Raw genomic sequence first — 230,686 nt, 5'->3', positions numbered from 1 at the left:
CGGATGATGTCGCGGTGTCGGGCTGTGATCATCTTCGCGCATTCGTGTGCCTCCGGCCGAGTCTGGCAGCTTCCTCGACCGGACGGTCACCCGGGTCCGACGCTTGTTCCGTTCCCTGAGCTTGTCGAAGGGCAGACCAGATCCACTGGCCGTGAGGGACGGAGCTTCCAGGTGGCTTGCCCTTCGACAGGCTCAGGGAACGGAACAAGCGGTCAGCGGCGCACCAGGAGCCGGGGCAGGATGCCCACGGCGGCGATCATGATCAGGGCGCCGGCTCCGGCGAGGAACGACCAGGGTCGACCGACGGTGACGTCGAAGATCAACAGGGTGGTCCCGGTCAGAGTCAGGGCTACCCCGACCAGCGCCAGCACGACCAGGCGATGGCCGAGCTTGACGACGTCGGCCTTCTGGCCCCGCCGAAACAAGGCCCGGTGCAGGCTGACCGGTGCCAGGGCCAGTGCGGTCGTCGTGGCGGCCAGGATCACCAAGATCAGATACACGGTGAGCTGAAACTGGTCGAGCTTGTCGAACTGCGGCTGGAACGCGACCGCGAGCAGGAACCCGAACAGGATCTGGGTGCCGGTCTGGGTGACCCGGAGCTCCTGCAGCAGCTCGTTCCAGTTCCGGTCCATCCGCTGGTTCTCGGTCTCATCGCGGCCGTCGGGCCACGGATCGGACGCCGGCTGCTCCATTCCCCGTCTCCTCACCTCCGCCGGCGACGGACCGGGCGGTCGGTTCGATCCTGCCACGGAACGCGCGGCGGAGTTGCGTCCCCGTCTCGATCATGGTGGCGTTGACCCGAGCAGCTCAGCGAATGACCTCGAGGAAGGAATCACCATGCCGGATCGTGATCAGCAGCCGGAGCAGGAGTCCGAACTGCAGGACCTCGAGGACGACGCCCGCCGGTCGGACGACCTTCCCGCGGGCGCCAATCCGGAGTCGCCGCAACACAAGTCGGCGAAGAAGAACCTCGAGGATGCAAAGTCGGAGGGTTCCGAGGACTGAGTGGTCACCCGGGCCCGGCGCCCGGCCACAGGGCGCGCCGGAACCGGTGGCTGCGGCCGACGATCGTGAAGCCCAGCCGCAGGTAGAGCCGCAGCGCCCCGGCCGGATCGTGGCCTTCGGTGTGCAGCCGCACCCGTGTGGCGCCTCGCTCAGCGAGCCGGTCGAGCAGGTCGGTCACCAGCGCCGAGCCCAGCCCACGGCCGCGAACCGCCGGATCGACCCCGAGGTCGTCGACCTCGGCCCGGTCGCCGCCGAACTCCGCGGAGGCCAGTCCGACCAGCCCGGCCTCGTTCTCCGCCAGCAGGTAGAGCTCCAGGTCCGCCTCGGCCAGCCAGTCCTCGACCTGGTCCGGCCCGGGCGGTGTGAAGTACGGTCGCCCGGCCCACACCCGCGCCAGCAGCCGGGACACCGCCTCGGCGTCGTCCGGCCGAGCCGTGCGCAGCCTGATCCCGTTCGGCAACGGCGAGCGCAGCGGACGCTCGGTCAGCTCCAGTTCGACCATGTCGAAGGTCGGGGCGAAGCCGAGCCGGCGCAGCAGGTCGGACCGGTCCTGCTCGTCGTCCCGGCTGTTGGCGCCGAGCACGATCCGATGGCCGGCCGGGCTCAGCTGCTCGATCGCCGACGCCACAGCCTCGAAGAGCGCCGACTCGGTCTCGGTCCGCCGACCGTCGGGGACGGCCCACACATCGAGCAGCCGCACCTCCGTCCCGTCGGCCTCGACCCAGCCGCGCACCAGCCCGTAGCCATGGATCCGGTCGTCCTGACCCCGGGCGATCAGAGCCGGATGGCCGGACCCCAGGGCGCCGGCGAGGTCGGCGGCGGTCGGCACCGCCTCCAGGGTCGAGTACGGATCGATCTCGGCCGCGGAGTCGGCCCGGAGGCCGGCCAGGATCGCGGCATCCCGGTCGCGGTCGGCCGGCGTGATCACCGCAGCCATCAGTGGCCGGCCGGCTGGGCGGCGAGCCGGCCGATCGACTCGACCAGCCCGTCCCAGGCCAGCTCGGTATCGGCCGATCGATCATGATCGTTCCGGAGCTGGTCGACGTAGATGCCGACCTCCTCCAGGTCCCAGCGGAGGTGATAGCCCCTGATCAACGACCGGTCGACACGGTGCCCGGTCGCCGCCCGGTAGCGGTCCAGGTGCTCCGGAGCCGCGTCGATCCCGGCCAGATCCCGTTCCGGGACGGCCAGTCCCACGGTGTCCCAGTCGATCAGGTGATAGCCCGCCGGACCACGGGAGTCGACCGGACCTTGATCACGCAACAGGTTGCCCGGGTGCGGCTCGCCGTGAGTGATCACCAACTCGGCCGGTTCGGTGGGCATCGTGACGGCGATCCGGTCGAATTCGGCCAGCGCCCGCCGCACGCCCTCCCGATGATCGGCGAGCAGCCCGCGCGCCGCCGCCGTGAACGGCCCGGCGTCCGGCCAGTCCGCCGAGGTCGACTCGAGGGACGCCAGGACCGTGTCCCGCCGGGTCAGCTCGAACCGCTGCTCTGGCGTCCCCGCCACCGGCTCGGCATCGTGCAGGGCGGCCAGCACGTCGATCACGTCCGACAGCTCGGCCGCGGTCCGTTTCCGGTCGAAGGAGCCGGGCTCCGCGTCGAGGTGCGGGAACACGCTGACGGCATAGCGCGGCCCGGAGGGCCGCACGGAGCGGCCGTCGACGCCGCGCACCGGGCCGGCGACGAAGGCCAACTCCGGCCGGAGGGCCAGCTCGGCAGCCGTGTCCATGGCCCGCTCCAACCCGATCGCGGCGGACACCGGATCAGGCCCACAATGGCTCTTCTGGGTCAGATCGGCCACCTTGACGAACCAGCGATCACCCGCCGCGCTGCTCGCCGTCCAGTGGTAGTCGCCGAAGCCGACCGGGGCATACTCCAAGATCACCGGCTCGATCCGCCAGCCCTCGGTCAAGGTCTTGATCAGGTCCTCCTCGTCGAAGTCCGGCGGGCGATCTCGCATGCGCGGACCGTACCCGGCCGCCGCTCCGCCCGGCCACTGGTTTGTCGCCGGTCTCGTTCCCTTGAGCCTGTCGAAGAGCAGGTCGGATGCCTCTGGCTCGCCCCCTTCGACAGGCTCAGGACATGCTTCGACAGGCTCAGCCCGGATCCACCGCTGAGCTCGGCAGGGCTCGTGGAATCGCGATCACCGAGATCACCCGCCGGCGTGCGTCGAGTGGACTGTTTGGTCAGCTCCCGGGCGAGGATCCGCGCCCAAAGTGACCACTCGCTGAGTGCCTCCGATCACTGCCGGTTGAGTCTTCGGAGACCTTCTTGGCACCAAGAGGGGCCGGGTTCGGGTGCTGGTCGGCTCCGGGCCGCCCGCTCGCGTTCCGCCGCTGACGTTGAGTCGGCACGGTGCGTGGCCGAGCTTGCGTCGAGAGTGCACTTTCCCACCTGAATTCGTCCAACTCGCGTGGATAAGGTCACACTCGGCGCAGTCGGCGCCGATCCGCAACCGAGATCGCTTACGGCAGGCGTCGAGTGGACAGTTTGGGCAGCTCCCAGGCGAGGATCCGCGCCCAAAGTGACCACTCGCTGAGTGCCTCCGATCCCAGCGCCGGACCGGTGGCCGGCCGCGATTCCGGCCGACGGCTCGAACCCGTCCGTCCTTGGCGCGTCTTTTCCGGCCGACAGGCCGAAACCCCAACAGAGGCGCACCGGCCTGGCTTGCCCTTCGACAGGCTCAGGGAACGAACAAGCGGCAGCTCCGCCCGGACAGGTGGATGCAACACGACAGTTCCAAGATCATCGGTGGATCCGGGCTCTCAGGGACCGAAAGGGGCTCAGTGCGTTCGTACTGAAGTGCCGGACCGGACGACCGCGGCGAAGCGTTCGGCGAAGGTGCGCCAGATCGGAGCGGTGATCGGTTCGTCGGCGGCCGCTCGACGTACGACTTCGTCCGGGTCGAAACCCTGCTCGATCAGCCGGTCGCGGTCCCAGGCCTGGACCCGCCGCACGTCGATCTCGGGATGGAACTGCACGCCCCAGGCCGAGTCCCCGACCCGGAAGGCCTGGATCGGGCAGCGTTCGCTGCTGGCCAACAGGACGGCACCGGGCGGCACCTCGGTGATCTGGTCGACGTGGTGCTCCGTCGCCAGGAAGGTCGGAGTCAGGTCGGCGAACAGCGGATCCTGACCGGCCGGCTCGTGGGTGATCAGCCGGGTGCTGCCCGCCTCCGGCTCGCCGTGATCGGCCCGCACCGTACCGCCGGCGACGTGGGCCAGCAGTTGGCCGCCGAGGCAGATGCCGAGCACCGGCACCGCCCGGTCCAGCGCCTGCCGGGTGACCTCGCGCTCCCGCGCGAGCCAGGGTCCGCGCTCGTCGTCGTCCGGCATCAGGCCGCCGCCGAGCAGCGCCAGGCCGTCATGATCATCGAGATCGGGGATCGGGGCGCCGGTGTAGGCGGGCACGATGTCGACCTCGACCCCGGCCTCGCGCCACCACCCTTCGAACCGGCCCAGGCCTCCCGCCGGGGTGTTCTGGACGACGAGGACGCGCGGATTCCGGGTCGCTGACTCGGGCATGCAATCTCCTGTAGCTGCGGCTGACGCCATGCTTTCAGGTGCCGGTCACCCGGCTGACAGGTGCCCCAGGAGCGAAGGTCAGTAGTCGACCTTGTCGTCGAGGTTGTTCCAAGCTTCGAAGGGCGCCTCGGCCTGCGGCAGCTCGTGCCGGCGCAGCAGGATCGGCCAGTTCCGCCGCTCCCGGCGGAGCAGCTCGTAGAACTCCAGGTCGTCGAATCCGCTGCGTGCCGCGGCGTACCGGTCGGCGGCGTAGACGACCTCGTCCAGCCGGGCCCACAGGGAGGTGCTCAGGCACATCGGGCACGGCTCGCAGGATGCGTACAGCACACAACCGGACAACGAGTACGTGCCGGCCTCCCGGCAGGCCCGCCGGATCGCCACCACCTCGGCATGGGCGCTCGGGTCGTTGTCCCGGGTCACCCGGTTCTCCCCGGTCGCGAGCTCCTCGCCGTCACGGACGATCACCGCACCGAACGGGCCCCCACCGTCGGCGACGCTGCGCACGGCGAGCTCGACCGCTCGCTCCAGGTACGTCACCTCACTCATCACCGGCACTGTCTATCAGAGGGCCGCCGTGTCAGCCGCCGTGTCAGGAGGGTGTCAGGACGGTGGCGGAACCGGCGCCGATGGTTGTCCCAAGAGCACGAACGAACCCGAGGGAGAACCGAGATGCCCACCTTTGCCACCCCGAGCCCGATCGCCGCCACCGTCGAGGTCGCCGGCGCCCGGGTGCGGATCACCGCGAGTGACCGGACCGACACGGTCGTCGACGTACGGCCGCTCAATGGCGACGCGTTGTCGATCAAGGTGGCGGAACGGACCGAGGTCGAGTTCGCGGGTGGCCGGCTCTCGGTCAAGACGAAGACCGCCGGCGCCAAGGACGGGTCGGTCGCGATCACCATCGACCTGCCGACCGGCTCCGCCCTGGCCGCCTACCTGGCGTACTCGACCGTGCAGGCCGACGGCTTGTTCGGCGCAAGCGAGTTGCACCAGGCCTCGGGCCGGGCGCGGCTCGAGCACGTTGCCGGCCTGCGGGCGAGCATCGCCTCCGGTGACGTCGAGATCGGCCGGATCGGCGGCCGCGCCGACATCGAAGGCGCCTCCTTCTCGCTGCGGATCGCCGAGGCCGCCGGCCCGGTCAGCTTCGCCAACGCCGGTGGCCGGACCTGGATCGGTCACGCCGCGGGCGACCTGACCCTCGGCGGCGCCAACTCGACCTTCGACATCGATCGCGCCGACGGTGACGTCGCCGTGGAGACCGCGGGCGGTGCCATCCGGATCGGCCGGATGACCAACGGCCGGGCCAAGCTCCGCAACGCCTCGGGCGACATCGAGATCGGCATCAGCGAGGACGCGGCCGCCTCCGTCGACGTGAACAGCGAGCGCGGCGCCGTCCACAACTACGTCGCCGCACCGAGCAAGCCGCGCCCCGCCGACCCCAAGGTCTCGATCTTCGCCCGCACCCGGCACGGCGACATCACGGTGCAACGGAGTTGATCAACGAGGGATCCTGGCATGCCCCCTTCGACAGGCTCAGGACATGCTTCGACGGGCTCAGGGAACGAACAAACCGACAGGCTCAGGGAACGTATAGATCGCCGCGGGCCTGGCGTCAGAAGCCGGGGACCAGCAGGTCTTCCAGCTTCTGGTAGATCGCCAGGTAGTCCGGTCGGTCGAATTCCGGTGGTTGCCACTGCCGCGACTCGAAGTGTCCGATCGCCTCCGGTGGTACGGCGATGTCGTACTCGCGGAGGTAGTCGATGGCGTCCAGGCGCCAGTAGTACAGGCCGTCCGACGCGATGGCCGATCCCCCGGCCACGCCGAACCGGTCACCGAGTTCGTCGCGGGTGTACTCCATCCAGGCCAGGAAGAGCGGGCAGCCGCTCAGGTACGTGATCACCCGTTCCTTCAGGTCCGGATCGATCGGATGAGTCCGATCGAGCTGGTCGGCCGACCAGGGCGTGCCGTCCGGCGGCGGTCCGAGGGTGCCCAGCGGCCTGAGGACTGGTCCATCGGCCGCCATCAGAATGCTCCTTGCAGCAGTTCACCGGTCACGGGACTCAACTGAGCCTTCCGGGTTGTGGCGATGACGTCGACGCCCAACGTCCTGGCGATCTCGGGGGCCGCCTCGCGTCCACCATGGCACATGACGAGCCGGATCGGCTGGCCGGTGTAACTCGGGTTCTGGAGGACCGCATCGACGATCTGCTGAGTGTGGGTCACGGTTCCGTCCACGAACTCCTTCCCCTTCTTGACCCCGTGCTCGACGATCACCGCGCGTCCTTCCGAGGTTCCGTGGACGATCACGTCATGCATGCCGCCGGTGCCCTGTGACCGGCCGTAGTTCGTCAACGTCGCCGCGTCGTCGCCGATCGCGGTAGCGGTGCTGCTGTGCCGGACCGTGGCCCCGTTGGCCATGAAGGAATCCATCTCGGCCGAGCAGCGGTTGTGCACGAGGAGCCAGGCGACACCTGCCTGGACGTGGTACGTGTGCAGGCCCTCGACGTGGAAGTTGTAGACCGTCGCCGTTTCGCCCGTCGGCCGGACCCGAGCGACCTCGACCTCACTGCCTTTGGCATCGACCAGGGTGTCTCCGGGTTGGAGGTCACGAACCGGCACCCAGCCCTTACCCGGAACGTAGAACGGGTGTTCTTCGGTCGAGGTCACGGTCCCCGTGTTCGTGATCACGTCGTAGGTCGGCGTGTTCTCGTGGACGTAGGTGTCGACCACCCGCCGGCCGTGGGTCTCGCCGGTCTCCGGGTCGGTCGCCACCACCTCGTCGCCGACCTGGATGTCCTCGATCGACGCCGAACTGCCGTCGGCCAGCAGGACCTGCGTTCCCGCCACGAAGCAGGCGTTCTTCGCCGTCCCGGACATCTTCGACATCAGCTTGCCGCCGGCTCCCTTGAGCAGCTTGGCGCCGCCCTTCAACGCGGCCGCGCCGGGGATCGGGATCATGCCCACGGCGCCGTCGAAGGCGGCCTGGCCCCAGTCGACCGAGCCGTTGGTCGCCTTCTGCTGCGCGACCGACATGCCCATCGACAGGGCACCGCCGGCCAGCGCGAGACCGACCGGGCCGCCGACGCCGGTGGCCATCAGGGCCACGCCGGCCACGATCATGGCGCCGGCGGCGATGTACTCCCAGTTGTCGGCGACCCACGAGGTCGTCGCGTTCCAGGCGGCGGCCAGGGCGCCGTTGTTGGAGTCGCGGTAGGCCTGGAGTTCCTCGTCGGTGACCGGCTGCAGGCCCCACGGATCCGACTGGTTCATCGGGTCGTTGCCGGCGAAGGAGTACGGGTTCCCGGCCCAACCGGTGCCGAGCACCGGATCCAGCGGATCGGTGGACAGGAACCCGCGGCTGCTCGGGTCGTAGACCCGCGCCTGCATCCACTCCCGGCCGTCGACCAGCAGGTTGCCCTGGCCGCCGACGGCGACCCCGGACGGCATCCCGGCCCGCTGGACGCCCGGCGCGACCCCCCACGGATCGGTCCCGGTGGAGCGCGGGCGCCAGTCCGGCGTCACCCATTCGCCCTGCTCGCCCGCGCTACCGGCCGCATCCGGCGGCAGCAGGGCCGTCAGCGGACCGAAACTGGAGACCGAGAGGTCGCCGAGTTGCGCCAACAGCGGCAGGTCGGCGGCCGAATCCCAGGCCACCGGTTGATCATCGACGGCCGCCAGCTCGCCCAGGGCGTCGACCTGGAAATCCCGGATCGTCGCCTCCTCCGGTGACGCGTCCCGGGTCCGGGCGATGATCTTGTCCTGGCTGCGGGTGATGGTCGTGATCCGGGCCAGGAACCCGCGCGGATCCCAGCCGAACCGCCGCTCCCCTTCCGGACCGACCTCACGGGTCCGGCGACCGGACGCGTCATAGCCGTACTCGGTCACGCCGGCCGAGCCGCGACGGGTCAGCAACTGCCCGGCCCGGTCGTAGTCGAAGTCGGTGGTCCGACCGTCGGTGACCTCCCGGATCAACCGACCCGCGGCATCGTAGGTGTAACCGGTCACCGACCCGTCGCTCCGGCGGGCCTCGACCAGCTGCCCGGCCGGGTCATAGCCGTAGTCCGTGCGGAGGTCGTTGCTGACCTGGGCGATCACCCGGCCGGCGGCATCGCGCTCGATCTCTGTCGACTCGGTCACCCCGTGCCGAACCACCCGGTGCCGGACGATCGCACCGCCGTCCCAGACCCAGGTCGCGTGCAGCCCGGGCGCGGCCATCGACACGATCCGGCCGATGCCGTCCCGCTCGATCGCCGCCCGGCCCAGACCCGGCTCGGTCACCGCGGTGACGCGGCCGGCCCGGTCGTACTCGTAACGGGTCTGGGAGCCGTCGCTGCGGGTGAACGAGGTCCGGCGGCCGTCGCCGTCGTAGCTCCAGGACAGCGCGACGCCGGTTTCGGAAGCGCCGTCGCGGCCACGACTGCGGCGGATCAGTCGGCCGGTTTCATCCCGGACGAGTTCGGTGACCGTGTCGCCCTCGTGCACCCGGACGGTGCGAGTGGTGAGGTCACGTTCGATCCGGGAGAGCAGCCGGTCGCCGGCCCGGGTCTCGGTGAGCCGGCCGGTGTTGTCGTACGTCCACGACAGCTCAGCTCCGGTCGGGTCGATCCGGCGGGTCTGCCGACCGGCCGCGTCGTAGCCGTAGCGGGTGGTCCGGCCGAGCGGATCGATCTCGGCGGTGATCCGGCCCAGCACGTCGAAGCGCCGCTCGGTCCGCTGGCCCAGCGGATCGACGACGGCGACGCAGTGGCCGACCTCGTCGTACTCGAACCGGGTCTGACCACCGGCGCCGTTGACCACGCCGACCAGCTGTCCGGCCGCGTCGTACTGCAGCCGGCGGCGGCCGTACCAGCCGTCGTTCAGCCGGATCGTCCGGCCGGCCTTGTCGTAGCCGAAGGTCGAGGTCCCCTTGCCCGGTTCGAACCGTTCGGTCACCCGGCCGCACGCGTCGTAGGCCAGCCAGGCCTGCTCGCCGGTCGGCCAGTCCTCGCGGATCAGCCGGCCGTCGGCGTCATAACTGAACTCGTAGCGGGAGCCGTCGGTGTCGATCGTCGCCGACCGGCGACCGCAGGCGTCGTACTCGTAGCGGTACGTGGTGCCCAGCGGATGCGTGACCGCGACGACGCGACCGGCGACGTCCCGCCGGAAGCGGGTGGTGGCGCCGGTCGGGTCGGTGTGCTCGATCAGCTGGCCGCTGAGGTCGTAGCGGAAGCGGGCGGTCGTGCCGTCCGGCCCGGTCTCGGCCACGGTCCGGCCGAGGGCGTCGTAGGCCGTGGTCGACTGGCCCAGCCGATCACCGAACCGGGTCGGCCGGCCCTGGCGGTCCCGCTGCACGGTCTGCTCGACCCCGGTCGGATCGACCGTCCGGGTCAGGAATCCCTGGACGTCGTAGTCGATCTCCCACCGGCCGCCGGCGGCATCGGTCCGGGAGGTCGGCCGGGACATCGCGTCGTAGCCGAACTCCCAGGCGCTGCCGTCGGGCAACTCGGTCCGGGTCTGATTGCCCAGGTCGTCATAGCTCTGGCTCAGGGCCCGGCCGAGCGGGTCGATGGTCCGGGACTGCTCACCGTGCTCGCCGTACTCGATCTCGGTCCGACCGCCCAGCGGGTCGATCATGGCGGTGACCCGGCCGGCGGTCGAGGTCTCGTAGCGCCAGATCGCGCCGTCGGGATCGTGTCGGGACAGCAACGCGCCGGCGCCGTCGTAGCGGTACGTCGTCCGGTGGCCCAACGGCGTGATCGCCCCGGTCACCCGACCAAGATCATCCCGCTCCAGCCGCGCGACGTTACCGGCGGCGTCGGTGCTGGAGATCAGCTCGCCGTGCTCGTCATGATCGAACTGCAGCGTGACGCCGACCGGGTCGATGATCTTCTTCAGCAGGCCGTCGACCCAGGTCATCAGCGTGACCCCGCCCTCGGGATCGATCACCCGGGACGGATCGCGCGAATCGCCCTCGTAGCTGTAATGCGTGATCGCCTCGACCGGGCCGCCATGATCATCCTTGCTGGTGATCAGGACGGTGATCGGCCGGTCGACCTCGTCGTAGGCCCAGTGCGCCCGGGCTCCGGACGGCAGCACCTGGCCGATCCGCCGGCCGCGCTGGTCGTAGCTGTTGACGGTGGTCGCACCGTTGCGCTCGGTGATCATGACCGGGTTACCGTGCCGGTCGTAGCTGGTCGACTGGCGATGATCATCGGCATCGATGACACCGATCAGGCGGCCCTTGCCGTCGGCGATCCAGGTGTTGGCCCGGGTGCCATCGATATCGGAGACCTCGGTCACCCCGCCCGGCAGGTAGACGAAGCGGGTCAACCGGCCGAACGGGGACAGCTGGGTGGTGACCCGGCCCTGTTCGTCGTACGTGTTCTCGGCCTCCAACACCTGGTCGGCGTCGAACACCGCATCGACCAGGTCGGCGTCGTTCCAGCGGTAGCTTCGGCGGCCGGCCGGGGTGTCGGCGGCGACCAGTCGGCCGGCGCTGTCGTAGTCGTAGGTCACCCGGCGGCCGTCGGAAGCGGTCGCCGCGGCGATCCGGCCGGACTCGTCGTCCCAGTGCAGTTCGACGGACCGGCCGAGCTCGTGGCTCAGCGTGATCAGCCGGCCGGCGTCGTCGTACCCGAAGCTGATCTTGGTCCCCGGACCGTGGTCGGTCGCGATCAGCCGGCCGTCGGCGCCGAGCACCCAGCGCAGGCCGGTCGAGTTCCGCACCGTGTAACCCGGGCCCGGCCCGTCTTCTACCGAGTGCCGGGTCAGCCACAGGTTCTCGCCGGTGGCCCGGTCCCAGCCGTTACCGAGGCGAGGGAAGACGATCTCGCGGCCGTCGGACAGCCGGAGCCGGGCCGCCTCATCGGTCAGGGTCAGCCCGGCCTCGGTCCACGACGTCCAGCCGAGCCCGAACGCGCCGACGGCCCGGCTCAGTGAGTTGTAGGTCCGGGTCAGGCCCAGCTCGGACGTGGCGCCGGTGAACGCGAGGTCGCACTCGTTCTCGATGAAGTTGCCGGTCGCGGTGTTGATCGGGTCGTCGGAGTAGCCGGTGGTGGGCGGCGAACCGTGCGCGGTGGCCGGGTCGATGACGATGTCCTGTCGGTTGACCGACACATTGGCCGCGCGCAGGGCCGCCTCGATCGTGCTGTTCGACAACGTCGACACGTTGCCTTCGCCACCGGCCTTGGCAAACGCGTCGGCCACGGTGTTGGCCCACGTGCCGTCCTCACCGTTGAGCCGCAGCCAGTCCTTCAGACCCTGGATCGGGCCCGACGCATCCAACGTCGCCCACTTGCAGTCCGAATCGAAGTTGCCGCACTGCGTTTGCAGGGTCCCCGCCCGATCCGAGAACGCCTCATCCCCACCCGAGGTGCTCGACGCGAAGGACCGCAGATTCTCCGGCTTCGCCGACGTCGTCCCGCCTCCGCCGCCACCGCTGCCGCCGCTCGGGGTCGGGGTTTCCCGCGTCCCCGACCGCGGCGCCGCCGCCGACGCCGACGGACCCGTCTCGCTGATGTTGGTGTCCGGCGGATCCTCGCCACCGAACACGTTGTCCCAGCCCCGCTCCAACGCATTCCGGTCGTCCTGGCGCTGGGCCCAGTCGCGCGCCGTCTTCCGCCGGGCGTTCTCCGCCCGTGCCGCCTCCTCGACGTCCTCGATCTTCGAGGCCACCGCCCGTAGCGCCGACACGACCTCGGTCAGGTCACCCAACTGCGTGGTCCCGTTCTGGGAGAACACCTCCGAGAAGTGGCCCTTGAAGTCCTTCAGCCCATCCGAACGCCACGTCGACCGATCGGACCGTTGCGCCTCCACATCCGTGGCCGCCGCCCGAAACGCCGCCTTCACCGTCGTCGACGTGTCGAAATTGAACTCGACGTCCGCCATGCCCTTCAGATCATCAATGTTCACCACAGCCCGCTCAACCTCTCACCGCGCGATTCAACCGACATCAACCCGAGTTGACGCGCGCCGTTTCGGGTCGGATCCCGTTCCGGCGCCTTCGGCACCATGGTCTGCATCACACGGTGCCGGTCGAGCAACAGATCAGGACGCCAGGGTGTCCTCGACCAGTTCCGACCAGTCCGACCGGCTCCCTTCCTCGGCCAGTTCGACGAACGCCGCGTCACCGAGCCGGGCTCGCGCGTCCCGCTCGATCCGGACCGCGTCGGGTTGGGAGAGATCGGTCAGCCCGCGCGCAGCGACGCTGGCACCGAGCAGCCGGGCCGCCTGGTCGTGCTGCTCGAGCCGAGCGGCGAGATCGGCGATCCCGATCAACACCGCGGCCAGGGTCGGCGGCGCTCCCCCTTCATTGGCAGCCTGCCAGCTCACCATCCGATGGGTCCGGGACTCGCGGACATCGTCGGCCAGGTAGCCGAGCAGGTCGTGGATCCGCGCCCGCAGGTGGGTCGTCTCGGCCAGGTCGCCGAGCAGGCCGATGGCCAGGCCGAGCTGCTGGCGAGCCTGCGCCGCGTCGCCGGCGAGCCGGGCCAGCCCCGCCTTGGCCAGCGCCAGGTCGACCAGTGCGTAGGGCCAGGTGACGCCCTGCGCCTTGAGCTCCGCCTCGGCCAGCGTCGCGACGCTGGCCTCGCGATCACCGTTCAGCCAGAACAGCACGGCCTGCTGGGTCCGCACCTCGATCACGTCCTCGACCGCCCCGAGCTCGGTGAGCACGACGATCGCCTGATCGAAGTGGGCGCAGGCCGCCGCGAACTCGCCCTTCCGGCCCAGGTGCGCGGCCAGCTCGGACAGGGAGAGGAACATCCCGAACCGTTCGCCCAGCACCCGGAACTCCGCCAGCGCCTGCTCCAGCTGATCCTCGACCTCGCGGCCGCTCTCGCCGACCGTGAGCCGCATCTTGGCGACCTGCCAGCGGCCCATGGCCCGGACCCACGGGTCCGTACTCTCCAGCAACGTCTCGAACGCGGTCATCGCTTCGTTCGGAGCGTCGAGCAGCCGCATCAGTGGGGTCGCGAAGTCGAGCAGCGGGTTGACGTCCGTCGTCTGCTGGCTGAACCGGTAGCCCTTGCGGATCCATTCGGCACCGACCTGTTCGTCGCCCGGTCCGGAGGTGACGAACAGCACGACCATCCCGTACGCCAGCGCCCGGGTGTGGTCCGGCACCTCGCCCGGCAGGCTGGCCGCGGCGATCAGCAACTCCAGACCTTCACCGCGTCGGCCACCGAGCCACCAGTACCAGCCGGTGGCCGCCGCGAGCCGCATCGCGCCTTCGGCGTCGCCGGCCGCGATCGCCCCGCGCAGCGCGGCGCTGAGGTTGTCATGATCGGCCCGGAGCCGGGCGAGCCACTCCAGTTGCTCGGCCCGGCGCAGCTCGGGCTCCGCCGTCTCGGCCAGCTCGGTGAAATAGGCCAGGTGCGCCTGGCGAGCCAGGCCGGTCTCGTCCGCCTCGGCGAGCCGATCGGCGGCGTACTCCCTGATCGTCGTCAGCATCCGGTAGCGCGGCCCGTCATCACGGGTGGGGACCAGCAGCGACTTCTCGGCCAGCGACGTGAGCAGCTCCAGCACCTGATCCTGATCCACGCCGGCTTGATCAACTCCGACCGCGAGGCAGACCTGCTCGGCCGCCTCGAGGTTGGCGCCGCCGGAGAACACCGACAACCGGCGCAGCACCAGCCGCTCGTCCTCGGTGAGCAGCTCCCAGCTCCAGTCGACGACCGCGCGCAGCGTTCGATGGCGCGGCAGCGCGGTCCGGCTGCCGCCGGTCAGCAGTCGGAACCGGTCGTCCAGTCGGTTGGCCAGCTGCTCGAGGGTCATGGTGCGCAGCCGGGCGGCGGCGAGCTCGATCGCCAGCGGCATCCCGTCCAGGGCCCGGCAGATCCGCACCATCGTCGCCAGGGTGTGGTCGTCGGTCCCGAGATCCTGGCGGACCGCGCTCGCCCGGTCCCGGAGCAGCCGTACCGACGGCGCGGCGGCGATCTCGGCCGGCCCGCTGTCGGACGGTACGGACAGCGGCTCGACCTGCCACAACGCCTCGCCGGTGATGCCGAGCGGCTCCCGGCTGGTCGCCAGGATCCGCAGCCGCCGGCACTCCCCGAGCACCCGCTCCGCCAGGGCCGCCACCGGGCCGATCAGATGCTCACAGTTGTCGAAGATCAGCAGCATCTCCCGATCCCGCAGTGCGGTGACCAGGCCGTCCACCGGATCCGCGGTCGAGGCGGTGCCGAGCAGGGTGTCGCGGAGACCGAGGCCGGCCAGGGCGGTCTGCGCCACGTCACCGTTGACCCCGACCGGGGCGAACTCGATCAGCCAGACCCCGTCCGGCAGATCGTCGGCCATCGTCCGGGCGGTCTCCGTGGCCAGCCGCGTCTTCCCGGCGCCGCCCGGCCCGATCAGGGTGGTGAGCCGGTGCGCGGCTACGAGTCCGCGGACCGCGGCGAGATCCGCCTCCTTGCCGACGAAGCTGGTCAGCTCGGCGCGCAGGTTGGTCGGCCGGCTCTCCTCCCGCCGGCTCAACTCGCCGCGCAGCAACGACACGTGCAACGCCGACAGCTCCGGCGACGGATCGACGCCGAGGGTGTCGGCCAGGGCTTCCCGGGTGCGCTGGTACGCGAGCAGGGCGTCGGCGTCGCGACCGTCCGCGGCGAGGGCGCGCATCAGCGCGGAGACCAGCCGCTCCCGCATCGGGTGCGCGGCCGCCAGGTCGGACAGTTCGGTGATCGCCGGCACCCCGCGGCCGAGATTGATCTCGGCCTCGAAGCGATCCTCCAGCGCTCCCAGCCGCAGCTCCTCGAGCCGGGCGACCACGGCGTCCAGCGCCCCGCTCTCCGGCAGGCCGACGTCCTGCATCGCCGTGCCGCGCCACAGGCCCAGGGCCTCCCGCAGCAGGTCGACCCGCCGCAGCCCGTCGGCGGTCCGGGCCTGGCCGACCAGCCGCTCGAACCGTACGGCGTCGACCGCGTCGGCTGGAACGGTCAGCCGGTAGCCGTCCGGCTGACCCTCGATGACGCCGTCCGGCAACACCCGGCGCAGCCGGGACACCAAGCGGTGCAGGGCATTCGCGGCGTCGGCCGGCGGGTTCTCACCCCAGATCCAGTCGACCAGCGTGGCCCGCTGCACGGCATGGCCGGTCTGCAGGGCGAGGGCGACCAACAGGCCGCGCAACCGGGCGCCCGCCACGTCCGCCAAGACGCCGTCACCCGTGCGCACCTGGAAGGGGCCGAGCATCCCGATCTGCACTTCGCAGATTCTGCCACGGGGCCGCGGCGACCTCCGACCACGACAAGCCGGATGCGAGGATGAGCGAGTGACGGGTGCAACAGGGTCGAAGGTCGCGGTGATCACGGGAGCCGGCAGCGGGATCGGACGAGCCGTCGCCCGGGCGTTCCTCGAGGCCGGGCATCGGGTCGCCGCCTGTGGTCGACGGCCGGAGCCGCTGGCCGAGACCGTCGGTGATCATGCCGGCGGCCTGGTGGTGCCGATGGACGTCACCGATCCCGTCGCCGTGACCGCGGGCTTCGATCGGATCCGGGCCGAGTTCGGCCGGGTCGACGTGCTCTTCAACAACGCCGGCGGCTTCGGCCCCGGCGGCGCGGTGGACGAGATCTCCCTGGCCGACTGGAACGCCTGCCTCGCCGTCAATCTGACCGGCACCATGCTCTGTGCCGCCGCTGCGGTGTCGATCATGAAACAGCAGCAGCCGAGCGGCGGCAAGATCATCAACAACGGCTCGATCTCCGCGCACACGCCGCGGCCGCGGTCGGCCGCCTACGCGGCGAGCAAGCACGCGATCACCGGCCTGACCAAGTCGATCGAGCTCGACGGGCGACCGTACAAGATCAGCTGCGGTCAGATCGACATCGGCAACGCCGCCACCGCGATGACCGGCCGGATGTCCCAGGGCACCCTGCAGGCCGACGGCGAACTCCGCCCCGAGCCGACCTTCGACGTCGCCGAGGTCGGCCGGGCCGTGCTGCTGATGGCCGAACTGCCGTTGGAAGCGACGATCAACTCCCTGGTGATCACCGCCGCCGGCATGCCCTTCGTCGGCCGCGGTTGATCAGGTGAGCAGGTCGTACGCCGGCAGGGTGAGGAAGTCGACGAAGTCGGTGGACAGGCAGAGCTCGCTGATCAATTGCTTGGCCGGCAGGTAGTAGCGCTCGAACACGTCGGCGGCGACCTGACCGCGCAGCTTCTCGGTCTCCTCGTCCAGCAGCCGGGCGACCAACTCCGTGGTCACCGTCTCGCCGGAATCGGACAGCTTGACCTTGTTGTTGATCAACTGCCACACCTGGGACCGGGAGATCTCGGCGGTGGCCGCGTCCTCCATCAGATTGTGGATCGCCACGGCGCCACTTCCGGCCAGCCAGTTGGCGGTGTAGGCGACGGCGACCTCGAGGTTGTTGCGCAGGCCGGTCTCGGTGTTGGAACCCTCGGCGGAGGCGACGTCGAGCAGTTGCTCGGCGGTCACGGCCACCTCGGGCCGCTGCCGCTCGACCTGGTTGGGCCGATCGCCGAGCACACCGTCGAACACGTCGCGACAGACCTGGACCAGGTCCGGGTGGGCCACCCAGGAGCCGTCGAAACCGTCGCCGGCCTCGCGGGTCTTGTCGGCACGCACCTTTTCCAGCGCGGCGGTGTTGATCGACGGATCCTTACGGCTGGGGATGAACGCGGCCATCCCACCCATCGCGAACGCGCCCCGCTTGTGGCAGGTCTGCACCAGCAGCTCGGTGTAGGCGCGCATGAAGGGCGCGGTCATGGTGATGTCGCCGCGGTCGACCAGGACGAAGTCGGAGCCGGCGTCGCGGAAGTATTTGATGATGCTGAACAGGTAGTCCCAGCGGCCGGCATTGAGGCCGGAGGCATGATCACGGAGTTCGTACAGGATCTCGTCCATCTCGAACGCGGCCGGGATCGTCTCGATCAGCACGGTGGCCCGGATCGTTCCATGATCAATTCCGAGCTCGGCCTCGGCGAAGGTGAACACGTCGTTCCACAGCCGGGCCTCGAGATGGCTCTCCAGCTTGGGCAGGTAGTAGTACGGGCCGCGGCCGCCGTCGAGCAACGGCTTGACCAGATGGAAGAAGTGCAGCCCGAAGTCGACCAGCGCGCCGATCCCGACCCGGCCGTCGATGCTGACGTGTGCCTCGTCCAGGTGCCAGCCGCGCGGCCGCATCACGACCACGGCCAGCGGCTCGTCGGTCCGCAGCGCGTACGACTTCCCGTCGGCCTGGGTGAAGGACAGGGTGCCGTGCGCGGCGTCCTTGAGGTTCAGCAGCGCATCGATCACGTTCGGCCAAGTCGGGCAGCTGGCGTCCTCCAGGTCGGCCAGCCAGACCTTGGCGCCCGAGTTGAGCGCGTTGATCGCCATCTTGGCCGGGCTGGCCGGGCCGGTCATCTCGACCCGGCGGTCCTGCAGCGCCGGCGGCGCCGGCGCCACCTGCCAGTCCCCCTCGCGGACCTCCCGGGTGTCGGCCAGGAAGTCGAGCCGGCCGGCCGCGGCGACCTCGGCCCGGCGACCCTGCCGGGCCGCCAGGAGAACGTCTCGGCGGTCGGCGAAGCGGAGGTGCAGCTTCTCCACGAACGCGAGCGCCTCATCGCTGAGGATCTCCTCCGCCCGGTCGATGGGGTGGGCGTCGGTCACCGTAAGGGTCATCTTCTCTCCTCCGTTGAGCAAAGGGGTTCGACCCCTTCGGATTCCCCGCCCGCCCCACGACCGGACCGAACGGTTCTAGCGGTGGCTCATCAGCCGGCCGTCGACGAGACGGCCGCGGCGACGGCCGGTGCCACCCGGCTGTCGAAGACGCTCGGCACGATGTAGCTCGGGTTGAGCTCGTCGGCCGACACGCAGTCGGCGATCGCCTCGGCGGCGGCCACCAACATCGGGGTGGTGATCTCGTGCGCCGCGGCGTCCAACAGGCCGCGGAACAGTCCCGGGAACGCGAGCACGTTGTTGATCTGGTTCGGGAAGTCGCTCCGCCCAGTGGCGACCACGGCGGCGTGCTTGGCCGCCTCGGTCGGCGGGATCTCCGGATCCGGGTTGGCCAGCGCGAGCACGATCGCCCGATCGGCCATCGTGGCGACGTGCTCGGCGCCGAGGATGTTCGGGCCGGATACCCCGATGAACACGTCGGCGTCGACCAGCGCGTCATGCAGGCTGCCGGACACGCCCTCGGGGTTGGTGTTCTCGGCGATCCACTGCCGGTGCTCGTCGGCGTAGGTCTCGCCGCGGTGGATCGCGCCGGTCCGGGAGCAGCCCACGATGTGGGAGGCACCCTGGGCCTGCAGCAGCTGGATGATCGCGTGCCCGGCGGCGCCGACGCCGGAGATCACGATCTTGACCTCGGTGATCTTCTTCTGCACCACCCGGAGCGAGTTGATCAAGGCGGCCAGGACGACGATCGCCGTACCGTGTTGATCATCGTGGAAGACCGGGATGTCCAGCTCGGCCCGGAGCCGGCGCTCGATCTCGAAGCAGCGCGGAGCCGCGATGTCCTCGAGGTTGATCCCGCCGTACACCGGGGCGAGGGCCTTGACGATCGAGATGATCTCCTCGGTGTCGGTGGTGTCCAGGCAGACCGGCCAGGCGTCGACGCCGGCGAACTGCTTGAACAGGGCGGCCTTGCCCTCCATCACCGGCAGGGCCGCGGCCGGGCCGATGTCGCCCAGGCCGAGCACCGCGGTGCCGTCAGTGACGACGGCGACCGTGTTGCGCTTGATCGTCAGCCGCCGCGCGTCTTCCGGGTTGGCGGCAATGGCCAGGCAGACCCGGGCGACGCCGGGGGTGTACGCACGGGACAGGTCGTCCCGGTTCTTCAGCGGCACCTTCGGCTCCACCGACAGCTTGCCGCCGAGGTGTAACAGGAAGGTGCGGTCGCTGACCTTGCGGACGTGGGTGTCGGGCCGGGCGTCGAGCGCCTCGGCGATGCGACGGGCGTGGTCGTCGTCGACGGTGTTGCAACTGACGTCGACGACGATCATCCCGTGACTGGATTCGACGATGTCCAGCGCCGTCACCGGCGCGCCCGTCTCGGCGACCGCTGATGCCAGGTCGGTCGTCGAGCCCGAAGTAGCGGCCACCTCGACCCGCAGGGTGATCGAGTAGCCAGGGCTGGGGCTGTTCAACATTCCTCCTCGAATTTCATCAATCCGGATGCTAACTTTTGCTTTGCGGAATCACAACCGCAGGGAGCGGAACGCTCCACGGGTCGGGACACGGGCCTCGGGATCGCCGGGGCCCGGCTGGAACACGGCCGGAACGACGGCTCGGCCGCACGTCATCGGCCGGCCGGCCGCGCTCATTCGGTCGAGAAAACGGTGGGACCGAGCGACGGGATCGCCCGTCGGTCAGGACACCATCTCGGCGCCGATGACCGACGCCGCCTGAAGCAGTACGGGCACGGCGCGCCGGCCGAACTCCTCGTCGACCCGCGCCAGCGGGCCGGAGACCGAGATCGCCATCGCCGACGGCGTGCCCGGGATCGCGACCGCGTAACAGCGGACCCCGATCTCCTGCTCCTCGTCGTCGATCGCGTAGCCGCGACTCCGGATCTGATCGAGATCCGCGAGCAGCGATTCGATGGTGCCGTGGCTCTTGGCCGTCGGGGTCGGCAGGCCGACCCGGTTGATGATCCCCCGCACCTCGTCGTCCTTGAGGCCGGCCAGGATCGCCTTGCCGACACCGGTGTCGTGCAGATTCACCCGGCGGCCGATCTCGGTGAACATCCGCATCGCGTGCGGCGACGGCTGCTGGGCGACGTAGACGACCTGATCGCCGTCCAGCAGCGCCATGTTGGCCGTCTCGCCGAGCTCGGCGACCACCTGCACCAGCCGGGGCTGGGCCACCCGGCCGAGTTGGCGGCCGGCCAGCTCGCCCAACGGGATCAGGCGTGCGCCGAGGGCGTACCGGCGGGACGGCAGCTGCCGGGCGTAGCCGAGCTTCACGCAGGTCCGGAGCAGCCGGTGGATGGTCGGCATCGGCAGCTTCGCGGTCGTCGAGAGGTCGCTGAGCGAGATCTCGCCACCGGCCTCGGCCATGATCTCGAGCAGGTCGAACGCCCGTTCCACCGACTGCACGCCGCCACTGCGCGCCCGCACCGTCTCTTCCGGCATGGTCCGACCTCCGTTGTGTTGGGTGGACTGGATTCCACCATACAGAAAATGGACCGCACAAATTTCGCTATGCAGAAGGGTCGGCACACGTTCTTGACCGGCTCCGGGCCCGCTCCTAGCCTTTCACATCTCAACAGGTTGCTTTCGTTCCATGGAAAGCCCGAGGGATCAGCCTCTCCTGGCAGCACACCGAAGCGGAGGAACGATGAGTACCACAGTCGCGGTGATCGGGCTCGGCATCATGGGTGCGCCGATGGCGGCCAACCTGATCAAGGCCGGCTTCGAGGTGATCGGCTACAACCGCAGCCGGCCCAAGGTGGAAGCGTTGATCAAGGCCGGCGGACGCGGCGCCGACACCCTGGCCGAGGCGGTGGCCGCGGCCGAGGTGATCATCACCATGGTGCCGGACTCCCCCGACGTCGAGGCGGTGACCGAGGCCGACGACGGCATCCTGGCCGGCGCCCGCAACGGCGCACTGTGGATCGACTGCTCGACCATCCGGCCCGACGTCGCGACCCGGCTCGCCGACGCCGCCCGCGAGCGCCGGCTGCGGCCGTTGGACGCCCCGGTGTCCGGCGGTGAGGCCGGCGCGATCGAGGGCACGTTGTCGATCATGGTCGGCGGCGAGGCGGCGGATTTCGAGGCCGCCCGTCCGGTGCTGGACGCGGTCGGCGGCACGGTGGTGCACGTCGGACCGAGCGGCGCCGGCCAGACCGTCAAGGCGGCCAACCAGCTGATCGTCGCCGGCACCATCGAGCTCGTGGCCGAGGCCCTGGTCTTCGTCGAGGCGCACGGCGTCGACCCGGAGGCGGCCGTCTCGGTGCTCGCCGGCGGCCTGGCCGGCAACCGGATCCTGGACCGCAAGGCGGCCTCGATGATCAAGCGGGAGTTCCAGCCGGGCTTCCGGATCGACCTGCACCACAAGGATCTCGGCATCGTGCTGGCGGCCGCCCGCGAGGCCGGCGTCGCCATCCCGCTGGGCGCGCACACCGCGCAGCTGGTGCAGGCGCTGCGGCAGCTCGGCCACGGTGATCTTGATCATTCGGCACTGCTGCTGCTGGTCGAGCAACTCTCGGGTCGCGGCGACCGGTAGCGTTCGGAGGCATGTGCGGCATCGTCGGTCTGGTCTCTGACACTCCGGTCAATCAGCGGATCTACGACGCCCTGCTGCTGTTGCAGCACCGCGGCCAGGACTCCACCGGCATCGCCACCGCCGACGGTCCGACCTTCCACCTGTCGAAGGCCCGCGGCCTGGTCCGGGAGTCGTTCCGGACCAGGGACATGCGCTCGCTGCTGGGCAACGTCGGCCTCGGTCATGTCCGGTACGCGACCCGAGGCGACGCGGGTAACGAGCACGAGGTCCAGCCGTTCTACGTCAACGCGCCGTACGGGATCACGCTGGTGCACAACGGCAACCTGACCAACACCCGCGAGCTGGCCGAGGACCTGTTCCACATCGATCGCCGGCACATGAACTCGACCAGCGACACCGAGATGCTGCTCAACGTCCTGGCCACCGAACTGCAGGGCCAGATCGAGGGCCTGGATCTGGACCCGGAGCAGATCTTCCGGGCGGTCGCCCAGGTGCACGAGCGGGTCGAGGGCTCCTATGCCGTGATCTCGTTGATCGCCGGCTACGGGCTGCTCGCCTTCCGCGACCCGTACGGCATCCGGCCGTTGGTGATCGGCCGCCGGAACGAGGGCGCGAAGGACTCCTGGATGATCGCGTCGGAATCGGCTGCCCTGGAGGGTTCGGGCTATCGGCTGGTCCGTGACATCGCGCCGGGTGAGGCCGTCTTCATCTCCGACCGGGGCGAGTTCTTCGCGCGGCAGTGCGCCGTCACGCCGCGGCTGGCGCCGTGCTCGATCGAGTACATCTACCTGGCCCGACCGGATTCGATCATGAACGGGATCTCCGTCTACGAGGCCCGGCTGCGGATGGGTGAACGGCTGGCGTACACGGTCAAGGAACAGCTGCCGCTCGGCGACATCGACGTCGTGATGCCGGTCCCGGACTCGGCCCGGCCGGCGGCGATGCAGGTGGCGCGAACCCTCGGCATCGAATACCGGGAAGGCTTCCACCGCAACGTCTACGTCGGTCGCACGTTCATCATGCCCGGCCAGGAGCAGCGCAAGCAGGGTGTGCGACAGAAGCTGAACGCGATGAGCTCGGAGTTCGCCGGCAAGCACGTGTTGATCATCGAGGACTCGGTGATCAGGGGCACCACGTCGCGGGAGATCATCGAGATGGCCCGCCGGGCCGGCGCCCGGAAGGTCTCGTTCGCCTCGGCCGCGCCGCCCGTCCGGTTCCCCCACGTCTACGGGATCAACATGCCGACCCACGGCGAGCTGATCGCCCGGGACCGCAGCCCGGAGGAGGTCGCGGTCCAGCTCGGCGCCGATCACCTCGTCTATCAGGAGGTGGCCGAGTTGCAGTCGGCCATCGTCGAGGGATCGGAGATCACCGAGCTCGACCTGAGCTGCTTCACCGGCGACTACGTGACCGGCACGGTGACCCCGGACTACCTGGCCTGGCTGAACCAGACCCAGCTCTCCTAGGTCACCTCTCAGAACGGGACCTCGGTCGCCAGCAGGCCGGTGCCGGGAGCACGACCGGAGAGCACGCGGCAGAACTCGATCGCGTCCATCGTGATCTCCTCGGCGTCATCGCCGCCGCCGAACTGCCCGCCGGCGGGACCGGTCAGCGCGAGCCGGTACGGCCGGCCGTGCCGCTCGGCCCATTCGGCGACCACGTCGGCGACGATCGCCCCGTCGTGCTCGGCCGTCAGTACGTGAGCCACGCCGGTCGCCCGGCTCAGGTCGATCCGGTGCATCCACGGGTCGCGGGTGAGGATCGTGTCGGTCAGATAGCCGATCGTCCAGGTCTCGTCGGCCCCGTTCAGCCGCTGCGGGTCACCGAGCTCCCGGCCGCGGACGAAGGCCGGCATCCGCCGCCGACCATTCGCCCCCTTGGCGCCGATCCGGGCCATCAACGGCGCCAGCTCGTGCCGCGGCTGGGAGCCGAACAGGTCGACCTGGTGGGCCGTCAGCGCGTCGATCGCCGGCGCGCCCGGCACCCGGCGGGCCTTGGCGGCGCGCTGCTGCTTCACGATCTGCAGCGGGGACGACGCCATCAGCGCCATCCCGATCAGGTGCGCCACCAGCTGGCGTACGTCCCACAACGAGCAGTCGGTCGGTCGCTGCCAGTCGTCGTCGGTCAGCGCGGCGATGGCATCGGCGCAGCGCCGGTATTCCTCGGCCGCCAGAACGGCGGCCTTCTCATGGGTGTGCGCCGAGCGGCGCGGCCCGGTCGGGGCCTCGGTCAGGGTCATCGCTCTCGTCCTTCGGTACGGTCTGCGGGCAGGCCGACCCCGTCGGCCCACATGTCGGCGGCGCGCTCGATCAGCTTCCGGCGGCTGTCACCGCCGGGATCGTTCGCCAGTTGCTGATCGGCCAGGCCGCCGATGACAGCGAAGAGGATCTCGATGTCGCCGCGGTCGGTGATGCCCAACTCGGCGAGCTCGGCCACAGCCCGCCCGACAGCGCGGACCGACGGCGCGAACGCCTCCTCCGACGGACTGAAGTCCGGGATCGTCCGCTGGTTCATCAGCTGGGTCCGGACCAGGTCCGCGACGGCGAAGTCGAAGAAGACCAGGCAGCGGTGGCGTACCCGCTCCCGGGGACTGGACGGCGCATTCTCGGACGCAGCCCGGTCGACGTCGTCGTACTCGGTCCAGGCCTGGCCGAACATCGCGTCATAGATCGCGTTCTTGCTCGCGAAGTGTGAATAGAGCGACGGCGCTCGCATGCCGATCCGCGACGCGACCTCGTTCAGCGTCAGACCGGCGAGCCCTCGCTCCCGCGCCACCGCCCAGGCGGCATCCAAGATCTCGGCGCGGACTGCCGCACGCCGTTCACTGCGCCTATCGCGATTCGGCTTACCTAATGCCATTAGGCAATGGTGCGCCCGACCCGCCGAGCTGTCAACCGGCCCGGATGGCCAGACTGGAGCCATGACGGAGCCGGGCCGGATCGTGTTGCTCAACGGGACCTCCTCGTCCGGGAAGTCGAGCATCGCGGCCGAGTTGCTGGCCGGCTGGCCGGGCCCGGCGTTCCGGCTCGCTGTGGACGACCTCAACGCGATGCGGGCCAAGGCGCAGACCCTGGCGCTCGACGAGCCGGCACTGACCGAGACGCTGCGCCGGACCCGGGCCGGCTTTCACCGGGCGGTGGCCGGGATGGCCGCCGCCGGCAACGACGTGATCATGGACCATCTGCTGGGCGAGCCGTGGCGGCTGGCGGACTGTTTGCAACTCTTCCAGCCATTCGCCGTGTTCTTCGTCGGCGTGCACTGCGATCCGGCCGAACTGACCCGGCGCGAACTGGCCCGGGGCGACCGCGATCCCGGGACGGCGGCAGCCCAGCTCGGCCTGGTCCATGCCCACGGCGACTACGACCTGACCGTCGACACCACGCATCGCTCGGCCGCGGACTGTGCCGCGGACATCCTGCACGCGCTCGAATGCCCGCCGGCACCGAGTGCCTTCCGGCGACTCGAGACCGCTTTCGGCTGAGCCGAGACGCCACTTGTGCACCGACACGCCGCCAAATCGCGTGCATTGGTGACGGGTCGGCGGAATTGGGGGACCTACCCTGGCCGGATGATTGCGGCGGCTCGGCGTGGGATCGCGGCGGCGGTGGGGCGGCTGCCGCGGCGGGTGCGGCGGGTGGTGCGTGGAGTCGGGCGGGTGATCGCCGGCACGTTCAGAGCCTGCGTCCGGAATCGGGTGATGGGGTTGTCCGGGGAGGCGGCGTTCTTCGCGATCCTGTCGCTGCCGCCGCTGATCTTCGGGCTGGCCGGCGCGATCGGCTTCATCGCGCAGCGCTACGACGTGGCCGACATCGCCAATTTCCGCGAGCAGGTGCTGCTGCTGGCCGGCCGCGCCCTCTCTTCCGACGCGGTCAACGGCGTGATTGCGCCGACGCTGGACGAGGTGCTCGGCAGCGGCCGGTTCGAGGTCGTGTCGATCGGCTTCCTGATCGCGTTGTGGTCGGGTTCGCGCGCGCTCGGCGTCTTCGTCGACGCGATCTCGATCATGTACGGGCTCGGCGGGCACCGCGGCATCATCCGGACCCGGGCCCTGTCCTTCCTTCTCTATCTGGTCTTCCTGGTCGCGGGCGTGGTGCTGTTGCCGCTGGTGCTGGCCGGACCGACCTTCGTCCACTGGGTGCTGCCCGAGCCGGCCCGGATGGTGGCCAACCTCTACTGGCCGATCGTGCTGGTCCTCTCCGTCTGCCTGCTGGCCACCGCGTATCACCTCTCGGTCCCGGTCCGGACCCGGTGGCGGGCCGACCTGCCCGGCGCGGTCCTGGCCCTGTTGATCTGGCTGGCCGGCGGCGCCGGGCTCCGGGTGGTGCTGGACGCCTCGGTCGGCGCCACCTCGGTCTACGGGCCGCTGGCCGCGCCGATCGCGCTGTTGATCTGGCTGTACGTGAGCTCGCTCGCGGTCCTGATCGGAGCGGCTTTCAACGCGGCCTTGGATGACGTTTGGCCGGCGCTGTCCGGGATCCACGGCAACCGCGCCAGCAAGGTGTCTGACTATTTGGACAAGAAGGGCGATTGACGCCCTGTCCACCGGCCTGTCTCATATCACGGGCATCCGTACCGGATATTGGGAAACCGTTTGGTGGATGTCCTGGGCCTGACGGATCGTTGATGGCATGAGCCCGACCACGCGAAGCCTCCGCCGGTTGCCCGGCGAGCACGCGTCGCCCGGGTTGACGGAGCGCCGCTTCGTTGATTACGGCCGGACGGAGTCGATGATCTGTCCGCCTTCCTCTCATCATCGCTGATCGCGACCAGGCCGCAGCGTGTGCGGGTACGCCGGCCACCCAGAGAGCATCGCCCTCGCCCAACCGGAAGCACAGCGTGCGGACCCAGATTCCGTACCCAGCCCGGATGACCCCGACCGAGGACCGTGAATGACGACAGTCGACCGCCCCACCCCCGCCCGCCCGCCGCGAACCGCCGCGGCCGGCAAGACCGTGCGCCCGGCCCGGCGTAAGAAGGGCGAGGGCCAGTGGGCGCTCGGTTACCGCGAGCCGCTGAACGCGAACGAGCAGGCCAAGAAGGACGACAACCCGCTGCACGTCCGGGCCCGGATCGAGAACATCTACGCCCACCGCGGCTTCGCCAGCATCGACCCGGGTGATCTGCGCGGCCGGTTCCGCTGGTTCGGGCTCTACACCCAGCGCAAGCCCGGCATCGACGGCGGCAAGACCGCGACGCTGGAGCCGCACGAGCTGGACGACGAATACTTCATGCTCCGGGTCCGGATCGACGGCGGCGCGCTGACCACGGAGCAGCTGCGGGTGATCGGGCAGATCTCGGTCGAGTTCGGCCGCAACACCGCCGATGTGACCGACCGACAGAACGTCCAGCTGCACTGGATCCGGGTCGAGGACGTACCCGAGATCTGGCGCCGGCTGGAGGCCGTCGGCCTGAGCACGACCGAAGCCTGCGGCGACTGCCCGCGGGTGATCCTCGGATCGCCGGTCGCCGGCATCGCGGCGGACGAGATCATCGACCCGACACCGGCCATCCGGGCGATCGCCGACCGCTACATCGGCGATCCCGAATACTCCAACCTGCCGCGGAAGTTCAAGACCGCGATCACCGGTCACCCGTCGCAGGACGTGGTGCCGGAGATCAACGACGTCGCCTTCGTCGGCGTCGAACACCCCGAGCACGGCCCCGGTTTCGATCTCTGGGTCGGCGGCGGCCTGTCCACCAATCCGATGTTCGCGCAACGGCTGGGCACCTGGATCCCGGTCGACGAGGTGGCCGAGGCCTGGGAAGGCGTGGTGGCGGTGTTCCGCGACTACGGCTACCGCCGGCTGCGCAGCCGGGCCCGGATCAAGTTCCTGGTCGCCGACTGGGGGCCGGAGAAGTTCCGCGAGGTGCTGGAGTCCGAGTATCTGAAGCGGAAGCTGATCGACGGTCCGGCGCCGGCGACGCCGACCGCGCCCGGTGATCATGTCGGGATCAACCGGCAGCAGGACGGCAACTTCTTCGTCGGCTTCTCCGCGATGGCGGGTCGCACCGGCGGCGAGGCGCTGGTCAAGCTGGCCGACCTCGCCGAGGCGCACGGCTCGTACCGGATCCGGACCACGCCGATGCAGAAGCTGCTGGTGCTCGACGTCGCCGAGGACCGGGTCGACTCGCTGATCGCCGCGGCCGGTGAGCTCGGGCTGTCCGCCGACCCCAACGCCTGGCGCCGCTCGGTGCTGGCCTGCACCGGGATCGAGTTCTGCAAGCTCGCGATCGTCGAGACCAAGGCCCAGGCCGCGCGGGTGGTGACCGAGCTGGAGTCCCGGCTCGGCTCGCTGGACCATCCGATCACCGTGCACCTGAACGGCTGCCCCAACTCCTGCGCCCGGATCCAGACCGCCGACATCGGGCTCAAGGGCCAGTTGGTGCCGGGCCCGGACGGGTCCCAGGTCGAGGGCTACCAGGTCCATCTCGGCGGCGGCCTCGGGTTGGACGCCGGCTTCGGCCGGAAGCTGCGCGGCCACAAGGTGACCGCCCAGGAGCTGCCCGACTACATCGAGCGAGTGGCGAAGGCCTATCTGGCCGATCGGCAGGGCGACGACGAACGGTTCGCCCAGTGGGTCGGCCGGGCCGACGAGAGCCTGCTGTCATGATCACCGGGCGCATCCGATGAGCGAGGGTACGACGGCGACGCGGCAGGCGATCATGTACTGCCCGTACTGCGCCGAGGAGACGTTGTTTCCGATCGAGGGCGGCGGATGGGAATGCCGCAGCTGCTGGCGAGCGTTTTCGATCAAGTTCCTCGGTCTCCGACCGGCCGGGGACGGATCGGAGTCCTGATGACCAGCACTGTTGATCTTCGTGATCATGATCTTGACGAGCGCGAGCTCCGGGCCCGGGTGGCCGAGGCCAACCGTGAGTTGGCCGAGGCCGACGCGTTGGACGTGTTGCGCTGGGGGCGTGATCAGTTCGCCGACGGCCTGGTCGTCACGTCCTCGATGGCCGACACGGTGTTGATCCACCTGGCCGAGCAGGTGGCGCCCGGGATCGACGTGATCTTCCTCGACACCGGCTACCACTTCGCCGAGACCATCGGTACCCGGGACGCGGTGGCCTCCGTCCACAACATCAACCTGATCACGATCACCCCGGTGCAGACCGTGGCCGAGCAGGATGCGGCGCACGGCAAGGACCTGTTCGGCCGCAATCCCGACCAGTGCTGCGCGTTGCGCAAGGTCGCACCGCTGGACAACGCGCTGAAAGGGTACGCAGCCTGGGCCAGCGGGATCCGCCGGGCCGACTCCCCCGCCCGGGCCAACACGCCGATCGTGTCCTGGGACCACAAGCGCAAGATGGTCCGGCTCGCGCCGATCGCCCGCTGGAGCGACGACGCGGTAGCGTCCTACATCGAAGACAACGGGCTGCTGGTGAATCCGCTGTTGGATGACGGCTACGCCTCGATCGGCTGCGCGCCGTGCACCCAGCGCGCCGCCGCCGACGACGCCCGGGCCGGCCGGTGGGCCGGACTCGCCAAGACCGAATGCGGGATCCACTGATGACGACGAACCTCGACCAGCGCGCCGCTGACCCGGCGCCGACGACGGCCCCGACTGCGGCCGGCGCCACCGTGTGGCTGACCGGGCTGCCGTCGGCCGGCAAGTCGACGATCGCCCACGCGCTGGCCGCCGAACTGGCGGCTGCCGGGACCCGGGTCCAGGTGCTCGACGGCGACGAGGTGCGGCCGTACCTGTCGACCGAGCTCGGCTTCAGCAAGGACCATCGCGACCTCAACGTCACCCGGATCGGCTACGTCGCCCGGTTGCTGGCCGGCCACGGCGTGGTCGTCCTGGTGCCGGTGATCGCGCCGTACGCCGCGACCCGGGACCGGGTCCGGGCCGATCACACGAGCCACGGGGTGCGCTATGCCGAGGTCCACGTCGCGACCTCGCTGGCGGTGGCCGAGTCCCGCGACGTCAAGGGCCTGTACGCCAAGGCGCGGAGCGGCGAGCTGACCGGACTGACCGGGCTGGACGACCCGTACGAAGCACCGGCCGACCCCGACCTGGTGATCGACACGGCCGAGGTCGACCTCGACGCCTCGGTCCGCCTCGGCCGTTCGCTGGTCGAATCGCTGACCGCGGTCGCGGCGGCACCGAGTCCAGGAACCGACGACGACGACAAGGAGTCGCGATGAGCCAGGACGTCCTCCGTCCGCTGACCGAGCTGCAGGCCCTGGAATCCGAATCGATTCACATCTTCCGGGAGGTGGCGGCGACCTTCGCCAACCCGGTGCTGCTGTTTTCCGGCGGCAAGGATTCGGTGGTGATGCTGCATCTCGCGGCCAAGGCGTTCTGGCCGGCGCCGATCCCGTTCGAGGTGCTGCACGTGGACACCGGGCACAACTTCGGCGAGGTGATCGAATTCCGCGATGAGTCGGTCGAGTTCTACGGCGCCCGGCTGAAGGTCGCCTCGGTGCAGGACTACATCGACGACGGCCGGCTGACCGAGCGGCCGGACGGCACCCGGAATCCGCTGCAGACCGTGCCGCTGCTGGACGCGATCACCGACGGCAAGCACGACGCCGTCTTCGGCGGCGGCCGCCGCGACGAGGAGCGGGCCCGGGCCAAGGAGCGCGTCTTCAGCCTGCGTGACGCCTTCGGACAATGGGATCCGCGGAATCAGCGGCCGGAGCTGTGGTCGCTCTACAACGGCCGGCATCTGCCCGGTGAGCACGTCCGGGTCTTCCCGCTGTCGAACTGGACCGAGCTCGACATCTGGGACTACATCTCGGCCGAGAAGATCAACTTGCCGTCGATCTACTACGCGCACGAGCGCGAGGTGATCGAGCGCGACGGGATGTGGATCGCGGTCACCGCGGTGACGCCGCCGCGGGACGGAGACAAGATCGAGCTCCGTTCGGTCCGCTACCGCACCGTCGGCGACATGTCCTGCACCGCGGCCGTGCTGTCCGACGCGACCACCGTGGCCGATGTGATCACCGAGGTCGGGTTGAGCACGATCACCGAGCGCGGCGCGACCCGCGCCGACGACCGGCTGAGCGAGGCCGCCATGGAAGACCGCAAGCGGGAGGGGTACTTCTGATGCCGACGCGGCTCTCGCCCCCCACCGGTGGGCGCACCCTGCTCCGGTTGGCCACCGCCGGCTCCGTCGACGACGGCAAGTCCACGCTGGTCGGACGGCTGCTGTACGACACCAACTCGGTGCTCAGCGACACCCTTGATCATGTCGAGAAGGTGAGCAAGCGCCGCGGCCTGGATCGGGCCGACCTGGCGCTGCTGACCGACGGCCTGCGGGCGGAGCGGGAGCAGGGCATCACCATCGATGTCGCCTACCGCTACTTCACCACGCCGGCCCGGAAGTTCATCCTGGCCGACTGCCCGGGGCACGTGCAGTACACCCGGAACACGGTGACCGGATCGTCGACCGCCGATGTGATCGTGCTGCTGGTCGACGCCCGCAACGGCGTGGTCGAGCAGACCCGCCGGCATCTGGCGGTCGCCGCCCTGCTCCGCGTACCGCATGTGTTGCTGGTGGTGAACAAGTTCGACTTGGTCGACTTCGACGAGGCCGTCTTCACCAAGATCGCCACCGACTTCGCCGTGCTCGCCCGCGCCCTCGGGGTCGGCGAGACCCGCTGCATCCCGGTGTCGGCCTTGGAGGGCGACAACGTCGTCAGCCGGTCCACTCGGACCCCCTGGTACGAAGGTCCGACCGTGCTCGGCTTCCTCGAGTCGGTCGACGACACCCCGACCGCGGTGGGCGCCGACTTCCGGTTCCCGGTACAGCAGGTGATCAGGCCGCAGCACGCACCGCGGGCCGCCTGGGCCGCGAGCACGCCGGTCGTGGACGGCGACTACCGCGGCTATGCGGGCAAGATCGAATCCGGCCGGATCCGGGCCGGAGACGAGATCGTCGTCCTGCCGCGCGGCACCCATGCCGCGATCGCCGGCATCGACACCCCGGACGGCCCGTTGGACGAGGCGGTCGCCGGACAGTCGGTGATCATCCGGCTGAACGCCGACATCGACCTGTCCCGCGGCGACATCCTCGCCGCCACCGATGCCCCGCCGGCCCCGGCCCGGGAGATCTCGGCGACGGTCTGCTGGCTGGCCGAACGGAAGCTCAGCGTCGGCGCGAGGGTGCTGGTGCAGCACGGTACGGCGATCAGCAAGGCGATCGTGGCCGGCATCGACGGCACTCTTGATCTTGATCTCGGGCTGCGCTCGCGCCCGGCCTGGACCGACGCGGTCGAGCTGGGCCTGAACGACATCGGCCGGGTCCGACTGCGGCTCGCCTCACCGTTGCCGATCGACAGCTACCGGGAGCACCGGACCACCGGTGCCTTCATCCTGGTCGACGAATCCGACGGCTGGACCCTGGGTGCCGGCATGGCCGGTCCGACGTCGGTGGCCACCGTGACTTCCTCGGAGCCTTCCGAGACGCACCGCAGTACCGATCCCGAAAGGGGAAGACCATGACCGCACCCTCTCTCATCCTGCTCGGCACCGGGGGCGCCGATCCCCGGGTAGCCCAGGTCAGCCACGAGCTCCGCGCCATGCTGCAGACCGTACGGCCGGAGCTGGACGTCGCCGTCGCCTTCCTCGACCAGGGCTACCCGCGTTGCCTCCAGGTCGCCGGCAAGCTCGCCGGCCGCGGCGTGACCGAGGTGGTCGTGGTGCCGCTGCAGCTGGGCGACGCCCATCCGCGGCAGCCGGAGACCGCCGCGCTGATCGCACAGATCCGCGCCGCCCACCCGGGTCTCCGGGTGATCGCCGCCGCGCCGATCGGCCCCGAGGCCAAGCTGCTGTCGGTGATCGACCAGCGGCTCCGCGACGCCCTCAAGTCCCGTCGGGTCGATCAGCTGGACGGCCTGGTCCTGTCCACCGAGACCACCACCGACGTCCGCAGCACCGCCCTGCTCGCCCGCCGCGCCCGGCAGTGGTCCACCCGGCACAAGCTGCCCTGCCTCGTCGCCACCGGCGGCTCCGGGCCGTCGATCGCCGACGCGATCCGGTCCCTGCACGCCCAGGGCCGGCGCCACATCGCCGTCGGCAGCTGGTTCCTCACTCCCGACGCCGCCTTCGTCCGCCAGGCCGAACTCGCCCACGCCGCCCGCGCCGTGGCCATCGCCGCCCCGATCGGCGCGGCGTCGGAGGTCGCCTCGATCATCGTCTCCCGCTACGTCGTCGCCGCCATGGACCTGATCGACATCGACGAGGTCGCAACCGCCGACGAGCGCCCCGCCCGCCACCTCACCGTGGTCGGCGCCTGACCCGCCCTTCCTTTCCCTGAGCGCCCTCTCCTGGGGTTCGGCCTGATGGTCGGAAAAGACGCGCCAAGGAGGGCCGGGTTGGAGCGGTCCGCGGGAATCGCGGCCGGCTACCGGTCCGGCACTGGGATCGGATGCATTCGTCGAGTGGTCACTTTGGGCGCGAATCTACGTCTGACCCTGACCAAACCGTCCGCTCGATGTCGACTCCCGGTCCAGCAGCGCCGAGAGTGACCTTATCCACGTCGAAGCGACCGATTTCAGGTGGATAAGTTCACACTCGACGCGAACCCGGGCCGTGCAGGTCGCTGAGATGTGAGCTAGCGAGCAGGGATCGCTTAGTTCGCTCGACGCCCCGCAGCAGAAGCGGAGGGCGGACCCGGAGGCAACCCAGCAACCGGCAACCCATCCAGAAATTGGCGATCTGGACACCGCGGGCGCCATCTCTCTGCCAACCGGTCAGCGGACCGCTCCCCGGGCGTTTCTCTACCTGTGGCGACTTCCGCACCATCCCCGGCCCGGCCGGCAAGCACTTCTCTACCTGTGGCGACTTCCGCACCACCCCCGCCCCCCAGCCGACCATTTCTCCACCACGGTCGACTTCCGCACCACCCCCCGCCCGGCGGGCGATCATTCCTCCACCACGGTCGACTTCCGCACCACCCCCGCCCGGCAGATGATCATTCCTCCACCACGGTCGACTTCCGCACCACCCCCGCCCGGCAGATGATCATTCCTCCACCACGGTCGACTTCCGCACCACCCCGGCCCGGCAGGCGATCATTTCTCCACCACGGTCGACTTCCGCACCACCCCCCGCCCGGCAGGCGATCATTTCTCCACCACGGTCGACAAACGCACCCCGGACCGGTCAGGCCCGCCGCGAGCGAGCACCGCACTCAGTCGCTGCGCTACCGGCGGCCGGCCGATTGGGCCGCCCGCGCCCTCCCGCCCTCTCGGCCGCGTCGTTTCCCGACCCAAGCTCAAAGTCGCTGCCGGCTGAACGGGAGACGAAGGCGACTCGCGCCTGGAACTCAGCGGATCCTGTGGCGACCGTCAGCCCGGGCCGGGACAACGGTCAAGATCATCAGGTCCGGTCGGCTCCAGCGCGGCGGGTGACGGTGAGGAGGGCTGGAAGTCGCAGGTGGTGGTCGGCGCCGGCGACGACCTCGGTGGACCGGATCGAGGTGTCGGTCCAGTCCGGCTCGGGAAACAGCTCGACCAGCCGGTCCGGGGTCAGCGTCCAGTTCATGCCGGCGGCCGCCGAGACGGCCAGCACGCAGACGACGGCGCCCGGATCGCAGATCGCGCGCAGTCCCTCGACGTACGCCCGCTGGCCGGTCTCGTCCAGGGAGTGCAGCAGGCCGGAGTCGAGGACGGTTCGGGGGCGGAGGTCGAGGTCCACGAGCCGGGTGGCGTCGGCAACCTCGAAGGTCAGGTCCAGGTCCCGGCCGGCGATCCTGGCCCGGGCCCGGTCGATGCCGGGGGCCGACAGATCGACGCCGACCACGCGGTGGCCTCGTTCCGCCACGAAGATCGCCAGCTCACCGGTGCCGCAGCCGACGTCCAGCACCGGATCCGCGACGGCGACTCGATCGAGGGCTTCGACCAGTGCCGGTTGCGGCCCGCCGATCTGCCAGGGTGCGGGCTCGTCGCCGGAATAGACGGCGTCGAAGTCGTGGTGTGAGGCCATGAAGTCGAGCATGGTCCGGGGCGTCCCACCGGTCAATCCTCCCGGTGCCGGTGCAACACCAGAGATACGGTGTTACACTTGCGGCATGCCGACCACGCGCCCGCGGATCGTCCTCACCGAGACGGACGAGCTGGCCGAGACCCTCGGACTGGCCCGCCGACGCTGGCCCGCGGACGCCGACAGTGCCTCGAGGCTGCTGCTCCACCTGGTGGAGGCGGGTCGCCGCGCCATTGCCGAGGAGGACCGGCAGGTCATCGCGGACCGCAGGGCCGTGATCGAGACCAACGCCGGTGCCGGGACCGGGTTGTACGACCGCGACGACCTGGAGCGGCTGCGGGAGGACTGGCCGGAGTGATCGTCGTCGATGCCGGCGTGCTGATCGCCTATCTGGACCGATCGGACGCGCATCATCAGCGCGCCACGGCCTTGCTGCAGGAGCAGGCCGAGGACGGCTTCGCCACCAGTCCGATCACGATGGCCGAGGTGCTGGTCGGCCCGGTGCGCGAAGGCGCCGGGGAAACGATCATGAATCGCTTGGCTCAGATTCCCATCGGAACGGTCGAGCTCGGCACCGACGCTCCGCTACGGCTGGCCACGCTCCGAGCCCGCACCGCGCTGCGGATGCCCGACTGCTGCGTCCTGTTGGCCGCCGAACAGGTTTCGGCGAGAGTCCTGACCTTCGATCACCGGCTCGCCGGCGCCGCCGTCGGTCGGGGACTCCGCGTCATCCCGACCGAGCCCTGAGCTCGCCGAGTGATCAACTCGCCGCCAGCCGGCGCTGCTCCTCCGCGACGTCGAAGTCGGCCGCCGGCCAGCCCAGGTCGAGCTCACGGAGGTGCTCGATCAGCAGCCGGGTGATCGCCCAGTTGCGGTACCACTTGCGATCGGCGGGGATCACGTACCAGGGCGCGGTGTCGGGATTGCAGTAGTGCAGGGCGTCGGTGTAGGCCGTCGTGTAGTCGTCCCAGCGGGCCCGCGCATCAAGATCACCGGGGTTGTATTTCCAGTACTTCGTCGGATCTTCCAACCGCTCGGCCAGCCGGGCCTTCTGCTCGTCCTTCGACAGGTGCAGGAAGCACTTGATCACGACGGTGCCGCTGGTGACCAGGTCGGCTTCCCAGCTGTTGATCTCGTCGTAGCGCGCGGACCAGACGTGCTCGGGCACCAGCTGGTTGACCCGAGCGACGAGTACGTCCTCGTACTGCGACCGGTCGAAGATCCCGATCATGCCCGGCTGCGGCAGCTCGCGCTCGATCCGCCACAGGAAGTGGTGCTGCAACTCCTCCTCGGTCGGCGCCTTGAACGCCTTGATCGAGGTGCCTTGCGGATCCATCAGGCCGATCACGTGCCGGAGCACGCCACCCTTGCCCGAGGTGTCCATCCCCTGCAGCACCAGCAGGATCCGCCGGGCGCGTTCCGGCTCCGCGCGGCCGGCGGCGAACAGCCGCTCCTGCAACTCGCCGAGCTCAGGGCTCAGGGCGGCGATCGCGGCCGGAGCATCGGTCTTGCTGCCGGCGAAGCCCGGCGTCGCGCGCGGGTCGAACCGGGTCAGGTCGACCTCGCCCTGCGGCACCCGGAGCAGCGGGCCGAGACGATCACCGTCGGCCAGGGTGACCGCGGTCGGCGCGGTTGGCTCCTTCGCCGTCTTCCCGCCCTTGCCACTCTTTCCGCTCTTGCCATCCTTGGACTTCGAGGACTTCGCCATGCGGGCATTCTGCCTGATCTTCGACCGGCTCCGCAGCGGATGCGAGGATGATCGGGTGCGTCTCCTCTACGACGAGTCCGGCCGGCCACCGAAGACCCTGACCGAGTCGGAATTGGAGCGCCTCTACGACCATCCGGTCGGCCCGGACGGCCGCTGGGTACGGACCAATTTCGTGACCACCCTGGACGGCTCGATCTACGGACCGGACGGCCGGTCGGGCAGCATCAACACCGAGAGTGATCACCACCTGTTCGCGTTGCAGCGCGCTCTGGCCGACGTGATCTTGGTCGGCGCCGGCACGGCCCGGGTCGAGGGCTACCGGGCCGTCGACCTCGCACCGTGGCAGCGGGAACTGCGGCAGCGGATCGGCCTGGCCGACTTCCCGGTCCTGGTGATCGTCACCGCGACCCTGTCGCTCGACCCGGAGCTGGCCCGGCCGGCCGACGGGCACGGCGGACCGGTGATCATCGTCAGCACCGATGATCATGACGACGCCGTGATCGAGCCGTTCCGATCGGCCGGGATCGACGTCTGGCAGCTCGGGCACGGCGCCGTCGATCTGGCCCGGGTGATCGCCCGGCTGGTCGAGCGCGGACTGCCGCGGATGCTCTGTGAGGGCGGACCTCGACTACACCACGGACTGCTGTCCGCCGGCCTGGTCGACGAACTCGCGATCACGCTGGCGCCGACGGTCGTCGGCGGCGAGGCCCCGCGGACCGTGCACGGGGACTGGATCTCCCCCGCCCCCGGATTCCGGCCCGACCGGATCCTGCTCGCCGACGACCAGACGCTGTTTCTCAGTTACGTGGCCGGCTGACCGGACCCCGTCCGCTCGGCGGTCGAGCGCTCGACACAGAACTCGTTGCCCGCCGGATCGGCCAGCTGCACGAAGCCGCGCCCGTCCGGTTCACGGTGATCGGCGACCAGCCGGGCACCGAGTCCGATCGCCCGGGCCACCAGCTCGTCGCGGGTCTCGCCCTCCGGCTCGAGATCGAGATGGACCCTGTTCTTGACCGACTTCGACTCCGGCACGGGCAGGAACAGGATCCCCGGTCCGCCGTCGGGCCCGACGATTCGGGTCTCCGGATCGTCCGGGTGGTTGGGATTGTCGGGAGCGTCACCGTAGCCGAGCAACTCGGCCCAGAACCTGCCCACCTGATAGTGGTCGGGCCCGGCATCGAAGGTGATCGTCCTGATCTTGACAGTCATGCAATCTCCTGGATTCAGGAGCGCAACCCGTCGCCGGACGTCAGCGACACAAAGGAGCGACAAGGCTGCGCACAGTATGAGTGATCATGTCTGGCACACCTCCTTCCGCTCCGCGTGACGTGATCACAGCCTAGTGCCCTGCGATCGCAAGGGTCCAGGGAATTACGTCTCGACCCGCTGGCCGTCCTCGTCCCAGTGATCGGCCACCTTCTTGCTCGGCTGGACCCGCGGCGGTTCGCCGGGCATCTTCGGGTAGTCCGGCGGGTAGGGCATCTCCCCCAGACCATGATCACGCTCGTCGCGTTCGTACATCTCCAGCGCGGTCTCGAGGCCGGCCGGCTCGGTGGCGTAGAACGGCGCCCAGACATCACCGTGCTCCGCGAAGCGGCTGAGCATGCTCGGCACGGTGAAGTCCTCCGGCGAGACATCGGGCAACTCGTCCCAGGTCAGCGGGGCGGACACCTGCGCGGTCGGCATCGGCCGGATCGAGTAGGCGGAGGCGATGGTGCGGTCGCGCGCCATCTGATTGAAGTCGATGAAGATCCGCTCGCCGCGTTCCTCCTTCCACCAGTCGACGGTGACCCGGTCCGGCATCCGGCGGGCCAGTTCGCGGCCGAGCGCGATCACCGCATGGCGACCCTCGATGAAGCCGTAGTCGGGGCGAATCGGTACGAATACGTGGACGCCCCGGCCGCCGCTGGTCTTGCAGAATCCGGTCAGCCCGGCATCGGCCAGCACCGATCGCAGCTCCAGCGCCGCAGTCGCCGCATCGGAGAAGTCGGTGCCCGGCTGCGGGTCGAGATCGATCCGCAGTTGATCGACCTGCTCCGTGTCGGCCCGGCTGACCGCCCACGGGTGGTAGCGCAACGTGCCCAACTGGGCCATCCAGACGATGGTGGCCAGTTCGGTGACGCAGACCTGGGTCGCGGTCCGGCCCGACGGGAAGGTGATCGTCGTCGTCTCGACCCAGTCCGGCATCCCCTTGGCCGGTGCGCGCTTCTGATAGAACGCCTCGCCGAACCGGCTCTCCCGGGTGCTCAGCTTCGCGTCCGGCGAATAGCCGCCGGGCCAGCGCTCCATCGTGACCGGCCGGTCCTGCAGCGCCGGCAGGAAGCCGTCGCCGACCGCGATGACGTAATTGACGACGTCGATCTTGGTCAGCCCGACCTCGGGAAAGTAGATCTTGTCCGGGCTGGAGACCCGGACCGTACGTTCACCGACGGTCAGCTCGATCGCTGGGGTGGCCATGGCGACAGCATAGGAGCCGGCGACCGGAATACGCTGGCGCCGGGTGAGGTTGTGGCGAGAGATCCAGGGAGGACCAGATGACGGAATCCGGCGGACCGGCCAGCACGGTCGGCAAGGTGATCAAGTCCGAGGCCGAATGGAAGGCCCAGCTCTCGCCGGCCGAATACCACGTGCTGCGCGAGGCCGGCACCGAACGCGCCTTCACCGGCGAATACACCGACACCAAGACAACGGGCGTCTATCGCTGCCGGGCCTGCGGGACCGAGCTGTTCCGCAGCGACACGAAATTCGACTCGCACTGCGGCTGGCCGTCGTTCTTCGCACCGCTGGCCGAGGAGCGGGTGCGCTACATCGAGGACGAGTCGATGGGCATGCGCCGGGTCGAGGTCCGGTGCGCGACGTGTGACTCGCACCTCGGGCACGTCTTCGAGGGTGAGGGGTACGGCACGCCGACCGACCTGCGCTACTGCATCAACTCGGTCAGCCTGAGCCTGGAACCGGACCTGAGCTGATCGGGCGGGCATGACATGCTGAGTCGAGATGATCACTCGGAGCGGCGATGGAGGCCCCCTTGACGGATCAACCCCAGTCCCACGATCGGTCACTGTGGCGCGGCCGTGAGCTGCGGCCCGGCCAGCAGACCGAGATCTGGATCGCCGAGCCGGCTACCGGCCGGGTGGAGCGGCTGCTCGGCTCCCGGGAGGTGCTGCTGGAGGCCCCGAACTGGCTGGCCAGTGGCGACAGCCTGATCGTCAACGGCGACGGCCGGCTCTGGCGGGTGGACCTGGCCGACGGAAAGCTCACGGGCCTGGAGCTGGACGGGCTGCCGCCGGTCAACAACGATCACGTGCTGCACCCGGACGGGGAGACCATCGTGATCTCCGCCAATGACGGCCAGCTCTATCGGGCCCCGCTCGCCGGCGGCCCGGCCGAGCGGATCACCGACGCCCCGGACACGGCGCATTACCTGCATGGGGTCAGTCCCGACGGGCTCGAACTCGCCTATGTCGAGCTTCCCCGCGGCGAGTTCGGGGTACCGGGCCGGCTGGCCGTGCTGCCCGTCGCCGGCGGCGAACGGCGGCTGGTGGACGTCGGGGCGGGCCACTGCGACGGACCCGAATACAGCCCGGACGGCGAGTGGCTGCTGCTCAACACCGAATCCTTCACCGAGCAGCCCGGGCATGCCCAACTGGCCCGGGTCCGGCGCAACGGGACCGGCTTCGAACGCCTGTTGACCAGCGATCGGGTCGACTGGTTCCCGCATCTCGCGCCGGTCGGCGACCTGGGGTGCTATCTCAGCTTCCCGGCCGGCACGCTCGGCCACCCGGCCGATCATCACGTCGAACTGAAGGTTGTCCGGGCCGGCGACTGGAGCCGCGCCGTGCAACACCTCGCCTTCTTCGGCGGCCAGGGCACGATCAACGTCAACAGTTGGGCGCCGACCGGGGACCGGCTCGCGTTCGTCGCCTACCCGCTCGACGACGATCCCCGGACCCAGGGCGTCACCGACCGGCTCCGGGGCTGACCGTGGCGGTGGACGCGGCGACGTTCCGGCCGGACCTGTTCCAGGGGCGGACGGTGTTGGTCGTCGGCGGCACCGGTGGCATCGGCGGCGCGGTCGCCGACCAGTTCGGGCGGCTGGGCGCGCGGGTGATCGCGGCCGGGCTGCCCGGGCCCGGGCCCGGGCCGGCGGCCGCCGAGGTGGTCGAACTGGATCTGTCCCGGCCCGACGAGCTCGAGCAGTTGATCACCGGCCAGGACCGGCTGGACGTGCTGATCAACGGTGCCGGCATGATCAGGCACGAGACCGAATACCAGCCGGACGTGTTCGCTCAGGTGCTCGAGGTCAACCTGACCGGCACCCTGCGGGGCTGTGTCGCCGCCCATCCCCTGCTCGCCGCGAGCGGCGGCAGCATCATCAACGTGGCCTCGATGTGGAGCTTCTTCGGCGGCGCCCGGGTGCCCGGCTACACCGCCAGCAAGGGCGGCGTCGCCCAGCTCACCAAGGCCCTCGCGGTGCGCTGGGCCGCCGACGGCGTCCGGGTCAACGCGGTCGCGCCGGGCTGGATCCACACCGACATGACCGCGCAGGTCCGGTCCGACCCGGAGGTCGAACGGCGCATCCTCGACCGGACGCCGCTGGCCCGCTGGGGCGCGCCCGAGGAGGTAGCGGAAGTGATCACCTTCCTCGCCTCCCCCGCGGCGCGGTTCATCACCGGCACCGTCCTCCCGGTCGACGGCGGCTATCACGCTTCCTAGTGAAACGACCCTGAGAGGACGTACGGCATGGACGGCAACGTCAACGACCTGCTCCGCGACATCGCGATCCCGGCGATCCCGGACGACGACCGGCTGTGGGTCGAGCAGGAGAGCCAGGTGTTCTTCCGGCCGCTGATGTTGAACACCGTGCTCGGCCAGTGGTGCAATCTGCTCAAGGTCACCCGCTCCGGCATCGTGTCCCGGCACCGGCATCCGGCCGCCGTTTTCGGCTACGTGATCAAGGGCACCTGGCACTACCACGAGCACGACTGGGTGGCCGAGGAAGGTCACTTCGTCTACGAGCCGCCGGGCGAGATCCACACCCTGGCCGTGCCCGAGGACTGCACCGAGATGATCACGTTCTTCAACGTCACCGGCGCGATGATCTACGTCGACGCCGAGGGGAAGCAGACCGGCTACGAGGACGTCTGGACCAAGATCAATCTGTGCCGCGCCCATTACGAGCGGGTCGGCCTCGGCGCCGACTTCGTCGATCAGTTCATCCGCTGACCGACCGCTCCCAGAGCCGGTCCCACACCGGGCCGCTGGTCCGTTGCAGTTCGACCGCCTGAGCCGGGGCGACGTCCGGGAGCCGGAACTGCCCGGGGCTCGCCGCCGACGTCGCGACCAGCGTGCACAGACCCAGCCGGCGTTGGGCCGGTGATCGCTTCAGATTCCAGCCGAGCAGGCCGTCGTGGGCCAGCACCTCGGTGCTCCGGAACACCGAGCCGCTCCGCAGGATCACCCGGTCGTCGATGATCAGGTGACCCAGCCCGGCCGCGGCATCGCGAGCCAGGAACCAGGTCACCGGAGCGCCGATCACGGCCGCGCCGCCGACCAGCCACCACAGCTCGGGCGCCAGCAGGATCGCCGGCACGGCGAGCAGTGCCAGGACGGTCACGAAGATCGCCGCCGACCAGCGGTAGCGCCGATGCGCGGCGGCCGGCGGATGGGCCCGCAGCTCTGCCGGCACCGGAGTCCGGGTGATCGCCTCGGCCACCGCGGTGGCCACCGACCGCGGCGCCGGCGGCACGATCGTCGAGCTGACCTGGTGCTTCGACTCGTCCTGCTGCGACGTCTCGACGCCGACCGCGACCACCCGCAGCATGGCCGCGCCGGTCCGCCGGTAGCCGAGCGGTTCGAGCAGCGTGACGCCGCGGATCCGGGCCCCCTGGAACGAGCTCGATCGGCGGACCAGCAGGCCGCGCTGCAGATGCAGGGTCCCGTCGGCATCGCGATCGAGCTGATAGCCCCACCACGACTCCACGTAGAGGGCCACCGAGCCGATGACGCCGATCACCAGCGCGACCGCGAGCAAGATCAGGATCTGCAGCGGCAGCGGGATCGCCGCCATCAGCCCGGAGACCGTACGCCAGAGCGTCGGCACCGCGTCGAACCAGCTGGCCACCTGGGTCGCCGCTCCGAACACCCCGATGCCGATCACCGGGGTGCCGAGGCTGACCGGGGCGTAACGGACCCAGGCCGGCTCGAACGTGGCCAGCCGCCCGGTCCGGTCCCGGCCGGCCCGACCCGCGACCTCGCCGAGGATCGCGGTCCGCAGGTCCTCAGCGGTCTCCGTGGCGACCGCGATCAGCCGGAACTCCGTGCCGGTCTGGTCCCCGGTGCCGAACCGGACGGCGGACAAGCCCAACCGGCGCTGGACCACATCGGCGGTGAGGTCGACGGCACGGATCCGCTGGAGCGGCAGGGATCGGATGCTGGACCCGATCAAGCGGAAGCGCAGTTCGAGCCGGTCACCGTGGATCCGGTAGTCGGTGGCCCGCACCCGGAAGATCTCGATCACGGCCGCGCCGGCGGTCAGCACCACCACGGACCCGCCCACCCAGAACGCCACCCAGCCGGGGGCCACTCCCCCGATCAGCAAGGCGATCGCCACCGGCACCCCGGCGGCGATCAACGCCCCGGCCGCCAGCACGACGCCGGCGAGAGTGGTCCGCGGGTGCAGCCGTTGCCAATCCGGTCCGTCGGCCGTCGTGATCATGTCGCGTCCCGGTCGGCGGTCGTCTGATCCTCCGCCACGCCCTGAGTCAGCACCGTCAGCCGCTGCACCAGTTCCTCGGCCCGGTCGGCGTCCAACGCCTCCAGCTTGACCGCGCCACTCGCCGACGCCGTCGTCACCGTGACCGTCGCCAGGCCGAAGCGCTGCTGCACCGGCCCGCGGACCAGGTCGACCGTCTGGATCCGGGACAGCGGTGCCGCGCGCCACTCCTGCCACAGCCAACCGGTCCGGGAATAGACGGCGTCATCGGTCACCTCCCACCGGTGGATCCGGTAGCTCAACCGCGGCTGGGCGACCGCTCCCACCACCCCGGCGATCGCGATGATCAAGGCCGGCAGCAGCAGCCAGAGCCGGGCCGGAGCGATCAGGATGCCCAGCACCGCCAGTGGCAGGACCAAGATCAGGATCCAGACGATCCACTGGCTCGTCCACCACTGCCGGCACCGTGGATCGACCGACTGCCGCGGCGGGCGCGGGCCCTCCGATTCGACCCCGTCGGACACGGCAGCGGGCTCCCGCAGATCAGCCATGGGCCGAAAGGTTAGCGCCTCACCGACCGACCGGCGAGCCGGATCACCAGGCGGCGACGAGCTCGGTCAGTTCGCGGCGGCGGCCGGTGTAGAACGGGATCTCCTCGCGGACGTGCAGCCGCGTCTTGGACTTGCGCAACTCCCGCATCAGGTCCACGATCCGGTGCAGCTCGTCGGCCTCGAACGCCAGGATCCACTCGTAGTCGCCGAGCGCGAACGAGGCGACCGTGTTGGCCCGGACGTCGGGATACGGCTTGGCCAGCTGGCCGTGCTCGCGCAGCATCGCCCGGCGCTCCTCGTCCGGCAGCACATACCAGTCGTAGGAGCGGACGAACGGATACACACAGAGGTACGCCTTCGGATCCTCACCGGACATGAACGCGGGTACGTGACCCTTGTTGAACTCGGCCGGCCGGTGCAGCGCGACCTGGGACCAGACCGGGGTCAGGCCCAGCCCGGACCGGCGCAGCGCGTGGTAGGCGTCCTGCACGATCTCGATCTCCGGCGCGTGCCACCAGACCATCAGGTCGGCGTCGGCCCGCAGTCCGGCGACGTCGTACCAGCCGCGGATCTCAAGATCACGATCACCGATCGCCTCGGCGATGGCCTGCTCGGCCGCCGTGGCCTGCAGTTGATCAACGGGCTCGCTCGGCCGGCGAAACACCGACCACATGGTGTACCGGATCGTGTCGTTGATCTCGCGTGCCTTCATCACCGTTCTCCTCGATCTTCATCCTGATCATTGCTGCCGGCACCGCCGACGACCTCCGCGGCGGCGGCCCCGCTGGCCACACAGGCCGCGATCCCGACCCCGTCGAGCAGGGCGCCGCAGACGGCCAGCCCGGGCTGGGCCGCTACGGCCGTCCGCAGCCGGCGGACCAGGCCGGTGTGCCCGACCAGATACTGCGGCAATCCGCCACCGAACCGGGACACCACCCGGGTGATCAACTCGCTGCGCTGCCAACCGGGCACCAGCTCCCGGGCTTCGGCGAAGGTCCGGTCGGCCAGTTGATCATCGTCGAGCTGCAGCAGCCGTTCCTCGCCGACCCGGCCGACGCTGGCCCGGATCACCGTGACGTCCTCGCCCCAGGCGGCACGAGCCTGCTCGGCCACCCAGTCCCACTTGATCGACGAGTGGGTGAACGCCTTGATCGTCGGCAGCGCACCCGGCGGCACCAGCAGGCCCGAACCGTCGCCGGCGAAACCGCGGACCACCAACGTGATCACCGCCATCGACGCGTACGGCACCCGGGCGACCTCGGCCGCGGCCTCCGGCGCCAGCCCAGCCAGCAGCCGGCTCAGCGGCACCGCCGGCACGGCCAGCACGACCGACTCCGCGGCGAGCACGTCCCGGTCCGCCAGCGGCGTCCGCGTCGCGGCCCCGACCTCGAGCCGATAGCCGCCCGGGCCGCGGTCCAGTTTCCGTACCGTCGTGTCCGTCCTGATCTCACCGCCGAGCCGGCCCAGCTCGGCGACCAGGGCGGTCACCAACCGGGCCACACCGCCGGGCACGCCGGCGAACACCGGTCCGCCCGCTCCGGCACCGGCCGACGACAGGTCGGCGGCATGGGCGAGCAGCGAGCCGCCGGACCGGGCGCGCTCGAACAGCGGCCGGTTCACGGCCTCGAAGGACAGGTCCCGAGCCCGGCCGGCGTAAACCCCGCCGAGCATCGGTTCCAGCAGCCGGTCGGTCACCGCCGGGCCGAACCGGGCGTCGACGTAGGCCCCGATGCCGACATCGCCGGTCAGCGGCGGAGCCGGCAGGTCAGGTTCGCGCTCGGCCCGGGCCAGGTCGCCGGGTTCCAGCAGCTCGGCCAGTCCGGCGAGGTCGACCGGGATGCCCATCGCCTGCCGGGGCAACGGCCGCGGCCGGCCGTCGATCAGCAACCGGGAAGTCGCCCCGGTCGGATGCACCAGCGGCAGCCCGAGCGACTCCGCCAGCCGTACCGCCTCCGGCCGCCGGGCCAGCAGGGACTCCGGGCCGCCGTCCAGGCCGACGCCGTCCGGGGCGATCGGAATGATCTTGCCGCCGAGGCGGGACGATCCCTCCAGCAGCAGCACCCGCCGGCCCGACCGGGCCAGCGTGACCGCCGCCGTCAGACCGGCGATGCCGCCGCCGACGACGATCGCCGGAGCCGTCATCGGGCAGTCGCCGGTGTGGTCAACGGGCCGACGCGAGGTCCGCGGCGGCCGAGCGCAGCGCCGTACCCTCGCCGTGGACCAGATCGACGATCCGGCCCAGCACCGACGGATCGGCGGTCGGCGGCACGCCGTGGCCGAGGTTGAAGATGTGGCCCGGCGCGGCCGCTCCGGACCTGATCACGGCCCGGACCCGATCGGCGATCACCGGCCAGGGCGCGGTCAGCAGCGCCGGGTCGAGGTTGCCCTGCACGGCGTAGTCCGGGCCGAGCCGCCGGCTGGCCTCGGCCAGCGGGATCCGCCAGTCGACGCCGACGACATCGGCTCCGGCGGCGCCGAACAGCCCGAGCAGCTCGCCGGTGCCGACGCCGAAATGGATCCGCGGCACGTCGTACTCGGCGACCTGCGCCAGCACCCGGGCCGAGTGCGGCTGCACCGACCGCGCGTAATCCTCGGCGGACAGGCTGCCGGCCCAGGAGTCGAACAGCTGGATCGCCGACGCCCCGGCCTCCAGCTGGACCCGGAGGAATGCCGCCGACAGGTCGGCCAGCCGGGTGCACAGCACATCCCAGAGCGCCGGTTCGGCGACCATCATCGCCTTGGTCTTGGCGTAATCCTTGCTCGGCCCGCCCTCGATCAGATAGCTGGCCAGAGTGAACGGGGCCCCGGCGAAGCCGATCAGCGGAGTGTTGCCGAGCTCGCCGACGAGGGCGGTCACGGCCTCGGTCACGTACGAGACGTCACCAGGCTCGAGGGCCCGGAGCTGGTCCAGGTCGGAGCGGCTGCGGATCGGATCGGCGATCACCGGGCCGGTGCCGCTGACGATCTCGAGGTCGACCCCGATCGCCTTCAGCGGCACCATGATGTCGGAGTAGAAGATCGCCGCGTCGACCCCGTGTCGACGGACCGGCTGCAGCGTGATCTCGGTGACCAGGTCGGGCCGGGTGCAACTCTCCAGCATCCCGATGCCGGTCCGGATCGCTCGATACTCGGGCAGTGATCGGCCCGCCTGTCGCATGAACCAGACCGGCACCCCGGACTGTCGCCGCCGGCACGCCGCGAGGAACTCCGATTCCGTCCCGGTCACGCCCGTGCCCTCCGAGTCAGCCTGTCCGTCGCAGTCACCAGGGCATCTTGTCACGCGGCCCACCGGGACCTGCGGCGCGGTCTGGGAACCATCGACCCAGGGGCTCGGTTTCGGCGCGTCGACATCGGTTCACCGCCCGCCGCTGACATAGGGTCAAGCAGGTGGGAGCAAAGACGGAACCCGCCTCGTTGCCGGCTGACTTCGGCCGCGCGGTGCAGGATCTCAGATCGGCTTCATGGCGGCCCGAACTCATCGTGACCGAGATCGGTGCCCCGCAGCGTATCGCACCGTTCGCGGTCGCTGTCACGGCCGATGTGCTGTCCGGGGGCGAAGAGATCGGTAGCGGCCGGCTGGTGTTGTTGCACGACCCGGCCGGCAATCCGGCCTGGGACGGGACCTTTCGCTGCGTCACCTTCGCCCGGGCCGATGTCGACCCGGAGATGGTCAGCGATCCCCTGCTGGCCAAGGTCGGCTGGTCCTGGATGATCGACGCGCTGCGGTCGCACCAGGCCGACTTCGGCGCCCCGAGCGGCACCGTGACGTCGGTCTTGAGCGAGTCCTTCGGCGGGATGGAGGACGAGCCGGCCCGGGCCGAAGTGGAGATCCGCGCGTCCTGGACGGCCCAGCTGGACGACGGCGTGGGCCTGTCCCGTCATCTGTCCGCGTGGGGTGAACTACTCTGTACGACGGCAGGGCTGCCGCCCTTGCCCGCCGGAGTGGTGCCGATTCCGTCCCGGCGTAAGCCGCAGAATCGACCCTTACGGAGACGGTGACGAGCACGACACCCGGCGCGGCCGCTCAATCGAGTGCGGCCCGAGCACGTACGGCATCCGCAGCGACCGAGGACGGCGCAGCGACGCCCTCGTCCGATGTCCCTCCGAGTGAGATCACGGAGCGCGATGTCCCCGAGCGCGAGGTCACCGTACTGACCCGCCCGGGCGACGGCCCGCCGCCCGTGGTCACCACCCCGGAGCAGTTGGAGCGGGCGATGTCGGCCCTGCGCGCCGGCACCGGACCGGTCGCGGTCGACGCCGAGCGAGCCAACGGCTTCCGCTACAGCCAGCGGGCCTACCTGATCCAACTGCGCCGCGAGGGCTCGGGGACCTGGCTGATCGACCCGATCCCGTTCGGTGAACCGGCCGATCTCTCTCCGCTGGCGGATGCGATCTCCGATGCGGAATGGGTGATCCACGCCGCCAGCCAGGACCTGCCCTGCCTGAACGAGGTCCGGATGCTGCCGGACCGGCTGTTCGACACCGAGCTGGCCGGCCGGCTGCTCGGCTATCCGCGGGTGGCGCTGGGCACGATGTTGGAGGAGTTGTTCTCGATCCGGCTGCTCAAGGAGCACTCGGCGGCGGACTGGTCGACGCGGCCACTGCCGGCCGACTGGATCACCTACGCCGCGCTCGACGTGGAGCTGTTGATCGACCTGCGGGACCGGCTGTCCGCCGAGCTGGACAGCGCCGGCAAGACCGAATGGGCGCGGCAGGAGTTCGACGCGCTGATCGCCGGCGCCTCGGTGCCGCCGGAGGTCCGGCCCGATCCGTGGCGGCGCACCTCGGGCATCCACAAGGTCCGTAATCGTCGCGGCCTCGCCGTCGTCCGCGGGCTGTGGCTGGCCCGGGACCGGATCGCTGCCGAGCTGGATCGGGCCCCGGGCAAGGTGCTGACCGACCTGTCGATCGCCGAAGCGGGCGCCGACAACGAGCTGACTCCGCGGTCGATCCGCGGCATCCCGGGCTTCCGCCGCCGGGTCGCCCGTCAGTACGAGGCGACCTGGGCCGACGAGATCGTGGCGGCGCAGGCGCTGCCGGAAGCCGCCCTGCCGCCGATGCACATCGCGTCCGACGGTCCGCCGCAGGCCCGGCTCTGGGCCAGCCGCGATCCCGTGGCCGCCAAGCGGCTGGCGCGGGTCCGGGAGCGGTTGACCAAACGATCGGCCGACCTGGAGCTGCCGGCCGAGAACCTGCTCACCCCGGAGTACGTCCGCCGACTCGCCTGGCGCCCGCCGTCGGAGATCTCCGAGGAGACCGTCGACGCGACCCTGGCCGGCTACGGTGCGCGCGCCTGGCAGCGCGACCTCACCGTCGAGTTGATCACTCCCCTGCTCGAGCCCTGAGCTCTCCGCGCCGACAACGGGGAACCTGCGGCCGGGTACAACCGGCGGCAGTTTCCCCGATCTTCGGTCAGCTGAAATCGGCCGTGTGCTCCTTGGCCCACTGGGCGAAGGAGCGGGCCGGGTGGCCGGTGACCCGCTCGACCGTGGGCAGCGGAGTGCGGCCGACCCACGGCGTGGTCTTGCCCATCTCGACGAAGAAGTCGATCGACTCCTGATCCATCCCCTGGGCCCGCCAGTCGGCGATCGCCTCCGCCTCGGTCAACTCGACGTAGTCGATCGGCCGGCCGAGGGCGTCGCCCAGCACGCCCAACTGCTCCGGCACCGTCAGCGCCGCCGGCCCGCTGAGCAGGTACGTCTGCGCGGCATGCCCGTCCTCGATCAACGCGGCCGCGGTGACCTCGGCGATGTCGGCCTCGTGGATCATCGCGGTCGCGGTCCCGCCGAACGCCTCCCGGACCGCCTCGCCGGCCCGGATCGCCGGCGCCCACTGCAGCGTGTTGGCCATGAAGCCGACCGGCGCGATGATCGTCCACGGCAGCGGGCCGGTCTGCACCGCATCCTCCATCGGCCCGGAGTGGCCGTTCTGCAGCAGGGTCACTCGGGTCACGCCGGCTTCCTGGGCCTGGCGGAGCAGTTCCGGCCCGGTGGCCAGCGCCTCGCCGCCACCCGCCCCTCGGGGACCGTCGAAGCCGATCAGGTGGGCGGCGGTCACCCCCTTGAAGGCGGTCGCCAGGGTGCTCGGGTCGGCCAGGTTTCCGGCCACCGTCTCGACACCTGGCGGCAATCCGGCGCTGGCCGGATCGCGGGTCAGGGCCCGTACCGTCGCACCGCGGGCCAGCAGGGCGTCGACCACGCGGCGCCCGACCGTTCCGGTTGCTCCGGCCACGAGAATCGTCATCTGAGTCCTTTCGTCGCTGTCGATGATCCAGACTCTAGAATCGATTGCGGAACTGTTTCTTCCGCAATAGGAATCAGGATTTCGACCCATGACCTCGACCTCGGCCCGGCTGCTCACCCTGCTCGGGCTGCTGGAGACGGCGCGGGCGTGGAGCGGACCCGAGCTGGCCGAGCGGCTCGGGGTCACCACCCGGACGGTCCGCACCGACATCGAACGGCTACGCGACCTCGGCTACCCGGTCGACGCGGTGCCCGGGGTCGGCGGCGGCTATCGACTCGGTGCCGGCGCCGTGTTGCCGCCGCTGCTGCTCGACGATGACGAGGCCGTGGCGATCGTGCTCGGCCTGATCGGAGTGGCCGACGGCTCGGTGGCCGGGGTCGAGGAGAGCTCCGTCCGCGCCCTGACCAAGCTGGAACGGATCCTGCCGCCGCGGCTTCGGGCCCGGACCACGGTGTTGCGGCAGAGCACCGCGACCGTCCGTCGGGATGACCAGCGGGTCGATCCGGCGACGATCACCGCGATCGCCACGGCCTGTCGCGACCACGAGGGCCTGCGGTTCGACTACACCGACGCCGAGGGCACAATCACGCTGCGCCGGGTCGACCCGCAACGGCTGGTGCATCACCGGCGGTGGTATCTGGTCGGCTACGACACCGACCGGGACGACTGGCGCACGTTTCGGCTGGACCGGATCCGGCTGCGGACTCCGGGCGGTCCACGGTTCCGTCCCCGGCCCGATCCCGACGGCGACGCCGCCGCCTACCTGGCCCGCGTCTTCGGCGAGCGCTCGCGCCGGATCGAGGTGACCGTCCGGCTGGCCGCCGCGGCCGAGGAGATCGTGGGCTGGATGCGGCCGGAGTGGGGTGAGGTGACCCCGATCGACGACCGGCACTGCCGATTCCGCACCACCACGGACTCGTACGAGATCGCCGCGATCAGCATCGGCCTGATCGGCGTCCCGTTCGAGATCCTCGATCCACCGGAGTTCGCCGACTACGTCCGCGCCATGGGCCATCGCCTGATCGACGCCGCCGCCGGCACGGCGGGTCCTTGCCAGTCCTTTGTTACTCGTGAGTAATATGTGCTCATGCCCCGAACTCTCCGCGAGGTCGTCTTCGTTGACGGCGTCCGCACCCCCTTCGGCAAGGCCGGGTCGATGTACGCCGAGACGCGTGCCGACGACCTGGTGATCAACTGCATCCGCGAGCTGCTCCGGCGACACCCGGAACTACCCGCCGACCGGGTGGATGAGGTCGCGATCGCCGCGACCACCCAGATCGGTGATCAAGGTCTGACCATCGGCCGGACCGCCGCCCTGCTGGCCGGACTGCCCCGATCGGTGCCCGGTTACGCCATCGACCGGATGTGCGCCGGCGCGATGACCGCGGTCACCTCGGTGTCCTCCGGAATCGCCTTCGGCGCCTACGATGTGGCGATCGCCGGCGGGGTCGAGCACATGGGTCACCACCCGATGGGCGAGGGCATCGACCCGAACCCGCGGATCGTCGCCGAGAAGCTGGTCGACCCGTCGGCGTTGATCATGGGCTCGACCGCCGAGAACCTGCATGATCGTTTCCCGGAGATCACCAAGGGCCGGGCCGACGCGTTCGCGGTGCTCAGCCAGCAGCGGGCGGCCCAGGCCTACGCCGACGGGGTGATCCAGCCGATGCTGGTCCCGGTCGCCGCCCGCAGCGTCGAGCACGGCTGGGGGCTGGCGACGGCGGACGAGCCGCCGCGGCCCGGCACCACGCTGGAGGGTCTGGCCGCGCTGAAGACGCCGTTCCGGCCGCACGGCCGGGTCACCGCCGGCAACGCCGCCGGGCTGAACGACGGCGCCACGGCGTGCCTCGTCGCGGCCGAGGACGTCGCGGCTGAGCTCGGCCTGCCGACCGCGATGCGCCTGGTCTCGTACGGGTTCGCCGGCGTCGACCCCGAGGTGATGGGCGTCGGGCCGGTGCCAGCCACCGAGAAGGCGCTCCGCTCGGCCGGACTGGACATCGGCGACATCGGCGCGTACGAGATCAACGAGGCCTTCGCGGTCCAGGTGCTCGCCTTCCTTGATCATTTCAAGATCGCCGAGGACGACCCGCGGGTCAATCCGTACGGCGGTGCGATCGCCTTCGGCCACCCGTTGGCCAGCTCCGGGGTGCGGCTGATGACCCAGCTGGCCCGCACCTTCCGTGATCATCCGGAGATCCGGTACGGCATCACGACCATGTGCGTCGGCCTCGGCATGGGCGGCACCGTGATCTGGGAGAACCCGAACCACACCGATGCGGAGGCCGCCCGATGAATGCAGACCGACTGAGCCAGCTGATCGAGTCCGCCTCGGCCCAGGCCACCGACGAGGTGGTCACCCACGCCCTGAGCCGCGATTTCGCCCTGCCCGGCACCGATCGGACCGGCGTCCTGATCACCCTGGACAACGGTCGTGATCACACCCGGCCGAACACGCTCGGTCCGCGCGGCCTGGGCGAGCTCAACGCCGCTCTGGACACGGCGCTGGCCCGGAACGAGGTCGCCGCGATCGCGGTCACCGGCAAGCCGTTCATCCTGGCCGCCGGTGCCGACCTGTCCCAGCTCGGCACCGTCACCGAGCGGGACCAGGCACTGGCGATCGCCGAGATCGGCCATGCCGTCTACGACAAGCTGCACACCTCCCCCGTGCCGACCTTCGCGTTGATCAACGGACTGGCCCTCGGCGGCGGGCTGGAGATCGCGCTGCACTGTCACTACCGCACCGTGTCCGCGGCCGCGCCGGCGATCGCACTGCCGGAGTGCTTCCTCGGCCTGGTCCCGGGTTGGGGCGGCGCCTTCCTGCTGCCGAACCTGATCGGCGCCGACAACGCCGTCACGGTGATCATCGAGAACGCGCTGAACCAGAACCGGATGCTGAAGGGTCCGCAGGCCTTCCAGCTCGGCATCGCCGACGCCATGTTCGACGGCGCCGACTTCATCGAGCAGTCGCTCGGCTGGGCCGGTCAGCTCGTCGCCGGCACGATCAAGCTCGACCGGCCGGCACCGGACCGGGGCGAGGCCTGGGACAACGCCGTCGCCCGCGGCAAGGCGATCGCGGACGCCAAGACGTCCAGTGCCGCCCCCGCTCCGTACCGGGCGCTGGAGCTGATCGCCGCCGCCAAGACCACGGACCGGGAGTCCGCCTTCGCCGCCGAGAACGAGGCGCTGGCCGACCTGGTGATGGGCGAGGAACTGCGGGCCAGCCTGTACGCCTTCGACCTGGTGCAGAAGCGGGCCAAGAAGCCTGCCGGCGCGCCGGACAAGAGCCTGGCCCGACCGGTGACCAAGGTCGGCATCGTCGGCGCTGGGCTGATGGCGAGCCAGCTCGCCCTGCTGTTCCTACGCCGGCTGCAGGTCCCGGTGATCATCACCGACCTTGATCAGGCGCGGGTCGACAAGGGCATCGGCTACGTCACCGCGGAGATCGACAAGCTGGCCGGCAAGGGACGGATCTCACCGGACGAGTCCAACCGGCTCAAGGCGTTGATCACCGGCACCACCGACCGGTCCGACTTCGCCGACTGCGACTTCGTGATCGAGGCCGTGTTCGAGGAACTCGAGGTCAAGAAGCAGGTCTTCGGCGAGCTCGAGAGCCACGTCTCCGAGACCTGCCTGCTCGCCACCAACACGTCGTCGCTGTCGGTGGCGGAGATGGCGGCCGACCTGAAGCACCCGGAGCGAGTGATCGGCTTCCATTTCTTCAACCCGGTGGCGATCCTGCCACTGCTCGAGGTGGCCCGGTCCGAACAGACCGACGACGCGACGACCGCGACCGCCCTGGCCGTGGCCAAGACCCTGAAGAAGAACGCCGTGCTGGTGGCCGACGTGACCGCGTTCGTGGTCAACCGGCTGCTGGTCCGGCTGATGTGCGAGATCAACGCGGCGGTCGACGAGGGCACCCCGGTCGAGGTCGCCGACTCCGCGCTGCGGCCGCTCGGACTGCCGATGCCGCCGTTCGTGCTGGCCCAGCTGGTCGGCCCGGCCGTGCTGCTGCACGTCAACGAATCGCTTCATGATCGTTTCGGCGACCGGTTCGTGATCTCGGACAACCTGCGCGCGATCGTCGCCGCCAAGCGTCCCGGCATCTACGACTGGACCGCGGAAGGCAAGCCGTACGTCTCGGATGAGACCAAGGCCTTGTTCACCGTCGGCGACCGGCCGAGCACGGGTGATCAACTCCGGGAGCGGGTGCTGACGGCCCTCGCCGAGGAGGTCGGCCTGATGTTGCAGGAGAAGGTGGTCGCCGCCCCGATGGACATCGACCTCTGCCTGATCCTCGGCGCCGGCTGGCCGTTCCACCTCGGCGGCATCACGCCGTACCTGGACCGCGAAGGCATCAGCGAGAAGGTCCTCGGCCAGCGCCTGCTGCCACCGGGTGTCGCCAGCCTGCCGCGGTGATCATCGAGCCGGTCGACTCTCTGCTCGTCGTTGATCTGCAGCGGGGATTCACGACCGGCCCCGAGGCGCTGCCAGACGCCGCGCAGGTGCTCGATCGCGTCCGACGACTGCTCGACGCCGCTCGTCGCACCGGCGCCCTGGTGGTCCACCTGCAGAACGACGGCCCTGCCGGCGAGGTGGATGAGCCAGGCACGCCCGGCTGGGAGCTGATGCTGGCCGAACCGGGCGAGCCGGTCATCCGCAAGACCGAGGACGATGGTTTCAGTGAGCCGAAGCTGGGCGAGTTGTTGGCCCGACACGGCGCGCACCGCGTTGCGGTATGCGGCCTGCTGTCGGAGATGTGTGTCAGCGCGACCGTGCGCGGAGCCCTCAGCCGCGACCTCGAGGTCGTGCTCCCGCGCGACGCCCATGCCACCTACGACCTCGAGGAGATCCCGGCCGCGGTGGTGTCCCGCGTCGCCGAGCACGCCCTCGGTGATGCGCCCGAGTTTCCCCTCGCGGGCGAGGTGACCTTCGCGACTTCTCCGGCCGACCGCGCGACCCTTTGACGCCGCCGCGACCGCTGCAGTGGTCGCGGCGGAGCGATAACGATCGCGCCGGCCAGATCCGTCGGCGCGGCGGGCCCGGGCGTGGATCTCGGGAGCGAGCGATCGGCCACGATCGAGTGGGAGGGAAGCGACGCCGAACCACCCGATCGCAGGTTGTTGACGTCACAATCGACGACCTGAGAGCCCCGGATACGTCGCTGACAGCCGGTTCGTCAGGACTCACCTGTGCCCTGGCGCGACTCAGTTCGGACGTGTCCGGTAGAGGTCGCGCAGCAGGCTGATCTCCGCGCCGTGGTGGATGATCTCGCGGTGGGTGTGCAGGACGAGCTTGGCCATCGGCGCGTTCGCGAACTGGGGAGGCTCTTCCTGGGCCCGTCCGAGGCCAACCGCGCCGAGGGCCCGCAGGTCGCTGATCCATGCGTCGTGCGCCTCGTCGAGCCGGGTCAGGGCTGCAGTGGCACTCCCCGGATAGCCGGTGTCCTGGTGATCCAGCCGCGGGCGATCGAAATGCGGGACATCGGGCGGACCGAACACGTCGATCAGGTGTCCCAACCGCCACGCGATCGTGGTGACGGGAGGCGGGTCCGGCGGCGGATCGGCGTAATCGAGCGTGAACTCCCCCTCGCCGAACGAGACCAGCGCCGCACTCTCACCGCGGCGGCTGAGCGTCCAGGCCCCGGGAGCCGGATGCCAGAAGAATTCCTCGTCGCTCAGACCGTCCAGCCGAGGCCGAAGCTGACCGTGCCAGTGATCTTCGAGTTGATCAATCAGCTCGGCATTCCAGTCGACATCCATGCTCCGAACCTAATGTCGTGTCGCCACCTCCGGCGCAACCGACTGCCGGCCTGTCTTTCGACAGGCTCAGCCTGGATCCGCCAATAATCTTGGATCTGTGGTGTCGCGATTTCTGCTCGGGCTGGGCGGCCGGGCCGGCGGTTCGAGCGGTCAGCGGCGGTGTTCGTTCCCTGAGCCTGTCGAAGGGCAGGCCGGACGTGTGCCCCTCCGGTTTCGGCCTGACGGCCGGAAAAGACGCGCCAAGGACGGGCGGGTCAGGCGGTCCGCCGCGTTATACGGCCGGGCGCCGGTGTTGGCGGCGAAAGTCGCCGGCTGGGCACCGACTGTGACTTTGCCCGGCCATTTCGTGCCGATCGAGCCGGGAAACGTCACAGTCGACGATCCCGACCGCAGCCCCAACCGGTACCCGGCCGGACGTTCCCAACAAACGCCGAAACCCGCCCGTCCTTGGCGCGTCTTTCTGTTCTCAGCGCGCACCGAGCCGGCCTCAGGAACGGAACACCCAAACGTTCCCTCCGGGCACTTGACCCGAAACCTCCCGGACGACCCGGACCGTGCGCTTGGTCTGTTCCCTGAGCCTGTCGAAGGGCAGGCACCGTGTCCGACGGGTCAGGAGATGTTGCTGGGTTGCGCGGTGTTCTGGTCGGCGCGGGCGATCGCTTCCACGGCGTAGCGGGCGATCCGCTGCGGAGTGAGGCCGACCTGCTCCAGCACCTCGGCGCGACTGCCGTGATCAAGGAACCGCTGCTCGATCCCGAACTCGCGCAGCGGGGTGAAGACGTCCGCGTGCCGCAGTTCCTGGGCCAGCCGGGAGCCGCAACCTCCGACTACACCGTTGTCCTCGATGGTGATCACCAGTTCATGATCACGGGCCAGGTCGATCAGGGCCGGGTTCACCGGGAGGGCCCAGACCGGGTCGACCACGGTGACACCGATCCCCTGCGCGGTGAGCCGGTCGGCGACCTGCAGCCCGAGCCGGGTCAGCTCGCCGTACCCGACGATCAACACCCGCGGTGATTCCGTTCGCCGCAGCACGTCGACACCGTCGAGTTGATCAATCGCCGGCAGATCCGCCGGCACCTTCTCCTTCGAATATCTGATCACCGTCGGCGCATCGTCGACGGTCACCGCGCGGGCCAGCGCCTCCCGGAGCCGGGTCGCGTCCCGCGGTGTGGCCAGCTGCAGCCCGGGCACCACCTGCAGGATCGACATGTCCCACATCCCGTTGTGGCTCGGCCCGTCGGTGCCGGTGACCCCCGACCGGTCGAGCACGAAGGTCACGCCGCACTGGTGCAGCGCGACGTCGAGCAGCACCTGGTCGAAGGCCCGGTTGAGGAACGTGGAGTAGACGGCGAACACCGGATGCAGGCCGCCCAGGGCCAGCCCGGCGGCGGAGGTCACGGCGTGCTGCTCGGCGATCCCGACGTCGAAGACGCGATCCGGGAAGGCCTTGGCGAACCGGTGCAGCCCGGTCGGATACAGCATCGCCGCGGTCAGGCCGACGATCCGCTCGTCGGCGGCCGCCAGCTTGACGATCTCGCGGGAGAAGACGTCGGTCCACTGGTCCGGTCCGCCGGTGGAGAGCGGCTCCCCCGTCGTCGAGTCGATCTTGCCGACCTGGTGGAATTGATCTTCCTCGTTGTTCTCGGCCGCCGGGAAGCCGCGGCCCTTCTGGGTCAGGCAGTGCACCAGCACCGGCCCGCCGAACTGCTTCGCCTGCCGCAGCGCAGTCTCCAGCGCCTCGACATCGTGCCCGTCGATCGGCCCGACGTACTTCAGGCCGAGGTCGGAGAACATCCCCTGCGGCGCCAGCACGTCCTTCAGTCCGATCTTGATCCCGTGCAGCAGGTCGTACGCGGCCCCGCCGACGCCGGGAATCCGGGTCAGGTTGCGCCGGATCACCTCGAGGATCTGCTCGTAGCGCGGATTGGTCCGCAGGCCGGTCAGGTGCACGGCCAGGCCGCCGACCGTCGGCGTATAGGACCGGCCGTTGTCGTTGACCAAGATCACCAACGGCAGCCGGTCGTCGGCGGCGATGTTGTTCAACGCCTCCCAGGCCATGCCACCGGTCAGTGCCCCGTCGCCGATCACCGCCACCACCGAACCGCCGCGCCGCTGCAGCACCTTGGCCTTGGCCAGGCCCGCCGCGTACGACAGCGAGGTCGAGGCGTGCGAATTTTCCACCCAGTCGTGCTCCGACTCGACCCGGCTCGGATAGCCGGACAGCCCGCTCCGCTGCTTCAGGGTGTCGAACCGGTCGGCCCGGCCGGTGACGATCTTGTGCACGTACGCCTGATGGCCAGTGTCGAAGATGATCGGCTCGGACGGCGAATCGAACACCCGGTGCGCCGCCAGCGTGATCTCGACGACCCCGAGGTTGGGGCCGAGGTGCCCGCCGGTCCGGCTCACCTGATCGATCAAGAACGTCCTGATCTCGGCACTGAGCTGCCGCAACTGCACCGGGCTCAGTGACCGCAGATCACCGGGACGCCGGATCGTCGCCAACAGCGACGGGGTCGCCGGGTCGGGTGCTGGTGGCATGGCGTCGAGTTTACGTGGCCCGTTCCGCCGCGGCCGGGGATCCGGCCGACGCCCGCCCGGACTGTCGGCAGCATCACATCCTCCGGCGCGGCATCACCTCGTCGGCACGCGGCGTCACATCGTCGGCACGAAGTCCTCCCCGCGCAGCGCCCGCTCCACCAGGTCGACCGCCCGCCGGGTCCGCAGCAGCAGCGCACCCTGCCGCTGCCAGGCGTCGATCGCCTGCTCCACCACCTCCAGCGGCACGAACCGGCCGAGGTCCGTCCGTGCCTCGGCCAGCCCGGCCTCGACTGCCTTCGCCTGGGCCTCCACCGACCGCACCGCGAACCGGGCCAGCACGACCGGATGCCGGCGCAGCACCGGATAGAGCCGGAACTCCGGCGGACAGCAGTCGAGCAGGAAGGCCGAAGCGGTCAGCTCCCAGTCGGCCGCCCCCGGCGCCCGCACCATCGGCGGCCACCCCGCCGGCACATACCCACTCCCAGCCATGTGCCCATTCTATCGCACACACGTTCGAATAGACAGAGTTGTCAGAACTGAGTTGCCCTATGACACAACTGGTTTCTGACAAGTCAATAGGTAGTGGGTGGCGGCGGCGACGGCCAGGGCGGCACCGACCAGATGGAGCAGGACCAGCACGATCGGCAGCCCGGTGTTGAACTGGATCACCCCGACCAGGCCCTGGAACAGCTCCACGGCCAGCAACAGCACGACGGCCCGGGACCGGAACAGGATCACCCCGAGCACGGTCAGCGCGAGCAACAGATAGACCGAGGCGGCGTGCACGTGGGTGACGATGGTCGGGTCGAACCCGGTGCGCTTCGCGTTGATATCGCCGGAGTGCGGACCGGAGCCGGTGACCACGGTGCCGAGCCAGAGCGCGACCCAGACCACGACGAACGTCGCGATCACCAACACCCGGTGGGCGATCGTCGGCACCGGCACGCCGGCGACGCCGCGGGCGCGATGGACCAGCAGCACGCTCAGGGCGATCAGGCCCATCGACACCAGGAAGTGGAAGGCGACCACGAACGGGTTCAGCTGGCTCAACACGGTGAGCCCGCCGACCACGCCCTGCGCCGGGATGCCGAGCCCCATCACCAGCGCGATGATCATCATCCGCGGCCGGGTGCCGCGATCGTTGACCCGGAGCGCGGTGAAGAACGTCATGATCATGATCGCGGCGAGCACGAAGAAGAGCAGTCGGTTGCCGAACTCGATCACTCCGTGCACGCCGAGCGCGGCATGCGGCACGTACGACTCCGCCGTGCAGCGCGGCCAGGTCGGGCAGCCGAGCCCGGAGTCGGTCAGCCGGACCAGGCCGCCGGTGAGGACGATCCCGATGTTGGCCACCAGGGCCGCGGTCGCCCACCGGGGCAACACGTCCGCGGCCGTCACGGCCCGCCACCGGCGGACCACTTCGGCCCACGGCCCGGGCAGGGCTACTGGCTGTTCGCTCACCGTTCTCCTCCACGCGTTCGGCACGTGGAGGATACCCCTGCCGGCCGGGGCGGCCGGCCCCGGCTGTCAGCGCGACGGAGCGTCGACCAGGTCGCCGGCGAAGGCCTGCCAGAGCCGTCGGTAGGCGCCGTCGCGTTCCAGCAGCTCGGCGTGGCTGCCGTCCTCGACCACCTCGCCGTGATCCAGCACCAGGATCCGGTCGGCGCGGGCCGCGGTGGTCAGCCGGTGGGCGATCACCACCGTGGTCCGGCGCTCGGCCAACCGATCGGCGGCCCGGGTCACCGCCGCCTCGCTGGCCAGGTCGAGGGCGGCCGTCGCCTCGTCCAGCAGCAGCAGATCGGGCTGGACGCATTCCGCCCGGGCCAGCGCGATCAACTGCCGCTGGCCGGCACTGAGGTTGCGGCCACGGTCGCCGACCTGATGGTGATAGCCGTTCTTCAGCCCGGCGATCATCTCGTGTGCGCCCACCGCCTGGGCCGCGGCCTCGACCTCGGCGCGGCTCGCGTCCGGCCGCCCGTACTTGATCGCGTCGGCGACCGTACCGGAGAAGAGGTATGCCTCCTGCGGTACGTAACCCAGCCGGTGCCGGTAGCCCGCGAGATCGTACGAACGAAGATCGACCTGATCGACCCGGACCTCGCCGTCACTGGGATCGTAGAAGCGGGCCAGCAGCTTCATCACCGTCGACTTGCCGGCACCGGTCTCCCCTACCACGGCCACCCGCTGCCCGGACGGGATCCGGAACGAGATCTCGCGCAGGGCCGGCTCCTCCGAGCCGCGGTAGCTGAAGATCACGTCGTCGAAGACGATCTCGCCCTTCATCCGGTCCGGCGCCGGGGTCGGCTGCGCGGCCTCCGGTGTCGACGGCTTGGTCCGCAACAGCTCAGAGATCCGGCGCAGGCCGACGGCGGCCTGCTGATAGCTGTCGAAGACCTGGGACAGCTGCTGCACCGGCGAGAAGAACATCGTCACGTAGAGCATGAACGCGATCAGGCCGCCCGCGGTCAACGCCCCGTTGTGCACCTGGGTCGCCCCGAACAGCAGCACCAGCGCGGTCGCCAGATCGGAGACGAACGCGATGAACGGGAAGAAGGTCGCGATGTAGCGCTGGCTGCGGACCCGGGCCACCCGGTAGCTCTCCGACAGTTCACCGAACCGCTGCGCGTTGTGCGCCTCGCGCCGGAAGGCCTGGGTCACCCGGACGCCGGCGACGTTCTCCTGCAGATCGGCGTTGACGATGCTGATCCGTTCCCGGGAGATCTGGTACGCCCGCGACGACCGGGCCCGGAAGATCAACGTCGCGATGATCACCAACGGCAGCACCGCGAGCACCACCAGCGCCAGCGACGGGTTGATCACCAGGATCGCCACCAGCACACCGAAGAAGGACAGCAGGCTGACCACCGCGGTGGTCAGACCGGTCTGCACGAACGTCGACAGCGCGTCCACGTCGGTGGTCATCCGGGTCATGATCCGGCCACCCATCTCGCGCTCGTAGAAGTCGAGCCCGAGCCGTTGCAGGTGCGCGAACAGCTTCATCCGGAGCAGATAGAGGATCCGCTCACCGTTGCGTCCGGTGACCTGGCTCTGCGCCCGCTGCACCAGCCAGTCGGCCAACGTGACGACGAAGGCAAGCACGGCCGCGATGATGATCACGTCGCCGCGATCCTCGGTGACACCTTGATCGACACCGAGCCGGATCGCCGCCGGCAAGATCAGCTGGGCGAGCGCGTCCGCCGCGACCAAGATCAATCCGAGCAGCAGCGGAGCCCGGAAGATCCGCAGCAGCTTGATGAACCGGAACGCCGGGTCGGGCCGGTGGTAGTGCTCCGGGTCGACCCGTGGCCGGTCGGTGGCCGGCGGCAGCTTGGCCACCTGGGCCAGCAGTTCCGGAGACGGCGGCAGGGCGCCGACCATCGAGCCCATCGGCCCCATGCCCCGGCCACCGCCGCCGCGCATGCCCATGCCGCCACCGCCCATGCCGCCGCCACCCGGCATCCCGCTGGTCAGCTCGGCCAGGCCGTAGGCGCGCTCCAGCGCCTGCTCCTCCGGGGTCAGCTCCGGCTCCCGCCAGGCCGAGGGAGTGACCCCGTCGACCTGGGCCTCGAGCGCCATGCTGCCGTTGAGCTCCTGACCGTTCAGTGCCGGGTTGATGATCATCGGGCGACCGTCCGCCTCGGCACTCACCTGATCGGGATCGAGCCGGTCGATGTCCTCCGGCCCGGTGAGCAGGATGTTGTACAGGTCGCAGCGCGCCGTCAGCTCCTCGTGGGTGCCGATGTCGACCAGCCGGCCGCGGTCGAGGACGCCGATCCGGTCGGCCAGCTCCAACGTGCTGCGCCGGTGTGCGACCAGGATCACCGTCCGGCCGGCCATTACCCGACGCAGCGTGTTGTGGATCTCGGCCTCGATCCGGGCGTCGATCGCCGACGTCGCGTCATCCAGCAGCAGCACCTGCGGATCGGTCAGCAGCGCCCGGGCCAGGGCGACCCGCTGCCGCTGGCCGCCGGACAGGGTCAGCCCCTGCTCGCCGACCACGGTGTCGTAGCCCTTGGGCAGTTTGCTGATGAACTCGTGCGCCTCGGCCGCCCGGGCCGCCGCCTCGATCTCGTCCTGGGTGGCGTCCGGGCGCCCGTACGCCAGGTTGTCCCGGACCGTGGTGGAAAACAGGAAGCTGTCCTCGAAGACCATCCCGATCGAGCCGCGCAGCGACTCCAGGGTGACCTCGCGGATGTCGGTGCCGCCCACGCAGATGGAGCCGCCGCCGACGTCGTAGAACCGTGGCAGCAACAGCGAAACCGTCGACTTCCCGGAACCCGCGGTGCCGACCAGCGCGAGGGTCTCGCCCCGCTGCACCGTGAAGCTGACCTCGTCGAGCACCGGCTGATCTTCGGTGTAGCCGAAGCTGACCCGGTCGAACCGGACGTCCACCGGTCCGTCCGGCAGCGTCGTCGCGTCGGGGGCGTCCTCGATGTCGGGCTTGGCGTCGATCACCTCGAACACCCGCAGCACCCCGGCCTTGGCCTGCTGCCCGATCGTCAGCAGCCCGGACAGCATCCGGACCGGCGCGACCATCGACGCGAGATAGGTGGAGAAGGCCAGGAAGGTGCCAAGCGTGATCTGTCCGTCCAGCGCCATCCAGCCGCCGACGCCGAGGATGCCGACCTGGCCGAACGCGGGGATGGCCTGCATCAGCGGGTTGTAGAAGCTGTTCAGGCGGATGGTCCGGGTCCGCGACGCGTAGAGATTCTGGGCGGCACCGTCGAGGCGGTCCAGCTCCTGCTGCTCCTGCCCGAAGCCCTTGACCACCCGGACCCCGGTCACCGCGGACTCGACCACGCCGGCGACCTCGCCGACCCGCTGCTGCGCGTCCCAGTTGGCCGGGAAGAGCGTGCGCCGACCGCGGATCGCGATGAACCAGAGCACCGGGCCGACCAGCAGGGCCACCACGGTCAGCGGAGCCGACAGGGTGAACATGATGATCACCGAGCCGAAGAACAGCAGCACGTTGCTGATCATGATCGGCATCATCCCGAGCAGACCCTGCACCAGGTTGAGGTCGGAGATCGACCGACTGACGATCTGGCCCGGCGGCAGCTCGTCCTGCTTCTTGCCGTCCATCCGCTCCAACGAGGCGAAGACCTCGCGGCGAAGATCATGCTGGACGTCGATGGACAGCCGGCCGCCGAGGAAGCGGCGCAGGAACCCGCCGCCGAAGTTGGCGACGCCGACGGTGAGCAGGGCGATGATCCAGGGCAGCATCGGCTGCACCTGGGTCAAGATCACGTCGTCGACGACCTCGCGCACGATCAGCGGCGTGATCGCGTTCGCTGCCATGCCGATCAGGGCGCCGCCGAAGGCGAAACCGAACAGGACCGGATGGCGCAGGCAGTAGCGGGCCAGTCGACGGATCCAGCCCGGTGGAGCCTGGCCTACGGCCTGGGGATCCGGTGAGTTCTTGTCCGAGCTGGTTCGTTCACGACTGTTGAGCACGCCGTCGTTCCTCCCGATTTTTCTCCATGGCCCGATCCAGGTCCGTCAGCGCGGACAGCATCACGGCCGGGTCGTCCAATTCCTTCAGCACCTCGTCGAAGCGCGTGACCAACGCGTCGTCGGCCAGCGACAGGGCCGCCTCGCCGACCGGAGTGATCTCCAGCCAGGTGATCCGCCGATCGCTCTCGTCACTGCGCCGCCGGACATGCCCCGCGACGGTGAGCGTCTCGACCGCGGCACTGATCGCCGGCTTCGACACCGCCAGCCGCTGCGCCAGTGCAGTCGACCGCTCCGTGCCGTCGGCCAGGAGCATCAGCAGCCGGTATTGCGGCGGCGTCAGCCCGGTGTCCACCCGATCCAACATTCGACCGGCCCGCAGCAACGCCCGAACCGCTCGCCGCCGACTCTCTCGCTGCCCCATCGCACCTCCCGAGCCAACAGTATAGTTAATCTCCTTAACTAACTGTCCACCGAGTTGTCAGAACTGAGTTGCCCTATGGCACAACTCAGTTCTGACAACTCGGTGTGGTTGGGGTCAAGATCGGGCGGGCACCTCAGCCTCGGGTTCCGGCGCGGCATCCGGTTCATCGTCGTCGCCGCCCGATGCGTTCGCGGCCGCGATGGCTGCCCGACCGGAGGGCAGCACGATCGCCACGGTGATCACGATGACGGTCACGATCCCGGCGGCGACCAGCAGGGTCTGGACGCTGATCACGTCGGCCAGGGGGCCGAAGACGGCCATGCCGACCGGGGTCGCCAGGGCCATCACGATCCCGACGTAACTGAACACCCGACCGTGCTTGTCCGGGTCGACGGTTCGCTGGATCAGGGTCATGAACGGCGTCGAGAACGGCGGCACCAGCAGGCCGAAGACGAACATGAACGCGTAGAAGACCCAGATGTTGGGGCTCAGGCCGAGGAACACGGTCACGATCGCGAACCCGTACGTCGCGATCAGGATCAGCCGCATCGGGTTCTGCTTGGCCAGGATCGTCGAGATCAGCACGCCGCCGAGCATCATCCCGATGCTGAACGCGACCTCCAGCACCGCCAGCATCCACTTCTCGGTGCCGAATTCGCGGGCGATCATCAGCGGCGTGATGAAGGACGGAGCGACCGTCAGCAGGAACAGGATCGCGAACACCGCGAGCAGCCAGCGCACAATCGGGTGGCTGGTGATGTACCGCATGCCCTCGACCAGATCCTGCTTGTACGTCGTCGCCCCCTCGGTCACCCGGGCCAGCGTGGGCACGGTGACCAGGGCGAGGAAGCCGATCCCGATCGCGGCCGTGACCACGTCGAGGAAGAACACCGGCACGACGCCGGCCATGGCATAGATCGCGGCCGCGACGGCGGGGGCCAGCAGCGCCATCACGGACTGGATGGTCTGGAATATGCCGTTGACCCGCATCAGCTGATCGGCCGGAACGAGCTGCGGGATCATCGCCTGCACCGTCGGGGACTGCACCCCGGCACCGAAGGACCGCACGGCGACGGCGAGCAGAATGATCCACAGATCGGTGACACCGTTCAGCATCAGTAGCGCCAGGATCAGCGTGACAATTGCGATCCCCGCGTCGGCGGTCATCGCCAGCACCTTCCGGTTCATCCGGTCGGCCAGCACTCCGCCGAAGATCGACACGATGCCCTGCGGCGCGAAGGCGGCCACCGCATAGAGCCCGACCATCAGCCCGGACTGCGTCTCCAGCGTGACGTACCACATCACCACGTACTGCACGATCATCGAGCCGAACAGCGACACGGTCTGTCCGGACAGGAAGAAGGTCAGGTTGCGCCGCCAGTTGGCGGGGATGGCCGTGGCCTGGTTCTCGGTCATCGTCTCCTCGGAATCAAAGATGGTCGGCCCTGCTGGTGGAAACCGTAGAACCTCAAGACGGGTTCAGGTCAACCACCAGATCGTTCGGGGCGAGAGTGAACCTACCTGGCGGCGCCGACAATCCGCTTGGAAATTCCGGAACGCTCCGGACACGCCGGGCCGGGTGCCGCGGCTCGCCGGATTTCGGCCCCGGCTGTCAGCGGTGGCGACTAGCTTTGGCGCCATGCATCCAGCGGATTCTCATGACCAGATCCATGTCCACGGCGCCCGCGAGAACAACCTGAAGAACGTCACCGTCGCGATCCCGAAGCGGCGGCTGACCGTGTTCACCGGCGTCTCGGGATCGGGCAAGAGTTCGCTGGTCTTCGGCACCATCGCGGCCGAGTCGCAGCGGCTGATCAACGAGACCTACAGCGCGTTCGTGCAGGGGTTCATGCCGAGTCTGGACCGGCCGGAGGTCGACCTGCTGGAGGGTGTGACCACGGCGATCATCGTCGATCAGGAGCGGATGGGGGCCAACTCCCGGTCGACGGTCGGCACGGCCACGGATGCCAACGCGATGCTGCGGATCGTCTTCAGCCGGCTCGGTGAGCCGAGCGCCGGGTCGTCGTTCCACTACAGCTTCAATCTGCCGTCCGGTGCCTGCCCGCGCTGTGAAGGATTGGGTACGGCCACCGACATCGATCTGGACGAGCTCTTCGACCGGGACAAGTCGCTGGCCGAGGGAGCGCTGACGATCCCCGGCTACAACGTCGACGGCTGGCAGGTGCGGATCTATGCCGAGTCCGGGTTCATGGATCCGGAGAAGCCGATCCGCGACTACACCGAGCAGGAGCTGAACGACTTCCTCTACAAAGAACAGTGCAAGGTCAAGGTCGGCGAGATGAACCTGACCTACGAGGGCCTGGTGCCACGGATCCGGAAGTCGTTCCTGCAGAAGGACAAGGACGCGCTGCAGCCACATCTACGCACCTTCGTCGACCGGGCCGTGACCTTCACCGCCTGCCCGGAGTGCGGCGGCGCGCGGCTCAACCCGGCGGCGCTCGCGTCGCGGATCGGCGGGATCAACATCGCCGACGCCTGCGCGATGCAGATCAGCGACCTGGCCGAGTGGGTCCGCAAGCTCGACGATCCGGCCGTCGCGCCACTGCTGGTCACCCTGCAGCAGACCCTGGATTCGTTCGTCGAGATCGGGCTGGGTTATCTCAGTCTGGACCGCCCGTCCGGCTCGCTGTCCGGCGGCGAGGCGCAGCGGACCAAGATGATCCGACATCTCGGCTCCAGCCTGACCGACGTGTCGTACATCTTCGACGAGCCGACGATCGGCCTGCACCCGCACGACATCCAGCGGATGAACGATCTGCTGCAACGCCTGCGGGACAAGGGAAACACGGTGCTGGTGGTCGAGCACAAGCCGGAGATGATCACCATCGCCGACCACGTCGTCGATCTCGGCCCCGGAGCCGGCGGGGCGGGCGGTTCGGTCTGCTTCGAGGGTTCGGTCGCCGAGCTGCGCGCCAGCGGTACGCTCACCGGCCGGCATCTGGACGACCGGGCGACGATCAAGCCCTCGACCCGGAAGCCGACCGGCTGCATGCCGATCCGGAACGCGACCCGGCACAACCTGCAGGACGTCAGCGTCGACGTCCCGCTCGGCGTGCTCTGTGTGGTGACCGGCGTCGCCGGGTCGGGCAAAAGCTCGCTGATCCACGGTTCGATCCCGAAGAACGCGGGTGTCGTGTCGGTCGATCAGTCGGCGATCCGCGGTTCGCGGCGGAGCAACCCGGCGACCTACACCGGCCTGCTCGACCCGATCCGGGCGGCGTTCGCCAAGGCCAACGGGGTCAAGCCGGGGCTGTTCAGCGCCAACTCCTCCGGCGCCTGTCCCAACTGCAACGGCAACGGCGTGATCTACACCGATCTGGCGATCATGGCCGGCGTCGCGACCCTGTGCGAAGAGTGCGGCGGCAAGCGATTCCAGGCCGAGGTCTTGGATTACAAGCTCGGCGGCAAGAACATCGCCGAGGTGCTGGCCATGTCGGTCGCCGAGGCCGACGAGTTCTTCTCCACCGGTCCGGCCAAGACCAAGGCGGCGCACGCGATCCTGGCCCGGATGTCGGATGTCGGGCTCGGTTACCTCACCCTCGGTCAGCCGCTGACCACCCTGTCCGGCGGCGAACGGCAGCGGGTCAAGCTGGCGATCCGGATGGCGGAGAAGGGTGGCATCTACATCCTGGACGAGCCGACGACGGGCCTGCATCTGGCCGATGTCGAGCAACTGCTCGGGCTGTTGGACCGGCTGGTCGACTCCGGCAAATCGGTGATCGTGATCGAGCATCACCAGGCGGTGATGGCGCACGCCGACTGGATCATCGACCTCGGTCCCGGCGCCGGTCACGACGGCGGCATGATCGTCTTCGAGGGCACCCCGGCCGAGCTCGTCGCCTCCCGCTCGACCCTGACCGGCCAGCACCTGGCCGATTACGTCGCCGGATAGTGGCCGAGGCGCTCGCGCAGGAGGTCGATTCCGGGGCCCTCCAACCGGGACAAGGTGGCCGGGCGGCCGGTCAGCAGTAGCAGGAGGTCGGTGATCTGGCCACGGATTTCCGGTCCGTCACCTTCCGTCCAGGCGACGTCCGTCGCGGTCAGTCGGTAGGGCGTCAGCGGGATCGAGTCGAACACGGCCGCCATTCCCCGGCCACGGTAGGACCAGACCCGAGTCGCGGCGATCGCGGCGGTCTCGGCCGGCAGTTCGAGCTCGCGGCCCAGTGGGATCGCGATGTCCTGCCCGTGCACAGCGATGTCGATCAAGGTCTCGGCGGGCGTGACCCCGACGTTGTGCCGGCGGGAGCCGATCATGGCCCGGATCTCTCCGATCAGTTGATCGGTCGGCCGGATGGCCTTGGCCTGCGCGGAACGGGTGATGATTCGGTTCATGCCGCCGAGAATGCCCGGGTGTCTGATCATGAACCGCAGCAGATCACCGACGCTCAACTGCTGCAGGGTGAGGTGGGCGGCGACATCGCGGACCGTCCAACCGGCGCACAGCGACGACCGCGTCCAGTCCTGATCGGTCAGCCGGTCGAGCAGGTCGACGGTCCGCTCACGCTGCGCATCGATGGCCGACCAGAGATCTTGATCGCTCATGTGGGCACACTCCCCGACGGACGCTTCGCCTCGATCACATCTAGTACGATGATAGGACTATTTTAGTTCGATCATAGGACTATGACAAGGGGTTTGGTCGTGGCCGAGCAGCTGCACGTCGCCGTTCTGATGTTCGTCGCCTACCGGTCGGCGGAAAACCGGATCGTCGAGGCCGTGCGGGCCGCCGGGTTTGCCGATGTGACGCTGGCCCAGGCCCGGATCGCGGCTCGGATCGGGCCCGACGGGACTCGGCTGGGCGAGCTGGCCGAGCAGGCTCAGGTCGCCAAGCAGACAGCGACCGCACTGGTCGACCGGCTCGAACGGGCCGGGTATGTCGAGCGCGTGCCCGACCCCGCCGACGGCCGGGCCCGGTTGGTCCGGATAGCCCCCAAGGCCCAGCGCGCCGTTCAGATCGCCCGCGCGGTCGAGGCCGAGATCGACGCCGAGTGGACCCGGCACCTCGGAGCCAGGAAGATGGCGCACCTCCGCGAGGCGCTGACCGAGCTGCGCACCATCACCGACCCTTATCGAACGCCGGAATGATCAATCCCGGTGCCGCGGGTCAGGCGGCCGCCCCGGCGTGAGGCCGGGTCGCCCGGGCGCTCCACCGACCGTCCACCTGTTCCACCGTGATCGGATGGCCGAAGGCCCGGGTGATCGTCTCGGTGGTCACGGCGCCGCCGACCGGGCCGGCGGCCACGGCCCGACCACGAGTGATCACCAACGCGTGCGTGGTCGACTCCGGCAACTCCTCCAGGTGATGGGTGACCAGCACCGAGGCGCGGTCGGCGTCGGCGTCGGCGAGCGCGTCAAAGGTCGCCAGCACCTGCTCCCGAGCCGCCACGTCGAGCCCGGTGGTCGGCTCGTCGAGCAGCAGCAGCCGCGGATCCGGCACCAGGGCCCGCGCGATGAGGGCTCGACCTCGCTCACCCTGAGACAGCGTGGGCCACCGGGCCTCGCGCCGATCCTGGAGGCCGACCAGCTCGATCAGCTCGTCGGCACGCTGCCGGTCGGCGTCGTCCGGAGCCCAGCGCGGCGGCAGTTCGATGGTGCCGGTGACACCGGTCAACACGACCTCGATCACGGTGCGCGGCGTCCGTAGCGGATGCCGCGGGTTGACGTGGCCGATGCCGCGGCGCAGCGCCTGCAATTCCACCCGGCCGAGCCGGTGGCCGAGCACCTCGACCGTGCCGGTGGTCGGATGGGTCACGGCACCGCAGAGGCCGAGGATCGTGCTCTTCCCGGCGCCGTTCGGGCCGAGCAGGGCCCAGTGCTCGCCGGGGCGGACGGTCAGTTGGATGCCGTCCAAGATCAGGGTCTCGCCGCGGCGGAAGGTGACGTCGTGCAGGGCCAGGACGGGATCGATCACCCGAGGTGCTCCTTCAGGGAGGTGAGGTGGGCGCGGCTGAGGTCCGACGCGGCGGCCGCGTCGCGGTCGGCGATCGCGGTGACCAGGTCGACGTGCGGCCGGTGGTCGGCGGCCCGGTCGAAGGCCGGCCGGAGCCGCAGCAGCTCGATCATGGAACGCCGCACCCGCGGCACGAAGCCGTCGAACATGTCGATCATGATCTCGTTGTGGGCGGCGACGACGACAGCCCGGTGAAAGGCCGTATCGGTGTCGACGTAGTCCTCGACCGTCGTGTCGGAGCGGTCGCGGGCGGCCAGGGCTCGGCGCAGCGTCCGCAGTTCCGCCGGAGTACGCCGACCGGCGGCCAGCCCGGCCGCCTCCGACTCGATCGCGATCCGGGTCTCGAGCACCGAGGCGATCGTCGCCCGTCGGACCACCGCATCCCACTCCTCCGGCGGATCGAGCGCGATCACGTACACCCCGGCCCCCTGCCGGGCCTCAACCACGCCGCGGCCGGCCAGCCGCCGGATCGCCTCCCGTACGGTCGACCGGCCGACCCCGAGCTGCGGCCCGAGCGTCGTCTCCCCGGGCAGCTTCTCCCCCAGCGCCCACTCCCGCCCCCGGATCCGCTCCAGCAACGCCGCGGCCGCGAGATCCGCCAACGACTCCCGCCCGACCTGTCTCACCGTCATCCCAACTCCGCTACTTGTCTGAGGAGTTTATCCTACCCACCGGCCGCCGCGTGCTCGGTCGGTTCTTCACGTTAACGTGAAAGCTGCCGCTTCACCCAGGTTGCAACGCGTGTGAAGTGCCAACAACTAGTGAGAAGTAGTGCGGCGGACCACCGATCATGGGACGCATCGCCTAGCGTGCCGGACATGGCTTCAGCCGAGATCCCTCCGCTCGCGACGACCCTCGCCGGCCGCCGGCTCGACCTCGAGCCGTTGCGGGTCGAACATGCCGAGGAGATGGCTTCGGTGCTCGACGATCCGAGCCTGCACACGTTCACCGGTGGCGAGCCGCCGACCATCGACGAACTGCGGAGTCGCTACGCCCGACAGGTCGTCGGGCACTCACCGGACGGATCTGAGCGCTGGCTGAACTGGATCGTCCGCCGCCGCGACGATGCCCAAGCGATCGGCTTCGTGCAGGCCACCGTTTCGGAGCAAGATCAACAACTCGTCGCCGAGATCGCCTGGGTGATCGGATCGGCGTTCCAGGGCCAGCGGTACGCCCAGGAGGCGGCGACCGTCATGACCGATTGGCTCCGTGACCGCGGAGTGGCCCGGCTCGTCGCCCTGATCCATCCTGATCATGAGGCATCCGGCGCCGTCGCGCGCAAGCTCGGTCTCGGGCACACCGACGAACTCGTGGACGGCGAGGTCCGCTGGGTCGGCTGAGCACCGGCTGATCATGATCACCGGCCGGATCCGGGCCTGGTCAGTCGAGCAGTGTCTGGGTGATCTGACGGGTGGTGTTCTCGGCCACGTCGGGCCGGGTCGCTGCGTACGCGGTGTAGGCGTTCAGGCCGGTGCAGAGTGCCCAGCCGCGGCCGCGGACCCAGCTTGCGTCGTCCAGCCCGACGGCGTCCCGGAAGATCATCCGGCAGCGCGGCGACAAGAGCGTGTAGGCGATCATCAGGTCGAAGGCCGGATCGCCGAGGCAGAGGCCGCCGAAGTCGATCACGGTGGTGACCCGGCCGTCCCGGGCCAGCAGATTGCCGGTGTGGAAATCGCCGTGCACCCATCTCGGCGGACCGGGTTCCGGTGCCGTCAGGGCGGCCTCCCAGACGCGGGTCAGGGCGGCGCGGTCGAACGTGTCGCCGACCGTTGCGATCGCCCGTCGGGTCGCCGAGTCGCGATCGACCAGCCGTTCCTGGCCGAGTTCGGCCCGCCGTTCGGTCGGGATCTCGCCCGCCTCGAACCCACGCAGGGTGATCAAGAACGCGGCCAGGTCTGCCGCCGTCTCGGCCGAGTCGCCGAACTCGGCCACCGTGGCGACGGACCCGTCCAGCCAGCGAGCGACGGCCCAGGGCCAGGGATAGCCGAAGGCCGGTTCCCCCACCCCGACCGGCACCGGGATCTGCAATGGCAGGATGGGGGCCAACCGGGGCAGCCAGTAGGCCTCCTTGCCGGCCTGGGTGATCGATCCGCCGTGCCGTGGCAGCCGTACCGCAAGATCATCACCGAGCCGGAAGATGACATGGTCGGAGCCCGCTTGCGGTTGCCGCCGCAACGGCAGGCCGGACCACTGGGGGAACTGATCATCGACCAGTCGCCGAGCCAGGTCGTCGTCGATCTCGAGCAGTTCACTCATCGGAGTCCAGCTCCGGAGCCGGCGATACGGACTTCCGGGAGAAGGCCTGATCACGTTCGTCGGGGCTCATGGCCGCCAGCTCCGCGATCGCTGCCGGCGAATGCCCGGTCACCGGCGTCGCCGAGTCGATCGGCACCACCGAGTGGACGATCCGGTCGCTGAAGACGTCGACCAGGGAGAAGGCGTGATTGGTGTCCACGCCGATGAACTCGCGGGCGCCGGGCAGCGGATCGATGGTGTAGCAGGAGGCCGCCGCGACCGAGACCGGGACGCCGGCGAAGGTGCCGAAGGTCGAGTAGTGCAGGTGGCCGGCCAGGATCGCCCGCACGTCCGTGCCGGTGATCACCTCGGCGAGCCGGTGGGCCGCTCGCAGCTCGACCAGCCCCATGATCTTGACCCGGGTCGGCAACGGTGGATGGTGCAGGGCGAGCACCGTACCGTCGGGGGCCGGCTCGGCCAGCACCTCGGCGAGCCAGGCCAGTTGATCATCGCCGAGCTCGCCGTGATGGTAGCCGGGCACCGTCGAGTCGAGGGCGATCACCCGCAACCCGCCGAGCATCAGCACCCGGTGCAGCGGTTCGGCCGACTCGGCACCCCAGAGCCGGGCCGAGAACGCCGGCCGCTCGTCATGGTTGCCCATCACCCACAGCAGTTCCGCGCCGAGTTCCGCGACGGTCGGCTCGACGGCGGCCGCGACCCGGTCATAGGCATCCGGCTCGCCCAGGTCGGCCACATCACCGGTGACGACCACCAGGTCGGCGTGGTCGATCTCGGTCCGCAGCCGGTCCAGCGCCTTGGCCAATCCCCGGTCCGTGTCGACCGAACCGAACAACGCGGCCCGGTCGCCGAGGAAATGGGTGTCGCTCAGGTGCACCAGGGTGTAGTCCGGCTCGGGATACTGAGTGAAGGGAGTCACCCCGCGATTGTGACAGGACGGTCCGGGCGAGACGCTCGGGCTTTACCCATGATGACCCGGCTACCCCTAGGATTCGGCCATGACACGGCACCGCGGGAGGTCGACATGCTCGTCTTCCTGATCATCGGCGGGGTCGGTGTCGTGCTGCTGCTGATCTTCCTGGTGGTCGGCGACCTCCTGGACGGGCTGTTTGATTTCGCCGGTGATCTGTTGTCCGGAGCCGCGTTGGCCGGGCTGGTCGGCGCATTCGGATTCACCGGTGCGTTGATCTTGGGAATCACGGACAGCCTGCCCTGGGCGATCGGTGGTGGCGCCGTCGGGGGTGTGCTGATCGGGCTCGCTGCCGGCTGGTTCTCCTGGCGGCTGCGGCACGGCGGGGACGAGGCGACGGTTCGCACCGGAGCCCTGGTCGGTCGGCAGGCGACCGTGATCAATCCGATCCCGGTCGATGGCTACGGCGAGATCAGGATCATCGCCGCCGGTCAGCCTACGAAACTCAATGCTCGCTCGTCGTCGCCGATCGACGCGGGCGAATCGGTGTACATCACGGCCGTCCTCTCCGCGACGTCGGTGACGGTCGATCGGTTGAACTGACAGAAAGATTGATCATGATTTTTGGATCCACGGTGATCGCGATCATCGGCTTGGTCGTCCTCGTCTTGTTGTTGGCGATCATCATCGCTTCGCGCTACAAGGTGGCCGGACCCAACGATGCCTACATCGTCACCGGCCGGAAGGGCAAGCCGGTCAAGAACGTGGAGACCGGTGAGATCTCCACCGACCTGTCCGGACAGCGGGTGGTGATGGGCGGCGGCATCTTCGTCGTGCCGTTCGTGCAGAAGCTGCACATCATGGACCTGTCCAGCCGCCGGATCATGGTGCAGATCCGCGGAGCCGTGTCCGGCCAGGGCATCAAGCTCAACCTGGACGGCGTGGCGATCGTCAAGGTCGGCGGCAACGAGGACTCGATCCGGGCGGCCGCGCAGCGGTTCCTCAGCCAGCAGGAGGAGATCGAGACCTTCACCCAGGAGACCCTGGCGGGCTCGCTGCGGTCGATCGTCGGCTCACTGTCGGTGGAGCAGATCATCCGGGACCGGGCCGCGTTCGCCCAGCGGGTGGCCGACGAATCCGAGTCGTCGCTGACCGGTCAGGGGCTGGTGCTGGACACGTTCCAGATCCAGGACATCACCGACGAGGGCAGCTATCTTTCCGATCTTGGTCGGCCCGAAGCCGCCCGGATCGGCCAGGTCGCCTCGGTGGCCGAGGCCGCGGCGCGGCAGGAGGCCGAGCAGGCCCAGCTGCGGGCCGAGGAGCAGATCGCGATCGCCAACCGCCAGCTGTCGCTGAAGCAGGCCGAGATCAAGGCCGAGACCGATGCGGCTCAGGCGCAGGCCGCCGCGGCCGGGCCGCTCGCCCAGGCGGATCGCGACCAGGCGATCTTGACCGAGCAGGAGAAGGTGGCCGTCCGGCAGGCCGCGCTGAAGGAACGCCAGCTGGACACCGAGGTGCGCAAGCCGGCCGACGCCGAGCGGTATCGGGTGGAGACCGAGGCGCAGGGTCGCCGTAACGCCGAGATCTCCGAGGCCGAGGCTCGCAAGGCTTCGTCGATCGCCGCCGCCGAGGCGCAGGCCGAGACGGCCCGACTCACCGGTGAAGGCGACAAGTCCCGCCGCTCGGCGCTGGCCGAGGCCGAAGCGATCGAGGGTGCCAAGCGCGGTGAGGCGGAGAAGGCCCGCCGAGTCGCCGAAGCCGACGCCGTCCGGGCCGAGGGTGACGCCCAGGCCGCGGCCATCCTGGCCAAGGGCCACGCCGAGGCGGAAGCCATGGACAAGCGCGCCGAGGCGTTCGCGCACTACAACGACGCCGCCGTGCTGCAGATGCTGGTCGAGGTCCTGCCGCAGGTCGCCAAGGAGGTCGCGGCGCCGATGGGCACGATCGACAAGCTGACCGTCGTCTCCACCGACGGCGCCGGCGCGATGCCGAAGCAGGTCACCAACGGAGTGGTGCAGACCATGGAGCTGCTCAAGAACACGACCGGTGTTGATCTTGAGTCGCTGGTTCGTCGATACACCAACGGCGAGGGCGGCAACGGACAGACCGTCCCGCCGGCCGCCGCGCCGGAAGATCAGCCAGCGGCTCCGGCGCTGCCGAAAGCCGACCCGGCCTGATCGACCCACCACCCCGCGGCGGGCGTTTGGCAACGATTCGAGCTCAACGCGCGCCGCGGGGTGGTGCGTTCCGCGACAGGACTCCGTTCGAGACGCTTTCATTGCGCCATGCGGGTGCGGGTAAGCGTTCGGTTCTGGGACGCGGATCGAGTGATCATTCAGGAGTCCTCCGGCTGGCGGGTGCACGACTGGCCCTCAGGACGATTACGCGCGGACGGCGCCGGAGTGCTGGTTCCCGGACCAGGGCGGCGCTGGGCGGCCCTGCACGACGGCCTGCTCAAGCTGGACCGCGGTCGAGTGATCGCGACGTCCGGGTCTGTGACCGAGGCGGTGTGGGACGGACCGGACGGTCTGCTGGCGGTGATCAACGGGCAGGAGCTGTGGCACCTCCCCGTCATCGGCGACGGGCGACTGCTGCACGGAGATGATCAGCTCCGGCAGCCGCAGGTCGCCGGCGACCGGGTCGGATTCGAGCGGGAGTTCGCCTCCGATCCGCCCGGCGTGATCTTGAACCCGGCCGATGTCCGTCGGCCGTTCGTGGTGGATCGGGCCGGCGGGCCGATCGAAGATCGACTGCCGGAGGTCACCGGCTGGGTCGATTGGGTGACGCCCTCCCCCACCGACCCGGCGCGATCGGCCTTCCAACACACGGATCTGCCCGGCCCGTACACGTTCCGGCTGGGCTTGTTGATCAACGACGTGCCCCGCTTTCCCTTGCCGGACAGCGATCTCCGCTCCTACGGTTCGGCGCCGGCCTGGGCCCCCGACGGATCGGTGGTCGCCGTCTCGGCGTTGCAGGGCATCCGCGGCGGCATCGCCGGCTGCGATCCGGACGGTGCGGCTTGGCGATGGCTCGCCGATCCCGAGGGGATGCACACCAGCCCGGCCCCGGTCCCCGGCGGGAACGGCGTGCTCAGCGTCTGGCAGGACCTCGATGTCTCTCCGTCGGTCGTGCTGACCACGCCGCACGGACGTACGGCCTGGGCGTCGATCACCGAGTCACCCGACTGGTGGCCGAGCGCTCCGCCCCGACTGGTCCGCTGGAGATCCGGACCGGATGAACTGGAGGGGTTGCTGCTCACTCCGCCCGGGCCGGGTCCGCACCCGACGGTGATCGACCTGCACGGCGGTCCGGACAACATGACGATCACCGCCTCGCTGTCGTCCTTTGCGGTGCCCCTCGACGGGTGGATCGAGGCCGGCTTCGCGGTGTTCGCCCCGGACTACCGAGCCAGCGGCATCCTCGGCTTCGAGGCCAAGCGGGCGGACGGGCGGCTGGAGCCGGGCACTCGCACCTCGGCCGACGATGTGATCGCCGGAATCGATCAGCTCATCACCGAGGGAGTCGTCGATCCGAGCCGCCTGCACCTGTTCGGCTGCAGCATGGGCGGCCTGGTCGGCGGCCACACGATCGCCCGAGGAGCCCGGATCCGCTCCGCCGCGTTCTGGGATCCGGCTCTCACCGATCCCCGGGCCGTGGACAACGCACTGCTCCGCCGGCAGCTCGGCGGCACGCCCGAGGAGGTGCCGGAGGCATGGGACCGGATCGCGCTGCATCCACTGGCCGCGCAGACCCGGATCCCGGTGTTGATCATGAGCTCCGGTGATCCGGACCGACTGAACAGCCGGGTGCACGCGGGCTGGCAGTCGGCGCTGCCGCAGGCCGAACTGCACTCGTTCCCGGCCGAAGGTCACCAGCCCTCGCGGCGGGCGCGGCACGAGATCATCCGTCGAGCGGTCGCCTGGTTCCACGCCGCTGAATCATGATCACGAGAGCTCGTACAGACCGATGGCATCCCAGGCCGCCCAGCCGCCCTCGGCCAAGGTGAAGCGGATCGTGTTGGCGCCGCTGGTGAACCCGCCTGCGGGGAGGTCGACCTCGTAGTAGCTGGGGATCAGCGGGCTACCGGGCAGATTGGCGTCACCCTGCCGGGAGCCCTGAGTGCCGCCGATGATCAAGGTCAGCTGCTGCACCACCGCACCGTTGACCGCGACGTCCAGCCGGCCGGCCAGCCGGGTGGTGTCGACCAGCCAGACCGCCAGGGCCGGCTTCCTCGGTGGCTCCGCCAGTTCGACGATCCAGTCCAATGAGTAGGCCCGTCGCCCGGCCCAGGCGTCGCCTGGTCCGGGCAGCAGATAGGGCCATCGGGCCGCGGCGTCGGCGCTGTGCACGACCTCGATGATCGCGTTCGGATAGCTGGTCGGGATCGACGGGTATTTGTTGGGTGCGAAGCGGAACTCCAGCGTCCGGCCGTCGAAGTCGCCGACCTCGGCGAGCGGGTCGCCGGAGTGGCTGATCGACGTCGTCGACCGGCCGACCACGACGGCCGACGGCCGCGACCAGGTCCCGGCGGCGTCCACGACCACCACCAGAAAGGACCAGGTCTCCCCAGCCGCCGATCGGACGCGATGGTGCCACCGCGGGTAGACGGTCTTGGCGACCAGCAGCCGATCCGGCAGCCCGCGCAGGGTTCGAGCCGCCTCACGGTCGCCACCTTCGATCGCGTACACCCGGTAGTGATCAACAACCGTCGCCCAGGGCAACGGCGACCAGTCGAGGGTGATCGTCAGCAACGCACCCTCGGTGGCCAGGCCGGTCACCGGATCAGGTCGGGCCATCAGAGCGCTCCCTCGATCGGATCGAGCCGCGAGGTGCCGGCCGGGGTCCTGAACGCGGCAGCGACCTGTCGCGGTGCCGTGTCGTCGGCCTCGACCCATTCGACGCTGACATAGGTCGACGTCATCTCTTCCGGAGTCAGCCGCACCAGCAGGTAGCCACGGCGGGCGTGGTAGAACCGCACGTACGGATAGCGCAGCCAGTCGTCGGCATAACCGTCGGTCTCCGCACCATCGCCGTCGGAGCCGATCGAGGTGCAGATCAGCTCGACGGCCAGCTTCCGGCCGGTGGGATCGGTCAGGTCGGCCGGCAGTTCCGCGGCGACCGCCCGATGGATGTCACCGGTCAGCACGACCGGATTCGAGACACCGTCCAATGACCGCATCAGTCGACCCCGGGCGGCCGGGTAGGCGTCCCAGGAGTCGAGCTCGGTGTCGGGTCGGACCGGGATCATGGAGACGGCGTTGCCGATCATGTTCCAGCGCGCCGGAGATTCCTGCAGCCGTTCGTGCAGCCACCGTTCCTGGGTCTCGCCGAGCATCGTCCGCTCGGGGTCGTAGCGGTCGTCGCCGGTCGGTTGCAGATCACGGTGCTGGCGGCCGTCGATCATCATCAGCCGCGCCAGCGAGCCGATGTCGTAGCTGTCGTAGATCGTCGTGCTCGGTCCGTCGGGCAGGGCCTCGACGGAGACCGGCAGGTTCTCGTAGAAGGCCCGGTAGGCGACCGCGATCCGGTGCGGGAACAAGGCATCCGGGATGCCGTCCCTGCTGTGCCGCCGGGCATAGCCGTTCTCGACTTCATGATCATCCCAGGTGAACACCCAGGCGGCCCGGGCGTGCGCCGCCTGCAGCTGCGGATCGGCCTTGAATCTGGCGTACCGCAGCCGGTACTGCTCCAGGGTCTCGATCTCCACCTCTTCGGCCGCTGTGACCGAGGCGTTCTTCCGCCACAAGTTGTCGCCGGCGACGATCGCGTACTCGTAGATGTAGTCGCCGAGGAAGACGACGAGATCAAGATCGGATTCGGCGGCCAGGTGTCGGTGGGCGGTGAAGTGGCCGTGATACCAGGCCTGGCAGGACGCCGCGGCCAGGGTGAACTCGGGAACCAGCTGCCCTGCCGCCGGCAACGTCCGGAACCGGCCGACGGGGCTGATCTGATCGCCGACCCGGAAGCGGTACCAGTACGACGTAGCGGGCCGCAGGCCCGTCACCTGCGGATGCACCGAATGGGCCAGGGCCGGTTGTGCGACTGCGGTCCCGCGCTGGACGACATCCTTGAACTCCTTGTCGCGGGCAACCTCCCAGCGCACCGTCACGTTCTCGAGCGGCATCCCGCCGTGACCGTCGGCGGCCAGCGGATCGAGAGCGAGCCGGGTCCACAACACCATGCTCTGATCGCCGGGGCTGCCCGCGGCGACGCCGAGGGTGAACGGATCACCGGCCAACGGCGTGGCCCGGGCGTGCGGAGCGTTGATGCCGAGCGCCAGGGTCCCGGCGCTGATGCCGCCCGCCTGCAGCAGCAGGCGCCGGCTGAGGCGGGGATCGTGGCGGGGATGGGCAGAATCGGACCGTCGTCCAGCGGCTGGGGGCACGCTCAAGTTCCTATCCGGATCTCCGGACCCCCGAAGACCGGGCCGGACGAATCTCATCGCGCTGCGGAATCGCATCCTAAGGACGTGGCGCGGCGGACGTCCAGATCAACGCCAAGGGTCGGACCGAGTCTGCTCCGGGTCGGGGTCCGGCCCGGATCAGCGACGCGGATTGATCGTCAGGCCGACGTCCGCCCCGACCGAGAGGTGCGCGGTGCCGCCGACCGGGATGGTCAGCAGCGGCATCGTGTGGCCGAAGTCGACGTTGGCCAGCACCGGTTTCCCTTGCAGGGCCGGGATGTCAGCGATCATGGCGTCGAGGTGATCACGGGTGACTCCCGATTCGCCCTGGAAGCGGCCGATGATCAAGCCTGCCGCCTGGTCGGCCCCCGGCAGTTGAAACAGGGAGGTGAGATCGCGGGCGAACAGTGCCGGGAAACTCAGGTAGTCGTCCTCGACGAACACCATCCGGCCGGCCAAGGACGGCATCCAGGCCGTGCCCTGCAACAGGTTGAGGGTGCACAGATTGCCGCCGAGCAGCGGACCGGTCGCCTCCCCCGGCCGCAGCGACCACCAGCCGTCCGTCGGCAGCAGCTCGCGATGATCTTGGTCGGCGAACCAGGCGTCGTCGCTCCACCAGGTCGACGGCTCGACCACGATCGGATCGGTCGTGAAGGTCGCCCGCCGGAACCATTCCTGCGTCGGCTCGAAATGATCACGCATGCCGAAGCTCGACCAATGCGGCCCGACGTAGGTCACCAGACCCGTCACGGCGTGGATGGCGTTGGCCAGCGCCGTGATGTCGGAGTAGCCGCAGAAGACCTTCGGGTGCGCGGCGATCAGGTCGAAGTCGAGGTGCGGCAACAGCTGGTTGGACAGGTAACCGCCGATCACGGTCAGGATGCCGGCCACCGAGTCGTCGGCGAACGCCGCGTGCAGATCATCGACGCGCGCCGCGACGCCGGCCGTGTCGAGCGGGCCGATCTCATCGACGTGATCACCGAAGTCGATCTCCAGACCGAGCTCCTCGGTCAGGTGCCGGACCGCGAACTCGGTGTTGTCGTGCTCCATCACCACCGGTCGCGACATCGACGGGGCAATCACCCGGATCCGGTCGCCCGCGGTCAGCCGCCGCGGCACCACTGAGCTGGTCACCCGCCGACCCTAAGCGACCAGTGCCACAGTGTGTGACATCCCGCCCCCGACCGGCAGAACTTCACGCGCTCGGGTCGGTGGCAGGCGATTTTGGCTGGCCGCGCGTCGGCGTCGATGCCAGGCTGCTCGGATGGCTGACCCCGAAGCCGTCCCGCTGCTGACCCGACCGTGGCCCACGCTCAACCATCGCGTTGTGCGGACCGAGCTGGAGCGCCTCGGCTGGAAGCTGTTCGCTCAGGGCGATTGGGCGTATGTCCTTCGATCACCGTCGGGGCGGCTGGTCGGCCGGGTCAGCCCCTTCGAGCCGGGCTACGGATACTTCATCGACCTGTGCCGGCGCTGTGCCGGGCATCGGCATCTGCCCCGGGTGGAGCTGGCGACGCCGTTGGAGGGCGGCGGTCACCTGGCCGTCCTGGAACATCTCGAGCCACCCGCGAGCGATGCCGTCCGGGACTTTCTGCACCAGTGGGAGCATCCGGAGCAGCAGAACGAAGATCTGCGATCACTCCGGCTCGAGGTCGACCGGATCGATGAGTGGGGCCGGCGCAAGGTGCGGGGTTGGATCGGGGTCGACCTCGGCGATCGCCACGTCCTGCGCTCGGCGGACGGATCCCTGAAGGTCATCGATCTGTTCGGCGTCGATTGGGGCTTTCTCGATCATCTGGTCGAGGATCCGCCGGGTTTCGCCCGGGCGGTCGACCTTGATCAGTGCCGCTATCTCCTCGACCTGCCGGATCTCCAACTGGACGATCATCCGGCCGGCTATCTGGCCCGGATCCGTACGGCTTTCGAGATCGCGTTCCCGAGCGCGGCGACCTCGGAGTGATGGCTACTGATGATCTTCCGACCACGCCTCGATAACGCCGATCGCCTGAGCTCGAACCTCAGCCGGTGATCGGGTCGCGTCGATGGCGTGCACCGACCATCCCGCCTCCCGCGCCGCTTGGATCTCACCTGCGGTGGCCACGCCGTGCCGCTCCGCCCAAGCTCCGATCCGAGCCAGCCGCTCCGGTTGGCGGTGTCCGGCCGCGCGGGCGACCTTGTCGTAGCGGACCAGCCAGTCCTCACCCCGCTCCGCCGCGGCCCGCTCGACAGCCAGGCCGACCGGCCCCTTCAGCTCGAACATGATCACTCGCTGCCTCACCATCGCGGCCACCGTGCGAAGGTGGCTGACGTAGCCCGGCCGGTCGGCCAAGGCCCACGGCAGGTCGCCCACCATGCCGGCCGGCGACCAGTCCATGACCCCGACGCCTTCGTCGGGAAGCTTCGCCAACCACGCGCCGTACGCATCCTCGAACTGGGAAGCGCCGGCATAGTGCCCCGTCCGGAAACCCTCGGCAACGACCGCGAACTCGGCGCGAGTGAACAACTCCTCCTCGCCGAAGGCCTCGACCGGACTGCCTTGACGCCAGAGGTCGCCCGTGATGCCGTCGGCCAACGTCGACTTGCCGATCCCGGCCGGTCCGGCCATCGTGATCCAGAGCTTCGGCATGAACCGACACTAACGTTCAAGGCTGCGATTCACATCCGGATTTGATCTTGTGCCGAGGGCGGCGACGCGGCAGAGTGACCGACACTTGGCAGTGCGAGTTCACGTCTGGCCGGACTGACCCGGTGATCGCGGGCCGGCCGCGTAGTCGCCCTGCCGCATCTGGCGGGCGTGTTCCGTGACCCGGTCCACGAGATCTGACGGATACCGGTAGCCGAGCCTGGTCGCGACTTCCTGGGCGAGTCGGGCGAACAGGGCGACCATGGTGAACAGGGCATCCCAGTTGTCCTCCGGAGCCGGGCCGGTCATCGTGTTCTCCAGTTCGGCCCAGGTGTCGGCCGGGAGATACTTCTTGAGTCCCTTGCCGAGGCTCCCCGTCTTCAGCGACCAGTCATGATCACATTCGACCCGCCACTCCAGCATCGGCACCAGGTAGTTCGACCTCATGTCGCAGTCGAGGACCCACTTCGCAGGCAGCAACTCGTTCCGGAGCAGGCTTTTCGCGACGTACGGGACCCCGATCAGGAAGTCGACGATCAGGCGTTGGAAGGTCGGCTCGTCGGGGCGCTCGGGGATGTACGCCGCGTACGTCGGAGCTGGCAGACCTCCGGTCAGGCCGATCTTGTCGATCAGCACGCGATGCCCGGCATCGAACTCCGGGTGCGGCTGGGGCCGAGTGGTGACATCGACGAACCGCTGGGGCGACCAGAGACCGAAGTCGATCTTCAGACCGTTGACATAGTTGTTCACGCTGCCGACCCAGACCGCTCCGGTCTCGGGGTTCACGTTGACCGGATCCCAATAGCTGATCAGCAGGTCGCCGAAATCGGCCAGCCAGTCTTGGTTCTGCGCCATCGACACCACGTCGTCGACGACGAGGACGACGTCGTAGTCGGAGTATGCGTCCAGTGCCGCACCGGGTATCGCACGGGTGCTGGTGAGGATCACCGCGTGGATCCCGGCCCGCTCGATCGCCCATTCGGTGAGGCGATCAAGGACCTCGTCAGCCATGGTCAGCGACCTCCTCGGTTCCGCGTCAGACCTTGACGCCGGTCTCGACCCTACGGGCATCGGGTACGAGCACGGAGGACGTCGACTCGGCAAATTCGCTTGCACGGTCGCAGCCCCCGGTCCACGGTGAGACCAATCGAGAAGGGAGCCACGATGACGCAGCCGTTGCCGTTCGAAGAGTCGGCTCGGTACGAGGACGTCGAAATGATCTTCGCGGCCGGCTCAACCGCCGCGACCGAAGACGCCGACCAGATCGGTGCGGACTTCGGCGAGATCGAGGAGGAGTTCGGCCGATTCCTCGACGAGAGCCTGACACTCCGCGGGCCTGACTCCCTCGGCGATCTGCTCGCCGGAGCCGACCCGCCTGTGGGTGGCATCGCCGTCGACGTGGGCTGCGGCCGGGGCCGAGATGCCGTCCGGCTGGCGAGCCGGTTCGGGTTGCAGGTTCATGGCATCGATCCGTCGCCGATCAATGTGCAGCAGGCCAAGGATCGGGCAGCCGCCGAGGGACTTGACCATCGGATCGACGTTCACCTCGGGCGAGCGGAGGCGATCCCACTGCCCGACCGATCCGTGGACGTGTTGTGGTGCAAGGAGGTGATCACCTTCACCGATCCGATCGCCGCGATGCGTGAGTTCCGCCGGGTGCTCCGTCCGGGCGCGGTCGGCTTGATCTACCAGGTGCTCACCGGGCCGGCGATGACTGCGGTGGAGGCGCATTGGCTCGCGAGCCAGGAGCTGGGATTCGGGCCGGCCAGGGAGCTGCGGCCCGCCGACGTCGAGGAAGCGATCAGGGTCGCCGGGCTCGAAATCCGGCAGCGCGTCGATTACGCGAGTGAATGGGGAGAAGCAGGACAGGAGCGCGATGGCTCGGCCGGGCGCAGACTGACCCACGCTGCGCGACTGCTCCGGACACCCCAGCGTTACATCGATCGGTACGGCGCAGCCAACTACCGGATCATGCTCGCCGACTGCCTCTGGCACGTCTACCGCATGATCGGCAAGCTGTGGGGTGTGGCGTTTCTCCTTCGCGCATGATGGTGCGCATGAAACCGCCCGAAGGTTCCGCGGAGCCCGTGATCACGAACTGGCAGCGTCTCTCGGTGCGGGAGCTGCCGGAGCGTCTCGGCCTGCCAGGTCGGGAGGCGGGAAATCGGGTGATCTTGGTGGATGGGCGAAGCGCCGGCGGGAAGACCACCCTGGCCGGCCGACTCCAGATGGTGCTGCCTGGATCGATGGTGGTCCACACCGATGATGTGGCGTGGAATTTTTCGATCCTCGGCTGGGATTCGGAGTTGATCGAGAATGTGATCAGGCCGGTGCGGCGGAACGAGCCGGTGCGCTATCAGCCGCCGGGTTGGGCTCCGAATGGTCGTGGCGGCGCGATCACGATCGAGTCGGACCGGGACCTGATCGTGGAGGGTGTCGGCGCGGGTCGGGCAAATCGCGGCGTGGGCCCATGCCGTCGTCTGGGTGCAATCCGACTTCGATGATGCCCGCGAGCGCGGGATCGCGCGGGATCTGAACGAGGGAGTCAGGAGTGACGCCGCCGCGGTCGAAGGCTTCTGGGAGGAATGGATGCGGGAGGAGCTGCCGTTCCTGGAGAGCGATCAGCCCTGGCAGCGGGCGGCGGTGATCGTTGCCGGGCGGAGCGCCGGGGACAAGGAGGTCATCGACGTCGCGGCGTCGGACCGATGATCAAGTCGCCGGGCCGGCGCGAGTTACGCTGTTGATCTTCAGACTGGAGGCCGTGGAATGATCCCGAACGCTTCGGAGCTGGCCTGGGCGGAAGGCAGGGTGGGGCCGGGCGCTCGGGTCCTCGACGTCCAGGCGATGCACGATGTCGGAGGTCCGTGGTGGCTGCGGATCGAGCACCACGGAACCGTACGCAACACCATGCTGCGGCTCGGTCGACCGGGCTCGGCGCAGTTGACCACCGTGGCCGCGGCCTTGCAGGTCGCTGCCGAACACGCAATCTCAGCACCACGGCTGCTCGGCGTCGAGCTCGAGGGGACGTTGCTCGGCCGGGCCGTGATCTTGGAAACGGCGTTGCCGGGTGACAGCACCCTGCCCCGATCCGTCACGCCGGCGCGACTTCGTGAGGCCGGTGCCGCGATCGCGAAGGTCCACGCGGTCCGGCTCGAGCCGGGCCCGGGACTGCCGCTTCGCGTCCGGCCCACGGAGCCGGTCGATCGGGCGATGGAACGACGCTGGGCCACTGCATTTCGAGCCACGGCGGAGAGCGAGCAGGACGCGATCGTCGCCGCGCTGTGCGAACTCACCGGGTGGTCGGAGGATCGCGCCCGCCGGATTGCGTTGGTGCCACCCATGACTCCGCTGCTCCAGCTCGCCGATGACCGAATCCGGGACCTCGGCCGGCCGAGCGGCGCAACGGTCTTCGTCCACGGCGATGTCTGGGGCGGCAACATGCGCTGGGAGGGCGACAGCTGCACGGCCTTGATCGACTGGCGCTACGCCGGGGCCGGCGATCCCGGCGTGGACCTGGGCGAACTGCGGATGCAGATGGCCCATCAGTACGGCCTCGAAGCCGCCGACCACGTCCTCGACGGCTGGCAACGCGAGGCCGGGCGCCAGGCGACCGACGTCGCCTACTGGGACGCCGTCGCCGCGCTCAACACTCCGGCCGACATGGCCGGCTGGCCCGCTTTCGACGAAGCCGGCGACCCGTTGGACCAGCCGGGCATCATCAACCGCCGGGACGACTTCCTCCGCTCAGCCCTGGCCCGACTGTAGCTGATCATGGCCGTGCGACCGCGCGATGTGACGCTACGGAATGTCTGCCGCGCTACAGATCGAGGCGATATTCCCATCCCTCCCGCCAGGCGAAGTCGGCGTTGATCAACTCTTCCAGCGGCTTGCCGTCGACGAAGTGGTCGAGGGCCCAGCGCGTGGTCACGTGGCCGATGATCAAGATGCGGGTGCCTGACCAGCGCAACGGAAGGTCCTGGAGGAAGCGCCCTGCGCGTTCGACGGCCTGCCGCCAGCTCTCCCCGCCCGGATAGGGCAGATCGAGGTGCTCGGCCATGCCGTGATGCAAGTCAGCCGCGGGCATTCCGTTCAGGTCGCCGAAGTCACATTCCCGGAGTCGCCAGTCCAGCAGGATCGGGGTGTCCGAGCCGGCGAACGCCACGGTGGCGGTCTCGGCGGCTCTGGTCAGGTCGGAGGCGAAGACCGCGCTCAGCCCGTCGTCGTGCCGCCGCGCGCCCAGCTGTTCAGCGGCCTGCCGGCCCCGGGCCGATAGCCGACTCCCCCGCCACCCCGAGGCGGCGCCGCGATCATTGTCCTCGCTCCAGGAGTGCGTCTCGTACACGATCTTGACGGTCATGGCCCCACGGTGTCACAGCACGAGCCAGGATGGAGGCCTTTGGAGCTCGGGCGGGGGTGTACCTTCCCTAGTCCCCAGACCCGTTCCCAGAGCCCCGACCACTTCGCCGACCACCGGAGATCATCACCATGACGCTCGAGTTCATCAATCCAGCGGACCTGCCCACTCCCGCGACCTACACCCAGGTCGTGGTGGCGACCGGAAGCAAGCTGGTCTTCGTCGCCGGCCAGGAACCTGAAGACGAGAACGGCAACCTCGTCGGCCCGGGTGATCTTGGAGTCCAGGCCCGTCAGGTGTACGCCAACCTGGGCCGGGCGCTCGCAGCCGCCGGCGCCCGGCCCGACCAGGTCACCAAGATCACGATCTTCGTCGTCGGCTATCAGCGGGACGAGTGCCTGCCGACGATCGAAGCAGCCCGCGTGACGCTGTTCGGTGATCACAAGCCGGCCGACACCCTGGTGGGAGTCGAGTCGCTGTCCCCCGGCTACCTGGTCGAAGTCGAGGCGATCGCCGTGATCGACGGCTGACGACAAACCGGTCGACAACGGCGCCGGTCACGGTCAGGCTGACGGTGATGACGAACAGCGAAGTGTGGAGTGAGAAGACCGCCGAGGCCAGGTCGAGTGCTTCCGCAACGCGGCCCGACACCTGAAACCCGGCGGCCGCTTCGTGATCGAGCTGTGGGTGCCGCCGATCCGCCGCCTCCCGCCCGGACAGCAGGCGGTGCCGATGGATGTCGGCGATGATCATGCCACGTTCGACACGTACGACCTGGCGACCCAACACTGTACGACTCACAACTACTATCGCGATTCCGACGGCACTCTCCGCCACGGCTCCGGCAGCTTCCGCTACATCTGGCCGGCCGAATGTGACCTGATGGCGCAGCTCGCGGGGCTTGAACTCGAGTCACGCTTCGCTGACTGGCATCGAGCCGCGTTCACGTCCGAGAGCAGCAATCACGTCTCGGTCTGGCGCAAGCCACTCTGACTGTCATACCGGCACCAGCGCCGGGTCGGTCCAGCCTTGCCGCACGCCGCAAGGGCGTGCCAAGCTCGGCGCCATGACGGGCAAGCGCGCCGAGCTGTTCCTCACCTGGATGGGACTCATCGACAGCTACACGCTCGACCGGGCGCGGAAGGACCTCACCCAGGACGAGCTCGACTTCGAGCCGCACCCGGGTGCGTGGGGCATCCGACCGCGGGGCGAGCAACGGACCAAGCACGCCGGCGGCGATGACAGCGGCCAGTGGGTCGTCGAGTGCGACTGGGACCTCGCGACCGACGAGTACGAGGGCCGGCCGGTCGTGATGCCCATGACCACCATCAACTGGCTGCTCAACCACTTCGGCGCGGCGCCGGGCCTGTTCGCCGAACTCGAGATCGTCGGCGGCCCCACCACCCCGACCCAAGACGTCTACAACCGCATGTGGAGCCACACGGTCATCCCCACGGTCGACGAGGGCCTGGCGCGATTCGACGACGGCTGGGCCGCGCTCAAGGTAGCGCTCGAGACCACGACCGACGAGCTGCTCGAGCGGGACTACCCGGGACATCCCTGGGGGCGCGGCGACCACGCCCTCGCGGCGATGCTCAACGAGGTCAGTCACCACGGCACGCAGATCTGCATGGTGCGCGACATCTTCGCCAACCGTTACGGCAGGACCCGGCAACGCTGAGCCAGACCTCTTGCCGTGTTACCGGACTCCGCGAATCAGCCCTCGGTGCTGCGGAATGTCGATCATGCAGTGTCGGGCTGACGGGATTCGAACCTGCGACACCTTGACCCCAGTTGACTCGGGCTGAACCTTGGACCGTGCGGCCGGATCACATTCCATGATCATTTAGGCCCCCAGGGTCTGGGAGGTGTGCCGTTGGAACCAAACTGGGTACGAGTTCTCTCCCCTCGCCACACCGGCCCCGCGTAGGCGCCCGTTTTGGCTGGAACAGAGCGAGTCTGCGGCCCTTGACGCGTGGAGTGGAGGCCAAACACTGGTCCTACGACGGGGACGGGGCACCGCAAGGTTCAAGCCCAACTGCAGGGCGTTGGTCTGTCACCATGGGGTGATGAGCCCCGGCCCTAGTGATCGTGAAACCGCGGCTGAGTCCAAGCGCCGCCAGGTCTCGGCCGCGGTCCTGGTCGGTATCGCTCGGAAGAGCCCGGTGCTGGCCTGGACCGTGGCCGCAGTCAGTGGCGCTGGATCGGCGCTGCTGGTGTCGTTCTACGTGATCTGGCCGGGCTTGGATCCGAAGGTCGGCATCATGCCGCAAGCCGTGTTGCCGGTTGCCGTCCTGATCGCCGGGTCGGCGTTGGCGTGCTTCATCGCGATTGACCGCGCGATTCAGATACGGGAAATGAATGTCTGGCTTGCCGCAATCCAGGATCGGGCCGCACTCGGCCCGGAGGGCCGCCCTTGATCCAAGAGAGGTCAATTCGACGGGTCACGAGCGACGGGCTGTGGACGAGGATGACCACGATTGCTGCTCGTCGGTCCTCGGGGCGGCGTGATCACTACGGCCACGCTTCGCGATGCCACACCCTGCCGTCCAACGTGATCGCTCTGGCGAGCCGAAACCGGCGCTGACGAGGTACCGAATCTCGATCATGCAATGTCGGGCTGACAGGATTCGAACCTGCGACCCCTTGACCCCCAGGTGGCTTGGGTCAGTGCGCCGACCCTGTCAGTGCGTTACGTTCCATGATCATTTAGGCTCAGAATGCACCGGTAGGCATGCCGTTGGGACCAAATTGGGTACGAGTTCTGACCCTCGCCACACCTGCCCCGTCCCCTTCGTAGGCGCCCGTTTTTGGCTGGAACGGAGCACGTCAAGGGTAAGAGCAGACGAGTTCCTGACACCCGATCCGAAACGGTTGGTGCCCCGTCTGTGATCAACAACATCCACACTCAACGCGTCCAGTCGACACCTGCCGACGCTGACTCACTCTGCGGCAATGGACACGGCCTGACCAAGCGGTCCACGGTCTACCGGCTCACCGCCTGGACTAGGACACGAAGGCGTTTCGGATCGGGTGTCAGGAACTCGTCTGTGGCCCTTGACGTGTGGAGTGGAGGCCAAACACTGGTCCTACGAAGGGGGACGGGGCAACGCGACGTCAAGACCCATCCCAATCACGGTCCACTTCCAATGGCGGGCGGGTCGAGCGAGCGGGAGCGGAGCGGAAGCGAGCCGACCGCAGGCGGCGCGGAGCGCCGCCCTTGATCTAAGAGAGGTCAATTCGACAGCTTGGTTGCCAGTGGCCGCTCAGGCTCAGGCCTTGCGGGTTTGGGCGGCGCGGGTGCTGGAGCGAAGTTCGGCGTACGAAGCGCCGAACATGGTCCACCAGGTCGGATCGGTCAGACTGACGGCTTGGGCTAGCTGCTTACCTGACTCGGTGCGCAGAGCGTTGATCGCGTTCTCGCGCCATTCATCGGTGGCGAACCCTTGCTTTCCATACTCGATCGCTTGGAGCAGGACGTCGATCTTGTCAGCGTCCCGGGCGATCCGCGCTTCAACGGTGTCTTGGGCCTCGTACTCCGCTACAAGGTCTTGAAACACTGTCCCGGTCTCTACCGGCATACCTGCGGTTTGATGCGCGGTGATGGCTTCCGGTTTGGCGGTAGTGACGTAGGCACGGCCCACAGCTTCGACGTCACCTACGCGGGTTTCGGGTACATCGTGCATGAGGCACAGCGCCGCAACTCGCCCGACATCGGCACCAGCCATCTGCGCCAGCGAAATCCCGATAATGCCTACTCGGAAGGTGTGGTCGGCGACCGATTCCGGCTGTGGTACGCCGAGCATGACCCACCCGGCGCGCTTCAGATTCTTCAAGTGGCCAACTTCGAACAAGAAGGACGCGAGACCTTCGAGCGGATGGCTGGTTCCCTCCTCCACTGGAAGGTTCGCCTGCGCACGGACGTACACGCCGCTTCCGGTCCGCGTGTCAACGAAGCCCTCGTCACGCAGCGTGTGGATGGCGTTTTGAACGGTCATGACCGAGACACCGAAGAACGCTGCCAACTCCTTGCCGGAGGGCAGGCGTTCTCCAGGCCTGAACTCGTCGGTGAGGATGGCCGCGCGCAGGGACCCGGCGATCTGGACGTTCGGGCGGCGGGTGTCGTCTGGATCGAGGCGTTGCATAGCGCAACCCTAGCCCACCTACCTAGATAGGCCGCGCAGGACCCTAGACAAGCGACCTAGGTACATGTTAGGATCAGTATTAGTTGATCCAACAGCAACCTAGCTAGCGGGAGTGTGGTCCGAATGGCGATCTACGCGGTAGACAGCAAGCGTCAGCAGATGGTGGCGACCGGCAACGTGACGCCGGTGAATGAGTGGATGGACACGCCGAACGGTCGGCGTCAGTCCGATCAGCAGGCCCGTGATGCCGACACCGGGATGCTGCTGTGGGAAGTCGAGGTTCTCTATCAGTCGGTGTCGTTCGGCAAGAACGTGACCGTCACCGCTCCGGTGCAGGTCGGCGCTGATGCGCAGCCGAGTGTCAAGGCGTTCACTCCGGTCGAGTTCGTTGACCTGATGTGCTCGGCCAACGTCACCAAGGGCGGTGGTCTGCGGGAGTCGTGGCGGGCTGAGCGGCTGGCCGATGACAAGCCGGGCCGGGCCGCTGGTCAGGGTGCGAAGCCTGAAGGGCAGGCAGCGTAATGGAACCGGTCAGCCTGCGGGTGCCGCTGGCCTCCCCGATCACGGCCGCGTGTGTGTCCTACCCGACGGCCCCGCCGATCCTGTCGGTGTGGACCTCGCGGTTCTTCCTGACCTTCACGTCAGGCACCCGCACCGTCACCCCGCCCGATGTTGATGCGGTGCGGCACCTGGCCGACGTGATGCGGGACTACGCCGACCAGTTACAGGAACACCTGGAACGCGAAGACGACTCCATGATCAAGATCGGAGGCCAGCGATGAGCACCTACCACCGCACGTCAGTGATCTTCGACGACGAAACACCCATCGTGCCGGGTGTGCACGAGTCCTCGATCTCAGGGCGGGTCATCGGCAGCGTGGACATCGGTGACGGAGGCGAACTGGTCCTGATGCCGAAGTCCAGGACGGACGTTGACCGCCTGGTCGCGGCCCTGGTCGAACTGGGGATGAGATGGGACGCCGAGGCTCACCGGCTGCAGCAGCCCGCCCTGATCCTTGTTGATCTTGAAACGGGGATGAAGTCATGAGCCGCCGCAAGGAAGCCGTGAAGGTGCGGAAAGAGTCGATCGGTATCGCGGTCGGGTGGCAGATTGCGGGCGCGGTCCTGGGTGCCCTGGGCCGGTTGATCAAGCTCATTGTGACCACTCCGCTGCTGTGGCTGCCACTGCTGTTCCTGGCCGCGCTGGTCGCCGTGGGGCTGCGGTGGGGTCAGACGGTCATGGTCGTGACCGGTGCGTCCACGATGGTGCTGGTCGGTGCTGCTCTGACTGGCTGGCGGCTCCGCTGGCCGTCCTCGTTCGGCCGCTGGGTCGCCGGGCCGGTCCGGGGTCAGTGCCGCCGCATCCTGGTCTACCGGCGTCGCTGGCAACCGGCGATGTCGATCACCGGTCTGTCCCGGATGGTCGGTGAGAACGAAGACCTGCCGAAGCTGGTCCGGGTCCGCTCCACCGCCCACACTGACCGGGTACGGGTCCGGCTGCTGCGCGGTCAGACCATGGCCGATTGGGCACTGTCGGCGGAACGGCTGGCGCAGGCATTCGACGTTGAGCAGGTCCGGATCGCGAGTTGCCCCGGCAAGCGGCAACTGATCGACCTCGTGGCCCTGGTCGAAGACCCGCTCGCTGACGGCGCCCCGCCGATCGAACCCGATATCGAGTCCGAACTGTCCGGCGCGGACACGGTTGACCTGTCGGCTGTGCCGATCGCGTGGACCGAAGATCGGCAACTATTCACGCTGCCGCTGCTCGGTAACCACATCCTGATCGGTGGTGCTGTGGGTGCCGGTAAGGGTTCGGTGCTGTGGTCGCTGGTGAAGGGCCTCGGTCCTGCTGTCCGCTCGGGCCGGGTCCGGCTGATCGGTCTGGACCCGAAGGGCGGCATTGAACTCGGCTTCGGCCGTCCGATGTTCCACAAGCTGATCAGCGCCGATCCTGACGACGCGGAGAAGACCGCGACCGAAACCCTGGAAGCGTTCGCGGTCGCCCTTGAGGATGCGGGAACGATCATGCGCGCCCGGCTCGCCCGGATGCAGGGCAACTCCCGGCTCCACGTGCCGAGCGTCGAAGAACCGCTCTACGTGATCATCATCGATGAGATTGCCGCGCTAACCGCCTACGTCGATGACCGCAAGATGCGCGAACGGATCGGCGCCGCCCTCGGCATCCTGCTCTCTCAGGGCCGCGCCCCCGGCTGCCTGGTGGTCGCCGCGCTGCAAGACCCCCGCAAGGAAGTCCTCCCGCAACGCGGCCTGCTCCCGATCCGGATCGGGCTGCGACTGAACGAAGCCAACGACACCACCATGCTGCTCGGTGAAGGCGCCCGCGACCGTGGCGCAGCCTGTCACCTCATCCCCCGTTCGATGCCCGGCACCGGCTACGTCCTGGTCGAGACCCAGCCGGAAGCGGCCCGGATCCGGTTTCCCTGGATCAGCGACCCGGACGTGATCCAACTCGCTCAGCAGTACGCCCCGCGCGGCACGCTGCCCGATCTGCACCTGGTCGCATCATGATCACCGAGCCGGTCCAGCTTCCGCTGCCGTTCCTGCCCGGCCTGCTCGCCCATCACCGGGCCGTCCTGGTCGACCTCGCCTCCGGATCCTGGCACCGTCGTGCTGCCTGCCGTGACGGTCGCCCCGACGACTGGTTTCCCGAAGATGATCAGGACGCCTCTGCCGCCTTCGAAGCTCGCCGGGTATGCGGCGGGTGCCCGGTGGCCCGTCAGTGCCTCTCCTGGGCTCTCCTGGTCGGTGAGCAAGGCATCTGGGGCGGCACGACCGAGGCCGACAGGGATGCGATCCTGGCCGACCTCGGCTCCGGTCTCCCGCTCGGCCGGGTCCCGGCGACCGAACCGCTGGCGGCGTGATCATGGAAACCGCCACCGTTACCGAGCTGGCCGACGCCCGCAACCGCGACATCGCGGGCCAGGCGCCGAGCGTGCAAGGTCTGACCGATCTTGCCGTCAAGCACGGCGTCTGTGTCCGGCCGGTCCTGCAACGGCTGATCGACACCGCGACCGGGGAAACCCGGATCGTGCCCATCCCCTGCGGCACGACCCGCGCCGACCGGTGCCCGCCGTGCGCGGACCGTAACCGCAAACTACGGATGACCCAATGCCGCGAGGGCTGGCACCTCGACACCGAACCCGACACCGACGATCACGACACCACCGAAGACCCCGACGACGATCAAGACCAGGCCGACGACGACGATCAAGATCAGGATCGCCGGGTACGGTCGACCCGCCGCCGTCAAGACATGCCCGACCTGCCGAAGGGTGATCACCGCGACGGCACCGTCGCCCGTCAGATGACCTCCCCGAACGGGCAGAGCTACCGGCCGTCGATGTTCCTCACCGTCACCCTCGGCAGCTACGGCCCCGTCCACGCCGAAACCGGCCGCTGCCGCTGCGGCGAGCACCACCGGCCCGGCTCGCCCCTGGCCGGAACGCCCCTGTTCCCCCACCGCTACGACTACCGCCGTGCGGCGCTCGACGTGCTCCACTTCGGCAAGCTCGCAGACCGGCTCTGGAAGAACATGCGCCGCGTCGCCGGGTTCGAAATGCAGTACTTCGCCACCGTCGAGCCCCAACGGCGCGGCGCGATGCACCTGCACGTCGCCACCCGTGGCGCCATGACCGGCACCCTGCTGCGCCAGGTCGTCGCCGCGACCTATCACCAACTCTGGTGGCCACCCCACGACACCCCCGTCTACACCGACCCGGCCCGGATGCCGGTCTGGCATGCCGACCGTCAGACCTTCGTGGACCGGTTCACCCGTCGCGCTCTCCCCACCTGGGATGAAGCGCTGGACGCGATCGACGCCGACCCGGCTGCTCGGCCGGCGCACGTTACCCGGTTCGGTCCGCAGGTCGATCACCGCTGGCTCATCGGCGGATCAGACCGCACCGAAAAGGTGATCGGTTACCTCTGCAAGTACCTCACCAAGTCCGTCAGCGACACCCTCTCCGGTCCCGAAGATGATCATGACCCGACCGCCGTAGCCCGGACCCATCACCTGGACCGGCTTCACGCTCAGGTCCGCATCCTGCCCTGTGCGCCGGAATGCGGGAACTGGCTCCGCTACGGCGTCCAGCCCAAGGACGCCAACGGCAAGACCACACCCGGACACTGCCGCCGCAAGGCCCACCGCCGCGAGAACCTCGGCTATGGCGGTCGCCGCGCTCTCGTCTCGCGACGGTGGACCGGCAAGACCCTGGCCGATCACCGAGCCGACCGGGCCGAAGTCGTGCGCCAGGTCCTCACCGCGGCTGGTATCGACATGCCCGAGCCGGACGAGTATTCGGCAACCGCACCCGGTGACAACGGCGAACCCCGCTACCGGTGGGAAGTCGTCAAGCTGGATGACGCCGACCGCCCGACCTATCTCGATGTGATCGGCCCGGCCGTCAACCAACGCCACCGATGGCGAGCCCAGTACGACGAAGCCAAGCGGGCCGGACCCCAACCGGGCATTAATTCGACAATCGGTCTGAACTGACTACGGGAGAAGATGATCATGGAAGAGTTCCTGACCACCCAGGAAGTAGCGAAGCTGTTGCGGGTCGACCCGTCGACGATCCGCAGGTGGCGCCTCGATGGGGTCGGACCTCGATATGTCCAGGTGGGCAACGTCTACCGCTACCCGCTGAGCCAGCTCAGTGCCTGGGCAACCGAGCGCTGTGAGCAGGGTCGCCTCGCGTCATGACCCGGAAGGTTCCGCCGCTGGGCGTTGCGGTCCACTGCGACATCTTCGAGCGATCCGGCCCGCGTGGCATCCGTTTCCGTGCGCGGGCGCGGTGGACTGATCCCACTGGCAAGCGGGACGGCACGACTGAGACGTTCGCAACTCGGGACGGGGCGCAGGCCTGGTGCGATCAAATGGCCCAGGTGGCAGCGACGGGAATTGATACCGGCCAGACCCTTGCCGACTACATCGGGTCGATCGGTGATCGTTGGCTGCGGACCGTTGACCCCACGTCCACGGCGGACCCGTATCGGGCTGGCATCAATTTGCGGGTGAAACGGGACCTCGGGCATATCGGCGTAGGCATGATCACGGCTGGTCTCGTCGACCGGATCATTGACCGGTGGGAAGTCGAGTGCGGCCGGTCGACGGTGAAGAACACGGTCGCAGCGCTGGTCCTAGTGCTGGACGAAGCCGTGCGGGATGAACTGCTCAAGCGGAACCCTGCGCGGGACCGGGCTAGACGGAAGACCGTCGGCAGGCAGCCCGATGACGACGTGGCGAACCCTCGCGACCTGGCGCTGCCCGACGTGGAGACGCTCAACCGACTCGCGGATGCTGCGGTCAAGAAGGGTCAACACAAGTGTTGGGGCGACGTTGTTGTCATCCTGGCCACGACCGCTATGCGCATCAGCGAGGTTGCCGGGCTGCTCGTCGGTGATATTGATCTTGATCAGGGCATTGTTCCCGTTGTGCGCCAGACCTATCCCGGTCGCGGCGGGTTGGTGACGAAGGCAACGAAGGGTCGGCGTACGCGGGACGTGCCGATCATTGATCCACTGCGGTCCACGCTCGAACGGCTCACCTTCGGTCGACCGGCCGACGCTCGGCTCCTGGTTGGCCCGCGCGGCGGGGTCATCACCACGGCCACCCTGCGTGATGCCACCGACTGGGACACCCTCGTAACCAATCTCGGCTTCCCGGGCCTGGTCCGGCATGGTCTGCGGCACACGGCGCTGACGTGGATGGCCGATAGTGGCATTGAACTAGACATCCTCCAGCGGGTCGCCGGTCACTCTGACCCTGCGATCACCGCCAGGTACTTGCACCCGGACCGCGCCCGCCTTGCCCGTGCTGGCGCTCAATATGCGGCTTGGTGGGCACAAAATGGGTACAAGCCCGACCCCAACACTCCGTCCAACGTGATCCCGTTGGCGAGCCGAAAGCGGGGCTGACAAGGTGCGGAATGTCGATCATGCGTTGTCGGGCTGACAGGATTCGAACCTGCGACCCCTTGACCCCCAGTCAAGTGCGCTACCAAACTGCGCCACAGCCCGTGGTCCCGCGCCGAGCGTGGGCCACGAGCCGGAACTCTACTATGCGCCGGCCGGGAGGCCCAACGCGGTTACCGGTTCGGCGGCGCGGTGTCAGAATGGCCGGCATGGCACGGTGGATCTGCCCTCGCTGTGATCGCGAGTTCGCGGCCGTGGGTCAGGGCCACAGTTGTGTCCCGGGTTCCACGGTGGAGGCGTCGCTGGCCGGCGCGCCGGCGTGGATGCGGGAGTGTTACGCGGCGATCAGCCGGGAGTTGCGGCGGTGCGGGCCGGTGCATGAGGACGCGGTGCGGGTCGGGGTGTTCTTGAAGACCGATCGTAAGCTCGCCGAGTTCCGGCCTCGGGCGAAGACGGTGCGGCTGACGCTCTGGCTGCCGGGCCCGGTCGAGCATCCTCGGTTGCTTCCGCTGGCCGAGCCGATGGCCGCCCGGGTGTATCACCACTTCACGTTGCGCTCGATCGACGACCTGGACGAGGAGCTGCTGGAGTTGGTCGGCGAGGCGTACGACTTCGCCACCGACTCTGGTTAGCCCCAGCAGCTGTCCCGGCTAGCCCCAGCGCCGGGTGCTGAAGGGATCTGCAACTACTCCGGTACGGGCCGGAGAACCACTCCACAGCAGGACGTTCGGGCCGTCTCCCCGAGCCTAACCTGCCGGTGTCCGCATCCCTCGTGATCATGGAGACCGGCCGTGTCCGTAATCAGCACAGCAAGATCAACATCAACCCCAGCAGCTTCCGGCGCGGGCCGAGACCGGGTGGTCGACCTGGTCCGGGCCGGCTGCTTGATCATCGTCGTCGGCCTGCACGCGTTCATGGCCGGCATCACGGTCGACGCCGGGCAGCTGTCGGTCTCCGACGCCACCCACGGACAGCCGTGGTTCGCCGCGCTGACCTGGCTGGTCCAGATCATGCCGCTGTTCTTCCTGGTCGGCGGCTTTGCCAGCATCACGCACTGGCGCCGGCTGCGGTCCCGCGGCGCCAGCCCGAGCGACTATCTGCGCGCCCGCCTGGAGCGGTTGGCGCGGCCGGCCGTGATCACGTTCGCCGTCATCGCGGCCGGGTTCGGGCTGGCCATGCTGCTCGGGGTGTCGGGTGAGCTGCTGGCCCAGGTCGGTTTCCGGATGGGTCAGCCGATGTGGTTCCTCGGCGTCTATCTCGGGGTCACCGCGCTGGTGCCGATCATGGTCCGGTTGCACGAGAGCGCCCCGAAGCGGACCCTGGCGGTCCTCGCCGGCGGAGCCGTCGTGGTCGACGTCCTCCGTTTCGGCACCGGCATCGAGGCCGTCGGCTTCCTCAATCTCGTCTTCGTCTGGCTCGCCGTCCAGCAGCTGGGCTTCGGCTACGCCGACGGCTGGTTCCGCCGGATCGACCGGCGGCAACTTCCGGCCGCGGTGATCGGCTCGCTGCTCGTGCTGATCATGGTCGTGGGGTACGCCGGCTACTCTCCCAACCTGATCGACAACCTCAACCCACCGACCTGTTGCCTGCTGCTGTTGGGCGTTGTCCAGGGTCTGCTGCTGACCCTCGCCGCCCCCGCCCTGGAGCGGCTGACGCACCGGCCGACCATCCGCACCCTGGTGGATGCGATCAACGACCGGGCGATGACGATCTATCTGTGGCACATGTCGGTGCTGGTGACCATCGCCCTGATCATCCTGGCCGCCGGGCTGCCGTTCCCGGAGCCGCTCAGCGCCGGGTGGTGGTTCACCCGCGGCTTCTGGCTGCTGGCGATCGCAGTGGGCATGATCATCGCGGCCCGCGCCCTGGGTCGGTTCGAGCGCGGGCGGCCGACACCAGGCGGGCGAACCAACCGACCGACCCACCCGGCCCACCCCCTTCGACAAGCTCAGGACGGCCCTTCGACGGGCTCAGGGAACGAAACCAGCCGCCGGGGTCGGCTCGGGGCGCTGCCGATCATGATCGCCGCCGTGTTGCTGGCGATCGTCGCCGTCGGCACCGTGCTGATCGCCGGGTTCTCGCTGCTCTCCGCCGCGCTGGCCACCCTCGGCCTCGCCGTCGCACTGAGGCTCGCCCGCGGCACTCGGCCGCGGCGGATGATCACTGCCGCGGCGTGACCAGCCCGGACTCGTACGCGGCGACGACCAGCTGGGCCCGATCGCGCAAACCGAGCTTGGTCAGCATCCGCGAGACGTGGGTCTTCACCGTCTGCTCGGCGATGAACAAGGTCTTGGCGATCTCGCTGTTGGACAGGCCGCGGGCGACCGCGACCAGCACGTCCCGCTCCCGCTCGGTGAGCCGGTCCAGCGCCGCCCCGTGCGGTGCGGACGGGCCGCCGGAAGCGGCGAACTGTTCGATCAGTCGCCGGGTGATCGACGGCGCCAACAGCGCATCGCCGGCCGCGATCACCCGGACCGCGTTGATCAGCTCCCCCGGTGGCGAGTCCTTCAGCAGATAACCGCTGGCCCCGGCCCGGATCGACTCGTACACATAGTCATCGGTGTCGTAGGTGGTCAGCATCAACACCCGCGACGACGACTCGCGGACGATCTCTCGGGTGGCCTCGATCCCGTTCATGATCGGCATCGACAGGTCCATCACCACCACGGCCGGCCGCAGCCGGGCCACCAGGCCGACGCATTCGGCACCGTTCTCGGCCTGGCCGACGACCTCCAGGTCGGACTGTTCGGACAGCAGCGCGACGAAGCCGGCCCGGACCATCGCATGATCATCGGCGATGACCACCGAGATGGTGGTCACCGGTCGCGACGCTTCTCCCGGGCCCGGACGTGGACGTGCACCGGTGACCCGATGAATCCGAATTCCTCGCGCAGCCGCCGCTCCACGAACCGCTGGTAGTGATCATCCAGCTGGCCCGAGGTGAACAGGATGAAGGTCGGCGGGGCGGTCCGGGCCTGCGTCCCGAACAGGATCCGGGGCTGCTTGCCGCCGCGGACCGGGTGCGGATGGGACGCGACGATCCGGCCGAGGAAGCCGTTCAGCTTCGCCGTCGGCACCCGGGTCTCCCAGCCGTTCAGCGCTTCCTCGATCGCCGGGCCGAGCCGGTCGACGCTGCGGCCGGTCTGCGCCGAGATGTTGATCTTGCTGGCCCAGCCGAACTGGTTCAGGTCCCGCTCGATCTCACGATCGAGGTAGCGGCGCCGTTCCTCGTCGGTCAGATCCCACTTGTTGAAGGCGATCACCAGGGCCCGGCCGGACTCCTCGGCGTTGGACAGGATCCGCAGATCCTGCTCGGTGACCGACTGGCTGGCATCGATCAGCGCCACGCACACCTCGGCCCGCTCGATCGCGCCCTGGGTCCGCAGGCTGGCGTAATACTCGTGCCCGGTCGCCTCCTTGATCCGGCGACGGATCCCGGCCGTGTCGATGAACCGGTACGTGGTCCCGGCCAGCGTGACCAGCTCGTCCACCGGGTCGACCGTGGTCCCGGCGACGTCGTCCACCACCGAACGGTCGGAGCCGGCGACCCGGTTGAGCAGGCTCGACTTGCCCACGTTGGGCTTGCCGATCAACGCCACCCGGCGCGGTCCGCCGACCTCCGCGCCGGTGTCCCGCGGCGCCTCGGGCAGCAGCTTCAGCACCGCGTCCAGGAGATCACCGGAGCCGCGGCCGTGCAGCGCGGACACCACATGCGGCTCGCCCAGGCCGAGGTTCCACATGCTCGCCGCCTCGGCCTCGCCGCGCACATCGTCGACCTTGTTGGCCGCCAGCAGCACCGGCTTCTTGCTCCGTCGCAGCACCCGCACCACGGCCTCGTCGTCATCGGTGGTGCCGATCGTCGCGTCGACCACGAACACCACCGCGTCGGCGGTGGCGACGGCCAGCTCGGCCTGCTCGGTGATCCGCGCGGCCATCCCGGCCCCGTCCGGATCCCAGCCGCCCGTGTCGACCAGCACGAACCGGCGCCCGTTCCAGTCGGCGTCGTAGAAGATGCGGTCCCGGGTCACGCCCGGCACGTCCTGCACGACCGCCTCGCGGCGACCGAGGATGCGGTTGACCAGCGTCGACTTGCCCACGTTCGGGCGGCCGACGACGGCAACGACCGGTACCGCCGGGGCAGGGTCGGTCGCAATTTCGGTCATCGGCATTTTCCTTTGTCAGTAACAGAATGTGGGTGCCCGAGGCAGGCTCGGGGCGGGGAAGATCAGGCGCCGGAGTGCTCCGGCACCAAGCCGCAGATCACGTCGATGACCTGCTCCAGCGAGAGTTCGGTCGAATCGACGACGGTCACACCGGGGGCGGCTTCGGTGAAGGCGGCGACGGTCGAGTCATCCCGGTCGCGCCGGATCACCTGATCGGTGACCGCGGCATGATCAACTCGGTCGCCCAGCTCGGCCTGCCGCCGCGCGACCCGAGCCGCCGGATCGGCCACCAACAGCACCCGTACGTCCGCATCGGGCGCGACGACCGTCGTGATGTCACGTCCCTCGACGACGATGCCGTGCTCGGCGGCCGCGACGATGGCCTGCTGCCGGGCCACCAGATCCTGGCGCACGGCCAGGTTGGTCGCGACGGAGCTGACCGCGCGCGACACCTCGGGTGCGCGGATCGCCTCGGTCACGTCGGTGCCGTCGATGCTGATGGTCGGAGCCGACGGATCGGTGACGAAGTCCATCGCTGCCGCGGCGACTCGGCTGGCCACGACGTCCGGGTCGGTCAGTCCGTGGTGCAGCACCAGCCAGGTCGCGGCGCGATACATCGCCCCGGTGTCGAGATAGGCCAGGCCCAACCGATCGGCGACGCCTCGGGAGGTGCTCGATTTGCCGGACCCGCTGGGCCCGTCGATCGCAATCACCAGTCGTTCGGTCACAGGGAGCCCAGGCACCCAGACAGCGTACCGGGATCTGCCGGACCGTTCCTCTTGACAGCGCTCGGGCTGCGGAGCACAATCCTGAAGCACGCGTTGTAAACGTTTACAACGATCCCGGGAGGAGGACGACGTGAAGGTCACGCTGCACGAGGTCGCCGCCCGGGCCGGGGTCTCGATCGCCTCCGTCTCCCGCGCCCTGAACGGCGAGATCGCCAGCGCCCGCACCATCGAACTGGTTACCCGGGCCGCGGCCGAACTGGGCTACATCCCGGACCAGCGGGCCCGGTCGCTGAAGCTCGGCGCCACCCGGCAGCTCACCTTCGCCGTCGCCGATGTCGGCAACCCGGTCTATGTCCAGATGCTCCGGGCGGTCGAGGACGCGGTCCGCGAATCCGGCTATCGGGTCCTGATCTCGTCCACCCGATCGTCGGTCGAGGCCGAGATCGAGCTGCTGCAGAGCCTGCTCCGGCGCCACTCCGACGGCTTGGTGATCAGTCCATTGCGGGTGACCGAGGATTTCCTCACCGCCCTGGACCGGCTCACCATCCCGGCCGTCGTGATCGGACGCCTTCCCGACGATCATCCCTACGACATCGTTCGTACGGATTCGGCGGCCGGCGTCGATCTCGCCATTGATCATCTGATCGGCTCGGGGCGACGGACGATCGGGTTCCTGAACGGCCCGACCGACACCACCCCGGGCAGCATCCGCGGTCAGGCCTTCGCCGCCGCCCTGGCCCGGACCGAGCTCCCGGCGGCCGAGGAGCATCGAGCCACGGCCGCCGACTTCACCTTCGCCGACGGGCTCACTGCCGCCACCGAACTGCTGGACCGGGCACCCGGTCTGGACGCCGTACTCGCCGCCAACGATCTGCTCGCGGCCGCGGTGCTGCATGCTGCCCACCGGCACGGACTCCGGGTCCCGGAGGACCTCGCTGTCATCGGCATGGATGACTCCGAGCTGGCCAGTCAGCTGATGCCCACCCTGACCAGCGTCTCCCTCGGCTCCGCCGAGCGTGGTCGCCGCGCCGCCGAACTGCTGCTGGCCCGGATCGCCGATCCGAGTCTGCCGGCCCAGCAGGTGATCATTCCGCCGGAGTTGATCATCCGCGACTCCGCTCCCAGTTGATCGATCAAAGAGGACCGATGTCAACGATTGCCGCCCCCACGCCCGAGGTCTCGCAGCCTCCGCCACCGCCCCGCCGCACCTCGCGCCAGGTGATCGTCCGGCGTCGCGAGATGGCCGCCCTGGTCATCCCCTCGCTCATCCCGATCCTGATCTTCAGCGTGGTTCCGCTGCTGAACGGGGTCTATCTCGCTTTCACCGAGGCCACCCTGGGCCGGCGCTCGTCCAACGCCTTCGTCGGCATCGACCAGTTCGTCAAACTGTTCGGTGATCGGCAGTTCTTCGATTCGTTCCGGATCGGGCTGACCTGGGCCATCGGGGTCACCCTGCTGCAGCTCGTCGCCGGCCTCACACTGGCGCTGCTGCTCAACGCGAATCTCCGCTTCCAGGGCATCGCCCGGCTGCTCGCGCTGGTGCCGTGGGCCATGCCGCCGGTGATCGTCGCGATCATCTGGAAGATGATCTACAACCCGAACTCCGGGCCGTTGAACGGCTTCATCCAGCTCTTCGACCCCGACTTCCGGCTCGACTGGCTGGGCTCCTTCGAGGTCGCGTTGCCGGCGGCGATCGTCGTCGGCGTCTGGGTCGGCATGCCGCAGACCACGGTCACGCTGCTGGCCGGGTTGCAGCAGATCCCGGCCGAGACGGTGGAGGCGGCCGAGATGGACGGGGCCGGCGCACTGCGGCGGTTCTGGCACGTCACGCTGCCGTCGCTGCGGCCGGTGATCACGTCGATCACCTCGCTCAACTTCATCTGGAACTTCAACTCGTTCGGGCTGGTGTACGTGCTGACCGAGGGCGGGCCTGGCGGCCAGACCATGCTGCCGATGCTGTTCGCCTACAACGCGGCGTTCCGCGACGGCGACATCGCCTACGCGGCGGCCATGGGCAACGTCATGGTGATCGTCGTCGTGGCGCTGCTCGCCTTCTATCTGTGGACCCAGTTCAGAGCAGAACGGGACAACTGATCATGGCCGTACGCACTCATCCGGTGGCCAGGACGCTGCAATACGTCGCCCTGGCCGGCTTCATCCTGTTCCTCGGCTTCCCGCTGTTCTATCTGGTGCTCGCCTCGCTCAAGTCCTCCGCGGAGCTGGCTTCGCTGGACACCTGGATCCTCCCCCGCGAGCTGCACTGGGCCAATTTCGGCGAGGCGCTGGCCAGCCAGGGCATCGTCCGGGCCACCTGGAACACGTTCATCGTGTCGATCACGACGACCGTGATCGTCACCGCCATCGCGATGCCGGCCGCCTATGCGATGGCCCGCTTCCGGGGTCGGCTGCGGGCGGTCGGCACCGGCTACATCCTGGTCAGCCAGGTGTTCCCGGTGGTGTTGATCATCATCCCGCTGTTCCTGATCCTGCGGACGCTCCGACTGAACGATTCCTTGATCGGCCTGACCCTGATCTACACCACGTTCTGCCTCCCGTTCGCCCTGTGGATGTTGCAGGGGTTCGTCGCCGCCATCCCGATCTCGCTCGAAGAGGCGGCCGAGGTCGACGGCGCCGGCCGGTTCACCATGCTCCGCACGGTGATCTTCCCGCTGCTGGCACCCGGGCTGGTGGCCAGCGCCATGTTCACCTTCGTCTCGGCCTGGAACGAGTTCTTCTTCGCCCTGGTGCTGCTGCAGAGTCCGGAGAACTTCACCCTGTCCCGGGCCCTGGCCCTGTTCGTCGGCGCCGAGGGACAGGTCCGGCTCGGCCCGCTGGCCGCCGGGGCCGTCCTCGCCTCCATTCCCAGCCTGATCTTCTTCGCGATCATGCAACGCCGCCTGGTCTCGGGCATGTTGTCCGGCGCCGTCAAAGGCTGAATCGCCCGAAAGGAATTCCCATGAAACTCCGTCGCATCGTTGCCGCGGCCTCCGCCGCGGCTCTCACCGCCATCGCCGCGACCGGCTGCGCCGGTGGCAGCCAAGACAGTGCCGGCACGCCCGAAGACCCCGTCACGATCAAGTTCCAGTCGCTCGCCTTCCTGCCCGAATCGCAACAGGCGGTGAAGCAGATCGTCGAGGACTTCAACACGGCCAACCCGGCGATCAAGGTCGAGCTGGTCCAGGGCAGCTGGGACTCCGTCCATGATCAACTGGTGACCCAGTTCGCCGGTGGCACCGCCCCGGACGTGATCCATGACGAATCGGCCGACGTCACCGGATTCGCCAAGGACGGCTACCTCGCCGACCTTTCCGGCACGATCGACCAGGGGGTCAAGGCCGGCGTCGAGCCCGGAGTCTGGGACGCGGTGACGGTCGACGGCGCGGTCATCGCCGCGCCGACCCTGATGCAGTCCTACCTGGTCTTCGCCAACAAGAAGTTGCTCGATGCCGCCGGCGTCACCGTACCCACCGGCGAGCTGAGCTGGGACGACCTGGCCGCGATGGCCAAACAGCTCAAGGAGAAGACCGGCAAGCCCGGGATCGGCTGGGGCCTGAAGAGCCCGACCGCCACCTTCATGAACCTCGGGCTCGGCTTCGGCGGCAACTACTTCGACGGCACCGGAGCGGATGCCAAGATCAAGATCGGCGAGCCCGAGCTCGAGGTGCCCCGCCGGGTCGCCGCGATGGCCGCCGACGGCAGCCTCGACGCCACCACGCTGAGCCAGTCCGGCAGCGAGGTGCTGCCCGGCTGGTACGCCGGCAAGTACGCCCTCACCGTGCAGGGCTCGTTCCAGGCCGCCGCCTTCATCGCCGACGCGCCGAAGGACTTCGAGTGGGTCGCCCTGCCGCCGCTGAAGGGATCCGTGGACGCGGCCCAGGCCGCGAACCCGCAGACCCTGTCGGTGTCGGCCGACTCCGAACACCAGGAGCAGGCCACGGCGTTCGTCAACTACTTCATGCAGGCGGCCAACCTGGCCGCGGTCGCCGAGGGCGAGACGCTGTTTCCGACCAGCAAGGAGGCGCAGGAGAAGGTGCTGGCCGACACCGGCGGCAAGAACGGCTGGGACCAGATCATCTCGTCCGGGCGGACGCTGAAGAAGGCGCCGTTCCAGTCGGTCGACGACTATCCGGCGTGGAAGGACCAGATCGCGACGCCCGCGTTCCAGCAGTTCCTCGCTGGCAAGATCGACGCGGCCGGACTGCAGGCGCAGCTGACCGATGGATGGGCCACGGTCACCCGGTGATCATGAACGAACGAATGCGCGACCGGATCCGGGCCGTCGTCGCCGGACAGGCGGTCGGCGACGCGCTCGGCGGCGCCACCGAGGGCTGGACGCCGGACCAGATCCAGCAACGACACGGCGGCCCGGTGGACGGCGTCGTCGGCCCGTACTACGCCGACTGGCGGACGGCCCGACCGATAGCGCCGTACCACAAGGGCGACGGGCACATCACCGACGACACCTTGATGACCCATGCCCTGATCGAGGTGTACGCCCGGCGGCGTGATCATCTGGATGCCTACGCGATGGCGACCGATCTCGTTCCGTTGTTGATCAACGAGCCGACCTGGATCCCGGAACTCGAAGGCTCGGCCCTGTTGCTGCAGCGCCTGTTCCTGGCCGAGAAGTGGATCGTCACCCGGCTGCACTACGGCCACGTCGATCCGCGCGAGGCCGGGGTCGGCAACATCGTCAACTGTGGCGCGGCCATGTACGTGGGACCGGTCGGGCTGGTCAACGCCGGCCAGCCCGAGGCGGCCTACGCCGAGGCGATCGACCTCACCGGCGCGCATCAGTCCAGCTACGGCCGGGAGGCGGCCGGGGTGTTCGCCGCCGCGGTCGCCGCCGCCCTGCTGCCCGACGCGACCGCCGACTCCGTGGTCGAGGCCGCGATCGGGGTGGCCAAGGACGGCACCCGGGACGCGATCATCGCCGTCGCCCGCGCCGCCCGGGAGCTGCCCGCCGGCAGTGCCGATGATCAGATCCGCGGCACGTTGCGGGAGGCGATCCGCCCCTACGACACGGTCGGCGACGACTACCGGGCGCCGCTGCCGGATGCCCGGCGGCCGAGCCGGACCAAGTCGATCGAGGAACTGCCGGTCGCGCTCGGCTTCTGCCTCACCGCCGGCGGCGACTTCCGCACCGCCGTGCTCGGGGCGGTCAACTACGGCCGGGACGCCGACTCCATCGCCACCATGGCCGGTGCCGTCTGCGCCGGACTCGGCGGCACCGAGACGATCCCGGCCGACTGGATCGAGGCCATCGAGGCGGCCAGCAAGATCGATCTCGGCCGGGTCGCCGACCGCCTGATCGAGTCCATGATCGTGATCATGGAGGACGATCGGGCCCGGTTGCGGCGCCGGTCGGAGCTGCTGGACCGGATGTTGGACGGGGAGCGGTGACTCGAACACTCCGACTGACGTGGGTCCAGCCCGAGGACCTGCTCCGGCACGAGTTCGTCCAGTCCCGGGCCGAAGGGGTGCCGGTCGACGATCTGGTACGGCGCTGGACGGCGGCCGGGCAGGACGTCGCCGCACCGGTCAGCGGAGCGTCGGACTCCCCCGTGCCCCCACCGGTCCGCAACCTCGCCGCCGACCTGCTCGACGAACTGGCACGACGTCGGCCCGCCGGCGATCCGAGCCAGCCGGATGATCTTGACGCCATCCGCGCGCTGGCCGGACCGGCCCCGGTCGCGGCCGCGATGCCGGCCGAGAACGAGCTCTTCGATCGGATCAGAGGCGCCTGGTGGGGTCGGGCCGCCGGCTGCCTGCTCGGCAAGCCGGTGGAGAAGATCCCCCGCGCGGGCATCCGGGCCATCGCCGCCGAGACCGGCAACTGGCCCGTCTCGGACTACTTCACGGCCCGCGGCCTGAGCTCGGCCACCGGCGACCGGTGGCCCTGGAATCGGCGGTCGGCGCCGACCAGCCTGCGGGAAAACATCGACGGCATGCCCGAGGACGACGACCTGAACTACCCCATGATCAATCTCGGCGTGCTCGATCGGTCCGGTGTCGACTTCGACACCGAGGACGTGGCCCAGGCCTGGCTCGCCGACCTGCCCGCCGGCCGGACCTTCACGGCCGAACGGGCGGCCTACCGCAACCTGCTGAACGGCGTCGCGATCGACGCGACCGCCCGGGTGCGCAATCCGTTCCGGGAATGGATCGGGGCATTGATCAGGGCCGACGTGTTCGGCTGGGTCTGTCCCGGCGACCCCGGGCGAGCCGCCGGGCTGGCCTGGCGGGATGCCCGCCTCAGCCACACCAGAAACGGCCGGTACGGAGCCATGTGGGCCGCCGCGCTGACCGCGGCAGCGCTGACCGAGAGCGCACCGGAGCGGGTCCTGGACCGGGCGCTGGCCGTGCTGCCGCCTCGGTCCGACCTGGCGACGGCCGTCCGGTACGGCAGCGAAGTGGGTCGGTCGGGGGCCGGCCTGGACGAACAGCTCGACGCGCTCCATGATCGCTACGGCCGGCTGCACTGGGTCCACGTCCTGAACAACGCGGCCGTGATCGCCGCCGCGATCGCCGGCACGGACGGCGACTTCACCCGCGCGATCGGCTTCGCGGTGATGGCCGGCTGGGACACCGACTCGGCCGCCGCCACCGTCGGATCGGTCCTCGGCGGCCTGCTCGGCCACTCGGGCCTGCCGCCGGAATGGCTGACCCCGCTGGACAATCGGGTCGACACCTCGTTGCCCGGTGGTCCTCGTCGGCTTGATGATCTTGCCTCGCGGACCGTGCGGCTGGCCCTCGGAGTTGATCATGGCGATCAATGAGGCCAGGTTCGCCGTCGGGCCGTACGGCTTCGATCCCCTGGAGCCCCGGGCGATCGACACGTTCACCAGACTCGACCTCGAGTCCCCCGACCTGGCCGCGCTGGACGACGCCAAGATCATCGCCGGGCCCGGGGACCCGCGGGACCGGCCCCGGTGGCGCGAGCTGCTGCACCGGTGGCGCGCCGAGGCCGAGGCCCGGCATCGCATCGATCGGAGCGGCTATGAGGATCCGGCCGGCTCCTGGGCGCAGTCCTGTCACGCGGTCGCACAGCTCTGGCTCTGGGACGAACTGCTGTACGACGCCGAGCAGGGCCAGTTCACCCCGGACCGGCTGCTCGCCGACGCCGAACGATTCGGCGGCTTCGACGGGATTGTGCTCTGGCACGCCTACCCGGTGATCGGCATCGATCAGCGGAACCAGTGGGACTTCTACGCTCAGGTGCCGGGTCTGGCCGGCCTCGTCGCCGCCCTTCAGGAGGCCGGGATCGCGGTCTTCGTCGACTACAACCCGTGGGACGTCGGGACCCGACGCGACGGCTCGGACGCGGACGAGCTGACCAAGCTGATCATCGAGCTCGGCGCGGACGGCGTCTTCCTGGACACGCTCCGAGAGGGTGACCAGGAGTTGATCACTGCCCTGGAGCGGGCCCGGCCCGGGATCGGGCTGGAGACCGAGTCGAAGCTGCCGCTGCCGCGGATCGCCGAACACCGGCTCTCCTGGGCGCAGTGGTTCGCCGACTCGCCGGTGCCCGGGGTGCTGCGGACCCGCTGGTTCGAGCCGCGGCACCAGCAGCACCACGTCCGCCGCTGGCATCGTGATCATGCCGAGGAGTTGCAGTCCGCGTTTCTCAACGGGGTCGGCGTGATGGTCTGGGAGGTGGTGTTCGGCGTCTGGGTCGGCTGGTCCGCGCGCGACGCGGCCACCTGCGCCCGGACGACGGCGATTCAGCGGGCCGCCTCGGCCTGGTTCCGGGCCGGCGAGTGGACGCCGCTGGCACCGCTGGCCGATGAGGCCGAGGCCGCCCGCGTCTATGCGTCGGCGTACACCTTGGCCGGGACGACGCTGTATGCGGTGATCAACCGAGGCGGCACCGACTACCGCGGACCGGTGCTGCCGAGCACGCCCGGAACCCGGGTGATCGAACTCACCGGATCGACCGTCCCCGCGGCCGGAATCGCCGCCTGGCTGGCGCTGGAACCCGATGCCGACGAGCCCGACTGGGTCGAGCCGCTGCGGGGCGAGCTGGCCGGACTCCCGCACGTGGCCGACGGCCGCTTCCCGTACCGGACCGCCCGGCGGCTGCCGGTCCCGCCCAGCACCGGCTCGCCCGAAACGCCGGCGGTCGTCCTGCCGGCCGGTGATCATCGGCTGACCGTGCGCTACCGGATGCGCGAGACCGGGCTCTACGACGAGGCGCCGTTCGTCGACGAATGGAAGCCGCTGCCGCCGCGCCTCCATGATCAACGTAGCACCGAGCGGCTGCTGCACCTTGATCATCCGGTCGCCGTGGCCGAGGTCGAGGTGACGGCGGCGGAACTGGCCCGATTCCGTGGGGACAGCGCCGAGGTCTCACCCGAGGAACGCCCAGCCACCGGAGTCGATCTGGTCGAGGCGCGAGCCTATGCGGCCTCGGTCGGAGCCCGGCTGCCCACCGAGGACGAGTGGCAGCTCGCCGCCCGGCTGGCCGGGCCGCGTTGGCGCCGGCTGTCGCCGCGGGTGTGGAACTGGACCGAATCGGAGCACACGGACGGCCGGACCAGGTTCGTCATCCTCAAGGGCGGCAGTGATCATGCGGCCACCGGTTCGGAGTGGTATTTCGACGGCGGTGTCCGGGAGCCGGAGTTCTCGGCCAAGCTGCTACGGCAGGGATTCGGACTCGACGCCTCGCCGTCGATCGGCTTCCGCCTGGCCTGGGATCTGGAGGATGCATGACCGAGGATCTGATCGACGGACCGCTCACCGGACTGCGAGTGATCGACATCGCGACGTTGTTCGCCGGGCCGCTGGCCGCGACCCAGCTGGCCGACTTCGGTGCCGAGGTGATCAAGGTCGAGCACCCGGACCGGCCGGACGCCGCCCGCGGTCACGGACCGAGCAAGGACGGCGTCGGGCTCTGGTACGCCAGCATCGGCCGCAGCAAGCAGGCGATCACCGCCAAGCTGTCCGACCCCGAAGGCGCGGCGCTGCTGCTGCGGCTGATCACCGACGCCGACGTCCTGATCGAGAACTTCCGGCCGGGCACCCTGGAGCGCTGGGGCCTCGGCCCGGATCGGTTGCTGGCGGCGAATCCGCGGTTGATCATCGCCCGGGTGACCGCGTTCGGGCAGACCGGTCCGTACGCCCCGCGGCCGGGCTTCGGCTCGCTGGCGGAAGCGATGAGCGGCTTCGCCGCCGTCACCGGAGAGCCGGACGGGCCGCCGACCCTGCCGCCGTTCGGGCTGGCCGACGGCATCGCCTCGCTGACCTGTGCCTTCGCCGTGCTGGCCGCGCTGCGCGCCCGGGACGTGACCGGACGCGGCCAGGTGATCGACCTGGCCATCCTGGAACCGATCCTGTCCATGCTCGGCGGGCAGTTGACGATCTTCGACGTGCTCGGCCAGATCCAGCCGCGCCGCGGCAACCGCTCGGTCAACAACGCCCCGCGCAACTGCTACCGCACCGCCGACGGCGACTGGGTCGCCGTGTCGACCAGCTCGCAGTCGATCGCCGAACGGGTGCTCCGGCTGGTCGGTGCGCCGGAATTCCTTGATCAGCCGTGGTTCGACACCGGCCGCGGCCGGGCCGAGCACGCCGACGAACTCGACGCGGCCGTCGCCGGCTGGATCGGCGCCCGGCCGTTGGCCGAGGTGCTGACCGCCTTCGCCGAGGCCGAGGCCGCTGTGGCACCGATCTACGATGTCCGCGGCATCATGGCCGATCCGCAGATCGCCGCGCGCGGCACCGTGCACCAGATCAATGATGCCGATCTTGGTCCGATCAAGCTGCAGAACGTCCTGTTCGGTCTGTCGGACACCCCGGGCCGGATCCGCTGGACCGCCCGCCACCACGGCGCGGACACCGACACCGTGCTGGCCTCGCTCGGCTACACCCCGGCGGACCTGGCCGGGCTGCGCGACCGCGGTGTGGTCCGATGATCGTCACCGCGCTCTACGTTCCCGGCGACCGGCCGGAACGATTCGCGAAGGCGGTCGGCAGCGGCGCCGATCAGGTGATCATCGACCTCGAGGATGCGGTGGCCCCGGACCGGAAGGACTACGCCCGGGACGCCGTTCGGGAGTTCTTGGCCGGGCCCGCCGTCGAGACCCCGATCGCGGTCCGGCCGAACGGTGCCGGGACCCGGTGGCATGACCAGGATCTGATCATGCTGGCCGCCAGTCCGGCCCTGGCCGCGCTCCGGCTGCCGAAGGTCGAGCGGATCGATGAGCTCGACCGGATCGCCGCGAGCTTCGCCGACCGTGATCAGCCGGTGTCGATCACTGCGCTGATCGAGACCGGCTTTGCCGTCGAGCACGCGTACCGGATCGCCGGTCACCGGGCCGTCACCGGCATCGCTCTCGGCGAGCTCGATCTGCGCGCGGAACTGGGCCTCAGCACGGAGTCCGGGCTGGACTGGATCCGGGTCCGGGTGGTCGTCGCGGCCCGGGCCGCCGGACTCCCCGCGCCGCAGCAGGCCGTCTACCCCGACGTCGCCGACCTGGCCGGCTTGGCGGACTCCTGCCGGGCCGGGGCGGCGCTCGGATTCTGCGGCCGGACGGCGATCCATCCCCGGCAACTGCCGGTGATCAGAAAGGCCTACGCCCCGGCCCCGGACGCTGTTGATCAAGCCCGGGCCGTGCTGGCCGCGCTCGGCGGTGGAGTCGGCGTGGCCGTCCTGCCGGACGGTCGGATGATCGACGAGGCGGTCGCCGTGGAGGCCCGGCGGGTGCTCGAGCTGGCCGCCTTGACCGCGACTTAGAGCCGTTGGGCGTCAGTGGCCGGGTGATCGGGGCGGGATCGGTTCCAGGATCCGGCGCCGTTCGGGCGTCAGCCGTCCGAGCAGCTCCGGCGAATACCGGTAGCCGTGCCGGGTCGCCGCCCACGAGACGCCGTACCGATAGATCACGACCCGTCGCTCGCCGTCGGGATTAGTTCGCGAGCTGCCGCCGTGGGTGATCCCGTCGCAGAACAACAGCACGTCGCCGGCGTTCAGCTGGACCTCGATCGCGCCCTCGACGTCGTCCATCGGCCTGGCCTCGCGACCGATCGACTGTGGATGGGCGAAGTTCGACTTGTGGCTGCCGGGGATCACCATGGTGCCGCCGTCGCCGGGCCCGATGTCGGTCAACGCCATCAGCGCGTTCACCTGGCCGCAGCGGAAGACGCCGTTGGCGTAACGATATTGGCCGCGGATCGCGCCGTGATAGCCGCCCGAGTGGAGATAGAAATAGCCGCCGCTGCGCCGGATCGACGCGAAGCACTCGTCGATGAACAGCCCCTCGACATAGGAATCGACCTCGCCGGCATAGCGGCGCATGTAGTCGAGCCAGCTCGGGTGATCGATCAGCTCCTCGAACGGCGCGCCGGCCTCGACGACGTTCTGCAACTCGTAGCCCTTGGCGTTGTCCCCTTCGCTGTCGGAGCGCTGCGTGTTGCCCCACCAGGCCCAGGAGTCGAGGTCCTGCGGAAACCGGTCGAAGGACTCGTTGAGCCGCCGCACCAGGTCGGGTTCGAGCGCGTCGCGGAGGATCAGATAGCCGCGAAGATCGAACAGGTAGTCGTCGAGATCACTGGGTTGTCGCGCCGTCGCCATGGATTCAGCCTGCTACCCCTGGTCCGGATCCGCCAGGTCCGGTTTCGATCAGCGGAACACGACGTCGACGTAGCGCGGGCGGTAGAGCCGGGCGTCGGCGTACAGGTCGTCGGATTCGAAGCTGTTCACGTTGTACGTGATCAACAGCGACGAGCCGCGGCCGAGTTGCGGATGGGCCTTGGCGTTGTAGGTGAAGACGTTGCCGCCGGTCTCGGGAGTCGAGTAGAGCTTCACCGGTTCGCCGAAGCCGCCGGTCAGCGAGCGGCTCCGGTACGCGACGATGTCGGCGCTGAGCGGCTGCCGGGCGTCGCCGGTGATCAACACGTACTGGCCGCCCTGCCGGTGCACGCTGAACTCGTTCGACACCCCGGCCAGGATCCGGGCCGAGGCGCTCTGGTCGGCCGACCAGCCGTCGCCGGTGAAGTACTGCCACGGTTCGGTGATCATCCGGCCGCGGCCGACCCGGGCCAGGTGCACGTACTTGTCGGCCTGGCGGTCCTCGATGCCGTACACGTAGCAGTGATCATCCTGCTCGACGATCGCCGAGGCCCAGTGCAGCGGCACGTCGGCCGGCGGATCGGGCAACGGGGTGATCCGCTCCAGCGCCAGGCCCGGCAGCGTGAACGACGCGATCGCGGTCCGCAGATAGCGGAAGTCGAACGGCCCGGTCCCGGTCTTCTCGAACTCGAGCAACAGCACCCGGAGTCGATCATGCTCGACCGTGCCGTCGCCGAACCAGTACCACTGCTGCGACTCGTCCGCGCCCTCCGGCGCGACCAGCGACAGCGGCGCACTCGAGCTGCCGCCGGTGATCGTGGTCAACTCCGTCCCGTCCTGGACGATGATGGAGTTGTGGATGAACGGGGAGTCCAGCGGCCGCGACCCATCGGCGTTCACCGTGCCGAGGAACGTGTCGGAGTAGAGCCAGGCGGTACGACCGTCGGGCAGCACCACGCTGTAGGCGGAGTCGGCGCCGGTCCACGCACCGGCGGTGTCGGCGTAGTCGCCGAACAGGCGGGTCAGCCGCTCGTTGACGGCCGCCCGCGGCTTCCGCGGGGCCGCCAGGGCCGGGCCGCCGAAGGCGCCGATGGCCGCGATCCCGGCCCCGGTGGCCAGCAGGGCCCGGCGGTGAATGGTCGGTCGGTTCATGATCGAAGTCTCCTCGTCGTCGACGGATTGAGATAACGTTACCAACGATGACCAGAGCGCGCAGGACCGGGCCACAGGGCCGACAGCCGACCATCAAGCAGGTGGCCGAGCGGGCCGGCGTGAGCCCGATGACCGTCTCCCGCACCCTCGCCGGCCGCGGCGGAGTCCGGCCGGAGGTGCAGCGCCGGGTCCTCGAAGCCGTGCAGGAGTTGGGCTATCACCGCAACGAGAACGCCCGCAGCCTGCGCCCCGGTCACCGCAGCGGCCTGATCGGGGTCGCGATCACCAACCTCGGCAACCCGTACTACGGGCCCTTCGCGCTGGGCGTGGAGGAGGTCGCGGCCCAGTTCGGCCGGCGGATCATCCTCGGCAACACCGGCGAGGACGCCGACCGGGAGGCCCAGCTGGTCGCCGACTTCATCGGCCGGCAGATCGAGGGCCTGATCATCGTCCCGTCGGCGAGCTCCGCCGATCACCTCGGCCCGGACCGGATCGGCGGCCTGCCGGTCGTCCTGGCCTCCCGCCGGGTGTACGGCCTCGAGCTGGACACCGTCGTGCTGGACGACATCGGCGGCGCCTTCCGTGGCACCAAGCAACTGCTCGACGCCGGGCACCGGCGGATCGGCTATCTCGGCAACGTGGTCTCGGTGTTCACCGGGCAGCGGCGCTACTCCGGCTACGAGGCGGCCCTGGCCGAGCACGGCCTCGAGCCGGATCTCACCCTGGTGCATCGCAGCCAGCAGGACGTCGAGTCGGCCGGCGCCGCCCTGGCCCGGCTGCTCGAACTGCCCGAACCGCCGACCGCGATCTTCAGCGCCAACAACCGGAACACCATCGGCGCCCTGTCCGAGATCGGCCGCCGGATCCGGGCCGGCACCGACCCGGGCGACCTGCCGGCCCTGGTCGGGTTCGACGACATCGAACTCGCCGACCTCTCCCCCGTGCCCCTGTCGGTCATCTCCCACGACCCGCGGCAACTCGGCGCCGAGACCGCCCGACTGCTCTTCCGCCGGCTCGAGGCCACCGACCCCATCCCCGCCCGCACCTTCGAGTTGCCGGTCACCCTCCGCACCATCCGCCCCTGACCACGTCGTCCGAAACAACGACCTCGGCCTGGTTCGATCCTTGAGCCTGTCGAAGGGCAAGCCCGATTCACGCCGCGGGGGTGTCGAACACCTGCATCGATCGAGCCCTTCGACAAGCTCAGGGAACTGGCCCTCCCCCTCGACGGCGTGGTAACGTTACCAACGCCGGAGCTGCGAACGCATGAGGAGTGATCATTTCTGAGGTGAGGGAGTCTGCCGGAGCGGCGCTGCTGGCGATCGATCTGGGCGGGACCGCGATCAAGGTCGGTGTGCTCGACGGTGCCGGGCTGGTGCTCGGCCGCGACGAGATCCCGGTCTCCGGCGATCCGGGCGACCTGGAGCGGGCCGCGGCCTCCGCCGGGCAGTTGATCACCAGCCTCGGCCGGCCGGTCGCGGCTGCCGGCATCGCACTGCCCGGCGTGGTCGATCGGGCCGCCGGCACGCTGATCCGGGCCCACGAGAAGTACGGCTACCTGGGGCGGCGTGATCTTCGGGCGTGGGGCGCCGAGGTGCTGGGCGTGCCCACCGTGATCGAGAACGACGCTCGGGCCGCGCTCGTGGGTGAGATCAGCTTCGGCTGCGCCCGTGGCGCCTCGGACGCGGTGATCATCACCCTCGGCACCGGGATCGGAACCGCGGCGGTGATCGGCGGCGAACTGTTGCGCGGCCGGCATGATCACGCCGGCATCCTCGGCGGCCACGTCACCGTCCAGTTCGACGGCGATCCCTGCAACTGCGGCAATCTCGGCTGTGCCGAGGCCGAGGCCAGCACCTGGAGCCTGGCCCGCGACCTCGACCGGCATCCCCGGCGGGCCGACTCCGCGTTGGCCGGATCGGACCGGCCCGGATTGGCCGAGCTGTTCTCCGCTCCCGCCGTTGACCCGGTGGCCGACGAGCTCCGTACCCGCTATCTGACGGTGTGGGGTGCCACGGTGGTCACCCTCTGCCACGCCTACGACCCCGAGGTCGTGATCGTTTCCGGTGGCGTGCTGCGCGCCCGCGACCGGGTCCTGCCGGTGTTGACCGACCATGTGCACCGGCACCTCTGGTCGTCGGCGCACCGGCCGGAGTTGATCACGCCCGACCATCCCGAGGACTCGGTGCTGCGCGGCCTGGCCGCCCTCGCCGGCTCCCACTCCGCTGCGAGGAGCGCATGACCACCGTCACCGACCGCCCGGCGTACGACCGCTACCCCACCATCCCGCTGCCGGCCGGCGAGAGCGTGATCACCGGGAGTGAGGTCTGGTCGCGGGTGCGTGACCTGGCCCAGGCCCGGTCCGGGGACCGGCCGCCGGTTGTGGTGGTCGACACCTACCCCGGCGTCGATCTGCCCGCGCTGATCCGGCACCTCGGCGACGGCTGGCCGGAGGCGGAGATCATCGATGTCGAGGATGCGGCGGCGCGGCCGATCGCCGAGATCGACACCATGATCAGCGACAACCTGACCGACGACCGTGTCTTCGGCGTGATCAGCCACCTCACCCTGGACGCGTTCTACGACCAGGCCCGACTCGCCGGCCTGACTGAGCGGGTCGCGGGCCGGACCGCCGCCACGGTGCTGGTCGGTTGGGGCGCGGCGCTGACCGTGCCCGCACCGGATGCCCTGGTGCTGGTCGATCTGGCCCGCTGGGAGATCCAGCAGCGGCAGCGGGCAGGTGCCCCGAACTGGCGCTCGGCCAACCAGGGCGAGGACAACCTGCGCAAATACAAGCGCGGTTTCTTCGTCGAGTGGCGGGTCGCCGACCGGCACAAGCGATCACTGTTCGACACGATCGATTTCCTGATCGACGGGAACGCCGTCGGCCACAGCTCCGGCACGGAACGCGAACCGGCCATGATCACCGGCGCGGCCTTCCGGGGCGCGCTCGAGTCCGCGATCCGGTCGCCGATGCGGGTGGTGCCGTTCTTCGATCCGGGGGTGTGGGGCGGCCACTGGATGCAGGACAAGCTCGGCCTGGACACCGAGACACCCAACTACGCCTGGTGCTTCGACTGCGTGCCCGAGGAGAACTCGCTGCTGCTCACCGACGGCGGCCACGCGGTCGAGATCCCGGCCATGGACCTGGTGCTGACCCAGCCGCGCGGACTGCTCGGTGAGAAGACGTACGCCCGGTTCGGCGCCGAGTTCCCGATCCGGTTCGACTTCCTGGACACCGTCGGCGGCGGCAACCTGTCCATGCAGGTGCACCCGCTGACCGACTACATCGTCGACACCTTCGGCATGCACTACACGCAGGACGAGAGCTACTACCTGCTCGACGCCGACGACGACGCCGTGGTCTATCTCGGCCTGAAGTCCGGGATCGATCCGGACGCGATGATCGCCGATCTGCACGCAGCGCAACAGGCCGATCATCCGTTCGACGCCGAGAAGTACGTCAACGCGTTCCCGGCTCGCAAGCATGATCATTTCTCGATCCCGGCCGGCACCGTGCACTGCTCCGGCGCCAACTCGATGGTGCTGGAGATCTCCGCCACCCCGTTCATCTTCACCTTCAAGCTGTGGGACTGGGGCCGGGTCGGGCTGGACGGCATCCCCCGCCCGGTGCATCTCGATCATGGTTCGGCCAACATCCAGTGGGACCGCGACACCGAGTGGGTGACCGACAACCTGCTGCAGGGTCCGGTCGAGCTGCGGCGGGACGGCGACGTGGTCGAGGAGCGGACCGGCCTGCACGAGCTCGAGTTCATCGAGGTGCGCCGGCACTGGTTCGACGACCAGGTCGATCACGACACCGACGGCACGGTCAACGTGCTCAACCTGGTCGAGGGCGACGAGGTCGAGGTGATCAGCCCGACCGACGCCTTCCCGCCCTACCTGATCCACTACGCCGAGACCTTCATCATCCCGGCCGCTGTCGGCCCATACCGGATCCGGCGCACCCAGGCATCCCGCTCCCCTCGCTTCGCCACGGTCAAGGCCTCCGTCCGCGGCACCACCTTCACCGAAGACACGACTCTCACATCCGGCAACAAAGGAGTTCGATCATGAAGTTCCGCAGTCTCGCCACCGGCGTGATCGCAGCGGCCGCGACGGCCGGGCTGCTACTCGCCGGCTGCAGCAGTCCCGAACCGGCCGCTGAGCAGCCGGTCACCGGGAAGCTCGACTTCTACACCAACAAGGCCGCCTGGAAGCCCGACTTCGACGAGCTGAACAAGACCTCGGATCCGGGGGCGCAGATCACCCTGAACACCACCGGCTATTCCGACGCGAACCAGTACGACGCCTTCATCAAGCAGTCGTTCCGGACCGACAAGAGCCCGGGCCTGTTCACCTGGCAGACCGGTCCGTCGTTGGCCGAACTGGTCGACGAGAAGCTGGTCGCCGAGACCACCGACCTCTGGGCCGACGCGATCCAGCAGGGCTGGGTGACCGAGGATCTGCGCGAGTCGTACACCTTCGACGGCAAGCAGTATTGCGTGCCGATGAACATCGCCTACTGGGTGATGTATTACAACAAGAAGATCTTCACCGAGAACGACGTCGCGGTGCCGACCACCTGGCAGGAGCTGGACGCCGCCGCCACCAAGCTCAAGGCGGCCGGCGTCACGCCGTATTACCAGACCAGCACGCTGTTCACCTTCCAGTGGTTCCAGCAGCTGGTCGCCGGCACCGATCCCGCGCTCTACAACGGATTGGCCGACGGCTCGGTCTCCTACACCGATCCCAAGATCGTCGCGATCATGAACGAGTGGCTGGACGAGCACAAGAAGGGCTGGTTCTCCGACGCCGGCAGCAACACCGACCCGGCCAACGGGCTCAAGCAGGGCGACTTCGCCATGATCAACTTCGGCAGCTTCTTCAACGGCTCGCTGGACGGTGCCGGGATGAAGTCCGGCGAGGACTACGGCTTCTTCGTGATCCCGGCGAAGAACCCGGCGCTGCCGGCCACCCCGGTGGCGGTCGAGACCGGCCCGATCTGCGTCGCCGAGAACTCCAAGCAGAAGGACCTCGGGCTGGCGTACTCGAAGTGGTGGATGTCGCCGGAGGCGCAGAGCGCCTGGTCCTCGGCCCGCGGCGACGTGCCGTTCAACCCGAAGGCCACGGTCAAGGACAAGAGCCTGGAGCAACTGGGCAAGGAGATCGCGACCGACAAGTACGAGCTGGTCGAGCGCTACTACGAGGCGACCCCGACCCCGATCCTGACCGTCGCCCTGGAGCAGTTCGGCGCCTTCAACGCCAACCCCGGCGACCCGATGCCGATCTTGGAAGCCATCCAGGCCGAAGCCGACAAGTACTGGGCCGAGAACAAGTAACCCAACCCCGACTTGTCAGAACCAGGGGACGCCAGAGCGTGCCCTAGTTCTGACAAGTCGGGGTTTGAGGGAGGGAGGAGAAGGTCGAGATGGCGAGTTTGGCGGTCCGGACGCAGCGGGCGGGGCTGGGGTTCGTTGCTCCGGGTGTGATCATCGTGGCGTTGTTGCTCTACGCGCCGCTGTTGTGGACGGTGTTCCTCAGCTTCACCGACTACAACGGGCTGGGCAGCCCGGACTGGGTCGGGCTGGCCAACTTCGCCGAGATGTTCGACGACGGAGGCTTCGTCGGCTCGGTCGGCAACACCCTGCTCTGGGTGATCGGCACGCTGCTGGTGCCGGTCGGCCTCGGGCTCGGGCTCGCCCTGCTCTCCTGGAATCTGCCGGGCGGTGCCTGGCTGCGGATTCCGTTCCTGATCCCGTACGCGCTCTCCGGCATCGGGGTGGGCCTGATCTGGTCGTTCATCCTGTCCAGCGGCGGCGCGCTCGATCAGGCGCTGACCGTGTTCGGGGCCAACGGTCCCCGGTGGCTGGTCGACACCCCGCTGAACACGATCATGATGATTCTCGCCAGCGCCTGGCAGGGCGTCGGGGTGAACGCACTGCTGTTCACGATCGGCTTGAACTCGATCCCCAAGGAACCGCTGGAGGCCGCGCGGCTGGACGGCGCGACCGGCGCCCGGCTGCTCGGCAACATCATCTGGCCGATGCTGCGACCGCTGACCACGGTGGTGATCGGGTTGTCGATCGTGGCCAGCCTGAAGACGTTCGACATCGTCCAGGGCATGACGAAGGGCGGCCCGGGCCGGGGGTCCGAGACGCTCGCCCTGACCATGTACAAGGAAACCTTCGTCAACAGCGAATACGGCCTCGGCTCCGCGATCGCCCTCTTCCTGACCGTGATCACGCTGATCGCCTCGGTGCTCTATCTGCGCCGCCAACTGTCCAGCAAGAACACGATCTGAGGAGACGATCATGAACGGAAAGACCTCTCAGATCGTCCGCACCACGATCCTGGTGATCTTCGGGCTGTGCTGGCTGCTCCCGGTGTATCTGCTGCTGATCAACGCCAGCAAGGATCCGACCGTGTACGACTCGCGGCAGTCCTGGATCCCGGACGGCTTCGCCCTGTTCTCCAACATCGGCGAGGCGCTGACCCTGTCCGGGATGGCCGACAGTGTGCTGAGCACGGCGCTCTACAGCATCGTCTCCCCCGCCCTGGCCGTGATCGTCGGTGCGGCAGCCGGCTTCGGCATTGTCGCGCTGGGCCTGAAGCACGGGTTCGCCTGGTTCGTGGTGATCTTCGGCGGCACCATCTTTCCGCTGCAGATGATCTTGCTGCCGCTGTTCGACGGTTACTCCCGGGTCGGCCTGTACGACAACCGGGTCGGCATGATCCTGATCTACACCGCGATCGCGACCCCGTTCTCGGCCTTCGTGATGCGCAACTTCTTCACCGGGGTGTCGCACAGTGTGTTCGAGGCGGCGCGGCTGGACGGGGCCTCGGTCTTCTCGATCTTCACCCGGGTCTATCTGCCGATGTCGGTCAGCGCGCTGGTGGCGATCTTCATCCTGCAGGCGACCTTCATCTGGAACGATCTGCTGCTCGGCCTGGTGCTGGCCCAGTCCGACGCGATCCGGCCGATCGTCACCACCCTGGCCGGGATGCAGAGCACCTACGGCGGGGCGCAGCTGTCCACGGTGCTGGCCGCCGGGGTGCTGGTCTCGCTGCCGACCGTGATCTTGTTCCTGTGCACCCAGCGCTTCTTCGCCCGGGGCCTCGCCCTCGGCCAGTACTGATCCCATCCCCTTCGAGGAGTTCACTCGTGTCTGTGCCGACCATCCCTTCGGTCGATGATCTTGCCGCTGATCCGGTCAGCCACCACTACGACGACCTGATCGCGCCGAGCGGGTTGACCAACCTGCTCGGCACCGTCCGGATCGATCATGACCTGACCCAGATCAGCGCGATCACCTTTCCGCCGATCTCGCAGGGGCTCACCGCGACCGGGACGTTGTTCGTCGACGGCCGGTTGTTCGCCTCGTACGGCGCGCCGGTGACCCACGCCTGGCGGCCCGACCGGGTCGTCCGCACGGCCGACCTGCCGGGGCTGCGGATCGAGACGATCACCGTGGCCGTTCCGGGTGAGACCGCGGTGGCGATCGACGTCCGGGTGCACAACCTCGGTGACGAGGATCGTCAGGTGCGGCTCGGCTTCACCCTGAACTCCCGGGTCCGCGCGGCCGACGGGGCGTGGCTGTCGGCCGAGTCACCGGGTGCGGCGAACGAGACCGTGGTCCACCCCCTTCGACAGGCTCAGGACGGCCCTTCGACAGGCTCAGGGAACGAACAAGGGGTCGGCTCAGGGAACGAACTGGCACGGATGATCTTCACGCAGCCCGACGGGGCGGCGGTCGGCGTGCAGGGGTTGGACCGGGAGTCGACGGTCCGGGCCAGCGGTGTGGCGCCGGCCGGTGACACCTATGAGACCGGGATCGGCGGGACGGCTCGCGGCGGTTCGGTCGAGACCGTGCTCGACGTCCCGGCCGGAGGATCCGCCCGGGTCGGCTATGTCCAGGCCGTGGCCGGCTCCGAGGCGGAGTCATCGATGATCTTCGATCGGGTCGCCGCCGACGTGCCGGCCGTGATCACCGCGGCCGAGGAGTTCTGGAACCGGCAGCTCCGGGCCGCGTTCACGCCCGGCAACGACGAGTTCTCCGGCCACCTGCCGATCCTGGAGACCGAGAACGAGGCGCTGCGCCGGCTCTACTGGTGGGGCGTGCTCGGGGTGATCTGGTTCCGCCGCGACTACGCCGGCAACGTCCTCGGCCGGACCTACGACACGCTGATGCCGAACTACTGGTCCACCACCACCTTCATCTGGGACTTCAGCCTCAGCTCACTGACCCACGCGCTGCTCGACCCGGAGCCGATGCGCCGGCAACTCGCGCACTGGATCAAGAGCGACATCCACACCCATTTCGGCACCTCGTCGCTGACCGGGGGCCCGGTCGGCAACTGGTATTCGGTGAACGACTACGCGATGACCCGGCTGGTCGACGACTACGTCCGCCTCACCGGTGATCATGGTTTCCTGAGCGAGGAGCTGGCCGGGCGGCCGGTCCATGATCACCTCCGGCAGTGGGCGTACGCCTGGCAGGAGCTGCGGCAGAAGTCGCCGCTGGCCGACTACGGCGAGATCCAGAACCTGCTGGAGTGCGTCAGCTCCTACACCCATGAGGTCGCCAGCCTGAACGCGGCCAACGTCTGGAACCTGCGCACCTCGGCCGAACTGCTCGACCTGGTCGGCGGCTCCGGTGATCAACTCCGGGCCGAGGCCGGCGAGCTGCTGCCGCACGTGATCGACCTCTACCAGCCCGGCACCGGCTTCTTCGCCGCCCGGCAGCCGGACGGCACCCGGCTCGGCGTCCGGCACTGCTACGACTTCAGCATCGTCGGCACCACCATCGCCGATGATCTTGATCCGACGGTCCGGTCGGAGATGATCGACTTCTTCCGCCGCGAGCTGCAGACCGAGAACTGGATCCGAGCTCTGTCGCCGTACGATCCGGACGCCAGCTTCAGCGTCCGTCCCGATCACCAGTGGAACGGCGCCTATCCGGCCTGGCCGGCCGACGCCGCCCGCGCGCTGGTCGAGCTCGGCGCGCCCGAGGTCGCCCTGGACTGGCTGCCCGGCCTGGCCAAGTCGACCAACCAGGGCCCGACCGGCCAGGCGCACTTCGTCGAGGAGGCCCAGCCGGGGATCAACGGCGGCGCCCGCAAGTCGCCGCCCCAGCTGCCGTACATCATCGACTGGTCCTGCTCCTCCTCCGGCGCCTGGGTCGCCCTGGTGATCGAATCCCTGTTCGGCATCCGCCCCGGCCTCGACGGCACGCTCACCGCTGCTCCGGTGCTCGCCGACCTCGACCCGACCGCCGCCCTCCGCGGCCTCCGCGTCGGCGACCGGACCTACGACGTCCACGCCGACGGCCGCACCGTAGCCACCGACTGATCCAAACACCGACTTGTCAGAACTGAGTTGTGCCATAGGGCTACTCAGTTCTGACAAGCCGCAGTCCCACCTGGTTGGTTCCTGTACTGGTTCGAAAATAGAGCGGCGATCGCCTCTCCTGCCGCACCTGGCGAAGTGGCACCTGTTCTCGAATTGTCGATGGGTTTGAGAGGATTTGGGGGTGACGGAGTCTCCCGGGTCGGTGATTGCCGAGCTCTGCCGGCTGGCCACGCCCGGCGCGATCGACGAGACGCGGGTTGTCGCGTTGGGTGGCGTGCCGCAGGTGGTGTCGATCCGGGGCCGGGACCGGCGGAACCCGATCATGATCGTGGTGCACGGCGGGCCGGGCACGCCGCTGAGCGCGACGTCGTGGATGTGGCAACGGCCGCTCGAGGAATACTTCACCGTCGTCCAGTACGACCAGCGCGGAGCCGGCCGCAGCTTCCAGCATGACGACTCGGCCGCCCTGCGGGGCGCGCTCAGTCTTGATCATTGCGCCCGGGACGCGGTCGAGCTGGCCGAACTGATCAAGGGCGAGTTCGAGGTCGAGCAGGTCTGCCTGGTCGGACACAGTTGGGGATCCGCCGTCGCGGCTCGCGCCGTGCTGCTCCGGCCCGACCTGTTCGCCGCCTACCTCGGGGTCTGCCAGGTCGTCTCCGGCGTGCTGGGCGAAGAGGCGAGTTGGAGCTGGGTCCGAGCCGAGGCTGAGCGGCGTGACGACCGCACGGCGTTGGCCGAACTGGCCGGCATCGCGCCCTATCCCCGGCCGTTCGAGGTGTCGAAGTTGATCATCCAGCGGCGCTGGGTGGAGCGGTTCGGCGGCGTCGCGGCGGGCCGTGCCGACGGCCCGTACTTCACCAACGGTGATCTTGCCGCGCCCGACTACAGCGATGCCGACCGGGCCTCGTCCCGGGCCGGCCGGGCGTTCCTGGCCGATCACCTGCTGCCGCAGTTCATCGACCTCGATTTCACCCAGGTCCACGAGTTCCCGATCCCGATCATCCAGTTCCTCGGCCGGCATGATCAGGTCACGCCAACCGGCCCGGTGATCGACTGGCTCAACCGGCTCGAGGCACCAGCCAAGATCGTCACGTGGTTCGAGGACTCCGCCCACCTGCCGATGTATGAGCAGCCCGGCCGCTTCCTGGTCGCCGTCCTGCAGCACCTGCTCCCGTACGCCCCCGGACCGTCGCCCAGATAGCAAGATCAGGTGCGACGACGGCCGGGGTTCCGGGCCGGCTGAGGCATCCTGGACCGACGGCCGGCGCTCGGGCGCGGGGCGCGACGAGGAGGGCGTGTTGCGTGGCGATCGACCTACTGCGGGAGGTGGCGACCCCGGAGCTCTATCGCAACAACGCGTTCCGGCTCAGCGGACTGCCGACCGAGGCGAGCGCCCGGGACATCCGGCGGCGCACCGACGAGATCCGCGCCGCTGAGCGACTGGGCGCACCGCTCGCCGGCCGACCGGGCCTGCTGGCACCCGACCCCGAACCCGAGCCTCAGGCGGTCCTGGACGCGATGCAGCACCTCCGCGACCCGGTCCGCCGCGTCATCGAGGAGCTGTTCTGGTTCTGGCCGGACGCCGGGGACCGGCCGCCGCTCGACCCCGAACAGGCCGCTCGGCACTGGCTCGACCGCGCCAAGGCCGGCGACGACCTGGCCTGGCACAACCTCGCCGTCCTCACCCACGCCCGCTGCCTCGACTTCCGACCGGGGGTGGAGGCGGCCAGTGTCCGGGAGGCTCGCTGGAACGACGCGTACTCCTACTGGCGCAAGGTCATCGAGGCCGATGGCCCCTGGCTCGCGCTGGCCGCCCGGGCCCGGTCCCTCGACGATCGGCGGCTCACCACCGGCTTCGTCACCGAGCTCAGAGCCGAGCTGCCCCGGGCGCTGCTCTCGGCCCAGGCAACCGCGGCCGTCCGCGCCGCGGAGTCCGGTGACCTCAAGAGCGCCGCGTGGAACGCCGACGTCGTCGCCGAGTCCGCATTCGAGGACCACGCCGGCGAGGTGCTCGCCGCGGCCGCCGCTCCGCTGACCGCCCGGATCCGGCAGGCCTGCCAGCGCGCCGAACAGGCGGGACCCAAAGTGTCCGCCACCGCCGGCACCGTGCTGCTCGACGAAACCGAGCCCCTGCTGCGGATGGTGCTCGCGATCCTCGGCGGCCGGGACCCGCGCTACATCGCCGCCGCCGACCAGGTCGGTCTCGCCGTCAACGGGTGTGCGGCGCGGTACGCCAACCACACCGAGGGCTATCGCACCAGCTACGACCTCGTGCGCCGAGCCTTGCCCATCGAGGTCAGCCCGCAGACCCGGCGGACGCTGACCGACAACCTGGTCACCTACATCACGAACCTCACCGCGGTTCGCCTCCTGGCCGCGATCGAGAAGGTGGAGAAGCGGCCCGACGGTCAGGCCGCGAAGGTCATGACCTTCGCCGAGACCCTGGTGCCGTTACTCGCCGGCCTGCGGGAGTTCGACATCGAGGACGACCGGCGCGCCCCGGTCTGGGAGCTGTTGATCAACGGCTCGATCCAACTGCTCAACGTCTACGCCGCCCGCACCGGGGACGTCGTCACCGCCAAGGCCGGGCTGCAGCGTCTGCTCACGCTGGCCACCGACGACTCGTCGGTCGTCGCCGACGACCTCGTCGAGCTGGTCCGGGGCCAGCTCGACGTGATCGAGTTCGCCGGCCTTTGCTGGTTCTGCAAGCAACGAACGACCGGGGCCGGCGCCTGCCCGATCAAGCTGTCCAGCATGATCGACTACTCGGAAGTGACGCGGCTCACCTGGCAGGTCGTGACGGTGGACGTCCCGCGGTGCCCCTCCTGCCGGCGCAGCCACGAGCACCCACCGGCGACCAGCGTCATCGGTCTGCCGCCGACCGTGGCCGCCGTCATGATCATCGTCAGCGGCGTGGTCGGCGCGCTGCTCCTGTCCGCCGTGAACGGTTGGCTGGCGCTCCTCACGCTGGCTGTCGGACTGGCCCTGTTCATCTACACCCGGGTCATCGAGGCACGGATCAACCGGCGAACCCTCACGGGCTCGGCGGCGATAACCATCTACTCGGTCAGTTCCTATCCGCCGATCGCGGAACTCTTGAAGGAGCATTGGAGCATTGGTGAACGTCCCCCCGGCATCTGAACCCGCGACCGTCCGGCTGGACGCCCACGCCGTCGCCGACCTCGCGACCGCGGTCTGGCGGCTGCGCGGCAAGGTCGGCGAGGACGATCCGGCGTATCGGCATCTGCGCTCGACCCTCGACGCCCTGACCGACGCCGGCGTCGAGGCTCAGTCGCACGACGGCGCCGCCTATGACCCCGGCCTGAGGCTTTCCGTGGTCGCGTTCCAGCCGACGCCGGGGCTCGGCCGCGAGCTGATCATCGAGACCATCCGACCGAGCGTGTACGTTCGCGGGCAGCTGCTGCGGATGGGGGCGGTGATCGTCGGTACGCCACCGCTCGCCCCTGATGATCAAGGTAACCAGCAGCCGGAGAAGCCTGTGACAGAAGGAGATTCGGACTCATGAGCCGTTCCACCATCGACTTCGGCATCGATCTCGGCACGACCAACAGTGCCGTTGCCGTGCTGCACGGTGTCCAGGCCAACGTGATCAAGAACAATGACGGCCAGGAGACCACACCGTCCGCGGTCTGGGTCGACAAGCGCGACCGCCTCTACGTCGGCCGAGCCGCCCGGGAACGCAGCGAACTCGACCCGGCCAACACCAGCATCGAGTTCAAGCTGCAGATGGGCACCGCCGGCGAGGCCAAGAAGTTCGACGCCTCCGGCCGGTCGATGACGCCGGAAGAGCTGTCCGCCGAGGTGCTCAAGTCGTTGCGGGCCGACGTGCGGCAGAGCACCGGCGACGACCTCGACGCGGCGGTGATCACCGTCCCGGCGGCGTTCGACATGGGCGCCTGTGACGCGACCCGGCGCGCCGCCGAGCTGGCCGGTCTCCGCCGGTCGCCGCTGCTGCAGGAACCGACCGCGGCCGCGCTGGCGTACGGGTTCCAGGCGGCCGACGACAAGGCGCTCTGGCTGGTGTACGACTTCGGCGGCGGCACCTTCGACGCCGCGGTGATCCAACTGCGGGACGGCGAGTTCTCCGTGATCAATCACCGGGGCGACAACTTCCTCGGCGGCAAGTTGATCGACTGGAAGATCGTCGACGAGTTGCTGGTGCCGGCCGTCGCGAGCCAACTGCCCGGCCTGTCCGATCTCCGACGCGGCAACCCGCGCTGGTTCGGTGTCGTCAACAAGCTCAAACTCGCCGCCGAGACGGCGAAGATCAGACTGTCCCGCGCGGACTCCGCCGACGTCATCGTCGAGCTCGACGACGGGGCCGGCCGGCGGCACGAGTTCGAGTACGAGCTGCGGCGCGCCGATGTCGAACGCCTCACCGAGCCGCTCGTCGTACGATCGATCAACCTGTGCCGCAAGGCGCTCCAGGAACGAGCGCTCGGCCCGGCCGACATCGAGCAGGTGATCATGGTCGGTGGCCAGACGCTGATGCCCTATCTGCGGGAGCGGATCGCCGATCCGCGGGACGGCCTGGGGATTCGGCTCGAGCACGGTCAGGATCCGATGACCGTCGTCGCCCGCGGCGCGGCGATCTTCGCCGGCGGGCAGCGGGTCGAGGCGACCGCGGACGCGGCCCCGGCCTCGCCCGATGCCTTCGCGATCCAGTTCGAATACCAGCCGGTCGGTCCGGACACCGAGCCGCTGTTGGCCGGCAAGGTGACCGGTCCGGACGGCGCTCTGCCGACCGGTCTGGCGATCGAGCTCGTCAACGCGGAGGCGCAGCCGCCCTGGCGCAGCGGAAAGATCACCATTCCCGAGAGCGGCGTCTTCGGCACCTCACTGTGGGCCGAGCGGGGCCGGAAGAACACGTTCGCCGTCGAGTTGACCGACGCGACCGGGGCACCATTGAGCCTGACCCAGGATCGGCTCAGCTACACCGTGGGCTCGGTCGAGACCGACCCGCCGTTGGCCCAGTCCATCGGTGTCGGGCTCGACGGCAACCAGATGCTCTGGCTGATCGAGCGCGGCACCGGACTGCCCGTCCGGCGCCGGGTGACGCTGCGCTCGACCGTTCCGCTGCAGGTCGGCGAACGGGGTGGGTTGCTCCGGATCCCTGTCCTGGAAGGCGAACACGGTCGGGCCGACCGCAACCGCCGGATCGGCCGGCTCGAGGTGCGGGCCGCGCAGGTGAGCCGCAACGTGCCGGTCGACAGCGAGATCGAATTCCGCATCGAGATCGACGCCTCGCGGTTGATCCGGGCCCGGGCCTACCTGCCGATCCTGGATCAGGAGTTCGAGGACATCATCAGTCTCGGCACCGAGTCCGCCCCGTCCTACGACGATCTCAGCCGGGAGGTCGAAGGCGACCTGACCCGGTTGGCCGAGTTGCGCGATCGCGACTCCACGATCAGCAGTCCGGTCGCCGGTCTGATGCTCGAGCGGATCCGAGCGGAACGGATCGAGCAGGATCTGGACGAGCTGCTGGACGCCTCGAAGGTCGATCCCGACGCGGCCGCGGCCGCTCAGCAGCGGATCCTCGATCTTCGCGCGGCCGTCGACGATGTCGAGAACGAGCTGGAATGGCCGACCCTGGTCGCGGACGCGGAGACCCGGATCGCGGAGGGCCGCGACCTGATCGCGTCCTACGGAAGTGACACCGACCAGCGCGACCTCCCGCTCTATGTCGCCGCGGTCGAGCAGGCCGTCGAAAGCCGCGACGCCGACCTGCTCCGGCAGCGACTGGAAGAACTGCAGCTGCATGTGATCCGCGCGATGGAGCGGCACGGCATCCTCGAGGTGCACTACTTCGACAACCTGGCCGATTCCCGCGCCGAGATGCGGAACCGAGCGCACGCCGACCGGTTGATCGCCGAAGGCCAGCAGGCGATCGACTCCGGCGACTACCAGCGGCTGCGCGGGATCAATCTGCAACTGGCGACCCTGATCCCGGATCCGCCACCGCCGCCGGACCCGTTCAGCACCGTCAGCCGCACCCGGTAGCGCACGACCCTACGGCTGAACGGTCCAGCCGTTGGCGGTGATCGCGTTGACGAGGTCGGCCTCGGTGTCCGGGTCGACCGAGAGGGAGAGGTAGCCGATCTCGCGGACCTGGTCGTGCTCGATGGCGATGTCTTCGACGTTGACGCCGGATTCGCCGACCAGGGCAAACAGGCGGCCCAGGGCCCCCGGCTCGTCCGGGATCTGCACCACCACGCGGCTGTACGTCACCGCCGCCCGGCCGTGCTTGCCCGGGATCCGGTGGGTGCCGGCGACGCCGGAGCTCAGCACGGTCCGCAGCTCTTCGGTGTCGGGCTGCTCCAGCGCCTTGATCAGTCCCTGGAGTTGATCATGGACCTGGCGCAACTCGGCCAGCACCGCGCCCGCGTTGCTGCCGAGGATCTGTTCCCACAGGCCGGGGTCGGAGCCGGCGATCCGGGTGACGTCCCGCAGCCCCTGGCCGGCGAGCAGCAGATCGTCGGCCGGGATGTCGTTCAACCGGCCGGCGGTCAGCACCGACATCAGGTGCGGCAGGTGCGACACCCGGGCCACGGCGGCGTCATGATCATCGACGTCCATGATCACGGCCCGGGCCCGGCAGGCTGCGACCACCGCCCGGACGACCTCGACCGCGGCCGGGTCGGACCGGCGGTGCGGGGTGATCACCCAGGTGCGGTCCACGAACAGGTCGGCCCGGGCGGTCATCGGGCCCGAATACTGCGAGCCCGCCATCGGATGTGAGCCGACATAGCGGGCGAGCTCCGGTTCACTGTCCCAGAGTGAGTTCAGGACGCCGGCCTTCACCGAGCCGACGTCGGTCACCACCGCCTTCGGGTAAGTCTTCAAGGCCGTCGCGATCACCCCCGGCAAGACCCGCGGCGGCACCGCGGCGATCACCAGGGCGACCTGCTCCGGCTCGGCCGGATCGGCGGTCCCGGCGCCCAGTTCCGCGGCCACCCGGGCGTGGCTGGCCTTGGCGTCGACCAGGTGCACCGGCCAGCCGGCTGCGGTGAGCGCACAGCCAACCGAGGCGCCGACCATTCCGGCGCCGATGATCACCGTGGTCGGTGGTGCGGAGATGGAGCGGGCTTGCCCTTCGACAGGCTCAGGGAACGAAGAGTCTCCGAGCTCAGGGAACGAAGAGTCTCCGGGCTCAGGGGACGCCAAAGCCTCGGTCACGTCTGGTCGGGCTCCGCCGGGGTGGTCGGTCCGGCCGCTGTGTCGGTGCCGTCGGCGAGGTCGGTCTCGCGGACCGAACCGGGGGCCGGCTTGGCCGGCGGCGGCTCGGTCTGGTCGGTCTCGTCGGCGATCGCCTGCTCGGCGGCCGCGGCGGACGGGCCGAGCAGCTCGGCCAGCCGGTCGCCCCGGATCCGCCGGAACTTCCGCGGCAGCGTCCTGGTCCGGTCCAGCACGGCCACCTCGAGCGCGTCCACGTCGAGAGCCCGCGGCGGCGCTCCGGCGCCCTGGTCGGAGGTCAGCGCGCGGACGGCCAGCCGGGCCGCGTCGGCCAACCCGAGATCGGGCTGGAACGCGCCCCGAATCGCCTCGGTGATGGCCTCGGCGGAGCCGCCCATCACGGCGAACCCCTCCTCGTCGTTGACCGAGCCGTCGTAGGTGAGCCGATAGATCTGGTCCTGGTCCGATTCGGCGCCCAGCTCGGCAACCACGATCTCCACCTCGTACGGCTTCTCACCGCCGGAGGAGAAGATCGTGCCCAACAGCTGCGCGTACGCGTTGGCCAGGCCGCGCCCGGTGACGTCGGTGCGGTCGTAGCTGTATCCGCGCAGGTCGGCGTACCGGATGCCGGCGGTGCGCAGGTTCTCGAACTCGTTGTAGCGGCCGACGGCGGCGAAGCCGATCCGGTCGTAGATCTCGCTCACCTTGTGCAGCGCCTGGGACCGGTTCTCGGCGACGAACAGGATGCCGTCGGCATAGTGCAGCACGACCACCGACCGGCCGCGCGCGATCCCCTTCCGGGCATAGTCGGCCCGGTCCTTCATCTGCTGCTCGGGGGCGACGTAGAACGGCATGCTCATGAAAGCGGGGCTCCTGGTCCGTCGGGGCGCTGCATCCGGCCGGTCAACATCTGGTCCACGAGCTCGGCGACCCGGTCTTCGGTGACCCGCTCGACCCCGCTGGGCCCAGCGATCAGGATCACCGGGTAGATCCGTCGGGTCACGTCCGGACCGCCGGTGGCCGAGTCGTCGTCGGCCGCGTCGTACAAGGCCTGGATCACGGCCATCGTGGTCCCGGCTGCGTCCAGGTCGGGCCGGTACAGCTTCTTCAGCGAGCCGCGGGCGAACAGCGATCCGGAGCCGATCGAATAGAAATCGTGCTCCTCGTAGCGGCCGCCGGTCGGGTCGTAGGAGAAGATCCGGCCCCGGGCCTCGGCCAGATCCCAGCCGGCGAACAGCGGCACCGCGATCAGACCCTGCAGGGCCAGGGCGAGGTTGCCACGGACCATCGTGGCCAGCCGATTCGCCTTGCCCACCAGGGACAACGGCGATCCCTCGAGCTTCTCGTAGTGCTCCAGCTCGAGCTGGAACAGGCGCATCATGTCGAGCCCGATCCCGGCCGAGCCGGCGATGCTGATCACCGAGAACTCGTCCGCCGGATAGACCTTCTCGATGTCGCGCTGAGCGATCACGTTGCCCGCGGTGGCCCGCCGGTCACCGGCCACGACCACCCCGCCGGGGAACGTCGCCGCGGCGATCGTCGTCCCGTGCGGAGCCAGGGCGCCGGCGTCCCCCGGGCCGAGCTCAGCGGCTCGACCCGCAGGGAGCACCTGCGGCGCCACGGCCGAGGCGAACTCGTAGAACGACGACGTACCGATCTTGAAGTACTCCGGTGACAGACCTATCGACGACAGATCGCTCACTGCCCACCCTTCTGAACGAAGCTTCGGACGAACTCTTCGGCGTTGACCTCGAGCACATCGTCGATCTCGTCCAGCAACGAGTCGACGTCGGAATCCAACTCCGCCTTGTGGGCCGTGTCGGCCGGGGCGATCTCTTCGACTTCCTCGTCTTCCCGGGTACGCGAGCGCTTCCGGGTGTGCTCTGTCTCAGCCATGACTGCTCCTCCCCGAGGCCTGGGCCTCTGGTTGTCACTCCTAGCCTAGTGTCCGGCACCCACAGTGCGCGGAAGCATCGCTCCAGGCGGACACGGGCATGAGCAGGCTCAGGACATGCTTCGACAGGCCCAGGGAACGGAACAAGTCCCTCCGACAGGCTTCCTCACTCCTCATTCGGGAACAACGAATCCGCGAGCGCTATCAGCTCTTCATCGGTGAGCTGCGGTGGATCCGACTGCGAAGCGACGGCGACGAAGTCATCGGGAAGCCACGTGTCGTGATGCTCGACATAGTGAGCAAGGTCGCTATACCATTCCCATCGGCCGTCCGTGTGGGTATAGAACGGACCGAGTTCGCCGCCCGTGAAGTAATCCGTGCCCAGGATTCCCGATGCCGCAAACACCGGCGCATCCCGGAGATAGGCAACAACCCGAGCCTTCCCTGCCGGATCAAGCTTCAATGTGCGGTGGATGCTCTCGCCGTTCGGGTCACTGTACGGAAGCTCTCGATAGAGGCCCAACTGAATAAGTATCATTCATCTTCCTGGTTTGAAAGTCTGCCATGGCATCACCGCTCCCCTAGGCACTCGGCGTTCTGCCAGAATCAGTGGGCGAGCCGTGAATCGCGACATCGCCTGAACTCAGGACGGATCCAGGTGCCACAGGAGGCCTTCACTGAAGTAGCGAACCTTTGCGTCGCCCAGTGCGGCGGAGATTCTGCCAGCCAAGTCCAACCCTAGTTCATCGAGCTCCGAGATTTCGGCCTTCATCGTCTCTCGCTGCCGAGTAGAGGCCGGAATAACCGGCTGATACCGGTCATTCCAGGACCGGATCTCTTGCGCGAGATCCGCAGGAATACCCAATTCTCCAGGAGAACTCTGCACGCCGCTCCCGTCGTCCCGGATTGAAGGCTCCAGGTAGTCAGCGGCCAAGGTTAGATATTTCATAACTTCCTAAATGTCCTATGGAAGATTGCTCTGACCCTCCGGATCACCGTAGCGCAGTTCCCGATTGCGGCCCAGTCGAGTAATCGTCACTCATCCTCCCAGTCAGACCGGGTAGTCCTCATGTCAGCTCGAATACCCGGGATGAATCGGTTCTCCAGCCTTGTGTGGGACCTCGTCATAGGGAATGGCCACAGCTACGCCGTCCGAGGAGACCAAGATCGGCAAGTCTCCGCCCAGCGCGTCGATGAAAGATCGCGACTGCACAAATGCCGAGCTGGAATAGAAAAACAGCCAGCCATGGTCTCTCAGTTCCGCCCGCGTGATCATCAGGGCAGCCGGATCGCCTGACGATGAGAGTTCGCTCAGCAGGGCGGTTGCTCGTTCGGCTGCTTCGTCGAGTCGCACGTTGTCTCCCTAGTTGGTCCGGAGCAGAGCAAACCAGTTGAAGTTGCCTGAGTGGTCGACGACGTTGCCCAGTTGACCATCCATTTGCACCACATTGTCTCCCTGGTTCATGACGTTGTAGAAGTGACCCATCCCAGGATTAGCCGGCGTTCCTCGACCGCCGTAGATGATGCCGCGCGCTCCCGATCCCGCATTGGCCATCTCATTCATGATCGACTGGTGGGTCCGCACATTTCCCCACGCCGATGGCTGCTTACCTGCGGCTTCTGCGACCTCGCCCAAGGTCATCGGACCGACATTCATCGCTGAGGCCGGACTGCCGCTCAGCGTCGAGTCGAGCGCCAGCGAACACGGCCCGCAGTTCATGTTGCCGTGCAGGGGATTGATGTCGCGCAACGGATGGGTGCCGCCGACCGTCTGGTTGGGCCTGACGTTCCGCAGCCCCCGGACCCCGGAGACCAGCCCGTGTCCCCCGGCGCCGCCGGCGCCACCGAGGACCGCCCCCTGCACCGCACCCGTAGTCGTCGCACTGAGGAAGCCGCTCACGCTGTGCGGTCCGGGCCCCGTGGCATAGCGATAGCCGCCCATCCCGGCGCCGCCCACGCCGCCGGAGACCGCGCCGTTGATCGCGGCCGCCTTCCAGCCGGTGGCACCGAGCCGGCCGGCCAGCCCGAGCCCGCCGACGCCGCCGAGAGCGCCGGAGACGGCGACCTGGCCCCAGTTGACCTCACCGGTCGTCGCCTTCTGGATGATCGTGTCGGCGCCGGCCGAGATCAGCATCATGCCCGCCGGGCCACCGACCCCGGTGGCCATCAGGACGCCGCCGGCCAGCACCATCGCGCCGCCCGCCAGATACTCCCAGTTGTTGCCGACCCACTCGGTGGTCGCGTCCCAGGCCTTCTCATACCAGGGCTTGCGGGCGTTCTCCAGATCGGCCTGCGAGACCGGCTTCAGACCGGTCGGATCCGCCGCGTGCAACGGATCGTTACCGGCATAGGAGTACGGGTTCCCGGCCCAGCCGGCTCCCGGCACCGGATCCAGCGGATCCACCGACAGGAAGCCCCGCGTCGCCGGATCGTAGACCCGCGCGTGCAGCCACTCCAGGCCGGCGATGCCCAGTTCGCCGGCCGCCCCGACGCTGACCTCGCCCATCGCACCGGGCAGGCCGACCGCCCGTCCGGGCTCGACGCTCCACGGGTCGGCGCCGGTGGCCCGGGTGGAACGCCAGCCCGATGCCGTCCAGCGGTCACCGACGCCGGTCATCCCGGCCGCCCCGAGGATCGAGGTCTCCCCCACCTGCACCAGAGCGGGGGCATACGGATCGGCGCTGTCCCAGAAGGTCGGCAGCTCGGTGGCGTCGGCACCGAATCCGGACGCGATGGAGGCAAGCTCGCCGGTTGCGTCGACGTGCAGCCGGGTCCGCCGGACCTGATCGCCGGAGCGGTCGGCGACCTCGGCCAGGTAACCGGTCGGCGACCAGGCGTAGTCCCGCACCCGGCCGTCGGCGAAGGAGGTCCGCAGCCGTCGGCCGGTGCTGTCGTACTGGTGTCGGGTCGTGCCGTCGGCAGCGGTCACCGACGTCAGCTGCCCCGCGGCGTCGTAGCCGTAGTCGCACGACCGACCACCGTGGCTCTCGGCGACCAGTCGACCGGCCAGGTCATAGTGCCAGCGGGAGATCACGTCGCCGACGGTCCTGGCGACCAGCTGGTGCGCAGCGTCGTAGTCGAACCGGGCGGACTCGCGCGAGCCGTCGGCAGCCGTCGTGTCGAGGCCGACGATCCGGCCGTCGGTGTCACGGCCGATGGTGGTGCGCCGAGAACCGCCGTCCTCGGTGAGCACATGGCCGGTGACGAATCCGTCGGCGTAGCTCCACGACTGGGACACCCCGGCTGCCTCGACGGCGACCAGCCGGCCGGATCCGTCGCTGCTGAGCCGGGCCCGGCCGAGCAGCGGGTGGTCGATCGTGGTGAGCCGGCTCGCCGCGTCGTAGTCGTACGTCGTCGTCGCGCCGTCCGGGGTGGTCATCGCCGTCCGGCGCCCGGCCGCGTCGTAGGTCCAACTGACAGCCTGGCCGTCCCGGTCCCGGCGGATCAACTGCTGCCGACGGTTCCACTCCAGCTCGCTGACGCTGACCCGATCCCGGCGGGACCGGTCGGTGACCGTGACCCGGCGGTTGCGCAGATCGCGGCTGATGCTGCTGACCGTCCGCCCGTCGACGGCGATCGAGGCCACCCGGCCGGCGGCGTCGTAGGTCCACTCGGTCCGCCGGCCGCCGGGCTCTTCCTGCCAGGTCTGACGACCGACGGCGTCGTAGCCCGCCCGGGTGGTCCGGCCGAGCGGGTCGGTCTCGGCGACGCACCGGTGCTCGGCATCGAACTCCCGCCGGGTCACCCGGCCCAGCGGATCGGTGATCGTCGTGTTGCGCCCGGCCGCGTCGTAGCCGTAGCGCGTCGCTCCGCCGTTGCCGTTGATCACCGCGATCAGCTGCCCGGCCGCGTCGTAGCGGAACCGGCGCCGCCCGCTGCTCGGATCGGAGATCGCGACCACCCGGCCAGCGAGGTCGTACTCGTAACGGGTGCTGCCGACCCCGGGGACGAAGCTGGCGGCCAGCCGTCCGCCACGGTCGTACCGCTGCCAGCCGAGCTCGCCCGACGGCAGGCGCAGCTGCACCGGACGGCTGTCCTCGTCGTAGCTGATCGTGGTGCGGTGGCCGAGCGCATCGATGGTCGCGCTCCGCCGGCCGCAGGCGTCGTACTCGAATCGGGTCACGTCACCGACCGGCGAGGTGACCGCGACCACCCGGCCGGCGGCATCCCGCTCGATCCGGGTCAGCGAGCCCTCGGGGTCGAGCAGCTCCACCGGTCGACCGCACCGGTCGTAGGTGCTGAGCGCCGCCGACCCGTCGACCTGCCCGACGGCGACCGGCCGGCCGAGCTCGTCGAACCGGTGGGTCAGCGCCCCCGTCGCGTCCCGCGACACGACGCCCCCGGTGGGGTCCGCGGCGACCGAGAGTTCGTGGCCGAGCGGGTCGATCACGGTGTCGGGCGCGCCGCCGTCGCCGTAGCGCCAGCTCCAGGAATGGCCGTCCGGCGTCGTGGTCCGGCTCAGCCGGGACAGCGAATCGTGCTCGAACCGCCAGGTGCTGCCGTCCGGCAGCTCGACCGCGGCGAGGTTGCCGAGATCGTCCAAGCGGCGCTCGACCGCCCGGCCGAGCGGATCGATGGTCCGCGACTCCTCGCCGTCGGTGCCGTATTCGAGCTCGGTCCGCGCCCCGGTCGGATCGAGCGTGGCCGCCAGCCGTCCGCCGGCGGTGTATTCGAAGGCCCAGATCGCGCCGTCGGGGTCGTGCCGCTCGGCGACCCCGTGCGGCCCGTGGACGAAGACGGTCCGCAGACCACTCGGCGTGATCGCCGCGATCACCCGACCGGACGCGTCGTATTCCAGCCGCGCGCAATCACCGGCCGCGTTGGTGGTGGCTGTGAGATCGCCGTGCTCGTCGTAGTCGAACCGCAACGGCACCCCGACCGGGTCGACCAGCCGGGTCAGCAGTCCGTCGCGCCACTCGAAGTGAGTGACCCCGCCCTCCGGGTCGGTCATCGTCGCCGGGTTGCGGCCGGTGCCGTCATAGGCGTACGTCGTCACCGCGCCCTCGCCGGTGATCACGGTGACGATCCGGTCGTGGTCGTCGTAGGCGCACTGGGTCTCGGCGCCGGACGGGCTGACCTCGCGCACCACATGGCCGCGGTCGTCGTACTGGCGGACCGTGGCCCCGCCGTCGCGGCCCCGCACCAGGACCGGATTGCCCTGGGCGTCGTAGCTGGTGGACTGGCGCCGGTCGAAGCTGTCGATGATGCCGATCAGCCGACCGCGGCCGTCGTGGATCCAGGTGTTCGCCCGGCTCCCGTCGAGGTCGGCGACCTCGGTGACGTTGCCCGGCAGATAGCTGTAGCGGCTGACCCGTCCGTGCGGGGATCGCTGGCTGGTCACCCGGCTCTGGTCGTCATAGGTGTTGTGCACCTCGACCACGCCGTCGGCGTCGACGACCTCCTCGATCAGCCCGGCGTCGTTCCAGCGGTAGCTGCGCGTCACTCCAACGCCCACCACCGAGATCAACTGTCCGGCGGCGTCGTAGCCGTAGTCGATCCGGCGACCGTCGGAGGCCACCACCGCGGTGACGGAGTCGCCACTCCATTCCAGGCTCAGCCGGCGGCCGCGTTCGTGCTCCAGGCCGATCAGCCGCCCCTCGACGTGGCCGAAGCTGATCATGGTGCCGACCCCGCGGTCGTACGAGAGCGGCAGGCCGGCCGTGCTGAAGCGCCAGGTCCCGCCGTCGTTGTCGCTCACCCGCAGCTCGTCCGCCGCGTCGTCGCGGTCGAGCCACAGCGGCACTCCACGGCCGCGGTCCCAGCCGGTGCCCAGCCGCGGAAACTCGATCACCCGGCCGTCGGGCTGCGTCAGCTGCGCGGCCTCGTCGGTGATGGTGAGCCGGACCTCGGTCCAGCTCGACCAACCCGGCCCGAAGCCACCACGTGCCCGGTTGAATGAGTTGTACATCCGGCTCAGCACCAGCGACGCACAGCCGCCGGCGAACGACAGGTCCGTCTCCGGCTCGACGAAGTTGCCGGTGGAGGCGTTCACCGGATCGTCGGAGTATCCGGTCGTCGGCGCCACCCCGAGCCGCGCGGGCGAGGTGGGTGGGATGTCGTAGCGATTCACCGGCACGCCGGCGGCCTGGATGCTGGCCTCCAAGGCGCTGTTGGAGACCGTCACCATGGCACCGGATCCACCGGCCTGTTCGAAGGCCGACGCGACCGCATCCACCCAGGTCTTGTCCTGGTCGTTGAGCTGGTTGTACAGCCCCAGCGCGGTGTAGACCGCGGAGCCGTCGATCCCCGTCGCTCCGTCGACTCCCCAGTCGAATCCGTCGTTGAAGTCGGTCTCGAAGCCCCGCAGCTTGGCGGGCTTCTCCTGCAGGGCCTGGAGCGATTCGGTCAGGCCGCTCGCGAACGTGCGCAAGGCCGACGGCCGCGCCGACGACGTACCGCCGCCGCCGTCGCCACCGGCACCGGGCGTCGGATTCTCCCGATCCTTGGCGTTGGCCGAAAACTGCTTCGGTTCTGGCGGCGGCTTGGGTCCCTCCGGCGGATCCTCGTCACCACCGAGGTCGGAGAACGTGAGGTGCGCCTTGTCCTCGTCGTGCCGCTTCTTCCACTCCCGGGCTTCCCGGCGGCGCCGGTTCTCGTCGGGCACCAGACCCTTGACGTACTCCACCTGGCGTGCAACGTCGTCCAGCGCGGTGGCGATGTTGTCGCCGTCCTCGTCGGCGATGCCCTGATTGGTCTCGAAGATCTCCGAGAAGCGTCCCTTGAAGTCCTGCAGCGCGGTGCTGGTGCCGCCCCGGCGGGTGGAGCACTGGCTGCGGAGCTTCTTCGCCGTGTCGGTGCACCAGGAGATCAGCGAATCCGCGGCCCCCTCGTCGATCTTGACATCGGGAAGCCCACCCCAGCTACTCGGATCACTACTCGCCACAGTTCACCTTCCGGCTATTCGTTTCCCGCACGCCTGACGCGACCCCATAACTTACGCCTTGATGGAGTCACCGCGCCGACCTGAACCCCGACGACGGGTGGGACGACCGATCAGCGGCCGAGCGCGGTCACCAGGTCGGCCACGGTCGCGCTGTCCTCGATCAGCTGGCCCACCTGGGCGCGGGTGCCGCGGAGCGGGTCGAGCAGCGGGATCCGCTGCAGCGCGGCCCGGCCCGGGACGTCGAAGATCACCGAATCCCAGGACGCGGCAACCACGGCGTCGCTGAACTTGGCCATCACCTTGCCCCGGAAGTAGGCCCGGGTGTCGGCCGGCGGCTCGATCCTCGCCTGCTCGATCTCGGCGTCGCTGATCAACCGCTGCATCCGGCCCTTGGCGACGAGCTTCTGGTAGAGGCTGCGGCGCGGGTCGACATCGCAGTACTGCAGGTCGATCAGGGCCATCTTGGCCGCGTCCCAGCCGAGCCGGTCCCGCTCCCGGTAGGAGTTCATCAGCTTCAGCTTGGCCACCCAGTCGAGCTGGTCGGCGAGCTCGTACGGGTCCCGGCGGAGCGCATCCAGGCAACCCTGCCAGCGGGCGAACAGGTCCTTGGCCTCGATCCGGGACGCCTCGGTCAGGTCGCCGGCCACCTCGTCGTAGGTGGCCCGGCAGGCGTCCAGATAGATCTCCTGCAGGCCGACCGCGGTGATCGTCCGGCCGTCGACCAGGCCGATCGTCGTCGCGCAGGCCGGATCGTGGCTGATCGCCCGCATCGCCGTCACCGGCGCGGCCAGCCGCACCTGCGGCCCGACCGTGCCGAGCTCGATCGCCCGCAGCACCCAGGCGGCACAACCGAGTTTCAGATAGGTGGAGATCTCCGACATCGAGGCGTCGCCGGTGATCACGTGCAACCGACGGTGTTTGGTGGCGTCGGCGTGCGGTTCGTCCCGGGTGTTGATGATCGGCCGGTTCAGCGTCGTCTCCAGCCCGACCTCGGCCTCGAAGAAGTCCGCCCGCTGGCTGATCTGGAAACCCGACTGTTCGCTCGACTGGCCGATCCCGACCCGGCCGGCGCCGGTGATCACCTGCCGCGACACCAGGTGACCGGTGAACTGGGTGACGATCCGGTCGAACGGGGTCGAGCGGGACAGCAGGTAGTTCTCGTGGGTGCCGTATGAGGCGCCCTTGCCGTCGGTGTTGTTCTTGTACAGCCGGATCTGCCGGCCGATCGACTCGCTCGCCTGCCGGGCGGCGATCGCCATCACGGCGTCGCCCGCCTTGTCGTAGCGGACCGCGTCCAGGGCCGAGGTGACCTCCGGCCCGGAGAACTCGGGGTGGGCATGGTCGACGTACAGCCGGGCGCCGTTGGTCAAGATCAGGTTGGCCATGCCGAGGTCGGTGTCGGTCAGCTGGTCCGGATGGGCCTGGCCCCGGGTCAGCTCGTAACCACGGAGATCACGCAGCGGCGTCTCGGTCTCGTAGTCCCAGCCGGCCGCCCCGCCGGCCGTGGTCCAGCCGTACGCCTTCACGACGTGGTTGGACAACTGCATCGGGTGGAGTTCCTCGTCGGCCGGCGCCCCGATCGCACTGATCCCGTACTCGGTCTCGATTCCCATCACACCATCCACGGGCTCAGCCTACGTTCCGGCGGAGCCCGACCTGCCGAGAATGGCCCGGTGGCGCGGCTGTCCGTGATCGAAATCCGCCGGGTCCGGCGCGCCCGAGATGGGGCTACAGTGCTGACGTGAAGCTCCCGCTAGCCTTCGCCATCGATCTGATCATCGTGCTCGTCTTCGCCATCGTCGGCCGCAGCAGTCACGCCGAGTCGATCGAGGTGGTCGGAGTCGGGCTCACCGCCTGGCCGTTCCTGGTCGGCGCCGCCGTCGGCACCCTGGTCGCGCTGCTGTGGCATCGCCTCCGCCCGGACAATCAGGCGGCCGCGCCCGCCGCCCTCGCGGCCGGCGTCGTGGTCTGGCTCTGCACCGTGATCGGCGGCATCGCTCTCCGGCTGGCCAGCGGCGACACGGCCGAGACGCCGTTCGTCATCGTCGCGACGATCAGCCTCGGCGTGCTGCTGCTCGGTTGGCGGGCCGGTTACAAGCTGATCTGCCGGGCCCGGCACGCCACCGCCGGCTGAGCGCTCAACTCGCCCGAGATCGACCGGTCTCGTGCATAACCGGTTGCGGCCGGACCGCTCGACCGGGATCGTCCTGCCATGACCGCGACCGATGCGCACGTGATCTTCCTCAACGGTGCGCCCAGCGCCGGCAAATCGAGCACGGCCCGGGCCCTGCATGAACGGCTGGAGCAGCCGCACTTCTACATCGGGCTGGACGAGTTCCGGTGCGGCTATCTCGACCGGGTCTGGCTGGCCGATCACGGAAACCTGTTCCAGCGGATGGTCGACGTCTATCTGCAGACCCTGGCCGTGCTGGTCCGGTCGGGCCACGACGTGATCGCCGAGGCCATGCTGACGCCCGCGAACGAGGCGCGCTATCTGGAGCTGTTCGCCGACCTGCCGGTGGTCTTCGTCGGGATCACCTGCGACTTCGACGTGATGGTCGCGCGGGAGGCGGTCCGCGGCGACCGGCGGCGAGGCCCGATCGATCTCGACCTGCCGGAGGTGCACACGCTGCATGATCACGGCTGCTATGACGGGACGGTCGACACGACTTCGATCACGCCGGACCAGGCCGCGGAACGGATCCTGCCGGTGCTGGCGGATCCGCCGCGACCTTCGGCGTTCGAACGGCTGCGAAACCGCAGGAACTAAAGTGCGGCCGACGACAACACCCCCAGAGTTGTCAGACTCTCACCACGCCAGAGCATGGTGAGAGTCTGACAACTCGGGGTTTGGTCAGAGGTATTGGCCGGTGTTGGAGACCGTGTCGATGGAGCGGCCCGGCTGGGTGCCCTTCGAGGAGCTGATCAGGGTGCGGATGAAGACGATCCGCTCCCCCTTCTTGCCCGAGATCTTGGCCCAGTCGTCCGGGTTGGTGGTGTTCGGCAGGTCCTCGTTCTCGGCGAACTCGTCCCGGCAGGCCTGCAGCAGATGCTCGATCCGCAGGCCTCGGACGCCGGTGTCGAGCAGGTCCTTGATCGCCATCTTCTTGGCCCGATCGACGACGTTCTGGATCATCGCGCCGGAGTTGAAGTCCTTGAAGTACAGGACCTCCTTGTCGCCGCCGGCGTACGTCACCTCGAGGAACTGGTTGTCCTCCGACTCGGCATACATCCGGGTCACCACCCGGTCGATCATGGCCGAGGTGGTGGCCTGCGGATCGCCCTCCCACTCGGCCAGGTCGTCGGCGTGCAACGGCAGGGTCGGCGTCAGGTATTTGCTGAAGATCTCCCGGGCCGATTCGGCGTCCGGCCGTTCGATCTTGATCTTGACGTCCAGCCGACCCGGCCGCAGAATCGCCGGATCGATCATGTCCTCCCGGTTGGAGGCGCCGATGATGATCACGTTGTCCAGGCCCTCGACGCCGTCGATCTCGCTCAGCAGCTGCGGCACGATCGTGTTCTCCACATCGGAGGAGACGCCCGAGCCGCGGGTCCGGAAGAGCGAGTCCATCTCGTCGAAGAAAACGATCACCGGCATGCCGTCGGACGCCTTGTCGCGGGCCCGCTGGAAGACCAGCCGGATGTGCCGCTCGGTCTCGCCGACATACTTGTTCAAGAGCTCCGGGCCCTTGATGTTGAGGAAGAAGCTGCGCCCCTCCTGGCCGGTCCGCTCGGTCACCTTCTTGGCCAGCGAATTGGCCACGGCCTTGGCGATCATGGTCTTGCCACAGCCGGGCGGGCCGTACAGCAGGACGCCCTTCGGCGCCTTCAGCTGGTGCTCGGCGAACAGCTCCTTGTGCAGGTACGGCAGCTCGACGGCATCCCGGATCGACTCGATCTGCGACCCCAGCCCGCCGAGGTCCTCGTAGTCGATGTCCGGCACGTCTTCCAGCACCAGCTCCTCGACGTCGAGCTTCGGGATCCGCTCGTACGCGAAGTGCACCCGACGATCGATCAGCAGCGAGTCGCCGGAGCGCAACTGGGTGCCGCGCAGCGCCAGGCCGAGCCAGACGATGCTCTCCTCGTCGCCGTGCCCGATCACCAGCGCGCGGAGGCCGTCGTCCAGCACCTCCTTGAGCAGCACCACCTCGCCGACCCGGTCGTAGCCGAGGACGCCGACGACGTTGAGCGCCTCGTTGACCATCACCTCGCGGCCGGGCTCGAGCTGGTCGGGCGGCACGTCGGGGCTGACGCTGACCCGCATCTTGCGGCCACCGGTGAAGATGTCGGCGTTGCCGTCCTCCGGCGCACCCAGGAAGACGCCGAAGCTGGCCGGGGGCTGCGCCAGCCGGTCCACCTCGGCCTTCAGGGCGACGATCTGGTCCCGGGCCTCGCGCAACGTCGAGGCCAGTCGATCATTGTTGGTGGCCGTGCTCCGGGCGTCCTGGCGGGTTTCGGCCAGGCGCCGTTCCAGCACGGCGATGTCGTGTGGATGCGCCGCCACCCGCTCTCGGAGGCGATCAAGCTCTGCTCGTAGCGATGCGATCTGGGCGACCAGAACATCGCGGCCTTCACTCGGTGTGGTCACGTCCCCTCACCTCCCTGAGAGACCCTACCCGGCGTCCGAACTGCCGCGGGGTCCTTCGTAATCGGCGCCGTAGGCACCTGGTGCGGGCCGCCGCTTACGTGCCGGTGCGGTCTGTCCCGGAGCCAGACGACGGCTGGTGATCAAGAACCCAGTATGACCGATCATCGAGTGCTTCGGCCGGATCGCCAGGCCCTCGGCCTGCCATCCTCTGATGATCGACTCCGTCGCCTCGGGCTCGGTGAAGCCGCCATGCACCCGCAACGTCTCGATCACCCGGCCGAGCTGGGTCACCGTCGCCACGTAGCAACAGAAGACGCCGCCCGGGATCAACACCTCGCCGGCCGCGTCGACACAGTCCCACGGAGCGAGCATGTCCAGCACCATCCGGTCCACCGGATCCGGCGGATCGGCGGCCAGCCGCTCCACCAGATCACCGGTGATCAAGGTCCAGGCCGGATGCTCGGAGCCGAGGAAGTTGCGGACGTTCTTGGCCGCGACCTGGGCGAAGTCCTCCCGGCGTTCGTACGAGATCAGGCGGCCGGTCGGGCCGATCGCCCGCAACAGGCTGAGGGTCAGCGCGCCGGAGCCGGCACCGGCCTCGATCACCCGGGCACCAGGGAAGATGTCGGCGTCGACGACGATCTGAGCGGCATCCTTGGGATAGACGACCGCCGCGCCGCGCGGCATGCTCGTGGTGAACTCGCCGAGCAGCGGCCGGAGCACCAGGAACTCGGTGCCGCCGGTGGAGCGGACCACCCGGCCCTCCGGCCGGTGCAGCAGCTCGTCATGATCAACGATGCCGCGGGCGGTGTGGAACTTCCCGCCCTCGGCCAGCACCACCGAATGCCGGCGCCCCTTCGGGTCGGACAGCGTCACCCGTTCGCCGGGGCACAGGTCGCCGCGCCGGACGCCGGACAGATCAGGTTGGTCAGCCACCGCTCATCCCCCAGAAACCGAGCTGCCAGCCGGGGCCGAAGGACAGCGGATCGACGTCCACCCCGACCCGGATGAACAGGTATTCGTCGGACTGACTGATCGGCAGCACGGTCAGGTCGGACGCGGCCCGATTCTGCAGCTGCGCGACCAGGGCCTGCGCCTGGGCGTCCTCGGTGGCCGCCCGGAACTGGGCCTCCAGCGTCTGCACCGCTTCCCGGCTGGACTCCGGTGGCGAGGCCAGATACGGCTGCAGCCAGGCGACCGGCGTCGCCGACCAGGCCTTCCGGTCGGCCAGATTGAGGTCCGCGGCCGCGTCCTGCGGGCGGAGCCGTACGCTCAGGCCGCCGGTGTCCTCCAGCCGGCTCCGGATCTGGTTGGCCAGGTCCCGGTCGTCCGGGCTGGTCGGGTCGTAGGAGAGGGTCAGCTGGATCCGCTTCGGCCAGGTGACCTGCGGGTTGGCGACACCACCGACCGGGAAGCTGGACACGTAGCCGCTGACCGTCGGCGGCACGATCGAGTCGAGCGTCCGGTCCGACTGCAGGGCCAGCGCGATCGCCTTCCGCACCGCCGTGTTCTGCCCGGCCCGCGAATCCGGATTCCAGAGCAACTGATGCACCCGGGCCCCGGTCAACGGGCGGCCGGTGAAGCCGTCGGCGGAGTTGGGGGCGGCGGTCGCCTGCTGCCGCAGCCGGGTCACCGCCGCGGCGTTGAGGCCGCGCCACACGACGTCGACCTGGGCGTCGGCGATCGCCTCCTCGATCGTGCCCGAGTCCGGCGCCGTCTTGTAGACCAGGCCCTCCAGCCGGCCGGGCGTGCGGCCCTTGTAGTCGGCGAACCTGGCCAGCTGCAGCTCCTCCGGCTGGAACCGGCTCACCTGGTAGGGGCCGGAGCCGATGATCGGCTGGTCCGGAGCCCGGATCTCGTCGGCGTCGTACGCCTCCTCGTCCACGACCGAGGCGCCGATCGAGGCCAGCGCCCACTGGAACTCCCGATCCGGACGGCTGAGCACGAACCGGACGGTCAGCGGGTCGGGGGTCTCGATCCGCCGCAACGAGGAGAACAGGCTGGCCGACGATCCGGGGATGTCCAGCCGGGTCAGCCGCTCGATGCTGAACTTGACGTCGCTCGAGGTGAACTCGTGGCCGTTCTGGAACTTCAGATCGGTGTTCAGGGTGCAGGTGACGACCGTCGGGGCGCTGAACAGGCAGTCCCGCGCGGCCGCGTCCGGCTTGGGCGCGCTGCTGCCGGGATCGGCGGTCATCAACCGCTGATAGACGTTCTGGGCCAGGATCGCCGACCCCTGATCGACGACGGCCGCCGGATCGACCACCCGGATCGGGTCGGTCGACATCACCGTGAACGGCCGCTTCGGGGTGGGCGTCGGCGGTGGCGGCGTTTCGTTGGGCGTGTAGCAGCCGGCCAGGAGCAACAGCAGCCCCGCGGTCAGCGCCAGTCCGGCTCGACAAGAACGGCCCGGCCGCGCCGCGAGGCTACGAATCACTGTTGATCTCCTCGACCAGCCGGGCCACCGCCTTCGCGTCCAACTCGGTCATGGAGCGGACGTGCACCCGCCGCGGCGCCGGTGGAATGTGCACCAGGTTCTCGATCGCGACCACGATCGCCCCCGCCGCGTTGCCGGACCGGGCGCCGGTGTTGGAGTCCTCGAACACGGCGCAGTCGTGGGCGGACACGCCGAGCTTGAGGCAGGCGCTCTCGTACGGCTCCGGGTGCGGCTTGCCGTTGCTGACCTCGTCCCCGGCGACGGAGGTCTGGAACGAGCCGGCCGGCAGTCGCTCCAGGGCGGCGTCGAGCAGCACCCGGTACGACGCCGAGACCAGCGCACACGGCACGCCCGCCTCGTTCAGTGAGGCCAGCAGATCCAACGCGCCGGGACGCCACGGCACCTCGCCGCTGCGGAACTGGGCCACCACCCGGGTCAGCAGCTCATCCACCACCCAGGCCGGATCGAGGTCGGTCCGCCCGATCACGTTCAGGATGTAGGCACCGGAATCGAGCAGCGAGTTGCCCACCAGCTGCTCGGCATGATCTTCGGACCACTCGTGGCCGAGGCTGCCGACCAGCTCGTACTCGGCCGCCACCCAGAGCGGCTCGGTGTCGGCCAGCGTTCCGTCGAAATCCCAGAGCGCCGCGGCCAGCGAGGGCAGACCGCTCGTCATCGGATCGCCCGCGGAGACGGGATGGACTGCGGCGGAAGCGGGCGCTGCGGAGAGAGGGGTGCATTCATGGCGCGGCCATTCTCGCAGACCCGCCAACTCGCTCCTCCCACCCTGGAATCCGACCGCGATCGGGCCGCCGGCCGCGCAAATGCCGGCGTGTCGCGGCCAACGGCGCGACTGGCGGTCGAATTCCAGGGTTTCCACAGCGAGCGCGAAAAGAGTTGCTCCATCCACAGCTTCTTCGATTCGTGAACCGAACCGGTCGGAGCGCCACAGATTCCGAAGCATGAACCACGATGAGGTAGCGCTGCTGGTCCGGCAGCGGGGCGTGATCGACCGGCGGCGGCATCCCGACCTGGCCGGGAGGATCGATTGGCTGGTCCGGACCGATCGACTGGTCCGGCTGCTCCCCTCGATCTATACGACACCCGAAGCGGCGCAAGATCCGGCGATTCGGATCCTGGCCGCCGCGACCTGGGATCCGGATGCGGTGATCACCGGGCCGGCCGCGGCCCGGCTCACCGACCTGGTCCAGGGTTCGTTGTCCTGCGTCACGCTGGCATCGCGCCGGCGGACGCGCCAACCGGGCTTCCGGATTGAGCGGCGCACCGTGCCAGCCGACCTCATCATGGAGAAGGAGGGCATCCGATGCACCACCCCGGCCCTGACCGCCCTCGATCTCTGCTCCACCCTGGGCGGCGACGGTATCGACGCCGTCCTGCGGTCCCGCCGGGCGACCTTGGCACAACTCTGGGACGCGTTGCGCCTGACGGCCTGCCGCTCGGGCAACGGTGATCGGCGCCGGCTGCTGCTCGACTCCCGGTCCAAGCCCTGGTCCGCCGCTGAACGCCGGGCGCACCGGCTGCTCCGAGCGGCCCGGATCGAGGGCTGGATCGCCAACCTGCGGGTGGAGCTGCACGGCCAGGTGTACTACCTCGACATCGCCTTCCCGAAGCTCCGGGTGGTGGTCGAGATCGACGGCCGGGGCCATGCGGATCCGCAGCAGTTCGCGTGGGATCGGATACGGCAGAACGATCTCGTCCTGGATGGGTGGCTGGTGCTGCGGTTCACCTGGTCGATGATCACCGAGACGCCGGAGGCGGTGGTCGTTGCGGTGATCAAGGCCCTGGAATTGCGCCAGCAGCCGGTGTGATCACCGCCGACACGCGACGATTTCGGCAACAGCGGCCGACTGCTGGTCGAATTCCAGGGGAGCTTGTGGACCAACCGCGACGACTCGACGGACAACGTTTTCCTCGTGGCAAGGCGCAGCCGCGGCGGAGGTCATGCCCGGTTCGCAGCCTGAGGCCATGGCCCTCCCTCGACGCAGCTTCCTCGGTCTCGCCGCCGGCACCGCGGCCGCGACCTCGGCCCTCACCTTCGATTCGGCGGCCGCAGCGCCGCTGCCCAAGCTCAGCGATCCCTTCACCCTCGGCGTGGCCAGCGGCGACCCGCTGCCGAATGCCGTGGTGCTGTGGACCCGGCTGGCCCCCGATCCGCTCAAGGGCGGCGGGATGCCGGCCCGCACCTATCGGGTCGAGTGGGAGGTGGCGGCCGACGACAAGTTCAGCCGGGTTGTCCGATCCGGCGTCGCCTCGGCCAGCCCGTCGCAGGGCCACAGTGTGCACGTCGATGCGGTCGGCCTGGAGCCCGGCCGCACCTACTGGTTCCGGTTCCGGCAGGGCGAGCACGTCAGCCCGGTCGGCCGGACCCGGACCGCGCCGTCAGTCCAGGCGAATCCGGAGTCGTTGCGCTGGGGCGTGACGTCCTGCCAGAACTGGGAGGCCGGCTACTACAACGCCCACCGGCACCTGGCCGAGGAGGATCTGGATTTCGTCGCGTTCCTCGGCGACTACATCTACGAGGGCAAGGGCAATCCGAACGCGCTGCGGACGCATGAGGGCACCGACGAGCCGTACTCGCTGACCGACTACCGCAACCGGCACGCGCAGTACCGCACCGACGCCGACCTGCAGGCGGCGCACGCGGCGCACCCGTTCATCTGCACGCCGGATGATCATGAGATCGACAACAACTGGGCCGACGACATCCCGCAGGACCCGCAGAACCAGACGCCCGAGGCGTTCCGGAAGCGGCGGATCGCTGCGCTGCAGGCCTACTACGAGCACATGCCGTTCCGGCGGACCCAGCGGCCGCACGGCCCGGACATGCAGATCTACCGGGCGTTCCGGTTCGGCCGGCTGCTGGACGTGCCGGTGCTGGACACCCGGCAGTACCGGTCGGACCAGATCAGCACCCTGGCCGAGGCCGAGGCGCCGGGCCGGACGATCACCGGCGAGAAGCAGGAGAAGTGGCTGCTACGGCGGCTGACCGACTCGCCGTCCCGGTGGAATGTGCTGGCCAACCAGGTGATGTGGGCCCAGAACGACCGCACCGCCGGCCCTGCGGAATCCTTCGACTTCGACAACATGGACGGTTACCGGTGGCAGCGTCGCCGGGTGCTGGAGCAGTTCCGGCAGGTCTCGAATCCGGTGATCATGACCGGCGACCGGCACTGCACCTGGGCCTGCGACCTGAAGACCGACTTCGATCATGAGGGCTCCGAGGTGGTTGGCGCCGAGTTCACCGGCACCTCGATCACCTCCGGCGGCGACGCCGATCCGGTCGCCTTCCACAAGTCGTACGACCCGATCATGGCCGACAGCCCGCACTGGCGCTACATCGACAACCAGCGCGGCTATCTGATCATGGAGGCGAACCGGAAGCAGTTGACCACGCAACTGCGCCTGGTCGACACCGTGACCAAGCGCGAATCCAAGGTCCGGACCGAGGCGACCTTCGTGGTGCTGGACGGCGTCCCCGGCATCACCGAGGTGGACGCCGCCAAGGCCTGATCCGCTTGATCGTTCCCTGAGCTTGTCGAAGCCTGTCCTGAGCCTGTCGAAGGGGGCAAGGGGGATCGGGCCCTGCCCCCTTCGACAGGCTCAGGACAGGCTTCGACAGGCTCAGGGAACGAATACGCCAGGGGTGGGTTCGGCACAGGTCGCGCGGGTGGGATATCTTGACATCAAGACAGCGCGACCTGAGGAGAGAGTGTCTTGGCCAAGATCATCTACACCCTGACCGACGAGGCACCGCTGCTGGCGACGTACTCGTTCCTGCCGATCATCGACGCCTTCACCGACAGTGCCGGCGTGGAGGTCGAGACCCGGGACATCTCGGTCGCGGCTCGCATCCTGGCCGGCTTCGCCGACCGGCTGCCCGCCGATCAGCAGCTCCCCGACGCGCTGGCCGAGCTGGGTGAGCTGGCGACGACGCCCGAGGCCAACATCATCAAGCTGCCCAACATCTCCGCTTCCGTACCGCAGCTGAAGGCGGCGATCACCGAGCTGCAGGCCCAGGGATTCGCGCTGCCCGATTATCCCGACGAGGTGAAGTCCGACGAGGACGCCGACGTCCGGGCCCGCTACGACAAGGTCAAGGGCTCCGCGGTCAACCCGGTGCTGCGCGAGGGCAACTCCGATCGCCGCGCACCTGCCTCGGTGAAGAACTACGCCAAGTCGCACCCGCACTCGATGGGCGCCTGGTCCGGCGACTCGAAGACCAACGTCGCGCACCTGACGGCCGGTGACTTCCGGTCCAACGAGCAGTCGGTGGTGCTGGCCGACGCCGACGTGCTGACGATCAAGCACACCGCCGCCGACGGCACCGAGACCGTGCTCAAGGACGGGCTGAAGGTGCAGGCCGGCGAGGTGGTCGACGCGACCTTCCTGAGCGCCGCCGCGCTGGACGCGTTCCTGACCGAGCAGATCGCCCGGGCCAAGGCCGACGACGTGCTGTTCTCGCTGCACCTCAAGGCCACGATGATGAAGGTCTCCGACCCGATCATCTTCGGCCACGCCGTCCGTGCCTTCCTGCCGTCGGTGTTCGAGCAGTACGGGGCCGACCTCGCCCAGGCCGGGCTCAGCCCCAACGACGGCCTCGGCTCGATTCTCGCCGGGCTCGGCGCACTGCCCAACGGCGACGAGATCAAGGCCGCGATCGACCAGGGGCTGGCCGATGGGCCGGCGCTGGCGATGGTCAATTCCGACAAGGGGATCAGCAACCTGCACGTGCCGAGCGACGTGATCGTCGATGCCTCGATGCCGGCGATGATCAGGACCTCGGGTCACATGTGGGGCCCGGACGGTGGCGAGGCCGACACGTTGGCGGTGCTGCCGGACAGTTCGTACGCGGGCATCTATCAGGTCGTCCTTGACGACTGCCGGGCCAACGGCGCCTTCGATCCGTCGACGATGGGCTCGGTGCCCAACGTCGGGCTGATGGCGCAGAAGGCCGAGGAGTACGGCAGCCACGACAAGACCTTCGAGATCACCGCCGCGGGCACCGTCGAGGTGATCAACTCCGCCGGCGACGTGTTGATCAGCCATCAGGTCGAGGCCGGCGACATCTGGCGTGCCTGCCAGACCAAGGACGCCCCGATCCAGGACTGGGTCAAGCTCGCCGTGACCCGGGCCCGGGCGTCGGGGACGCCGGCGATCTTCTGGCTGGACGAAAGCCGGGCTCATGATCAGAATCTGATCGCGAAGGTGAACACCTACCTCGCCGATCATGACACCGACGGTCTTGATCTTTCGATCCACGCCCCGGTCGAGGCGATCAAGATCTCGGTCGACCGGATCCGCAAGGGCGAGGACACCATCTCGGTGACCGGCAACGTGCTCCGCGACTACCTGACCGACCTGTTCCCGATCTTGGAACTGGGCACCAGCGCCAAGATGCTGTCGGTGGTGCCGCTGATGAACGGGGGCGGTCTGTTCGAGACCGGCGCCGGCGGGTCGGCGCCGAAGCACGTGCAGCAGTTGATCAGCGAGAACTACCTGCGCTGGGACAGCCTGGGCGAGTTCCTGGCCCTGGCCGAGAGCCTGCGGCACCTGGCCACCTCGGCCGGCAACGCCCGGGCCCAGGTGCTGGCCGACGCCCTCGACCGGGCGACCGAGACGCTGCTGAACGAGAACAGGTCCCCCGCGCGCAAGCTCGGCTCGATCGACAACCGCGGCAGCCACTTCTACCTGGCGCTCTACTGGGCCCAGCAGCTGGCCGCCCAGTCTGAGGATGCCGAACTGGCGAAGCTGTTCGCTCCGGTCGCGGCCCAGCTGACCGAGCAGGAGGCCGCCATCGCGGCCGAACTGCTCGGTGTCCAGGGCTCGGCGACCGACATCGGCGGCTACTACCGCCCCGATCCGGAGAAGACCACGGCCGTGATGCGCCCCTCCCCCATCCTCAACGAAACCATCGACGCCCTCCGTCACTGACCTCCAACCCCGAGTTGTCAGAACGAGGGGACGCCAGAGCGTCCCCTAGTTCTGACAACTCGGGGTTGGTCGTTAGAAGTTGAGGCGGTAGTAGGTGGAGAGGTGGGAGAGGGCGGGGATGGTTTTCCCGACTGCGGCCAGGACCTGATAGCGGTGGGTGAGGGTCGAGAAGTCGCTGGCGTCGAAGACGCCGACCGCGTCGCGACATTTCAGTCGGTAGTCGATCGCCTCCAGCTCGGTCGGCCAGTCGATGCCCCAGTGCAGGGTCGCTTCCGCCTTGGTCACCGCCCCGTTCAGCTTCTGCAGCCGGACGCCGAGTCGGCTGAAGCCGTCGAAGATCATTTGCCCGGTACGGAAGCCGCCGGCGATGCGGCGCAGCAGGGCGTGGCCGTCGGCCTCGGTCAGGTAGTAGACCAGCCCCTCGGCCACCATCAGCACCGGCCGGTCGCGCGGCACCTGGTCGAGCCAGGTCGGGTCGGTCACCGAGGAGGCGATCATGGTGCTGCCGGGCCGGTCGCCGAACAGCTCGCGGCGGAGCTTGATCACGTCCGGCAGATCGATGTCGTACCAGGAGACGCCGGGGCCCGGGCTCACCCGCCAGACCCGCGTGTCCAGGCCACAACCGAGATGCAGCACGACCGCGTTCGGATGGCCGGCCAGGAACTCGCGGGTCCACCCGTCCAGGAATTCGGCCCGCATCGCCACCGAGTAGTGATCACCGGGCCGCAGCCCGGTCTTGGTCGGGTCGAAGTTGATCTTGTCCAGCGTCTCGGCCGACAAGGTGTCGCCGAGGATCGGGTCCGGTGAGCGCGCGTCCAGCGCCCGGCCGTAGAGGGTCGCCAGCATCGTCGCCTCGGCGCCGTGCAGGTCGACCTGGGGGCGATCGTCGGCCGTGTCCGCAGCGGTGTCAGTCACACCCTTGATCGTACGCCTGGGTGACGTTCCCTGAGCCTGTCGAAGGGCAGGTCGACGATGATCTCGCTCAGCGAGTCGGAGCGCGATCAGGCCTGCCCTTCGACAGGCTCAGGGAACGAACAGTCAGCGGGCGTTGAAGTACTTGGCTTCGGGGTGGTGGACGACCAGGGCGTCGGTGGACTGTTCGGGGTGGAGCTGGAGTTCCTCGGAGAGTTCGACGCCGATCCGGCCGGGCTCGAGGAGGTCGACCAGCTTGATCCGGTCCTCGAGATCCGGGCAGGCCGGGTAGCCGAAGGAGTAGCGGGAGCCGCGGTAGGCCTGGTCCCTGATCATGTCCTCGACCGCGCCGTCGTCGGCGGTGAAGCCGAGGTCGGTGCGGATCCGGGCGTGCCACAGCTCGGCCAGCGCCTCGGTCAGTTGCACGCTCAGCCCGTGCAACTCCAGGTAGTCGCGGTACGCGTTCTTCTCGAACAGCTCGGCGGTCGCCCTGGCCACGGCCGAGCCCATGGTCACCAGGTGGAACGCGATCACGTCCGGCCCCTTGTCCCGGGCCGACTCGCGGTCGCGGAAGAAGTCGGCCAGGCAGAGGAACCGGCCGCGGCGCTGCCGCGGGAAGGCGAACCGGTGCAGCTCGGCGCCCGGGTCGTCGACCTCGCCGCCGGGCCGCAACACGATCACCTCGTCGCCGTCGCTGTAGCAGGGCCAGTAGCCGTAGCTGACGGCGAACTCGGCGATCGAGTCGGTCTGGATCCGGTCCAGCCACAGCCGCAGCCGCGGCCGGCCCTCGGTCTCGATCAGTTCCTCGTAGGAGACCCCGTCGCGGGAGCCCTTCAGGCCCCACTGCCCCATGAACGTCGCCCGCTCGTCCAGGTAGCCGGCGACCTCGGCCAGCGCGATTCCCTTGACGATCCGCGAGCCCCAGAACGGCGGCGTCGGTACGTCGACGTCGCGGGCCACATCGGAGCGAGCCGGCACCTCGACCCGCTCCTCCAGCGCGACCGCCGAGGAACCCGTGGCTTTGACCCGGCGCTCTCGCGGGGCCGGCAGGGCCGCGCCGGCCTCGCCGCGCTTGACCGCCATCACCGCGTCCATCAGCCGCAGCCCCTCGAAGGCGTCCCGGGCATAACGCACCTCACCGGCGAACACCTCGCGCAGATCCTGCTCGACGTAGGCCCGGGTCAGCGCGGCGCCGCCGAGCAGCACCGGATAGGCGGTAGCCAGGCCGCGATTGTTCAACTCCTCAAGGTTTTCCTTCATGATCACCGTCGACTTGACCAGCAGTCCGGACATCCCGATCGCGTCGGCCCGGTGCTGCTCGGCGGCCTCGATGATCGTGGTGATCGGCTGCTTGATGCCGAGGTTGACCACCGTGTAACCGTTGTTGGTGAGGATGATGTCGACCAGGTTCTTGCCGATGTCGTGCACATCGCCCTTGACCGTGGCCAGCACGATGGTGCCCTTGCCGGCGTCGTCGGTCTTGTCCAGGTGCGGCTCCAGATAGGCCACCGCGGTCTTCATCACCTCGGCCGACTGGAGCACGAACGGCAGCTGCATCTCGCCGGAGCCGAACAGTTCGCCGACCACCTTCATCCCGGCCAGCAGGTCGTCGTTGATGATCGCCAGCCCCGGCTTCTCGGCCAGGGCGAGGTCAAGATCATCACCGAGGCCCTTGCCCTCGCCGTCGATGATCCGCCGCTTCAGCCGTTCGGTCACCGGCAGCTTGGCCAGCTCGGCCGCCCGTTCGGCCTTGGTGTCGGCCATTTTCACGCCGGAGAAGATCTCCAGGTAGCGCTGCAGCGGATCGTAGTCCTCGCGCCGCCGGTCGTAGACCAGATCGAGCGCTACTTCTCGTTGCTCAGCGGGGATCCGGGACATCGGGGTGATCTTGGCCGCGTGCACGATCGCCGAGTCCAGCCCGGCCTCGACGCATTCGTGCAGAAAGACGGAGTTGAGCACGACCCGGGCGGCCGGGCTCAGGCCGAAGGAGATGTTGGACAGGCCGAGCGTGGTCTGCACGTCCGGGAAGAGCCGCTTCACCTCCCGGATCGCCTCGATCGTCTCGATCCCGTCCTTGCGGGTCTCCTCCTGGCCGGTGGCGATCGGGAAGGTGAGGCAGTCGATGATGATGTCCCGGGTCCGCAACCCCCAGTTCTCGGTGAGGTCCTTGATCAACCGACTGGCGACCTTGACCTTCCACTCCCGGGTCCTGGCCTGCCCCTCCTCGTCGATCGTCAGCGCCATCACGGCCGCGCCGTGCTCGGCCACCAGCTGCATGATCTTGGTGAACCGGGAGTCGGGCCCGTCGCCGTCCTCGTAGTTCACCGAGTTGATCACCGACCGGCCGGCCAGCCGCTCCAGCCCGGCCCGGAGCACCTCCGGCTCGGTGGAGTCGATCACGATCGGCAGTGTCGACGCGGTGGCGAAGCGGTACGCGATCTCACTCATGTCGGCGGCACCGTCACGGCCGACGTAGTCGACGTTGAGGTCGAGCAGGTGCGCGCCGTCGCGGATCTGGGACCGGGCGATCTCCACGCAGTCGTCCCAGCGCTCCTCCAGCAATGCCTCGCGGAACGCCTTCGACCCGTTGGCGTTGGTCCGCTCCCCGATCGACAGATAGCTGGTGTCCTGGCGGAACGGCACCTCGGCGTACAACGAGGCGGAGGCGGCCGTCGGCTGCGGCGTGCGCTCCAGCACCGGGCGCCCACCCTCCGGGCCGTGCAGTCGCTCGACCACCTGCCGCAAGTGCTCCGGCGTGGTGCCGCAACAGCCGCCGACCAGGCCGAGGCCGAACTCGCCGACGAACTGCTCCAGCGCGTCGGCCAGTTGGACCGGGGTCAGCGGGTAGTGCGCGCCGTCGGCGGTCAACTCCGGCAGCCCGGCGTTCGGCATGCAGGCCAGGCCGATCCCCGCGTGCCGGGACAGGTGCCGCAGGTGCTCGCTCATCTCGGCCGGCCCGGTGGCGCAGTTGAGCCCGATCAGGTCGATGCCGAGCGGCTCCAGGCTGGTCAGCGCGGCGCCGATCTCGGTGCCGAGCAGCATCGTCCCGGTGGTCTCGACGGTGACGTTGACGATGATCGGCACGTCCAGGCCGGTGGCCAGCCGGGCCCGCTTGGCACCGATCGTGGCGGCCTTGGTCTGCAGCAGGTCCTGCGAGGTCTCTATCAGCACCGCGTCGATGCCACCGGCCAGCATGGCCTCGACCTGGCGCTGGAAGGCGTCGCGGAGTTCGGCGTAGCTGATGTGGCCGAGGGTCGGCAGCTTGGTGCCCGGTCCAACGCTGCCGAGGACGTAGCGGGGCCGGTCGGCGGTCGCGTACCGGTCGGCGGTGCGGCGGGCGATCCGGGCCGCCGCCTCGGCCAGCTCCTCGATCCGCTCCGGGATGTCGTACTCGTTGAGCGCGGACAGGTTGGTGCCGAACGTGTTGGTCTCGACCGCGTCGACCCCGGCCTCGAAATAGGCGCCGTGGATCGCCTCGACCACGTCCGGCCGGGTCACGTTGAGGATCTCGTTGCAGCCCTCGAGCTGCTCGAAGTCGTCCAGCGTGAGGTCGTACGACTGCAGCATCGTGCCCATCGCCCCGTCGGCGATCACCACGCGCTCGGCGAGCGCACTACGGAGGTCACGACAAGGGGCGGCGTGGGGACTCACCGGGCGAGGATATCCGCGTTCACCTCTGCGAGAACGTCCGGTGCCAGCAGGCGAGAGAGACGTAGGGTTGTGCTGTGCCGGAACCCACGCCCGATTCACCTGTTGAAACCGTTGATCTACGGGATCTGAACGAGCCGATCGCGGTGATCGCCTTCCAGGGCTGGAACGACGCGGGCAACGCCGCCTCGGACACGGCCCACAGGCTGGCCGGGCTCACCGACGCGAAGCTCGGGTACGAGATCGACGGCGAGGACTTCTACGACTTCCAGGTCAACCGGCCGCAGGTGCAGACCGGTGACAACGGTGCCCGCAGCCTGATCTGGCCAGCCACCCAGGTGAAGGCGGGCCGGCTCAGCAACGGCCGCGATCTGGTGTTGGTCGAGGGCTACGAGCCCAACATGCGCTGGCGGCAGTTCTGCTCCCTGGTCACCTCCGCGCTCGATTCGGCCGGGGTGACCCGGGCCTACCTGCTCGGTGCGCTGCTCGCCGACACCCCGCACACCCGGCCGATCCCGGTGTCGCAGACCGCCGGCGACCCGGACACGGCCGAGCGGCTGGGGCTGGAGATGTCGACCTACGAGGGCCCGACCGGGATCGTCGGCGTGCTCGGCGACGCGCTCTCCCGGACCGGCACCGACGTGATCACCTTCTGGGCGGCGGTGCCGCACTACGTGTCCGCTCCGCCCTGCCCGAAGGCGACCCTGGCGCTGCTGTCGAAGCTCGAGTCCGCGCTCGACGTGCCGCTCGATCACGGTGACCTGGCCGAGCTGGCCCGGGCCTGGGAGCGCGGCGTCGACGAGTTGGCCGAGCGGGACGACGAGGTCGCGGAGTACGTCCGGACGCTGGAGCAGCAGCGCGACGAGACCGAACTGCCGGAGGCGTCGGGCGAAGCGATCGCGGCCGAGTTCGAGCGCTACCTGCGACGCCGGGAGTCCTGACCGGGTTCAGGTCACCAGCAACGGCACCAGCAGCAGGGGCAGGCTGGTCAGCAGATTGACCAGCAGGTGGGCGATGATCATCGGCATCAGCCGCCGCTGCCGGAGCACGATCAGGCCGGCACCGATCCCCCAGACGACGAAGGCGACGCCGAACACCGGCATCGCGGCGGCGGTCGGCGCGTAGAACAGGTGCTGGGCACCGAACAGCAGCGCCGGCAGGCCGATCGCCAACGCCGTCGGCCACCGGTGCCGGGCCAACTCGGTCTGCGCGTAGCCGCGATAGACCAGCTCCTCGGCCGGCGCGTTGAGCGGGGCGAAGGTGATCGCGGTGATCACCGCGAGGACGATCGTGACCGGCACCGACAGCCGCATCGCAGAGTCGTCGACGAAGATCGTTGCGAACGCCTCGAAGAGCCCGCTGCCGTACCGGAGACCCATGATCAGGAAGATCACCGCCAGGAACAGGGTCTGCAGGACCATGAACCAGAGCAGGCCCCAGAGCAGGTCGCGCGGCAGCCGGGCGGCCGAGAAGCCGATCAGGTCGCGGAGCCGGCGCCCCTCGCGGCGGAGCCGCTGCCGCAGCAACAGCAGGGTCGCGATGTTGACCGGCAGCATGGCCAGGGCCGACAGCATCGCCGGCGGGAAGGCGGGATGCTGGCCGGCGGCCACCAGGATCAGCCAGGTCAGGACCGTGGCGACGCCGACCAGGGCCACCCGGATCACCGGCAGGGTGACGGCCGAGCGCACGGTCGTCATCGGGGGCGCCGCGACATAGCGGTCAGTTTGGCCGCGACTACCCGGCCAAATTGACCGCTGTCTTGCGCGGTGCCGCCTCGGCGGGCGGTCATCCGCCGGCTTCGGCCCGGAGCGCCCTGACCATCGCGTCCGGATCGTCAGCGCCGAACACCGCGGAGCCGGCGACGAAGGTGTCCGCCCCGGCCTCGGCACAGCGGGCGATCGTGTCCGCGGCGATGCCGCCGTCCACCTCGAGCCAGATGTCGGCTCCGGTCGCGTCCACCAGTTCCCGGGCTCGGCGCAGCTTGGGCAGCGTCAGGTCGAGGAACTTCTGGCCGCCGAAGCCCGGCTCGACGGTCATGATCAAGATCAGGTCCAGCTCGCCGATCAGGTCCGCGTACGGCTCGATCGGGGTCGCCGGCCGGAGCGCCATGCCGGCCCGGGCACCTTGGGCGCGGAGTTCGCGGGCCAGCTTCACCGGCGCGTCCGAAGCCTCGATGTGGAAGGTCACGGACTCCGCGCCGGCCTCGGCGTAGGCGGGCGCCCAGCGGTCGGGCTCGGCGATCATCAGGTGGATGTCGAGCAGTTTGTCGGTCGCCTTTCGCACCGACTCGACCACCGGCAGCCCCAGGGTCAGGTTGGGCACGAACCGATAGTCCATCACGTCGACGTGGATCCCGTCCGCGCTCGACACCGCGGTCATCTCGGACTCGAGGTTGGCGAAGTCGGCGGACAGCAGGCTCGGCATGATCTTGATTCCCACGGGCCGCACTCTACTGGCCGATCTGACGAATCAGCGGCGACGGAGGTAGGCGGCGAACATCGCGTCGGTGCCGTGGCGGTGCGGCCAGAGCTGGAGGTACGGGCCGAGGGTGGCGTCGGGCAGGTCACTCAGGCCGACCGCGGCCAGCACCGCGGTGCTGTCGACCGTCTCGACGTCGTCGCGCTCGGCCAGGGTCGCCTCGACCACCTCGACGGTCTCCCGTCGATGCGGCGAGCAGGTCACGTAACCGATCACCCCGCCGGGAGCAGCCGCGTCGATCGCCGCGGCCAGCAGCCGGCGTTGCAGCGGGACCAGTTCATTCAGCGCCGCCGGCTCGCGTCGCCAGCGGGATTCCGGCCGTCGCCGCAGCGAGCCCAAGCCGGAGCACGGCACGTCGGCCAGCACCCGGTCGAACCGCTCGGTCACCCAGGCCGGGTCGGTGCCGTCGGCCATGATCACCTCGACCGTCGGGCCCAGTCCGCGGACCGCCGACCGGACCAGCTCGGCCCGGTGCTGGCTGATCTCGACCGCCACCAACCTGCTCCCGGACTGCCGGGCCAGACCGCCGAGCAGGGCCGTCTTGCCGCCCGGCCCGGCACACAGGTCGAGCCAGACGCCGGTCTGCGGCCGCTCCGAGTTGATCGGCACCGCGGCCAGGCCGGCCGCCACCAGTTGCGATCCCTCGTCCTGGACGCCGGCCCGGCCTTGGCGGATCGCGGCCAACTCCGCCGGCGCGCCCTGCCAGGTCGCGGCGTAGGGCGACCAGCGTCCTGGCCGGGCTCCCGCCTCGATCAGCTCCGCGACCTCGGCCAGGCCGGGCCGGACCGCGAGGGTGACCGCGGCCGGTTCGTTGTTGGCGAGCAGCGCTGGTTCCAGTTCCTCGGCCGGCAGGACGTCGGCGTAGGCCTGGACGATCCAGCGCGGATGGGCGGTGCGCAGGGCAAGCGCCGCGGTCGGCTCGAGGCCGCGGCCGAGCCGGTCGAGCCAGCCGGCATAGTCGTCGGCTCCGACCTTGCGCAGCACGGCATTGATCAGGCCGGTGATCTTGGGACCGACCGCCTCGCGGGCCAACTCGACCGTGCTCGCCACCGCGGCGTGCGCCGGCACCCGCATGGACAGCAGTTGATGGGTGCCGAGCCGCAGCAGCACCCGGACCGGCGGATCGAGCCGTTCCGCATCCCGGCCGGAGGCGGCGCCGACGATCCGGTCGTACGTCCCCTGCAGCCGACTGGTGCCGGCCGCGAGCTCAGTGCTGAACGCGGCGTCCCGGCCACTCAGACCGCGCTCGGCCAGCAGCCGGTTCAGTTCCAGGTTGAGATAGGCCCCGTCCAACTCGACGGCCAGCAGCGCGTCCAGCGCGGCCCGGCGAGCCGGGTCGCGCGGCTCTTGATCACGAGGCTGCTGACCACGAGGGGGTGCGGGCATGATCAGCCGAAGCTGTCGTCGCCGGCGAAGGTGACGCCGCGGGCCCAGTCCGCGGCCCGCATCGGCTTCTTCCCCTGCGCCTGCACCTGGCCCAGCTCCAGGACTCCCGCCCCGGTGCCGACCTGGACCGCCTTCTTGGTCACCCGCAGCCCCCGCGGCGGCAACGCCTCGGCCTCGACCACGGTGGCAGAGTTGATCTTGAACCGATCGCCGTGCAAGGTCGTCCAGGCGCCGGGTGCCGGCTGGCAGCCGCGGATGATCCGATCGATCTCGATCGCCGGCCGGTCCCAGTCGATCATCGCGTCCTCGACCGTCAGTTTCGACGCGTAGCTCACCTCGGCCTCCGGCTGTTCGGTCGGCGTCGCGGTGCCGGCGGCGAGGGCGTCCATCGTCGCCAGCAGCAACTCCGATCCCCGGTCGGCGAGTCGGGAGAGCAGGTCGCCGGCTGTGTCGGTGGCCCCGATCTCCTCGGTGATCTGGTCGAACACCGGGCCCGCGTCCAACGCCTTGACGATCCGGAAGGTGCAGGCGCCGGTCACCTGGTCACCGGCCATGATCGAATGCTGCACCGGCGCGGCGCCGCGCCAGGCCGGCAGCAGCGAGAAGTGCAGGTTGACCCAGCCGTGGGTCGGGATGTCCAGCAGCCGCTGCGGCAGCAGCGCACCGTAGGCGACCACCGGGCAGCAGTCCGGCGCCAGCTCGGTCAGCCGGGCGACCACCTCCGGCGCACCGGCCTTCTCCGGCTTCAGCGTTTCGATCCCCAACTCCGCCGCCCGGGCCGCCACCGGGCTCGGATGTAGCGTGCGACCCCGCCCGCTCGGCGCATCCGGCCGGGTGATCACCGCGACCACCTCATGGTCGGACCCGACCAGGGCATTCAGCGCGGGCAGGGCGACATCGGGAGTTCCGGCAAAGACAAGGCGCACGGACCGAGAGTGTAGACCGCCTGGCATCCGAGAAGGACGTCGGCAACATCGCATCCGTAGTTGAAAAGGTGAGTCCGACTTCCGATTCCTTCCTGAACCTGTCAAAGAGCCAGCCCCGATCAGTCCGGGGCACCGGTGAGCTGACATCCGGTCTGCCCTTCGACGAGGGAACGGACCAAGCACTGACGGGTCGTTGACAGACCAGTGAGTAAGTGATTTAGTCACTTTATGAATTCGGCTTCCCCTTCCCTGTCCGAGCAGATCGCCGACGGCATCGTCGCGATGATCCGCGACCAGGGGCTGCGGCCCGGGGATGCGTTGCGGTCGTCGCGCGACCTGGCGGGGCACTTCGAGGTCACCACGCCGACGGTGCGGGAGGCCCTGCGCCGGCTCGAGGCGACCGACGTGATCCGGTTCCGGCATGGCTCGGGCACCTATGTCGGGGACGGGATCGGGCGGCGGCTGCTGTCCAATCCGCATGTCCGGGAGGCGGGGCCGGCGGCGGTGCTGGAGTTGATCGACGCCCGGATCCTGATCGAGCCGCAGCTGGCCGCGGCCGCGGCCCGGTCCCGGACCGAGGACGCCTTGGCGGCGCTGGAGACCGCGGCGGCCAACGCGTTGCGGCCCCAGCGGGGTGCCGAACGGCCGGCGCTGCATTTCCATGTCGCCCTGGCCGCCGCGACCGGCGTGCCGCTGGTCCGGGAGACCGTCGAGGCGCTGCTGCAGGTCCGGGAGCGGGAGCAGATCGAGATCCGGCTCCGGTACGACGACCGGGAGCGCGACCACGCCGAGCACCTCGCGATCCTGCAGGCGGTCCGCGACGCCGATCCGGACGCGGCGGAACGGCTGACCCGGGAGCACCTGACCGCGATCCGCGCCTCGATCGCGTCCGACCGGCCCGCCGCGGTGCCGACGAGCGAGGACCCCCGATGACGCACCGGCTGGCCGAGCTGACCACGGTCCAGGCCGCTGCCGCCGCCGAACGCGACGGCATCGTGCTGATCCCGGCCGGCGCGTTCGAGCAGCACGGGCCGGGGTTGCCGCTGGCCACCGACCTGCTCCGGGCCGAGGGGGTCGCTGACCTGGTGGCCGAGCGGTTCGGCGGCCGGGTCGTGGTCGGGCCGTCGATCCCGATCGGCGTCTCGCCGCACCATCTCGCCTTCGCCGGCACGGTCTCGGCCCGGCCGGCGACCTTTGTCGCGCTGCTCCGGGACTATCTGGAAAGCCTGCACCCACACGGATTCCGGCGGTTCCTGGTGATCACCGGACACGCCGGCAACAACGCCGCCCTGGAGACCCTCGCGCAGGACCTGCTCCGCGACCTGCCCGAGCTGGAGTTCGCCTGGACGCCGATCACCACCCTCGCCGCCGACGTGGTCGGCGACCTGACCGTCAGCCCGGTGCACGGTCACAGCGGCGAGGCCGAAACCGCTCAGCTGCTGCACCTACGTCCCGACCTGGTGCAGTCCGATCGGCTCCGCGCCGGCACCACGGAGCTTGATCAACTCGAACCGCTCCCTCGGCTGTCCCGGGCCGGCCTGCCCAAGCTGGCCGTCGGCTACCACCGGCTCAGCCCGGACGGAGTCCTCGGCGACCCGCGGCACGCCACCGCGGCCGACGGGAAGTTGATCATCGACCGGGCCACCGGCCGGATCGTCGACTTCATGAAGGAATGGCTGGACGCCTAGCCGATCCGCCCCCCACAACTGAACCTTCACCCTCCGGACACCCGCCGTCCGGCACCCCCGCACACCCTCGACCGGCAACGAAAGGCCTGACCAATGACGCCCAGCCGCCGTAATCACCCACCCACCTCACCGCCGATCCCCCATAAACGCGGCAGTTCGGACCATCCGCGGCCGTTGCAACTGCCGCGGATCGTCCGAACTGCCGCGGCTGGGGTGAGACGGGCCGGGCCACGGTGGCTGGGCCGGATCGCGGCCGTGGTGGTCGGCGCGGTGCTGGTGGGGTCGCCGGTGGCTATCGCCGACGCCGGGTCGGCGGAGGCCGGCTCCGCCAACACCGGGTCGGCGGAGGCCGGCTCGTCGACCGGGCAGCGGTGCGGTCGGGCCACGGAGCAGCAGTCGGGCACCAGCGCCAAGTACGAACTCCGCGATCAGGGCCGGGACCGGGAATACATCCTGCATCTGCCGGACGACTACGAGCGCCGCTCCGACTGGCCGTTGATCATCGCCTTCCACGGCCGCGGCGGCACCGGGACCGAGATCGAGGGTTACTCGGGTCTCTCCACGCTGCCGGCCGTCGTCGCCTACCCGTCGGGCGAGCTCGGCGCCGGCGACGGCTACCGCCGGGCCTGGCAGGGGGCGCCGTACGCACCGCCGGACGTCGACGATGTCACCTTCACCGCGGCGCTGCTTGATCAACTTCAGCAGACCTGGTGCGTTGACGAGCAGCGCAGCTACGCGACCGGCAAGTCCAACGGCGGCGGCCTGGTCAATCTGTTGGCCTGCCGGCTGCCGGACCGGTTCGCCGCCGTCGGCATCGTCGCCGGCGCCTACTACCCGCAGAGCCGGGCCGGCTGCGCCGAGGCGGACCCGATGCCGATCATGATCATCCACGGCACCGGCGACGCGACCATCCCGTACACCGGTGATGCCGATCGTGATCTTCCCGCCGTCGCCGACTGGGCGGCCGACTGGGCCGACCGCAACGGCTGCCGGAGCGGGCCGCGCAGCCGGACGATCGGCGGCGACGTGACCGAGCTCCGCTGGAGCCGCTGCACCGACGGCGCGGACGTGACCCACCTGGCCGTCAGCAACGGCGGCCACGTCTGGCCGGGCGCGCTGGCGTACTCGGGCGGCGGCTGGATCACCCCGACGATCGACGCCCAGACCGAGCTGTGGCAGTTCTTCCGCCGGCACACCGCGCCGGCCAGCGCGAACGGAGGCGACCGATGAGCCACGACGTGACCGAACGCCCGACGGATCAGGCCGACCGGCTGCCCGGGATCGTCCGGGCGATGGCCGTGATCGAACGGGTCGGCAACGCGCTGCCGCACCCCTTCTGGCTGTTCTGGATCCTGGTGATCATCCTCGGCGTCGCCAGCGCGATCCTGTCCGCCGCCGGGGTCTCGGTGATCTCGCCCAGCGACGGCGAGACGGTGACCGTGCGCAACCTGTTCAGCGGCGACGGGCTGGCGATGGCGCTGTCCGGCGTGATCGACAACTTCGCCGAGTTCCCGCCGATGGCCACCATCGTCGTAGTGATCATGGGCGCGGCGCTGGCCGAGCACAGCGGCTTCCTGGCCGCGGCGATGAAGACCGGGGTCTCCCGGGTGCCGGCCTCGTGGGTCGTCTTCGCGGTCGCCTTCGCCGGCACCGCGGCCCACGTCGCCTCGGCCGCCGCCTACATCATCCTGGTGCCCCTGGGCGGGCTCGCGTTCCGCGCGGTCGGCCGGTCGCCGATCCTCGGCGTGGTGGTCGCCTACACCGCGATCGCCTCGGGCTACGACGCCAGCCCGATCCCCACCCCGAATGACGCGATCTTCGCCGGGATCACCACCGCCGCGGCCAAGATCATCGACCCGAACGCGTACGTCTCCCCGTTGAGCAACTGGTTCTTCAACATCGCCTCCTCGATCCTGTTGGCGATCGTGATCACCGTCGTGACCAAGTTCGTGCTGGCCAAGCGGCCCGATCTGGATCCCGATCCGGATGTCGACCTGACCGACCTCGGCACCCTCGAGCTGTCGCCGCGCGAACGGTCCGCCCAGCGGCTCGCCCTGATCACGCTCGGCGTCGCCGTGCTGGTGCTGTTGGCCCTGCTGCTGCCGCCCGGTTCGCCGTTGCGGGGTGCGGACGGGACGCTGGCCGAGTCGCCGTTCCTGGAGGGCATCGCCGCGATCGTCGGGTTGCTGTTCGCGCTCTGCGGCATCGTCTACGGCGTCCGGTCCGGCACCATCACCGCCTTCGCCGACGTGCCGAAGCTGATGGGGCGCGGGATCCGGCAGATGGCACCGGTGCTGGTGCTGTTCTTCGCCATCGCGCAGTTCCTGGCCTACTTCGACTGGACCCGGATCGGAGACCTGATCGCGGTCGAGTCGTCCCAGTTGCTGGATCAGAACAACGTGCCGGTGCCGGTGATCTTCCTGATGGTGTTGATCTTGCTCGGGGTGGTCAATGTGATGATCACCAGCGGCTCGGCGATGTGGTCGATCGCCGCCCCGGTGCTGGTGCCGATGCTGATGTTGCTCGCGGTGCCGGCCGAGACCACCCAGGCACTGTTCCGGATCGCCGACTCCGGGTCGACCGCGATCACGCCGATGAGCCCGTACTTCGTGATGGCACTCGGCTTCCTGCAGCAATACCGGAAGAACGCCGGGATCGGCACCCTGGCCTCGTACACCCTGCCGTTGGCGATCGCCATGACCGTCTGCTGGACCGCGCTGTTCTTCCTCTGGTGGGCCCTCGGCATCCCCCTCGGCCCCGGCGCCCCCGTCCGCTGACCCCCGACTTGTCAGAACTAGGGCACGCTCTGGCGTGCCCTAGTTCTGACAACTCGGGGTTGGGGGGTTGGGGGTCAGTCGATGATGACGGGGTCGACGCGGATGCGGAGGCCGCCGTCGCTCTTGCGGGCGCTGCGGATCGCGGTGACCTCCTTCGCCGCCCGGGCCAGTCGGTCGCCGAACTGGCGGGGTGAGCGCAAGGTGAGGCGCCAGACCGGGCCGTCCTCGCCGGCGACGCGTTGGGCCGCGGTGCGCGGCAGCTCGACCGGGCCGAGCAGCTCGGTGCCGTCGGGCGGCTGGGCCAGCTCGACGAACTCGTCCAGCGACTCGCGCCGGCCCTCCACCGTGATCAACTTCACCGCCGGCGGGAAGTGGGCCTCGCCGCGCTCGACCAGCTCCCGCGCGGCGAAGCCGGCGGCGTCCAGCCGGACCAGCGCCTGCAGGGCCCGACTGGTGCTCTCCCCCACCGCGAGCACCGTGCCGCCGTCACCGCCGGGCCGGACCAGGGCGGTCACGTTGAACCAGCGGCGCAGCGCCTCCTCGGCGGCGCGCAGGTCGGGGCGCAGCAGCAGGATCGATGTGTCCAACAGCAGCGCGGCGGCGTACCCGTCGATGGCCGGCGGTTCCGCGCCGGGGGTGGCCACGACGATCGCCGAGTCCGCCCCGACCTCCGGCAGCACCCCGCCGCCGGCCGACTTGCGGACCGTGGTCTGCGCGAAGGCCCGGCCCAACTCCTCGGCCGTACGCTCCGCCCCGACCACCGGCGCGCGGAGCCGGCGGCCACCGCAGATGGGACAGGTCCAGTCGGCCTGCAGCCGGCCGCACCAGGAGCACGACGCCGGATGATCACCGGCGCCCTGCCGGGTCGGGCCGCCGCAGAACTGACACCGCACCGGCTCCCGGCAGGTCTGGCAGATCAGCGCCAGCAGATAGCCGGCCCGCGGCACCTGGACCAGCACCGGCCCCTGCGACAGCCCGACCCGGATCACCTCGAACGCCTCGCGCGGCAGCCGGAGCGCCCGGGCCAGCGGATCGCGTTCCAGCCGGGAGTCGCTGTCGGCGGTCACCTTCACCCGCGGCGACTGCCGCCGCAGCACGGTCCGGTCCAACGCGACCTCGTGCGCCCAGCCGGACTCGAGCCAGGACTGCACCTCGACGCTGCGGCCGTAGGAGGCGAAGAGTGCGGCGCAAGGCTCGGTGACCGCCCGCAGCGCGAGCACGTCGCGGGCATGCGGGTACGGCGCCCGCTGCTCGGACAGCAGGTCGTCGCCGTCGTCCCAGACCGCGACCAGTCCAAGATCACGAACCGGTGCGAACGCGGCGGCCCGGGTGCCGATCACCACCGACACATCGCCGCGCAGCGCGGCCAGAAATGATCGGTAGCGGGCCGACGGACCAAGATCAGCGGTCAGCTGGACGTACGCCTTCTTGCCCAGCGTTTCCGCGCAGGCGGCGGCCAACCGATCAAGATCATGCGCGTCCGGCACGATCATGATCACGCCCCGGCCACCGGCCACGGTGGCGGCTGCCGCGGCGGCGAAGCCGGCGGCCCAGTCACCGGTCGGGTCGGTGCTCGGCGTCGGCCGCCAGACCGCGCGGGGGGTGCGGCCGTCACGAAGGGCGGTCAGCAGGGAGGGTCCGTCCGGGAAAGTCGCCCAGGGGCCGGCCACGAGCTCGGAGCGGGAGGTGGTCTGCCCTTCGACAGGCTCAGGGAACGGAACCGGCCGCGCCGCGCCGGCCGATGCCGCCGAGCCGGGTTGCCCTTCGACAGGATCAGGGGACGGAACAGGCTCACCGGGTTGCTCTTCGGCCGGCTCGGCGGGCGGGGACGGTTTGCGACGCGGCTCGGCTTCGGTGGCGGCGTGGCGGGGCGGGACGGCGAGCCGGAGGACGTCGGCGAAACAGCCGGCGTAGTGATCGGCGACCCGGCGGATCAGCCGGGTCACCTGTGGCGTCAGCACCGGTTCGGCGGAGATGATCTTGTGCAGCGGGGCGAGGGTGCCGTCATGATCGGTTTCGTCGACCCGCTCCAGGATGAAGCCGTCCCGCAGCTTGCCGGCGAACCGGACCCGGACCCGGGCTCCGGGCACCGCCTGCTCGTCCTGCCCGGCCAGCACCCGATAGTCGAACGGCCGGTCGAGGTGACTCAGTGAGACGTCGACCGCGACCCGGGCCACCGGCTTCTCGGCCGCCTGCTCCGGCCGGTTCGGCTCGCCCTTGGTCTTGGCCTTACGCCCGTTCGCCTTCGGCGCAGACTCCTCCCCGGTCGCGGGGATCGCCAGCTCGAAGGCCGGCTGCTCGGCGGCAGGCACACCCGGATGATAGGCGTACGCCGCCGACAACCACCCACAACGCCGAGTTGTCAGAACTGAGTTGCGCTATAGGGCTACTCAGTTCTGACAAGTCGGCGGGATCAGCCCTTGACGGCGGCGGCGAGGCGGTCGGCGCGCTCGGTGCCTTCCCAGGTGACGCCGGGGAGGTCGCGGCCGAAGTGGCCGTAGGCGGCAACCTGGGCGTAGACCGGGCGCTTCAGCTCCAGGTCACGGATGATCGCGGCCGGGCGGAGGTCGAAGGTGGCCAGCACAGCTTCGCGGATCTGCTCGGTCGGGACGGCCTCGGTGCCGAAGGTCTCGACGTAGAAGCCGACCGGGTGCGCCTTGCCGATCGCGTACGCCACCTGGACCTCGCACCGCTTGGCCAGGCCGGCGGCGACGACGTTCTTGGCCACCCAGCGCATCGCGTAGGCGGCGGACCGGTCGACCTTCGACGGGTCCTTGCCGGAGAAGGCGCCGCCGCCGTGCCGGGCCATGCCGCCATAGGTGTCGACGATGATCTTGCGGCCGGTCAGGCCGGCGTCGCCCATCGGGCCGCCGATCTCGAACCGGCCGGTCGGGTTGACCAGCAGCCGGAAGTCGGAGGCGTCGATCGCGTAGTCCTCCAGCACCGACTCGACCACGTGCTTGCGGACGTCCGGGGTGAGCAGCCGGTCCAGATCGATGTCGGCCGCGTGCTGACTGGACACCACGACGGTCTCCAGCCGGACCGGCCGGTCGGCCTCGTCGTACTCGATGGTGACCTGGGTCTTCCCGTCCGGCCGCAGGTAGGGCATCGTGCCCTCCTTGCGGACCGCGGACAGCCGCTCGGCCAGCCGGTGCGCCAGATCGATCGGCAGCGGCATCAGGCTGTCGGTCTCGTCGCAGGCGTAGCCGAACATCAGGCCCTGGTCGCCGGCGCCCTGCAGGTCCAGCTCGTCGACCGAGCTCTCGGTCCGCTTCTCGAACGCGGTGTCCACGCCCTGGGCGATGTCCGCGGACTGCTGCCCGATCGCGACCGAGACGCCGCACGAGGCGCCGTCGAAGCCCTTGGTCGAGGAGTCGTAGCCGATCGAGAGGATCCGCTCCCGCACGATCGTCGGGATCTCGACGTACGCGTTGGTGGTGACCTCGCCGGCCACGACGACCAGGCCGGTGGTGACCAGCGTCTCGACCGCGACCCGGCTGTCGGGATCGGAGCCCAGCATCGCGTCCAGGATCGAGTCACTGACCTGATCCGCGATCTTGTCCGGATGGCCTTCGGTCACCGACTCGGACGTGAAGAGTCGTCCTGCCATGGCTGCTGCCCCTTCGGGTGCCCGCCGGGCCTGGTCTGCCGGCCGCGAGCTGTCGTGGATGGATGCGTCTGATGCGGTACGTGGAACTGGACCTGCACCTTATCGTCGGCCGCGAAGCTCGACCGCGATGTCCAGCACTCGATGCGCCAGCGTGTCCTTGGTGCCGGACCAGGGTCCGTACCGGCCGTCACCGTAGCGAGCCGAGGTGAAGACCCGGATCTCGCTGGTCGCGCTACCGAACACCTTGCCGCCGCTGACATCGTTCAGCACCAACGCGTCACAACCCTTGCGGGCCAGCTTGGCCGCGCCGAGATCTTCCAGGGCGGCATCGGCGGTCGGGGTCTCGGCGGCGAACCCGATGATCACCTGGGCCGGATCGGTCCGGCTCTCCACCAGACCGGCCAGCACGTCGGTGGTCTGTTGCAGCTCCAGTCGCAGCCCGGAGTCACCGGACTTCTTGATCTTGGTCTCGCTCTCCGCGGCCGGACCGAAGTCGGCCGGCGCGGCGGCCATCACGACGATGTCGGAATCCTTCGCCGCGCGGCTCATCGCCGCCGCCAGGTCACCGGTGGAGCCGATCCGCTCCAGCTCGATCCCGGCCGGCGGCGGCAGGGTCACGTTCGCCGCGACCAGGCGGACCTCGGCGCCACGGAGGACGGCGGCCCGGGCCAGCGCCCAGCCCATCCGGCCGGACGAGGCGTTGCCGAGGAAGCGGACCGGATCGAGGTGTTCCCGGGTGCCGCCGGCACTGACCGCGACCCGGAGGCCTGCCAGATCACGGCGGGCGGCCCGGGCGGCCAGGTCAGGATCGGCCAGGAGACCGAAGGCGACGGCGGCCAGTTCCTCCGGGTCGGGCAGCCGGCCCGGGCCCGAATCGGCGCCGGTGAGCCGGCCGCTGTCCGGGTCGACCACCACGGCGCCGCGGTCGCGCAGGGTCGCCACGTTCTGCCGGGTGGCCGGGTGCAGCCACATCTCGGTGTGCATGGCCGGCGCGAAGACCACCGGACAGCGCGCGGTGAGCAGGATGTTGGTCAGCAGGTCGTCGGCCCGGCCGGTCGCGGCCCGGGCCAACAGGTCGGCGGTCGCCGGGGCGACCAGGACCAGATCGGCCTGCTGGCCGAGCGCGACGTGCGGCACCCGGTGCGCGTCGTCCCACACCTGGGTGCTGACCGGGCGACCGGACAGCGCCGCCCAGGTGGCCTCGCCGACGAAGTGCAGCGCGGACTCGGTCGGCACGACCGTGACCTCGTGCCCGTCGGCGACCAGCCGCCGGAGCAGCTCGCAGGCCTTGTACGCCGCGATGCCGCCGGCGACACCGAGAACGATCCTGCTCATCGGTGACTCGGCTGTGGTGGGTGGATCAGGCGGAGGTGGGACCGTCGCCGAAGCCGTCGTCCGACGCGGCGGCGGCAGCGTCGGCATCGGGATCGATGTCGGTGCAGGTCAGCACGCCGGCGTTGACCTCGCGGAGCGCGATGGACAGCGGCTTCTCCTGGACCGAGGTCTCCACCAGGGGTCCGACGTTGTCGAGCAGACCCTCACCGAGCTGGGAGTAGTAGGCGTTGATCTGCCGGGCCCGCTTGGCGGCGTAGAGCACCAGCTTGTACTTCGAATCGGCGTGCTGCAGCAGCTCGTCGATCGGCGGGTTGGTGATTCCCTCGGGCGCGGTGGTGTTGGACAAGATGGTCCTTTGCAGAGGTCTTCGACGGGGATGTCCGCCCCCGACTAGGAGGGCAGACCCAACAACAGTACCAATTCGGCGACGGCTTGGTCGATTTCGGTGTTGACGACGATGTGGTCGAACTCGTCCACGGCCAGCATCTCCGCCCGCGCGGTGGTCAGCCGACGCTCCCGTTCCTCGGCCGACTCGGTGCCCCGGCCGACCAGCCGGCGCACCATCTCTTCCCAGGACGGCGGCATCAGGAACACGTACTGCACGTCGTCGGCGGCGAACACCGCGCCCGCGCCGCAGACCTGTTTCACCTGCCGGGCGCCCTGCAGGTCGATCTCCAGGATGGCCGGCCGGCCGGCGTCGAGCGCGGCGCGCAGCGGCTCCCGCGGCGTGCCGTACCGGAACGAGTTGTGCACCACCGCCCACTCCAGCAACTCGCCGTCGGCGATCAGCCGGTCGAACTCGGCGTCGTCGACGAACAGGTAGTGCACCCCGTCGACCTCACCGGGCCGGGCCGGGCGGGTGGTCGCCGACACCGAGACGAACACCTCGGGCCGGGTCTCCCGGAGCCGGCCGACGACGGTCCCCTTGCCGACCGCGGTCGGTCCGGAGAGCACGGCCAGCCGTGGGCGGGCGGCCGCGGACGGCTCGGAGGTCGCGGTCATCGGGCTTGCCCTTCGACAGGCTCAGGGAACGAACAACCCGGCGCGGTCATCGGGCTTGCCCTTCGACAGGCTCAGGGAACGAACAACCCGGCGCGGTCATCGGGCTTGCCCTTCGACAGGCTCAGGGAACGAACGACCGACCAGGTCGGGCCCCGCAGTGGGCCCGGTCACGATCCGGTGCGGCCGGAGCGACTGGTGCGGGCTTCGAACTCGGCCAGCAGGCCCGCCGCCTGGTGCCGGCCCAGCCCGCGGAGTCGCCGGTTCGGCGCGATCTCCAGGCGCTCCATCACCTGTCCGGCGCGCACGTCGCCGACCCGGGGCACGCACTTCACGATGTCGACGACCTTGATCTGCGCGATCACGTCGTCTTCCTCGGCCAGCGTCAGCACCTCGGCCAAGGTCTGCTCGCCGGCCCGCAGCGCTCGTTTCACCTCGGCCCGTCGGCGCCGTGCCTCGGTGGCTGCGTGGCGGGCCAGCTCGCGCTGCGCGTCGCTCAGCGGCGGAATGGTCACAATCCCCCTCGTCTCAATTCGTCTCGTCCAGTACGGCAAACGGCCGCATCACCAGCGGCGCGGAGATGATCTTCATCGGCGCCTCACTGCGGGTGGGTCAGAGGGAAACCTATAGCAAGGAGCGGACGGAATTCACCCGACCCACCAGACTGGTCGCGACCTCGCGCAAAGCCTCCGGATCCGGCCCGGCCGAGAGCACCTCGCGGCTCGCCGACGGCAGCACCAGGTCGGTCGCCGGACCGAAGATCGCCGGCAGGTGTTCCGGCTCGCCGCCCTGGGCGCCGACGCCCGGAGCGAGGATCGATCCGTTCAGCTTGGCGAAGTCGAATCCCGGCGGATCGATCGTCGCGCCGACCACCAGACCGACCGATCCCAGCGGCTCGGCCCCGGCGTTGCGGTCGGCGGCCCAGCCGATCACCGTCTCGGCGACCGTCGTGCCGGCGGCCGTCCGGGCCAGTTGCTGCGCCGGGGCTTCGGGATTGCTGGTCAGCGCCAACACGTAGACCCCGCGGCCGTTACGAACGGCCAGGTCGGCCGTCCCCGCCAGGGTCTCGACGCCGACGTACGGAGTGATCGTGATCGCGTCGGCCGCCAGCGTCGACCCCTCGGCGAGGTAGGCCGCCGCGTAGGCGTCCATGGTGGAGCCGATATCGCCGCGCTTGACGTCCAGCAGGGAGATCGCGCCGGCCGCGGCGATGTCGGCCAGCAGCAGCTCCAGCACGGCGATCCCGGCCGACCCGTACGCCTCATAGAAGGCCGACTGCGGCTTGAACACGGCGACCGTCTCACCCAGCGCCTCCACCGTGCCGCGGGCGAATCGCTCCAGCCCGGCCGCGTCCCGCGGCAGTCCCCACCGGTCCAGCAACGCCGGGTGCGGGTCGATGCCCACACACAACGCCCCGCGGTCCTTGATCACCGCGGTCAGCCGCTCCCCGTAACTGGTGGTCATGCCGATTCCCCCTTCTGCAGACGTGACTGAGACCTCGACGAGGTCAGCGCATGGTCGCCGGTGGCCCGGTTGATCGCCGCGATCAGTCCGGGCCCGGCGTAGATGAAACCGGTGTAGAGCTGGACCAGGGCCGCGCCGGCGTCGAACATCGCCTGCCCGTCGTCGGCGGTCATGATCCCGCCGACCCCGATCACCGGCAGCGAGGTCCGTTCGGCCAGGAAGGCGACCACGGCCCGGGCCCGCCGGGTCAGCGGGGCGCCGGACAGCCCGCCGGCCTGCCCGGCCAGCTGCAGGTCGCCGTAGCGGAGGCCGGACCGGTCGAGGGTGGTGTTGGTGGCGATCAGGCCGCTGACGCCGCACTCGGTGCAGACGCCGAGCAACTCCTCCAGCGCGTCCTCGGTCAGGTCCGGCGCCACCTTGACGAAGATCGGCACCGGGCGGAACCGACCGGCCGACCGGATCGCGGTCAGCAGGTCGCGCAGCGCGCCCGCCTCCTGCAGGGCCCGCAGCCCGGGAGTGTTGGGGCTGGAGACATTGATCGCGAGATAGTCGGCATGCGGAGCCAGCAACCGGTACGAGGTCAGATAGTCCTCGGTCGCCTGCTCCAGCGGCGTGATCTTGGTCTTGCCGATCGAGATGCCGACCGGCATCCCGGCCGCACCGTTGCCCCGCCGGACGCCGTCCCGGGTCAGCCGCGACGCCAACGCCTGGGCACCGCGGTTGTTGAACCCCATCCGGTTGATCACCGCGCCGCTGGCCGGCAACCGGAACAGCCGCGGCCGGTCGTTGCCCGGCTGCGGCCGCGCGGTGACCGTGCCCAGCTCGGCGTGGCCGAAGCCCAGCGCGGACCAGGCCAGCACCGCCCGGCCGTCCTTGTCCATCCCCGCGGCCAGCCCGACCCGGCCCGGGAAGTCGATCCCGGCCACCCGCACCGGGGCGCCCTGGCTGCGCCCGCCGACGGCGAAGCGCAACAGCCGGCGCAGCTGCGGCGACCGCCCGACCAGTTCGATCATGGACAACGTGCGCTCGTGTACGGCCTCGGCGTCGCCCCCGGCGGACCGGAACAGCACCGGTCGCACCAGGCGCCGGTAAATGATCATCGCGCTGTGAACTCGGCCGACCAGGACTGCAGGGAGCGGACCTTCAGCTCGCCGGAGCGGACCGACTCAATCCCCTGCACGGCGGCGGCGAGGCCCTGCACGGTGGTGACGCAGGGGATGTTGCGCAGCACGGCCGCGGTCCTGATCTCGTAGCCGTCGTAGCGCGGCCGGCCGTCCTCGCTCAGGCCGTGCGGCGTGTTGAAGATCAGATCGACCTCGGCGTCCAGGATCGCCTGGACGATCGTCTTCTCGCCGTTCGGGCCGGGGCCCTGGGTGTGCTTGCGGACGCTGGTCACCGCGACGCCGTGCCGGCGCAGCATCGACGCGGTGCCGGCCGTGGCGAGGATGTGGAAGCCGAGATCGGCCAGCCGCTTGACCGGGAAGATCACGCTCCGCTTGTCCCGGTTGGCCACCGAGATGAAGACGGTGCCCTTGGTCGGCAGCGGGCCGAAGGCCGCCGCCTGGCTCTTGGCGAACGCCGTGCCGAAGTCGAGATCGAAGCCCATCACCTCGCCGGTCGACTTCATCTCCGGGCCGAGGATGGTGTCGACCGAGATCCCTTCGACGGTACGGAACCGGTTGAACGGCATCACCGCCTCCTTGACCGCGATCGGCCCGCCGGGCTGCTCGACGCTGCCGTCGCCGTCGGCCCGGAGCAGGCCCTCGGCGCGCAACTCGGCGATCGTCGCGCCGAGCATGATCCGGGCCGCGGCCTTGGCCAGCTGGGTGCCGGTGGCCTTGGAGACGAACGGCACCGTCCGCGACGCGCGCGGGTTGGCCTCGAGGACGTAGAGGGTGTCGCCGGCGAGGGCGTACTGGATGTTGATCAAGCCGCGGACGCCGACGCCGTCGGCGATCGCCTCGGTCGAGATCCGGATCCGGTCCATGATCGCCGCGCCGAGCGTGATCGGCGGCAGCGCGCAGGCCGAGTCGCCGGAGTGCACCCCGGCCTCCTCGATGTGCTCCATCACGCCGCCCAGATAGAGATCGGTGCCGTCGTAGAGCGCGTCGACGTCGATCTCCACCGCGTCGTCCAGGAACCGGTCGACCAGCACCGGATGCGCCGGTGAGACCTCGGTCGCGCGGGCGATGTAGGAGCCCAGCGAGCCCTCGTCGTAGACGATCTCCATCCCGCGGCCGCCGAGCACGTACGAGGGCCGGACCAGCACCGGATAACCGATCTCGTCGGCCACCCGCTTCGCCTCCTCGAACGACCGGGCCAGGCCGTGCTTCGGCGCCGGCAGGTCGGCCTCGGCCAGCACCTCGCCGAACGCGCCCCGCTCCTCGGCCAGGTGGATCGCCTCCGGGCTGGTGCCGACGATCGGCACCCCGGCATCCTTCAGCGCCTGGGCCAGCCGCAGCGGGGTCTGCCCGCCGAGCTGGACGATCACGCCGGCGATCGGCCCGGCCAGGGACTCGGCGTGGACGACCTCGAGCACGTCCTCGCAGGTCAGCGGCTCGAAGTAGAGCCGGTCGGAGGTGTCGTAGTCGGTGGACACCGTCTCGGGGTTGCAGTTGACCATGATCGTTTCGTACCCGGCGGCCGAGAGGGCCATCGAGGCGTGCACGCAGGAGTAGTCGAACTCGATCCCCTGGCCGATCCGGTTGGGCCCGCTGCCCAAGATCAACACCGCCGGCTTGGTCCTCGGCGCGACCTCGGTCTCGCTGTCGTAGGAGCTGTAGTGGTACGGGGTCCGGGCGGCGAACTCGGCCGCGCAGGTGTCCACCGTCTTGTAGACCGGGCGCACCCCCAGCGCCCAGCGGACACCGCGGACGACGTCCTCGCTCAGCCGGCGCAGGGACGCGATCTGGGCGTCGGAGAAGCCGTGCCGCTTGGCCAGCCGGAGCAGCTCGGCGGTCAGCTCGGGCGCCGTCTCGACCCGCTCGGCGACCTCGAGCAGCAAGATCAACTGATCGACGAACCAGGGATCGATCTTGGTCGACTCGAACACCTGCTCCGGCGTGGCGCCGGCACGCAGGGCCTTGATCACCAGGCCGAGCCGGCCGTCGTGCGGCCGGGCCGCCCGCTCCAGCAGGTCGTCGACCGAGTCGGTGACGGGGCCGGCGTAGTCGAACGGCGCCCGGGAATCCTCCAGGCTGCGCAACGCCTTGCCCAGCGCCTCGGTGAAGTTGCGGCCGATGGCCATCGCCTCGCCGACGCTCTTCATGTGCGTGGTCAGGGTCGAGTCCGCCGACGGGAACTTCTCGAACGCGAACCGCGGGATCTTGACCACGACGTAGTCCAGGGACGGCTCGAACGAGGCCGGCGTCTCCTTGGTGATGTCATTGGGGATCTCGTCCAGCGTGTAGCCGATGGCCAACTTGGCCGCGATCTTGGCGATCGGGAAGCCGGTCGCCTTGGAGGCCAGGGCGCTGGACCGGGACACCCGCGGGTTCATCTCGATCACGATCATCCGCCCGTCCGCCGGGTCGATCGCGAACTGGATGTTGCAACCGCCGGTGTCAACGCCGACGTCGCGGATGATCCCGATCGCCACGTCCCGCATCCGCTGGAACTCGCGGTCGGTCAGCGTCATCGCCGGGGCGACGGTGATCGAATCGCCGGTGTGCACGCCCATCGGGTCGAGGTTTTCGATCGAGCAGACGATCACCACGTTGTCCGACGAGTCGCGCATCACCTCCAGCTCGTATTCCTTCCAGCCAAGGATCGATTCCTCGATCAACACCTCGGTGGTCGGGCTGGCGGCGAGACCCGCGCCGGCGATCCGGCGAAGATCAGTTTCGTCGTGGGCGAAGCCGGAGCCGACGCCGCCCATGGTGAAGCTCGGCCGCACCACCAGCGGATAGCCGAGCTCGCCGGCCGCGCCGATCACGTCGTCCATCGAGTGGCAGACGACACTCCGTGCCACCTCGCCGGGGCCGCCGGCGATGCCCTTCAGGTTTTCGACGATCGCCTTGAACGTCTCCCGGTTCTCGCCGCGCTGGATGGCGTCCACCGAGGCGCCGATCAGCTCGACCCCGTACTGCTTGAGCACGCCGCGCTCGTGCAGCGCGATCGCGGTGTTGAGGGCAGTCTGGCCGCCCAGGGTGGCCAGCAGCGCGTCGGGGCGTTCCTTGGCGATCACCTGCTCCACATACTCGGGGGTGATCGGCTCGACATAGGTGGCGTCGGCGAACTCCGGGTCGGTCATAATCGTGGCCGGGTTGGAGTTGACCAAGATCACCCGGAAGCCCTCGGCCTGCAACACTCGACAGGCCTGGGTGCCGGAGTAGTCGAACTCGCAGGCCTGACCGATCACGATCGGGCCGGAACCGATCACCAGCACCGAGGAAAGATCATCGCGGCGCGGCATCAGTGATCACCTCCGCTAGCGCGCTCCATCACTTCGATGAAGCGGTCGAACAGGTAGTCGGCGTCGTGCGGGCCGGCCGCCGCCTCCGGATGGTACTGAACCGAGAAGGCGATCAGCTCGCCGTCGGCGTTGGCCAGTTGCAGGCCCTCCACCACGTCGTCGTTCAGGCAGACGTGACTGATCGACGCCTGCCCGTACGCGGTCGTCAGCGTTTCACCGGCCTTGCCCTCGACGGCGAAGCCGTGGTTGTGCGCGGTGATCTCGACCCGGCGGGTGGTCAGGTCCATCACCGGCTGGTTGATCCCGCGGTGGCCGTAGCCGAGCTTGAAGGTGCCGTAGCCGAGGGCTCGGCCGAACAACTGGTGACCGAAGCAGATGCCGAAGTACGGCAGCCCGTCGGCCAGCACCCGGCGGAGCAGCGCGATCGGCCCGGTGGCCGCCGACGGGTCGCCGGGGCCGTTGGAGAAGAAGACCCCGTCCGGCTGCAGCGCCAGCAGTTCGTCGTAGCTGATCGTGGAGGGGACGACGTGCACGTCGATGCCGCGCTCGGCCATCCGCTGCGGCGTCATCGCCTTGATCCCGAGGTCGACCGCGACCACCCGGAACTTCGCCTCGCCGACCGCCGGCACCCGATAGGGCTCGGTCGCGGTGACCTCGTCGGCCAGGTGCGCGCCGTGCATCGACGGCGTCGCCTTGACCCGCTCGAGAAGATCCTCCGCGGTCGTCGTCTCGCTCGAGATGCCGACCCGCATCGCGCCGCGTTCGCGCAGGTGCCGGGTCAGCGCCCGGGTGTCGATCCCGCTGACGCCGACGATCCCCTGGCTCTGCAGTTCCTCGGCCAGGCTGCGCCGGGCGCGCCAGTTGGAGGAGACCCGGGCGGGGTCGCGGACCACGTAACCGGCCACCCAGATCCGCCCGGACTCGTCGTCCTCGTCGTTCCAGCCGGTGTTGCCGATGTGCGGAGCGGTTGCGATGACCACCTGGCGGTGGTAGCTGGGGTCGGTCAGGGTCTCCTGATAGCCGGACATCCCGGTGGAGAACACCGCCTCGCCGAAGGTTTCGCCGACGGCGCCGAACGCCTGCCCGCGGAAGGTCGTGCCGTCCTCCAGCACGAGCAGCGCCGGCGGTGGATCAATGGTGGGGTCTGCGAGCGCGCGCGAAGGCGTTTCGAGCATGACCGTCCTTTCCTGCCTCACGGGACAGGTCTTAAAGGTTGGCTGAGATCCCTCGCACCCTAGCACCCAGCCCCACCCCGCCGACCCGCCAGTAGTGCACGCGGTTTTGCGGCGTGTCGGGACACAAGTGACGTGTCGATCCCACAGCGGATCGGGACGGATCGCCGGTCCGAAAGCTGCGACGGTCCGCCGATTCCACAGCGCATCGGCACCGATCCCCTCGTCGGCGCGCGCCCCCCCCGGTCCACGGCTGGCCGAGACGTCACTTTTGTCCCGACACGCCGCAAAACCGCGTGCACTTCTGGCGGGTCGGCGGGGTTAGCCGAGGGTTTCGGGGTAGGTGGCGGGGGTCTTGTGGATGTGTTGGGCGAGGAATGCCAGGACGACCTGGTACCAGATCCTGGCGTGTTGCGGGGTGAGCACCCAGTGGTTCTCGTCGGGGAAATAGAGGAAGCGGTGCTCGGTGCTGCCGTCGTCCGCGGCGGGGAGGCCGGAGGCCGAGAGGAGGTCGTACCAGAGCCGGAGGCCGTCGCCGATCGGCACCCGGTAGTCCTTGTCGCCGTGCACGACCAGCATCGGGGTGCGGATGTCACCGACGAAGCGGTGCGGAGAGTTGGCGTACGACATCTCCGGCGTCATCTCCCGGGCCCAGTAGTAGGCGACGTCGGTGGTGCCGCCGAAACCGTCCAGCGCCCACAGGCTGGCGTGGGTGACGATCGCGGCGAACCGGTCGGTGTGGCCGGCGACCCAGTTGGCCATGTAGCCGCCGAACGAGCCGCCCATCGCCGCGATCCGGGTGTTGTCGATCTCCGGCAACTGCTCGGCCGCGTCGGTAGCCGCCATCAGATCGGTGTACGGCGCCTCGCCCCAGGCACCCCAGCCGCGCTGGACGAATTCCTGGCCGTAGCCGGTGGACAGGGCCGGGTCCGGCAGCAGCACCGCGTACCCCTGGGCCACCAGCAGCCACGGACACCAGCGCCAGGACCAGGTGTTCCAGGAGCCGAGCGGGCCGCCGTGGATCCATAGCACCAGCGGCGCCGGATTCGCGGCCGAGGCGCCGTCGGGCAGCGCCAGCCAGGACCTGACCCGGGTGCCGTCGGCGGCCGTCGTCTCGACGTCGCGCAGGGTTCCGGGCAGTTCGGGCCGCGGCGCGGGGGCCGGCAGCGCGGTCACGTCGCCGGTGCTCAGGTCGATCCGCACCGGCTCGGCCGGGAAGGCGTACGAGGCCCGCAGCGCATAGGCCGCCGTGCCGTCGGGGGCCACGACCAGGCCGCTGTAGGCCGCGTCGTCGCCGGTCAGCCGCTCCGGGGCGGCACCGTCCAGGGCGATCCGGAACACCGGCGCCCGCCCGTCCTCGTCGGCGACCACCAGCAGGCCGGAGCCGTCGGGCAGCCAGGCGATCCCGCCGGGCCAGCGGTCCCAGTCGGCGGCCAGCCGGCGCGCGTCCGACCCGTCGAGGCCGACCACCCACAGGCTCACCCGTGGCGCCTCGGTCGGCGTGGTGATGGTCTCGCGCAGGTACGCGACCCGGGTGCCGTCGGGACTGATCCGGGCACCGCTCAGGTCAGCGGCGGCATCGTCGACGATCCTCGCCCGGGCGCCGGTGGCGACGTCGATCGTCTCCAGCACCGAGCGGGACGCGCCGCGCGGCAGCGGGACGCGGACATCGACCACGACGGTCCGGCCGTCGGCGGCCAGATCGGGCTCGCCGTGGATCAGCGCCGCGCCGATGTCCGGGCACAGGTCGCGCAGCTCGACCGGATCGTCGCCGGCCTCGGGCGCCAGGGTGCCGGCGAAGAGGTGCGGCGCGTCGGGGCCGAGGTCGTGGTCCCAGAACCGGACCGGGTAGCCGCTGTGCAGGATCGCCGAGATCTTGTTGTCCGACCGCAGGTCGCGGAGCCGCTGCTCCGACTCGCTGTCGGTGGCCGACGGCAGGGTGCCGGCGGTGGCCAGCACGGTGGCGCCGCTCCGGGCAGCGGCCACCCCGGACACGCCACCGGGCCGGCGGGCCAGCAGCCGGGCCTCGCCGCCCGCGGCCGGCAGCAGCCAGACCGCGGGCTTGGCCTTGTCCTCCGAGGTCTCGCCGTGCGCCCGTTGCGCTACGAACAGCAGGTCACCGGCGGCGGTGAAGGCGGCCTGACTCTCCCCCTTCGCGCCACGGGTGAGCTGCCGGGCCGCCGCCCGACCGGCCGGATCCAGCTCCCACTGCGACGTCACGTAGCCGGTCCCCTTCTCATCCGGTACGGAGAGCCCGGCGACCAGCCGGCCGCCGTCCGGGGACAGCGCCAGCGAGGCCAGCCGCGGCAGCGCGATGTAGGCGTCGAGGTCGTGGAACGGGGTCGCGGGGGCAGCATCGGCGTCCAGGGCCGGCGTCTCTGCGGAGGAGGTCATGCTGCCGTTCCTATCATCCACCGCCTCCCGGCGGCCGGGCCCGATGGCAGTGATTGCCCATGGCAATAGTTGCCCTATGTAAACAATCGGGATATAGTTATCAACGCTAAGTACTTCACGACCATCACGGGAGCTCATCGTGTCCACCACTCCTCCACGCCCAACGGCGGACGTGCCTGACCACCGGGAGGCGTCGGCCGGCGCCGGCGAGCTGTCCCCCGGTGCCCTGGAGCGGACGCCGACGGTCGAGTTGCTCGAATCCGTCGGCCAGTTGATCCGGACCGCTCGATCGTTCAGCCACCGGCAGACCGAGGACCTGGGCTTCAGCGGCACCCCGTTCGGCATCCTGAAGCTGCTCGCCGAGGGCGATCGCCGGCCGGGCGATCTGGCCGTCGAGCTGCAGATCGCCCCGTCGGTCGTCTCCCGGGCGCTGGTCCCGCTGGAGCGCGACGGTCAGATCGAGCGCCGGCTCGACCCGGCCGATGCGCGGTCGTTCCGACTCGCCTTGACCGAGGCCGGCCGCGATCAGTTGGCCCGGCGCCGGGTGCTGATCCAGGCCCGGATCGAGCGGTTGCTGGACGGCTGGCCGGCCGAGGACATCGCCACCCTCACCCGGCTGATGCGGCGGCTGGAGAGCAGCATCCAGGACAACGCCGACGAGCTGCTGCAACCGCCGACCGAACGGGCCGAACCCCCGCCGTCCGTTCCGGCACCGGCCGCCTCCGAGGCGGTGCCGGCATGACCGATCAACCTCCCGAAACCCCTCACGGACAAGGATTCCCCTCCGCATGACCACCACCGCCGTTGCCGAGCAACGGACTCAGCCGCCGATCGAGGCGATGTCACATCGCCGCATCCTCGAGTCGATGACCGGGATGCTGGCAGCGCTGTTCACCGCGATGATCTCGTCCAACATCGTCGCGACCGCGCTGCCGGTGATCATCGGCGACCTGAACGGCACCCAGCGGCAATACACCTGGGTGATCACCGCCGCGCTGCTGGCGACCACCGTGAGCACGCCGATCTGGGGCAAGCTCTCGGACCTGTTCGACAAGAAGCTGCTGATCCAGCTGTCGATCACGATCTTCGTGCTCGGCTCGGTGCTGGCCGGCTTCTCGACGAACGTCCCGATGCTGATCGGCTTCCGGGTGCTGCAGGGCCTCGGCATGGGCGGCCTGACCGCGCTGGTGCAGTCGATCATGGCCTCGATCATCGCGCCGCGGGAACGCGGTCGCTACTCCGGCTACATGGGCGCCGTGATGGCGGTCAGCACGGTCTCCGGGCCGCTCCTCGGCGGCTTCATCGTGGACAGCCCGCTCGGCTGGCGCTGGTGCTTCTTCGTCTGCGTACCGCTGGCGATCATCTCGCTGTTCGTGTTGCAGCGGACACTGCGGGTGCCGATGTTCCGCCGGCCGGTCAAGATCGACTACGTGGGCGCACTGTTGATCTCCGTCGCGGCCAGCCTGCCGCTGCTGTGGGTGACCTTCGCCGGCACCGAGTACGCCTGGTGGTCCTGGCAGACCCTGGTCTTCCTCGGCCTGACCGCGATCCTGGTCGCGGTGGCGATCATCGTCGAGCTGAAGGTGTCGGAGCCGCTGGTGCCGTTGCGGGTGCTGAGCAACAAGACGGCCGCCCTGATGATCATCGCCAGTGCCGCGGTCGGCATCGGCATGTTCGGCGGCGCGACCTTCCTCGGCCAGTATTTCCAGCTGGCCAAGGGCTACAGCCCGACCCACGCCGGCCTGATGATCATCCCGCTGATGGTGGCGATGCTGATCTCCTCGACGATCTCCGGCCAGATCATCACCCGGACCGGGAAATGGAAGGGCTTCCTGGTCGGCGGCGGCGTGCTGCTGGTCGCCGGCCTGGCCGGTTTCGGCACGATCACCCACACCACGCCGGACTGGCAGACCTGGGTGTTCATGGGCCTGATGGGCCTCGGCATGGGCGCGATGATGCAGAACATCGTGCTGGCCGTCCAGAACACGATCGACGTGCGGGACATCGGCGCGGCCTCGGCCACGCTGGCCTTCTTCCGCACCCTCGGCGGCGCCATCGGCGTCTCGGTGCTCGGTGCCGTGCTCGCCGCCCAGGTGAAGACCCAGGTCACGACCGGCCTGGTCGCCCAGGGGATCCAGATCCCCGGCGGCGGCGCCAACCTGACCCTCGACTTCAGCCAGCTGCCGCCGGCCGTGCTGGAGATCGTCCGCGGCGCGTACGGCGACGCCACCGGGCACATCTTCCTGATCGCGGCCGCGGTCGCCGTGGTCGCGCTGATCGCGGTGATCATGGTCCGCGAGGTGCCGCTGCGGACCACCGTCGAACTGGTCAAGCAGCCGGCGCCGCAGGACGGCGCCGCTCCCCCGCCGGTGGCCGATCCGGTCGCCGCGACCACGCCGGCTCCGCTGTCGGCACTGGCGGCAACGCCGGACGATTCTGATCAACTGGATGACGTGGTGGCAGGAAAGTGGGCCAACGAGCCGACCGTGCCGCCCCAGGACCCGGATGGGGTTGAGGTGAAGGACGAGAACAGCGAGCCGACCGACAGCGCGGCCGATGCGCCTCGGGGCCGGGCCGAGACCAACGGCCGGGCTCCGTTCCAGGCCGAGGACCTCGACGATCCGACCGAGCGGATCTCCGTCGCCGCACTGGACGTGCTGGCCGCCGCCCAGGCCCGGTCCCGTGATCAGGCGCACGCCGCGGACGAGGCCGTGGACCAGGTGCGCACCGCGATCGACGAGCTCGAGGGCCAGGTCAACACCGCGGTCGAGGGTTTCCATCAGGCCCTCGCCAAGGTTCGCGACAGCCTGGCCGAGCCGGCCTCGCTGGGCCGCGACGGCGTCGGCGGCGACGAGCTCCGCTCCTACGAATACGGGCTGCTGGTCAACAGCCAGCAGACCGCCGACCGGGTCACCGGCCAGGCCCAGGAGGAGTCGGAACGGCTGCTCACCGACGCCCGGACCGAGCTGGCCGACCTCGAGTCGCGGATCGAGCAACTCCGCAAGGTCGAGTCGACGCTTCGCCAGGAGGTCGGCGAGCAACTGCGGAACGACGCCCGGCTGAGCTGACCCGGGTGGGGTGAGGTGAGGTCGGCCGCCGCGGGGCCGGCCTCACCTCCCATCAGTGCTGGCGATCAAGTTCATCGGCAAGCGTCGCTTTTCTCGATCCGCCGGCCGCTCTAACGTCGTTGATCATGACGACCGACTACCGCGATGGCATGATCGACCCGATTCCCGGCCGGCTGTCGAGTCCGCCCGGCACGCCGTTGACCGGGCTCGCCTGGGCTGACGTACGGACGCGGATCGCCGAAGCCGAGGACTTCCTGCTCGCGACGGCCGACCCGGCGGGCCCGCCGCACGTGGTGCCGATCCTCGCGGTTTGGCAGGACGCAACGGTGTGTTTCGTCACCACCCGGCAGGCCCGTAAAGCCCGGCTGCTCGCCCGGAACGGCCGCTGTGCCGTGACCGTTCCGGGCGCCGAGGTCGACCTGGTGATCAACGGCGCCGCCCAGCTGGTCGGCGACGGGCCCCGGCTGCAACGCATCGCCGACCTGTTCCCGATCAAGTACCCGTGGTGGCATCCGGCCGTCAGCAACGACGAACTCTACGATCCGGCCGACGTCGCGCGCAGCGACCCGCGGCACGTCTACGCGATCGAACCGGCGCAGGTCTTCGCGTTCGGGAAGGCGGACGGGTTCAGCGCCACCCGCTGGGACTTCGCCGGCTGACTAACCGGTCGAGTCCGGAGCCGGGGCGGGCTTGGTGGTGACGATCTTGCCCAGCAGGCCGTTCACGAAGGCCGGGGACTCGTCGGTGGAGAGGTCGGAGACCAGCGCGAGGGCCTCGGCCACCGCCACCGAGTCCGGCACGTCGAGGTAGTCGATCTCCAGGACGGCCAGCCGGACGGTGTTGCGGTCGACCCGGGGCATCCGGGTCAGGCTCCAGCCGCTGGCCAGGGAGGCGACGATCCGGCCGTCGATCTCGCTCGCGTGGGCGACGACGCCTTCGATCAGCTCGCGGGTGTAGTCGCGGACCGGCGGGTCGGCATCGGCCCTCCGCTCGGCCAGCGTCTCCAACGGATCCCGGGACCGCAGCTCCGACTCGAACAGGATGTCGAGGGCGCGTTTCCTGGCCTTGCTCCGTGCGGACATGAAGTCGATCAGCTACCGATCCGGCCGAGGTATTCGCCGGTCCGGGTGTCGACCTTGACCTTCTCCCCGTTCGTGATGAACAGCGGGACCTGGATCTGCAGACCGGTCTCCAGGGTGGCCGGCTTGTTGCCGCCGGTGCTGCGGTCGCCCTGCAGTCCGGGCTCGGTGTACGTGACCTCCAACTCGACCGAGGCCGGCAGGTCGAGATAGAGCGGGTTGCCCTCGTGGATCGCGACCGTGGCGACCTGCTCCTCGAGCAGATAGTTCTTCGCGTCGCCGACGGTCTGGTCCGGGATGGTCAGCTGCTCGTAGGAGGTCATGTCCATGAACACGAAGCCGGCACCGTCGTGGTACAGGTACTGCATGTCGCGCCGGTCGACGGTCGCGGTGTCCACCTTGGTGTCGGAGTTGAACGTCTTGTCGACGATCTTGCCCGACAGGACGTTCTTCAGCTTGCTCCGGACGACGGTGTTTCCCTTGCCGGGCTTGTGATGCTGAAACCACAGCACCGCCCAGAGCTGGCCGTCGAGATCGAGGACCATGCCGTTCTTCAGGTCATTGGTTGAGACCACGCGCGTTCCTTCGTGACTTGCGAGTGAGAGGGAGCAGAAACCCGGATGCAACCGGGCAGCGGCCCAGTCTAGCCTTGCCGGGTGATTTCGACCCATTCGGACATTGCGCTGCGGCACGCGCTCTCGACGGGACCCCGCTGATGCGCACACAGCTGCTGGCCCGGCAGCCGGAACTGCGGACCGATCGGCTCCGGCTGACCCAGCTCGGCCCGGAGCATTTCGACGCCATGGCGGCCGGTCTGACCGACGACGACGAGGGCCGGCGGCTGACCGGCACCCACGCCGAGCACACCGACCAGCAGGTCCGCGACTTCCTGGCCAAGCTGCCGGGCGCCGACGACCGGGCCGACTGGGCGATCGTCCGCACCGATGATCAGCTGGTGATCGGCGAGGTCGTGCTGAACGACCTGGACGCCGACAACCAGTCGATGAACTACCGGATCGCCCTCTACGGCAGCGCGTTCTACGGTCAGGGCTACGGCACCGAGGCCGGCCGCGCGGTGATCAACTTCGGTCTCGGCGTGCTCGGCCTGCACCGGATCAGTCTCGGCGTGTACGACTTCAACGACCGCGCTCTGGCGTCCTACGCCAAGCTCGGCTTCGTCCTCGAGGGGCGGCTGCGGCACGCGCTGCTCTGGGACGGCGAGTGGCACGACGAGTTGATCATGTCGGTGATCGCCCCGGACCTCCAGGCTCAGTGATCTTGGTCCGTCGGCCGGCCGACGGCGCGGAGCACCCGGCGGACGTGTGCGGCCGCCCAACCGGCACCGAACGGCCCGGTCCGCAACAGCCAGCGGTGCAGGATCGGGCCGTAGAGCAGCTCGACGGCACCCTCGGGATCCTCGACCCCACCGACCCGTAGCCGTTCGGCGACGGCCGCCAGTTGGGGGCCGAGCAGCCGGTCCCGCAGCTCGTCGGCCAGGGCCGGGTCGGTCTGCACCTCGGCCATCATCGCGCGCAGCAATCGATCTTGACCGGGCTCGAGCAGGTCCGCGATCGTCGCCGCCACCAGCAGTTCCAGGTCCGCGGCAAGGTCGCCCGAATCGGGGACGGCCACCGCCCCGGCCGGGTCGACGCTGCGGTCGAGCAATGCGTCGAAGACGATCGCGCCCTTGCCCGGCCAGGTCCGGTAGAGCGTCTGCTTGCCGGCGCCGGCCCGGGCCGCGATGCCCTCCATCGTCAGCCCGGCATAGCCGACCTCGCCGATCAACTCCAGCGCGGCGGTCAGCACCCGGGTCCGGGTCGAGGGGCGAGCCATGACTCGTACTCTACCCAAAACGAGACGCTGCGTCTCGTTCTGGGTTAGGCTGTCGTCATGCACCCATCGAAGACCTGGTTGATCACCGGAGCGAGCCGCGGGCTCGGCCGCGCCCTCGCCGTGGCCGTGGCCGAGGCCGGCGACGTGGTCGTGGCTACCGTGCGAGGTGATCATGAACTGCCAGACCACGAACGGATCCACGTCCAGCGCTTGGACGTCCGTGATCATGACGGTGCCGTCCTCGCCGTCCGCCGGGCGACGGCCGAGACCGGCCGGCTCGACGTCTTGATCAACAATGCGGGCTACGGACTGGTCGGCGCCACCGAGGAGGTGACCGAGACCGAGGCCCGGGCGATCATCGACACCGACCTGCTCGGTCCGCTGTGGCTGACTCAGGCCGCGCTGCCGGTGATGCGGGCACAGGGCTCCGGGCACATCGTCCAGGTCTCCACCGTCGGCGCCGTCGGCACGCTGCCGTTCTTCGGTCTGTACAACGCCGCCAAGTGGGGCCTGGAGGGATTCAGCGGCGCGCTGGCGGCGGAGGTCAGGCCGCACGGCATCCGGGTCACCATCGCCGAGCTCGGCAGCATCGATACGTCCTGGTCCACCGGCAGCCTGCGGTTCGCCGAGCCGAACCCGGCCTACCACGAGCTGCGCCGCGAACTGTTCGGCACCGTCGAGACGCCCTGGGCGACCGGGGGCACCGGCGGCGGGATGGCACCCGAGGACGCGGCGCGGGTGCTGCACCGGCACATCTCCGAGCCGGTCGATGATCGACTCCGGTTGCTGATCGGCGACGACGCTCCTGAACACGTCGCGATCGCCCTCGGCGACCGGATCGCCGACTACGCCAAGGACGAGCGCTTCCCGGCCGAGCGACTGCTCGGTGTCCGTACGAGTTGATCATGCTGCGGCCGGCCCGGACCGGGCGGATAGGCTGCTGCGATGGTGCCGGTGTTCGAACAGCCCAGTCAGGTCCTGATCGCTCGGGAGTGGAATGACCTGAATCCGATGACGCGAGCCGAAGGCTCCGGCTTCACCGCCGGACCGAGCCGGGTCGATCTTGATCAAGCAGCCGACGGCGCCGTGACGGTTCGGCTGCGCTCGGCCGGTGAGGTTTCGCGGGTCGTGCTGCGCTGGCCGTTCCCGCTGCCGGACGGGGCGCTGCTGCTGGGCGACGCGTGGGAGCGCACGTACGGTGATCAATCCTGGCGGCCCGGCCCGGCCGACGTCCTGCCCTGGTACTTCCTGGTCCGCGCCGGCGACCGTACCGTCGGCATCGGCGTGCGCGTCCGGCCCGGCGCCTTCTGCGCCTGGCAGGTCACCGACGGCGAACTGTCGCTGCAGCTCAACGTCCGAAACGGCGGCGCACCGGTGCTGCTCGGTGATCGGGAGCTGGCCGCGGCGACAATCGTCCAGGTGAGCGGCGAGCCTGGCGAATCGCCCTGGCTGGTGCACCAGCGACTCTGCGCCGCGCTGTGTCCGGATCCGTTGCCGCAGCGACGGCCGCTGGTCGGCGCCAACAACTGGTACTACGCCTACGGCCAGGACTTCGGCCCGGAGAACGTGATCAACGACGCCCGGACGGTGGTCGAGCTGGCCGACGGCCACCCGGTGCGGCCGTACTCGGTCGTCGACGCCGGCTGGACCGAGGGCGGCGGCGCGCCGGGCGGGCCGTGGACCCACGGCATCCCCGGGCTGTTCGACGATCTGCCCGGGCTGGCCGCCGCGATCCGCGCGGCGGGCGCCGAGCCGGGGATCTGGTTCCGGCCGGCCGCCCTGACCACGGTCGACGACCCGACGCTGCTCCGGCCGGGGCCGCGGCCGGTGCCGGAGCTGCCACTGGATCTCAGCCGGCCCGAGGTGCTCGACCTGGTCCGGGCCGATGTCGAGCGGCTGGTGGGCTGGGGCTACACCTTCCTCAAGCACGACTTCTCCACCTTCGACACCTTTGCCCGCTGGAGCCCGGGAATGGGACTGGGCCTGACCGACGACGGCTGGTCCTTCGCCGACCGGTCGCTGACCAACGCCGAGCTGCTGGTCCGGTTCTACGCGGCGATCCGGTCGGCCGCCGGGGACGCGACGGTGCTCGGTTGCAACGTGGTCGGGCACCTCGCCGCCGGGCTGGTCGACGCGCAGCGGATCGGTGACGACACCTCCGGCCGGGACTGGGCCCGGACCCGCGAGATGGGCGTCAACACGCTCGCCTTCCGGCTGGCCCAGCACCGGCGCTTCTTCACCGCCGACGCGGACTGCGTGCCGGCCACGCCACAGACCCCGTGGGAGAAGAACCGCCAGTTCCTCGATCTGGTCGCCCGGTCCGGCACCGCCCTGTTCGTCTCCGTCGACCCGCGATCCCGCGGCGATCAGGTCGACGCCGACCTCAGCCGCGCCCTCCGGCTCGCCCTGGACGGCGGCTCCCCCGACGGCGTCGAGCCGCTCGACTGGCTCGACACCGCCCACCCCACCCGCTGGCGCGACGGCGCTGAAACCCTGACCTACAGCTGGTGAACAGCCGGTACACTGGACTAAGTCCACTTGACTAAGTCCGAAGGAGGTCGCGGTGACGACGGTCAACATCCACGAGGCAAAGACGCAGCTCTCCAAGCTCATCGAACGGGCCGAGCATGGCGAGACGATCACCATCGCACGCTCGGGACGACCGGTCGCGAAGCTGACCGGCCTCGATCCGTCAGCCGGCACCAAGCGTCGGCTGGGCTTCCTGGCTGGGCAGATCCAGGTGCCGGACGACTTCGACGATCTCGGTCGGGAGACGATCCACAACGCCTTCGGGATCGACTGAATGCGCTACCTGTTGGACACCCACCTGCTGCTCTGGGCGGCAGGTGACCCCGACCGTCTCAGCACCCCTGCTCGGCTGATCATCGAGTCCGATGATCATGAGTTGATGTTCAGTTCGGCAAGCATCTGGGAAGTCGCGATCAAGTCTGGGCTCGGCCGGGCCGACTTCGTTGTCGACCCCCGAGCTCTGCACAGTGGGCTGCTGAAGGCCGGCTACGAGGAGCTGCCGGTGCTCGGGCTGCACGCAGCGGTGGTCACGGAGCTACCCCCGCACCACAAGGATCCGTTCGACCGACTGCTGGTTGCCCAAACGAGCGTGGAGGCCGTCACCCTGGTGACCAGCGACCCACTCGTGGCGCGCTACGACGGATCGATCATCCGCGTCTGAGATCGGCGCGCGCTTCAGCTGGCGATGGCCGCGTACGCCTCGCGGAGCAGATCCTGGTCGGGGCCGGCCAGGATCCGGGCCTTGGCCAAGGATTCCAAGATCACGAAGCGAAGGGTGCCGCCGCGGGTCTTCTTGTCCACGGCCATGGTGGCCAGCAGCTCGTCGAAGGCGCCGGCCGGGTAGCTGGTCGGCAGACCGACCGCGCCCAGCACCGCGCGGTGCCGCCGGGCGGTCTCCTGATCAAGGAAGCCGGCCAGCCGGGACAGCTCGGCGACGAAGATCATCCCGATGCTGACCGCCTCGCCGTGCCGCCAGCGGTAGCTCTCCCGGCGCTCGATCGCGTGCGCCAGGGTGTGGCCGTAGTTGACCAGCTCCCGGCCCACGCGGTCACCCACCGAGGTGGATTCGCGCAGGTCGGCCGAGACCACCTTGGCCTTGACATCGATCGACCGCTCGATCACCTCGCGCAACACGGGCGAACCGAGCTCGACCACGCCGGCCGGGTCGGCCTCGATCCGGTCCAAGATCACCGGGTCGGCGATGAAGCCGCACTTGATCACCTCGGCCAGACCGCTGATCACCTCAGACCGGGGCAGCCCGGCCAGCAGGTCGAGGTCGCAGACCACGCCGCGCGGCTCCCAGAAGGCGCCGACCAGGTTCTTGCCCTCGGCGGTGTTGATGCCGGTCTTGCCGCCGACCGCCGCGTCGACCATGCCCAGCACGGTCGTCGGCACGGTGATCAGCCGGACCCCGCGGAGCCAGGTCGCGGCGACGAAGCCGGCCAGGTCGGTGGCCGATCCGCCGCCGAGGCCGATGATCACGTCGGAGCGGGTGAAGCCGGCGTTGCCGAGCACCGACCAGCAGGTCGCGGCCACCTCCGCCGTCTTGGCCGCCTCACCGTTCGGGATGTCGATCCGGGTGACCTCGGCGCCGGCGCCGGTGATCACCGCCGACAACCGCTCCGCGGTGCCGATCAGGGTGGACGGATGGATCACGGCGACCCGGACCGCCCCCTCGAGCAGACCCGGCACATGATCAAGCAGGCCGTGCCCGACCAGCACCTGGTACGGCTGCTCGGCCGCCACCTCGATCTCGGTGATCATGAACTGACCCGTTCCACCAGGCCGGCCACCACCGCGTCCGGAGCGACGTCGTCGGTCTCGACCGCCTCGGTCGCCACCGCCGCGTACAGCGGCTGCCGTTCGGCCATCAGCCGGACCAGCTTCCCGTGCACGTTGCCCAGCAGCAGCGGCCGGGCGGTGTTCAGTCCGACCCGCTTCGCGGCGGCGCCGGCGCTCACCTTGAGCCAGATCACCCGGTGACCGGTCAGCGCCTGCCGGATCCGTTCCGACGTCACCGCACCGCCACCCAGCGACAGCACGCCCGGCTGGACCAGCAGCTCGAGGGTGATCGCCGTCTCCAACTCACGGAAGGCCGGCTCACCGTCGTCGGCGAAGATCTCGGCGATCGGCTTGCCGGCCCGCTCCTCGATCACGCCGTCCACGTCGACGAACGGCAGCCCGAGCCGCTCGGCCAACAGCCGGCCGACGGTCGACTTGCCGGAGCCCGGAGCGCCGACGACGACGACCGCGCCACCCAGCGGCAGGGATGCGGCCGCCATCAGCCGTGGACTCCGAGCCCGCGGTCGGCGATCGACTTCAGGTACGCCTCGCAGTTGCGCCGGGTCTCGCCGACCGAGTCGCCGCCGAACTTCTCCAGCGCTGCATTGGCGATCACCAGTGCGACCATCGCCTCGGCCACCACCCCCGCGGCCGGCACGGCGCAGACGTCGGAGCGCTGATGGTGCGCGACGGCCTCCTCGCCGGTCCGGACGTCGATCGTCCGCAGCGCCCGCGGCACGGTCGAGATGGGCTTCATCGCCGCGCGGACCCGCAGCACCTCGCCGGTGCTCATCCCGCCCTCGGTGCCACCGGCCCGATGGCTGGCCCGAGTCGGTCCACCAGGGCCGGGCACGATCTCGTCATGCGCCGCGCTGCCCCGGCTCCGGGCCAGCTCGAACCCGTCGCCGACCTCGACACCCTTGATCGCCTGGATCCCCATCAGCGCACCGGCCAGTTGCGCGTCCAGCCGGCGGTCGCCGTGCACGTGCGAGCCGAGGCCGGGCGGCAGCCCCCAGGCCAGCACCTCGACCACGCCGCCGAGGGTGTCCCCGTCGGTCTGCGCGGCCTCGATCTCGTTGATCATCGCCTGCGCCGAGTCCGCGTCGAAACAGCGCACCGGGTTGGCGTCGATCGCGGCCAGGTCGCCGATCTTGGGCAGCAGCCCGTACGGCGTCCGGGCCTGACCGAGCTCCACCACGTGGCTGAGCACGGTGATCCCGAAGGCCTGCTCGAGGAAGTTCTGCGCCACCCGGCCGATGGCGACCCGGGCCGCGGTCTCCCGGGCGCTGGCGCGTTCCAGGATCGGCCGGGCCTCGTCGAAGTCGTACTTCTGCATCCCGGCCAGGTCGGCGTGCCCGGGCCGCGGCCGGGTCAGCGGGGCGTTGCGGGCGCGGCCCTCGAGCACGGCCGGATCGACCGGGTCGGCGGACATCACGTCTTCCCACTTCGGCCACTCGGAGTTGCCGACCTGGATCGCGATCGGCCCACCCTGGGTGACGCCGTGCCGAAGACCACCGATCACGGTCACCGCGTCGGCCTCGAACTTCATCCGGGCGCCGCGGCCGTAACCGAGCCGGCGCCGGGCCAGCGCGTCGGCGATGTCGGAGGTGGTGACGCGGACGTGAGCCGGAAGTCCTTCCAGCGTGGCCACCAAGGAGGGGCCGTGAGATTCACCGGCGGTGAGCCAACGGAGCATGGGCGTCAGTCTTTCACGAACGAACCAGGGCGCCCGTTTCGGTAGCATGGCCACGATGTCAGACTCCCCGGATTCCTCCCTGCCGCTACCGGCTGCACGCGTCGGCGATGCCGATCGCGAGCGGGCCGCGGAGCAGTTGCGGGTGGCCGTGTCCGACGGCCGGCTCGACCTGAGTGAACTGGATGAGCGACTGACCGCGGTGTACGGAGCTCGGACCCGGGCCGACCTGGTAGCGGTGACCTTCGATCTCGAACCGGTCCGCAGCGCCGCCCGTCCGTTGACCCTGCGGACCAAGAGCGGAACGATCAAGCGCACCGGGATCTGGACGGTTCCCGCCGAGATCGTGGCGGAGTGCACCTCCGGGACGATCAAGCTCGACTTCACCCAGGCGCAGGTCCACGATCGGGAGATCCACGTCCAGGCGAGCGCGAAGTCCGGCTCGGTGGTGCTCGTGGTGCCACACCGCGGCTGGTCGGTGGTGATGGAGGACGTGAGCAGTTCCAGCGGCAGCATCGTCAACAAGGTGCTCGGCGACGCCAATCCGTACGGCCACACGATCCGCGTCACCGGGGGCGTGACCTCGGGCGTGATCAAGGCCCGGCATCCGCGACGACGCTTCATCGACTGGTTGCGCGGCCGACCTCACCCCAACGCGCTGACCTCATGATCAGCTCCGCGACGTCATGATCAGCTCTTCGGCGGCCTGATCAACTCGGCCAACCCGATCGGGGCCGAACACCGCGGCCGAAAGGGTCAGCGAGCCTCGGGGGCGAGGGCGCGGTGGGCGGCCTCGAGGAGCAGCCGAGGATCGACGTCCTGGCCGGTCATCAGGTGGACCTGCAGGGCGCCCTGCCCGGCCAGCAGGTCGAGGCCGTTGACGACGCGCTTGCCGAGACGTTCGGCGGCGGTGGCCAGGGCGGTCGGCCAGCCTTCGTAGATCGCGTCGAAGATCACGTCGGCGCTGGCCGCGGCCTCGTCGGCGACCGGGTCGGCGGCGCCGGCGGTCACGGTGGACAGCAGCACGTCCGCCCGGGGCAGCTCGGTCCCCCACTCCCGGACGGTCAACTCGATCTCCAGCGCCTCGGTCAGGGTGCGCAGTCGTTCGGCCTTCGCCGGCGTCCGGGCCACCATGATCACCCGCTTGGCCCCCAGCTCGGCCAGGGACACCAGCGCCGAACGGGAGGTGGCACCGGCGCCGAGCACGGTCGCGGACTCGATCCGGTCCACGCCCGGCTGATCGCCGGCCGACCGAAGCGCCCAGATCAGCCCGCCGACGTCGGTGTTGTGGACCCGGCGACCGTTGGGCTCGAAGATCAACGTGTTGGCCGCCCCGGCCAGCGCGGCCACCTCGTCCACCTCACCCAGGCCCATCGCCGCGAACTTCAGCGGCATGGTCAGGCTGAGCCCACGCCAGGTCCGGTCACAGCCGGCGACGAACCCGGCGAGTTGATCATCGTCGACCTCGTAGGCCCGATAGTCCCAGTCGGTCAGCCCCAGCTCGGCGTACGCCGCGTGGTGCATCACCGGCGACAGCGAGTGCCCGATCGGCGAGCCGAGCACGGCGCAGCGCACCCCGGCACCACCGTGGGCCGGGACCGGCTGACTCACTTACAGGTCCCCGGGTTGGCCTGGCACCAAGCCTGGAACTCGGCCACGATCTGGTCGAACTCGGCCTTGGTGGTGACGAACTTGGTCTCGCCGGACTCCAGGTTGACGGTGACGAAATACATCCAGTCGCCGTCGGCCGGGTTGAGGGCGGCCTCGATCGCCGCCTTGCCCGGTGCCGAGATCGGTCCGGGCGGCAGGCCCTTCTTCTTGTACGTGTTGTACGGCGACTTCGACTCCCGCTGCTCCGGCGTGGTCACGGCGCTCTTGGAGTTGACCGCGTAGAGCACGGTCGAGTCGAGACCGAGGGCCCAGTCCTTCTCCAGCCGGTTGTAGATCACCCGGGCCGCCTTCGGCCGGTCCTCGGCCCGGCGGACCTCCTTGTCCAGGATGCTGGCCACGATCAGCACCTCGTACGGACTCCGGCCGATCGCCTTGGCCCGCGCTTCGAGGTCGAGCCCGTTGGTCACCTTGGTGTACTGCGCGGTCATCTGCTTCAGCACCGACTTCGCGTCGGCGTTCTCGACCAATTCGTACGTCTCCGGGAACAGCACGCCCTCCGGATTGTTCTTGGCGTAGCCGGGCAGCCCGAGCTCCTTCGGCTTCTTCAGCGCCGCCTCGAACTGCTTCTTGTCGATCTTGGTCCCCTTGGCGAGGGCGTCGATCTGCTCGCTGAGCCGCAGCCCCTCCTTGACCTGGAACTGGGCCCGCACCCGCGAATCCCCCGGATTGACCAGCAGGGTCAACGCGTCGATCGCCTTCATCTGCTTCTGCATCCGGTATTTGCCGGCCTGGATCTTGCTCGCCCGCGGCTCGGTGTCGACCGCCTTGCCCCAGGCCTCGACGGACTTGATCACGTCGGCCTCTTTCAGGTCGCCGCCGATCTGGTCCAGCGAGGAGCCCTCCTCCAGGCTGACGGTGACCGCCTCGCCGCCGGGGCCCGGATAGTCCGGGACCTCACCGAAGGTGGTGATGAAGTCGGTCGTCTTGTTCCAGACGAAGTAGACGCCGCCGATCAGCACCGTCGCGGCCAACAGCACCGCGAGATAGCCCTTCACGCGGTGCGCGACTTCGCGCTTGGCGCTCGGCTTGTGTTCAGGATCCAGCATCGAAGACACGTCGAGAGGGTTCTTCCTGGTCAGCTCAGTTCGGTACCGGCCGATACTACTTCCCCCGGCGGCTGGTCTGTGGCGCGTTCGCTCGCCAGCGCGTGTTCCAGGATCGTCGTCGCCGCGGCGGCGTCGATCACGGAACGTTGTTTCTTCGCCGATCTCCCCGATTCGCCGAGTCGACGGGCGGCACTCACCGTACTCAATCGTTCGTCGATCAGGCGAACCGGGATCGGCGCGATGGACCGGGCCAGTTCGATCGCCCGCTCCCGGATCGCCACCGCGGCCGGCCCCTCGCCGCCGGACAACGACCGCGGCAACCCGACCACCACCTCGAACGGCTCCCGCTCCGCGATCAGCTCGACGACGGCGCGCAGGGTCGCGGCCCGGTCGGTGGTCGCCTTGACCGTCCCGATCGGGTACGCGAGCGTCCCGGCGGCATCACAAGCAGCGACGCCGATCCGGGCAGCACCCCAGTCGAGGGCGATCCTGACTCCGGTCCGCACCCCTGCACTCCTTCCGTGGCTCGGGTCACGTTCCCTGAGCCTGTCGAAGGGCAGGCCCGATCACCAGCGCCCTTCGACAAGCTCAGGGAACGAACACCCAAACGTCCCCATCCACAAGCTCAGCGAACGAATCCACTACTCAGCTTTGGACGCGGTGGCCGATGGAGTACTCGACCTCGCGGAAGGCGTCGGGGACCTTGGCTGCGTCGCTGCCGCCGCCCTGGGCCAGGTCGTCCTTGCCGCCGCCGCGGCCGCCGAGGGCCTGGCTGGCGATCATCACCAGTTCGCCGGCCTTGAGGCCGCGCGCCCGCGCGCCTTCGGTGGTCGCGACGATCACCGTCGGCTTGTCCGCGGTGCCGCCGATCAGGCAGACCACCGCGGCCAAGTTGGCCACCCGGGACCGGACCTCCTGGGCCAGCTGGCGCAGGTCGCCGCCCGAGATCCCGTCGGCGTGGTGCGCGATGTAGCCGACGCCCCACATGTCGTGCGACTTGGCCACGATCGGGTCGACCGTCGTCATCAGGTTGGCCGACTTCAGCGCCGCGATCTCGCGCTCGGCCTCCTTCAGCTGCGCCACCATCTTGCGCACCCGGTCGGTCACCTGGTCCGGTTGCACCTTCAGCGTCTCGGCCAGGCCGAGCACCAGCGAGCGCTCCTTCGCCAGGTGCTGGAACGCGTCCATCCCGACGAACGCCTCGACCCGGCGCAGGCCGGAGCCGACCGAGGACTCCGCGTTCAGCGCCATCAGCCCGATCTGCGAGGACTGCAACACGTGGGTGCCGGCGCACAGCTCGCGGGACCAGCCGTCGCCCATGTCGACCACGCGCACGACGTCGCCGTACACCTCGCCGAACAGGGCCATCGCACCGGACGCCTTCGCCTCCGCCAGCGGCATCAGCGATGCCGAGACCCCGAGGTCGGCCCGGATCGCCTCGTTGGACAGCTGCTCGATCCGGTGCCGCTGATCTTCGTCCACGGCGTGGTTCCAGGAGAAGTCCAGCCGCATGTAGCCGGGCCGGTTGAACGAGCCGGCCTGCAGCGCGGTCGGGCCGAGGATCTGGTGCAGCGCCTCGTGGATCACGTGCGTCGCCGAGTGGGCCTGGCAGGCGCCGAGCCGCCAGTCGCCGTCGACCTCCGCGCGGACCACGGCGCCCGGCCGCAGCTCACCGGAGTTGATCTTGACCTTGTGCACCAGCAGGCCCTTGACCGGCCGCTGCACGTCGGTCACCTCGAGCTCCAGGCCGTCGCCGATGATCTTGCCGTGATCACCGGACTGACCACCCGACTCGGGGTAGAACGGCGTCTCGGACAGGATCACCTCGACCACGTCGCCGGCGACCGCATGATCACGGAGCTCGCCGTCGACGACGATGCCGCGCACCTCGCCTTCGCCGGTCAGCGTCTCCAGGCCGGTGAACGGGGTCTCGCCCTGATCACGCAGCCGGGCGTAGATCTCGGTCGAGACGCCGCTGCCCTTCTTGGACTTGGCGTCCGCCTTGGCCCGGGTGCGCTGCTCGTCCATCAACCGGCGGAAGCCCGCCTCGTCGACCTCGAGCCCCTGCTCGCCGGCCATCTCCAGGGTCAGCTCGATCGGGAACCCGAAGGTGTCGTGCAGCTGGAACGCGCGGTCGCCGGACAGCGTGCTGGACTGCTCGCTGCGCGCCGACGCGACCGCCGTGTCGAAGAGCTGGGTGCCGGAGGTCAGCGTCCGGTCGAACGCCTCCTCCTCCGCGTAGGCGATGTCGGAGATCCGCGCGAAGTCGGTCTCCACCTCCGGGTACGAGCCCTTCATCGCATCCCGGCTGACCGGGAACAGCTCGGCGAAGCTGGGCCGGTCGACCCCGAGCAGCCGCATCGACCGGACCACGCGGCGGAGCAGTCGGCGTAGCACGTATCCCCGAGCCTCGTTTCCTGGTGTCACCCCGTCACCGATCAACATCAGCGCCGACCGGACGTGGTCGGCCACCACGCGGAGCCGGACGTCGTCGGTGTGATCGCTGCCGTACTTCTTGCCGGCCAGGTCCGCGGCCAGGTCGATCACCGGGAAGACCTCGTCGATCTCGTACAGGTTGTCCACGCCCTGGAGCAGGTAGGCGACCCGCTCCAGGCCCATCCCGGTGTCGATGTTCTTCCGCGGCAGCTCGCGCAGCACGTCGAAGTCGTCCTTGGCCCGGACCGCGGACAGCTCCTCCTGCATGAAGACCAGGTTCCAGATCTCCAGGAACCGGTCCTCGTCGACGACCGGGCCGCCGTCCGGCCCGTACTCGGGACCGCGGTCGATGTAGATCTCGCTGCACGGGCCGCCGGGGCCGGGAATGCCCATGTGCCAGTAGTTGTCGAGCAGGCCGCGGCGCTGGATCCGCTCGGTCGGCAACTCGGCGATGTTCTGCCAGAGCCGGGCCGCCTCGTCGTCGTTGTGCAGCACGGTGACCCAGACCTTGTCCGGGTCGAAGCCGAGGCCGTACGAAGACTGCGGCGCGGTGATGAAGTCCCAGGCGAAGCTGATCGCCTCGGCCTTGAAGTAGTCGCCGAAGGAGAAGTTGCCGTTCATCTGGAAGAACGTGCCGTGCCGCGTGGTCTTGCCGACCTCCTCGATGTCGAGGGTGCGGACGCACTTCTGCACGCTGGTGGCGCGCTGGTACGGCGCCGGTTCCTGGCCGGTGAAGTACGGCTTGAACGGGACCATGCCGGCGTTGACGAAGAGCAGGGTCGGGTCGTTGTAGAGCAGGGGCGCCGACGGGACGACTTCATGGCGGCGGGTGCCGAAGTAGTCGAGGAAGCGACGCCGGATCTCGGCGGTTTTCATGCTGTGTCCTTGGGGTGATGAGGGAGCGAGCAGGTCATTCCGGGGTACGGCCGAGCGCGTCGTTGATCTCCGCTTCGCGCTCGGCCATGGCAGCTCGGACCCGATCGGCGAAATCCTGGGCGCGGTCGGTCAGCCCGGCCGCCGAATCGGCGACCCGGTTGCCGATCGCCTCAGGCGTCGCCTGGCTCAGATACTCCCTGATCTTGATCGCGACGAACACCGCGACGCCGGCCCCGATCAGGAACCAGAACACTCGCTTGATCATCATTTCCTCCGTCGCGAAAACACGCCGCCGCTCTTGGCCCGGGCCGGCGCCGCGGTCTCACCCCGGAATGCCTTCCGCACTCCGTAGGTGAAGGCCGCCGTCTTGACCAGCGGCCCGCCCAGCGTGGCCGAGAACAGGGTCGCCATCTGGGCGGCGTTCTCGCTGACCACGGTAGCGTGCTTGCTCACCTTCGCTACATCCTCGGTGACGAAGCTGAGCTTCTCCAATTCATTATTGGTCGCCCGCACGGTGCCCTGCAGCTCGGTCAGGATCGGCACCGACTCGTGCCCGATGTCGCGCACCGCGAGCCGCAACTCCTCCAGCACCCGGCCCAGCTTCAACAGCGGCACGGCGAAGAGGCTCACCAGGACGGCGAAGGCGATGGCCGCGATGAGACCGGCGATATCCCCTAGCGACATGAAACTCCTCGAACACATCAGGTATTGACAATCCAGGTCCGGCCGGACCAAGCACCGACCCTATCGCGTCACCACCAGCCCGGTTGCCGGCACGCGCCAGCGCGCCGGATCCAGTTGACCCGATCGCCCACAACGCCCGGCCCGCTGGGGTTTCCGGCCGTCCGTACGGGACCGGTCACGGTCGGTCGCGCGACTCCTGGGCCCGGTCGAGATCGAGCCCGGCCGAGGCGGACCAACTGGCCAGGAGCTTGAGCCGTTCCTCGGTCGGCGAGCCGGCGGGCGCCGTGTACATGGCGAGGGTCAGGTCCGGGTCGCCCGCGGGACGCAACGACTCGTAATCCAGATCCAGGTCGCCGACCACCGGATGCAAGATCAACTTCTTGCCGTGGGTCTTCTCCAGCACGGCATGCTGGGCCCAGAGCGTACGGAAGGTCTCGTCCTTGACCGACAGCTCGCCGACCAGCGCGGCGAGATCGGTGTCGTCGGGATAGCGGCCCGCGTCCAGCCGCAGGAACGCGACCATGTCGGCGGCCACCGTCGGCCAGTCCCGGTAGAAGATCCGGGCCTCCGGCCGGAGGAACGTGTAGCGGGCCGAGTTGCGGTCGGCCGGGGCCATGCCGGAGAAGTCGTAGACGGCGTCGGCCAACGGGTTCCAGGCGAGGATCTCGGAGCGGCGGCCCATCACGAAGGCGGGCAGGTCGGCCGCCATCTCCAGCAACCGCTGCACACCCGGCCGGACCCGCTGCGGAGCCAGCCGCCGCTTCGCCGCCGGCCGGACCAGATTGCGCAGATGGTCCCGCTCGGTCTCGTCCAGCCGGAGCACCCGGGCGATCGCGTCCAGGATCGCGTCCGACGCCGCCGGGGCCCGGCCCTGTTCCAGCCGGACGTAGTAGTCGACGCTCACGCCGGCCAGCAACGCCAGCTCCTCCCGGCGCAGGCCCGGCACCCGGCGCCGGCCGCCACCGGGCAGGCCGACATCGTCGGGCCGTACCCGAGCCCGGCGGGTGCGCAGGAACTCGCCGAGGTCGTTGGTCACTTGTTCATTATCGGCGGCCCGGCGCGATCAAGACTGGGCACTGCCAGACCCAGGATGCGCGGACCCACGACTGCGCCGACCGCCGGACGAACGGAGCCTCGGGTCCCCGGCCGGATCGGCAGCACGGTTGTTGCCATGACCTATGACCTGAACCCCTATGACCTGAACACCCGCATCGCCGTTGTCACCGGTGCCGCCAGCGGCATCGGCTCCGAGATCGCCCTGACCCTGGCCCGGTCCGGCGCCCGGGTCGCCCTGCTCTCCCGCCGGGCCGACCGGGTGCAGGACCTGGCCGACAAGATCCGGGCCGAGGGCGGCCAGGCGCTGGCCGTCGCCACGGACGTGACCGCCGACCTGGCCGACACCGTCGACGCCGTGCACACCGCGTTCGGACGGGTGGACCTGCTCGTCAACAACGCCGGCGTGATGCTGGCCAACCCGTTCACCGAGGGCCGCGTCGACGAGTGGCGGCGGATGATCGACACCAACCTGACCGGCCTGCTCAACCTCACCCGGGCCTTCACGGCCGACCTGATGGAATCCGGTCGTGCCGGCGCGGCCGACCTGATCAACGTGTCGTCCATCGGCGCCCACCTGACCTTCCCCAACTACGCCGTCTACACCGCGACCAAGGCCGCCGTCACCCACCTCTCGGCCAACCTGCGCACCGAGTTCGGCCCGCTGGGGATCCGGGTCACCAACGTCGAGCCCGGACTGGTCGCCACCGAGCTCGGTGATCACATGGACAATCCGGAGGTCGACGCCCACCTGGCCGCCTGGCGCGAGCAGGTCCCCCCGCTGAACCCGGCCGACATCGCCGATGTCGTCGGCTTCGTGACCAGCCGCCCGAAGCAGGTCAACCTGCGCCAGGTGATGGTGATGCCCACCCTCCAGGCCTGACCTCGGGCCTCCTCCCGCCCGCCGCGACGCGGCCGATGATCACCATTGGCTGCGGCAGGTGACCGGCAGACATAGTGGTCAACTTGGCCGCGACTACGCGGCCAAATTGACCGCCATGATCGGCGAACCCGGCTCAGGTGGGGTCGCGGCCCTTGAGGAGGTCGTTGATCTTGGCCAGGCGGTCGGTCACCTGGGCTTCGAAACCGTGGTTCGTCGGCTGGTAGTAGTCGGCGTCGACCAGTTCGTCGGGCAGGTGTTGCTGGGCGGCGATGCCGTGCGGGGCGTCGTGGGCGTACTTGTAGCCCTTGCCGTGGCCGTAGTCCTTCGCGCCCGAGTAATGGGCGTCGCGCAGGGGTGGCGGGACGAGGCCGATCCGGCCTTGCCGGACGTCGGACAGGGCGGCGCCGATCGCCGTCACGACCGCGTTGGACTTGGGGGCCAGGGCGCAGTGGATGACGGCGTGGGCCAGGGTGATCGACGCTTCGGGGAAGCCGATCATCGCCACCGTCTGGGCAGCCGCGGCGGCCAGCGGGAGGGCGGTCGGATCGGCCATGCCGATGTCCTCGGAGGCCAAGATCATGATCCGCCGGGCGATGAAGCGCGGGTCCTCGCCCGCCTCGATCATCCGGGCCAGATAGTGCAGCGAGGCGTTCACGTCGGAGCCGCGCATCGACTTGATGAACGCGCTGATCACGTCGTAGTGCTGATCACCGTCGCGGTCGTAGCGGACGGCGGCCTTGTCGACCGCCTGCTCGATCGTCGCCGTGGTGATCACCGAGCTCTGCACGGCACCGGCGCCGGCCGCGGACTCCTCCAGATAGGTCAGGGCCCGGCGAGCATCACCGCCGGCCAACCGGAGCAGGGTCTCCCGCGCCTCGTCCTCGAGCTGGTACGGCTCGCCGTCCGGCGTCCGTACGCCTCGCTCGTCGGTCAACGCCCGGGTCAGCAGGCCGGAGATGTCGTCGTCGGTCAACGGCTTCAGGGTGAGCAGCAGCGACCGGGACAGCAGCGGCGAGATCACCGAGAAGCTCGGATTCTCTGTGGTGGCAGCGATCAGGGTGACCAGCCGGTTTTCCACGGCGGGCAGCAGCACGTCCTGCTGGGTCTTGGAGAAGCGGTGCACCTCGTCGACGAACAGCACGGTCTGCCGGCCGTGCCGCAACTCACTGCGAGCCTGGTCCAACACCGCCCGGACATCCTTGACCCCGGCGGTGACGGCCGAGATCTCGACGAACCGGCGCTCGGTCTGCCGCGACACCACCGCGGCGATCGTGGTCTTGCCCACGCCCGGCGGGCCCCAGAGGAAGACCGACATCGGCTCGCCGGAGGCCAGCCGGCGCAGCGGCGAGCCCGGCGCCAGCAGATGGGTCTGGCCGACGATCTCCTCCAGCGTCCGCGGCCGCATCCGCACGGCCAGCGGCGTACCGGCATGATCGACATCGCCCAGGCTGCCACCCAGCGGTGCCGGAACGGCCCGGCTCGACCGCGCCTCCGGCACCGGGTCGCCGAACAGATCTTCACTCACCAGCACACCTCATCACATCGGACCGACGCCGTCGCCGTGGCCCACGCCCCGGCCGAAGGTTCCTCGTAATCTGAGCGAAGGTACGCGCCCTAACCGCGACCGGACTCGAGGAGAGCTGACATGCGCAGGCGTCTCAACGGCACGGTTGAAACCCCGTGGCTCGACAGCGCGGTGCTCCGCGGCAACCGGCCCGGCGACGACGTCGAACGGATGCTGCCGATCTATCTGCCGCCGGGCTATCACGACGGCGACCGGCGCTATCCGGTGATCCACTGGCTCGCCGGCCACGGTGGCAGCGGTCCGCTGCTGCTGAACTCGCCGGCCTGGGCCGAATCGCTGCCGGAGCGGATCGACCGACTGATCACCACCGGCGCGATGCCGCCGGCCATCGTCGCCCTCCCCGACTGCTGGACCATCTTCGGCGGCGCGCAATATCTCAACAGTTCCGCCCTCGGCCGCTACGAGGACTATCTGATCGACGAGCTCGTGCCCTACGTCGACGCGAACTACCGCACCCTGGCCGCCCGGGAGCACCGAGGCCTTTCGGGCAAGAGCAGCGGCGGGTACGGGGCGATGGTGCAGGCGATGCGGCATCCCGAGACCTTCGGCGCCTTCGCCAGCCACAGCGGCGACATCTACTTCGAGTTCGGGCTGATCCCCGATCTGGCCAAGCTGCACGCCAACCTGATGAAGCTGGGCGGCGTCGAGGGCTTCATCGAGCAGATCCCGACGATGAAACCCAAGGGGCACGATCCGTTCTTCTCGGTGCTCGGCATGCTCTGCTACGGCGCCGCCTACGCGCCGAACCCGGACGCGCCGCGCGGCTTCGACCTGCCGATCGATCCGGAGACGGGCATCCTCGACGAGGCGGTCTGGGCGCGCTGGCTGGAGTGGGATCCGCTCCGGATGATCGATCGCCCGGAGTACCTCGAGGCCTGGCGATCGATGCGCTACCTCTATCTGGATTGCGGCCTGTGGGACGAGCTCAACTTCCAGACCGGCACCAGGCGGCTGAGCCAGAAGCTCGTCGCGGCCGGGATCGAGCACGACTTCGAGCTCTTCGACGACGGGCACATCGACGTGCCCTATCGCAACGACGTCTCCCTGCCGCGACTCTCGGCCGCCTTACAGGAGTAGGCCGGTCGTGCCAGTCGTTGCAGTCATGACTGCAATAACTGTATTCTGAACCGATGGGTACGACCGACGCCGAACTGGACTTCGCCGACGCGATCGCCGCGTTCTTCGCCCGGGAAGGGATGCCGCTGATCGCGGGCCGGGTGATCGGCTGGCTGCTGATCTGCGACCCGCCGGAACAGACCGCCGCCGAACTGGCCGACGTGCTCGAGGTCAGCCGGAGCTCGATCAGCAGCGCGACCCGCCTGCTCACCCCGAGCGGTCTGGTCGAGGGGGTCCGCCGCCGCGGCGAGCGGCAGGAGTATTTCCGGATCGCCGCCGACGGCTGGAGCCGGATGCTGATGCGCCGCTACGAGTACGCGGCCGCCTTCCGCGATCTCACCGCGACCGGGCTGAGTGCCCTGGCGGACGCACCGGCCGAACGCCGGGAACGGCTGGAGAACGTCCATGCCCTGTACGGGTTCCTGGCCGGTGAACTGCCGGCGCTACTGACCCGCTGGCAGACCGAGAAGGAGCAGAAGCATGATCGACGATCTTGATCTGGAGCACACCGTCCACCACCTCGACTGCGCCGAGGGCCGATTGCGGGTGATCACCGCCGGCGACACCGGCCCACCGGTGGTCCTGCTCAGCGGCGGCGGCACCGACAGCGCCACCCTCAGTTGGCGGCACCTGATCCCGGCCCTCGCGCCGACCTTCCGGGTCTTCGCTCCGGACTGGCCGAAGCAGGGTGGCAGCCGACCCTGGGACGGGCTCGCCGATCATGATCGCCTGGTGCGGTGCGTCACCGAGGTCCTTGATCATTTCGAACTGGCCGAGGCGGCATTCGTCGGCCTCTCTCAGGGCGGTGCGGTCGCGCTGGCGTACGCGATCGAACAGCCGGGCCGAGTCAGCCGGCTGGTCGCCCTGGCCCCCGGCGGGATCATCGACTTCCCGCCGGTGGTGCACCAACTGCTCTGGCTGACCGCCAAGATCCCGTTCCTCAACCGGACCCTGCCCAGCCTCATGGCCGGGAGCAGACCGCAGACCGTCGCCTTCGCCCGCCGCGGGTTGTTCGCCGCCCTGCCGGCCGATTTCGAGCAGGTGGTGGACGAGATCATGGCCGAGTCCGCGGCCGGCTCGAGCTCCAGCGACTGGCAGAACACCTCGATCGGGCCGCTCCGGATGCGCGTCGATCTCCGACCCCGGCTGCCCGAGATCAACTGCCCGACCTTGTTCCTGCAGGGCGATTCCGACATCGGCATCCGGCCCCGGTTCACCATCGAGGCCGCCCGCCTGGTCCCCGGCGCCAAGATCGTGATCTTGGAAAACACCGGCCACTGGATCAGCCGCCAATCCCCCGACCTCGTCAACCCGATGATCAAGGACTTCCTCTCCGACTCCGCGCCGTGACGTAGTCCGTTTCCTGCGGTCACTGATGGGGACGCTCGGGTCTCGTTCCCTGAGCCTGTCGAAGGGCAAACCAGTTGATCTTCGAGTTCCTCAAGAGGCAACCATCCGGCCTGCCCTTCGACAAGCTCAGGGAACGATCATGCTCGGGCGGGGGCCGACGGCCTGCCGTACGGCCGGGGCGATCTCCTGACCCCAGCGGCCGAGCGGCCGGTCGTCCTGGCTGCCGTGATCAGCGGCGAAGAGCAGGAAGCCGGCTGCCCGGTGCTCCAGCACCGCGCCGGTCAGCTCCTCGACCCACTGATCGACCGAGCCACCGAGCCAGCGGCCGTCTTGATCACGGGTGGCGGCCAGGGGCCGGTCGGTGATCCGGCCCGGGACGTTGAAGATCGTGGCGATCTCGCCCGGGTCCCGGCCGGCCTCGAGGGCCGCGGCGTCGATCAGCGGCCGCGATTCCCGGTAGCGCGGGCTCAGCCAGTCCGCCGCGTGGCCGGGGATCCAGCCGTTGGCGACCCGGCCGGTGACGGCCAGCGACTTCGGCCCGACCGAGCCGGTCCAGACCGGGGCGGCGGAGACCGGAGCGGGGTCGATCCCCTCGACGCGGTAGTGCCGACCGTGGAAGGTGACCGGAGAGCCGCCGCCGGACAACAACTTGATCACCGTGATCGCCTCTTCGAAGGCCTCGACCGCCGCACCCGGCGACAGCCGCGGCACGCCGAGGTCGGAGATCCGGTCCCACAGCCCGCCGGCCCCGGCACCGAGGACGATCCGGCCGCCGGACAGTGCCGCCAGCGAGGTCACGGTGCGCGACAGCATGGGCGCGGGGCGGGTCGGCAGGTTCGTGACGTTGGCGAAGGCGGCGAGACGCTCGGTGCGGCCGAGCACGAAGCCGACCGCTGCGTAGGCGTCCAGTCGATCACCGAGATACGGGTGATCGGACAGCGACATCAGATCGAGCCCGTCGCGATCGGCGCGCTCGGCCCGCCGGAGCAGGTCAGGGATGTCACGGAGGCCGCTGTGGGCCCCGAAGCCGAAGACGACATTCGGCAGAGTCATGGGACTTTCCTTCCGACACACATTCAGTTCGTATGACGAACCATAGTAGTTCGTAGTACGAACTCCATCCGCGCGACCCTGGTCGGCGGACGCGACCCTGGTCGGCGGACGCGACCGGTGCAACGGTCGCGTGGGCCGATAGCGGTCGCGCGGGCAGAAATCGCGCGGCGGGGCTGGGCGCGGGCTCAGGCCGGGTGGGCCGGTTCGGCGGCGGGTTCCGGAAACACCACCGGCACTTGGTTATCGGCCACGATCCGGCCGAGCAGGTCGGCCAAGACCGCGCGCTCGGCGGCGTCCAACCCGCCGGCCAGCGCGTCGATCCGGCGGCAGGTCTCGGCATAGAACTCGGCGGCCAGGCGGCTGCCCCTGGCGGTGAGCGCGACCCGCACGGCCCGGGTGTCCTGCGGATCGGGCTCCCGCCGGACCAGTCCGTTGCGCTCGGTGCGATCCACCAGCCCGGTGATGCTCGATTTGGCCAGCCCGAGCACCGAGCCCAGCCGGCCCATCCCGTACGGCTGCCCCATCAGCACGCAGAGCAACTGCCCCTGCTGCTGGGTCAGCCCGTAGTCCCGCGCGGAGTGCGCGTACACGGCATCGACCAGGAACGAGCTCCGCACCAACCCGGTCACCACCGACACTCGCCCCTGCTCCGCTGCCACCAACCCAGCCTAACGACAGGCGCGAACCACAGACGCGACCGTTCTCGGCCGACGCGACCGCTGTAGAGGTCGCGTACGCCGAGAACGGTCGCGCCTGGGCTGGGTCAGACGGGAGCCGAGCTGGGTCAGGCGGGAGCCGGGGCGGGCTTGGCGTCGACGCCGGCTTCCTTGCGCTGGGCGGAGGTGATCGGGGCCGGGGCGTCGGTGAGCGGGTCGACGCCGCCGCCGGACTTCGGGAACGCGATCACCTCGCGGATCGAGTCCGAGCCGGCCAGCAAGGCGACGATCCGGTCCCAGCCGAACGCGATGCCGCCGTGCGGCGGGGCCCCGTAGGCGAACGCGTCGAGCAGGAAGCCGAACTTCTCGTTCGCCTCCTCCGGCTCGATCCCCATCACCTTGAACACCCGCTCCTGGATGTCGCGACGATGGATACGGATCGAGCCGCCGCCAATCTCGTTGCCGTTGCAGACGATGTCGTACGCGTACGCCAGGGCCGAGCCCGGATCGGTGTCGAAGGTCTCCAACGATTCCGGTTTGGGCGAGGTGAACGCGTGGTGCACCGCGGTCCAGGCGCCCGACCCGACCGCGACGTCACCGGCCGCGACCGCGTCCCCGGCCGGCTCGAACAGGGGCGCGTCGACGATCCAGACGAAGGCCCACGCAGCCTCGTCGATGGCGCCGATCCGCTTGCCGATCTCCAGCCGGACCGCGCCGAGCAGGGCCTGCGAGGCCGACCGGCCGCCGGCGGCGAAGAACACACAGTCCCCCGGCTCGGCACCGGTCACCTTGGCCAGGCCGTCGCGCTCGGTCTCGGACAGGTTCTTGGCCACCGGGCCGCCGAGCTCGCCGTCCGCGCCGACCAGCACGTACGCGAGCCCGCGAGCCCCGCGCTGCTTGGCGAACTCCTGCCAGGCATCCAGGGTGCGCCGCGGCTGGTCCGCGCCGCCCTTCATGATCACGGCCCCGACGTAGTCGGCCTGGAACACCCGGAACGGCGTCTCGGCGAAGTAGTCGGTCAGCTCGGTGATCTCGAGGTCGAAGCGCAGGTCGGGCTTGTCGGTGCCGTACCGGTTCATCGAGTCGCGGTAGGTGATCCGCGGGATCGGCGTCGTCACCTGGTGCCCGATCAGGCTCCAGATCTGGGTCAGCAGCCGCTCGCTCAGGGCGATCACGTCGTCCTGGTCGACGAAGCTCAGCTCGATGTCCAGCTGGGTGAACTCCGGCTGCCGGTCGGCCCGGAAATCCTCGTCCCGGTAGCAGCGGGCGATCTGGTAATAGCGCTCCAGGCCGCCGACCATCAGCAACTGCTTGAACAACTGCGGGCTCTGCGGCAGCGCGTACCAGGAACCGGGCCGGAGCCGGGCCGGGACCAGGAAGTCGCGGGCACCCTCGGGCGTGGACCGGGTCAGGGTCGGCGTCTCGACCTCGACGAAGTTCTCGCCGGCGAGCAGCGTCCGGGCCACCCGGTTGACCTCGCTGCGCAGCCGGATCGCGGCCGCCGGGGCCGGTCGGCGCAGGTCGAGATAGCGGTACTTGAGCCGCGTCTCCTCGCCGACGTTGATCCGCTCGTCGATCTGGAACGGCAGCGGAGCGGCCGGGTTGAGCACCTCGAACTCGGCCGTCACGACCTCGATCTCACCGGTCGGCAGGTCCGGGTTGGCGTTGCCCTCGGGCCGCCGGGACACCTCACCGATGATCTTGATGCAGTACTCGTTCCGCAGGTCGTGCGCGCCGGAGGCGGCCAGGATCTCGTCCCGGACGACGACCTGGACGATGCCGCTCGCGTCCCGCAGGTCGAGGAAGGCGACTCCGCCATGATCTCGCCGGCGCCCCACCCAGCCGGCCAGCGTGACCGTGGTCCCGGCGTGCTCGGCGCGCAGGCTCCCGGCGTCGTGCGTGCGAATCAAACCCCTCGTCCCTTCTGAAGTTCGGTGGCCGCGCCAAGTGCGGCACGGACCTGCCGATCCTAGTGTCGCGGTGACGAAGTTGTGCAACGCTTGCCGGCGCCCAGGCACACACATCGCTGCGTTCTCCTCGGTCGATATATGACCCGATATGTCTTCCTCGTCGGCCTGGCGATGCGCGCACCTGAACACCGGCAACCGTCACACACCTTCGTCACCACGACACTAGTGCCGGACGACCAGGACGGCCGAGCCGCGGTGCGGCACGAGGTTTCCCTCGGCGGCGGGACTGGGCGACACTAGAAGCATGGTCGGGCGCAGGACGGTCGTCACGGATCGAACCCGGGGGTTCGGTGGACTCGTCATCGCCGTCCTGATTCTGCTCACCGGCTGCGTCGTCGTGCTGACTGGCGCGACTCCCGCCCACGCCTGCTCGTGCGAGGCGATCACCCGGGCGGAGGCGGCCGAGCAGGCCGACGTGATCATCTTCGGCACCGTCCGTTCGGTCCGCCCGGTCGCCGATCCCGCCTCCGGCCGGGAGCTCGTCGTGGAGGTCCGCTACGTCTACAAGGGCACCGCGTACGCCGAGCAGGTGGTGCAGTCGCCCGACGACGCGGCCGCCTGCGGCTTCGCCGCCGAGCCCGGGACCACGATGGTGATCTACGCGACCGAACGGTCCGATCCGGCCACCGAGTATGCGTACGAGCTGATGAGCACGGCGTGCGCCGGCAACGTCGTCACCGACACCGCGCCGCGCGGGCTCGGCCAACCGGAAGCGCCGACCCCCGGCTCCTCGGCCGACGTCGGCTCGGCCGAGCGGACCAACGACCTGATCGGACGGCTGCTGCTCGGCATCGGTCTCGGCGCCCTCGGCCTGGTGATCATCGTCGGCGGCGCCCTCTTCTGGCTCTGGCGCCCCGGCCGCCCGAATCGCTGACACCCCGCACGACCCCGACTTCCACTGGCTGGAGTCGGGCGCGTCACGGTACGGACTGGTCATGGAACTCTCTTCCATGCCCGACGGAAACATGGCACATTGTTCCACGCGTGGGTCTGATCTGATCGGGAGGCAGTGTCGCTATGACGAATCGGAAAGCCGTTGCACCGACCTGGGTGCGCCAGGCGGGGTTGGCCGCGAGCATGATCGGAATCGGGATCGGGATCGGCGCTGTGATCAATCCGGGCGGCGGCCCGGCCCAGGATCCGACCGCCGCGGTGACGCTGCCCGCGGCCCAGCCGGCGGGAAATCCGGATGACACGCCGCCCGAGGGCGACGGACGGCCCGGTGATCAAGCGTCGCTGTCCGGCGGTGCGATGTGGTATCCATGGGCCCCCGGCCCGGGCGAGCTCGGGGCCGCGCCGATGGCCTTCTCGGTCGATCACTTGATCAACGGCCGGACGGCCAAGAAGGTGATCGCGTCCTGGGGCCGCAACGAGGACTCCCCCACCGCGCCGCTGGTCAACACCCGCGCGATCGGCGAGGACAACGGCCAGATCTTCAAGCCGTACGACGCGCTGCCGTCGACCTTCACCGGGGTCGCCACCAGCCGGCTCCGCAACGGCGACATCCTGTCGGCCAGCTTCGTGCCGGGGACGGCGCCGGCGCCGAACCGGATCGGCCTGCCGATGGCGAAGTCGACCGACGTGGCCAAGACCTGGACCACCTGGACCGCGCCGCTGATCGAGAACAAATGGAAGCTCGCCTGGTATCGCGTGCACCGTGATCTGCTCGAGCTGGCCGACGGCACGCTGTTGCTCGGCGGCTACGGCAAGGGCGTGATCAACGGCGTCGACAAGGAATACAGCCTGGTCTTCGAGTCCAAGGACGGCGGTCAGACCTTCAGCCAGCGGTCGGCGGTCAACGCCGGCACCTCGTTCTCGACCAATGAGCTCGGCTTCGGCCGGACCGCCGACGGCCGGCTGATCGCGATGATGCGCGGCTCCGAGGCGGTGGCCCGGCCGCCGTCGATGCCGCTGACCCAGGCCTTCTCCGACGACGACGGCAAGACCTGGACCGAGGTCAAGCCGTACGTCCCGCCGGAGGGCATGCCGAACAACGGGATCATGCCGAAGTTCCTGCTGCAGGCCAACGGCCAACTGCTGATGACGTACGGCCGGCCGGACAACAACGTCGTGGTCTCCCGCGACGGCACCGGCCGGACCTGGGACGACGGCGAAACGCTCTACGCCCGCTACCCCGGCGACGATCCGTTGCGGCGTTGGCAGGGCAGCAGCGGCAACATGGACCTGACCGCGCTGAACAACGGCTCCTCGCTCGCCTTCGGCGACACCTGCCACAACATCTGGTTCTGCCGGGAGTACGGCCACGACAACAAGATCTGGACCCGCAAGGTGGACGCGCTCGGCCCCGGCGTCGGCAAGCTCGACCTGACCACCAAGGTCCGGGACAAGATCATCAAGCTGGACGGCAACGTGGTCGCGGCCGACGCCCGGTTCCCCGAGCAGCGGATCGAGGGCGCCGTCGACGGCAGCTCCGAATACCGGTCCGCGGCCCGGCTCGACCGCAAGCAGGAGTTGATCATCGAGCTGGACCGGACCTACACGCTGAACCGGATCGGGCTGATGCTGGCCAAGGGCGAGCTGAACAGCGCCAAGGTGGAGACCTCGATCGACGGCAAGACCTGGGGCAAGCCGGTCGTGCGCACCGGCGACCGGACCGACTACGCGATGAGCTACCACGCGCTGGACGAGGTCCAGGCCAAGTTCGTCCGGATCACCCGGGACAGCCGGGCGCCGCTGACCGCGATCACCGAGCTCGAGCTGTACGCCAGCCACCTGCTCACCTTCGAGAACGACGCGATCACCCAGATCCCGCGGACGATCAAGGACGCCCGCTACGCCCTCGTCGCGGATAAGGGGACGGTCCCGGGCTATGACCACTCGAACGCCCGGATGGTGTTGATCGACGCCGACCAGGCCGGCCGCGCCACCGCGACCATCCCGGCCCAGACGCCGGCGGCCGGGCAGCATGTCGGCTTCGGCTTCTCGGGCTACGGCTACGGATCGGGGGCGCTCTGGGAGATCCTCGGCCGCAGCGGGGACGGGGACGAGAAGGTCGCGTACAAGCTGCTGCTGGTGCCGGACTGGACCGCCAACGTGATGGTGGTGAAGGCCTGGAACGGCTCCGCCTGGGTCGAGGTCGGCCGGACCGGCAGCCCCGTCGTCCCGAACAAGCAGTGGATGTCGGTGACTGTCGACAGCACCGGAGCCAAGACCACGGTGTCGATCAACGGCAAGGAACTCGGCTCCACCGCGGCCAAGCTGGCCGACGTCGACACGTTCACCGGCTTCCGGGCGCAGACCGGCCTCAACCCCGAGGACGTCGGCAACATGGAACACTCCTACGACGACATCGAGATCCGCCCGCTCGGCTGATCCCGCGGCAGCGGCGATCCCGGGCAAAAGTGAAGGTCAGGCGGTCCCCCCGGCCCGCCTGACCTGAGAAAATTGTGCATGATCAACGGGGGCTGACCTGGCGAAACGGCTCGGAAGTAGAAGTAGAACCGAGTCTCACTTCGGAACCCGTTTTCCGGCGAGCGCGCGAAAGCTCTGGGATCATGGAAGGTGTCACCGCGTCCGGCTGCCACCCGCAGCGATCCGACCGCCCGGCTGTTCCTCGACGCCGCCGCGGAACTGATCGACGCGTCCCTCTCCCCGACCAGCGACAATCCGCCGCGTCGGCTGCGCGGCTTCCAGTTCCCGGCGGCGCTGGACTGGCTGCGGATCGAGGACGTGGTCCGGATGGTCGCCGACCGGCCCGGCGGCAGCCGGCAGGCCTTCCACCAGCGGTGGCAGAGCAAGGAGTCGTTCATCAACGACGCCGTGATCTACGCCATGCAGTATCGGGACCGGCCGGAGACCGAGCTGGTGCCGCTGCTGAGCCGGCTGCCGGGACTGGCCGACGGCCCGGTCGGTGACGGGGTCGCGGCGTTCGCCCGCGAGTTCATCGGCTTCGTCGAGTCCGTACCGCGGGTGTTTCTGATGTCCCACCTGGCCGGGCACCTGGACCGGCATCCGGAGCTGCACCGCCGTTTCCTCGAGTCCTGGCTGCCGGGCCGGCAGCCGCTGGTGCAGGCCTTCGAAGAATTGCTCGGCCGGCTGCCGGTGGTGCTGCGGCCGGAGTGGACGACCGGCCGGTTCGATCGCGCCCTGCAGGCGTTGCTCGACGGAGTCGTCCTGCAGTCCCGGCTGCAGCCCGACGAAACCCAGGCCGACGCCTGGACCCACGCCGACCTCTTCGCCGAATCCGTCGTCGCCCTCACCCTCGGCGCCCTCGACACCACCCGCACCGGCGCCACCGCGATCGCCGCCCTCACCTCCGCCGCCGCCAAACCCTGAGTAGTCAGACTCTCACCACGCCATAGCGTGGTGAGAGTCTGACAAGTCGGGGGGTTCAGGGGGTTTCTGAGGGGAGGAGGCCGCGCTGGACGGCCTTGATCAACTCGGCGTGATCGGACTCAGTCTGGTCGGCGTAGCCCGCGGCGAACCGGCACAGGGCCTGATCCATCTTGTCCGAGGATCCGACGTAGCCGGCGATCATGGAGGCACCGCTGGTCCGGGCGTGGCCCTTGGCCAGCAGGTGGCCGACGATCCCGGCGTAGTCGGTCAGCGCGGCGGCGTCGATCGCGTCCAGCGGGATCGCGCCCTTCATGTTGCGGAACTGGCGGACGTAGAACTGCCGGTCGCCGACCGAGGTCCAGCCGAGCAGCGGATCGCTGACGGTCTGCAGGCTCTGCTGATATTCGACCACCCGTTGCCCCTGGTGGTCGTGCCAGGCCGAGTCGCCGTGCACGAACTTGGCCAGCACCGACCGGCGTGCCTGCTTCAGTTGCAGGAACACGACATCGTCCGGGCTGCTGCCCTCGAGCAGCGCGACGTAGGCGCGCAGGCCGACGCTGCCGACCCCGACCACCTTGTGCGCGATGTCGACCAGCGTGTAGCCGCCCAACGCCCGTTGCCAGTGCAGCGCCAGCGTCCCCAGATATTGATCAAGGGCCTCCCCCAGCGCCGCTGCCTCGGCCGCCGGCACCCGGGTGATCAACGGCGGTTCCTCGACGATCCGCCGTCGGCCCTGCTGCTCGACGGTGAACCGCGGCAGCGCCCGGTCGCTGGTCCGGTGCCGAGCGCGCTTGGCCGACCGGGTGATCTCCTCCCGCAACGTCTTCTCGGTCGCGGTCTCGTGCAGCCGCTCGACGTCCAGCCGGTTGTACGAGCGGGTCAGCAGCGGCTGGTCGGCGAGGAACCGGACCTCGGCCCGATACTCGGCGACGCAGGCCGCCACCGAATCCCGACATTGATCTTCGGACGACCCGTTCTGCCGGCCGGCGACCCAGATGCTGGCCACCAGCCGCCGCAGGTCCCACTCCCAGCTGCCCGGATGCGCCTCGTCGAAGTCGTTCAGGTCGATCACCAGTTCGCCCTCGGGCGAGGCGTAGAAGCCGAAGTTGCCGAGATGGGCGTCGCCGCAGATCACCGGCATGATCCCGGTCGCCGGCAGGTGGGCCACGTCCTCGGCCATCACGATCGCACTGCCGCGCAGATAGCCGTACGGTGAGGCGGCCATCCGGCCGACCCGGATCGGGATCAGCTCCGGCACCCGTCCCTCGTGCGATTCCATGATCAATGCCACCGGATCCGGCCGGCCGTACGGCGCTCGCCATTCGCCGAGACTCCGCCGCGGCACCCGGTGGCGGAGCGCCCGGCCCATCCGATAGCGCTCGGCGCGCGAGGTCGGCCGGCGGCGAAGGGAGAAGAAGGCGTCACTCTCGGCCGTGGCCAGCACGGTGTGACCGGGGCGGATCACGGGATCCTTCGACACCGACACCCTCCTCCGCCCGCGGTTCCCGACCCGGCGCCGCTGTCCGGGCTCTCACGTCAGTATGGCGGGCCACCCCCGCAGCCCGGGATAGCGGTCAATTCAGCCGCGACTACCCGGCCAAATTGACCGGCGTCTCGCGGAGGGATCCTTGATCCTGACCCTGCCGGTGGGGCACGATCCGGAGATGAACGCGACTCCTGCGGGGCCGGATCATGATCGAGAACTCGTCGACCGACTGCGACGCTCGGTCGAGCGCGGCGTGATCACTCAGGAACAGGCCGATCTGATCCTGGCTGACCAGCCCGCCGACCGGCCCGCAATCGCCGAAGCCGAGGCCGACCGGGAACCCCGGAACGGCCCGCCCATCACCGATCACAGCCCGGCGACCGCGCAGGGACCCAGTGCGATGGGCCCGGCCCGGGAGACCTCCGGGCCGATCGAGACCCCCGACGCGGCGGCTGTGGGACGACCTTCGGCGGAGCCGACCGGCCGGGCCACAGCAGCTGACCCGAGCGTCGCCGAGACCCCCGATCCGGCGGCTGTGGAACGACCTTCGGCGGAGCCGACCGGCCGGGCCGCAGCAGCTGACCCGAGCGTCACCGAGACCCCCGACCCGGCGGCTGTGGAACGACCTTCGGCGGAGCCGACCGGCCGGGCCGCAGCAGCTGACCCGAGCGTCGCCGAGACCCCGGCTCCGGCGGGGGCCGGCGCGGCCGACGGATCCGCCCCGGACGGCCCACCGATGGTCCGCGGCTCGATCGTGGCGGAGGCGCTCGGTTATGTGGGCGGCGTGCTGGTGCTGATCGGGGCGGTGACGATCGCCGTCAACTACTGGGCCGAGATCGGGGTCGGCGGCCGGCTCGCGGTGCTCTTCGGCGCTGCTGCCGTGCTGCTGATCGCCGGCGCGGCCGTGCCGGCCCGGCGGGTCCAGGTCGCGCGGCGGCTGCGCTCGGTCTGCTGGCTGGTGTCGGTGATCCTGTTCGGCGCCGGGATCTCGGTGCTCGCCGAGGAGGTGTTGCGGCTCGATCAGCACACGGGGGTGCTGTCGACGGGTTGCGCAGCGGTCTTCGCCGGCGCGCTGTGGTGGCTCCATCGGACGGTCCCGCAGCAGGTGATCACGGTCCTCCCGCTCGCGCTGACCGCGAGCACCGCGGCGTCTCTGCTGCCGACCGGCTATGGGCACGTGCCGGGGCTGGCGGTCTGGGGCTTCGGCGTCGCCTGGCTCCTGCTCGCCGAGGGCGGCGTGATCGCGGCCCGGCGGGCCGCCGCGATCCTCGGCGGCGGCGCCGCCGTCATCGGCTCTCTGTTCACCATCGGCGCCCACTGGGGCGCGGTGCTCTCGATCGGCTCGGCGGTCGTCCTCGTCGCCGCCGGCGTCGGGTTGCGCAATCTGATCATGCTCGCCCTCGGCGCCGTCGGCATCCTGCTGTCGGTCCCGATGGTCGTCGCCCAGTACTTCCCCGACGCGCTCGTCGTATCCCTCGCCCTGCTCGGCTGCGGCGTCCTCCTGGTCGCCGGCGGCATCGTCATGGCGCGCCGCGGCCGAATCCGTCCGAGCGAACCGGCCCGGGTCGCACTCACCCCGCTCCCGGCGATCGGAGCCGCCATCGGAGTGGCGATCGCGACGACGATCGCCGTACTCCTGCTCGGCCGGTGACCCGCCCACGCTCCAACTGAGCCGCCCTGGCCGACGCGACCCGTATCGGTCGACGCGACCACCACAGCGGTCGCGTCCACCAACAACAGTCGCGCCGACCTCACCCGGCAGACCCGCGGCGCGACCCCGAGAGGCCCGCTCGCCCACACCGTCGCGACAGCACCACCTCAAGAGCCCAGCAGCGCCCCCGCCACGCGACCGCTACCGGTCCACGCGACCACCACAGCGGTCGCGTCCCCCAACAACAGTCGCGCCGACCTCACCCCGCAGACCCCGCGCTAGCCCGAGAGGCCCGCTCGCCAACACCCGTCGCGACAGCACCACCTCAAGAGCCCAGCAGCGCCCCCGCCACGCGACCGCTACCGTCCACGCGACCACCACAGCGCTCGCGTCCACCAAAAACAGTCGCGGCTGCGACTCCACCAGCGCCCGCGCAGACCGCACGACCTGCCGACCTGACCTTCCTCTCGGCCACGCGACCGCTACCAGTCCACGCGACCACCGCAGCGGTCGCGGCAGCCGGTTGCAGTCGCGTCGCCCGGCTTGGGAGGGCGCTGGACAGCACCCCTGCTAGCGGTCGGAGTCGAGGCGGAGTAGTTGGCGGTTGTGGGCGCCGTTGCGCTGGCCGGCCTGCAGCCGGCGGAGTGTCGCCTCGGGGATGTTGTGGCGGAGGGCGGCGGCGCGGGCGTCGGCCGAGCCGAGGTCGGGGATCCGGACCCGGCCGCGGTACGGGTCGGAGGCGACACCCGGCACACAGGTGACCGTCGACCGCGGTGACGCGGCGACGACCGGGACCCGCGGCAGGCTCGGCAGCGCCGGGCCGACCGCATCGGCGTAGGCCCGCTGCCCGTCCATTGTCGGATGGAAGGACTCCGACTGGTCCAGCAGGTCGACGTTGTGGATCCACGGGTCGTCGGTGCAGGTGGCGTGGCCGGCGAACGCCAGCCGGACGTCGACGAAGGTCCAGCCCGCTGCGTCGGCGACCGCCGCCTGCCGCTCCGCGAGCTTGTCGGCCGCGTCGTTCAGCCCGTACATCTCCTCGGCGGTGAAGAAGGTCGCGAGGTGGCAGTCGGTGCCGGCGAACAGGTGCGGGTAGCCGGCCAGCACCCGGTCCACCGACCGGCCGAACCGGGATTCGATCAACGCCAGCGTCGTGGCCAGCCGGGCTGGCAGTTCGTCGGTGATGAACCGCAGCGAGGCCGCGATCTCCTCGGCGCTGTCGCCCCACCACCACGGCTTGGCCGCCTCGCTCAGCACCCGGGCGAAGCCGGCGTCGTTGCCGCCGATGGTCAGCGCGACCGCCGCCGGCTCGGCCTCGGCCGGCAGCCCGGTCTGCACGCTGTCGAGCTGGCCGGGAAGGTCGGAGGTGAGCGCGCCGGAGCAGGCGGCGAGCAGGACGTCGACCTCCCGCTCCCGGCCGATCACCGCCCCGTAGCAGTTGCGTGACCGCAGACAATCCGTGCCGTCGTCGAGGTAGTCGCCCGCACCGACTCCGGAGGAGTACGAGTCACCGAGAATGATCAACACTTCGGATCCCATGATCAGGACCCTATCGGTTCACCTTCCGGGCGAGGGGCTCACTCGGCGGTGGTGACGGCGGGGTGGAGGTCGGCCTCCGGGGGCTGCCAGGTGTCCGGGTCGGCCGGGGTCTGGTCGCCGCTGCGCAGATCCTTCACCTCGCCGCCCTCGAGTCCGCCGAACCAGATGTACGGGATGCCGCGGCGATCGGCGTAGCGGATCTGCTTGCCGAACTTGTCCGCCTTGGGCGCGACCTCGGTCGGGATGCCGCGCCGGCGCAGCCGCCCGGCCACCTCGAACGCGGCGCTCCGGGTCTCTTCGGCGTCGACGGCGACCAAGATCGCGGTCGGCACCGAGCGGGACGCGATGATCTTGCCCTCGGCGAGCAGCGGCACCAGCAGCCGGGTCACGCCGATGGACAGGCCGACGCCCGGATAGGTAGTGCGGCCGTCGGTGGCCAGGGCCTCGTAGCGGCCGCCGGAGGAGATCGAGCCGAGCCTCGGGTAGCCGACCAGCTCGGTCTCGTAGACGGTGCCGGTGTAGTAGTCCAGCCCGCGGGCGATCTTGAGATCGGCGATCAGCCGGCCGGGCACTGAGCGCTTGGCCGCGCCGACCACCTCCACCAGCCGCTCCAGCCCGAGCTCGAGTTGATCATGCTTGACGCCCAGCTCGGCGACTCGGTCGGCGAAGGACTCGTCGGCACTGTTGATCTCCGCCAACCGCAGGCAGGAGTCGGCCTGGGCCGCGGACAGCCCGGCCTCCTTGATCAACAAGTCGCGGACCGCTTCCGGGCCGATCTTGTCCAGCTTGTCGACCAGCCGGAGCACGTCGGTCGGATCCTCGATGTCCAGGCCGAGATAGAAGCCCTGGGCCAGCCGGCGGTCGCTGACCCGCATCAGAACCGGCGGCAGCCCGAGCTCGTCGTGCAGCCGTTCCAGTGCTTCGAGCGTGACCAGGGCGACCTCAACGTCGTGGTGCCCCGCCAGTTCGCCGGCGTCGACGATGTCGATGTCGGCCTGGGTGAACTCGCGGTAGCGCCCCTCCTGCGGTCGCTCGCCGCGCCATACCTTCTGGATCTGGTAGCGGCGGAACGGGAACTGCAGCGCGTGGCTGTGCTCCAGCACGTAACGGGCAAATGGGACGGTCAGGTCGAAGTGCAGCCCGAGGTCGGCCGGAGCGTCTGTGGCCGCGGCCAGCCGGCGGACCGCGTACACCTCCTTGTCGATCTCCCCACCCTTGGCCAGCCGGTCGATCGGCTCGACCGAGCGGGTCTCGACCGAGCCGAACCCGTGCAGTTCGAAGGTCTGCCGCAGCCGGTCGAGGACGTGCTGCTCGACGATCCGCTGGCTCGGGGTGAACTCGGGGAATCCCGACAGCGGCTTGGGGCGGCTCACGACGGCTCCTCCACTTCCTGGTGCAGATAGTCCGGTTGCAGGTACGGGTTGGCGGCGCGTTCCCGCGCCATCGTCGTCTGGGACCCGTGGCCGGGCAGCACCGCCGCGGAATCGGGCAGGCCGGCCATCGTGGTCCGCAGCGTCTCCAGCATGTTGGCTGGATTACCGCGGGGCAAATCAGTTCTTCCGATCGAACCGGCGAACAGGACGTCGCCGCTGAAGATCAGCTCGGTGATCGGCTCACCGCCGGTCGCCGGCCCGGGATCCTGGTAGGGCGTCCGCAGCAGCATCGAGCCCGGGGTGTGCCCCGGCGCGGCGACGACCGTGAGCTCGAAGCCGGCCAGCGTCGGTCGGTCGCCGTCGGCCAGCGTCTCCACCCGGTCCGGCTCGACGAACTCGGTCCGGTAGCCGGCCTCGCCGAGCATCGTGTCGACGCCGGGCGGCATCGCGGCGAACGGGTCGGCCAGCAGATCGCGGTCGGCGCCGTTGATCCAGCACGGCACCTCGTACGCGGCGCACAGCTCGGCGACCGAGTAGGTGTGGTCGAGGTGTCCGTGGCTGGCGATCACCGCGACCGGACGCAGCCGATGCTCGGCGACCACGGAACGTACGTCGTCGGCGGCGTCGACGCCCGGGTCGAGAATCAGGCATTCCGCACCGGGCCCGGCCGCGACCAGAAAGCAGTTGGCCTGCCACGGCCCGGCAGGGAAGGATGCGATCAACACATCCGCGACACTATCGGGCAGGATGGATCCATGAGCCCCGACGCTGACCCCGCTGCTTTTGGACGAGTCGACGCCGACGGCACCGTGTACGTCCGCACCGAGACCGGCGAACGCAGCGTCGGTCAGGTGCCGGACACCGATCCCGCCGAGGCCTTGCAGTTCTTCGTCCGCCGGTTCACCGCCCTGGAACTGGAGGTGTCCCTGCTCGAACGCCGGATCGCCTCCGGGACGCTGTCGCCGGACGACGCCACGACGTCGATCAAGACCGTCCGCACCGCCGTCACCGACGCCAACGCCGTCGGCAACCTGGAAGGCCTGCTGGCCCGGCTGACGGCATTGGAACCGGTGTTGTCCGAGCAGCGCGCCGTCCGTAAGGCCGAGCGGGCCAAGCAGCAGGACGAAGCCCGCGGCGCCAAGGAGCGCTGCGTCGCCGAGGCCGAGAAGCTGGCCGGCGGCAACGACTGGCGCGGCGGCGTGAACCGGTTCCGGACGCTGCTCGAGGAATGGAAGCAGCTGCCCCGGCTCGACCGGTCCAGCGACGGCGAGCTGTGGCATCGCTTCTCCTCCGCCCGGACCACGTACACCCGGCGGCGGAAGGCGCACTTCGCCCAGCAGGCCGAGCAGCGCGACTCGGCCCGGGTGATCAAGGAACGTCTGGTCAAGTCCGCGGAGGCGCTGGCCGGCTCGACCGAGTGGGGCGACACTACCCGGGAACTGCGCGGGCTGATGGCGGAATGGAAGGCCGCCGGCCCCGCCCCGCGCGAGATCGACGACGCGCTGTGGAAGCAGTTCCGGGCGGCGCAGGACCAGTTCTTCGACGCCAAGCAGGCCGCGTTCGCCGCCCAGGACAGCGAGTTCCGGGACAACCAGGCGAAGAAGGAAGAGCTGCTCCTCGAGGCCGAGAAGCTGGTCCCGGTGAAGGATCTCGGGTCGGCCCGGTCCGCGTACCGCGAGATCGCCGACCGGTGGAACGACATCGGCAAGGTCCCCCGCGAGGCGATGCGGACCCTGGACAACCGGATGCGAGCCGTCGAATCGGCGATCAAGCAGGCCGAGGACGACCGCTGGCGCCGGACCAACCCGGAGACCCGGGCCCGCGCCGAGGACACCGCCGCCAAGCTCGAGGCCCAGATCCACGAGCTGGAGACCAAGGCGGCCAAGGCCGAGGCCCGCGGCGACGCCCGCGCCGCCCGGGACGCCTCGAACTCCGCCGAGACCTACCGCCAGTGGCTGGAGCAGGCCCGCAAAGCCGCCAGCGACTACAGCGGCTGATTCTCTCCGACTTGTCAGAACTGAGTTGTGCCATGGGGCAACTCAGTTCTGACAACTCGGCTGGGTGCGGCGGGTCGGGCCGGTGATCGAATCGGGGCTGAGCTATCCGGAGGTCGGAGCGACCGAAGGTGTGCTTCCGGCCGGATATCGGCACCTGCGCCGAGCCGCCGTGATCGGGCACGGGCCCGACTTCTTCCGCCGGGCCGGGGAGTTGGTGCTCGGCTGGGAGGTGCAACGGCGGTCCGGTTTGATCGTCCGAGCACCCGGCCCGGTCCGGGACGGGCTGGACGCCGAGTTGATCATCGCGGTGGGTCCGCTGCGGGTCCGGGCGCCGCTGCGCGTGGTGTATCTGATCACCGAGCCGCGTCGGATCGGGTTCGGCTACGGGACCAGGATTGGCCACCCGGAGCGGGGCGAGGAGTCGTTCATCGTGACCCTCGGCGACGATGACGCGGTGCGGATGGTGATCACTGCCTTCTCCCGTCCGGCTTCCCGACTGGCCCGCCTCGGCGGCCCGCTCACCCACCTGGTCCAGCACCACTACACGGAGCGCTACCTCCGCTCCCTCGCCTCCTGAATCCACGCGTCCGCTGCGATCGGCTCAGGTGAGCGGGAGATACATGACGTGCAGGCCGACGAGGCCGTGCTCGCGGTGGTCGAAGGCGTCCGGGACCGTGCCGATGATCTTGAAGCCGAGCCGCTGCCACAGGTGCACTGCGGCCGCGTTGGTCTCGACCACCGCGTTGAACTGGATCCCGCGGAACCCGTTCCGCCGGTGCCAGTCGATCATGTATTCGGCAAGTGCCCGGCCCACGCCGCGGCCGCTCCGAGCGGGGTCGACCATGAAGCTCGCGGTGCCGATGTGGCTGCCGGCCCCGGGCCGGTTCGGCCCCATCTTGGCGCTGCCCAGCACATGATCACCCTCGACCGCGACCACCACGTGATCGGGCGGCGGCTGCAGCCACAGCCCGCGCGCTCGCTCCGACGTCAGGTCGAGTGGATAGGCGTACGTCTCCCGGGCCTGAACGATCGTGTCGAAGAACGGCCAGATCTGCGGCCAGTCCGCGGCGGTCGCGGTCCGGATCTGCATGGTGTCCCGAGTCGTCACGAGGTGACCGTACCGCGGCCTTCCGTGGCGGTCACTCCCCCGGATCGAGTCGATCGATCCCCTGGTCGATGACGTCGAGGAAGGTCAGGGCGGCATGAGGTGAGGCGAAGTTGAGCTCGTTGTCGACCGCCATCAACCGACCGGACCGGACGGCGGGCAGTCCGGACCACACCGGGTTGTTCCTGATCTTGCCGAGCTCGGCCTTCGCGTCCCGCTGCGGCGACACGGCGATCATGATCAGATCCACATCGTCCAGATCGGCGATCCGCTCCGGGGCCAGCGTCGTCCAGTCCTTCCCCACCGCCGACGGTGAGCTGATCCCGACCTCCTCGAAGAGCTGCGGGTTCAGCTTGGTCGGCGCCGATCCGTTGAACCCGCCGCCACCGTCGTCGGTGATCACCCCGTAGGCGAACACCGGCGGCCGGTCCAGAGCCGCGACTCGGGACTTCACCTCCGCCGTCCGGTCCGCGACCTGCCGGAGGAACGTGTCGGCCTCCTGCTGCCGACCGAACGCCGCGGCGAGAGCCGTGAAGTCGTCGCGCCAGTCACCGTCGAAACCGTCGTAGGTGAAGGTCGGGGCGATGGCGGCCAGCTTGTCGTGGTCGGCGCCGCCCTCGTATCCGAGACCGTTGATGATCACGTCCGGTTGGATCGCGGCGACCTTCTCGTACTGGATCTCCGGGTAGTTCTTCATCGGCTCGATGCCGGCGAGCCCGGCCTGCGGGAAGAAGGCCGGGAAGCCGACGGCGCTGCTGGCGATGCTCTGGACCGGCGCCAGACCCAGCCCGAGTGTCATGGCGTAGTCGACGTCGGTGCTGTAGACACCGAACACCCGCTGCGGACTGCCGGGGATCTCGACCTGCCGCCCGGTCGGGTCGGTGACGGTCCGCGGCTGGTCCGCGCTCGCGGGGTCCGACACCGGTTGCGACTGACAGGAGGTGAGCGCCACAACCATCACCAGCAGCGCCAGGGTCGCGGCTCCGAGGCGGCGCCCGAGTTCGTTGGTCACGTTAGGTAAGGCTAACGTAACTAGCAGGCCGCGGGCTACTGGTTGATGCGGTAGACGTCGAAGACCGAAGGCACGCCGCGGACGGCGCGGAGGACGTGGTCGAGGTGCGTGGGGTCGGCGGTCTCGAAGGTGAAGCGGGCCTTGCAGATCCGGTCCTTCGTCGTCGACAGAGTGGCCGACATGATGTTGACGTGCTGGTCGGAGAGCGACCGGGTGATGTCGGAGAGGAGCCGGTTCCGGTCCAGGGCTTCGACCTGGATCGCGACCAGGAAGGAGCTCTTGGCGGTCGGCTGCCAGCTGACGTTGACCAGGCGTTCCGGCTCGGCCTGCAGGGCACCGGTGTTGACGCAGTCGGTCCGGTGCACCGAAACCCCGGCGCCCTTGGTGACGAAGCCGACGATGTCGTCACCCGGCAACGGCGTGCAGCACTTGGCCAACTTGACCAGCAGGTCGCTGGCGCCGTCGACCTCGATGCCGCAGTCGTTGCCCGAGGTGCTGGTCCGGCGCCGCCGGCCGGTGACGACCTGGTCCTCGCCGGCCTCGTCGGCGGCGGCGTCGTCGCCGCCTTCGACGCTGATCAGCCGATTCAGTACGGCCTGGGCACCGACGGTGCCCTCGCCCACGGCCGCATAGAGCGATGAGACGTCGGGCATCTTGAAGAAGCCGGCGACGGCGGTCAGGTGCTCGAAGGTCAGCAGTCGCTGCAGCGGCAGTCCGCCCTTGCGGAGTTGCTTCGCCAGGGCCTCCTTGCCGATCTCGATCGACTCCTCCCGGCGCTCCAGGGTGAAGTGGTGTCTGATCTTGTTCTTCGCCCGCGGACTCTTGACGAAGGTCAGCCAGTCCCGGCTCGGGCCGGCGCCGGCGGCCTTGGAGGTGAAGACCTCCACCACGTCGCCGTTCGCCAGTACGGACTCCAGCGGCACCAGCCGGCCGTTCACCCGGGCGCCGATGGTCTTGTTGCCCACCTCGGTGTGCACCGCGTACGCGAAGTCGACCGGAGTCGCGCCCTGCGGCAGCGAGATCACGTCGCCCTTCGGCGTGAACGCGTACACCTCCGAGGTGTTGATCTCGAACCGCAGCGAGTCGAGGAACTCGCCCGGGTCGGCGGTCTCACGCTGCCAGTCGAGCAACTGCCGGACCCACATCAGGTCGCTGCCGTCACCCTTGACCGGGCCGGGCGAGCCCTTGCCCTCCTTGTACTTCCAGTGGGCGGCGACACCGTATTCGGCCCGGCGGTGCATCTCGTCGGTCCGGATCTGCAGCTCGACCGGCTTGCCCTGCGGGCCGAGCACGGTGGTGTGCAGCGATTGGTACATGTTGAACTTCGGCATCGCGATGTAGTCCTTGAACCGGCCGGGCAGCGGGTTCCAGCGGACGTGCATCACGCCCAGCGCGGCGTAACAGTCGCGCGGGCTGTCGACCAGGATGCGCAGGCCGACCAGATCGTAGATGTCGTTGAACTCCCGGCCGCGAACCACCATCTTCTGGTAGATCGAGTAGTAGTGCTTCGGCCGGCCGGTGACGGTCGCCTTGATCTTGGCTTCCTTGAGGTCGGCCTCGACCTGGTTGATCACCTCGGACAGGAATTCGTCCCGGCTCGGGGCGGCCCGGCCGACCAACCGCACCACCTCGTCGTACACCTTCGGGTGCAGGGTGGCGAAGCAGAGGTCCTCGAGCTCCCACTTGATCGTGTTCATGCCGAGCCGGTGCGCCAGCGGCGCGTAGATCTCGAGCGTCTCCGACGCGGTCCGGGTCTGCTTGTCCGGCCGGACGTAGTGCAGGGTGCGCATGTTGTGCAGCCGGTCCGCGAGCTTGATCACCAGCACCCGGATGTCCCGGCTCATCGCGATCACCATCTTGCGGATGGTCTCCGACTTCGCCGAGTCGCCGTACTTGACCTTGTCCAGCTTGGTGCAGCCGTCGACCAGCAGCGCGATCTCCTCGCCGAAGTCGCGGCTCAGCTGGGACAGCGTGTACGGCGTGTCCTCGACCGTGTCGTGCAACAGCGCTGCGCACAGCGTCGACTCGGTCATGCCGAGCTCGGCCAGGATCGTGGTCACCGCGAGCGGGTGGGTGATGTAGGCGTCGCCGCTCTTCCGCAGCTGCCCGGTGTGCATCCGTTCCGCCGTCCGGTACGCGCGAGCGATCAGCGCCAGGTCGGCCTTCGGATGGTTGGCCTTGATCACCGCGAACAGCGGGTCGAGCACCGGGGTCGAGCTGCGGCCGCCGCTGCCGAACCGGGCCAGTCGTTGCCGCATCCGGACCCGCGGCTGCTCCGGACCGGTGGTCAGCCGGACCGGCACGGCCGCGCTGGCCGGGCCGGGATCGGGGCTCTCGCCCTTGCCACCGGACCGGCCTTTGCCGTTGGATCGGCCGTTGCGGCCCTGGTCGACTTCGTCGATCGGCGGCCGGACGACCGGCGTCAACGGCGACGGAGGACGGGAGGAGCCGGGGGCCTGCCGGGCACGGCGAGGCGCTGGACCGCTGTCCGGTCCCTGGTCGACAGCCGGATCAACGGCCGTCCGCGGGTCGCTCACGCGATCACCCCCTCACCATGTGCGCCCAGTTTAGGGGTCAGGCCGTGGCGGTGGTAAACCGCTCCAGCTCCCACACCGCGCTGAACGTACTTCATCCTTCACACAACCAGAACGCCCAGCCTCCCCCGACACATTCCCCCTGACAACCCCCAACCCCGAGTTGTCAGACTCTCACCACGCCAGAGCATGGTGAGAGTCTGACAACTCGGGGGGTTAGAGGTCGGAGGGTTTTTCGTTGGCGAGTTCTTGCTCGGCGCGGCGGACCACGACGACCTGGTCGCCGGTCTGGAGGCTGGCGACGGTGGGGTCGTAGAAGCGGCGCAGGGTCTTGTTCCGGACCACAGCGACCACGTGCTCGGAGCGGATGTCGGCGGGCTGCTGGCCCACCTCCTCGGCGGTGACCTGGCGTTCGGCGACCTCAAGGCCCTCCCGGGACGACAGCAGGTCCTCGATCACGGTGCCCAGGTTGGGGCTGACCGCGGACAGGCCGAGCAGGCGGCCGACCGCTTCGGAGGAGGTGACCACGGCGTCGCCGCCGGACTGCCGGACCAGCGAGGCGTTGTCCTCCTCGCGCACCGCCACCACGACGTGGGCGGACGGATTGAGCTGCCGTACGGTGAGCGTGACCAGGATCGCCGAGTCGTCCCGGTCCAGCGTGATGATCACTTCGCGGGCCTTGACGATCTCGGCCCGGCGCAGGATGTCCCGGCGGGTCGCGTCACCCTCGATCGCCGCGTAGCCGCGCAGGTTGGCGTCGCCGATCGCCGAGGCCCGACCGTCGATGACGACGATCTTGGACGGGTCGCACCCGTTCATCTCCAGCGTGTCGACGGCGCTGCGGCCTTTGGTGCCGAAGCCGACGACCACGACGTGGTTACGCATGTGTCTCCTCCACCGTCCGTCCAAGAAGATCCGCCGGCCCTCGGTGGCCAGCACCTGCAGCGTCGTCCCGACCAACAGCACCAGGAACATCACCCGGAGCGGCGTGATCAGGATCGCGTTCAGCAATCTCGAGTGCGGCTCGACCGGGGTGATGTCGCCGTAGCCGGTGGTCGTGACGGTGACGGTCGAATAGTAGATCGCGTCGATCAGCGACACCTGACCGTCGAGGTTGTCGGTGTAGGCATCCCGGTCGAACCAGACCAGCGCCACCGAGGCGGCCAGCAGCAGAGCCGCCAGGGCGATCCGCTGGGTCAGCTGGCGGGCCGGCGACGGGCGGGTGTCCGGCAGGCTGACCAGCGCCTGGTTGTGCGGACCCCGCCGGTTGAGCCGGACCCACTTGCGGCCGAAAGCTCCGCCCATCAGGCGCCCGTCGACCGGTGCGAGCTCGGGGTGCTCATGGCTCCGGGTAGTTCAGCACCGAGACGACATCGACCACGCCGCGTTCGGCGAGCTTCTGCCGCCCGCCGAGGAACTCGAGCTCGATCAACACGGTGACGCCGACCAACTCGGCCCCGACCGATCTGATCAGCTCGGCCGCCGCGCCGATGGTGCCGCCGGTGGCGAGGACGTCGTCGACCAGCAGCACCCGGTCCCCCGGGCTGAGTGCGTCGCGGTGGATCGCCAGTGACTCCGAGCCGTACTCCAGCTCGTACTTGGTCTCGACGATCTCGGCGGGCAGCTTGCCGGGCTTGCGGACCGGCACGAAACCGGCACCGAGGGACAACGCGACCGGGCTGGCGAAGACGAAGCCGCGGGCCTCGACCCCGAGCACGGTGTCGATCTCCGACGGCGACAGCCGGACCATCGCCTCGACCGCCTTGGCCAGGCCGCCGGGGGACGCGATCAGTGGCGTGATGTCCTTGAACTTCACGCCGGGCACCGGGAAGTCCGGCACCTCACGGATCAGCCCCGCCAGCTGCTCCTTGGTTTGGTCGGTGACGAGGGTGGTCACGATTTCCTCCGCTGGCTCCTTGGCTTGTGCTGCGGCTGTGGCCGCTTCGCCGCGGCATCGGACAGCGGCCGGGTCACCCGCGCGGGCGGGGTCGAGGCCGAACCGACCGAGATCGGGATCGACGGCGAACTCGAGGATTCGGCGGCCTCGTCGGCCGACCCTTCGCCCCGTTCGGCCAACTCGGCGTTGGTCGGTTCCGCGGTCGATTCCGGTTCGCTCGTCGCGTCGGCCCTGACTCCGGCCGGCTTTGACGCGCTCTTCGAACCGTCGGCCGGGGCGGCGGCCTTCTCCTGCTTGGACCGGCGGGCGGCGACCCGCGCGGCCAGCTTCTTCATCTCCGGCTCCCGCTCCTTGAGCTGGGCCAGCAGCGGGGTGGCGATGAAGATCGAGGAGTACGCGCCCGAGACCATGCCCACGAACAGGGCCAGCGACAGGTCCTTCAGCGGCCCGACGCCGAGGATGAACGCACCGGCGAAGAGCAGCGCCGCCACCGGCAGCACGCCGATCACCGTGGTGTTGATGGACCGCACCAGCACCTGGTTGACCGCCAGGTTGGCCGCCTCGGAGTAGGTCTTGGTGTTGCTCGACTTGATGTCGCGGACGTTCTCCCGGACCTTGTCGAAGACCACCACGGTGTCGTACAGCGAATAGCCGAGGATGGTCAGCATGCCGATCAGGGTCGCCGGGGTGACGGTGAACCCGCTCAGTGCATAGATACCGACGGTCAGGATCAGGTCGTGGATCAGCGCCGTGAGCGCGGTCAGCGACATCTTCCAGTTCCGGAAGTAGACGCCGATCATCAGCGACACCAGGGCGAGGAAGACGAACAGCGCGATCACGGCCTGCTGGGTGATCTGCTGACCCCAGGAGGCGCCGATCAGGCTGTACGTCACCTGGTCGCCGGGCACCCCGGCGATCTCGCCGATCGCCGCCCGGACCGCCGGCACCTCGGTCTCGGCGTCGAGCGTCCGGGTCTGCACCCGGACCGTGTTGTCGCCGATCGTGGTGACCTCGATGTCGTCCAGCTCGGGGACGCCCGAACCCTCGACCGCCTCCCGCACCTCGTCGACGGTCTGGGACGCGACCGGCATCGAGACCTGGAAGTCGGCGCCACCGACGAACTCGATGCCGAGGGTGAGCCCGCGGATCGGGATCGCCGCGAGGGAGATCACCAACAGCGCCGCGGAGATGATGTAGAAGAGCTTGCGCTTGCCGACGAAGTCGAAGGAGATGTCGCCGGTGTAGAGCTTGTGGCCGATCTCGCCGAGCCTGGTCATCTCAGGCCTCCTTCAGTGCCGCGTCGGCGGTGGCGGTCGCGGTGGCCGGTCGGCGCCGGCGGCCGCGGAGGCCGGGCAGCGCCGCGACGCCGAGGTGGTTCGGGTCGAGGCCGGACAGCTTGTGCCCGCCGCCGAAGAACTTGGTCCGCGCCAACAGGCTCATCAGCGGTTTGGTGAACAGGAACACGACCGCGACATCGATCAGGGTGGTCAGGCCGAGCGTGAATGCGAAGCCCTTCACCGCGCCGATGGCCAGGATGAACAAGATCACCGCCGACAGCATCGACACCGCGTCGGCGATCAGCACGGTCTGCCGGGCACGCAGCCAGCCGGTCTCGATCGACGTGCGCAGGCTGCGCCCGTCCCGGACCTCGTCTCGTATTCGTTCGAAGTAGATGACGAAGGAGTCCGCGGTGACACCGATGGCGACGATCGCGCCGGCGATGC

204 protein-coding genes, 1 tRNA gene and 1 pseudogene (1 of these 206 only partly in view) are annotated in these 230,686 nt (G+C 69.6%); 101 read left to right on the top strand and 105 right to left on the bottom strand.

All coding sequences use genetic code 11. From position 1 onward, the window contains the following. Positions 1-212: 212 nt before the first annotated feature. Positions 213-692, bottom strand: a complete 480-nt coding sequence (locus FNH24_RS19140) for a DUF6328 family protein (protein WP_152363798.1) — start codon at positions 690-692, stop codon at positions 213-215. Positions 693-837: 145 nt separating this feature from the next. Here FNH24_RS19140 and FNH24_RS31525 point away from each other — a divergent pair, with 145 nt between their 5' ends. Continuing rightward, positions 838-1,005 carry a hypothetical protein gene (locus FNH24_RS31525; RefSeq protein ID WP_161606208.1) on the top strand — a complete coding sequence of 56 codons (168 nt, stop codon included), beginning with the start codon at positions 838-840 and terminating at the stop codon, positions 1,003-1,005. A gap of 4 nt (positions 1,006-1,009) precedes the next feature. On the opposite strand, the gene FNH24_RS19135 is transcribed toward FNH24_RS31525, so the two are convergent. The 4 genes from FNH24_RS19135 to FNH24_RS19120 form a co-directional block, all read right to left on the bottom strand. Further along, positions 1,010-1,933, bottom strand: a complete 924-nt coding sequence (locus FNH24_RS19135) for a GNAT family N-acetyltransferase (RefSeq protein ID WP_161606207.1) — start codon at positions 1,931-1,933, stop codon at positions 1,010-1,012. Between the two features lie 8 nt (positions 1,934-1,941). Continuing rightward, a complete protein-coding gene (locus FNH24_RS19130) occupies positions 1,942-2,967 on the bottom strand; it encodes a phosphotransferase (protein ID WP_152363796.1) in 1,026 nt (341 codons plus the stop codon). Between the two features lie 823 nt (positions 2,968-3,790). Further along, on the bottom strand, positions 3,791-4,531 hold the full coding sequence (locus FNH24_RS19125) for a type 1 glutamine amidotransferase (RefSeq protein WP_152363795.1): 741 nt from the start codon (positions 4,529-4,531) through the stop codon (positions 3,791-3,793). A gap of 78 nt (positions 4,532-4,609) precedes the next feature. Then, positions 4,610-5,077, bottom strand: coding sequence for a nucleoside deaminase (locus FNH24_RS19120; protein WP_152363794.1), 468 nt, complete (start codon positions 5,075-5,077; stop codon positions 4,610-4,612). Positions 5,078-5,200: 123 nt separating this feature from the next. Between FNH24_RS19120 and FNH24_RS19115 the strand changes: the two genes are divergently transcribed. After that, positions 5,201-6,028: a DUF4097 family beta strand repeat-containing protein gene (locus tag FNH24_RS19115; RefSeq protein WP_152363793.1), complete on the top strand. Its 828-nt coding sequence runs from the start codon at positions 5,201-5,203 to the stop codon at positions 6,026-6,028. Between the two features lie 115 nt (positions 6,029-6,143). Here the strand turns inward: FNH24_RS19115 and FNH24_RS19110 are convergent, their stop codons facing one another. From FNH24_RS19110 to FNH24_RS19100, 3 genes are all read right to left on the bottom strand, one after another. Next, complete coding sequence (locus FNH24_RS19110; RefSeq protein WP_152363792.1) at positions 6,144-6,554, bottom strand: hypothetical protein; 411 nt, start codon at positions 6,552-6,554, stop codon at positions 6,144-6,146. After that, the gene (locus FNH24_RS19105) at positions 6,554-12,424 is read right to left on the bottom strand and encodes a polymorphic toxin-type HINT domain-containing protein (RefSeq protein ID WP_152363791.1); all 5,871 of its coding nucleotides are present in this window, start codon (positions 12,422-12,424) and stop codon (positions 6,554-6,556) included. The genes FNH24_RS19110 and FNH24_RS19105 overlap by 1 nt, the downstream gene beginning before the upstream one ends. A gap of 132 nt (positions 12,425-12,556) precedes the next feature. Beyond that, on the bottom strand, positions 12,557-15,706 hold the full coding sequence (locus FNH24_RS19100) for an ATP-binding protein (RefSeq protein ID WP_152363790.1): 3,150 nt from the start codon (positions 15,704-15,706) through the stop codon (positions 12,557-12,559). 67 nt (positions 15,707-15,773) lie between these two features. On the opposite strand from FNH24_RS19100, the gene FNH24_RS19095 reads away from it, so the two are divergent. Then, entirely contained in the window at positions 15,774-16,526 is a 753-nt protein-coding gene (locus FNH24_RS19095) for an SDR family oxidoreductase (RefSeq protein ID WP_152363789.1), read from the top strand. Here FNH24_RS19095 and aceB read toward each other — a convergent pair whose 3' ends face one another. The 3 genes from aceB to FNH24_RS19080 form a co-directional block, all read right to left on the bottom strand. After that, complete coding sequence (aceB, locus tag FNH24_RS19090; protein ID WP_152363788.1) at positions 16,527-18,125, bottom strand: malate synthase A; 1,599 nt, start codon at positions 18,123-18,125, stop codon at positions 16,527-16,529. A gap of 89 nt (positions 18,126-18,214) precedes the next feature. After that, entirely contained in the window at positions 18,215-19,597 is a 1,383-nt protein-coding gene (locus tag FNH24_RS19085) for an NAD-dependent malic enzyme (RefSeq protein ID WP_217428305.1), read from the bottom strand. Positions 19,598-19,816: 219 nt separating this feature from the next. Then, a complete protein-coding gene (locus FNH24_RS19080; RefSeq protein WP_152363787.1) occupies positions 19,817-20,581 on the bottom strand; it encodes an IclR family transcriptional regulator in 765 nt (254 codons plus the stop codon). Positions 20,582-20,786: 205 nt separating this feature from the next. On the opposite strand from FNH24_RS19080, the gene FNH24_RS19075 reads away from it, so the two are divergent. Continuing rightward, positions 20,787-21,674 (top strand): 2-hydroxy-3-oxopropionate reductase, encoded by an 888-nt coding sequence (locus FNH24_RS19075; protein ID WP_152363786.1) that lies wholly within the window; start codon positions 20,787-20,789, stop codon positions 21,672-21,674. 11 nt (positions 21,675-21,685) lie between these two features. After that, positions 21,686-23,140 (top strand): amidophosphoribosyltransferase, encoded by a 1,455-nt coding sequence (gene purF, locus FNH24_RS19070; RefSeq protein WP_152363785.1) that lies wholly within the window; start codon positions 21,686-21,688, stop codon positions 23,138-23,140. Positions 23,141-23,148: 8 nt separating this feature from the next. Here purF and FNH24_RS19065 read toward each other — a convergent pair whose 3' ends face one another. Beyond that, on the bottom strand, positions 23,149-23,913 hold the full coding sequence (locus FNH24_RS19065) for a maleylpyruvate isomerase family mycothiol-dependent enzyme (protein ID WP_152363784.1): 765 nt from the start codon (positions 23,911-23,913) through the stop codon (positions 23,149-23,151). Further along, a complete protein-coding gene (locus FNH24_RS19060) occupies positions 23,910-24,533 on the bottom strand; it encodes a TetR/AcrR family transcriptional regulator (RefSeq protein ID WP_281351050.1) in 624 nt (207 codons plus the stop codon). The genes FNH24_RS19065 and FNH24_RS19060 overlap by 4 nt, the downstream gene beginning before the upstream one ends. A 61-nt stretch (positions 24,534-24,594) precedes the next feature. On the opposite strand from FNH24_RS19060, the gene FNH24_RS19055 reads away from it, so the two are divergent. The 8 genes from FNH24_RS19055 to FNH24_RS19015 all read left to right on the top strand — a co-directional run bounded on the left by FNH24_RS19055 (position 24,595) and on the right by FNH24_RS19015 (position 32,925). Then, complete coding sequence (locus FNH24_RS19055) at positions 24,595-25,155, top strand: chloramphenicol phosphotransferase CPT family protein (protein WP_152363782.1); 561 nt, start codon at positions 24,595-24,597, stop codon at positions 25,153-25,155. Between the two features lie 87 nt (positions 25,156-25,242). Further along, on the top strand, positions 25,243-26,205 hold the full coding sequence (locus FNH24_RS19050; protein ID WP_152363781.1) for a YihY/virulence factor BrkB family protein: 963 nt from the start codon (positions 25,243-25,245) through the stop codon (positions 26,203-26,205). A 358-nt stretch (positions 26,206-26,563) separates the two neighbouring features. After that, entirely contained in the window at positions 26,564-28,285 is a 1,722-nt protein-coding gene (locus FNH24_RS19045) for a nitrite/sulfite reductase (protein ID WP_152363780.1), read from the top strand. A gap of 186 nt (positions 28,286-28,471) precedes the next feature. Continuing rightward, a complete protein-coding gene (locus tag FNH24_RS19035; RefSeq protein ID WP_152363779.1) occupies positions 28,472-29,188 on the top strand; it encodes a phosphoadenylyl-sulfate reductase in 717 nt (238 codons plus the stop codon). After that, positions 29,188-29,826, top strand: a complete 639-nt coding sequence (cysC, locus tag FNH24_RS19030) for an adenylyl-sulfate kinase (protein WP_152363778.1) — start codon at positions 29,188-29,190, stop codon at positions 29,824-29,826. Before FNH24_RS19035 ends, cysC begins: the two co-directional genes overlap by 1 nt. Next, positions 29,823-30,734, top strand: coding sequence for a sulfate adenylyltransferase subunit CysD (cysD, locus tag FNH24_RS19025; protein WP_152363777.1), 912 nt, complete (start codon positions 29,823-29,825; stop codon positions 30,732-30,734). Before cysC ends, cysD begins: the two co-directional genes overlap by 4 nt. Further along, on the top strand, positions 30,734-32,131 hold the full coding sequence (locus FNH24_RS19020) for a sulfate adenylyltransferase subunit 1 (protein ID WP_152363776.1): 1,398 nt from the start codon (positions 30,734-30,736) through the stop codon (positions 32,129-32,131). Before cysD ends, FNH24_RS19020 begins: the two co-directional genes overlap by 1 nt. After that, entirely contained in the window at positions 32,128-32,925 is a 798-nt protein-coding gene (locus FNH24_RS19015) for a sirohydrochlorin chelatase (RefSeq protein ID WP_152363775.1), read from the top strand. The genes FNH24_RS19020 and FNH24_RS19015 overlap by 4 nt, the downstream gene beginning before the upstream one ends. Positions 32,926-34,009: 1,084 nt before the next feature. On the opposite strand, the gene FNH24_RS19010 is transcribed toward FNH24_RS19015, so the two are convergent. Continuing rightward, on the bottom strand, positions 34,010-34,615 hold the full coding sequence (locus tag FNH24_RS19010; RefSeq protein ID WP_152363774.1) for a class I SAM-dependent methyltransferase: 606 nt from the start codon (positions 34,613-34,615) through the stop codon (positions 34,010-34,012). An 85-nt stretch (positions 34,616-34,700) separates the two neighbouring features. Between FNH24_RS19010 and FNH24_RS31520 the strand changes: the two genes are divergently transcribed. Beyond that, the gene (locus FNH24_RS31520; RefSeq protein ID WP_161606205.1) at positions 34,701-34,970 is read left to right on the top strand and encodes a hypothetical protein; all 270 of its coding nucleotides are present in this window, start codon (positions 34,701-34,703) and stop codon (positions 34,968-34,970) included. Further along, entirely contained in the window at positions 34,967-35,359 is a 393-nt protein-coding gene (locus FNH24_RS31515) for a type II toxin-antitoxin system VapC family toxin (protein WP_161606204.1), read from the top strand. The genes FNH24_RS31520 and FNH24_RS31515 overlap by 4 nt, the downstream gene beginning before the upstream one ends. A gap of 13 nt (positions 35,360-35,372) precedes the next feature. Here the strand turns inward: FNH24_RS31515 and FNH24_RS19000 are convergent, their stop codons facing one another. Beyond that, positions 35,373-36,224 carry a PPK2 family polyphosphate kinase gene (locus tag FNH24_RS19000; protein WP_175047898.1) on the bottom strand — a complete coding sequence of 284 codons (852 nt, stop codon included), beginning with the start codon at positions 36,222-36,224 and terminating at the stop codon, positions 35,373-35,375. A 94-nt stretch (positions 36,225-36,318) separates the two neighbouring features. Here FNH24_RS19000 and FNH24_RS18995 point away from each other — a divergent pair, with 94 nt between their 5' ends. Further along, positions 36,319-37,137: a dihydrofolate reductase family protein gene (locus tag FNH24_RS18995; protein WP_152363771.1), complete on the top strand. Its 819-nt coding sequence runs from the start codon at positions 36,319-36,321 to the stop codon at positions 37,135-37,137. On the opposite strand, the gene FNH24_RS18990 is transcribed toward FNH24_RS18995, so the two are convergent. Next, the gene (locus FNH24_RS18990) at positions 37,122-37,529 is read right to left on the bottom strand and encodes a VOC family protein (protein ID WP_152363770.1); all 408 of its coding nucleotides are present in this window, start codon (positions 37,527-37,529) and stop codon (positions 37,122-37,124) included. The genes FNH24_RS18995 and FNH24_RS18990 overlap by 16 nt on opposite strands. Before the next feature lie 162 nt (positions 37,530-37,691). Then, the gene (locus FNH24_RS18985) at positions 37,692-38,777 is read right to left on the bottom strand and encodes a DNA polymerase domain-containing protein (protein ID WP_152363769.1); all 1,086 of its coding nucleotides are present in this window, start codon (positions 38,775-38,777) and stop codon (positions 37,692-37,694) included. Positions 38,778-38,854: 77 nt separating this feature from the next. Here FNH24_RS18985 and msrB point away from each other — a divergent pair, with 77 nt between their 5' ends. From msrB to FNH24_RS18965, 4 genes are read left to right on the top strand one after another with little or no spacing between them, the layout of a single operon-like run. After that, the gene (gene msrB / locus FNH24_RS18980) at positions 38,855-39,289 is read left to right on the top strand and encodes a peptide-methionine (R)-S-oxide reductase MsrB (RefSeq protein WP_152363768.1); all 435 of its coding nucleotides are present in this window, start codon (positions 38,855-38,857) and stop codon (positions 39,287-39,289) included. 59 nt (positions 39,290-39,348) lie between these two features. After that, positions 39,349-40,302, top strand: a complete 954-nt coding sequence (locus tag FNH24_RS18975; protein ID WP_217428304.1) for a TolB family protein — start codon at positions 39,349-39,351, stop codon at positions 40,300-40,302. Positions 40,303-40,304: 2 nt separating this feature from the next. Beyond that, positions 40,305-41,036, top strand: coding sequence for an SDR family NAD(P)-dependent oxidoreductase (locus FNH24_RS18970; protein WP_217428303.1), 732 nt, complete (start codon positions 40,305-40,307; stop codon positions 41,034-41,036). Positions 41,037-41,063: 27 nt separating this feature from the next. After that, positions 41,064-41,546 carry a 2,4'-dihydroxyacetophenone dioxygenase family protein gene (locus FNH24_RS18965; RefSeq protein WP_152363766.1) on the top strand — a complete coding sequence of 161 codons (483 nt, stop codon included), beginning with the start codon at positions 41,064-41,066 and terminating at the stop codon, positions 41,544-41,546. Here the strand turns inward: FNH24_RS18965 and FNH24_RS18960 are convergent. The 5 genes from FNH24_RS18960 to hemE are packed head-to-tail and all read right to left on the bottom strand — an operon-like array spanning position 41,536 to position 46,812. Next, a complete protein-coding gene (locus FNH24_RS18960; protein ID WP_152363765.1) occupies positions 41,536-43,038 on the bottom strand; it encodes a PH domain-containing protein in 1,503 nt (500 codons plus the stop codon). The genes FNH24_RS18965 and FNH24_RS18960 overlap by 11 nt on opposite strands. Beyond that, on the bottom strand, positions 43,035-43,586 hold the full coding sequence (locus FNH24_RS18955; protein ID WP_152363764.1) for a PH domain-containing protein: 552 nt from the start codon (positions 43,584-43,586) through the stop codon (positions 43,035-43,037). The genes FNH24_RS18960 and FNH24_RS18955 overlap by 4 nt, the downstream gene beginning before the upstream one ends. A gap of 43 nt (positions 43,587-43,629) precedes the next feature. Further along, positions 43,630-44,298, bottom strand: a complete 669-nt coding sequence (gene hemQ, locus FNH24_RS18950) for a hydrogen peroxide-dependent heme synthase (protein WP_152363763.1) — start codon at positions 44,296-44,298, stop codon at positions 43,630-43,632. Next, entirely contained in the window at positions 44,298-45,728 is a 1,431-nt protein-coding gene (hemG, locus tag FNH24_RS18945) for a protoporphyrinogen oxidase (protein ID WP_152363762.1), read from the bottom strand. The genes hemQ and hemG overlap by 1 nt, the downstream gene beginning before the upstream one ends. Before the next feature lie 19 nt (positions 45,729-45,747). After that, positions 45,748-46,812, bottom strand: coding sequence for a uroporphyrinogen decarboxylase (gene hemE / locus FNH24_RS18940; RefSeq protein WP_152363761.1), 1,065 nt, complete (start codon positions 46,810-46,812; stop codon positions 45,748-45,750). 161 nt (positions 46,813-46,973) lie between these two features. Between hemE and FNH24_RS18935 the strand changes: the two genes are divergently transcribed. Then, a complete protein-coding gene (locus FNH24_RS18935) occupies positions 46,974-47,585 on the top strand; it encodes a DUF3000 domain-containing protein (RefSeq protein ID WP_152363760.1) in 612 nt (203 codons plus the stop codon). Then, the gene (locus tag FNH24_RS18930) at positions 47,582-48,931 is read left to right on the top strand and encodes an HRDC domain-containing protein (protein ID WP_246186966.1); all 1,350 of its coding nucleotides are present in this window, start codon (positions 47,582-47,584) and stop codon (positions 48,929-48,931) included. The genes FNH24_RS18935 and FNH24_RS18930 overlap by 4 nt, the downstream gene beginning before the upstream one ends. Positions 48,932-48,998: 67 nt before the next feature. Here the strand turns inward: FNH24_RS18930 and FNH24_RS18925 are convergent, their stop codons facing one another. Continuing rightward, entirely contained in the window at positions 48,999-49,829 is an 831-nt protein-coding gene (locus tag FNH24_RS18925; RefSeq protein ID WP_152363759.1) for an NAD(P)H-binding protein, read from the bottom strand. An 88-nt stretch (positions 49,830-49,917) separates the two neighbouring features. On the opposite strand from FNH24_RS18925, the gene FNH24_RS18920 reads away from it, so the two are divergent. From FNH24_RS18920 to FNH24_RS18905, 4 genes are read left to right on the top strand one after another with little or no spacing between them, the layout of a single operon-like run. Beyond that, a complete protein-coding gene (locus tag FNH24_RS18920; RefSeq protein ID WP_152363758.1) occupies positions 49,918-50,907 on the top strand; it encodes a helix-turn-helix transcriptional regulator in 990 nt (329 codons plus the stop codon). A 9-nt stretch (positions 50,908-50,916) separates the two neighbouring features. Beyond that, a complete protein-coding gene (locus FNH24_RS18915) occupies positions 50,917-52,122 on the top strand; it encodes a thiolase family protein (RefSeq protein ID WP_152363757.1) in 1,206 nt (401 codons plus the stop codon). Next, positions 52,119-54,245 carry a 3-hydroxyacyl-CoA dehydrogenase NAD-binding domain-containing protein gene (locus tag FNH24_RS18910; RefSeq protein WP_152363756.1) on the top strand — a complete coding sequence of 709 codons (2,127 nt, stop codon included), beginning with the start codon at positions 52,119-52,121 and terminating at the stop codon, positions 54,243-54,245. The genes FNH24_RS18915 and FNH24_RS18910 overlap by 4 nt, the downstream gene beginning before the upstream one ends. Continuing rightward, entirely contained in the window at positions 54,242-54,793 is a 552-nt protein-coding gene (locus FNH24_RS18905) for an isochorismatase family protein (protein ID WP_152363755.1), read from the top strand. Before FNH24_RS18910 ends, FNH24_RS18905 begins: the two co-directional genes overlap by 4 nt. Positions 54,794-55,033: 240 nt before the next feature. Here FNH24_RS18905 and FNH24_RS18900 read toward each other — a convergent pair whose 3' ends face one another. From FNH24_RS18900 to FNH24_RS18870, 7 genes are all read right to left on the bottom strand, one after another. Next, complete coding sequence (locus FNH24_RS18900) at positions 55,034-55,588, bottom strand: DinB family protein (protein WP_152363754.1); 555 nt, start codon at positions 55,586-55,588, stop codon at positions 55,034-55,036. Positions 55,589-56,197: 609 nt separating this feature from the next. Beyond that, the gene (gene dxs, locus FNH24_RS18895; protein ID WP_152363753.1) at positions 56,198-58,129 is read right to left on the bottom strand and encodes a 1-deoxy-D-xylulose-5-phosphate synthase; all 1,932 of its coding nucleotides are present in this window, start codon (positions 58,127-58,129) and stop codon (positions 56,198-56,200) included. 114 nt (positions 58,130-58,243) lie between these two features. After that, positions 58,244-58,618 carry a hypothetical protein gene (locus FNH24_RS18890; protein WP_152363752.1) on the bottom strand — a complete coding sequence of 125 codons (375 nt, stop codon included), beginning with the start codon at positions 58,616-58,618 and terminating at the stop codon, positions 58,244-58,246. Between the two features lie 57 nt (positions 58,619-58,675). Then, positions 58,676-59,590 carry a COX15/CtaA family protein gene (locus FNH24_RS18885; protein WP_246186965.1) on the bottom strand — a complete coding sequence of 305 codons (915 nt, stop codon included), beginning with the start codon at positions 59,588-59,590 and terminating at the stop codon, positions 58,676-58,678. A 66-nt stretch (positions 59,591-59,656) separates the two neighbouring features. Then, positions 59,657-63,583, bottom strand: coding sequence for an ABC transporter ATP-binding protein (locus FNH24_RS18880; RefSeq protein WP_152363751.1), 3,927 nt, complete (start codon positions 63,581-63,583; stop codon positions 59,657-59,659). Next, positions 63,567-63,935, bottom strand: a complete 369-nt coding sequence (locus tag FNH24_RS18875; RefSeq protein WP_161606203.1) for a MarR family transcriptional regulator — start codon at positions 63,933-63,935, stop codon at positions 63,567-63,569. Before FNH24_RS18875 ends, FNH24_RS18880 begins: the two co-directional genes overlap by 17 nt. A 183-nt stretch (positions 63,936-64,118) precedes the next feature. After that, the gene (locus FNH24_RS18870; RefSeq protein WP_152363749.1) at positions 64,119-65,420 is read right to left on the bottom strand and encodes an MFS transporter; all 1,302 of its coding nucleotides are present in this window, start codon (positions 65,418-65,420) and stop codon (positions 64,119-64,121) included. 223 nt (positions 65,421-65,643) lie between these two features. On the opposite strand from FNH24_RS18870, the gene FNH24_RS18865 reads away from it, so the two are divergent. Next, on the top strand, positions 65,644-67,917 hold the full coding sequence (locus FNH24_RS18865; RefSeq protein ID WP_152363748.1) for an ATP-binding cassette domain-containing protein: 2,274 nt from the start codon (positions 65,644-65,646) through the stop codon (positions 67,915-67,917). Here the strand turns inward: FNH24_RS18865 and FNH24_RS18860 are convergent. Continuing rightward, positions 67,902-68,567 carry a maleylpyruvate isomerase family mycothiol-dependent enzyme gene (locus FNH24_RS18860; RefSeq protein WP_152363747.1) on the bottom strand — a complete coding sequence of 222 codons (666 nt, stop codon included), beginning with the start codon at positions 68,565-68,567 and terminating at the stop codon, positions 67,902-67,904. The two genes, FNH24_RS18865 and FNH24_RS18860, sit on opposite strands and share 16 nt — an antisense overlap. 99 nt (positions 68,568-68,666) lie before the next feature. Between FNH24_RS18860 and FNH24_RS18855 the strand changes: the two genes are divergently transcribed. Beyond that, positions 68,667-69,110: a MarR family winged helix-turn-helix transcriptional regulator gene (locus FNH24_RS18855; protein ID WP_152363746.1), complete on the top strand. Its 444-nt coding sequence runs from the start codon at positions 68,667-68,669 to the stop codon at positions 69,108-69,110. Between the two features lie 19 nt (positions 69,111-69,129). Here FNH24_RS18855 and FNH24_RS18850 read toward each other — a convergent pair whose 3' ends face one another. Then, positions 69,130-69,936: an ABC transporter ATP-binding protein gene (locus FNH24_RS18850; protein ID WP_152363745.1), complete on the bottom strand. Its 807-nt coding sequence runs from the start codon at positions 69,934-69,936 to the stop codon at positions 69,130-69,132. Further along, positions 69,933-70,607, bottom strand: a complete 675-nt coding sequence (locus FNH24_RS18845) for a FadR/GntR family transcriptional regulator (protein ID WP_152363744.1) — start codon at positions 70,605-70,607, stop codon at positions 69,933-69,935. The genes FNH24_RS18850 and FNH24_RS18845 overlap by 4 nt, the downstream gene beginning before the upstream one ends. Positions 70,608-70,793: 186 nt before the next feature. Between FNH24_RS18845 and FNH24_RS18840 the strand changes: the two genes are divergently transcribed. Next, positions 70,794-71,315 (top strand): GNAT family N-acetyltransferase, encoded by a 522-nt coding sequence (locus FNH24_RS18840; protein WP_152363743.1) that lies wholly within the window; start codon positions 70,794-70,796, stop codon positions 71,313-71,315. 40 nt (positions 71,316-71,355) lie between these two features. Here FNH24_RS18840 and FNH24_RS18835 read toward each other — a convergent pair whose 3' ends face one another. Together FNH24_RS18835 and FNH24_RS18830 are read right to left on the bottom strand one after the other, a co-directional pair. After that, positions 71,356-72,231: an aminoglycoside phosphotransferase family protein gene (locus FNH24_RS18835; RefSeq protein ID WP_152363742.1), complete on the bottom strand. Its 876-nt coding sequence runs from the start codon at positions 72,229-72,231 to the stop codon at positions 71,356-71,358. Then, a complete protein-coding gene (locus FNH24_RS18830; RefSeq protein WP_152363741.1) occupies positions 72,224-73,147 on the bottom strand; it encodes a phosphodiesterase in 924 nt (307 codons plus the stop codon). The genes FNH24_RS18835 and FNH24_RS18830 overlap by 8 nt, the downstream gene beginning before the upstream one ends. A 105-nt stretch (positions 73,148-73,252) precedes the next feature. Between FNH24_RS18830 and FNH24_RS18825 the strand changes: the two genes are divergently transcribed. The 3 genes from FNH24_RS18825 (at position 73,253) to FNH24_RS18815 (ending at position 77,082) form a co-directional block, all read left to right on the top strand. Next, on the top strand, positions 73,253-73,741 hold the full coding sequence (locus tag FNH24_RS18825) for an NfeD family protein (protein WP_161606202.1): 489 nt from the start codon (positions 73,253-73,255) through the stop codon (positions 73,739-73,741). Positions 73,742-73,755: 14 nt separating this feature from the next. Next, on the top strand, positions 73,756-75,315 hold the full coding sequence (locus FNH24_RS18820; protein ID WP_152363739.1) for a flotillin family protein: 1,560 nt from the start codon (positions 73,756-73,758) through the stop codon (positions 75,313-75,315). Positions 75,316-75,465: 150 nt separating this feature from the next. Then, entirely contained in the window at positions 75,466-77,082 is a 1,617-nt protein-coding gene (locus FNH24_RS18815) for an alpha/beta hydrolase family protein (RefSeq protein WP_161606201.1), read from the top strand. Here FNH24_RS18815 and FNH24_RS18810 read toward each other — a convergent pair whose 3' ends face one another. From FNH24_RS18810 to FNH24_RS18800, 3 genes are all read right to left on the bottom strand, one after another. After that, complete coding sequence (locus tag FNH24_RS18810; protein ID WP_161606200.1) at positions 77,083-77,934, bottom strand: polysaccharide lyase family protein; 852 nt, start codon at positions 77,932-77,934, stop codon at positions 77,083-77,085. Further along, positions 77,934-79,523, bottom strand: a complete 1,590-nt coding sequence (locus tag FNH24_RS18805) for an alkaline phosphatase D family protein (RefSeq protein ID WP_246186964.1) — start codon at positions 79,521-79,523, stop codon at positions 77,934-77,936. The genes FNH24_RS18810 and FNH24_RS18805 overlap by 1 nt, the downstream gene beginning before the upstream one ends. Before the next feature lie 156 nt (positions 79,524-79,679). Next, positions 79,680-80,675, bottom strand: coding sequence for a S66 family peptidase (locus FNH24_RS18800; protein ID WP_217428302.1), 996 nt, complete (start codon positions 80,673-80,675; stop codon positions 79,680-79,682). A gap of 130 nt (positions 80,676-80,805) precedes the next feature. Between FNH24_RS18800 and FNH24_RS18795 the strand changes: the two genes are divergently transcribed. Continuing rightward, complete coding sequence (locus FNH24_RS18795) at positions 80,806-81,501, top strand: hypothetical protein (protein WP_152363736.1); 696 nt, start codon at positions 80,806-80,808, stop codon at positions 81,499-81,501. Positions 81,502-81,504: 3 nt separating this feature from the next. On the opposite strand, the gene FNH24_RS18790 is transcribed toward FNH24_RS18795, so the two are convergent. Both FNH24_RS18790 and FNH24_RS18785 read right to left on the bottom strand, forming a co-directional pair. After that, positions 81,505-82,167 carry an ATP-binding protein gene (locus FNH24_RS18790; RefSeq protein WP_152363735.1) on the bottom strand — a complete coding sequence of 221 codons (663 nt, stop codon included), beginning with the start codon at positions 82,165-82,167 and terminating at the stop codon, positions 81,505-81,507. Between the two features lie 99 nt (positions 82,168-82,266). Further along, positions 82,267-83,175 carry an aminoglycoside 6-adenylyltransferase gene (locus FNH24_RS18785; protein ID WP_161606199.1) on the bottom strand — a complete coding sequence of 303 codons (909 nt, stop codon included), beginning with the start codon at positions 83,173-83,175 and terminating at the stop codon, positions 82,267-82,269. Positions 83,176-83,379: 204 nt separating this feature from the next. On the opposite strand from FNH24_RS18785, the gene FNH24_RS18780 reads away from it, so the two are divergent. Genes FNH24_RS18780 through FNH24_RS18765 form a run of 4 tightly spaced genes read left to right on the top strand, consistent with a single transcriptional unit; the run spans position 83,380 to position 85,929 of the window. Continuing rightward, positions 83,380-84,213: a class I SAM-dependent methyltransferase gene (locus FNH24_RS18780; protein WP_161606198.1), complete on the top strand. Its 834-nt coding sequence runs from the start codon at positions 83,380-83,382 to the stop codon at positions 84,211-84,213. 8 nt (positions 84,214-84,221) lie between these two features. Further along, positions 84,222-84,668 carry a nucleoside/nucleotide kinase family protein gene (locus FNH24_RS18775; RefSeq protein WP_152363732.1) on the top strand — a complete coding sequence of 149 codons (447 nt, stop codon included), beginning with the start codon at positions 84,222-84,224 and terminating at the stop codon, positions 84,666-84,668. Then, positions 84,649-84,873 carry a hypothetical protein gene (locus FNH24_RS18770; protein ID WP_152363731.1) on the top strand — a complete coding sequence of 75 codons (225 nt, stop codon included), beginning with the start codon at positions 84,649-84,651 and terminating at the stop codon, positions 84,871-84,873. Before FNH24_RS18775 ends, FNH24_RS18770 begins: the two co-directional genes overlap by 20 nt. Before the next feature lie 57 nt (positions 84,874-84,930). Continuing rightward, positions 84,931-85,929: a phosphotransferase family protein gene (locus FNH24_RS18765; RefSeq protein ID WP_152363730.1), complete on the top strand. Its 999-nt coding sequence runs from the start codon at positions 84,931-84,933 to the stop codon at positions 85,927-85,929. 52 nt (positions 85,930-85,981) lie between these two features. On the opposite strand, the gene FNH24_RS18760 is transcribed toward FNH24_RS18765, so the two are convergent. Next, the gene (locus FNH24_RS18760) at positions 85,982-86,521 is read right to left on the bottom strand and encodes a histidine phosphatase family protein (RefSeq protein WP_152363729.1); all 540 of its coding nucleotides are present in this window, start codon (positions 86,519-86,521) and stop codon (positions 85,982-85,984) included. Between the two features lie 128 nt (positions 86,522-86,649). On the opposite strand from FNH24_RS18760, the gene FNH24_RS18755 reads away from it, so the two are divergent. The 4 genes from FNH24_RS18755 (at position 86,650) to FNH24_RS18740 (ending at position 88,938) form a co-directional block, all read left to right on the top strand. Beyond that, positions 86,650-87,048, top strand: a complete 399-nt coding sequence (locus FNH24_RS18755) for a RidA family protein (RefSeq protein WP_152363728.1) — start codon at positions 86,650-86,652, stop codon at positions 87,046-87,048. A 142-nt stretch (positions 87,049-87,190) separates the two neighbouring features. Then, a complete protein-coding gene (locus FNH24_RS18750) occupies positions 87,191-87,511 on the top strand; it encodes a hypothetical protein (protein WP_175047890.1) in 321 nt (106 codons plus the stop codon). Positions 87,512-87,584: 73 nt separating this feature from the next. Beyond that, positions 87,585-88,199 (top strand): DinB family protein, encoded by a 615-nt coding sequence (locus FNH24_RS18745; protein ID WP_152363727.1) that lies wholly within the window; start codon positions 87,585-87,587, stop codon positions 88,197-88,199. Positions 88,200-88,587: 388 nt separating this feature from the next. After that, complete coding sequence (locus tag FNH24_RS18740; RefSeq protein WP_152363726.1) at positions 88,588-88,938, top strand: hypothetical protein; 351 nt, start codon at positions 88,588-88,590, stop codon at positions 88,936-88,938. An 852-nt stretch (positions 88,939-89,790) separates the two neighbouring features. On the opposite strand, the gene FNH24_RS31995 is transcribed toward FNH24_RS18740, so the two are convergent. Next, positions 89,791-90,663 carry an HD domain-containing protein gene (locus FNH24_RS31995; RefSeq protein ID WP_152363725.1) on the bottom strand — a complete coding sequence of 291 codons (873 nt, stop codon included), beginning with the start codon at positions 90,661-90,663 and terminating at the stop codon, positions 89,791-89,793. A 123-nt stretch (positions 90,664-90,786) separates the two neighbouring features. Here FNH24_RS31995 and FNH24_RS18730 point away from each other — a divergent pair, with 123 nt between their 5' ends. Genes FNH24_RS18730 through FNH24_RS18695 form a run of 8 tightly spaced genes read left to right on the top strand, consistent with a single transcriptional unit; the run spans position 90,787 to position 96,600 of the window. Next, the gene (locus tag FNH24_RS18730; protein WP_152363724.1) at positions 90,787-91,185 is read left to right on the top strand and encodes a hypothetical protein; all 399 of its coding nucleotides are present in this window, start codon (positions 90,787-90,789) and stop codon (positions 91,183-91,185) included. Then, the gene (locus FNH24_RS18725) at positions 91,185-91,445 is read left to right on the top strand and encodes a hypothetical protein (RefSeq protein ID WP_152363723.1); all 261 of its coding nucleotides are present in this window, start codon (positions 91,185-91,187) and stop codon (positions 91,443-91,445) included. Before FNH24_RS18730 ends, FNH24_RS18725 begins: the two co-directional genes overlap by 1 nt. Next, positions 91,442-91,711 (top strand): hypothetical protein, encoded by a 270-nt coding sequence (locus tag FNH24_RS18720; protein WP_152363722.1) that lies wholly within the window; start codon positions 91,442-91,444, stop codon positions 91,709-91,711. The genes FNH24_RS18725 and FNH24_RS18720 overlap by 4 nt, the downstream gene beginning before the upstream one ends. After that, the gene (locus FNH24_RS18715) at positions 91,708-93,192 is read left to right on the top strand and encodes an FtsK/SpoIIIE domain-containing protein (protein ID WP_152363721.1); all 1,485 of its coding nucleotides are present in this window, start codon (positions 91,708-91,710) and stop codon (positions 93,190-93,192) included. The genes FNH24_RS18720 and FNH24_RS18715 overlap by 4 nt, the downstream gene beginning before the upstream one ends. Further along, positions 93,189-93,545 carry a WhiB family transcriptional regulator gene (locus FNH24_RS18710; protein ID WP_152363720.1) on the top strand — a complete coding sequence of 119 codons (357 nt, stop codon included), beginning with the start codon at positions 93,189-93,191 and terminating at the stop codon, positions 93,543-93,545. The genes FNH24_RS18715 and FNH24_RS18710 overlap by 4 nt, the downstream gene beginning before the upstream one ends. 2 nt (positions 93,546-93,547) lie before the next feature. Next, a complete protein-coding gene (locus tag FNH24_RS18705) occupies positions 93,548-95,179 on the top strand; it encodes a replication initiator (protein ID WP_246186997.1) in 1,632 nt (543 codons plus the stop codon). 18 nt (positions 95,180-95,197) lie between these two features. Further along, positions 95,198-95,386 (top strand): helix-turn-helix domain-containing protein, encoded by a 189-nt coding sequence (locus FNH24_RS18700; protein ID WP_246186963.1) that lies wholly within the window; start codon positions 95,198-95,200, stop codon positions 95,384-95,386. After that, positions 95,383-96,600: a site-specific integrase gene (locus tag FNH24_RS18695; RefSeq protein ID WP_152363718.1), complete on the top strand. Its 1,218-nt coding sequence runs from the start codon at positions 95,383-95,385 to the stop codon at positions 96,598-96,600. Before FNH24_RS18700 ends, FNH24_RS18695 begins: the two co-directional genes overlap by 4 nt. 28 nt (positions 96,601-96,628) lie before the next feature. Here the strand turns inward: FNH24_RS18695 and FNH24_RS18690 are convergent. Then, a tRNA-Pro gene (locus FNH24_RS18690) sits at positions 96,629-96,702 on the bottom strand. A 104-nt stretch (positions 96,703-96,806) separates the two neighbouring features. Between FNH24_RS18690 and FNH24_RS18685 the strand changes: the two genes are divergently transcribed. Both FNH24_RS18685 and FNH24_RS18680 read left to right on the top strand, forming a co-directional pair. Further along, a complete protein-coding gene (locus FNH24_RS18685) occupies positions 96,807-97,229 on the top strand; it encodes a DUF5655 domain-containing protein (RefSeq protein WP_152363717.1) in 423 nt (140 codons plus the stop codon). A gap of 225 nt (positions 97,230-97,454) precedes the next feature. Next, a complete protein-coding gene (locus FNH24_RS18680) occupies positions 97,455-98,774 on the top strand; it encodes an acyltransferase family protein (protein ID WP_161606197.1) in 1,320 nt (439 codons plus the stop codon). On the opposite strand, the gene FNH24_RS18675 is transcribed toward FNH24_RS18680, so the two are convergent. The 3 genes from FNH24_RS18675 to cmk form a co-directional block, all read right to left on the bottom strand. Further along, positions 98,758-99,417, bottom strand: coding sequence for a response regulator (locus tag FNH24_RS18675; RefSeq protein ID WP_217428301.1), 660 nt, complete (start codon positions 99,415-99,417; stop codon positions 98,758-98,760). The two genes, FNH24_RS18680 and FNH24_RS18675, sit on opposite strands and share 17 nt — an antisense overlap. Continuing rightward, the gene (der, locus tag FNH24_RS18670; protein ID WP_246186962.1) at positions 99,414-100,760 is read right to left on the bottom strand and encodes a ribosome biogenesis GTPase Der; all 1,347 of its coding nucleotides are present in this window, start codon (positions 100,758-100,760) and stop codon (positions 99,414-99,416) included. Before der ends, FNH24_RS18675 begins: the two co-directional genes overlap by 4 nt. Positions 100,761-100,822: 62 nt before the next feature. Beyond that, positions 100,823-101,503, bottom strand: coding sequence for a (d)CMP kinase (cmk, locus tag FNH24_RS18665; protein ID WP_246186961.1), 681 nt, complete (start codon positions 101,501-101,503; stop codon positions 100,823-100,825). Between the two features lie 115 nt (positions 101,504-101,618). Here cmk and FNH24_RS18660 point away from each other — a divergent pair, with 115 nt between their 5' ends. From FNH24_RS18660 to FNH24_RS18620, 9 genes are read left to right on the top strand one after another with little or no spacing between them, the layout of a single operon-like run. Next, positions 101,619-102,617 (top strand): LacI family DNA-binding transcriptional regulator, encoded by a 999-nt coding sequence (locus FNH24_RS18660; protein ID WP_152363713.1) that lies wholly within the window; start codon positions 101,619-101,621, stop codon positions 102,615-102,617. A 17-nt stretch (positions 102,618-102,634) separates the two neighbouring features. Further along, on the top strand, positions 102,635-103,582 hold the full coding sequence (locus tag FNH24_RS18655; RefSeq protein ID WP_152363712.1) for a carbohydrate ABC transporter permease: 948 nt from the start codon (positions 102,635-102,637) through the stop codon (positions 103,580-103,582). A 2-nt stretch (positions 103,583-103,584) separates the two neighbouring features. Continuing rightward, complete coding sequence (locus FNH24_RS18650) at positions 103,585-104,424, top strand: carbohydrate ABC transporter permease (protein ID WP_152363711.1); 840 nt, start codon at positions 103,585-103,587, stop codon at positions 104,422-104,424. A 20-nt stretch (positions 104,425-104,444) separates the two neighbouring features. After that, on the top strand, positions 104,445-105,731 hold the full coding sequence (locus FNH24_RS18645) for an ABC transporter substrate-binding protein (protein ID WP_152363710.1): 1,287 nt from the start codon (positions 104,445-104,447) through the stop codon (positions 105,729-105,731). Between the two features lie 2 nt (positions 105,732-105,733). Then, positions 105,734-106,891, top strand: a complete 1,158-nt coding sequence (locus FNH24_RS18640) for an ADP-ribosylglycohydrolase family protein (RefSeq protein ID WP_152364132.1) — start codon at positions 105,734-105,736, stop codon at positions 106,889-106,891. Continuing rightward, positions 106,888-108,267: an ADP-ribosylglycohydrolase family protein gene (locus FNH24_RS18635; protein ID WP_152363709.1), complete on the top strand. Its 1,380-nt coding sequence runs from the start codon at positions 106,888-106,890 to the stop codon at positions 108,265-108,267. Before FNH24_RS18640 ends, FNH24_RS18635 begins: the two co-directional genes overlap by 4 nt. After that, the gene (locus tag FNH24_RS18630) at positions 108,254-110,200 is read left to right on the top strand and encodes an SUMF1/EgtB/PvdO family nonheme iron enzyme (RefSeq protein WP_152363708.1); all 1,947 of its coding nucleotides are present in this window, start codon (positions 108,254-108,256) and stop codon (positions 110,198-110,200) included. The genes FNH24_RS18635 and FNH24_RS18630 overlap by 14 nt, the downstream gene beginning before the upstream one ends. Beyond that, positions 110,197-111,402, top strand: coding sequence for a CaiB/BaiF CoA transferase family protein (locus FNH24_RS18625; protein WP_152363707.1), 1,206 nt, complete (start codon positions 110,197-110,199; stop codon positions 111,400-111,402). The genes FNH24_RS18630 and FNH24_RS18625 overlap by 4 nt, the downstream gene beginning before the upstream one ends. After that, a complete protein-coding gene (locus FNH24_RS18620) occupies positions 111,399-112,223 on the top strand; it encodes an HpcH/HpaI aldolase/citrate lyase family protein (protein WP_152363706.1) in 825 nt (274 codons plus the stop codon). The genes FNH24_RS18625 and FNH24_RS18620 overlap by 4 nt, the downstream gene beginning before the upstream one ends. Before the next feature lie 12 nt (positions 112,224-112,235). On the opposite strand, the gene FNH24_RS18615 is transcribed toward FNH24_RS18620, so the two are convergent. Together FNH24_RS18615 and FNH24_RS18610 are read right to left on the bottom strand one after the other, a co-directional pair. After that, a complete protein-coding gene (locus tag FNH24_RS18615) occupies positions 112,236-113,057 on the bottom strand; it encodes a phytanoyl-CoA dioxygenase family protein (protein WP_152363705.1) in 822 nt (273 codons plus the stop codon). A 48-nt stretch (positions 113,058-113,105) separates the two neighbouring features. Continuing rightward, positions 113,106-114,206, bottom strand: coding sequence for a DUF4185 domain-containing protein (locus FNH24_RS18610; RefSeq protein WP_152363704.1), 1,101 nt, complete (start codon positions 114,204-114,206; stop codon positions 113,106-113,108). A gap of 47 nt (positions 114,207-114,253) precedes the next feature. On the opposite strand from FNH24_RS18610, the gene FNH24_RS18605 reads away from it, so the two are divergent. From FNH24_RS18605 to FNH24_RS18555, 11 genes are all read left to right on the top strand, one after another. Continuing rightward, positions 114,254-115,291, top strand: a complete 1,038-nt coding sequence (locus tag FNH24_RS18605; RefSeq protein ID WP_152363703.1) for a LacI family DNA-binding transcriptional regulator — start codon at positions 114,254-114,256, stop codon at positions 115,289-115,291. 203 nt (positions 115,292-115,494) lie between these two features. Next, positions 115,495-116,448 (top strand): ROK family protein, encoded by a 954-nt coding sequence (locus FNH24_RS18600; RefSeq protein WP_161606196.1) that lies wholly within the window; start codon positions 115,495-115,497, stop codon positions 116,446-116,448. Beyond that, positions 116,445-118,283, top strand: coding sequence for a class I mannose-6-phosphate isomerase (locus FNH24_RS18595; RefSeq protein ID WP_152363701.1), 1,839 nt, complete (start codon positions 116,445-116,447; stop codon positions 118,281-118,283). The genes FNH24_RS18600 and FNH24_RS18595 overlap by 4 nt, the downstream gene beginning before the upstream one ends. Further along, positions 118,280-119,548, top strand: a complete 1,269-nt coding sequence (locus FNH24_RS18590) for an ABC transporter substrate-binding protein (protein WP_152363700.1) — start codon at positions 118,280-118,282, stop codon at positions 119,546-119,548. Before FNH24_RS18595 ends, FNH24_RS18590 begins: the two co-directional genes overlap by 4 nt. Positions 119,549-119,637: 89 nt before the next feature. Beyond that, positions 119,638-120,510 carry a carbohydrate ABC transporter permease gene (locus tag FNH24_RS18585; protein WP_152363699.1) on the top strand — a complete coding sequence of 291 codons (873 nt, stop codon included), beginning with the start codon at positions 119,638-119,640 and terminating at the stop codon, positions 120,508-120,510. A 10-nt stretch (positions 120,511-120,520) separates the two neighbouring features. Beyond that, on the top strand, positions 120,521-121,345 hold the full coding sequence (locus FNH24_RS18580) for a carbohydrate ABC transporter permease (protein WP_152363698.1): 825 nt from the start codon (positions 120,521-120,523) through the stop codon (positions 121,343-121,345). A 26-nt stretch (positions 121,346-121,371) separates the two neighbouring features. Further along, entirely contained in the window at positions 121,372-123,558 is a 2,187-nt protein-coding gene (locus tag FNH24_RS18575) for a hypothetical protein (RefSeq protein WP_152363697.1), read from the top strand. 181 nt (positions 123,559-123,739) lie between these two features. Then, positions 123,740-124,759 carry an alpha/beta fold hydrolase gene (locus tag FNH24_RS18570; protein WP_152363696.1) on the top strand — a complete coding sequence of 340 codons (1,020 nt, stop codon included), beginning with the start codon at positions 123,740-123,742 and terminating at the stop codon, positions 124,757-124,759. 101 nt (positions 124,760-124,860) lie between these two features. Further along, positions 124,861-126,699: a hypothetical protein gene (locus FNH24_RS18565; RefSeq protein ID WP_152363695.1), complete on the top strand. Its 1,839-nt coding sequence runs from the start codon at positions 124,861-124,863 to the stop codon at positions 126,697-126,699. Beyond that, positions 126,677-127,084, top strand: a complete 408-nt coding sequence (locus FNH24_RS18560; RefSeq protein ID WP_152363694.1) for a hypothetical protein — start codon at positions 126,677-126,679, stop codon at positions 127,082-127,084. The genes FNH24_RS18565 and FNH24_RS18560 overlap by 23 nt, the downstream gene beginning before the upstream one ends. Continuing rightward, positions 127,081-129,579, top strand: a complete 2,499-nt coding sequence (locus tag FNH24_RS18555; RefSeq protein WP_152363693.1) for an Hsp70 family protein — start codon at positions 127,081-127,083, stop codon at positions 129,577-129,579. The genes FNH24_RS18560 and FNH24_RS18555 overlap by 4 nt, the downstream gene beginning before the upstream one ends. 9 nt (positions 129,580-129,588) lie before the next feature. Here the strand turns inward: FNH24_RS18555 and FNH24_RS18550 are convergent, their stop codons facing one another. The 8 genes from FNH24_RS18550 to dop form a co-directional block, all read right to left on the bottom strand. Next, entirely contained in the window at positions 129,589-130,635 is a 1,047-nt protein-coding gene (locus FNH24_RS18550; protein ID WP_246186960.1) for a prephenate dehydrogenase, read from the bottom strand. 116 nt (positions 130,636-130,751) lie between these two features. Continuing rightward, a complete protein-coding gene (gene prcA / locus FNH24_RS18545) occupies positions 130,752-131,612 on the bottom strand; it encodes a proteasome subunit alpha (RefSeq protein WP_152363692.1) in 861 nt (286 codons plus the stop codon). Beyond that, positions 131,609-132,454 (bottom strand): proteasome subunit beta, encoded by an 846-nt coding sequence (gene prcB / locus FNH24_RS18540; protein ID WP_152363691.1) that lies wholly within the window; start codon positions 132,452-132,454, stop codon positions 131,609-131,611. Before prcB ends, prcA begins: the two co-directional genes overlap by 4 nt. Next, positions 132,451-132,648 (bottom strand): ubiquitin-like protein Pup, encoded by a 198-nt coding sequence (locus tag FNH24_RS18535; RefSeq protein ID WP_152363690.1) that lies wholly within the window; start codon positions 132,646-132,648, stop codon positions 132,451-132,453. The genes prcB and FNH24_RS18535 overlap by 4 nt, the downstream gene beginning before the upstream one ends. A 164-nt stretch (positions 132,649-132,812) precedes the next feature. After that, positions 132,813-133,184: a hypothetical protein gene (locus FNH24_RS18530; protein WP_152363689.1), complete on the bottom strand. Its 372-nt coding sequence runs from the start codon at positions 133,182-133,184 to the stop codon at positions 132,813-132,815. Positions 133,185-133,718: 534 nt separating this feature from the next. Continuing rightward, a complete protein-coding gene (locus FNH24_RS18525) occupies positions 133,719-134,000 on the bottom strand; it encodes a YrhB domain-containing protein (RefSeq protein WP_152363688.1) in 282 nt (93 codons plus the stop codon). A 9-nt stretch (positions 134,001-134,009) separates the two neighbouring features. Next, entirely contained in the window at positions 134,010-139,529 is a 5,520-nt protein-coding gene (locus FNH24_RS18520) for a DUF6531 domain-containing protein (RefSeq protein WP_152363687.1), read from the bottom strand. 110 nt (positions 139,530-139,639) lie between these two features. Next, positions 139,640-141,142, bottom strand: a complete 1,503-nt coding sequence (dop, locus tag FNH24_RS18515; protein ID WP_152363686.1) for a depupylase/deamidase Dop — start codon at positions 141,140-141,142, stop codon at positions 139,640-139,642. A gap of 128 nt (positions 141,143-141,270) precedes the next feature. On the opposite strand from dop, the gene FNH24_RS18510 reads away from it, so the two are divergent. Both FNH24_RS18510 and FNH24_RS18505 read left to right on the top strand, forming a co-directional pair. After that, positions 141,271-141,663 (top strand): DUF3054 domain-containing protein, encoded by a 393-nt coding sequence (locus FNH24_RS18510; protein WP_152363685.1) that lies wholly within the window; start codon positions 141,271-141,273, stop codon positions 141,661-141,663. A 78-nt stretch (positions 141,664-141,741) separates the two neighbouring features. Continuing rightward, the gene (locus FNH24_RS18505; RefSeq protein ID WP_152363684.1) at positions 141,742-142,299 is read left to right on the top strand and encodes a phosphotransferase-like protein; all 558 of its coding nucleotides are present in this window, start codon (positions 141,742-141,744) and stop codon (positions 142,297-142,299) included. 84 nt (positions 142,300-142,383) lie between these two features. On the opposite strand, the gene arc is transcribed toward FNH24_RS18505, so the two are convergent. The 4 genes from arc to FNH24_RS18485 form a co-directional block, all read right to left on the bottom strand. Further along, a complete protein-coding gene (gene arc / locus FNH24_RS18500) occupies positions 142,384-144,033 on the bottom strand; it encodes a proteasome ATPase (protein WP_246186959.1) in 1,650 nt (549 codons plus the stop codon). A gap of 108 nt (positions 144,034-144,141) precedes the next feature. Next, positions 144,142-145,053, bottom strand: coding sequence for a tRNA (adenine-N1)-methyltransferase (locus FNH24_RS18495; RefSeq protein ID WP_152363682.1), 912 nt, complete (start codon positions 145,051-145,053; stop codon positions 144,142-144,144). Then, a complete protein-coding gene (locus FNH24_RS18490) occupies positions 145,046-146,554 on the bottom strand; it encodes an ABC transporter substrate-binding protein (protein WP_152363681.1) in 1,509 nt (502 codons plus the stop codon). The genes FNH24_RS18495 and FNH24_RS18490 overlap by 8 nt, the downstream gene beginning before the upstream one ends. Then, the gene (locus FNH24_RS18485) at positions 146,544-147,230 is read right to left on the bottom strand and encodes an HAD family hydrolase (RefSeq protein WP_152363680.1); all 687 of its coding nucleotides are present in this window, start codon (positions 147,228-147,230) and stop codon (positions 146,544-146,546) included. The genes FNH24_RS18490 and FNH24_RS18485 overlap by 11 nt, the downstream gene beginning before the upstream one ends. A 66-nt stretch (positions 147,231-147,296) precedes the next feature. Between FNH24_RS18485 and FNH24_RS31510 the strand changes: the two genes are divergently transcribed. The 4 genes from FNH24_RS31510 to FNH24_RS18470 all read left to right on the top strand — a co-directional run bounded on the left by FNH24_RS31510 (position 147,297) and on the right by FNH24_RS18470 (position 152,506). Beyond that, a complete protein-coding gene (locus tag FNH24_RS31510; protein WP_161606194.1) occupies positions 147,297-147,482 on the top strand; it encodes a hypothetical protein in 186 nt (61 codons plus the stop codon). Positions 147,483-147,516: 34 nt separating this feature from the next. Beyond that, the gene (locus FNH24_RS18480) at positions 147,517-148,383 is read left to right on the top strand and encodes a DUF559 domain-containing protein (RefSeq protein ID WP_161606193.1); all 867 of its coding nucleotides are present in this window, start codon (positions 147,517-147,519) and stop codon (positions 148,381-148,383) included. A gap of 157 nt (positions 148,384-148,540) precedes the next feature. After that, positions 148,541-150,085 (top strand): alkaline phosphatase D family protein, encoded by a 1,545-nt coding sequence (locus FNH24_RS18475; protein ID WP_217428300.1) that lies wholly within the window; start codon positions 148,541-148,543, stop codon positions 150,083-150,085. 204 nt (positions 150,086-150,289) lie between these two features. Further along, positions 150,290-152,506, top strand: a complete 2,217-nt coding sequence (locus FNH24_RS18470; RefSeq protein WP_152363677.1) for an NADP-dependent isocitrate dehydrogenase — start codon at positions 150,290-150,292, stop codon at positions 152,504-152,506. 72 nt (positions 152,507-152,578) lie between these two features. Here the strand turns inward: FNH24_RS18470 and FNH24_RS18465 are convergent, their stop codons facing one another. Beyond that, the gene (locus FNH24_RS18465; RefSeq protein WP_217428299.1) at positions 152,579-153,421 is read right to left on the bottom strand and encodes a class I SAM-dependent methyltransferase; all 843 of its coding nucleotides are present in this window, start codon (positions 153,419-153,421) and stop codon (positions 152,579-152,581) included. A 123-nt stretch (positions 153,422-153,544) separates the two neighbouring features. Then, on the bottom strand, positions 153,545-157,069 hold the full coding sequence (gene metH / locus FNH24_RS18460) for a methionine synthase (protein ID WP_281351046.1): 3,525 nt from the start codon (positions 157,067-157,069) through the stop codon (positions 153,545-153,547). A gap of 74 nt (positions 157,070-157,143) precedes the next feature. Between metH and FNH24_RS31745 the strand changes: the two genes are divergently transcribed. Next, on the top strand, positions 157,144-158,007 hold the full coding sequence (locus FNH24_RS31745; RefSeq protein WP_152363676.1) for a PAC2 family protein: 864 nt from the start codon (positions 157,144-157,146) through the stop codon (positions 158,005-158,007). A gap of 6 nt (positions 158,008-158,013) precedes the next feature. Here FNH24_RS31745 and FNH24_RS31740 read toward each other — a convergent pair whose 3' ends face one another. From FNH24_RS31740 to fmt, 4 genes are all read right to left on the bottom strand, one after another. Next, positions 158,014-158,763: a CPBP family intramembrane glutamic endopeptidase gene (locus FNH24_RS31740; RefSeq protein ID WP_152363675.1), complete on the bottom strand. Its 750-nt coding sequence runs from the start codon at positions 158,761-158,763 to the stop codon at positions 158,014-158,016. Between the two features lie 88 nt (positions 158,764-158,851). Further along, entirely contained in the window at positions 158,852-159,505 is a 654-nt protein-coding gene (gene rpe / locus FNH24_RS18445) for a ribulose-phosphate 3-epimerase (protein WP_152363674.1), read from the bottom strand. Between the two features lie 30 nt (positions 159,506-159,535). Continuing rightward, entirely contained in the window at positions 159,536-160,930 is a 1,395-nt protein-coding gene (locus tag FNH24_RS18440; RefSeq protein ID WP_152363673.1) for an RsmB/NOP family class I SAM-dependent RNA methyltransferase, read from the bottom strand. A gap of 2 nt (positions 160,931-160,932) precedes the next feature. Next, on the bottom strand, positions 160,933-161,856 hold the full coding sequence (fmt, locus tag FNH24_RS18435) for a methionyl-tRNA formyltransferase (RefSeq protein ID WP_152363672.1): 924 nt from the start codon (positions 161,854-161,856) through the stop codon (positions 160,933-160,935). A gap of 228 nt (positions 161,857-162,084) precedes the next feature. Between fmt and FNH24_RS18430 the strand changes: the two genes are divergently transcribed. The 4 genes from FNH24_RS18430 (at position 162,085) to FNH24_RS18415 (ending at position 166,321) form a co-directional block, all read left to right on the top strand. Then, a complete protein-coding gene (locus FNH24_RS18430; protein WP_152363671.1) occupies positions 162,085-162,789 on the top strand; it encodes a FadR/GntR family transcriptional regulator in 705 nt (234 codons plus the stop codon). Then, positions 162,786-163,544 (top strand): creatininase family protein, encoded by a 759-nt coding sequence (locus FNH24_RS18425; protein ID WP_152363670.1) that lies wholly within the window; start codon positions 162,786-162,788, stop codon positions 163,542-163,544. The genes FNH24_RS18430 and FNH24_RS18425 overlap by 4 nt, the downstream gene beginning before the upstream one ends. A gap of 213 nt (positions 163,545-163,757) precedes the next feature. Beyond that, positions 163,758-164,774 carry a CE1 family esterase gene (locus FNH24_RS18420; RefSeq protein ID WP_152363669.1) on the top strand — a complete coding sequence of 339 codons (1,017 nt, stop codon included), beginning with the start codon at positions 163,758-163,760 and terminating at the stop codon, positions 164,772-164,774. After that, positions 164,771-166,321 (top strand): AbgT family transporter, encoded by a 1,551-nt coding sequence (locus FNH24_RS18415; RefSeq protein WP_152363668.1) that lies wholly within the window; start codon positions 164,771-164,773, stop codon positions 166,319-166,321. The genes FNH24_RS18420 and FNH24_RS18415 overlap by 4 nt, the downstream gene beginning before the upstream one ends. Before the next feature lie 74 nt (positions 166,322-166,395). On the opposite strand, the gene FNH24_RS18410 is transcribed toward FNH24_RS18415, so the two are convergent. The 11 genes from FNH24_RS18410 to FNH24_RS18360 all read right to left on the bottom strand — a co-directional run bounded on the left by FNH24_RS18410 (position 166,396) and on the right by FNH24_RS18360 (position 181,709). Then, entirely contained in the window at positions 166,396-168,633 is a 2,238-nt protein-coding gene (locus tag FNH24_RS18410) for a primosomal protein N' (protein WP_246186958.1), read from the bottom strand. A gap of 101 nt (positions 168,634-168,734) precedes the next feature. After that, positions 168,735-169,931 (bottom strand): methionine adenosyltransferase, encoded by a 1,197-nt coding sequence (gene metK, locus FNH24_RS18405; protein ID WP_152363667.1) that lies wholly within the window; start codon positions 169,929-169,931, stop codon positions 168,735-168,737. 99 nt (positions 169,932-170,030) lie between these two features. After that, positions 170,031-171,266, bottom strand: a complete 1,236-nt coding sequence (gene coaBC, locus FNH24_RS18400; RefSeq protein ID WP_152363666.1) for a bifunctional phosphopantothenoylcysteine decarboxylase/phosphopantothenate--cysteine ligase CoaBC — start codon at positions 171,264-171,266, stop codon at positions 170,031-170,033. A gap of 25 nt (positions 171,267-171,291) precedes the next feature. After that, positions 171,292-171,612 (bottom strand): DNA-directed RNA polymerase subunit omega, encoded by a 321-nt coding sequence (gene rpoZ / locus FNH24_RS18395; RefSeq protein ID WP_152363665.1) that lies wholly within the window; start codon positions 171,610-171,612, stop codon positions 171,292-171,294. A gap of 44 nt (positions 171,613-171,656) precedes the next feature. After that, positions 171,657-172,268 (bottom strand): guanylate kinase, encoded by a 612-nt coding sequence (gene gmk, locus FNH24_RS18390; protein WP_152363664.1) that lies wholly within the window; start codon positions 172,266-172,268, stop codon positions 171,657-171,659. A gap of 167 nt (positions 172,269-172,435) precedes the next feature. Continuing rightward, positions 172,436-172,780 (bottom strand): integration host factor, actinobacterial type, encoded by a 345-nt coding sequence (mihF, locus tag FNH24_RS18385; protein WP_152363663.1) that lies wholly within the window; start codon positions 172,778-172,780, stop codon positions 172,436-172,438. Between the two features lie 109 nt (positions 172,781-172,889). After that, positions 172,890-173,729, bottom strand: coding sequence for an orotidine-5'-phosphate decarboxylase (gene pyrF, locus FNH24_RS18380; protein ID WP_152363662.1), 840 nt, complete (start codon positions 173,727-173,729; stop codon positions 172,890-172,892). Then, positions 173,726-174,829 (bottom strand): quinone-dependent dihydroorotate dehydrogenase, encoded by a 1,104-nt coding sequence (locus FNH24_RS18375; protein WP_152363661.1) that lies wholly within the window; start codon positions 174,827-174,829, stop codon positions 173,726-173,728. Before FNH24_RS18375 ends, pyrF begins: the two co-directional genes overlap by 4 nt. Next, a complete protein-coding gene (carB, locus tag FNH24_RS18370) occupies positions 174,826-178,143 on the bottom strand; it encodes a carbamoyl-phosphate synthase large subunit (protein ID WP_152363660.1) in 3,318 nt (1,105 codons plus the stop codon). Before carB ends, FNH24_RS18375 begins: the two co-directional genes overlap by 4 nt. Further along, a complete protein-coding gene (carA, locus tag FNH24_RS18365; RefSeq protein WP_152363659.1) occupies positions 178,143-179,318 on the bottom strand; it encodes a glutamine-hydrolyzing carbamoyl-phosphate synthase small subunit in 1,176 nt (391 codons plus the stop codon). Before carA ends, carB begins: the two co-directional genes overlap by 1 nt. A 318-nt stretch (positions 179,319-179,636) precedes the next feature. Beyond that, positions 179,637-181,709: an alpha/beta fold hydrolase gene (locus FNH24_RS18360; RefSeq protein ID WP_152363658.1), complete on the bottom strand. Its 2,073-nt coding sequence runs from the start codon at positions 181,707-181,709 to the stop codon at positions 179,637-179,639. Positions 181,710-181,881: 172 nt separating this feature from the next. Here FNH24_RS18360 and FNH24_RS18355 point away from each other — a divergent pair, with 172 nt between their 5' ends. The 3 genes from FNH24_RS18355 to FNH24_RS18345 all read left to right on the top strand — a co-directional run bounded on the left by FNH24_RS18355 (position 181,882) and on the right by FNH24_RS18345 (position 185,436). Beyond that, on the top strand, positions 181,882-182,451 hold the full coding sequence (locus FNH24_RS18355) for a MarR family winged helix-turn-helix transcriptional regulator (RefSeq protein ID WP_161606192.1): 570 nt from the start codon (positions 181,882-181,884) through the stop codon (positions 182,449-182,451). Between the two features lie 46 nt (positions 182,452-182,497). After that, entirely contained in the window at positions 182,498-184,777 is a 2,280-nt protein-coding gene (locus FNH24_RS18350) for an MDR family MFS transporter (protein ID WP_246186957.1), read from the top strand. Between the two features lie 125 nt (positions 184,778-184,902). Beyond that, on the top strand, positions 184,903-185,436 hold the full coding sequence (locus FNH24_RS18345) for a pyridoxamine 5'-phosphate oxidase family protein (RefSeq protein WP_152363656.1): 534 nt from the start codon (positions 184,903-184,905) through the stop codon (positions 185,434-185,436). On the opposite strand, the gene nusB is transcribed toward FNH24_RS18345, so the two are convergent. Both nusB and efp read right to left on the bottom strand, forming a co-directional pair. After that, positions 185,437-185,859: a transcription antitermination factor NusB gene (gene nusB, locus FNH24_RS18340; protein ID WP_152363655.1), complete on the bottom strand. Its 423-nt coding sequence runs from the start codon at positions 185,857-185,859 to the stop codon at positions 185,437-185,439. It abuts the gene before it with no gap. A gap of 8 nt (positions 185,860-185,867) precedes the next feature. Then, on the bottom strand, positions 185,868-186,431 hold the full coding sequence (efp, locus tag FNH24_RS18335) for an elongation factor P (protein ID WP_281351044.1): 564 nt from the start codon (positions 186,429-186,431) through the stop codon (positions 185,868-185,870). Between the two features lie 140 nt (positions 186,432-186,571). Here efp and FNH24_RS18330 point away from each other — a divergent pair, with 140 nt between their 5' ends. Further along, entirely contained in the window at positions 186,572-187,132 is a 561-nt protein-coding gene (locus FNH24_RS18330) for a GNAT family N-acetyltransferase (protein ID WP_152363653.1), read from the top strand. Here the strand turns inward: FNH24_RS18330 and FNH24_RS18325 are convergent. Beyond that, a complete protein-coding gene (locus tag FNH24_RS18325; protein ID WP_152363652.1) occupies positions 187,126-187,689 on the bottom strand; it encodes a TetR/AcrR family transcriptional regulator in 564 nt (187 codons plus the stop codon). The two genes, FNH24_RS18330 and FNH24_RS18325, sit on opposite strands and share 7 nt — an antisense overlap. A 57-nt stretch (positions 187,690-187,746) precedes the next feature. Between FNH24_RS18325 and FNH24_RS18320 the strand changes: the two genes are divergently transcribed. The 4 genes from FNH24_RS18320 to FNH24_RS18305 all read left to right on the top strand — a co-directional run bounded on the left by FNH24_RS18320 (position 187,747) and on the right by FNH24_RS18305 (position 190,879). Next, a complete protein-coding gene (locus tag FNH24_RS18320; RefSeq protein WP_217428297.1) occupies positions 187,747-188,592 on the top strand; it encodes an SDR family NAD(P)-dependent oxidoreductase in 846 nt (281 codons plus the stop codon). Between the two features lie 108 nt (positions 188,593-188,700). Further along, positions 188,701-190,200, top strand: coding sequence for an alpha-amylase family protein (locus tag FNH24_RS18315; protein WP_246186956.1), 1,500 nt, complete (start codon positions 188,701-188,703; stop codon positions 190,198-190,200). 52 nt (positions 190,201-190,252) lie between these two features. Next, positions 190,253-190,492, top strand: coding sequence for a type II toxin-antitoxin system Phd/YefM family antitoxin (locus tag FNH24_RS18310; RefSeq protein ID WP_152363651.1), 240 nt, complete (start codon positions 190,253-190,255; stop codon positions 190,490-190,492). Continuing rightward, on the top strand, positions 190,493-190,879 hold the full coding sequence (locus FNH24_RS18305) for a type II toxin-antitoxin system VapC family toxin (protein WP_152363650.1): 387 nt from the start codon (positions 190,493-190,495) through the stop codon (positions 190,877-190,879). A 14-nt stretch (positions 190,880-190,893) separates the two neighbouring features. On the opposite strand, the gene aroB is transcribed toward FNH24_RS18305, so the two are convergent. Genes aroB through aroC form a run of 3 tightly spaced genes read right to left on the bottom strand, consistent with a single transcriptional unit; the run spans position 190,894 to position 193,696 of the window. Then, complete coding sequence (aroB, locus tag FNH24_RS18300) at positions 190,894-191,982, bottom strand: 3-dehydroquinate synthase (protein WP_152363649.1); 1,089 nt, start codon at positions 191,980-191,982, stop codon at positions 190,894-190,896. Continuing rightward, positions 191,979-192,500 (bottom strand): shikimate kinase, encoded by a 522-nt coding sequence (locus FNH24_RS18295; protein ID WP_152363648.1) that lies wholly within the window; start codon positions 192,498-192,500, stop codon positions 191,979-191,981. The genes aroB and FNH24_RS18295 overlap by 4 nt, the downstream gene beginning before the upstream one ends. Continuing rightward, positions 192,500-193,696 carry a chorismate synthase gene (gene aroC, locus FNH24_RS18290; protein ID WP_152363647.1) on the bottom strand — a complete coding sequence of 399 codons (1,197 nt, stop codon included), beginning with the start codon at positions 193,694-193,696 and terminating at the stop codon, positions 192,500-192,502. The genes FNH24_RS18295 and aroC overlap by 1 nt, the downstream gene beginning before the upstream one ends. Positions 193,697-193,751: 55 nt before the next feature. On the opposite strand from aroC, the gene FNH24_RS18285 reads away from it, so the two are divergent. Next, positions 193,752-194,363 (top strand): DUF1707 SHOCT-like domain-containing protein, encoded by a 612-nt coding sequence (locus tag FNH24_RS18285; protein ID WP_161606191.1) that lies wholly within the window; start codon positions 193,752-193,754, stop codon positions 194,361-194,363. A gap of 86 nt (positions 194,364-194,449) precedes the next feature. Here the strand turns inward: FNH24_RS18285 and FNH24_RS18280 are convergent, their stop codons facing one another. The 7 genes from FNH24_RS18280 to FNH24_RS18250 form a co-directional block, all read right to left on the bottom strand. Beyond that, a complete protein-coding gene (locus FNH24_RS18280; protein WP_246186955.1) occupies positions 194,450-195,304 on the bottom strand; it encodes a shikimate dehydrogenase in 855 nt (284 codons plus the stop codon). Beyond that, positions 195,301-196,410: an endolytic transglycosylase MltG gene (gene mltG / locus FNH24_RS18275; RefSeq protein WP_152363645.1), complete on the bottom strand. Its 1,110-nt coding sequence runs from the start codon at positions 196,408-196,410 to the stop codon at positions 195,301-195,303. The genes FNH24_RS18280 and mltG overlap by 4 nt, the downstream gene beginning before the upstream one ends. A gap of 29 nt (positions 196,411-196,439) precedes the next feature. Next, positions 196,440-196,916, bottom strand: coding sequence for a Holliday junction resolvase RuvX (gene ruvX, locus FNH24_RS18270; protein ID WP_152363644.1), 477 nt, complete (start codon positions 196,914-196,916; stop codon positions 196,440-196,442). Between the two features lie 139 nt (positions 196,917-197,055). Further along, complete coding sequence (gene alaS / locus FNH24_RS18265; protein ID WP_152363643.1) at positions 197,056-199,722, bottom strand: alanine--tRNA ligase; 2,667 nt, start codon at positions 199,720-199,722, stop codon at positions 197,056-197,058. Between the two features lie 34 nt (positions 199,723-199,756). Next, entirely contained in the window at positions 199,757-199,987 is a 231-nt protein-coding gene (locus tag FNH24_RS18260) for a DUF6167 family protein (RefSeq protein WP_152363642.1), read from the bottom strand. Further along, a complete protein-coding gene (locus tag FNH24_RS18255) occupies positions 199,987-200,406 on the bottom strand; it encodes a DUF948 domain-containing protein (RefSeq protein ID WP_152363641.1) in 420 nt (139 codons plus the stop codon). The genes FNH24_RS18260 and FNH24_RS18255 overlap by 1 nt, the downstream gene beginning before the upstream one ends. Positions 200,407-200,581: 175 nt before the next feature. Next, positions 200,582-201,442, bottom strand: coding sequence for a helix-turn-helix transcriptional regulator (locus FNH24_RS18250; RefSeq protein ID WP_152363640.1), 861 nt, complete (start codon positions 201,440-201,442; stop codon positions 200,582-200,584). A 135-nt stretch (positions 201,443-201,577) separates the two neighbouring features. On the opposite strand from FNH24_RS18250, the gene FNH24_RS18245 reads away from it, so the two are divergent. Continuing rightward, positions 201,578-202,342 (top strand): SDR family oxidoreductase, encoded by a 765-nt coding sequence (locus tag FNH24_RS18245; RefSeq protein ID WP_152363639.1) that lies wholly within the window; start codon positions 201,578-201,580, stop codon positions 202,340-202,342. 133 nt (positions 202,343-202,475) lie between these two features. Here FNH24_RS18245 and FNH24_RS18240 read toward each other — a convergent pair whose 3' ends face one another. Then, positions 202,476-203,870, bottom strand: a complete 1,395-nt coding sequence (locus FNH24_RS18240) for a replication-associated recombination protein A (RefSeq protein WP_152364123.1) — start codon at positions 203,868-203,870, stop codon at positions 202,476-202,478. Positions 203,871-203,987: 117 nt separating this feature from the next. On the opposite strand from FNH24_RS18240, the gene FNH24_RS18235 reads away from it, so the two are divergent. The 3 genes from FNH24_RS18235 to FNH24_RS18225 are packed head-to-tail and all read left to right on the top strand — an operon-like array spanning position 203,988 to position 206,393. Then, complete coding sequence (locus FNH24_RS18235) at positions 203,988-205,004, top strand: alpha/beta hydrolase (RefSeq protein WP_152363638.1); 1,017 nt, start codon at positions 203,988-203,990, stop codon at positions 205,002-205,004. A 53-nt stretch (positions 205,005-205,057) separates the two neighbouring features. Beyond that, positions 205,058-205,540, top strand: a complete 483-nt coding sequence (locus tag FNH24_RS18230; protein ID WP_152363637.1) for a GbsR/MarR family transcriptional regulator — start codon at positions 205,058-205,060, stop codon at positions 205,538-205,540. Further along, complete coding sequence (locus FNH24_RS18225) at positions 205,524-206,393, top strand: alpha/beta fold hydrolase (protein WP_152363636.1); 870 nt, start codon at positions 205,524-205,526, stop codon at positions 206,391-206,393. The genes FNH24_RS18230 and FNH24_RS18225 overlap by 17 nt, the downstream gene beginning before the upstream one ends. A 126-nt stretch (positions 206,394-206,519) precedes the next feature. Here FNH24_RS18225 and FNH24_RS18220 read toward each other — a convergent pair whose 3' ends face one another. From FNH24_RS18220 to aspS, 3 genes are all read right to left on the bottom strand, one after another. Further along, a complete protein-coding gene (locus tag FNH24_RS18220) occupies positions 206,520-207,446 on the bottom strand; it encodes an LLM class flavin-dependent oxidoreductase (RefSeq protein ID WP_152363635.1) in 927 nt (308 codons plus the stop codon). A gap of 185 nt (positions 207,447-207,631) precedes the next feature. Beyond that, entirely contained in the window at positions 207,632-208,105 is a 474-nt protein-coding gene (locus FNH24_RS18215) for a MarR family winged helix-turn-helix transcriptional regulator (protein WP_246186954.1), read from the bottom strand. Between the two features lie 125 nt (positions 208,106-208,230). Then, a complete protein-coding gene (aspS, locus tag FNH24_RS18210) occupies positions 208,231-210,012 on the bottom strand; it encodes an aspartate--tRNA ligase (protein ID WP_152363634.1) in 1,782 nt (593 codons plus the stop codon). A 304-nt stretch (positions 210,013-210,316) separates the two neighbouring features. Here aspS and FNH24_RS18205 point away from each other — a divergent pair, with 304 nt between their 5' ends. The 3 genes from FNH24_RS18205 (at position 210,317) to FNH24_RS18195 (ending at position 214,368) form a co-directional block, all read left to right on the top strand. After that, positions 210,317-210,946, top strand: a complete 630-nt coding sequence (locus FNH24_RS18205; RefSeq protein WP_152363633.1) for a DUF3592 domain-containing protein — start codon at positions 210,317-210,319, stop codon at positions 210,944-210,946. 143 nt (positions 210,947-211,089) lie between these two features. Next, positions 211,090-213,405: an exo-alpha-sialidase gene (locus FNH24_RS18200; protein ID WP_152363632.1), complete on the top strand. Its 2,316-nt coding sequence runs from the start codon at positions 211,090-211,092 to the stop codon at positions 213,403-213,405. 189 nt (positions 213,406-213,594) lie between these two features. Next, the gene (locus FNH24_RS18195; protein WP_152363631.1) at positions 213,595-214,368 is read left to right on the top strand and encodes a hypothetical protein; all 774 of its coding nucleotides are present in this window, start codon (positions 213,595-213,597) and stop codon (positions 214,366-214,368) included. Between the two features lie 55 nt (positions 214,369-214,423). On the opposite strand, the gene FNH24_RS18190 is transcribed toward FNH24_RS18195, so the two are convergent. Next, the gene (locus FNH24_RS18190; RefSeq protein ID WP_246186953.1) at positions 214,424-215,848 is read right to left on the bottom strand and encodes a DUF2252 domain-containing protein; all 1,425 of its coding nucleotides are present in this window, start codon (positions 215,846-215,848) and stop codon (positions 214,424-214,426) included. Positions 215,849-216,032: 184 nt separating this feature from the next. On the opposite strand from FNH24_RS18190, the gene FNH24_RS18185 reads away from it, so the two are divergent. Then, positions 216,033-217,505: a DUF2157 domain-containing protein gene (locus tag FNH24_RS18185; protein ID WP_152363630.1), complete on the top strand. Its 1,473-nt coding sequence runs from the start codon at positions 216,033-216,035 to the stop codon at positions 217,503-217,505. 570 nt (positions 217,506-218,075) lie between these two features. Here the strand turns inward: FNH24_RS18185 and FNH24_RS18180 are convergent. The 3 genes from FNH24_RS18180 to FNH24_RS18170 are packed head-to-tail and all read right to left on the bottom strand — an operon-like array spanning position 218,076 to position 221,142. Beyond that, positions 218,076-219,044 carry an SGNH/GDSL hydrolase family protein gene (locus FNH24_RS18180; RefSeq protein ID WP_152363629.1) on the bottom strand — a complete coding sequence of 323 codons (969 nt, stop codon included), beginning with the start codon at positions 219,042-219,044 and terminating at the stop codon, positions 218,076-218,078. Positions 219,045-219,082: 38 nt separating this feature from the next. Then, the gene (hisS, locus tag FNH24_RS18175; RefSeq protein WP_152363628.1) at positions 219,083-220,417 is read right to left on the bottom strand and encodes a histidine--tRNA ligase; all 1,335 of its coding nucleotides are present in this window, start codon (positions 220,415-220,417) and stop codon (positions 219,083-219,085) included. Next, positions 220,414-221,142, bottom strand: coding sequence for an MBL fold metallo-hydrolase (locus FNH24_RS18170; RefSeq protein WP_152363627.1), 729 nt, complete (start codon positions 221,140-221,142; stop codon positions 220,414-220,416). Before FNH24_RS18170 ends, hisS begins: the two co-directional genes overlap by 4 nt. Here FNH24_RS18170 and FNH24_RS18165 point away from each other — a divergent pair. Both FNH24_RS18165 and FNH24_RS18160 read left to right on the top strand, forming a co-directional pair. Further along, positions 221,135-222,414, top strand: a pseudogene (locus FNH24_RS18165) (DUF349 domain-containing protein). The gene FNH24_RS18170 and the pseudogene FNH24_RS18165 overlap by 8 nt on opposite strands. 82 nt (positions 222,415-222,496) lie before the next feature. After that, the gene (locus FNH24_RS18160) at positions 222,497-222,991 is read left to right on the top strand and encodes a DUF1990 domain-containing protein (RefSeq protein ID WP_217428295.1); all 495 of its coding nucleotides are present in this window, start codon (positions 222,497-222,499) and stop codon (positions 222,989-222,991) included. 24 nt (positions 222,992-223,015) lie between these two features. On the opposite strand, the gene FNH24_RS18155 is transcribed toward FNH24_RS18160, so the two are convergent. The 7 genes from FNH24_RS18155 to secD form a co-directional block, all read right to left on the bottom strand. Continuing rightward, the gene (locus tag FNH24_RS18155) at positions 223,016-223,522 is read right to left on the bottom strand and encodes a GNAT family N-acetyltransferase (RefSeq protein ID WP_246186952.1); all 507 of its coding nucleotides are present in this window, start codon (positions 223,520-223,522) and stop codon (positions 223,016-223,018) included. A 31-nt stretch (positions 223,523-223,553) separates the two neighbouring features. Beyond that, entirely contained in the window at positions 223,554-224,531 is a 978-nt protein-coding gene (locus FNH24_RS18150) for an ABC transporter substrate-binding protein (protein ID WP_152363625.1), read from the bottom strand. 35 nt (positions 224,532-224,566) lie between these two features. Further along, positions 224,567-226,789, bottom strand: a complete 2,223-nt coding sequence (locus FNH24_RS18145) for a RelA/SpoT family protein (protein WP_175047896.1) — start codon at positions 226,787-226,789, stop codon at positions 224,567-224,569. A 492-nt stretch (positions 226,790-227,281) separates the two neighbouring features. After that, positions 227,282-228,370: a potassium channel family protein gene (locus tag FNH24_RS18140; RefSeq protein ID WP_152363623.1), complete on the bottom strand. Its 1,089-nt coding sequence runs from the start codon at positions 228,368-228,370 to the stop codon at positions 227,282-227,284. Between the two features lie 34 nt (positions 228,371-228,404). Further along, positions 228,405-228,962, bottom strand: a complete 558-nt coding sequence (locus FNH24_RS18135) for an adenine phosphoribosyltransferase (RefSeq protein WP_152363622.1) — start codon at positions 228,960-228,962, stop codon at positions 228,405-228,407. After that, positions 228,959-230,239, bottom strand: coding sequence for a protein translocase subunit SecF (gene secF / locus FNH24_RS18130; RefSeq protein ID WP_152363621.1), 1,281 nt, complete (start codon positions 230,237-230,239; stop codon positions 228,959-228,961). Before secF ends, FNH24_RS18135 begins: the two co-directional genes overlap by 4 nt. A 1-nt stretch (position 230,240) precedes the next feature. Further along, positions 230,241-230,686 carry the 3' portion of a protein translocase subunit SecD gene (gene secD, locus FNH24_RS18125; protein ID WP_217428294.1) on the bottom strand. 1,258 nt of this gene lie beyond the right edge of the window, so only the last 446 of its 1,704 coding nucleotides appear in the window; its start codon lies beyond the right edge, outside the window; the stop codon is at positions 230,241-230,243.

Source organism: Microlunatus speluncae, from assembly GCF_009299835.1.
Classification (GTDB): domain Bacteria; phylum Actinomycetota; class Actinomycetes; order Propionibacteriales; family Propionibacteriaceae; genus Microlunatus; species Microlunatus speluncae.
Note: the sequence above shows the minus strand (reverse complement) of the source record. Positions and strands in the feature narration are given on the sequence as shown.

What these genes read in the sequence shown, in the direction of transcription:
- FNH24_RS19020 (WP_152363776.1), top strand. Translation starts at nt 30,734, where the DNA reads ATGCCGACGCGGCTCTCGCCCCCCACCGGTGGGCGCACCCTGCTCCGG.
- hemG (WP_152363762.1), bottom strand. Translation starts at nt 45,728, where the DNA reads ATGACGGCTCCGGCGATCGTCGTCGGCGGCGGCATCGCCGGTCTGACG.
- FNH24_RS18230 (WP_152363637.1), top strand. Translation starts at nt 205,058, where the DNA reads ATGGGTACGACCGACGCCGAACTGGACTTCGCCGACGCGATCGCCGCG.
- FNH24_RS19045 (WP_152363780.1), top strand. Translation starts at nt 26,564, where the DNA reads ATGACGACAGTCGACCGCCCCACCCCCGCCCGCCCGCCGCGAACCGCC.
- FNH24_RS18825 (WP_161606202.1), top strand. Translation starts at nt 73,253, where the DNA reads ATGCTCGTCTTCCTGATCATCGGCGGGGTCGGTGTCGTGCTGCTGCTG.
- FNH24_RS18645 (WP_152363710.1), top strand. Translation starts at nt 104,445, where the DNA reads ATGAAACTCCGTCGCATCGTTGCCGCGGCCTCCGCCGCGGCTCTCACC.
- FNH24_RS18415 (WP_152363668.1), top strand. Translation starts at nt 164,771, where the DNA reads ATGAGCCACGACGTGACCGAACGCCCGACGGATCAGGCCGACCGGCTG.
- FNH24_RS18745 (WP_152363727.1), top strand. Translation starts at nt 87,585, where the DNA reads ATGACGGGCAAGCGCGCCGAGCTGTTCCTCACCTGGATGGGACTCATC.
- FNH24_RS18715 (WP_152363721.1), top strand. Translation starts at nt 91,708, where the DNA reads ATGAGCCGCCGCAAGGAAGCCGTGAAGGTGCGGAAAGAGTCGATCGGT.
- FNH24_RS18225 (WP_152363636.1), top strand. Translation starts at nt 205,524, where the DNA reads ATGATCGACGATCTTGATCTGGAGCACACCGTCCACCACCTCGACTGC.
- FNH24_RS18865 (WP_152363748.1), top strand. Translation starts at nt 65,644, where the DNA reads ATGCATCCAGCGGATTCTCATGACCAGATCCATGTCCACGGCGCCCGC.
- FNH24_RS18245 (WP_152363639.1), top strand. Translation starts at nt 201,578, where the DNA reads ATGACCTATGACCTGAACCCCTATGACCTGAACACCCGCATCGCCGTT.
- FNH24_RS18705 (WP_246186997.1), top strand. Translation starts at nt 93,548, where the DNA reads ATGGAAACCGCCACCGTTACCGAGCTGGCCGACGCCCGCAACCGCGAC.
- FNH24_RS18185 (WP_152363630.1), top strand. Translation starts at nt 216,033, where the DNA reads ATGAACGCGACTCCTGCGGGGCCGGATCATGATCGAGAACTCGTCGAC.
- FNH24_RS18590 (WP_152363700.1), top strand. Translation starts at nt 118,280, where the DNA reads ATGAAGTTCCGCAGTCTCGCCACCGGCGTGATCGCAGCGGCCGCGACG.
- FNH24_RS18630 (WP_152363708.1), top strand. Translation starts at nt 108,254, where the DNA reads ATGGCGATCAATGAGGCCAGGTTCGCCGTCGGGCCGTACGGCTTCGAT.
- hemQ (WP_152363763.1), bottom strand. Translation starts at nt 44,298, where the DNA reads ATGAAGGCACGCGAGATCAACGACACGATCCGGTACACCATGTGGTCG.
- FNH24_RS31520 (WP_161606205.1), top strand. Translation starts at nt 34,701, where the DNA reads ATGCCGACCACGCGCCCGCGGATCGTCCTCACCGAGACGGACGAGCTG.
- FNH24_RS18235 (WP_152363638.1), top strand. Translation starts at nt 203,988, where the DNA reads ATGCGCAGGCGTCTCAACGGCACGGTTGAAACCCCGTGGCTCGACAGC.
- cysC (WP_152363778.1), top strand. Translation starts at nt 29,188, where the DNA reads ATGACGACGAACCTCGACCAGCGCGCCGCTGACCCGGCGCCGACGACG.
- FNH24_RS19110 (WP_152363792.1), bottom strand. Translation starts at nt 6,554, where the DNA reads ATGGCGGCCGATGGACCAGTCCTCAGGCCGCTGGGCACCCTCGGACCG.
- FNH24_RS18890 (WP_152363752.1), bottom strand. Translation starts at nt 58,618, where the DNA reads ATGGCTGGGAGTGGGTATGTGCCGGCGGGGTGGCCGCCGATGGTGCGG.
- pyrF (WP_152363662.1), bottom strand. Translation starts at nt 173,729, where the DNA reads ATGACCACCAGTTACGGGGAGCGGCTGACCGCGGTGATCAAGGACCGC.
- purF (WP_152363785.1), top strand. Translation starts at nt 21,686, where the DNA reads ATGTGCGGCATCGTCGGTCTGGTCTCTGACACTCCGGTCAATCAGCGG.
- FNH24_RS18205 (WP_152363633.1), top strand. Translation starts at nt 210,317, where the DNA reads ATGGTCGGGCGCAGGACGGTCGTCACGGATCGAACCCGGGGGTTCGGT.
- FNH24_RS19050 (WP_152363781.1), top strand. Translation starts at nt 25,243, where the DNA reads ATGATTGCGGCGGCTCGGCGTGGGATCGCGGCGGCGGTGGGGCGGCTG.
- FNH24_RS18595 (WP_152363701.1), top strand. Translation starts at nt 116,445, where the DNA reads ATGACCACCGTCACCGACCGCCCGGCGTACGACCGCTACCCCACCATC.
- FNH24_RS18820 (WP_152363739.1), top strand. Translation starts at nt 73,756, where the DNA reads ATGATTTTTGGATCCACGGTGATCGCGATCATCGGCTTGGTCGTCCTC.
- coaBC (WP_152363666.1), bottom strand. Translation starts at nt 171,266, where the DNA reads ATGAGCAGGATCGTTCTCGGTGTCGCCGGCGGCATCGCGGCGTACAAG.
- FNH24_RS19130 (WP_152363796.1), bottom strand. Translation starts at nt 2,967, where the DNA reads ATGCGAGATCGCCCGCCGGACTTCGACGAGGAGGACCTGATCAAGACC.
- FNH24_RS19055 (WP_152363782.1), top strand. Translation starts at nt 24,595, where the DNA reads ATGACGGAGCCGGGCCGGATCGTGTTGCTCAACGGGACCTCCTCGTCC.
- alaS (WP_152363643.1), bottom strand. Translation starts at nt 199,722, where the DNA reads ATGAAAACCGCCGAGATCCGGCGTCGCTTCCTCGACTACTTCGGCACC.
- FNH24_RS19080 (WP_152363787.1), bottom strand. Translation starts at nt 20,581, where the DNA reads ATGCCGGAAGAGACGGTGCGGGCGCGCAGTGGCGGCGTGCAGTCGGTG.
- aceB (WP_152363788.1), bottom strand. Translation starts at nt 18,125, where the DNA reads ATGACCCTTACGGTGACCGACGCCCACCCCATCGACCGGGCGGAGGAG.
- FNH24_RS19085 (WP_217428305.1), bottom strand. Translation starts at nt 19,597, where the DNA reads ATGTTGAACAGCCCCAGCCCTGGCTACTCGATCACCCTGCGGGTCGAG.
- FNH24_RS18900 (WP_152363754.1), bottom strand. Translation starts at nt 55,588, where the DNA reads ATGGATGTCGACTGGAATGCCGAGCTGATTGATCAACTCGAAGATCAC.
- mltG (WP_152363645.1), bottom strand. Translation starts at nt 196,410, where the DNA reads ATGCTGGATCCTGAACACAAGCCGAGCGCCAAGCGCGAAGTCGCGCAC.
- FNH24_RS18555 (WP_152363693.1), top strand. Translation starts at nt 127,081, where the DNA reads ATGAGCCGTTCCACCATCGACTTCGGCATCGATCTCGGCACGACCAAC.
- FNH24_RS19120 (WP_152363794.1), bottom strand. Translation starts at nt 5,077, where the DNA reads ATGAGTGAGGTGACGTACCTGGAGCGAGCGGTCGAGCTCGCCGTGCGC.
- FNH24_RS18255 (WP_152363641.1), bottom strand. Translation starts at nt 200,406, where the DNA reads ATGTCGCTAGGGGATATCGCCGGTCTCATCGCGGCCATCGCCTTCGCC.
- FNH24_RS19065 (WP_152363784.1), bottom strand. Translation starts at nt 23,913, where the DNA reads ATGACCCTGACCGAGGCCCCGACCGGGCCGCGCCGCTCGGCGCACACC.
- FNH24_RS18585 (WP_152363699.1), top strand. Translation starts at nt 119,638, where the DNA reads ATGGCGAGTTTGGCGGTCCGGACGCAGCGGGCGGGGCTGGGGTTCGTT.
- aroB (WP_152363649.1), bottom strand. Translation starts at nt 191,982, where the DNA reads ATGATCACCGAGATCGAGGTGGCGGCCGAGCAGCCGTACCAGGTGCTG.
- FNH24_RS31510 (WP_161606194.1), top strand. Translation starts at nt 147,297, where the DNA reads ATGGCGCGGCCATTCTCGCAGACCCGCCAACTCGCTCCTCCCACCCTG.
- FNH24_RS18650 (WP_152363711.1), top strand. Translation starts at nt 103,585, where the DNA reads ATGGCCGTACGCACTCATCCGGTGGCCAGGACGCTGCAATACGTCGCC.
- carA (WP_152363659.1), bottom strand. Translation starts at nt 179,318, where the DNA reads ATGCTCGAAACGCCTTCGCGCGCGCTCGCAGACCCCACCATTGATCCA.
- gmk (WP_152363664.1), bottom strand. Translation starts at nt 172,268, where the DNA reads ATGACCGCGACCTCCGAGCCGTCCGCGGCCGCCCGCCCACGGCTGGCC.
- FNH24_RS19060 (WP_281351050.1), bottom strand. Translation starts at nt 24,533, where the DNA reads ATGGCATTAGGTAAGCCGAATCGCGATAGGCGCAGTGAACGGCGTGCG.
- FNH24_RS18325 (WP_152363652.1), bottom strand. Translation starts at nt 187,689, where the DNA reads ATGGCTCGCCCCTCGACCCGGACCCGGGTGCTGACCGCCGCGCTGGAG.
- FNH24_RS18760 (WP_152363729.1), bottom strand. Translation starts at nt 86,521, where the DNA reads ATGACCGTCAAGATCGTGTACGAGACGCACTCCTGGAGCGAGGACAAT.
- FNH24_RS18360 (WP_152363658.1), bottom strand. Translation starts at nt 181,709, where the DNA reads ATGACCTCCTCCGCAGAGACGCCGGCCCTGGACGCCGATGCTGCCCCC.
- FNH24_RS18305 (WP_152363650.1), top strand. Translation starts at nt 190,493, where the DNA reads ATGCGCTACCTGTTGGACACCCACCTGCTGCTCTGGGCGGCAGGTGAC.
- FNH24_RS31995 (WP_152363725.1), bottom strand. Translation starts at nt 90,663, where the DNA reads ATGCAACGCCTCGATCCAGACGACACCCGCCGCCCGAACGTCCAGATC.
- FNH24_RS18990 (WP_152363770.1), bottom strand. Translation starts at nt 37,529, where the DNA reads ATGACTGTCAAGATCAGGACGATCACCTTCGATGCCGGGCCCGACCAC.
- FNH24_RS18615 (WP_152363705.1), bottom strand. Translation starts at nt 113,057, where the DNA reads ATGGCGACGGCGCGACAACCCAGTGATCTCGACGACTACCTGTTCGAT.
- FNH24_RS19115 (WP_152363793.1), top strand. Translation starts at nt 5,201, where the DNA reads ATGCCCACCTTTGCCACCCCGAGCCCGATCGCCGCCACCGTCGAGGTC.
- FNH24_RS18285 (WP_161606191.1), top strand. Translation starts at nt 193,752, where the DNA reads ATGTCAGACTCCCCGGATTCCTCCCTGCCGCTACCGGCTGCACGCGTC.
- FNH24_RS18605 (WP_152363703.1), top strand. Translation starts at nt 114,254, where the DNA reads ATGACCAGAGCGCGCAGGACCGGGCCACAGGGCCGACAGCCGACCATC.
- FNH24_RS18295 (WP_152363648.1), bottom strand. Translation starts at nt 192,500, where the DNA reads ATGGCGGCCGCATCCCTGCCGCTGGGTGGCGCGGTCGTCGTCGTCGGC.
- FNH24_RS18925 (WP_152363759.1), bottom strand. Translation starts at nt 49,829, where the DNA reads ATGACGATTCTCGTGGCCGGAGCAACCGGAACGGTCGGGCGCCGCGTG.
- FNH24_RS18710 (WP_152363720.1), top strand. Translation starts at nt 93,189, where the DNA reads ATGATCACCGAGCCGGTCCAGCTTCCGCTGCCGTTCCTGCCCGGCCTG.
- metK (WP_152363667.1), bottom strand. Translation starts at nt 169,931, where the DNA reads ATGGCAGGACGACTCTTCACGTCCGAGTCGGTGACCGAAGGCCATCCG.
- FNH24_RS18960 (WP_152363765.1), bottom strand. Translation starts at nt 43,038, where the DNA reads ATGATCACGACGGCCGACGGACCGGATTGGCAACGGCTGCACCCGCGG.
- FNH24_RS18145 (WP_175047896.1), bottom strand. Translation starts at nt 226,789, where the DNA reads ATGCGGCAACGACTGGCCCGGTTCGGCAGCGGCGGCCGCAGCTCGACC.
- FNH24_RS18985 (WP_152363769.1), bottom strand. Translation starts at nt 38,777, where the DNA reads ATGGCCACCCCAGCGATCGAGCTGACCGTCGGTGAACGTACGGTCCGG.
- FNH24_RS18430 (WP_152363671.1), top strand. Translation starts at nt 162,085, where the DNA reads ATGAATTCGGCTTCCCCTTCCCTGTCCGAGCAGATCGCCGACGGCATC.
- FNH24_RS18695 (WP_152363718.1), top strand. Translation starts at nt 95,383, where the DNA reads ATGACCCGGAAGGTTCCGCCGCTGGGCGTTGCGGTCCACTGCGACATC.
- FNH24_RS31740 (WP_152363675.1), bottom strand. Translation starts at nt 158,763, where the DNA reads ATGACGACCGTGCGCTCGGCCGTCACCCTGCCGGTGATCCGGGTGGCC.
- FNH24_RS18685 (WP_152363717.1), top strand. Translation starts at nt 96,807, where the DNA reads ATGGCACGGTGGATCTGCCCTCGCTGTGATCGCGAGTTCGCGGCCGTG.
- FNH24_RS18315 (WP_246186956.1), top strand. Translation starts at nt 188,701, where the DNA reads ATGACGCGAGCCGAAGGCTCCGGCTTCACCGCCGGACCGAGCCGGGTC.
- FNH24_RS19140 (WP_152363798.1), bottom strand. Translation starts at nt 692, where the DNA reads ATGGAGCAGCCGGCGTCCGATCCGTGGCCCGACGGCCGCGATGAGACC.
- FNH24_RS18440 (WP_152363673.1), bottom strand. Translation starts at nt 160,930, where the DNA reads ATGCCCGCACCCCCTCGTGGTCAGCAGCCTCGTGATCAAGAGCCGCGC.
- FNH24_RS18730 (WP_152363724.1), top strand. Translation starts at nt 90,787, where the DNA reads ATGGCGATCTACGCGGTAGACAGCAAGCGTCAGCAGATGGTGGCGACC.
- FNH24_RS18725 (WP_152363723.1), top strand. Translation starts at nt 91,185, where the DNA reads ATGGAACCGGTCAGCCTGCGGGTGCCGCTGGCCTCCCCGATCACGGCC.
- cysD (WP_152363777.1), top strand. Translation starts at nt 29,823, where the DNA reads ATGAGCCAGGACGTCCTCCGTCCGCTGACCGAGCTGCAGGCCCTGGAA.
- FNH24_RS18505 (WP_152363684.1), top strand. Translation starts at nt 141,742, where the DNA reads ATGACCGCGACCGATGCGCACGTGATCTTCCTCAACGGTGCGCCCAGC.
- FNH24_RS18260 (WP_152363642.1), bottom strand. Translation starts at nt 199,987, where the DNA reads ATGATCAAGCGAGTGTTCTGGTTCCTGATCGGGGCCGGCGTCGCGGTG.
- FNH24_RS18610 (WP_152363704.1), bottom strand. Translation starts at nt 114,206, where the DNA reads ATGAACCGACCGACCATTCACCGCCGGGCCCTGCTGGCCACCGGGGCC.
- FNH24_RS19035 (WP_152363779.1), top strand. Translation starts at nt 28,472, where the DNA reads ATGACCAGCACTGTTGATCTTCGTGATCATGATCTTGACGAGCGCGAG.
- FNH24_RS18485 (WP_152363680.1), bottom strand. Translation starts at nt 147,230, where the DNA reads ATGACGAGCGGTCTGCCCTCGCTGGCCGCGGCGCTCTGGGATTTCGAC.
- FNH24_RS19010 (WP_152363774.1), bottom strand. Translation starts at nt 34,615, where the DNA reads ATGGCCTCACACCACGACTTCGACGCCGTCTATTCCGGCGACGAGCCC.
- msrB (WP_152363768.1), top strand. Translation starts at nt 38,855, where the DNA reads ATGACGGAATCCGGCGGACCGGCCAGCACGGTCGGCAAGGTGATCAAG.
- carB (WP_152363660.1), bottom strand. Translation starts at nt 178,143, where the DNA reads ATGCCGCGCCGCGATGATCTTTCCTCGGTGCTGGTGATCGGTTCCGGC.
- FNH24_RS31525 (WP_161606208.1), top strand. Translation starts at nt 838, where the DNA reads ATGCCGGATCGTGATCAGCAGCCGGAGCAGGAGTCCGAACTGCAGGAC.
- dop (WP_152363686.1), bottom strand. Translation starts at nt 141,142, where the DNA reads ATGGGAATCGAGACCGAGTACGGGATCAGTGCGATCGGGGCGCCGGCC.
- aroC (WP_152363647.1), bottom strand. Translation starts at nt 193,696, where the DNA reads ATGCTCCGTTGGCTCACCGCCGGTGAATCTCACGGCCCCTCCTTGGTG.
- dxs (WP_152363753.1), bottom strand. Translation starts at nt 58,129, where the DNA reads ATGCCACCAGCACCCGACCCGGCGACCCCGTCGCTGTTGGCGACGATC.
- FNH24_RS18845 (WP_152363744.1), bottom strand. Translation starts at nt 70,607, where the DNA reads ATGACGGTGAGACAGGTCGGGCGGGAGTCGTTGGCGGATCTCGCGGCC.
- FNH24_RS18955 (WP_152363764.1), bottom strand. Translation starts at nt 43,586, where the DNA reads ATGGCTGATCTGCGGGAGCCCGCTGCCGTGTCCGACGGGGTCGAATCG.
- FNH24_RS18375 (WP_152363661.1), bottom strand. Translation starts at nt 174,829, where the DNA reads ATGATCATTTACCGGCGCCTGGTGCGACCGGTGCTGTTCCGGTCCGCC.
- FNH24_RS18810 (WP_161606200.1), bottom strand. Translation starts at nt 77,934, where the DNA reads ATGGCCCGACCTGATCCGGTGACCGGCCTGGCCACCGAGGGTGCGTTG.
- FNH24_RS18915 (WP_152363757.1), top strand. Translation starts at nt 50,917, where the DNA reads ATGCCCCGAACTCTCCGCGAGGTCGTCTTCGTTGACGGCGTCCGCACC.
- FNH24_RS18780 (WP_161606198.1), top strand. Translation starts at nt 83,380, where the DNA reads ATGATCTTCGCGGCCGGCTCAACCGCCGCGACCGAAGACGCCGACCAG.
- FNH24_RS18790 (WP_152363735.1), bottom strand. Translation starts at nt 82,167, where the DNA reads ATGCCGAAGCTCTGGATCACGATGGCCGGACCGGCCGGGATCGGCAAG.
- FNH24_RS18795 (WP_152363736.1), top strand. Translation starts at nt 80,806, where the DNA reads ATGGCTGACCCCGAAGCCGTCCCGCTGCTGACCCGACCGTGGCCCACG.
- FNH24_RS18620 (WP_152363706.1), top strand. Translation starts at nt 111,399, where the DNA reads ATGATCGTCACCGCGCTCTACGTTCCCGGCGACCGGCCGGAACGATTC.
- FNH24_RS18475 (WP_217428300.1), top strand. Translation starts at nt 148,541, where the DNA reads ATGGCCCTCCCTCGACGCAGCTTCCTCGGTCTCGCCGCCGGCACCGCG.
- FNH24_RS18425 (WP_152363670.1), top strand. Translation starts at nt 162,786, where the DNA reads ATGACGCACCGGCTGGCCGAGCTGACCACGGTCCAGGCCGCTGCCGCC.
- FNH24_RS18330 (WP_152363653.1), top strand. Translation starts at nt 186,572, where the DNA reads ATGCGCACACAGCTGCTGGCCCGGCAGCCGGAACTGCGGACCGATCGG.
- prcA (WP_152363692.1), bottom strand. Translation starts at nt 131,612, where the DNA reads ATGAGCATGCCGTTCTACGTCGCCCCCGAGCAGCAGATGAAGGACCGG.
- FNH24_RS18320 (WP_217428297.1), top strand. Translation starts at nt 187,747, where the DNA reads ATGCACCCATCGAAGACCTGGTTGATCACCGGAGCGAGCCGCGGGCTC.
- FNH24_RS18580 (WP_152363698.1), top strand. Translation starts at nt 120,521, where the DNA reads ATGAACGGAAAGACCTCTCAGATCGTCCGCACCACGATCCTGGTGATC.
- FNH24_RS19075 (WP_152363786.1), top strand. Translation starts at nt 20,787, where the DNA reads ATGAGTACCACAGTCGCGGTGATCGGGCTCGGCATCATGGGTGCGCCG.
- FNH24_RS18345 (WP_152363656.1), top strand. Translation starts at nt 184,903, where the DNA reads ATGACGACCGACTACCGCGATGGCATGATCGACCCGATTCCCGGCCGG.
- FNH24_RS18775 (WP_152363732.1), top strand. Translation starts at nt 84,222, where the DNA reads ATGAAACCGCCCGAAGGTTCCGCGGAGCCCGTGATCACGAACTGGCAG.
- FNH24_RS18860 (WP_152363747.1), bottom strand. Translation starts at nt 68,567, where the DNA reads ATGAGCGATCAAGATCTCTGGTCGGCCATCGATGCGCAGCGTGAGCGG.
- FNH24_RS18535 (WP_152363690.1), bottom strand. Translation starts at nt 132,648, where the DNA reads ATGGCTGAGACAGAGCACACCCGGAAGCGCTCGCGTACCCGGGAAGAC.
- FNH24_RS18920 (WP_152363758.1), top strand. Translation starts at nt 49,918, where the DNA reads ATGACCTCGACCTCGGCCCGGCTGCTCACCCTGCTCGGGCTGCTGGAG.
- FNH24_RS18840 (WP_152363743.1), top strand. Translation starts at nt 70,794, where the DNA reads ATGGCTTCAGCCGAGATCCCTCCGCTCGCGACGACCCTCGCCGGCCGC.
- secF (WP_152363621.1), bottom strand. Translation starts at nt 230,239, where the DNA reads ATGACCAGGCTCGGCGAGATCGGCCACAAGCTCTACACCGGCGACATC.
- FNH24_RS18220 (WP_152363635.1), bottom strand. Translation starts at nt 207,446, where the DNA reads ATGACTCTGCCGAATGTCGTCTTCGGCTTCGGGGCCCACAGCGGCCTC.
- FNH24_RS18200 (WP_152363632.1), top strand. Translation starts at nt 211,090, where the DNA reads ATGACGAATCGGAAAGCCGTTGCACCGACCTGGGTGCGCCAGGCGGGG.
- FNH24_RS18640 (WP_152364132.1), top strand. Translation starts at nt 105,734, where the DNA reads ATGAACGAACGAATGCGCGACCGGATCCGGGCCGTCGTCGCCGGACAG.
- FNH24_RS18870 (WP_152363749.1), bottom strand. Translation starts at nt 65,420, where the DNA reads ATGACCGAGAACCAGGCCACGGCCATCCCCGCCAACTGGCGGCGCAAC.
- FNH24_RS18700 (WP_246186963.1), top strand. Translation starts at nt 95,198, where the DNA reads ATGGAAGAGTTCCTGACCACCCAGGAAGTAGCGAAGCTGTTGCGGGTC.
- nusB (WP_152363655.1), bottom strand. Translation starts at nt 185,859, where the DNA reads ATGTCCGCACGGAGCAAGGCCAGGAAACGCGCCCTCGACATCCTGTTC.
- FNH24_RS18785 (WP_161606199.1), bottom strand. Translation starts at nt 83,175, where the DNA reads ATGGCTGACGAGGTCCTTGATCGCCTCACCGAATGGGCGATCGAGCGG.
- der (WP_246186962.1), bottom strand. Translation starts at nt 100,760, where the DNA reads ATGACCGAAATTGCGACCGACCCTGCCCCGGCGGTACCGGTCGTTGCC.
- FNH24_RS18140 (WP_152363623.1), bottom strand. Translation starts at nt 228,370, where the DNA reads ATGGGCGGAGCTTTCGGCCGCAAGTGGGTCCGGCTCAACCGGCGGGGT.
- FNH24_RS18995 (WP_152363771.1), top strand. Translation starts at nt 36,319, where the DNA reads ATGCGGGCATTCTGCCTGATCTTCGACCGGCTCCGCAGCGGATGCGAG.
- FNH24_RS18655 (WP_152363712.1), top strand. Translation starts at nt 102,635, where the DNA reads ATGTCAACGATTGCCGCCCCCACGCCCGAGGTCTCGCAGCCTCCGCCA.
- FNH24_RS18765 (WP_152363730.1), top strand. Translation starts at nt 84,931, where the DNA reads ATGATCCCGAACGCTTCGGAGCTGGCCTGGGCGGAAGGCAGGGTGGGG.
- FNH24_RS18740 (WP_152363726.1), top strand. Translation starts at nt 88,588, where the DNA reads ATGAGCCCCGGCCCTAGTGATCGTGAAACCGCGGCTGAGTCCAAGCGC.
- FNH24_RS18965 (WP_152363766.1), top strand. Translation starts at nt 41,064, where the DNA reads ATGGACGGCAACGTCAACGACCTGCTCCGCGACATCGCGATCCCGGCG.
- FNH24_RS18350 (WP_246186957.1), top strand. Translation starts at nt 182,498, where the DNA reads ATGACCACCACCGCCGTTGCCGAGCAACGGACTCAGCCGCCGATCGAG.
- FNH24_RS18720 (WP_152363722.1), top strand. Translation starts at nt 91,442, where the DNA reads ATGAGCACCTACCACCGCACGTCAGTGATCTTCGACGACGAAACACCC.
- FNH24_RS18755 (WP_152363728.1), top strand. Translation starts at nt 86,650, where the DNA reads ATGACGCTCGAGTTCATCAATCCAGCGGACCTGCCCACTCCCGCGACC.
- FNH24_RS18480 (WP_161606193.1), top strand. Translation starts at nt 147,517, where the DNA reads ATGAACCACGATGAGGTAGCGCTGCTGGTCCGGCAGCGGGGCGTGATC.
- FNH24_RS18835 (WP_152363742.1), bottom strand. Translation starts at nt 72,231, where the DNA reads ATGAGTGAACTGCTCGAGATCGACGACGACCTGGCTCGGCGACTGGTC.
- FNH24_RS19125 (WP_152363795.1), bottom strand. Translation starts at nt 4,531, where the DNA reads ATGCCCGAGTCAGCGACCCGGAATCCGCGCGTCCTCGTCGTCCAGAAC.
- FNH24_RS18530 (WP_152363689.1), bottom strand. Translation starts at nt 133,184, where the DNA reads ATGATACTTATTCAGTTGGGCCTCTATCGAGAGCTTCCGTACAGTGAC.
- FNH24_RS18910 (WP_152363756.1), top strand. Translation starts at nt 52,119, where the DNA reads ATGAATGCAGACCGACTGAGCCAGCTGATCGAGTCCGCCTCGGCCCAG.
- FNH24_RS18180 (WP_152363629.1), bottom strand. Translation starts at nt 219,044, where the DNA reads ATGGGATCCGAAGTGTTGATCATTCTCGGTGACTCGTACTCCTCCGGA.
- FNH24_RS19015 (WP_152363775.1), top strand. Translation starts at nt 32,128, where the DNA reads ATGACCGCACCCTCTCTCATCCTGCTCGGCACCGGGGGCGCCGATCCC.
- FNH24_RS18625 (WP_152363707.1), top strand. Translation starts at nt 110,197, where the DNA reads ATGACCGAGGATCTGATCGACGGACCGCTCACCGGACTGCGAGTGATC.